Origin of the sequence: Candidatus Methylospira mobilis (assembly GCF_009498235.1) — a bacterium.
Classification (GTDB): Bacteria; Pseudomonadota; Gammaproteobacteria; order Methylococcales; family Methylococcaceae; genus Methylospira; species Methylospira mobilis.
On record NZ_CP044205.1, the window covers coordinates 631,785 to 862,470 of the forward strand.

The window sequence follows — 230,686 nt, forward strand, 5'->3', positions numbered from 1 at the left end:
CATGGATCTTTCCGGTCACCGGATTTCCGATTTTCCGCATGCTGCGGTATATGACGGACCTTTGGCAGAGACCGATTTTACTCCCTCCCCGTTGAAGTGGGTGCTGGAAATACACATCCGTGACCCGAAGCACCAATACGGAGCCTTCTTTGAAGATATGCTGCTTGACGATTCATATTTTGACTAAGGGGTATAAACTTGAACTGACCGTCGAAACAAGCTGCCCGGTAGTTGCAGGCAGGCATCTGCGCTTGCTTGCGATAGGCCAATATCAATTGGGAGATGCCATGACTGACGCCCTCGCCATTCGCCATGTTGCATTTGAAGATATGGGTACATTCTCTTCCGTTTTGTCTGAGTACGGCATTGATTTGCAGTATATGGATGCTGGTATCGATCGATTGGATCGAATCGACCCTCATGGCCCCGATTTGCTGGTAGTTCTCGGCGGGCCGATTGGGGCGGATGCGGAACAGCATTACCCGTTCATTCTGGATGAGCTGAAGCTTCTGGAATGCCGGCTGGAAGCCGGTCTTCCAACGCTTGGTATTTGTCTGGGGGCGCAATTGATGGCGCGAGCACTAGGCAGCCGGGTGTATCCGGGGGCTGCCGGAGAGATAGGGTGGCAGCCGTTGACGCTCACGCAGGCCGGGCTTGACAGTTGCCTGAAGCACCTGGATGGCGGCAGGACTGCCATGCTGCACTGGCATGGCGATACCTTTGACCTGCCGATGGGTGCGTCGCTCCTCGCATCCACGGATCTTTGCCGCAATCAGGTTTATTCATGGGGGCGTAGCGCGCTGGCGTTTCAGTGTCATCCTGAAATTCAGGGAGCCTCGTTTGAGCGCTGGCTAATCGGTCATGCGAATGAAATTGCCGCTAACGGGCTTTCCGTATCGACATTACGTGCAGACACAGCAAGACTCGGAGGAATACTTGAGGCGCAAAGCGCCATGTGCTTTTCTGCGTGGCTGGAAAAAGCTGGTTTGCGGCCCGGTCAGCTTGAGTAAGGTCGGACCGCATAGCGGAGTTTTGCGCAGTAGTAGTCATTGGTTACCGGGTTAAGCGTTGTTGCGGTATCATGATCAGAGTATGAACGAACCGTTACCCCTCGATCCAGGCCGCTTTCAGCCGCTAACGCTGCTGCCGATGAATCCGGCGCGTGCGGCGTTGTTCGGCGCTAATCTGGCCGGCATCGACCCATGGCTGAGGCTGGGCTACAGTCCTGCCGGCCTGGCGCGCTATCTGTCCGCCAACGCTCAGGGACGGCAGGCGTTGGCAGTCCTGGATGGGGAAACTCCGGCAGCCTGTTTCAGCGTGCGTCCCGGCTGGCTGCGCGGCCCGCTGCTGGAATTACTGGCAGTGCTGCCTCAGCACCAAGGCAGGGGGCTGGGCAAGAAAATCATTAGGGGGCTTGCCGATGAATCCCGGTGTCAAGGGCAGGCTAATCTCTGGACTATCAGTTCCGAGTTCAATATATCGGCGCGGGGTTTTTATCATAGCCTGGGGTTCGAGGAGAACGGCGTGCTGCCCGATTTGGTCCGTTTGGGCGAAACGGAAATCCTGCTGAGGCTAAAACTGCAGGTCGTGTAATATAGATCATTGAACAAGCAGAACCACCGCCCCCCAATCATCTCCCAAAGGGCGATGGGATACCGCCTATTTGTTTTCTCGGTGGTCAGTATTGGGTGTCAACCGTGCGCCCAGCGTCCTTTTCCGGCTGGATCGAGCGCCGGAATATCGGATGTGTGCAGGCGCTTCGAACCATCTTCATGGCAGATGATGCAACAGATGCGCACGGCGCAGCTTATAACGCCAGCCGGAGCACCGCAGCCGGGCTTATCCTGGCGATGCGTCCCAGTATCAGTTTATTGGCGGGTTCGGACGCTTCGTCTTTGTTGCGCGCGCGATAACATAACGACAATACTTCAATCGCAATCTCCGGGTCGCGATGCTCCAGTATTCCATCGTCCAGTTCGGAAAGCAGCGGGCCGAGCAGTGCCTGGATATCGAAGTCAGGAACCGTGTTGCGCAGCAGCTCATAGAGCTTGACGCGTCCGAGCAGCGCTAGTCTGGGCGTAAGCGCGCGTAACTGTTGCTCGAACAGCTCCATGCCGGCGATGAGCCTGCCCTCGGCCTGGGCTGTCTTGACTTCGATCAGCAGACCGTTGATTTGCGCGTCGGCGCTATTGCCGCCTGTTTCGCCGCCTCCCAGCGTTTTAAGCCAGCTTTGCGTGTCGCTGTCGGCGAAGGGTTTGCCGCTGGAAAAGCACAGATCGGCCAGTCCGGGTAAACGTTTCAATAAGGCGCCGGTCTCGTTGCATACCGCTGTATGCGCCGCCTTGAATTCGCCGCCGAGCTGTTCCAGGGCCTGTGCGCTCATGCGTTGCAGGTCGAGCCAGAATAAGTTATCCCTCATTCTGGCTTCCGCGAAACTCAGCATGGCTTTTGCCTGTTTATTCTGTGCTATGACCTCCAACACCTGCATGGCACTGTTGTCGGGTTCGGGAATGGCGGTTTTTCCGGCGGTATTGGGCGGAAGCGCGGTAATCGCGGACCAGCTGGCGATGCGGGATAAACGATAGGCCTTTTCGTCCGCTGAGTTTTGCTGCATCAGCCAGTCGGCAATACCCTGGATGCTTTCCAGGGCGAGCTGTAATTGATGCGATACTGCATCGCTGCTTCCGAATGTGGTAACCGGTGTGATAGCCGCTACATTCAGTGCGGGTTGCGGTGTTGCTGAAGCGGGTGGCGGCGCGCTGCCCGCAACATTTGCCGTCTGCGCATTTACCTGCTCGGCGGTTGCCGCCGGCGACGGCGCATTACTATCGTTTTCAGCCGGAACGATCCCTTGTGCAGGCGCTGGTTCCGGTTCAGGCGTAACGGGAAAGGAACCGAACAGTGTCCGCAACTGATACAGCGACGGAGGCGAGTCGTCTTTTTGTCCAAGAATGTCGTCGAGACTGTCCAGCGCTGAAATCAGCGTGGTGCCGGCAAATGCGCTGATTTCCGGGAGCGGGTTGCTGTTGTCTATCGACTTCAGGATTTCATCCTGCAGCCATTCGATCGCGTTTCTGCGCGCGCGTATTCGTTGCGGCGGCGGAAACAGCGTGTCCCAATAAGAATTGGTGAGCGTCGCCAGACTTTGCAGACCGATCGCCAATCCGTCGAACCCCCTGGTTTTATACAAGCCCATGCATAAATAGCATAAGGTTAAAATATCCTTGCCTTTGGTGCCGACCAGTTCCAGCGCATAGCCGGTGACTTTTTCCCAGTCCGGCAGACCGTAAGTCGTGGGACTGGATTGTTTGTCGATTTCCGCTTGCATGGCGTCGAACAGCGGGTCCTGGCGACTGTCTTTTCCTGCCGGGGCTGCTTCCGTTATTGGCGCACAAATTTTTTCACTGAGTTCGTTCAGTTCTGTCACGTTGCGTTCCTCTTTAATCTACGTATAGCTTATATCCAGGCGGCTCTGCCGGTAACAAAGGTCTGGGAAAATGAAATGCTACACTTTGTCATAGGGTAACCACCTTATCATGACAAAGCTGCTATCGGTTGTTCTTCCTTGATCGAAAGCTTCGGTTACGCCTATTCCCGGTACAACCGCCAATTGTCCGTCAATATGGATCAGCGGTATGCGTTCGCGCAGCCAGGGTGCAATTCCGGCTTCCTGGAATAGGTTTTTCAGCGTATGGCGGCCTCCGCGCCCGCGCAAGGAGCAGCGTTCGCCGCCGCGCCGATAACTGACGGTAATGCTTCCGGAGCGCCAGACGTCGGCGCGGATAAAATGGTAATCGTGCCAGGGCGTTGCCGTTGAAACGAGTTGCAGGTTAATGCCTGCCATCAACACGCCGTTATCGGCCAGTTCTATTAAACCTGTACCGTTCCAGTAATAAGTGGCGCTGTGATCCAACGGCGGCAATTGCGGTAATAACAGCAGTTTGTCGCGGTAGCGCCGAATTTCCACGCTGGACCACGGTACCCGAGGGTTTTTGTCCGGCGCCGCCGCCAGTACTTCATTGATGATGCGGTCCAGTACCGCCGTCGAAGGCATGCGTTGACCTTGTAGTTCAATCCAGTGGCGTAAAACGAGTTTTTGTTCTTCGGTTTTTTTGCGGTTCAGGCGGGAAACGCATAGCTGGGCGTTATCGGCATCCAGGCATGTTGCGTACAGATCGTGCGCGGTATGCCGTATGAGCTGTTGCGCTTCTGCGCAATGCCTGGCGCTGCGGCTAAGCGCTTTGCTCGCGCTCGGCCAGCGTGTCCGGATTAACGGCATGAGCCGCTGCCGCAAAAAATTGCGATCATATGCTGTGTCGGCGTTGCTGGGGTCTTCTACCCAGCCGAGACCGGCGCTTTTTGCATAGCGTTCCAGTTCCGCTCGCGTATGTTCCAGTAGCGGTCTGGCGATATGACCCGGTCCCAGGCTTGCATAGTCGGGCATGGCGGCCAGACCGGGTAAACCGCTGCCGCGCAGCAGTTGCAGCAACAGGGTTTCGGCCTGATCGTCCTGATGCTGGGCGGTGAGCACCACCGTGCCGGTTTGCATCCGCCGGATAATGGCGTCATAACGCGCGCTCCTGGCCGCTTCCTCAGGGCTTTGGCCGCATTCAGGGCGGGCATCGACATGAAGCAGCGTGAAGGAAATATTTAAAGCTCGGCAGTTATTTGCACAATGCTTCGCCCAAAGCCCGGCGTCGGGATGCAGGCCGTGGTGTATATGCACGGCGCTTATCGTTGCCGGTAGTCTGGTTCTCAAGCGGGCGCAGAGGTGCAGCAGAACATGCGAATCCATACCCCCGCTGTAAGCGACGATAATATCGGCGGGTGCCGGCAGGCTTTGCAGTCTGTGCAGCAGCGTAGCGCTCAGCTTTTGTTCTATATCGTCGGGCGCTTGAGCTATGTCCTGATTCATTGCGCTTGAAAAGCCCTGCTTTTTAAGAGCGCGGCGCGAGCAGGCCCTGGTTCCTTGGGTCTATCAGCCCGGAGTAAAGCTGAAGGCAGGAGCGGGCTCGTCATAAACGCCGTAACTCATCAGACGCTTGTAACGCTTGTTCAGCAATGTTTCCGTTTCCTGTCCCATCAGGTCGATCAGATGGCCCAGCAGTAGGGTTTTAAGATTGGCGGCGGTTTTTATCGGGTCGCGATGGGCGCCGCCCAGCGGTTCGGGAACGATTTCGTCTATCAGGTCGAGATCGTAGAGACGCTTCGACGTGATTCCCATTGCCTCGGCGGCAAGTTCGGCTTTATCGGCGCTTTTCCATAAAATGGAAGCGCAGCCTTCCGGAGAGATGACCGAATAGGTGCTGTACTGCAGCATCAACAGCCTGTCGCCTACGCCTATGGCCAGCGCGCCGCCGGAGCCGCCCTCGCCGATGACGGTGCAGATAATAGGAATGCGCAGCTTGGACATTTCGAACAGGTTGCGGGCTATCGCCTCACTTTGTCCGCGTTCTTCCGCTCCTATGCCGGGATAAGCGCCCGGCGTATCGATGAAACATATCACAGGCACTTGAAAACGTTCGGCCAGACGCATCAGGCGTAAGGCTTTGCGATATCCTTCCGGCCTCGGCATGCCGAAGTTGCGATGTATTTTTTCCTTTGTGTCTCGTCCTTTTTGTTGGCCAATGACCATCACCGGATAACCTTCCAGACGCGCCAGACCGCAGACCAGAGCGGGATCGTCAGCAAAGGAACGGTCTCCATGCAACTCCTGAAACTCGTCGAAGATCATCGCGATGTAGTCCAGCGTATAGGGACGCTGCGGATGGCGGGACAATTGCGATATCTGCCAGGCAGTCAGTTTGGTGAAGATGGATTCCGTGAGTTTCTGACTTTTTTCCTCCAGTCGCACTATCTCTTCCGAGATGCTGATACTGTCGTCTACGTCTATGCTCCGTAGCTCCTCGATCTTGGCTTCGAGTTCGGCGATTGATTGTTCGAAATCCAGAAATTTAAGGTTCATGCGCTCGACTTTATTGATTTTAGGTGTTTCCTCGAAGGTAAGTCTATTTTAACACTTCATGAAGGAAATTCAGCAGACTTGTCCACGATCGGCGATCGGCGGCTGGATTGTAGACCGTTCCGAAGCCGGGATCGTTGGCCAGCGGGTTGGTGAAAGCGTGTACGGTATTGCTGTAGACATGGGTCTGCCAGTCGGCGCCTGCGGCAGTCAGCTCTTTTTGCAGCGCGGTTACATGCTCCGGCGGGGCCAGAGGATCGTTGTGACCGTGAAGCGCCAGTATGCGCGCTGAAATCGGGTGTGGCGGAATATTTTCCGGCGCAGTTAATAAGCCGTGGAAGCTGGCTACGCCTTGTATGTCTATTCCGGTGCGCGCCAGATCCAATACGCACAGGCCGCCAAAACAGAAACCGATGGCCGCGATTTTGTTCGCGTCCACCTCCTCCAGCGAGCGCAGCGCATGCAGGGCGCTGAGGATGCGCCCCTGCAGCAGGGTTCTGTCCTGCATGAACGGTTTCATCAATAGCTCGTTTTCCTGCGGATTGCTTCCGGTTTTTCCTGCGCCGTACATGTCGAGGGCGAAGGCGGCATGGCCGGCTTCAGCCAGGGCTATTGCCTTTCGGCAGACAAATTCGTCGCGCCCGACCCAACTGTGGGAAATAAGCACGCCGGGTTGCGGTGTTGCTTTGCTGTCATCCCAGGCGAAAAAGCCCTGTAGCGTGACATTGTCGTGATGATATTCGACGAGTCGGGTGCGGATGGTCATGATTTCTCCCGGTCAGTTTGATTAAGTGTGTGCTTATATGGCGCTTTGCCGGATAGGTTAATCGATTTTGCTCGGCGCCGGTTATATGGTCTTTGCTGTCGCATATACGAAGCATTTGTTATTCCAATGTGGGTACCCCCGGTTGAAAGCCACCATTATCCCGTTTAATAGCGGCTGACTATTTATTTAAATATCATGTGTATGAGCAAAATACATGTAGTGGCCTGGAAGTTGCCATAAGTTGATCGTCATCAACAACCGTGAAAAAATTATGAGAAAGCAAATGCTGGTTCTTTTTTCTCTTGCAATGCTGTCTGTCCATGGGTATGCGGATGAGCGCGCCATGGGCGTAGCCGAAAACGCGGCAGGACTATGGAATAAAGCGCTCAAAGCAGGAAGTATCGACGATATTCTGACCTTGTATGCCGATAATGCCATGATTATTCAGCCGGATGGATCTTTTTCCAAGGAGCGCAATGAGATTCGTGCGTTTTGGCAAAATATAATGGATAAAAAAAGCGGAGTGATGGCGATTGACGTCATTGAGGCCCGAGACGATCAGGACGGCACGATAGTAACGACCGCTCATCTTTCCGATAGCAAGACCATGTCGGCATCGCCAGGCATGATGAAGTACAGCTACGACGGCATCGTTTATAGCGTACTGAAACGGCAGCCCGACGGTTCCTGGAAAGCACAGGTGCAGCAGTGGCGAGATACGCACGCGCATGTCGGATGACATATGATATAACTCTGTCTTGCTGGTGAGGGTCGATGGGTGTCCGTCCGGAATATAAAAGTAGCCGGTAACTGTACAGTTTCGAACATTTAATTCGGGACCGAGGCAGCGGGCTGAGGCAGAGGCCGGTACACTGTGGAAGCGCGCCGGTTATATTAAGCGCGCTGCAAGCCCGTGTTCCCTTCGCTTTCGCTCAGGACAGGTCTTGACCCTCTCTCAGCGGCTATTTTTCAGGTATGCTGAATAGTTACTTTCTCTGGATACGATAAACTCGTAGCTACTCAGCGCATGCTGCAGGCCTGCTTTGATCGTGTTGCAAAAGAGACAGTTGAACAGTTGCCGAATTTCAAAAGCCGCTTTTACCGGAGGTGTGTACGGTGAATAACTTTGTCGATGCCATCAGGGAGACTACCTTTCTTGTTGTTGACGACGTGAGCGCGATGCGCGGGGCGACCCGCTCCGCGTTGCGGCACATCGGTGCGGATCATGTTCTGACGGCTCCCAACGGCGCGGAAGCTTTGAAGTTATTGAAGAGTCAGCCAATCAATATCGTGTTGTCCGATTGGAATATGCCGGTGATGAGCGGTATCGAACTGTTGGCGGAAATTCGTTCGGACCCGGATCTTTATCCAATACCGTTTATCATGACCACGGCAGAGGGCTATCGCGATCGCATACAGCGCGCGATCGATGCCGGCGTTTCCGAAATTCTAATCACCCCGTATACCATGGAGTTACTGTCCGAACGGATTCGGCGCGCGTTGCGCTGGGTTCCTGCGCTCATTAATAAAGCACCGGCAGCGAACAGCGTGGCGGTCACAGCGGCAGCCGGGAGTGCGAGTGGCGAGCGCTCCACTATCCTGATCGTCGACGACACGCCGGATAATCTCTATCTGTTGTCGGAGTTGCTAAAGGATGAGTATCGTGTTCGTGTCGCTCCGGACGGAGCGAAGGCCCTTAAAATATGCCATTCTGATAATCCGCCCGATCTGGTGCTGCTCGATATCATGATGCCGGACATGGATGGTTTTGAAGTGGCGAAGCGCATGCGCGAGCATCCGAGCTCCGAGACGATACCGGTGATTTTCGTCTCGTCAATGAGCAGTGACGCCGCTCGGGCAAAAGGGTTGGAGCTGGGCGCCATCGACTTTATAAGAAAGCCCATCGAGCCTGATGTTTTGAAGCCGCGTGTGCGCAATTTCATGCGCTATGTGATGCTGCGCAGGCAATTGCAGGCCGATTACGATTTGATGCTGGAGACTGCCCGCTTACAGGAAGATGTCAAACAGATCACCCGGCACGATATGAAAGGGCCTTTGGCGGGCATTATCGGTTTGGTTCAATCTCTGGCCGCAGACAAGGCCATGAGCGGCGAACATAAGGAGCAGTTGGGCGTTGTCGAAGAAACGGTATTGGGATTATTGAACATGATCAACCTGTCCACGGAGCTGTTCAAAATTGAGAGAGAAAGTTTCCGGCTCGATCCAAAACCGGTCAATATAGATGACATTTTGCGCAGGCTAGTCCCCATGTACAGAGCCGCTTTTGCAGTGAAGCGGCTTTCTTTGCGCGTGAGCAGCAATATCGCTCGGAGCGCCGCCATGCCGCAAGCCAGAGGCGACGCCATGCTTTGCTATTCCATGTTTCAGAACCTGATCAAGAATGCTTGTGAGGCCGCGCCGGTCGACAGTGTGATAGATATAAAGCTGTACATGCAGGTGCAGGGACCATTGCGCGTTGTAATCGAAAACAAAGGCACGGTACCGGCAGCCATACGTGAGCATTTCTTTGATAAGTTTGTAACTTACGGAAAAGAGAATGGGAGCGGTTTGGGTACTTATTCTGCGAGGTTGTTGGCCAGGGCTCAGGAGGGCAATGTTGATCTGTTCGTTTCCGACGACGACAATATATCCAGGTTGACGGTTACCTTGCCTGTCATGAGTAAATCCTGACGCCGTAGTTCAACGCATCGGGCCGGCCGCTTGCATGCCGACGCGGCACTTCGCGCGATGATTCCGATGCGCGGCCCGCATGGCGCTTGCGTAACGCGCGGCATGCGCGACTCTGTTGCCAAGCTTACGCCGAAGCCACGCCCCGGGCTACATTAGAAAGGATACAGTAAGGAAAAGCCGTATGACGAACTATCAAGCGATGGACGATGCGCCGGACTACCTCCATCGCGGCCGTCGGTACGATGTGGTGCGCTTGCGCGATCCTTCAACTCCCCGCATGCTGGTAAGCAAACGCCTCGCCGACGGCGCCGAACAGGAGTACGCCGGCGCGCTGGCCGGATTACGCAACGAGGCGCGCATTCTGGAGCGTCTGCAAGGCTTGCCCGGTTGTACTCAATGGGTAGACTTTGACGCATCGGCCAAAAGCCTGATCGTTGAGGACTTTGAAGGTGTCGCGCTGGAGGATTCCGGTCTGTTGGGGCGCGTTGATCTGGACCAGTTTCTAACCCTGGCAGCTCAATTGGCGACTGTACTCGCGGCAATCCATGGCCGAGGTGTCATCCACAAGGATATCAATCCCGCCAACATCCTGGTACGGACCGAAACCCTGCAACTACAGATCATCGACTTCGATCTTGCCACTACCATCGCCGAGGAGCACCGGGGGTTCGACTCATTGAACCACATGCTCGGCACCCTGGCCTATTTGTCGCCGGAACAAAGCGGGCGGATGAACCGTCCGGTCGATTATCGCACCGACCTCTACGCGCTGGGAGCCAGCTTTTATGCTCTGGCTACGGGGAGTCCGCCATTCCGGGAAAACGACCCGGCGGCGCTGATCCATGCCCATTTATCCCGCGTGCCGGTCCCGCCGCGACAAGGAGCGCCCTGGTTGCCGGCTTCACTGGAAAAGCTGATTCTAACCTTGTTGTCCAAGGAGCCCGATCATCGTTACCAAAGCGCTGCGGGACTCGTTCATGATTTGGCGGTTATGCAAGAATGCGTGAAACGAAAGAAATTCCTGGACGATATACCGTTAAAACGGGGCGATGCGCCGCTCACCCTGCGCCCGCCACGGCGTCTCTACGGCCGCGACCATGAGCTGAACCGTCTAATCAGAGCTTTGTCCGATGCGATTGCCGGACCATCGCAGGCCCTGTTCGTGGCGGGCTATTCCGGGATCGGCAAGACCTCGTTCATCCAGGAGGTCTACCGACCCCTGACTTTGCATGCAGGGCTGTTTATCGGTGGAAAGTTCAATCAGCTGCAACGTGAACGCCCGTTTTCTGCGCCGGCCCAGGCCTTGCGCCAGCTATGCCATTTCTGGATGGCGGAAGATGAGCATGTCCTGCTGCGCCGGCGCAGCCAACTGGTGGAAGGGATGGAAAACGAGATCAGCGCCTTGTTCGAAGTATTGCCGGAGCTCTCCGTATTGCTGGGGCCTCAGCCTACGGCGCCTGAACTGGGCCCCATCGATTCGCAGGCGCGGTTGCGCTCGCTGCTGGTCGAGCTGATCCATCGGGCCGCTTCCCCCGGGCATCCGCTGGTGCTGTTTCTCGACGACTTGCAGTGGGCCGATCAGCCTTCCATGGACCTTATCGCCGCTCTGCTGCAGGCGTCGAATCCGGGCGGACTGTTGTTCATAGGCGCATACCGCGATAACGAAATCGACGCCACCCATACGTTGACCCATGTATTGAAGCTACCCACCGCCACAGGCATTCCTGTTCCCATTTTGGCGCTTTCCAGTCTGTCGTGCGACGATACCGCGCAAATGATCGGCGATATGCTGTGCATGCAAACCGATACCGTATCGTCTCTTGCCGCTGCAGTGCACCGGAAAACCGCAGGCAACCCCTATTTCACCTTCGAGTTTCTCAAATCCCTTTGCCGCGACGGCAGCCTCGAGCGCAATCTGAATGAAGAGGGTTGGCGCTGGGATCTGGACAAGATAACCGCATCCCTCAGCAGTGAAAATGTGGTGGACTTCCTTACAGCAAAACTGGTGGAGCTCGATCCTGCCAAGCAGGAAGTACTTTCCATTGCTGCATGTCTCGGTAACGATCTGACGCTGGGTGGGCTGGAGCTGGGCGCCGCTATCCCTGTCGATGAACTCATCGAACTCATACGCCCGGCCCTGGAGCTGGGGTTGCTGGTCACTTCCAGCGCCATGCTGTTCCATCAAGCCAGCCGTGAAACGAAACTTCGTTTCTGCCATGACCGGATGCAGCAGGCGGCCTACCAGTTGCAGAGCGAGGAGCAGCGCGCCTTAATCCATCTGCTCATCGCAAGACGCTACGCTGCGATGAATGGCGAATCCGATAACCCGTTTGTAGCCGCGGAGCACTATGCGCATGCCGTGCCGTTGCTGGCGGACGAGTCCGAGCGGGCGCAGGTCAGCGATCTGTTTCTACGCGCCGCGATACGCGCACGCCGAGCCGGATCGTTTGCCGTGGCGGAGCGTTTTTTGCGCCTGGGTTGCTCACTGTTGCCGGTCGAGTCGTGGCGCGCCGCCCCCGACGCGGCTTATCAGCTGCATGCCGAACTGCATCTTGCGCTCCACTGCCAGGCGCGCGCCGCCGAGGCCGACGTAGTCTACAGACAGCTCTCCGATCATGCCGCCAGACCTTTGCAGTTGATAAGGCCTGCCTGCCTGCAACTGGCCAGCCTGACCACGCGCACGCTGTTCGCAGACGCCATCGCGCTGGGATGCGATCTGTTGCGTCGGCTCGATCAACCGGTGCCGTTGGCCGATCTGGCGGCGAGTACGGAGCGGGAGCTGGATATCTTTTACCGGCATGTGGACAACGGGGCATTGGAGCGTCTGGCCGACAGCCCGGAACTGACCGATGAATATCTGCTGGGTGTCGCCATCATGATGAATCGCTTTTTGTCCATGGCTTTTTTCATCAAGCCGGAGATCGCCTATTGGCTCATCATGCGGCTGGCGCGCCTGTGGCTCGAACATGGGTACAGTCCGGCGATGATTAACTGCATGGTTTTCAGCATCGTCCCAACCGTTGCGCTGCGCGGCGATTATGCAGCGGGCGGACTTGCCGGGCGCATGGCCATGAATATCGGAATAACGCGGGAGAATGGGCTGGAAACAGCGCGGGCCCGCCTTCTGTTCTGCGTTTTTAATTTTCATTGGTTCGAATCGTTGGAAGAGGGGGTGGCTAATGCACGGCTGGCTTTCAGCGAACTGGTGCGTGTTGCCGGACTGATGGAGTATGCCGCTTTTATCTGTTACAGCCTTTACGTCGCATTGGTGACGCAAATCGAGACTGCTTCCTTGCCGCAAGTCAGAGAAGAGCTGGTCAAGGCCACTCAGTTTTCGGACAGGATGGGCAATGTGCTGTTTGAACAGATACTCCGCACCCTCAGACAATGGGCGTGCGCGCTGGAGGGAACAACCGGTGATTCGGGCGGTTTCAGCTCGGGTGAGTTCGACGAAGAAACCCACTTTCGGCAACTTGCCGCGAATCCGGTCGCTTTGATTCACTATCATGTCTATCGTGCGATGACCGCCTGTTTGTTCCGCGACAGCGAGGCCTTGCACCGCCATGTGGATGCCGCGCTGGGTCTTGCTTCGTATATCGTTACTTTTTATTTGTCGGCCGTACTCAGTTTTCTGCATTCGCTGTCGCTGATCGAGCGGCTTAAGTGTAACGACCCGCAATCGAAAACACATGAACCCGCAATCAGCGCATCGGCAAACCCAGATTAAGTGAGAATGAAAATAGCGCTCGACCCACATTATTTGAGAATGAGCCCGCAATCAACCGCACCGACCTGCAATCAACCGCGACCAACCCACATTATTTGAGAATGACCGCTGCACCCAAAAACGGCAGGCGGCGCTCAAATTCCTCCCTGACGCCAGTCAAGAAAACGAGGGTTTTTTTAACATCATTCGGCGTGCGATTATCCATCATATTGGCAGCCCTGCCTTCAACATCTTTTCACGCAACTCACTCGTGCGTACTGGATCGAGTGTCTGGGTGAACAGCGCCCTGATTTCTGCCGGCTTGACGTCGAACTGCTCCGCCAGATCCTTGATACGGTAGCCGTTGCGCGTCAGTGTCGCTTCAATATCGTCTGAATGACGCGTCAATACGGTATTGACGATCTCAACGGAGACAGGCCTTTCGCCGGTTTGGTAACCTGCAGTCAAGGCTTGAGTCAGGTAGTCCTCTATCTGTAACGGCGTGCGCAACTTGCTGGACAGTAGGTAGATCGCGTCTTCAGATAGGATGGACTCCGCTTCTACCTGGCCTTCAGTGCACGTTTCAAGCAGCCAATAGATATATTCGCGCTGGCTGCCGGTGATGCCGTCCAGGGAGAAGAGTGTGGTGCGGTGACCAATTTCCTCCATCGTGGGCCGACGTAGATCGTTCCTCAGTTTGGGGTGGCCGGCGAGTACCACCGACAGTCGACCGCCGCCACCGCCACTCCGCGCAAGCTCAATCAGGCGTTTCAAGCTGGTCAAAGTGTAGGTGTTCAGGTCGTGTGCTTCATCAATGAACAGGGCGACGGGGCGTTTTCGTTTTTTTATCAGTTCGTGCAACTGCCTGTCACGGGTCTCGATGTCGGTCGGCACACGCATTTGTTTATCGCCAGACAGGTCGTAGAACAGCGCCGTAACCAGGGTCGATAGTTTGATGGCGCGCTTGTCGATGGCAAAGGACTGCGACACGATGACGTGCTTTTCCTCTTCCAGCGCCTGCCGAATACGCTCCAGCATGACGGTCTTGCCGATGCCGATCACGCCGGACAAAGCCACCAGCCGACCATCGAGGATAGCGCCGCGAATATCGCTCATTAACTGCTGGTTATGACTGGTTTCGTAGTAGCCTGCCTGATTCAATGGCACCGTCAGGCCGTAATGTTTCATCACGTCAACCCGCATGGTTTGTCTCCCTTTTTCTTGTTGCGTCGAAAGTAATCGCGCACGCGCTCCAGCACGATACGGCGCACGAGCGTTTCGCTCAGCACCTGGTCGATAAATGACCGATCTTCTGGTGGTAGCTTCGCCAACGGTTGCGCGAGATCGTCAGCGATGGCGAGTTTGGCCGCAATGACGCTGGGAAAGTGATACTCATGTGCTTCGGCATTAAAAGGCTGTTTCGGTATCGGCGCTGCCGCAGCTGCCGTCGGCGGTGAAAGTCTCACATCGTTGCCAGACAGTGCGGCGATAGGCAGACCCAGCTGATCGGCCAGGGCGCGGATATGATCGGCGCGTTCATCTGCTTTGCCCCGTTTGAAGCTGCGGTACCGGTGTAGCGGGATCGGGCCGGACACGGGATGATAAGGGCCGAAGCGTTCACCTTTGAACTCGACATACAGCTCGTCGTCGAACAAGCCCCACAGTAACACCACACGCTCGCCCGCCATGTCTGGCTCTACTTCATACTCGGTGCCGCCAACGCTGAGGCGGGCGTCGATGCCGACCTTGCGCCGTTCCGGCTCGCGGGCGAAACGGCAGAACTGTTCCCAGGCGCACATCTCGCGCACGCCTTCCGACGGCAGATTCTTCAGCCAGTCGTCCATCAGCGTGTGGGGTTCGGAGCGATGCCGGCGCGCATTATGGATATGGATCAGATGACGCAACAGCCACTCGTTGGCCTGCCGCTCGGTTTCCGGCTTGTGGAAGTGATACAGCGTCTCATAGGCTTCCTTGAGGGTGCGAAAGGCGCGCTCAACTTTGCCTTTTGATCGAGCCGTGGTACGCCTGCCGTCTTTCCCTGCCGGCATATGCGTTTGCCACTCAATGCCCAGTGCCAGCATGACGTTCTGGAATACCCGGCTCTTGGCGACCGGGCCATTGTCTAAATAAATCATTTTTGGCATCCCTTGAAAGGGAAACGCCGCATCGGCTTTCGGCGCCATTGCGTTGAACAGGAAGCGCAAAGCGGATTCTGCATCCTCACCATAGACGCAGCGGTATTCCTGATAGTTCACGCCGCTACGGTCATCCACCACGCTAAACAGCATGAGCGTCGGCTGGCCCTTCGAAGGATCAACCCATTCAGGCTTGTCGATATGCTTGAGATCGGAAGGCGACATATCGAACTGCCAACAATCGTTGCTGCATTCGGCCTGGAAACGCACGGCGGCAGGCTCGCGCGTCAGGCGTGGCTGATCCAGATGCCACAAGGACAGGTACCGGTTTACAGTCGTGCGTGTCAGTAGTCCTTTGGGTGCTCGCACCAAACCCAATGCGGTCTCAACGCCGTAGTCCTCTAACAGCCCAATAGCACGCCGGGTGGACAGATGCCGACCGTTCTTATTCGTCGTGCGCAATTTAAGTGCGGCAACCAACTCGCAGTAGCGCTCCAGTTCAGACGCTTGCAGTATGCGCGGCTTACCGTGGTCGGCACGGTGCGCTGCGTGTGGTCTGTTGAATTCGGTTAATGCCCGGTAGACCGTCGCAATCGAAACACCGTACAGTGTGGCGACAGCAGCGATTTGATTCGCGCGCTCGGAACTCTTGCGGGGTAAACGATCAAGCCGCTGCCGCAATTGCAGCAGGGAATCAATGGGTATTTGCTTATGCCGCGTGAATGGCGTCGGCATCGGCTTCCGCCAAATAGCTATACAGCGTTGGTTTTGAGATGCCCATCATCCGGCAGAGCTCATCAATACTGTGCTGGCGTTCATGGTAAAGGCGAATGGCGAGTTGCCGCTTATTGGAATCCAGCGCCTTAGGACGTCCGCCGGTTCGTCCTCTCGCCCTGGCGGCTGACAGTCCTGCCTGGGTGCGTTCGCGGATCAGGTTGCGCTCGAATTCAGCCAGCGCGCCAAACAGATGAAACACCAGTTTACCGCCGCTACTGCCGGTGTCGATATTTTCCTGCAGGCTTTTGAGTGCAACCCCGCGCTTCTCAAGCTTCTCGACCAAGGCAATCAGGTCTTTGAGGGAGCGCCCCAGCCGATCCAACCGCCAGACCACCAGCGTGTCGCCGTCACGCAGCACATCCAGAGCGGTCAGCAGACCGGGGCGCTCCGCCTTGGCCCCACTTTCCTTGTCTTCATACTGTTTGGAACAGCCGGCCTGCGTGAGCGCGTCGTGCTGCAGGTCAAGGTTCTGATCATCAGTAGAAATCCTGGCATAACCAATAAGCATTACACTACTCATGCGTCGGTGATGGAAAAAAGGGCGGGGCGGCATGGCTGAGTTGTAAATAAACTCGTGTGAAGGAAGTATAAATTAAAGTTGTATTCCTTACCGAATTTATTTACTGGTTTTGGGCTGTTTTACGATGATCTGTATGGTTGCCGGAAACAGTAAGGAAAACCCTCGTTTTCTTGACTGGCGTCAGGGAGGAATTTGAGCGCCGCCTGCCGTTTTTGGGTGCAGCGGTCATTCTCAAATAATGTGGGTTGGTCGCGGTTGATTGCAGGTCGGTGCGGTTGATTGCGGGCTCATTCTCAAATAATGTGGGTCGAGCGCTATTTTCATTCTCACTTAATCTGGGTTTGCCGATGCGCTGATTGCGGGTTCATGTGTTTTCGATTGCGGGTCGTTACAGTTAACGATGCCTTGGGTCACCAAAAGGGCGATGAATTGCTGGTGCAAGTAGCGGAACGCATACAGTGTTGCGTGCGTGCGTCCGATACCTTGGCCAGACTGGGCGGCGATGAATTTACCGTCATCCTGCGCGAGTTAAGCAATACCGGCGATATCGCACCGGTTACTCAGGGTCTTATAACCCGTCTGGGCGAGTATTTTCAATTGGGCAAGGATAGAGCCTATATTTCGGCCAGTATCGGCGTTACGGTTTATCCGGAAGACGGCACGAGCTCCGACATATTGCTGCAGAATGCCTATCAGGCCATGTATGCCGCCAAACAGTCGGGACGCAACGGATTCCGGTTTTTTACTGCGGCAATGCAGGAAACGGCTCAATTGCGCACGCGCCTGCTCAACGATCTGCGTCAAGCGCTGCAGCGCAGTGAATTCCAGTTATATTACCAGCCCATCGTATGTTTATCGACCGGAATCATACACAAGGCTGAGGCCTTGTTACGCTGGAAGCATCCGGAATATGGTTTTATCAGTCCGTCGGTCTTTATTTCGGTAGCCGAAGATAGCGGCCTCATCCATGATATCGGCGACTGGGTATTCAAGGAAGCGGCGCAACAGGTTAAGCAGTGGCGGGAGCGTTACCACCGGGATTTTCAGGTCAGTGTCAATAAGTCGCCTGCGCAGTTTTCAGGTGGCAAAGTGGCGCATCGTCATTGGTCGGACCACCTGGAAATGCTGGGTCTGCCGGGCCAGAGCATCGTGATCGAGATTACCGAGGGTCTACTGTTGAATGTGGATGGCGGGCTCAAGGATAAGCTGTTACCGTTCAAAAACTCCGGCGTACAGGTGGCGATAGACGATTTCGGAACCGGGTACTCATCGCTTGCATATCTTAATAAGCTCGACATCGATTTTCTCAAAATAGACCAGTCTTTTACACGGAATCTGTCGCCGGGTTCGACCGACAGCGCCTTGTGCGAGGCGATCGTGGTAATGGCGCACAAGCTGGGCCAGCTGGTGATTGCCGAAGGTGTGGAAACCGAAGAGCAGCGTGCTCTTCTTGTTCAAATGGGGTGTGATTACGGGCAGGGATATTTGTTTTCGAAACCGTTGCCGGTGCGCGAACTCGAAGTATTCCTTGCCGCGAACCAGAGCGCGCTTGCTTCGGACGGGCTTACGGCTTGATCGTTTGACGCTGGCCTCAACCTCCGGGTCAAAACCAGCAGTCGTAGCGGACCGACACCGGCTAGCCAACGCCCATTATTCCAGTAAGACCAGCAGGCTGCCCGTCATCAGTATGCAAGCCAAAGCGCTTAGCGCAACGTCAAATCCGCCGAAATGAGTTTTGCACAGCGCCACCAGATACGGTCCGGCGAAGCCGCCCAGGTTGCCAAGCGAATTGATTAAAGCAATTCCGCCGGCGGCGGCGTTACCGCGCAGCCAGGACGAGGGCAACGTCCAGAAAGGTCCCAGCGTGGAAAATATTCCGGCGGCCGCCAGACAAAGTCCCAGTAAATGAAAAACAGGGGTTATGGTCAATACGTTCAACAATAAACCGCACGCACCCAGCCATGCCGGGATCAACACATGCAGGCGTCGCTCTCCGCTCCGGTCCGAATGCAGGCCATTGATCACCATGACGATCGCGGCTGTCAGATAGGGCAATGCCGATAACAGCGAAACATGCAGATTATCCATGCCGGAAAAACGCTTGATGATTTGCGGCAGCCACATGCCGATGCCGTAGAAACTCAATACGATACAGAAATACAGCGTTCCCAAACGCCATACGCGTAGCGAAGTCAGCGCCGTTTTCAGCTCACTGATATGATACGACGATGTTACTGCATGTTCTTGTCTCATGCGTTCGCATAACCAGCTTCTTTCCGATGGTGTCAGCCAGTCGGCCTGTTCCGGTTTGTCCGTTAAAAGTTTCAGTACCGCTAAACCTGCAGCGATCGAAGGCAAGCCTTCTGCTATGAAGAGCCATTGCCAGCCTGCAAGACCGGCAATGCCGTGCATCTGTAATAAAAAGCCGGAAAGCGACGCGCCGATCACGCCGGCTATGGCGGTGGCTGTCGCAAATTGCGCCAGGATTTTGGCTCGTTCGGCTTCGGGAAACCAATAACTTAAATACAAAATAATGCCGGGGAAAAAACCGGCCTCCGCCACGCCGAGCAGAAAGCGCAACAGGTAAAACTGGTGCGGCGTATTGATCAACGCCATGCAGGTGGAAACAATGCCCCAGCTGATCATGATGCGCGCTATCCATATCCGCGCGCCGAAACGGTACAAAGCAAGGTTGCTGGGAATTTCAAAAAAAGTATAGCCGATAAAGAAAATACCGGCGCCGAGCGCGTATACCGCGTCACCGAAACTCAGACTGTCCCTCATCTGCAGTTGCGCAAAACTGATATTTATGCGGTCCAGATAAGCAAGAAGGAACAGAAAGAACAAAAACGGTATTAAACGCCGCGTTGTTTTACGGGTAACGGAACCAGCCGGATTTTCAGGTTTTGCAGGCATGCAGTTTTACGAAACGGCAGAAGGTTTAATTCCATAAGGCGGCTTTAGCCTGCACGAATGTGCGGCAGCCCGTGGTTTAAATCCACCGGCTTTAGACGTATTCTCTTCAGTCGGCGGTTTAGTCCGCCGATCTTCAACCCACCAGCTTTAGCTGGTGGTTGTTGAGAACCGCCGGATGCTACTCCTGTTTCCGGCCCCGCAACAAGCAATTCATACCGTACTCGATGTTATGGCAGGCCGCGCCGTAAATACAGCGGTCTTGCGCGCTTCACGTCTGCATCAAAAGCTTATCGATTTTTGTGGCTCCGCAGCGGCAGGATTAAATCAGCGCTTCTTCAGGCAACCCGTCCGGAAAGCGTTTTCTTTACTTCTTTTTTAACTCCTTCAGCGCCATTGCGCATCCTACCGACATTTCCTGCTTGTGCTGCATCAGGCAAGCCTTGATCCGCCCTTGGCCGGGTTGAACAGCAGGGCAAAGCCGTTTTATATCAGGTTCACAATATTTTCGGAGCGCCTGCATTTCCGTATCCGGTGCCGATTCCTGGGCGAATGCCGAAGCAGGGGCGGAAACGGCAAGCGATATGACTATGGCTCGAAAAATCATTTTGGAGTCTCCTGTTGTTTGTCGATTGGTAATAGGTGGCTTATCTGGCTTATCCGGCTGAGAGTTGAATCTTGCGTAGCCGAAGGGAACGGTGGACGGCGTGTCGCGACAGGCTTTCCTCGCTTCCGGCTGCACAAATATTAACCAATAACACGAACTGCATAATTACGGGTCTCGGGAGTTTGCTGTATGTCGTCGTTTATCTCTGCATGCCGCCATGGACATCCGCGCGTGAGCCGATACGTTACCGTGCAGATCGCGAAGCGAACACCGGCCCTCCCCTCCCTCCGGGAAATGAATATCACTATCAAACTTTTTACCAGCCCCTGCGCGCCGTTCGTTCGCCAATACCCGGATGTATGAAGTCTCGCGCTGCCGGGTCAGCTCGGCGTCGCCCGGACGTTCCTTTTTCCTTTCATCAGATCCTCCGCAGTAATGATCACCGCCGCATCCGTTCCAATAGGCATCGTTGGATTGATGCGCCATGTAATCGGAACCGATCAGCGTAAACTCAGGCCTTGCAATCTGCACTAGCTCGTAAAGCGCTATGCCCAGCGTTATCACCAAGCAGATTATACTAACAAAACAGACTGCCAGCGCATAAACTCCTATTGCGGATTTTTCATGGGCATACTCATCTCATTAAACGAATAAGGGTGGAGCGAATTTCAATGCTCCAAAGAGTGTTTGTCCAAAATAAACTGATAGCTGCCATCCGTCTTCATGCGTTTCAAGGCCGCATTGAAGTCCTGGGTGATTTTGGCGTGATTGGGATTGGTTTTGCTGACTGCGGCAAACAAGTCGTTTTTCGGGAAACACGGCGGCATATATTCCAGGGTTTTTGCCTCCTGGGGCATGAATTTCGCCAGCAGGAAATCGATGTCGCGCCTGTCGCCGAGCACCAGATTGATTTGCCCCGCCGCCAGCGCATTCAACGCCGGCAACATGGTGGGTACCGGAATCTTGATGATGTCTCCGGCCATGACGAATTCGCGCGGGTAGGGGTAATCCTTGACCACTCCGACGACCATCCCGCGCAGATCGCTTAAAAATGCGTATTCTATATCGACGCCCTTGCGTTTGATGAAGCACATTTCGTTGGACAGGTAAGGGTCGGTGAAATCAAGGTCGGTTGCGGCATCTTCCGAATACCAGATATTGCTGACCACATCGTAGACACCGATGCGCGCTCCGGCAATGGCGCGCGATAAATCCTCCAGCGCGAAGTGCGTTGCATAACCCGATTTTTTCAACGCCTCGGTGACGATTTCAACCGACAAACCGTTGCCCGGCAGGCTTTCGTCCACATAAGGCGGCCATTCGTCGCCAACGATACGGAGCGGTTCCACAGCAAAAACCGGCCCGCAAATCAAAGCCAGCGTAAAGAGTAGGAGCATTTTTATTTTCATCGTTGCGCACAGTCTGCTTGAGGTGAATAGACGGTTGAAATATAGCATGATCCGCCCGATGCCGGGAGATGCCTGCTCACTATAATTTTAATTTTAAATTTAAATTTGACTTTATAATGATTCACGGATAATCTGAGCACATGAACAATCAAACACCCCACAGAAACTCAGCATCCCAGCGCAAAACGCACGAGGATCATCATGATACCCGCTCGCAAATATTGAGGGTGGGCGGACAGCTGTTTGCCGAAAAAGGCTTCGACCGCACCACCGGCAAGGAAATTTGCGCACGCGCCGGGGCCAACACGGCCGCGATCAATTATTACTTCGGCGGCATGGAGGGACTGTACACGACCGTTCTGTTGGAGGCGCACCGTCAACTGTTCACGATGGAAACCTTGTCCGCAATTGTCGCGGCCGAGGTTACGGCGCAGGCGAAACTGGAGGCTGTCATTTTGCAGCTGGTCGACGCTTTTACCGAGCCTTCCGCGTCATCGTGGATGCTGCGAGTGATAGGACGCGAAATTGTTGCGCCGTCGCCTTTCCTGTCCTTTTTTTCGGAGCAGGAAGTAATGCCAAAATGCGTCATGTTGAAAGGCATAGTCGCCGAATTGGTGGGGTTGCCGGAAGAACACCCCGTCGTTACCCGGGGAGCTTTCTTCGTTATCGCGCCTTGCATCATGATGCTGATCAACGATCGCGAGACGCTGAAATTGCTTTATCCGAACTTCGGTTTCGAGAAATCCGACAACGCCGATATTGTCCGGCAGATGATGCAGTTTGTTCTGGGCGGTCTGGCGGCGGTAGTGGCAGCAGAAGTAAAACTTGAATCTTGAGAGGAAAATATGAAACCAATATCGCGGTTTGCACGGCCGTTGTCATGCCATGCATGCGGTTTTTTACTACTTTCGTCGCTGACGGCGGGATGTTCAAAGCCGGAAACGTTCACGGATACGGCGCGCTATGTGCGCGTTAGCGTAGCGCATTACCAGCCGGCTGTTATCGCCACGCATTATTCCGGCGAAGTCCGGGCGCGCTATGAGTCGCCGTTGGCTTTCCGTGTCGGCGGTAAACTGGAGCAACGGCGCGTCGATGTAGGCGCGGTTGTCAAGCGCGGCGACGTACTGGCAACGCTCGATCCGATCGATTATCGTCTGAATGAGGCTGAAGCGTCTGCCCAACTGGCAGCGGCGCGTGCCGAATTAAGTCAGGCACAAAGGGACTTGCATCACAGTGAAGTTTTGCTGGAAAAGAAACTGTACAGCGAAGCCGGGTATGAGCAGCGACAGGACAGCCTGCGTGCGGCTGAAGCGCGCGTAGCGCAGATGCAATCCGCATTGGGTCTGAATACGCGGCAGACCGCATATTCCGAATTGCGCGCGGATCAGTCCGGCGTGGTGACAGCAGTTGAAGCCGAAGCCGGGCAGGTATTGACAGCCGGTCAGGCCGTGGTGCGCGTGGCGCGCACCGATCAGATCGAAATATTGATCAACGTTCCGGAAGGGCAGCGCGCCGATTTACGTCAGGGCGGAGAGGCGCGCGTGAGTTTATGGGCCTATCCCGGACATTTTTATAGCGGGCGCATACGCGAAATAGCGCCGTCCGCCGATGCGCAGACACGTACCTTCAGCGCGAAAATCAGCGTAACCAACCCAGATGAGCTGCTGCATTTCGGTATGACGGCAACGGTAGAACTGATCCGTAACGGTTCTGGACCCTGGGCCGATGTGCCGTTGACCGCATTGGACAAAAGCGGCGATTCGGCTGCGCTATGGATCGTTGACCCTGTAAGCGGTACCGTGCAAAAAAAGCCGGTGCAACTGGATAGTTTCGACGGCACCCTGGCCCATATCCGCAGCGGTATTGCCGAAGGCGATCGGGTAGTCAGCGCCGGCGTGCACAAACTGTTGCAGGGAGAAAAAGTACAGGTTGTGAGCGAGGTAGAAAGCAAATGAAAGGATTGAATCTTTCCGAATGGGCGCTGCATCATCAGTCGCTGGTCGGCTATCTGATGATAGTTCTGACACTGGCAGGCGCGATGGCTTACGTTACGTTGGGGCGCGCCGAAGACCCCGATTTCACGATAAAAACGATGGTGGTGACTGCGACCTGGCCGGGCGCGACCGCTTTGGAAATGGAGCAGCAGGTGACCGATCGCCTGGAAAAGAAGCTCCAGGAAACGCCGTGGCTGGATTTCATACAAAGCTATTCCAAGCCGGGGAAAAGCGTGCTGTTCGTCAACCTGAAAGACTACGCTCCGCCGCGCGATGTCCCGGATGTCTGGTATCAGGTGCGCAAAAAAATGCACGACATACGCGGCACCTTGCCGGAAGGTGTGGATGAGCTGGAGTTTAACGACGAGTTCGGCGATACCTACGGAACCATTTACGCCTTTACCGCCGAAGGTTTCAGTCATGCCGAACTGAAAGACGTGGTGGACGATGTGCGCCAGGAATTGCTGCGCATTCCCGATGTTTCAAAAGTCGATTTGATGGGCGTGCAGCAGGAAAAAATATTCATCGAGATTTCCCGTCGCAAGCTCGCCAACATGGGAATCGATCCCAGCATTATCTTTAATACGCTACAACAGCAGAATGCAATGATCTCTTCCGGCTCCATTGAGACGCAAAGCGACCGCATTTACGCGCGGGTCAGCAGCGATTTTCACAGCGAAGAGCAATTGGCCAGGATCAGTATCCAGGCCAATGGACGTACCTCCCGGCTGACCGATATAGCCCATATTTACCGCGACTACGCCGATCCGCCAACGCCGCGTTTTCGTTATATGGGACAAAACGCGATTGGACTGGCGGTTTCGATGCGCAAAGGCGGCGATATCCTGACGCTGGGTAAGGCGCTGACTGCCGAAGTCGGGCGTTTGGGCGCGCATCTGCCGTTGGGAATCGACATCCATCAGGTATCTGACCAACCGCGCGTGGTGCAGCATTCTGTCGGCGAATTCATGAAGTCGCTGACGGAAGCGCTGGTAATTGTGCTCGGCGTCAGCTTTCTGGCGCTGGGTGTGCGCACCGGGCTGGTGGTGGCGCTGTGCATTCCGATCGTACTGGCGATTACTTTTCTGTGTATGAAAATACTGGGAATCGACCTGCAGCGCATATCCTTGGGTGCGTTGATCATTGCGCTGGGTTTGCTGGTGGACGATGCGATTATTTCGGTGGAAATGATGGTGGTGAAAATGGAGCAGGGCTGGGATCGTTTCAGGGCGGCCACCTTTGCTTATACTTCGACTGCCTTCCCAATGCTGACCGGCACGCTGGTTACGGCTGCGGCTTTCATGCCGGTCGGGTTCGCGCGGTCCGCCGCTGGCGAATACTGTTTCAGCATCTTTGCAGTGGTTGGAATAGCGCTGCTGGTTTCCTGGGGCGTTGCCGTGGTTTTTACGCCGTGGATCGGTTTTCATATACTGCCGGATATGCATAAAGCCGGCGAACACGCGGTTGATGTTTATCAGCGTGGAATTTATCCGAGGTTCCGGCGGCTGCTGACCTTCTGTATGTTGCGTCGCCGCTGGGTGATAGCAATAACCGTTGCCGCCTTTATTTTGTCGCTGTGGCTGTTTTCTTTTGTCGAACAGCAGTTTTTCCCATATTCCAACCGTCCCGAGATTTTAGTCGATCTTTCGTTGCCTGAGGGCGCATCGATCCGCGCCACCGAGGCCGAGGTGAAGAAGGTGGAGGCTTTGCTTGCAAACGACCCCGATATAGTAAATCAGGTCAGCTATGTAGGCAGCGGCAGCGCGCGCTTTTACCTGCCGCTGGATGTGCGTCTTGAAAACAACAATTTTGCGCAGCTCGTGATATTGACCAGGGATCTGGAGGCGCGCGAACGCGTATTCAGTCGTTTATATCCGATACTGGAGCGCGAGCTTACCGGTTTGCGTCCGCGTTTGACGCGTCTGGAGAACGGTCCGCCTGTGGGCTTTCCGGTGCAGTTCCGCGTAACCGGCCGCGATTTGGCGCAGACACGTCAAATTGCGGAAAACGTTGCCGAGGTGATGCGGCAAAATCCTCATGTGCACGATGTGCATCTGGACTGGGGCGAACCCTCGAAAATGGTTCGCGCGGATGTGGATCAGGACAAGGCGCGCATACTTGGTGTCAGTACGCAGGATATTTCCGGGCTGCTCAGTAACGTGTTGAAGGGTTACCCTATTACCTGGTACCGCGAAAACGATAAATTGATCGAAGTCCTGGAGCGTGCGCCGTTGGATGAGCGGGATAATCCTGCCGCGCTGGGCGAGGTACCGGTACCGACGCGTAGCGGTAAAACCGTGCCGTTGAGTCACCTGGCACGGCTCAATTATGGTTTTGAATATGGCGTTATCTGGCGGCGCGATCGTTATCCGACTTTTACCGTGCGCAGCGATATCCGCGATAATGCCCAAGCTCCCGATGTCACTGCACAGATCGAGCCGTTGCTGGAGCCTATTCGTGCGCGTTTGCCTGACGGCTATCGTATCGAACTGGGCGGCGCGGTCGAATCCAGCCAGAAAGCGCAGGCTTCCATCAATGCGGTGATGCCGGTGATGCTGCTGGCGGTAGTTACGTTGTTGATGCTGCAGCTGCAAAACATTCAGCGCACTATTATAGTGGTACTGACAGCGCCGCTGGGTTTGATCGGCGTCACCGCCTTCCTGCTGATCCTGCATGTGCCGTTCGGGTTTGTCGCAACCCTGGGCGTGATTGCATTGTCGGGCATGATCATGCGCAACTCCGTCATCCTGGTGGATCAGATCGAGCATGATATTGCCGACGGCCATCATCCCTGGGATGCGGTTATCGAGTCGACCATCCGGCGCTTGCGCCCGATACTGCTGACTGCCGCTGCGGCGATACTGGCGATGATTCCGCTGACGGAAAGCGTTTTCTGGGGGCCGATGGCGGTCGCGATCATGGGCGGGTTGACTGTGGCTACTGTTTTGACCTTGCTGTTCCTGCCGGCGCTCTACGCCGCCTGGTTCAGAATAGAGCCAAAGGAGTCGGTGAAATGAAAACGGTGCTGCGAATGTTTTATTTTGCATTGATGTTTTTAGTGGTGGCGGTCATGGGAGGTGTGATGGTGGCAACGGTCCTGGCTCTGTTGTTATTGCCGATACTCTACGTCGGCTGGTTCGGCGTAAGCGCTAAGGACGCTGTATGTACACGCCGCGTGGCTTTTCTCGCATCGCTGGTTTCCCTGTTGAGCGCTTGCGCGGTAGGCCCTGATCACCAAACTCCTGTAGTGGCGACCCCGGCGCAGTGGCACGGTCCACAGCCCGCCACCGGGCAGCAAGCCGCAGCAGCGCCGGGCTCGGATCTGCGCCAATGGTGGAAAGGCTTTAACGATCCGCTGCTGAACCGTCTGGTGGACATGGCGCTGGAGAGCAGCCCGGATTTACTCGTCGCCGAAGCGCGCCTGAAAGCCGCGCGCGCGCAGACCGTAGCCACTGCCGCAGATCGCATGCCGCAGTTGGATGCCCAGGGAGCCTATCAGCGTATCGGTACCATTCCTTCCAGCGCCAACAATTTGATTCAGCCGGGTAACCTGACTTTTGGCAGTTTTATAATGAGCTGGGAGCTGGACTTTTTTGGCGGGGTCAGACGGCGCATGGAAGCCGCCGAAGCCGACGCCAATGCGCAACAGGAATATCGGCGCGATACCCAGGTTTCATTGACGGCGGAAGTGGCGCGGCAATACCTCGGCCTGATCGCCTTGCAACAGCAGATGGAAACCGCGCGCCGGCGTCAGGATACGGTACGCGAGCAGCTCCGGCTGGCCGACGGTCTGTTCGAGGCGGGCATGGCGGCGGTCACCGAGGTTCAGACCCAGCGCGCAACGGTAGCGTCTATCGAGGCCAGCCTGCCGGCGCTCGATGAGCGCATCAAAAATCAACGGCACGCGCTTGCGATACTGCTGGGTTCGAATCCAACCGATCTGGAACAGCGTTTGGCGCATTTGCCTGCGGAATTGCCGCAACCGCCCAATGTGCCGCTGGACCTTCCCGCTGATGTGATACGCCGTCGCCCGGATATCCGACAGGCGGAATTCAATGTCGCGTCCGAATCCGCATCAATCGGCGCTGCGGTCGCCGAGCTGTTTCCGAAAATCACGCTATCGGGAGTTGCAGCTATTCAGACCCAGGATGTGACTAATTTAATCAATATGACCAACGGTTTTTACGGTTTCGGCCCGCGCGTATCGATTCCCATTTTTCAGGCGGGCCGCTTGTTGGCCAACCTAGAAAATCAGGAAGCGCAACATCGCGAAGCGCTGATCACCTATCAAAAAACCGTGCTGACAGCGTTTCGCGAGGTTGAGGACCAGCTGGTTTCGATCAACGACGAGACGCAGCGCCGGCAAAGTCTCGAACTGGCGCTAAGCAATGCCCGCATTGCGGAACAGTCTTCGATGTCGATGTACGGGGAGGGCGAGGCGGAATTGCAGGCGGCGCTGCAGAATCGGCGCAATCAGCAGGATATACAGGATGACCTGACGCAAAGCCGTCTGACCTGGGTTACGCACTACGTGGCGCTGTACAAGGCGCTGGGTGGCGGATGGGATATGAACGGAGGCGGTTGAGGCCGACTCACCGGCGTCCGCTTGCATTATCATAGCAGGCGCTATTCAAGTGCGACCGTCCTTCCTCAAACCCTGATGCGAAATCATTACAACATATGAAAATAGCCACCTGGAACGTCAATTCGTTACGCGTCCGCCTTCCCCACGTGCTCGACTGGCTGAGTCAGGAGCAACCGGACATCCTGGCGGTACAGGAAACCAAGACGCAGGACGCGGATTTCCCCGCGAACGTATTTGCTGACAACGGCTACCATGCCTTGTTCAGCGGGCAAAAAACCTACAACGGCGTCGCGGTTTTCAGCCGTAATCCGGGTTCTGAACGCTTGACCGATCCCGATAACCTCGACGATCCGCAACGCAGAATCCTTGCCGCCAGCTACGATCGGTTCCGTATCATCAACCTATACGTACCCAACGGCAGCGAAGTCGGATCGGAAAAATTCGCATACAAAATGGACTGGCTGGCAAAAATCAGCGAATTTATCCGCCGCGAGCTGGAACGCTACCCGCACACGATCGTGCTCGGCGATTTCAATATTGCGCCGGAGGATGCGGACGTATACGACCCTGCATTATGGCGCGATAAAATCCTGTGCAGTCCGTCCGAGCGCGCCGCCTTTCAGTCCTTGCTCAAAGCAGGCTTGCACGATGCTTTCCGTCTGTTCGAACAGCCGGAAAGCAGTTTTAGCTGGTGGGATTATCGCGCCGCCGGATTTCGCCGCAACCTCGGCTTGCGCATCGATCACATCCTGATCAGCTCGGCGCTCAAACCCTATTGCACCGCCTGCCGTATAGACAAAGCGCCGCGCAAACTCGAAAAGCCATCCGACCATACGCCGGTGCTGATCGAGTTGGACTTGAAATAATGTTAATGTTTAACCTGCGCGACAAAACAGCTCTGTAGACTGTGTAAAAAGTCACCTCTATCGATCAGGAGGATTTCAAAATGGCTCTGCCGCAACGCAAACCCGCGACTTAATCAGGACATACTGGACGCGCCGGAAAATATGGCGGCGGAAATCATCAACGGCGAACTCTGCACGCAGCCTCGTCCTGCCCCGCGCCCGCTCCGCGCGCACCCTCTTCATTGGGGGTTGAAATTGGCAGTCCGTTCGATAAGGAACGCGATGGGCCGGGCGGCTGGTGGATACTGGATGAACCGGAACTGCATCTGCACGATGATGCGGTGGTACCCGATATCGCCGGCTGGCGGCGCGAACGCATGCCCAAACTGCCGGAAACCGCCTGGTTCAAGTTCGCGCCGGACTGGGTCTGCGAGGTGCTTTCTCCCGGTACGGCCCGCCAGGATCGGGTGCTGAGGATGCCGCTCTACGCTCGATGCGGCGTGCAATATATCTGGCTGGTGGTGGAGCCGGTGCTGCTGACGCTGGTGATTTTCGAGAATACCGGTAACGGCTGGCTGTTGTTACAGGCCTTCGAAAACGATAACGAAGTATCGGTCGCGCCTTTCGCCGCCATTTCCCTCAATCTTGCCGTACTGTGGGCGGATTTGCGCTTTGCAGCATGGTCGGTAGGCTTTTTAGCCCACCCCCCGAAACTGAACCGCTGCCCGCCGGGTTGCTTACCTTTCAATCCCGGCGCATAATCAAGCCAATGCCGGTTTTTCCTACTTTCGCCTAATTGAATGATGGAGGGATGCACGTGAGCAGCACCAGCCCCTGGGGGAAAATCATTCCGCCTACACCGCCCATTGCCATCGGGCGTTTGTTTTTGATCGTTCTAATCTTTTCCGCCGTCTGGACATCCTGGTTCACGATACCTGCCGACTCCGAGGGCGTGGTACTGCGTTTCGGCAGATATGACCGGAAAATGCCGTCGGGCCTGCATTACAAGCTTCCGTACGGGATCGATCGGGTCATCGTCGTTCCTACCCTGCGTCAGCTCAAACTGGAATTCGGCTTCGGCACGCCCGGCTTTACCAACCCTGAGCAGGTCGGCGAACATCCGGACATGGAAAAATCGATGGTGACCGGCGATCTCAATTCATCGCTGGTGGAATGGGTAGTGCAGTATCGCATCGTCGAGCCGGAAACCTATCTTTTCGATGTGCGCGACCCGGATCAAACGCTACGCGTGCTGTCGGAATCGGTGATGCGCGAAGTCATAGGCGACCGTACCGTGGATGAAATCATCACCATTGGCCGTGAGGAAATCGAGATAACCGCGCTGAATCGCATGCGCGAGTTGTCCAAGCGTTATCATCTGGGGATGTTCATCAATCAGGTGCAGCTCAAGAACGTCGATCCGCCCGAACTTGTCCAGCCTTCGTTCAACGAAGTGAACCGCGCCCAGCAGGACAGGGAAAACGCGATCAACATCGCCAATGGCGAATACAATAAGGCGGTACCGCGCGCGCGCGGCGTAGCCGATCAGCGTATCCGTGAAGCGGAGGGTTATCGTTTCAAGCGTGTTCTCGAAGCCGAGGGAGATGCGTCCGCGTTCACCCAGGTGTTGCAGCAATACCTGAAAGCCCCCGAAATTACTCGCACCCGGCTCTACCTGGAAACGCTGGGCGATGTGTTGCCGCGCGCCAAACAAAGCATCATAGTCGATGAATCGGTGCAGCAGATTCTGCCGATGCTGCCGCTACCCACTCGCGCACTGGAGGAAAAGAAATGAAATCCGCCAAGACCGCCGTCATCGCCGCAGTCGCCGTTGCGCTGCTGGTGTATTTTTCAGCCTACACGGTCGGTCAGACCGAGCAGGCCATTATCACACAATTCGGACATCCGTTGCAGCAACCGGTTACCGAACCCGGCCTGCACTTCAGAATCCCGTTTATCCAGCGTGTCGCCCTGCTGGATAAACGTTATCTACCCTGGGATGGGCCGATTGTGGAAATGCCGACCAAGGACAAAACCTATATACAGGTCGATACTTTCGCGCGCTGGCGTATCAAGGACCCGATGCGTTATTTCCTGCGCCTGCACGACGAACGCAGCGCGCAGTCGCGCCTTGAGGACATCCTAGGAAGCGAAACGCGCACTGCTGTGGCGCGTTATGAGCTGGTTGAAATGATACGCATCGACAAGGGACGCGTACCTCAACAGGACGAAAATATGGCATCCATGCTGTCCGGTATAGGCATGCTGGGCCAATTGCGACCGATCCAGTTCGGGCGTCTCGAAATCGAGAAAAATATATTCGAGGCCGCCGCGCCGAAACTGGCGGAGTTCGGTATCGACCTGCTGGATATCCGCTTCAAGCGCATCAACTACAACCCCCAGGTTCTGGAGCGCATCTATCAGCGCATGATCAGCGAGCGGCTGCAGATTGCCGCCCGTTTCCGCTCGGAGGGCGAAGGCGAAGCCGCACGCATACTGGGCAACAAGGAGCGCGACATCAATGAAATCCAGTCCAACGCCTACAAGCGCGTCCAGGAAATACACGGCGAGGCCGATGGCAAAGCCACGGATATTTATGCCAGGGCCTACACTCAGCAGGCGGGAGCCGCCGAGTTTTACCACTTCATAAAAAGCATGGAAACCTATCATAAGGTTATCAGCGACGACGCCACAGTGGTGTTGTCGACCAACAGCGATTTGTTTGCGCTGCTCAAGCGCATGGAACAAAAGACTCACCCCTGACAGCTTGTCCATGCTGTTGACTTGAATGCTTTTCCGTTCGTCCCGAGCTTGCTGGAGGGTGAGCGGAAAGGCCGGTCAACAGCCTAGCGACAGAGCGTCTCTTGACAGGAGCAGCGTACATGTCTGCCAGTTCGGCTACCATCGGCTGGATAGAAGCGGCGCAGGGACCGGTTGTCGATGTACGTTGCGACCAACTGCCCGTTATCGGTCAGGCGCTTGACGTAATTAACGGCAATGAACCTTATGTGCTGGTAGTGCACCAGCATCTGGCCCCCGGTCTGATCCGAGCCATCGCATTGCATTCGGTTTCCGGCCTGTATCGCGGCATGCCGGTTTACGACCGCGGCGCGCCGTTGCGCGTGCCGGTCGACCCGTCCTGCCTCGGTCGCATGCTCAACGTATTCGGTGACCCGCTTGACGGCGGAGCAGCGCTGCCGGCGCACAGCTATCGCAATATCCTGTCGCCGCCGCCGCCGTTATCCGAAACCTTGCCGTCCACGCGCATCCTGGAAACCGGCATCAAGGCCATAGACCTGCTATGCCCGTTCGTCCGCGGCGGCAAAACCGGATTGTTCGGCGGCGCAGGGGTCGGAAAAACCGTGCTGATGATGGAATTCATGCACTCGGTCAGCAACGCGATGCAAGGGGTGTCGGTTTATGCCGGCGTCGGCGAGCGCATGCGCGAAGGCCACGAGCTGTGGAAGGAAATGGGCGAAGCAGGCGTATTACCGCGCGCGTTGCTGGTTTTCGGACAAATGGACGAATCGCCCGGCGTGCGCTTTTACGTCGGCTACAGCGCGCTGGCCTATGCCGAATACCTGCGCGATACCCTGAACACGGAAGTCCTGTTTCTGATGGACAATATCTTCCGCTTCGTGCAGGCCGGCAGCGAAATCTCCGGCTTGCTGGGGCGCATGCCGGCCACGGTCGGTTATCAGCCGACCTTGCTGACCGAAGTCGCGTCGCTGCAGGAGCGCATCGTTTCCACCCGGTCCGGCGCGATTACCTCGGTGCAGGCGGTGTATGTCCCCGCCGACGACATGTCGGACCCGGCGGTGGCGACTATCCTGGGCCATCTGGACAGCGTGGTGATATTGTCGCGTCAGCAGGCGGCCAAAGGCATTTATCCGGCAATCGATCCGCTGCGCTCCGGCAGCCGCATGATGGATCACCGCATCCTCGGCGAACGGCATTATCGCGTCGCGCGCGCGGTGCGCGAACATTTGTCGCGCTACCGCGAACTGGAAGACATCATCGCCATGCTCGGCATAGAGGAACTGTCACCGGAAGACCGTCGCACCGTCGAGCGCGCGCGGCGTCTGCAGCGCTATCTGACGCAGCCGTTCAGCACCGTGGCCGAGCATACCGGCATGCCCGGAGAGCGGGTCGCGCTGGCGCAAACGATAGCCGACTGCGAAGAATTCATTAACGGCAAGTACGATCATCTCAGCGAAGCAGACTGTTACATGAAAGGTGCGATACAATGAAAGGCTTTGCTCTGAATCTGCTCGACAGCCACGGCAACGAACATTTCGATAACGTGAAGCATTTCATCGCCGCCGACGACAACGGCAGCTTCGGTTTACTGGCCGGTCATGCGCCGATGATAGCGGTATTGCGCTACGGACTGGCGCGTTTCTGCGACAGCACCGGCATCTGGCGCTACGCCGCATTTCCGGGAGGGGTGCTGCGTTTTGCCGATAATCAGCTGAACGTCGTTACCGTGCGCTATTTCCTGGGCGATGAACGCGGCAACATCTGCGAGCAGTTGGCGGAAGCGATGGAGCGCACCGACTCGGAAATACGCAAGGCGCGCGCGACGCTGGCGGAAATCGAACACTCCCTGGTGCGTCGTTTGATCGATTTAAGCGGCCGCTCGCTATGAACCATCGCAACAGGCTGATAGAGCGCACCCGGCTCGACATCGAACGGCTGGAACGGAAGGAACGCAAGCCGGCGACCTGGGCGGGCATGCTTTTTTACGGCGGCACTCTGGGCCTGCTGTTTACCGTCCCCCTCGTTGCCGGCGCCTATCTGGGGCGCTGGCTGGATACGCTGGTCCCCGGCTATTCGGTGCGCTGGACGCTGAGCCTGATCCTGCTGGGCATCGCGGTCGGCATCTATAATGTGCTGCATTTTTTGAGGGGCAAAACATGAACGGCAACGAAACGGTTTTCCTTCTGGGGAAGCTGCCGGTCAGCGCCACCGTCATCACCACCTGGGGAGTCATGCTGTGCTTCGCGGCGCTCGGGCTGCTGATGCGGCTGCGGGATCAGCCATCGCGCTGGCAAAGCGCGGTCGAAACGGTGGTCGTTGTGATTGAAAGCGCCATCGGCGAAGTGTTGCCGCGGCAGTCGGTGCGCAAGGTATTGCCGTTTGTCGGCACGCTATGGCTGTTCGTATTGAGCGCGAACCTGATCGGTTTGATACCCGGCCTGCATGCGCCGACGCGCGATCTATCCGCCACCGCCGCGCTGGCGATTCTGGTTTTCGCCTACAGCCACTGGTTCGGCATACGCGATCACGGATTGCGCAAGCATCTGCGCCATTACACCGAACCGAGCGTGATACTGCTGCCGTTCCATGTCGTCAGCGAATTGACCCGCACCCTGGCGCTGGCCATCCGTTTGTTCGGCAACATGATGAGCCTGGAAATGGCCGCGCTGCTGGTGCTGCTGATCGCTGGCTTTCTGGTGCCGGTGCCGCTGCTGATGCTGCATGTGATCGAAGCCATCGTGCAGGCCTATATTTTCGGCATGCTGGCGCTGATTTATATCGCCGGCGCCATGGAACAAAACGATACGGAAACACCAGCGGAGAACAAACCATGAACGACCTGCATTTATTCACTTTGGTATCGACCGCCGTTGCCGGTCTGGTGATCGCGCTGGGCACGATGATGCCGGCCATCGCGATGGGACGCGCGATAGCCGCCGCTCTGGAAGCCCTGGCGCGCCAGCCCGAAGCGGAGAAAACCATAACCCGGACCTTGTTCGTCGGTCTGGCGATGATCGAATCGCTGGCGATTTATTGTCTGGTCATCGCGTTGATCGTGCTGTTCAGGAATCCGTTGCTGGAGTATTTTTTGAAATAACGTTTTCATCTGTTTCCTAGCGGTGTATCAAACGAGGACATCCGTGTGTCCGGTTCAGCGTAGTAGCCACATCAATATCGCTCGTGGACTACGAATTGCGGCAAAAAACTACTTGAGATTTGGCTGGCAATAATTTTCATGACCGGGTGTGCTGGAATGCATCCGCCAGAAAGGCTGGAAACGATACCTGGAAGCTATTTTTAACCCCATTCTTGACTTCGCACCCGAAAACTGTCGACATATCAATCAGGATAAATATCAGCAAATGCAATTCTGTTACCAGTTTAATAAAGAGGCGCTGAAAACATGAATACATTTTCTATATTTATCTCCTCACCGGGTGATGTGGACGACGAGCGCTGCCGCGCCGCGCGGGTAATTCACTCGTTGCAGCATAAATTCGACCGTTATCTTCAGCTGGAACCCATTTTCTGGGAACACCAGCCGCAAAGTGCGCATCAGCATTTTCAGGATCAGATACGCAAACTGCCTTCCGCTACCGACCTGGTGGTTTGCATACTCTGGTCTCGGCTGGGTACGCGTTTGCCGCCTGACAAATACCTGCGCGCCGACGGCACGCCTTACCGGTCCGGCACCGAGTTTGAATTCGAAGATGCGATGGAAGGCTACCTGCTGAGCGGCAAGTCTCCTGATTTATGGGTATATCGCAAGACAGCGGAAGTGTTGGCGCCGCTGTCGGATCGCCAACGCAAAGCGGAAATGGAACGGCAGAAGGATATGCTGGACGATTTTCTCGAGCATTGGCTGGGCGGCGCCGACGATCATTTCAAGGCCGGCTTCAACGGCTTTGCAGACGCCGATGAGTTTGAGCGGATGTTTGCGCAACATCTGGAAGCGGTTTTGCGCGCACGCTGTCCGCAATACCAGAAGGAAAGCGCCGAGCTGGCGGCCTGGAGCCCGGACATCTCGCCTTATCGAGGCCTGTCTTATTTCGGGCTGGAACATGCGCTGGTGTTTCATGGACGAGCCGCAGCACTGCATGCGCTATTGGGTCAGTTACAAACGCAGGCCGACGCGGGACATGCGTTTGTGCTGGTATTCGGGGCCAGCGGCGTTGGCAAGTCCTCGTTGCTGCGAGCGGGCATACTGCATGCGCTGGTCGTGGAACACCGCGCGCGAGGAGTGGATCACTGGCGTTATACGGTATGCCGGCCCACCGAAGCCGAAAACGGCGATTTGCTGCACAGTCTCTCAGCGCACTTACTGGAAGACAAGGCGCTGCCCGAACTGGGTACTGCCGGATTCGGCACAGTCGACGCGCTCGCCGCGCAGCTACGCGCGCATCCCGAAGGCTTGGCCGGACCGCTGGCTCTGGCGCTCGACCAAGCCGGAGAGACACTGCGGCTGCAGCGCCGCTGGAATTATCCGCCAGTGGTGAGATTGCTGCTGGTGGTGGATCAAATGGAAGAAATATTCCGTTTCGAATCCGTACAGCGCGACGAATTGCTGGCGGCGCTGGGAGCGTTGGCGGCCAGCGGCGCTGTCTGGGTCGCTGCTGCAATGCGTGACGAATTCTACCCGCAAGCCGCTGCCGATCCACTGTTGAGCGCACTGAAAACCGGTGCAGGCCAATACGATTTACAAGCGCCGAATGAAACGGAATTGGCGGAAATGATCCGTTACCCGGCACTGGCTGTCGGCATGGATTTTGAAAGTCGCGCCGGGCAGCGGCTTGACGCATTGTTGATGGAAAGCGCCACCGCCAATCGCAATGCTTTGCCGCTGCTTGAGTTTACATTGAATGCGCTTTACCTGTGCGCTCGTCGGCGCGGCGGAAAGTTGTTGAGTTTCGCCGACTTCGAAGCGTTGGACGGTCTTGAAGGCGCGGTAGCCACTGCTGCTGAAACCGTACTCGAACCTTTAGGCAAGTCCGCGTTGCTTAAGGTGCGCGACTTATTCCGGCAATTGGTGGAGCTCAATCATGGGCAGGCTATGGCTCGCCGTGCGAACCGCGCCGAGTTGGCTGCCGATCCGCTGAGCGCCCAGATTCTGGAGCGTTTTATTGATCAAGCTCGCCTGCTGGTGAGCAGCAAAGACGGCTCGGTAGAAATTGCTCATGCCGCACTGTTGCGTTCATGGAAACGCCTGGCAAATTGGATCGACGAAGACTCCGAGCTGCTTGCGATCCGTTCGCGTCTGGAAGAACTAGCCGCCGGCTGGCGCGACGCCGGTCATGACTCGGGATATCTGCTCAACCCCGGCAAGCAGGAACAGGACGCCAGACGATTACTGGAATTGCCTTGGGTGAAGCTGGCGGAGCTACCTGCAACATATCTGAACTTGTCGCTGAAACATATCAGGCGCAGGCGGCGCATGAAAATCCTGACACAGGCGGGCGCCGTGTCAGCGTTTTTGCTGCTGGCGGGCGGCTTTGGCTGGGGCAATTACCATGAGCGTAAAAAAGCGCAGATTGCGGCGGATCTGGCGATACAGGAGCGGGAAAAAGCGCAAACAGCTGAGCATCTTGCGATGCAGGTGGTCAAACGATTGACCTATCAACTGCCTGAACGGCTCGCCACCGTACCCGGCACCTTGCAGATACTGCAGGAAACATTCGAGCAAAACGCAGAGTTGCTGCAACGCATCGATACATTGCAGGGCGAGACCACAGAAAGCGAGCACGAAAAAGCAGTGAATCTGGATAAGCGAGGCAATCAACGCCTGGCCTTGGGAGATTTGAAGGGGGCATTGGAAAGCTATCTATCCAGCCATGTCGTTTTTGAAAAGCTGGCGGCGCAAGATTCTGCCAATGACGCATGGCAGCGCGATCTTTCGTTCAGTTACAACAAAATCGGCGACGTGCAGAGCGCGCAGGGCGATTTGTCCGCAGCTCTGACCAGCCACCGCGTCGGCCTGAATATCATTGAAAAGCTGGCGGCGCATGATTCAGCCAATGCCGGCCTGCAACGCGACCTTGCGCTGGGTTATAACAAAATAGGCGACGTGGAGCATGCGCGGGGCGATTTGTCTGCGGCGCTGGGCAGCTACAGAGCCGGACTGATGATCAGCAAGAGGCTGGCTGTGCAAGAGCCAGCCAATGCCGGCCTGGAGCGCGATCTTTCAGTCAGTTACAGCCGAATCGGCGACGTGCAGAGCGCGCAGAGCGACTGGGCGGGGGGACTGACCAGTTACCGGGCCAGCTTGGCCATCAGCGAAAAACTGGCGGCGCAGGACCCTGCCAATGTAGTGTGGCGCCGCGACCTTTCGCTCAGTTACAACAAAATCGGCGATGTCCAGAGTGCGCGGGGCGATCTGCCCGGCGCGCTGCTCAGCTACAAGTCCAGTCTGAACATTAGCGAAAAACTGGCGAAGCAGGACGGAAGCAATGCCCAATGGCAACGCGATCTTTCCATCAGTTACGGCAACCTCGGCGACGTGCAGCGCTTGCAAGGTTTTCTGGATGGAGCGCTGGGAAGTTACCGGGCGAGCCTTGCCATTGCCGAAAAGCTGGCGAAGCAGGATCCGGCCAATGCCGAATGGCAAAGCGATCTGGCTTTCAGTCATGACAAGCTGGGCGTGCTGTTACGGTTGATGGACAAGCCTGCCGACGCGCTGAAGCATTATCGCGCCGCGCTTACCATTTTCAAACCGCTCTGCGCACGCGCGCCGGATCAGGTTCAGTGGCGGCAGGCATTGGAAATTGCGCAAGGACAAATTGCCTCTATCGTGGCAGCAGATAAACAACAGGAGGAGGAGAAGCAGCGTTAACGCGCGGTTAAAGCCTATCAGGCAACTATTCAGCTTTGAGCAACCAATCAATCAGGTGATCGAATGAAAGTAAAAATTCCGTTAAACATTACTTCCCGGCTTGCAGATGTCATCAGGGCAAACGTGGGAGAAAAATCATTCACCCGTTGGCAGTTTATGTGGACAATGACTTCGCCGCTGTTCCGCGCAGTCAGGGAAACTGTATCCAATCGTAGCTTACGCTGCTGGCAAAGCGTTGACAAAGCCGTTGATTGGGTCGAGCGTCATGGGCTGTATATCATTGCTGGTTTGTTGCTGGTTTCGACCTTGCTGTGGTTTGCAGCGTTAAAGGGTAGCGTGCCTTCGCGATTGATCCATGGCTTTTTGTATTCGCTGCAATTCATAGTACTAAACAAGCGTGTGGACGATGTGCAGGAGACTCTGCTGCGATACGGGCTGTACCTGCCGCTGTTCGCTCTCCCGTTTTTTGCTTCCATCGCTTTTTTCGGCGCACTTTTCCGTGAGCGCTTGGTTCCGTTCTTGCAAACCAGGGAGGTCGCCACGCTGAATCATCATCATGTGATTGTCGGCTATGGCGCGTTTGGGCAGGCATTGGCGAAAGAGCTGGGTAAAAACGGGCGCACAGTGGTAGGGATAGATTTGCCGGGCTCTCCAGCGATCCCGGTGGCCAATTCCATTCTGCTGCGCTATGACGCATTGCATGTCCCGATTGTAAATAAGGCCAACATGGAAAGCGCCAAATGCGTCTATTTGCTACTGCCCAGTGAGCGCGACAATCTGAGAATACTGGAAAAAATAACTCAGCAGCTACAAAACAAAAACGTAAAAGTTTTCCTTCGTACAGAAACGAACAACATGCAGCGGCTTATTGCCGATTGGGTGGGACTCAAGGCGTTTAACCTGAATACGGGTCTGGATATTCGCCCCTGCAGTCCTATCGATATCGCCGCACGCGGCGTCGTCAATGCATATGCCCCCGACCTTTATGCAGCCACCGACCGCGAAGGGCCTATTGCTCAAATGGTGATGGTGACCGGCGCATCGGCAGCTGCAAAGGCGCTGGTGCTGCGGCTGGCCCGCATCGGCGTGTTTTCTCCCCAGGGGAAGCTGCAACTGGTTTGGGCCGGCGAAGGGGTGGACAAAGCCTACGCGGAAATTGCCGCCATCTATCCCGCTCTGGAAACCGGCTTCGACCGCCGCCAGTTTTGGGGGGCTCCGGCTGATATCTCTCAGATATATTTCGATCGCGTGTTGCCGCCGATCAAAATAGACATTCTGGATTCGCCTGCGGCGCACGCGATCCGGGGCGGCGCTCTTGACCATGTTTGCGGCGCACGACGGCCATCGGTGATTTACGTGTGCCACGAATCGGCTGTCCGCAATCTGGCCGAAGCCCGCGATTTGCAGGCGGCATTATGCAGCCATGACACGTTAATGGGTGAAAAAGAGAGCAGGCAACGTCTTATACTCGCCGTGCAAAGCCCATCGGTTCTGGGTATCGGCGATGGCGCAGATGTTGCTGTTTTAAATGTGCTGTCTTATCGCATTGAAGAGGTGTCTATTGATAGCGTATTTGCCAATACGGTTGCGGACGACCGTGCCGATGAGCTTGCCAAAGGCTTTGATTCCGCCTATGTGCAGCGCCGGAAAATAGATGAGCTGGCGTGGGTGCAGAAAAAGTTTTTCCTGAAGGAATCAAATCGTGAACTGGCAGATCATTTGGCGATCAAGGCCCGTTACTCTGGTATTGACGCGAAGAAGGTTGCAGATTGTGTGTTTAAAGGTACGGCTGCTATTTCAGATGATGACCGGAAGCTGATGGAGCTGCATCGGGACGACTTGATAGCGATGGAGCAGCTGCGCTACCGGGCGTTTATGTTCATGAACGGATTTGCGCATGGCAGTCGCCCTGAAGAAGAAGACGAACAAAAGAAATTTGGAAAGGAGCTGGATCGAAGCCTGCGCATTAATGCCTCCCTGCTGAAAGAAAATCTGTCTTCAACCGAGCGGGCCAAGGATGAAGACATCATCGACGTGTCATTGACGGCTTTGCGTTTGAGAAGCGCTGAAAACAGCAGGTAGCCGGCAGGGAGAAAACGGAATAGGGGGTATTGCGGAGCACAGTTCTCGTATTCAACCTTATTTCATGTCGGCTTGGTGGCCGGCAATTGTTAGCTTAACTCGCAGGGTACGCGGTGCGTATCCTTCTTCGCGTGGACATGAAATGATTTTCCAATCAAAATACACCAAAGTTCTCACCTCAATCAGTGCTTGGTATTTGTGACCTTGATTGTGTTTCCTGTTCAGAGCCTCACCTGCTTACTAATCTCAACGCATGTTTGAATTCGCCAGTCCCTGGTTTTTTCTAGCCTTGCCGCTGCCGTGGCTGGTACGCCGGTTCGCGCCGCCGTATAGCGGCGCGGCGCGCGCCTCCTTGCGCGTGCCTTTTCTTGACGAGCTCGAAGCGCTGCCAGGCGCCGAAACGTTACAGCCGAAGCTGTCTCATGAATGGCGTTTGTGGCTGGCGGTACTTGCCTGGGTATTGCTGGTGACGGCGAGCGCGCGTCCGCAGTGGCTGGGCGACCCGGTCGAGCAGGCGGTGAGCGGGCGCGATTTGCTGATGGCGGTCGATTTGTCCGGCAGTATGGAAATTGCCGACTTCAAGCTGGGCAACCAGCAAGTGGACCGCTTGACCGCGACCAAGGCGGTGGCGGGGCAGTTTATCGAGCGCCGCGTCGGCGACCGCATCGGATTGATATTGTTCGGCGATCACGCCTATCTACAGGCTCCTTTGACCTTCGACCGTAAAACCGTGCATACCCTGCTGGACGAGTCGGCGATCGGTCTGGCCGGAGAAAAGACCGCCATCGGCGACGCGATCGGGCTGGCGGTCAAACGCTTGCGCGACAACCCGGAAAATCAGCGTGTATTGATATTATTGACCGATGGAGCGAATACCGCAGGCGTGGTTTCGCCGCTGCAGGCCGCCGAACTGGCTGCCAGGGAAAAACTGAAAATCTACAGTATCGGCGTCGGGGCCGATGTGATGCTGGTGCGCGATTTTTTCGGCACGCGTCGCGTCAATCCGTCCTCTGATCTGGATGAAGACACCATGCGCGCATTGGCCGACAAAACCGGCGGGCGCTATTTCCGCGCGCGCGATACCGCGGAGCTGGGACAGATCTACCAGTTGCTGGACGAACTGGAGCCGGCGGTCAAGGAACAGCGTTCTTACCGCCCGCGCGAAGAGTTGTTCCCGTGGTTTCTAGGGGTTGCGTTGTTGATTGCCGCAGGACTGTTGCAATGGGGAGCCGTTAAAACATGACCGCGTTTCATTTTATCCGCCCCTGGTTTCTGCTCGGCCTGCTGCCGCTGGCCTGGTTCTGCTGGCGCAGTGTCTCGCATCGGCGCGATGCCGGCGCCTGGACGCGCTGGTGCGACGCGGCATTGCTGCCGCACATTCTGGATACGACGGAGAGCGGGCGCGACAGCCGCTGGTCGTTGCCGGTTTTTACGCTGGCGGGCTTTCTGGCGGTGCTGGCGCTGGCCGGTCCGGCATGGGAGCGTCTGCCGTCCCCGGTGTTTCGCAATAACACAGCGCTGGTGATAGTGCTCGATCTTTCCCGCACCATGGGAGCCGCCGATCTGAAACCGAGCCGTCTGGAGCGGGCGCGTTTCAAAATCACCGATCTGCTGAAGCAGCGCAAGGACGGTTATTCGGCTTTGGTGGTGTATTCCGGAGAAGCCTATACGGTTACGCCGCTGACCGACGACCGGGAAACCATAATTTCCCAACTCGCCGCATTGAACACCGATTTGCTGCCGACCCAGGGCAGCCGCGCCGATCTGGCGCTGGAGCGTGGCGCGCAGCTGTTGGAACAATCCGGCTTTGTGCGCGGCGACGTGCTGCTGATCACCAGCGGCGTCAATCTGACCCACGGCAGTCCGGCCGCCGAACAGTTGCGCGCCAAAGGCTATCGTTTGTCGGTGCTCGGCGTCGGCACCGAGGCCGGAGCGCCGGTGCCGCTGCCGGAAGGAGGGTTTTTGCAGGACGGCAAGGGAGCCACGGTAATTTCGCGGCTGGCCGCGCCTGCGCTGCAGAAGCTGGCTGCGGATGGCGGCGGTCAGTATCGGAGCGCAACATCGGACAACTCGGATTTGACGGCGCTGACGCGCTATTTCGAAGCCGGCGCGCGCGCGTCCGGCGCCATGAGCAGCGAAGCGCTGAAAATGGCGTTGTGGCTGGATCGCGGCCCCTGGCTGCTGCCGATCGTTTTGCTGCTGTCGGTTCTTGGGTTCCGGCGCGGTTTGCTGTCGATAGCTCTGGCTGTGTTGATTTATACCCCGGAACCGGCGCAGGCGTTCGAGTGGCGCGATTTATGGCAGACGCCGGATCAGCAGGGACGCGCGGCGATGGAAGCCGGACAGAACGAGCAGGCGGCGGATAAATTTCACGATCCGGCCTGGAAGAGCGCGGCGCTGTATCGGGCCAACCGTTACGGCGAAGCTGCCGAGGTTCTGAACGGTGCGGAAGGCGCCGATGCGGCCTATAATCGCGGCAACGCGCTGGCGAAGGAGGGTAAATATCAGGAAGCGTTGGCCGCGTACGATCAGGCGCTGAAAAAACATCCTGACGATGCCGATGCCCGTTACAACCGCGATCTGGTGGAAAAGAAACTGCAGGAACAGCAAAAAGATCAAAAGGAACAGCAAAAGCAGGATAAATCCGGTTCCGACCGGCAAGACCAGAAACCGCAGCAGGGAGCCCAGCAGGACCAAAAGCAGCAGGACGATAAACAGCAGGATGCAGGAAAGCAGGACGATTCCTCGCAAGGCGAAAACAAACAGAACGAAAACGCCGGGGACGATGCCGACAAGGACGGAAAAAGCGGCGAACAGGCGAATCGGAATGAGAGGCAATCGCCCGATCAGGCCGGAGAGCGGAACGCACCCGCTTCCGCGCAGGATAAAAGCGAAAAACAGCCTGAACAGGGTAGACCGCAAGAGTCGGAACAGGACCAACAGGGCGACAAGGCGGCAATGCAACAACCCGGCGCCGAAGATCAACAGGCGACGGAGCAATGGTTGCGGCGCATACCCGACGATCCTGCCGGTTTACTGAAGCGCAAGTTCCAATATCAATACCAGCAGAGACAGCAACAGCAGCGATGAAACAGGCTTACTTCCCGTCAAATTCGGCTTCGACAACTCGCTTTTCGGCAAACCGGCTTTTGCTTGCTGCGTCGATACTTTTATTCGTCAGTCTGTCCGCCGCAGGCGCAACCGAAATACGGGTGCGCCTGGACCGCAATCCGGTCCAGATGAACGAGTCGTTTACATTGGAATACAGCGCGGAATCATCGGTAGACGGCGAACCCGACTTTCACGAACTGGAACAGAATTTCGAGATCGTCAATCAGAGCCACGGCAGTCAGATGTCTATCAATAACGGTCATTACAGCCGTATGCTGCAATGGCGTTTAACGCTGGTGCCGCGCCGGGCCGGGGAGCTGGGCATTCCGTCTGTTCAATTCGGGCGCGATCGCAGCGAGCCGGTGGCCTTGCTGGTGGAAAGCGGTTCCAGCGGCTCAGGCAGAATGGGAGCGGCGAATACGGCCGATTTGCTGGTGGAAGTCAATGCAAGCACGCGCAACCCCTATGTGCAGTCGCAACTGATTTATACCGTCAAGGTTTTGCGGCGCGTGGACTTCGCCTCAGCCGATTTAAGCGAGCCGCAATTGCAGGATGCGCTGATAGAGCGTCTGGGCGACGACAAACACTATCAGGCGACGCGCGACGGTTTGAGCTATGAAATCATCGAACGCGCTTACGCCGTATTTCCGCAGAAGAGCGGACGCCTGACCATACCGCCTATACATCTGGAAGCGCAGGTGTTGGAAGGCGGCGGTTCGCGTTTCGGTTTTTTCGGCGCTCCGCAGACGCGGATTGAACGCATCAATTCCGAAGCGGTCGAACTGGATGTGAAACCTGTTCCCGCAGCATTTAGCGGCAAGCACTGGCTGCCGTCGGAGCAGCTGGTATTGGACGATGCCTGGTCGCAGGATTTGAAGCAGGCCAAGGCCGGGGAGCCGATAACACGCACCTTGATCCTGCGCGCGCGAGGTACTTCGATCGGTTTGCTGCCAGAGTTGAACTCCGCCCCGGCCGGTGCCGACGCGATTCGCAGCTATCCCGACCAGCCGGTACTGAACGAGGAAAAGCAGAGTCAGGGCATCGTCAGCGTACGTCAGGAAAAAATCGTGTTCGTGCCGGAAAAAGCCGGCGAGTATCATATCCCGGCGATAGAAATTCCATGGTGGAATGTCAAGACCGGCAAGCTTGAAACGGCAAGGGCTCCGGAGCAGACCTTGACGGTAACAGGAACCGGTGCGGCCGCTCAGCCGGCTGCGCCGCAGCAAGCTCAGGCATTGCCGCCGGTTGCCGCGCAAACTCCGGAGGATGCGGGCGCGGCGGCTGCCGTTCGCCAGGAATCGGATGCCGTTATCTGGTTTCCGCTGGCCATGCTGTTCGGGGCGGGGTGGATTGCGACTTTGGCGGGGATAGCTATCCGGGCTTTAAGGTTCAGGCATCGAAAGTCCGCGAGCGCGAGTGAATCTCAAAAAAGCACACCGGTACTGAAAGGCGATGTGATACATATCAGCGATAATGCCGTGGATGCGTTGAAGCGCGCCTGTTCCGGCAACGATGCGCCGGCGGCGCGGCATGCCTGGCAGATATGGATCGGGAAACAACCCGATGCAGAGCGCGTGCCTTATCTGAGCGGGCTGGCTGCGGAGTTGGAACAGCTTGACCGTTGTTTGTATGCAAAAAACGATGCGTCCTGGCAGGGCGCTGAATTCTGGAAAGCATTCGAATCCGTTCATCTGCAGATCAAATCCGCGCACAAAGCGGCTGGCCGCGCGAAGGACGAATTGGCGCCGTTGCACTTGTGAAAATCACATCTATTGCTCCGGCTTTCCGGGTTTGTGTGTTAACATGGGCCGCATTTTTCGTGGTTCGGGTAAACTAATGAAAGCACGGGTTTTGTGGGTTGAAAAGTCCAAGTTTTTGGGCGAGTCCGGCAGCGGGCATACGCTGGTCATGGATGGGGCGCCGGAGAATGGAGGCGAAAATCTGGGGCCGCGTCCTATGGAAGCGCTGCTGGTCGGCATGGGGGGGTGTACCGCTTATGACGTGGTTCACATTCTGAAAAAAGGGCGTCATGATATCCGCGGCTGCGAGTTGGTTTTGGAAGCGGAACGCGCCGAAACCGACCCCAAGGTTTTTACCCGTATTCATATACGTTATCTGGTCAGCGGCAAAGGGCTTACCGATGCGGTTGTGAAACGCGCGGTCGATTTATCGGCGGAGAAGTATTGCTCGGCGTCGATCATGCTGGGCAAGACTGCTGAAATAACGCATGATTATGAAATTGTAGAGGTTTAGCGGGCTCTTCCGGTCCGCTGACATGCAGTAAAGCGCGGGAAACACTGATTGTACGTTTTTCCCGACAACTATGATAAACAAGTTGTTGTTTTGTTCGGATTTACATGGGTAAGTTCGAGTAAATCAGAGCTTCTCCAGGTTCACGGTATTTTTGTTGATGGAAAAATTGCAGTTACACGGTTTCAATAACTTAACCAAGTCGTTAAGTTTCAATATCTACGATATTTGCTATGCAAAGTCGGAGGAGCAGCAGCGTCATTACATCGAGTACATCGACGAGGCGTATAACGCCGGACGTCTGACGCAGATATTGACCAGCGTGACCGATATAATCGGAGCCGAAATTCTGAACATCGCACGCCAGGATTACGAGCCGCAGGGCGCCAGCGTAACGATGCTGATATCGGAAGGCGATTTCATGCCGAATGCGATCAGCAATGCCGAAGGCCCCGGGCCTTTGCCTGATGCAGTGGTCGCGCATCTTGATAAAAGCCATATTACCGTCCATACCTACCCGGAAAGTCATCCGCACAACGGTATCAGCACCTTCCGCGCCGATATAGACGTTTCGACCTGCGGGCGTATCTCTCCGCTTAAGGCGCTGAACTTCCTGATCAGGAGTTTCGATTCCGATATCGTTATCATGGACTACCGCGTGCGCGGCTTTACGCGGGATATCAGCGGGCAGAAACATTACATCGATCACGAGATTACCTCTATCCAGAACTATATCGCGGACGTGACCGCCGATCGTTATCAGATGATCGATGTGAATGTGTACCAGGAAAATATCTTTCACACCAAGATGATACTGAAGGATTTCGATCTCGATAATTATCTGTTCGAGACCGCCAAGGATGCGCTGGACGCCGCCGAACGAATCGCCATTCAGAAACGCCTCAAGCAGGAAATGGCGGAGATTTTCTACGGGCGCAACTACAAGCTCAGGCGCTGACGGCTTGAGTAAATACAACCTCTGCGCCCTGATTCCGGGCAGTAGATAACATCAGCGAGAGCATCGGATAGCGGGCGCGGGCGCTATCCATCAGCTTCGTGGCGAGGGCGTTGTTTTCAACCAGACAAAAGCCGGTGGGGCCCCATGAGCTCTGGCCCAGGCCGGCAGCGCCTTGCCCTGCCAGCCAGTCCAGTGCGTCGCCTACTTCCGGGCTGGTGAATCTCCCTCCTTGAACGGACGCGAAGTGATCGCCTACGCTTTTTTGCAGATCGGTGATTACCGCGCCGAAGCCGGGAAGATCCGCCTCCGCAATTGCCGGCAACGCCTGCATCAGCACGCGATGACAGAGCCGCGCGGTTTCGCCGGCCGGAAAAGGAGGCAGCTTCCGGAAGGCATCGATTTCCTGTGCGCCGTGCAGGCCTTGTCCACGAGCATCGAACAACAGAATAATGCGCCATTCCTCCGGCACGTTGATCCGTGAGATCACCGGCGGCGTTTCGGTCAGCGAGCCTCGTCCGCCGTCTACGATGAATCCCCCCTGCTCGAAAACGGCAATGCCGATGCCGGAGCGCGCGCCTCGGCCTACCGCGCGCGCGATTTCGCGGACGCTTAGCTGCAGACCGAAATACGCCGCCAGTCCTGCGCCCACGGCGAGCGCGAGCTGGGTACCCGATCCCAGTCCGATATGTCCTGGGATGGCCTCTTCAATGCGTATGTGTACGTTATGGTCTGTACCCAGCGCATCGCAAAACAGCCGCGCGCTTTTAAGCGCGCTGTTCGCCTGGGGGCCTTCGGCTTGCAGCCCGGAGTCAGAGCCGGAAATAAGCAGACGCGTAGCAAGCTCGTTGACGGCAACGCCGATACTGCCGAACCGTCGTCCAAGCGAACCGTTCAGGTCAAGAAATCCCATGTGCAGGCGTGCAGGAGCAGTGACGCTGATCTGGCGGTGCGGGCTGGATAAATGGCTGGCGGACATTGAAAAGGTGACGGTGTGCTGGTGATTGATGACGTTGGCTGCGTATCCTATTGCATGCGTGCCGCTTTGTCGAATTGGATGGTTGTCTATCCGTTTTTTAAGTCCTGTCCGCTCCGGCAGATTTGCCGTTTCGTATAGCTGCGAATCGCTCATGCTGGTCGGCGCTTGCGCGCAAATCCATTTTTTGTACGGGGAAGGCAGCGCAGTGGATGACGGGTGCTTGTTTCCATACGCAAATTGCACTAATGTTGCAGCAATCGACTGCTACCCAATGAGCTAAGCAGATCGGTCCGACGCAAATTGGAATATCGTCAAAACCATTAGGTGATCAAATGACACGGCGCAACATTTTTTATGCACAGTCGGGAGGGGTGACGGCGGTAATTAATGCATCAGCCTGTGGTGTGATCGAAACGGCGCGGAGTTATCCCGAGTGTTTCGGGAAAATCTATGCCGGGCGTAACGGCATAGTCGGCGCATTGACGGAAAATTTGATTGACACCGGGCTGGAATCCGACGCATCCATAGCAGCATTGCGCCATACGCCGGGAGGTGCATTCGGTTCATGCCGCTACAAGCTCAAGAGCATGGATGAGAATCGCACGCAGTTCGAGCGCTTGATGAGCGTGTTCAAAGCGCATGATATCGGCTACTTTTTCTATAATGGCGGCGGCGATTCCGCCGACACCTGCCTGAAGGTGGCGCGTCTGGCGGACAGTCTTGATTTTCCGATTCAGGCGATTCATGTGCCCAAGACCATAGACAACGACTTGCCGCTGACCGATTGCTGCCCTGGTTTCGGATCGGTAGCGAAATATATTGCGATCGCCACGCGCGAGGCCAGTTTCGATGTCGCGTCGATGTGCGCGACATCGACGCAGATTTTCGTGCTGGAGGTGATGGGACGTCATGCCGGCTGGATAGCGGCGGCCGGCGGGCTGGCGGCGGATGACAGGCATGATCTTCCCATCGTCATCCTGTTCCCCGAGATACCGTTCGATAGCGCCGCTTTCCTCGCTCGCGTCAGCGAAAAAGTAGCGCAATATGGTTATTGTTCCGTCGTGGTTTCCGAAGGCGTCAAATTACCGGATGGACGATTTCTTGCCGATGCCGGAACGCGCGATGTGTTCGGGCATGCCCAACTGGGCGGGGTTGCACCGATGATAGCCGCTTTGATCAAGGATAAACTGGGTTACAAACATCATTGGGCGGTAGCGGATTATTTGCAGCGCGCCGGGCGGCATATCGCGTCTGCAACCGATGTCGAACATGCCTATGCCGTGGGGCGCGCCGCAGTGGAACTGGCTTTGGAGGGCAGAAACGCGGTGATGCCGACCATCGTGCGCACAGCTTCCTCACCGTATCAATGGGGGCTGGGCAGCGCCGTGCTGGAAGAGGTCGCCAATGTCGAAAAGAAAATGCCGCGCGATTTTATCAGTGTGGACGGGTTTGGCATTACGCCGGTCTGCCGGGCTTATTTACAGCCGTTGATTCAAGGGGAGGATTACCCTCCGTTCGTGCAGGGCTTGCCCGATTATGTCCGGCTTAAAAATGTAGCGGTTACTAAAAAGCTGCCGGTATTCGAACTGTGAGACTTACAACAATAATAAATAAAACAGAGGAACCACTATGCCCCGCAAACTGTTGGATTCAACCCGGCAATGGATTGTTACAATTCTCAGTGATCGCCGTAACCGCAATCTGGCGGTTATCGGTCTGATAATAACCGTTATTATCGGTATCGAAGAAAGCTGGGGCAGCGCTTTTGCTTTTCTGTCCGCATTGCTGGCATTGCTGGAGTGCCTGAATACGCTGGATTGGCTGCACAGCCGGCCATCCGCGAACGGGTCATTGCAAGGCGCCGTTCAGGCGATTCAACAGGCGGCGGACGCCTGTTGGCGGCGTTTATACAAAACCCTGGCGGCTGTGGCCGCGTTGCTGCTGCTGCCGGTAGCCTGGCTGCTGGACTGGGATGTCGCAGGAGGCTTCGCCGCCGGTTCGATACTGTCCGCGCTGGCGGGATATCTGGGCCTTACGGTATCGATACGCAGTCATGGCCGCGCCGCCCAGGCTGCGCAGCAGGGCTTGCCGGCGGTTTTTGGCGTTGTGTTTAAAGGCGCTGCGGTAACCGGTTTGCTGGTGGCTGCGCTGGGTCTGCTGGGCGTCGCCGGCTGCTACGCAATTCTGACTCTGCTTGGCTCCGAGGAGCCACTGAGCGCATTGGTAGGTTTTGTCGCGGGCGCTTCGCTGGTTTCTATTTTTGCACGTGTGTGCGGCGGCATCATCAGCAAGGCTGCGGATATTGCAGGCGATGTTTCCGGACAACCGACGACCGACTCCCCTGCGCTGGATTTGCGTAATCCAGCCTCAATCACTCAACGCTTGGGAGAGAGTATACGCGATGGCGTGGGTATGGCCGGGGACTTGTTCGAAACCTATACTGCGACCCTGATGGCGACGATGCTGCTCGCAGCCATACTCACCGGGGGGCTGGAATCGGCGGTCGCTTTTCCGCTGTTGCTTGGCGGCGCCTCGCTGTTGGCAAGCGTCGTAGCGCTGGCATCGGTGCGTCTGGAAGAAGGGCACATACTCGCCGCCTTGTTACGCATCGTTCTGGTTGCGGCCGGACTGTCCTCGCTGACGTTTTATCCGCTGTGCCTGCTGACTTTTGGCGGAGGTATGCAGATGGGTTCGGAACATGTCTCCGCTCATGGCGTCTATTTCGCGGCGCTGACCGGTTTCGCGCTCAGCGCCGCGCTGGTGGCGCTGGCCGGGTATTACACCTCGGCCAGCTACGCTCCGTTACGTTCCGTGGCGGTTGCAGCGCGCGGCGGCATTGCAAATTTATTCACGGCGGGGCTGGTGCTCGCAATGAGGTCGACGCTATTGCCGATTCTGGCGGTTTGCACGGCAATCTGGGCGGCGCATGCTTTTGCCGGTTTGTTTGGCGTTGCGGTGGCCGCAACTGCAATGCTGTCGTTAACGGGGCTGGTGGCGGGGCTGGATGTTTTTAACCCGATCGCAGCCAATGCGGGCTATATCTCCGAATTGGCCGATACGCCTGCCGCAGTACGACATGCGGCTCGGGAAATCGCGGCTGCCGGCCGCGCTCTGCAGGCATTGACGCGTGGCTATGCGCTGGGTGGCGCGGCGCTGGCCGCCGTGGTTATTTTTGCCGATTACACCGATTTTCTGGCCGAAACCGCAGGTTTCGTGCTGCTCGATTACCGGGTGGTCGTCGGTTTATTGCTGGGCGCGCTGATTCCCTATCTATTCGTTGCCTTGTTGATACCCGCAGTCAATCGGCCGGCGGCTGAACTGGTAAACGAGGTGCGCCGTCAATGGCGTACCCGCCCGGGTATTTTCGATCGAACCGATACGCCCGAGTATGCGCGCGCTGCGGATCAACTGACGCGTTTGTCGCTGCAGGAAACGGTATTGCCTGTGTTACTGCCCATTTTGATTCCGATAGCCGCAGGATTTTTATTGGGAGCCGAAGTATTGGGTGGTTTGCTGCTCGGCGCATTGGTGACCGGGTTGTTGTTGGCAATAACGTTGAGTACTGCGGGCAGCGTTTGGGGCAATGCCAGAAAATATATCGAAGAAGGGCATTACGGCGGCCAGGATTCGGAGGCGGCCAAAGCAGCGTCGACTACCGACGCCGTCGGTGCTCCTCTGAAGGATGTGGTCGGACCCGCGCTGGGCGTAATGATAAAAGCGGTCAGCATAGTCGGGTTGTTGATTGCTCCGTTGCTATAGCAGGCATGTATGTTTTTTTCAGAAATCCCTGTCTTTTTGATAAATTGCTTGAGATGCGCGAGGAGGCTGTCATACCCGCCGTGAAGCGGAGTTTCAGCGCCATGACGAGTGGATTCAAGACCGGATTACTCCGTCGCGCATCCCTGCGGTTTGGGCTGCGCTCCGCTCCGCACTACGTGCGTTTAAACTCGATCCGGTTGACTTTGTTCGGTCATCTCCCCGCTGAATGACAGCTATGACTATAGGATCGGGGGAATAATTTCGCTAATCAAGAATCACTAAAACCATTAAAAACTGACAGGTGGTAACTATGGTAGAAAACGATGATTCGCTATTTTCCAACCGCCGCTACGCATTCAGCGTCGACGGGCTTTCCCCGCAGTCATTCGAAGTGGTGCGTTTTGACGGAGAAGAGGCTATGTCGACGCTGTACCGCTTCGATTTGCTGCTGGCGTCCACCGACAGCGATATCGACGAAGGCGCGCTGATAACCCAGACCGCGCAATTCAGCCTGAATGACGGCGTCGAAGGCGGGCATCCTACCGTTTATCGCGGCCTGGTGCAGTCGTTTATCTACCAGTACCAGATCAGCGGCTGGACCTTTTATCGCGCCACGCTGACGCCTAAATTGTGGTTGCTGGATACATTCTACCTGTCCGAAATTTATCTGGAAAAGACGCGCCCGGAGATTTTCCTGACCATCCTGAATAATGCCGGCTTCAGCTTCGATGATTTCGATGTGCGTTTCGTGGAAACGCCGGACCATCCCCAACGCGAATTTGTCTGCCAGTACCAGGAAAGTTACCTCACGTTTATTGCGCGCTGGCTGGAACGCGTGGGAATTTACTGGTGGTTCGAAGACATGGAAGGCAAGGAAAAAGTGGTATTCAGCAATACCCTCATGGGACATAAGGAAGAGGCTTTGCTGTTGCATTACCAGCCGCCGGGCGAGCTGGATGCGCTGATCGGCCGGCAGCGCCGTATCCAGAGTCTGGAACTGGAAGCGCGCAACCTGCCGAAAACCATCGTGATTCGCGATTACAACGAGCAGCGAGCCGGCATGGAAATTATGGGCGCGACGACGGTCGATCCGAACGGCAGCGGCGAAGTGCACATTTTTGGCGAGCATCTGCAAAACAACGACGAAGCCGCGAAATTTGTCGCATTGCGCGCCGAAGGTTTTCGCTGCCGCAAGCATATCTATCGGGGCAGCAGCACGGCGACCGGTCTGCGCTGCGGCGAATTCATGGCGGTGCAGGGCCATCCTCGCAGCCGTTTCAACCAGCGTTACCTGGTGACCGGCGTCAGGCATCGCGGTTCGCAGTCCGGCTTGTTGCTGGAAGGACTGAGTGTGCCTGTCGAGATCGATGCGAACCGCTCCGGCGATTTTTACCTGGCCGAGATCACCGCGATACCCGCCAATGTGCAGTTCCGTCCGGAAATCACCCATCCCTGGCCGAAAATCGAAGGCACGATGACCGGCTTCATTGACGCGGAAGGCAGCGGTAAATACGCCGAGCTGAATGAAAACGGCGAATACAAAGTGCAGCTGCCTTACGATATTACCGAGAAAAGCGCCAAGAAAGCCTCGGCATGGATACGCATGGCCAGCCCCTACGCCGGCGTGGATGACGGCGGTTCCGGCCATGGCATGCACTTCCCGCTGCATAAAGGCGCGGAGGTACTGCTGTCCTTCAGAAACGGCAATCCGGACAAACCGGTCATCATCGGCGCCGTGACCAACTCGATCACCCCGAACATGGTGACCAACGAAAACCAGACGCAATCGGTTATCCATACAGCCGGCGGCAACAGCCTGGAGTTTCATGATGAGGAAGGTCAGCAGGGCATACATTTCTATTCGCCGACAGCCGATACCCATTTCCAGATAGGGGCATATGAGTCGACTCCGAAGAGCGCCGGCGCTGCGGCTTCGGACGGGTTTGATGATACGGGTTCGAGCGGCACGGACGGCGGGAATCCTTCAGTGAATGCCGGCGAGGCTGGCGTTTCGCTCAAAACCACAGGCACTTTATCGGTAAACATAGGCGGCAAATCCAATACTTCCAATCAGTCCGACTGCGTAACCGAGACAACAGGAAACAGCGAGGCGGTTACTTTCGGGAATAGCTCGACAATAACGTGGGGATCAAGCAATTCAGTAACCGGTGGCGCAACCAACTCCGTGTGTCTGGCAACCAATACGGCCGCATCGATAGGTATAACAACGGGGCTTAATCTGGGAGGGAGCCTGAGCATCGCTCTGGGGGGGAGTCTGAATATCGCCACGCCTTGGGTCTATCAAATAGGACCGGACGCAGTCACATTATTCGATAAGAAAACCGATGTGGCAACTGAGACCATTACAACTGAAGCTCCCGTAATTGCAAATAATGCAACTACATCCATTACAAATATGACCCCTCAATTATCGAGTTTTGCGACAGATATTATTAATATTGCGGAGACTTCCATTTCAACTGAAGCTCCCGCTATAAATATTACCGGGAAGCTTGGTATTGAGGGAGACACCACAATTACCGGCGCGGTTCAAGTCACCGGCGATACGGAAATGGCTGGGGCGCTCGAAGTGAATGGCGCTACCACGCTTAACGGCGATTTAATGGTGGATGGCGTATCCACATTCTCCGGGGTTGCCAGCTTTTTTGCCTGATGTTTTGCGCCGGTCAGCATGTCTTCATGCCTCACCATTAAAATAAAACCCATAAGCTTATGAAAACAATTAAGGAACTCGATCATATTGTGTTCAGGCGGCCCCTGGGGCTGAACAATGGCTTATGGTTATCGGTCGCGGTGGGGAGCTTTTTTCACCTGGACGAACCCGAAAAAACCGGCACATCCATCGAGCTATGGAAGCTCGTCGCCGAGACGCTGGGCGAGGGCGCGATACTGGATGGTGCCAACCCCAAGCCGGTGGGCGAGTTTATGGTGTGCGGCGCCTGCTGGTCGGCATCGGGTGCGCCGACAGCCTCTTCCGAAGTTCAAGCCGGCGTCGGGAAAGTCTGCAAACGGCTTACCGTTTACGGCGACCGCGAATGGCTGCCGCCCGGCAGCGAATCCCCGTTGCGAATTTCGGAGCCCAAACCCTTTGTGAGCATGCCGGTCGACTGGGCGCATGCCTATGGCGGGGAAGGCTACGCGCTCAACCCGGCCGGCCTGGGCGTCAAACCTCAGCCGCCGTTTGCAAGCTGGCCGTTGCCCAACATCGAAAACGCCGCGACTCCCCGTTCTTCCGCAGATCAGACACCGCCTGCAGGCTTCGGCATGATCGACGCCAAGAACCCGCTTCGTCGCCGGAATATGGGTACTTACGACCCGGGCTGGCTGGAAAACCGCTGGCCTTACTATCCGGATGATTTCGATCGCAGCTACTTCAATTGCGCGGCAGCGGATCAGCGCCTCGAAGCCGGTTTTTTCAATCCCGGCGATCCGATTGCGATCCACAACATGCATCCTGCTAAATCAGAGTTGCAGAGCCGATTGCCGCATCTGCGCCATCGGGCGTTTATCGTACAACAACAGGGCGGCAAGGAGGTTTTCCTCGAAGCGCCGTTGAGCATCGACACGGTATGGCTGTGGCCGGATCGCGAGCGCGGGCTGGTGCTGGCGCGCGGGATGTTTCCGATAGCCGATGACGAGGCCGATGATGTCAAGCTGCTGTTTACGGTGACCGAGCCGCTGTCCGACCCTCCGTTATCTGTTAACGAATGGTATGAAAAGCTCCAGTGCCGTCTGGCGCGCAAGGTGCCGTTCGATTTGCCGCCGCAGATTCCCGATAAGGATGAAGCGCTAAAAAATGCCGCCGCCAAGCTCGAATCGCTGCCGGACGAACTGCGCAAATTGAAGGCCGATAGCGATTCCTCATCAGCGCTGCCGGACGTCAGCGCGGAAAAAATGGAACAGGAAATTCTGCAGGACGAAGCTAAAATTGCGGCATTGCTGGAAAATCCTGCTTATGGCACCGCCTTGCAGGTCAACGCGTTGCGCAAGGCCATCAAATCGCGCCGCGCCGGGGCGCAGGGGTTCACCAGGCAGGAAGAGGTGGAGAAGCTGGTGGCCGTCCCTTTTGATATCGAACTCCCGTTGACGCAGATGCGGGCTCAGTTGCAGTCGCTCAACACCGGCAACCCGCAAAAATACGCGGAACTGGCTGCCGGGCTGGATAGGGCCGAAGAACGAGTCAGAGGTTTAAAGGCGAAAGCGGCCGCCGCCCAACAGCGTGTACTGGACAACCCCGGCAAGAGCCCCGCCGAATTGCTGATCGAAACCGCGCAGGATTTGCTGCAGCGGCGGGACCAATTGATCGAGGAGCTGAAGCAGTTGCGGGAATCGCTCAAAACCGATGGTTTCTCGATTCTGCAGCGTGAAATGGCGTCCGGCGAAGTGCAGCGGATAGAGCTCCGCTTGAAACAGGTCGGCCCGAAGCTGGAAGCTTTGACCCGCAACGCCGCACAAAACCAAGCGCAAAAAGATGAAGTACTGAACCGTCTGGTCGAAATGAGCGAACGCGTGGCCAGGCGTCAGCCGTGGTTCGCTGAACAAACGGCTGAGTTGGACCTCGCCGCACTGATAAAGCAAATCAGGCAGGAAAAGCTGGCCGAAACCCGGTCTTTGCTCGATGTGCAGATGCCTGCGGGGGTTAAAGCGCCCGACTTGGCGGCGGAGATCGAAAAGACCTTAAAAGCGCGGGAGGAAGCCGGGCCTGATCAGGCGCCGGATTTTTCCAGAATGCTGGATGAAATGCCGCCCGAGGCAATGGCGAAAATCCCTCCGGCAGAGCTTCAAAAACTGAAGGATCTCATGGCCGGCGCCAACAAACGCATGGCTGAGTTGAACGAGAAAAAACCCGACGGCAAACTGGATTTGGGAAAATATCATCCGTCCCAGAAAGTAATGACGCGCGAAACTATTAGGCAAACGGTGGCGGAAGGCGGATCTTTGGCGGGGTGCGATTTTACCGATCTCGATTTGTCGGGGCTGGATCTTGCCGGCGGGTGCTTCGAGGACGCGCATTTCGTCAGAACCAATCTGCAGAGTGCGCGTTTCAACGGGGCTAAATTAAACGGCGCGAATTTCGATGCCGTGGATGCGGGCGAAGCCGATTTCAGCGAGGCCAACCTGGAAAAAAGCCGGTGGCTGAATAAGTGCGTGGCGGACAAGGCGCGCTTCGATCAGGCTCGGGCGAGCGGGATGTATGTGCAGGGTTGCAGTTTCAAACAAAGCGATTTTTCCGGGGCGAATCTTGAATCGGCTGTTTTTATAAAATCGGAGCTGGATCAGGCCGGTTTCCATAAGGCGCAAATGAAGAAGGCGGTGCTGAGCGAAACCAGCGCTACGGCGTGCGATTTTTCCGCTTCAGCCTGGAGCAACGCGGTGATCAAGCATTCCTGCATTGCATCTTCTTCGTTCGAAGACTGCCGTTCCCCGAAAATGCTGATTTGGAACAGCGACGCCAAAGAGCTCAAAGCCGGCAGGGCGATGCTGGATCGCTTTACCGTCGGTGGAGCGGGAAGCCGTCTGGACGGCAGCTGTTTCGATGAAGCCACGCTGACGCACACCAGCCAGCTCAATATTTCGGCGCAACGGGTCAGCGCGCGCCGCGCCATTCTGGATCGCGGCTATTTTCTGAAAGTGGATATGTCCGGTTCCGACTATTACGGCGCGCGTGCGCCAGGCGCGCGGTTGACGCGCTGTATGCTCAGCGAGGTCAACATGGGCGCAATCAACCTGATGAGCGGATCTTTGCGCAAATCCGGGTTTGCAAAAACCGATCTTTCGGCGAGCTGCTTGTACGCCGCCGAGTTTTATCAGGCCAGGTTCGTGGAAACACGGCTGGATGGGGCTTACACTGCGGGTTCCGGGTTAACCGCGAAACAGCGTTTGGCGGCGGCGCGATCGCATGACGAGGAGAAAAATTAACCATGTTTTTGAACAGCATTGAAGGCGGCATGAATATGTGCGATCTGGATGTTTGCAATACCACGATGGGTCCCGTAGTCGTCCCGATTCCCTACCCCAATACCTCGACCAACGATGCCGCCGATCCGGCGACGACCGGGATGTGCGTTCTTTTCGACGGCATGCCCTCGGTGACCGTTATGACATCCCTGACGTTCAGCATGGATGACGAGACGGGCGATATGCTCGGTCTGGTGTCTCATATGATCATGGGCGAAACCACATTTCTGGAACCGGTGCCTAACGTGCTGATCGATGGCATGCCTGCGACCTGCATCATGGGCATGACCGGGCAGAATTGCCTGGAGGTGGTTCTAAATGGTCCCGGCAGCACCTTGGCGCCGTCGCAGACCATCGTAATGGCCGCTTGAACGGAGCGCATATGACCGTAGACGAAATACTGGCCGCCGCAGAACAAGGCGATATCATCGAACAGGCCGATTTGGCCGGGATGGATTTTTCCGGACGGGATCTATCGGCGGTTATATTTTCGAAATGCAATCTGGGCGGCGCCAATTTTTCAGGAGCAAAAGTGATCGGCACCGCGTTTCAGGATTGCGATCTGAGCGGCGCGAATTTTAACGACTGCAACTTGTTCAAGTCGATCTGGTCGGGTTTCAAGGCATCCTGTGCCAGTTTCCGGCGCGCGAACATGGGGCAGTTTGCGGCAAGCGATACCGATGTGTCGGGCGCAGATTTCAGCGGCGCGGATTTAAGCGGCAGCACCTGGACGAAGTGCCGGGTTGAGCGGGCCGATTTCAGCGGCAGCCGTTTGACTCGGGCCGCTTTTACCTCGTCCAACCTGAAGGGCGTTAACTGGGCGGGTTTGCATCTGGAGCGTATCATGGCGATCGAATGCGCAATGGAAGGCGCCACTCTTGCGCAAGCCAATCTCGAAAGAGCCACGTTCATGAAATGCGGCATGGCCGGCGTCACGCTAAATAAGGCGCGTTTACACCGCACGCTGATTCGCGATTCCTGCTTAACGAATCAGGATTTTTCAGGTAGCGAGTTTTATGGCGTGCAGGCTGGAGGCAGCGATTTTTCCGGGTGCAACTTCGAAAATGCGGCGCTCGGGCTTTCCTGTTTTTCTGGCGCCAATCTCGGCAACGCCAACCTGAGAGGCGCAACGGGCAGAAGCACTGCGTTTCTGGATGCCAATCTTGCCGGAGCCGATTTGAGTCACGCCCGGTTTGTACACGCATCATTCAGCAATGCCGATCTGAGCGATGCCAATTTGTCGAACATGTCCTGCCAGCATTCCTGCTTTGAAAAAGCGAAGGCGGTGCGAACCATTTTTAAAAATGCCGATCTGAGTGATTGTAATCTGGCCCATATGCTGGTCGAAAAGGCGGATTTTACCGGCGCATACCTGTTTCGCACCAAGCTGCATGGAATTAAAAACAAAGACGTCATTACCGATGTGGCCAGGATCGCGTCTTATAGCGGCGACAATGAAGACCGTTTGAAAGCTGAAAGCTGGCTCGCGTAGCCGTAACAGCATGCGCTGGTTTCTCATTTATTGGGCATAAAAGCATTGCCGGGAACTGATGCGGCTGCCGGAGGAGCCTGCTTTCCGGTTGTACAAAGCGGGTCCCGGAACACTAAATACATATTTGCGGCAGATTGTAACGAATATCAGTGCGTCCGCCACTGCTTTTCAAATCTCTAATACAGACACAATAACGGATGGTAAGCAATGCCAGAAAACAACGATTCGCTATTTTCCAACCGCCGCTACGCATTCAGCGTCGACGGGCTTTCCCCGCAGTCATTCGAAGTGGTGCGTTTTGACGGAGAAGAGGCTATGTCGACGCTGTACCGCTTCGATTTGCTGCTGGCGTCCACCGACAGCGATATCGACGAAGGCGCGCTGATAACCCAGACCGCGCAATTCAGCCTGAATGACGGCGTCGAAGGCGGGCATCCTACCGTTTATCGCGGCCTGGTGCAGTCGTTTATCTACCAGTACCAGATCAGCGGCTGGACCTTTTATCGCGCCACGCTGACGCCTAAATTGTGGTTGCTGGATACATTCTACCTGTCCGAAATTTATCTGGAAAAGACGCGTCCGGAGATTTTCCTGACCATCATGAGCAATGCGGGTTTTACTTTCGACGATGTCGATGTGCGCTTCCTGGAAATCCCGGATCATCCGCGGCGCGAGTTTATCTGTCAGTACCAGGAAAGCTACCTCACGTTTATCGCGCGCTGGACAGAGCGCGTGGGGATTTACTGGTGGTTCGAAGACGTTGACGGCAAGGAAAAAGTGGTATTCTGCAACAACCGCATGGGGCATAGGGAGGAGGCTTTGCTGTTGCATTACCGGCCGCCGGGCGAACTGGATGCGCTGATCGGCAAGCAGCGCCGTATCCAGAGTCTGGAACTGGAAGCGCGCAACCTGCCGAAAACCATCGTGATTCGCGATTACAACGAGCAGCGCGCCGGTATGGCCATCATGGGAACGACGACGGTCGACCCGAACGGCAGCGGCGAAGTGCATATTTTCGGCGAACACCTGCAAAACAACGACGAAGCCGCGCAGTTTGTCGCATTGCGCGCCGAAGGCTTTCGCTGCCGCAAGCACATTTACCGGGGCAGCAGCACGGCGACCGGTCTGCGCTGCGGCGAGTTCATGACGGTGCAGGGCCATCCGCGCAGCCGTTTCAACCAGCGTTACCTGGTGACCGGCGTCAGGCATCGCGGTTCGCAGTCCGGCTTGTTGCTGGAAGGACTGAGTGTGCCTGTCGAGATCGATGCGAACCGCTCCGGCGATTTTTACCTGGCCGAGATCACCGCGATACCCGCCAATGTGCAGTTCCGTCCGGAAATCACCCATCCCTGGCCGAAAATCGAAGGCACGATGACCGGCTTCATTGACGCGGAAGGCAGCGGTAAATACGCCGAACTGAATGAAAACGGCGAATACAAAGTGCAGCTGCCTTACGATATTACCGAGAAAAGCGCCAAGAAAGCCTCGGCATGGATACGCATGGCCAGCCCCTACGCCGGCGTGGATGACGGCGGTTCCGGCCATGGCATGCACTTCCCGCTGCATAAAGGCGCGGAGGTACTGCTGTCCTTCAGAAACGGCAATCCGGACAAACCGGTCATCATCGGCGCCGTGACCAACTCGATCACCCCGAACATGGTGACCAACGAAAACCAGACGCAATCGGTTATCCATACAGCCGGCGGCAACAGCCTGGAGTTTCATGACGAGGAAGGGCGGCAGGGCATACATTTCTTTTCCCCGGTTGCCGATACCCAATTCAGTTTGGGCGCGCCATTGTTAAGCGCCGGCAGTGTGAGCGCGGCGGCTTCAAGCAACTCAACAACGACCGAGGGTATTCATTTTGAGACCGATGGCAGTTTTACCATTGCTGCGATGGATGTATTGAGCAATGTCGGAGGATCTTCGACCATCAATGTAGCGGGAGCGGCCACAACCTTAACCGAAGGAGCTTTTACATTAGCCACGCTGGGACTGACCACCAATGCGGCCATAGGCGGCAACATTAACTTCAGCCTGGCTTATAACTTCATTCAAAATATCGGGCCCGCATACGAATACAACGCGACGGCAAAATACAGGATTGCGCCAGTCGCAGTCAACGCCACAGTATCCCAGATCGACGCTGTAACTACCAAGCTGAAGAATACGGTGACCGATGTCAATACCGCGCTCAATACGATAAACTCGAACGTCAACAAAGTCGTTACCGATGTTACAAACGTGAACAACGCCGTTACCAAAATGCAGGATACGGCTACATCTGTCAAAAACGAAGGTACGGGCATAACTTCCTGTTTAAGCAGGATTTTTACTTCCGCCACCCATGTCGCCAATAGCGCTGCCAAAGTATCGGTCACGGCATCCGAAGTAAAAACAAACGTAGTATCGAGTACCAGCGGCGTGCAAATATTCATGCCATAATTGAAGGAACCGAAACGCGTGAACAACAAGCTCGGCGTCTATTGTCCGTATGGAGGATGGAATCGCCGTTTCGATACCAATCAGCCGTGGGTAGAGCCATTGCAGGCTTGCCTGCTCAGGCCTGCGGTAATTGGAACTTGATTTTCTAGCGCATGTCTATTGCTTCAAGCCGGGACAACAACAGAGAGTCAGTATGACAGAAAACAAGAGAGTCAGTATGACAGAAAACAAAGGTTCGCTCTTTTCCGATCGCCGCTATGCATTCAGCGCCGGCGGGCTTGCTCCGGATACGTTCGAAGTAGTGCGTTTTGAAGGAGAAGAAGCCCTGTCAGCGTTATACCGCTTCGATTTGCTGCTGGCGTCCAGGGACAGCGATATCGACGAACGCGTTCTTCTCGGACAGCTTGCGCAATTCAGCCTGAACGACGGCGTCGAGGGCGGGCGGCCTACCGTCTATCGCGGTTTGCTGCGCTCGTTCGCCTATCAATATCAGATCAGCGGCTGGACGTTTTACCGCGCGACGCTGGCTCCGAAAATGTGGCTGCTCGATACGTTTTACCTGTCGGAAGTTTATCTGGATATGGACCGCCACGAGATATTTACCACAGTCATGCAGAATGCGGGATTTCTCTTCGATGATTTTGATTTGCGTTTTCAAAAAGGGAGCGCCGCTTATTCGAAGAGAGACTATATCTGCCAGTACCGGGAAAGTTATCTCAGCTTTATTGCGCGCTGGGCCGAACGACTGGGTATTTACTGGTGGTACGAAGAGAGTGACGGCAGGGAAAAAATCATCTTCAGCGACACCCGTATGGCGCATAAGGACGAGGGTCTACTGCTGAACTATCAGGATGCGGGCGAATTGGATGCCGCCATGGGCCGAAAACGCCGATTGCAAAGCCTGGAGTTGGAAGCCTGTAATTTGCCGAAAAAAATTGTGGTCAGGGACTACAGCGCCCAGCGCGCCAGCATGGAAATCATGGGTACGGCGGCAGTCGACCCGCACGGTAACGGCGAGGAACACATCTTCGGCGAACATCTGAAAAGCAATGGAGAAGCCGCCCATATAGCAAAATTGCGTGCCGAAGGCGTACTGGCGCGAGGCAATATATACCGGGGCGGCACCACGGCGACCGGTGCGCGTTGCGGCGGGTTCATCGAAGTGCAGGGGCATCCGCGCAAGCGTTTCGACCGGCGTTATCTGGTGGTCAGCGTCAAACACCGTGGCTCGCAGGCAGGACTCTTGCTGGAAGGGCTGAAAATTCCTGCCAGGGGCGAGACCGGCGGCTCCGCCGATTTTTATCAGGCGGAAATTTCAGCGATCCCGTCCGAAGTGCAGTTCCGTCCGGAAATCACTCACCTTTGGCCGAAAATCGAAGGCACGCTGAACGGCTTTGTCGACGCCGAAGGCAGCGGACAGTACGCGGAACTGAATGAGAAGGGCGAGTACAAGATACAGGTGCCGTTCGATGTGACGCATAAAAACGCGCAACGCGGTTCCGCCTGGATACGCATGGCGACGCCGTATGCGGGCAGCGACCACGGCATGCATTTTCCGTTGCACAAGGGTACGGAAGTGGTGTTGTCGTTTATCAATGGCGATCCGGACCAGCCGATAATACTCGGCGCAATCCCCAATTCGATAAACCCCAATGTGGTACGCAACGAAAATCAAATGCAGTCGCGTATCCGCACCGCTGGAGGTAATGAAATAGTTATGCACGACGAGGCAGGTAAGCAGCATCTGGAGCTCAGTTCGCCGATAGGTAATACCTCTATTCGTATCGGTTCTGCCAGCGGATCGTCTTCTGTCTCGGGAGCGGGTTCCTACGCGCAACAGCAAGCGGCATTATTGCCAACGGCACGGATACAACGGCACAAAACAAAGCAAATGTGGCAGGGCGCTTTGCAATGGAATCAGCTGTCAGGGTCCCAGCAAATGCAGCAAGGATGGCTTGACAGCGTCTGGAGCAATTTAAGCAGCTTTCAGCCGTCGTCAGGAGATGGTGGGGTAACGATAAATACTGCGGGAAGCGCGAAAATCACATGTTTGGATTACGCAAACATAGTAGGTGGCGAATATCTCAGCCTGATTGTCGGAAATAAAAACGAAGCAGTACTTGGCCCTGTAGAGAGTTTTTATGTATATAAATATGAATATGTATTTTTTAAAACAGATGTTTGGAGTGGTTCCAAAACCGAGACAGGAGCCGGGGCGAAGTCTGAAGTCCTTGTTGGAACCAAAAATGAATTGGTTACTGGAGCCAAGACTGAAACAATCATTGGCGACAAGACAGAGTCGGTCGCTGGAATAAAAACGTCTAAAGTCTTAGTCAAGAATGATATTGTCACATTCGCAAAACTGAGCGAATACGACACAGCGGTAAATAACATAAAAACCAAGCTTAGTGAAAGTGACCTCGCGCTGGAGAACTTAACGACGAACTTTATGAATGGTGATGTAACAATAGAAAACACTCAGACTTATGTTGCAAAGCGCGAAGCCTATATTGCGGAAAAACAAGCTTACATACAAAAATGCAGCGCATTTGCTTCCTTTGGCACTTCTATTTACATGCCCGAGTAGTAGTGTCTTGCGTCTGGTTTTTTCGAATCTTTGGCAGACCTTTGTTGAGGACTTTATTCTGTTGCCACGCGGAAAAAAGTGTACGCGTATCAAGAAAATTAGTGCGAATCTGGCTAGTATCAGAGCGAAAGTAGAGGATAACGAAGCCCACGTACAGTAAAGCGAAACATCTCTTGTTGATAACACTATGGGGATCTCAACGTATGATGCGATGGTTGGAAATAAATAAACCGCATGCTGATCCGGTATTTATATTTTATATATAACTTGCAGGAATTGCTTTACACAAAGTTTTCGTGGGTTTCTTGCGCATCACCGCAAAATAAGCGGTTATCGGACGCGGCAATATATACAGGGTGGATTATAACTAATGCAACACACCAAAATCGTTTACTGGTCTGAACGGGATTACTTGCAAGCCGAACGCGATGGCGCGCTGCGTCATGAGTATATCGCCGGGTATATCTACGCCCACGCCGGTGCAGGCAAGCTGCACAATATCATCGCGTTGAATATCGCCAGCCTGTTGCGTACCCATCTTCGGGGTTCGCCGTCCCATACTTTTATTTCCGATATGAAAGTACGGGTGAAAAGCGCCAAGGCCTATTACTATCCCGATATCGTGGTCAGCGGCAGCCCTTTGGATATAGCGAACGACAGCCCCGGGGATTTTCTGGTAGCGCCCAGCCTGATCGTCGAGATTTTATCGGAAAGCTCTGAAGTCATAGACCGGCGAGAGAAAATGCGGGCCTATTTTCAGTTGGATAGCCTGCTGGAGTATGTGCTGGTCGACAGCCGCCGTTTAAAGGTTGAGGTTTTTCGCCGTGGAGATGACGGCGAATATAATGTCGATATAGCCGGCGGTGCGGATACGGTCATGCTGCAATCGCTGGACCTTAAGATTGATATGCGCGCTATCTACGAAGATGTGGCGTTTCTGGATAACGAAGCCGCCGAATGACTACCGAGCAGGCGTTTAACCTGAACTGCCCGCTGCCCATCGGCCAGTACGAACACGCGACCCTGGCGCATGGCGGCGGCGGACGTTTGATGCAGCAGTTGCTGGAGCGTTTGATCCGTCCGGCGTTCGACAACCGGTGGCTGGATCAGCGCCACGACAGTACGGTGCTGGATATCGGCGGCAGCCGGCTGGCGTTTACCACCGACGGTTATGTCGTCAAACCGCTGTTTTTCCCCGGCGGCGATATCGGCAAACTGGCGGTTTGCGGCACGCTGAACGATCTGGCGATGAGCGGCGCCAAGCCGTTGTTTCTAAGCGCATCCCTGATCATAGAAGAAGGGTTTCCATTCGCGGATTTGCAGCGCATATTGCACAGCATGGGCGAGACCGCGCGCGCCGCAGGCGTGGCCATCGTCACCGGCGATACCAAGGTGGTGGAAAACGGCAAGGGCGACGGGCTTTACATCGTCACCAGCGGCATAGGTTCGATCGAACATCGCATGACGATAGGCCCGAGCAGTATCGCTGCGGGCGACGATATTCTGGTGACCGGCGACATTGGCCGTCACGGCGTCGCGATCATCTCGGAACGCGAAGGGCTGCGTTTCGAAACCAGCATAGCCAGCGACTGCGCCGATCTATCCGGGCTGGTGGCCGAATTGCTCGCTGCCGGTTGCGAGCTGCACTGTTTGCGGGATCTGACACGCGGCGGTTTGGCTAGCGCGGTGCTGGAGCTGGCGCGCGACGCGCAGCTGTCGATTGAACTCGATGAGGCCGCAATACCTGTGCTTCCTCAAGTCAGCGCCGCCTGTGAGATGCTGGGTTTCGATCCGCTCTATGTCGCCAACGAGGGCCAGATGACGCTGTTCGTGCCGCCTCCGGAAACCGAGCGTGTGTTGGCGTTATTGCATCAGCATTCGCTGGGGCGTCGGGCCGCCAAAATCGGCTCGGTCACCTCGCATGGCGAAGCCAGGGTCGAATTACGCAATGCTTTCGGCATCAAGCGCGTGCTGGATCTGTTGAGCGGAGAACAGTTGCCGAGAATTTGCTGAAGCTATCCGGTTAGTGCCTGATATCCCTGTAGGAGCGAGCTTTAGCCCGCGAAAGACGTCGATCGCGGGCTAAAGCCCGCTCCTACAGGGTATTATTGGAAATTGCATTGTTGAACCTTTTTGAGGGTGCTTTCTTTGGGGTACATACTATAGATACGGATTTTTATGCATAGTGCTCAAAACCGGATAGTGCAATACGATATGCTGCGCGGCCTCGCGATCAGCCTGATGTTGATGGCGAACAGCGCGGCATCGGTTTTGATCGCGGATGCGCCTCATCCGTTTTTGATGCGATTGGCAGGGTCGTTTGCCGCTCCGATATTCATGCTGCTGGCGGGCATGATGCTGGCGCTTGCCAAGCGACCCAAGCCGTCCCGCGGGCTGTTCATAATGATCGTGGGCGGCCTGATCGATATGGCGGTATGGCAATCGTTGCCGTTCCTGACTTTCGATGTGCTTTATACCATAGGATTGGCCATTATCGTTACCGCCTATCCGGCGCGTTATTTTTCGGCAACAGCGCTTGCGCTGACCGGCTTTGCTTTGCTGTTATGCGGTCAGTTGCTGCAATGGGGCGGCCTGTATCATTTCGAGCTGTTTTCGGTCGGTTTGAATTTCGACCAGCCGCTGCCGCCAGTGCGGGAAATACTGCCTCATATACCCCAGCAATTATTCATCGACGGTTGGTTTCCGGTTTTTCCGTGGCTGGGTTTTGTCTGGCTGGGCGCCGCGCTGCAGCGCAGCCTGCCGTCATTTGCGCCGGAAGTCCAGGGAGCCGGCGTTTCGTGGCGCTGGGGTCGGTATTCGACGCTGCTGCTGTTGGCGTCTTCCGGCTATTGGGCGATGACTTTTAATCTTCCGGCCATGCGCGACGGATACAGCGAGTTATTTTATCCGCCCGGTTTGGGATATTGCCTGACAGCGATAAGCGCATTTTGCGTACTGCTGTTCGTAATGCAATGGCTGATGCGCCATCCGCGCATTCTCATCCTGTTATCGCCGCTGGTCTGGATGGGGCGGCGATCGCTGTGGGTATATGTTTTTCATGTTGCGCTGATCCGTTATTGGCTCAGCAAATGTTGTGTTACGCCCGACCCGGTAAAGTTTTTATGGGTTGTATTGATGCTATGGACCCTGTCCGCATGGAGCGCGCGTTATTTACCCGCATTTTCTTTTCCGTCCAGACGTTGAATAAACACGAATCTTCGCGCGGCGCACCAAGTCCGCTTCACTGAGCACTACGGCCACCCTCCTGTTATTATCGGCTGCGGGTAACGCGCCGATGCCATGCTTGACGAGGAGTTTTATTGCGTCGGCAATGTCATTGTCCGGCTTCAGGTTATGACATCATGAACCATCGCATCTTTTCCGCCCATGCAATCACACTTATTATCCGGATTCGGCGTTATGTCCCCTCTTCAATCGTGCGATTCGCCGCATTTTTCAATGCCTGCGCTATTCGTTCGGCATCTTCAATAGCGACGGCTAAGAGAGACCGCAGACTTACGCCGGATTCTGATACTTCGAAATGCAGCTCTCTCTCAAGTTTTAACGCGTAGCCGTCTGTATGCGCGAGCCAATCAGTCGGCAAACTGATCGTCTGTGCGACTTGATTGCATTTGTCGGCAGCATAGGTGATGTACGTATTCAATGTACCTCCTTCTCTGCGGCTGATAGGCGTATTACCAAAGGTAAATGCTGCATTTTTACGATCTCCTGTTACATTAACGAACAAATTGAAAAACCGGTTGGTCAGCGCCTCTAAACGGGGTGGTATCAGAATCTAAGATAAGCAGGCGTAACACCAAATGCCAATGTAGGACATAAGTTTTTGGTAAAGCGTCATCAGTCCCCACGGGAACATCAGTATCACCAGTGTGATTAATAGGCGCATGACCAGAGGTAGATGCCGCAATTTGGAAAATGTAAGTTTCATCGTGCTTCTCCAGCGCTGACTCAAACCGGTTTTTTTAGATAGTAGTTTACAAATGCAAATATTTCAATAATAATAGAACTATGGAAACAAAAAATATGATTACCGCGCTGGCGGCGCTCGCCCAGGAGTCCCGTCTCGCCATCTTTCGATTGCTGGTTCAAACCGGCCCAGAAGGCTTGTCCGCCGGCAAGATCGGCGAGGCGCTGGCGATTCCGCCGTCTTCGCTGTCTTTTCATCTGAAGGAAATGACGCATGCCAATCTGGTGACGTGCAGGCAGCAGGGGCGTTTCGTGATCTGTTCAGCCAACTTCGATACGATGAACAGCCTCATCGCTTTTTTGACCGAGAACTGCTGCGGCGGCAATCCCTGTATCTCCATACCTTCACCTGTTTGTTCAACTACCGGGAAAACCAAGTCATGAGCGACAAAGTCTATAACGTCCTGTTTCTTTGTACCGGTAACTCCAGTCGCTATATTTATTAATTCTTGGGTAAACCAAATGAAAAAGCTCGAAATTTACGAACCGGCCATGTGCTGTTCCACCGGTGTTTGCGGCGTCGATGTCGATACCGTGCTTGTGCAGTTTGCTGCCGATTTGCAATGGTTGGCCGAACAGGGTGTTGAAGTGGCGCGTTACAACCTTTCCCAGCAACCCCAGGTTTTCGCCGCGAATCAGGATGTAGTCAAGGAAATGGATGCCGGTATGGATCGCTTGCCTATCGTCGTGGTGGACGGTCACATCGTTTCCACCGGCGTCTATCTGTCGCGTCCGCAATTGATGCAAAAACTGGCTTTGACGCCGGAAACGACCGCTCAAACGGCTGCTATTCCCGGCTGCTGCACACCGAAAAGCGGCTGCTGTTGAGCCTTATCGAGGCATTAAAGGAAAAAATGTAATGGGCCTTCCAACGCTTGATACCCGCTATCTGTTTTTTACAGGAAAAGGCGGTGTCGGTAAGACATCCTTGTCCTGCGCAACCGGCATCGCTTTGGCCGAAAGCGGAAAGCGCGTGCTCGTTGTCAGCACCGATCCGGCTTCGAATCTCGACGAGGTATTGGGCGTAGCGCTAAGCTCGACGCCGACGCCGATACCGGAGGTAGCCGGACTGTTTGCGCTAAACATCGACTCTGAAGTATCCGCGCGCGATTACCGCGAGCGCATGGTGTCGCCTTATCGCGGGATTTTGCCTCCGGCTGCGATTCAAAGCATGGAAGAACAGTTTTCCGGCGCGTGTGCGGTGGAAATCGCCGCATTCGACGAGTTTTCCGCATTGATCGGTCATCCAGAGAAGACCCAGGATTTCGATCATGTGATTTTCGACACCGCGCCTACCGGCCATACCCTGCGACTGCTGTCCTTGCCTTCGGCCTGGAACGGCTACATCGAATCCTCAACCAGTGGCGCGTCTTGCCTTGGCCCATTGGCCGGGCTGGAAAAACAGCGGGCGTTGTATGCCGCAACCGTGGCGCAACTCGCCGATGCCCGGCAAACCAGCGTCGTATTGGTGAGCCGCGCCGATCTTTCCGCTTTGCATGAAGCGGAACGGGCCAGCCGTGAATTGGGCGAGCTGGGCATTTTGAATCAGGTGCTGGTGATCAACGGACTGTTTCAGGCCGCAACATCGGCGGACGCGATAGCCAACGCGATGACGCGCCGCATGAATGCAGCGTTGGCGGCCATGCAGGAAAGGCTCGCGGCGCTGCCGCGTTTTGAAACACCCTTTATGCCCAAGAGCATGGTCGGTATCGCCGCGTTGCGCGCCCTCTCCCAGCCGGAAGCTGACACTTCGCTACCAAGCGCCATATCCGCGCGCCCCGATCTGCCCAGCTTTAACAGCTTGGTAAACGATCTGGAAAAAGCCGGGCATGGCGTCATCATGACCATGGGGAAAGGTGGCGTCGGCAAAACCACTATCGCCGCCGCTATCGCCACGGAATTGGCGCAACGCGGCCACAGCGTCGTGCTATCGACCACCGATCCGGCTGCGCACGTTGCGGCCGCTATCGAAAATCCGGTGAAAGGCCTGTCTGTCAGCCGGATCGACCCGGAAGCGGAAGTAGAGAAGTACCGGCAAGAGGTATTGGAAAAAACCGCCAATAACCTTGATGCCAATGTCAGGGAGATGCTGGAAGAGGATCTACGTTCGCCCTGCACCGAAGAAATCGCGGTCTTCCGGGCTTTCGCTAAAACGGTGGATGCCGGTAAAAATGCGTTCGTGGTATTGGACACCGCGCCGACTGGCCATACCATTTTGCTGCTCGACGCCGCCGAAGCCTATCACCGTGAAGTCATGCGCATGCAGGGCGACATGCCGGAAGCGGTGCGCCAACTGTTGCCGCGTTTGCGCGATCCGGACTTCACGCGGGTCATTATCGCCACGCTGGCGGAGGCTACCCCGGTTCACGAAGCCGAACGCCTGCAAAACGATCTGGTTCGCGCCGGTATTCAGCCTTACGCCTGGGTCATCAATCAAAGCCTGTTGGCGAGCGGCACGCGCGATCCGTTGCTGGCCGAACGCGGCCGGTATGAAATCCCTTTTGTGCTGAAGGTAGCCAGGGAACTGTCGTCGCGTTGCGTGCTGATTCCCTGGCTGGCGAAACCGCCCATCGGCAGCAAAGGACTTGCGCAGATCACTGATTCCGTAACCTGACAGTGCGAAACGAGGTGATTTCCTTGAAAGATTATCCCTGGTACGAAACCGTCCATGGCGCCCGGATTCCGGCATTCCCTGCCGGAATGACGAGATAAAGAAGCGAGCTGGAACTCTGGTATGTTTATTCATGGAAATAGCCTTAGGCTCATTATCGTCGGCAATCGTTTATCAACCATCGAACAGAAGGACTTTATCCATGACTCAAAAACCATTGACTGTTTTAGTTCTTTGTACCGGCAACTCCTGCCGCAGTATTATCGGCGAAGCGCTGGTCAATCACCTGGGTGCGGGCCGAGTGCGGGCTTTCAGCGCCGGCAGTCACCCCGTCGGTAAGGTTAACGAAAACGCGCTGGCGACTCTGGCGCGGCATGGACTGCCAACAAAAGGCTACTCCAGTAAATCCTGGGATGACCTGGAAAACGAGAACATCGATATCGTGATTACCGTCTGCGATAACGCAGCCGGCGAAGTCTGCCCGGCTTATTTGGGTTCGGTGGTGCGCGCGCATTGGGGCTTGCCTGATCCGGCTCATGTCAGCGGAACTCCGGAAGTCATCGCGGCGGCTTTTGAGGAAACTTATGCCGTGATGGAAAAGCGTATCCAAATGTTTTTGGCGCTGCCGCTGGAAGACCTGTCCCGGCAGGAACTCAGCGAGAAACTGAACCAAATCGGCTCCGACGGGGAGTGAGGAACCAAACATGTCAGGAGCATAACGCGATGACCAGAAAACACTCTCACAACAGCAAGACAACACCCTCAACTAAAACGGATTCCGCCAGCCCTCTGAACTTGTTCGAGCGTTATTTAACGCTGTGGGTCGCTCTGTGCATTATCGCCGGTATTGCGCTGGGCCACTGGTTTCCTGCTGCGTTCCAGCTCATAGGCAAGCAGGAAATCGCCAGGGTCAATATTCCGGTTGGCCTGTTGATCTGGGTCATGATCGTGCCGATGCTGCTCAAGATCGACTTCGGCGCATTACATCAGGTCAAGGAACACTGGAAAGGCATGGGCGTTACGCTGTTCATCAACTGGGCGGTCAAGCCGTTTTCGATGGCGCTGCTGGCGTGGATATTTATCCGGCAAGTCTTTGCTCCGCTGCTTCCCGCTGATCAGATCGACAGTTATATCGGCGGATTGATCCTGCTTGCTGCGGCCCCTTGTACCGCCATGGTGTTTGTGTGGAGCCAGCTGACCAAGGGTGATCCGTATTTCACGCTGTCGCAAGTCGCGCTCAACGACCTGATCATGGTGTTCGCATTTGCGCCGATAGTCGCGCTGCTGCTCGGTTTGTCTTCAATTACGGTGCCGTGGGATACGCTGCTGACTTCCGTGGCGCTGTACATCGTCATTCCGGTTATACTCGCGCAGATTTGGCGCAAGCTGTTGCTGGTCAAAGGCGAGGCTTATTTTCAAAAAGTGTTGCACGCTGTCGGACCGTTCTCGATAGCCGCGCTGCTGGCTACCCTGATCCTGTTGTTCGCGTTTCAGGGAGGCGCCATTATTCGCCAGCCGCAGGTGATCGCAATTTTGTCGGTGCCGATTTTGATACAGGTGTTCTTCAATTCCGGTCTGGCTTATCTGCTGAACCGGCAGCTTGGCGTTGCGCATTGCGTCGCCGCGCCGTCCAGTCTTATTGGGGCAAGCAACTTTTTCGAGCTGGCGGTAGCAACCGCCATCAGCCTGTTCGGTTTCGAATCCGGTGCGGCTCTGGCCACTGTGGTCGGCGTGTTGATCGAGGTGCCGGTAATGCTGCTGGTCGTTGAAGTCGTCAATCGTTCACGGCCCTGGTATGAGCGGCGCGTTTAGTCTCAACCCGCAGCTTCCTGTCCCGACTCAAAAGCACTTGTTGAATTGTGGGGTAACTATTCAGCTACCCCTTTGCCTATAAATTTTTCCGCCGTAAGCTCGCGCAGGTTCAGCTGGCTGAATAGTTACAATTGTGGCTTCATTGCTTTATGACCAGCCCAAGCCCGTCGGCAACCGGAAGCAGGCTGTTGATGACCCGGGCATCATGATGGATTTTTTCGTTAAGTGCGCGTATCGCCAGCGTGTCCTTATCGGTTGCGCCGGGATCGGCCACCTTACCGCCCCATAACAGATTGTCCAGCAACAACAATCCGCCTGTGCGCAGTAGCTGTAGCGTGCGTTCGTAATAGCCGTCGTAATTTTCCTTGTCGGCGTCTATGAAGGCCATATCGTATAGTCCGGAATGGCCGTCCGCAATCAGCTCATCCAGCGTAGTCAGGGCCGGTCCCAGTTGCAGGCTTATCTTGCCGCTTACGCCGGCCAACTCCCAATAGCGGCGCGCGACGCCGGTCCATTCCTCGCTGACATCGCAGGCCGTAATGCGCCCGTCCTCCGGCAAGGCCAGCGCTACGGCCAGGGAGCTGTAACCGGTGAACACGCCGATTTCGAGTACGCGTTTTGCCTGTATCAGTTTTGCCAGCAATGCCATGAACTGGCCTTGCTCCGGCGTAATCTGCATTCCGGCCAGGGGCAGTTGCGCAGTTTCTTCCCTGAGCCGGCGCTGCACCGCGGATTCGCGCGACGATACCGACAGCAGGTAATCATAAAGCGTATCGCTTAAGCCAAGATTCTTGTTTGACATGGCGGCTCCAATATGTGGGGGGGGTACTTTTGAGTCATAAACGAAGCGTCCGGGTTGAGGCAAACCAGCCGGGACACGCAGAAGCGTGTCGGGGGAGATTAACCACGGGGGGGCGAAGTCCACATCCGCTGAGGCTGGGCAAAAGGAGTTACGCTCACGCCGGCGGGATGAAAGTACTCCAGCAGCTTTGCGTTGCGCAGCCAACCGCGCACATTGCGTTCAAGAGTTTGCTCCTGGTACTCGCGAGTTACAAAATTACGCTCGACGTAATGGGTGTAAAGCTCCTGCAATTTGGTTTGGACATCCTCGGCCAAAACGATGCGCGACTCACTGAAGCGCAGCATGGTTTCACGCGGCTTGACGATTTCGCGCCACAGCGCCAGCGCACCGGCGCGATCCAGATGCAAATCTCCGCCCTTCGGTTTGAGCATGTCGTCGATACGTTGCAATTCTTCGCGTAAAGTGCGCATGCACGCGCGAAAAACAGCGGAATCCATGTGTTCGAAAAAGCGAGTCACTCGCGCATAGCGGTGCATCAATAGTTTGAAACCAAAAAAACGGGCATTGGGCGCAAACACGACCACGCCGACATTGGCGAACTCGCCTGTTTCGACGAAAGGCATGAAACGGACAATACTATAGTGACAAGCGGTATTCATGACGGCAACAACCAAAAAACATCAGTGAGCCAAAACATCAGTGAGCCTTATCCAGCAACTTCCTGGCTTCGACGAAAGGAAATTCAACCGGAATCGTCCGTTCCGTATCAATGAACATCCAGAACTCGGGGAGATTATGGCAGCTTGCTTCCCGGATACCCAGTGCCTGCGTGTATCGTTGCGTATAGTCATTCCTCCGGGTTATTAAGTCGCTGAACATTGAAGGTATATCGTCAGAGAAAACATGTAGTTTGACGAAGTCCTTGCCCGAAAACCTTTGGCAAAGATCTGTCCCCGGTTATTCTATTGACTCGTTAAGTACCGTTAAGCAAAGTTGTAAGAAAAGGAAATTCATGGCAGCAAATGGCATCTATCTGTTGTCGGATATAGTCATCACCGCTGTCGTGCCTGGCTAAGCAGAGATAGTGATTTTTTCCTTCATGTTGTGCATAAATAATCCACTCACCAGATAGTGCTTCTGCATTGGCTAACCGCTTCCAGTTTCCACTCACGACATCATTCGCAAGTGGCTTGATGTCTTCTATGGTGACATAGCGTTCTTCGCCCGCTTCCTGCGCTTCACGCATACATTGCTGGAACAATGGTATACCATATAGATCGAGTCCTTTTTTTACATTGAGGGCCAATGCACGCAGCCCATCCTCAAGGTAGTGCTTATGCCATAGCCCTTTCAGCGGTGACTTTGGGCGATTGAACTGACTAGGCGGCTTTAGCTGGCTTGGTGTTCCTATGCCTTCCAAAGCTTGTATCTCGTGGATGACCTTTGCCGGATTTAATGCTCCTGATTTAAAACCACCAAATAGCCCCAGTAATAAAAGCATGCTGTATCGGCCTGGCGCAATGGCTTCAAGGCCAATGAAGTTGGCGAAGTAGGTTAACTCCGCAGACATGTCGTCGCCATTGGCAGCTGTCGCAGTAAATTTTTTATCCGTCATTACGCGGCAAGCCTCATAGTCGGAGATAAAGCTGCGTGCAGCGCAGCAGCCAATAGGCGGCGGCTGTCGGTTTCAGTAGTGGTTAGCTGCGTATCCAGTTGGTCGCATAGCGTCATCAGTTCATCGATCTTGGCGACGATGCGTTGTTGCTCAGTGATAGGTGGGAGAGGGAATACAAACGAAGCGAGTCCTTTGCCTGTGAAATGTTTTATTCCAACTCCGGTGAAATAAGATGAAAGCCTCCCGCAGTCTGAGCTTTCGCGGAGTACATTGACGAAAAACTCTGGATTAACATTACCGGAAAACCGCACACGATGAATGGCTTTTTGGAAATAGATGCTACTTTCTCGCTCATCCCATACAGCTGCGCGTCCAGGTTCACCACCTTCACAAATCAGAACATCACCATGACGTAACGCGAATTGATCAAGTTCTTCATCTTCAAATGGCATTTCGTACAAATCTGATAAATTGAAGTCGAACCAACGTACATTGATATTTCGAAGGTAGCGACGAGGCGAGCCCTTATTTTTTGCCTTATCCAGCATTTTTCCCAGTCGGTTTTCTCCGGTTTGCTCTACTGTCGTCCACTGCCAGGAATCAGGGATTTGAAATGGCGCAATGTTGTTGGTTGGTATTGCTCCGCTACGCTTGGGTAGAGTGGCGGCAGGTTCATCATTCGGGTCTTGAGGAACCAGCCGCCCACGCACAGCCAGATTGAGTATAGTTTGACGTAGCTGTTTGATGTGCTCGGGACGGGTAGAAAGACGCGGCAGGTTATCCAGGTGAAAGCGGGCGGCTTCCCTGGCTTCTTCCGGTTCTGAAACGCAAATGCGTTGCAGGCTGGCTTTAACCAATCGGTCGCGCCGTGTTTCGCGCTTGTTTTTCGCTGCCTCCAACTGGACGCATAGGGTCATTAGTTCATCGACTTTGGCGACGATGCGGTGTTGTTCGGCGAGAGGAGGGAGTGGCACGACGAAGTTCTGGATATCTTCCAAAGAAACGTTATTCATAGCACCGCCCCTTGACTTATCTAGAACATCTTGAGCAACAGACGACTGAATACAGATAAGAAGGAACGATGGGATATAAATAAGCTTGGTACCACGAATAATAGCTAGTGCCTGATTAGTATTCGCGGGGAGTATTTCCTTTGTCACAACCGCACAGGTACCAATTGAGCCCGCGATTGAAAACAGAATGTCACCATCATCTAATCTGGAGCGGGCCAAGAAGTTATGCGTTGCTTCTGAAATATAGCTTGTTACATTGGCAGGAAAAAGGCGTCCTTTTTTTATTGCTTCTACCTTGATGAAGTTAACTCCTGTTTCTGTGAACGAATGACCGTAGGAAGTCGGCGTACTTCCTTTTGTTATTAAAGTTGATAAAGCTCCAAGACGCTCCCATTTCCAGTTGACTGGACTGATATTAGGCACCTCATCTTTATCAACTGTTCGAAGCTGCTTTTGTCTCCGAAGCGTTCCTTCCCGCACTAACCGTACCTTCTCCGCCTGAATCCGCTTCAACAACTCCGCAGCCGGTTCATCATGCGGGTCTTGCTCCACCAGCTTGCCGCGCACCGCCAGATCGAAGATAAAGCGGCGCAGGCGCGGTATCGCGTCCGGCACCTCGCTGATGCGGTCGAAGTGTTGCAGCAGAAGTTCGGCGTTCATCTTAAGGATCGCCCGCCTTATCAAGCAGCTCGGTCACGGTGCTATGGAGCTCCGGCAGGGATTCCTGAATGGTGCGCCAGACCGTAAGGTCATTAACCGCAGCATAACCATGGATCAGTAGATTGCGAAACGCCACGATTTGTGGAACATCGGGAATCCGGTCAGCCCATTGCGGATCAATTTTGCATAACTGGTTAAGCGCCTCGCCGATGATTTCGAACTGTCGCTCGACAGCGGAACTCAACATCCGGTCACTGATGTAATCATCAAAGGTCTTGTCCACGACAAATTCAAGTATCGCCTCGGCAGCCTCCCGTACATCCCATAGGTAGGCGCGGGGATCACGCTCCATAGATTATCTCGCGGGTTTGGTTGATGCTTGCCTGAACATAAGGGTTACGAATGGCGGAGGCTTCCGCCAGATCGACTTTTCGACCAAGAATACGGGACAGGCCGGTTTGTAAATCGAAAAAGGTTTTGAGCGAAGGACTGCCGGAAGCCGTTGAGAACTCGACAAGAAAGTCCGCATCGCTGGTTTCAGGATTGAAATCGGTGCCGCGCGCGGCAGAACCGAAAATCTCAAGGCGCTGGACACGATAGCGGCGGCAAAGCTCTGCGATGGGTTCCTTTCTGTCATGGATTAGAGGGTGCATGCCGGTTTACCCTGGATGTCGGTTAATCGAACGGGACAATCAGTGAATATCCGCTTTGCGGCTGCTTCATTTTGAGCGCAGTTTATCACCGTTGCAGCAAGCCTTGATGCAGTGGGTTTGTCTCACCAGCGGTGAGACTTTCAGGCTATTTCCATGAAAACATACCAGAGTTCCAGTTCGCTTCTTTATGTAATGGTCAACAAAAACCGGACACCTGTTCAGGCAGCGTTTCTATAAAATTCCCGCTCGAATTCGAGTGGGGACTGGTAGCCCAATGTTGAGTGTGGTCGAAGGCCATTATAAAAAGCCAAATAATCGATCACACTCAGTTTTGCCGCCGCTTGGGTCTTGAATTTTTCGTAGTTGAGCTGCTCATGCTTCAAGCTGCGAAAAAAACGTTCGGTCGGCGAGTTGTCCCAGCAGTTCCCTTTGCGGCTCATACTCTGTTCCATCTTCATCACGTCTAAATGCCGGCGATATTCCCTGCTCGCATACTGGCTGCCACGATCCGAGTGATGCAACAGACCGGGTGGCGGTTTGCGGCGCCAGAAGGCCATTTGCAAGGCCTTGACGCACAGCGAGGCCCGCATGTGATCATCAATCGCCCAGCCCACGACTTGCCGGGAAAACAGATCGATGACCACCGCGACATAAAGCCAGCCTTCTAGGGTCCACACGTAGGTGATATCTGTCGTCCATACTTGATTGGGCTTGCCAACCTGGAATTGCCGGTCCAAGCGGTTGGGCGAAATGGCCTCGTTATGGTTGCTATCGGTAGTGACTTTAATTCGCCTGGGATAGCGCACCTTCAAGTTTAAATCTCGCATGATGCGCCGCGTTTTAAAACGCCCAACGACAAAACCTTGTTTTTGCAGTCGATCCGCTAAACGACGCGAACCAAAGCACTGTTTATTGTCGATGAAAATCTGCCTCGCTTTCTCGGCAAGCTTTTGATCTTGTTGATCCTTATCACTGTCCTGCGGGGCTTTTAACCACTCATAATATGCACTGCTACTCACCTGCATCACTCGGCAGAGCACGGTCACTGGATACGTCTTCTGTTGCGCCTGAATAAACCCGTACTTTATTCGGCTTCTTTCGCAAAGAAGACTGCGGCCTTTTTTAAGATTTCACGCTCCATGCGTAATTGTTCAATTTCCTTGCGCAAACGAATCAATTCATCGTGATCCCCCAGATTCAAGCCTGGCTTTTTCGTCGCAGACTCATTGCCGGAAGGCTTGCGTTCCGCCCGCACCCAGCGTCCCAGGGCACTTAATGATATGCCCAAATGATCGGCAGCCTGGTTCAGGCTGTAGCCTTTTTCAAGAACCAGCTGGGCGGCATCTTGCTTAAATTCCAGACTGTATTTGGGGCGCTTGTGTTTTTTCTCGTTTGTCTTCATGCTCACCTCTGCTGACAGTATAAATTCTGCCTTTGGAAGTGTCCGGGTTCATTAAACCATTACATTATCTCGTCATTCCGGCAGGGAATGTCGGAATCCAGACGCCATGGATGGTTTCGTACCCTGAAAAAGCAACCCCCCTGGTGCGCATCGTTGAGAGGCGTGGGGGGTATTGTTGCGCCTATCTTCGCAGCCGCCTGCATCGCCGTCAAGCAACAATTGATTGAATAAGTTCTGGTATTTTTAACCTTTGACAAAGGATAGTCTATTATCGCAGCAACGCATCGGCCAGTATTGCTTTCAACCGGTCGCGCAGTTCGGCGGTCTCTTGTTCGTCCTGTTCCAGTTTCGCCAGCAGTTCCTGCGGGTCGCCGTGGTCGTCGGCGACGACATGCGGATTTTTGTAGTCGAGGTTGTAATTTCTGGCCTTGATGTCGTCGATGCCGACTTTCCAGGCCTGTTCGGTTTTCTGCCGGTCTTGGCGCGCTGCGCCGCCCCACCAGTCGATGCAGCTTTTGAAGTGCTCGATTCGGATCGGGCGGGTCATCGAGTAGGCTTTCTGGGTTTCCGGTACGCGGTGTTCGTAAAACCAGATGTCCTGCGTCGGTTCGCCTTTTTCGAAGAACAGCAGATTGGTGCCGATGCTGGCGTAAGGTTTGAACACGCTGTTCGGCAGACGCACGATGGTGTGCAGGTTACACTCTTCCAGCAGGTGTTCCTTAAGCCGGGTTTTGACGCCTTCGCCGAACAGGCTGCCGTCCGGCAATACGATAGCCGCGCGCCCACCCGGTTTCAGCAGGCGGATGAACAGCGCCAGAAACAGGTCGGCGGTTTCCCTGGTGCGGAAATGCGCAGGGAAGTTGGATTCGATGCCATCTTCTTCCTTGCCGCCAAACGGCGGGTTGGTGAGGATGATGTCCACCCGGTCGGATAGCTCGTAGCTGATATAGGGTCTTGCCAGCGTGTTGTCGTGACGCACGAAACTGGGGTCTTCGATGCCGTGCAGCAGCATGTTGGTTATGCACAGCATGTGTGGAAGCTGTTTCTTTTCCACCGCGCGCAGGCTGGCCTGCATGGCCTGTTCGTCTTCGACCTTTTTGACGTAGCGCTCGCGCATGTGGCGTAGCGCGCAGGTTAAAAAACCGCCGGTGCCGCAGGACGGGTCGAACAGGATTTCACCGGGCTTGGGGTCGATGCGGTCCACCATGAAGGCGGTGACGGCGCGCGGGGTGTAATACTCGCCGGCATTGCCCGCGCTTTGCAGATCGTTGAGCAATTGTTCGTAGATGTCGCCGAAGTGTTTACGTTCGGCGAGGTTGTTGAAGTCAACATGGTTAATCTTGTTGACGACCTGCCGCATGAGCTGGCCGGATTTCATGTAGTTGTAGGCGTCCTCGAACACTGCGCGCACCACGCGGCGGCGGTTGGCGTTCTTGCCGGTTACGGCCAGTTCCTTGAGGCTGGGGAACAGGTCGCCGTTGATGAACAGCAGCAGTTCGTCGCCGGTCATGCCTTCCGGGTTGGCGGCCCAGGCGCGCCATTGCAGGCGTTGCGGGATCGGCGACTGGTAATTGTCCTGCATCATCTCCAGTTGCTGATCCTGATCGTCGATGATCTTCAGAAAGAACATCCAGCAAAGCTGGGACAGACGCTGGGCATCGCCATCGACGCCGACATCCTGGCGCATGATGTCCTGTATGGATTTAACGGTATTTCGGGCGGACATGAATTAAGCGACTTCCTGATAGAGCGCGGATTGCAGTTCATGCACCGCGTTTTCGAAGCCGGCTTTGGAGCCGAACTCCTTGATGAGTTGAAATGGCGTACCCATGGAATTAAAGGGCGCTATTTCCAGTATTCGGATGTTGTCTAATCCGCCGACGAGGCCTTCGTCCTGGTATTTGGCGAGCAGCGCTTCGAGCACCGCGCTGGCTTGCGGGCCGTACTGGGTGAAAACATCGCGTTTGCGCACGTTGTTGGCGCGCTCTTTGCGCGTCAGCGGCGGCTGGTCGAAGGCGATATGACAAATCAGGTCGAACGGATCGAGGTCTTTGCCGACTTCTTCCAGGAGCGGTTCGAGCAGTAGCCCTTCCTCCGCCAGTTCTTCGATAATCGCTTCCTTGCGCTCGGCGGATTTCCAGCGGCGCAGGAATTGATCGAGGCTGGCGTAATGTTGACGGATGGTTTTGCGACTGTAGTCGCGCAACGACTCGGTGACCAGCTTGCCGTTTTCATCCATATATTCCACGCGCTCGGTCAGCACCCTGACCGGCTGGCCGTTGACGTAATATTTTGCGGGCCGCTCGCCGATACCATCGCCGGGCGGTAGATGGATGTCGGGCGGTTCATCGACGGCAGTTTCGTCCGCGCCGGGTTGTGGCGGTATCGGGTCTTCATCGGTCGATAACGGCGCATCGTCTGGCGGCGTGACCGGATCGTCTTCGCCTGGTTCGTAAATCTGCACCGGTTCGCCGTCGAATGCGGGATCGGCAAAGTGATTCGTCGCTTTGCGGAAGTCGATCAGTGTGAAGTAGTATTTTTTGGTGCCTTCGTGGACGCGGGTGCCGCGTCCGACAATCTGCTTGAATTCGGTCATCGAGCCGATCTCGCGGTCGAGCACGATCACTCGGCAGGTTTGCGCATCGACGCCGGTGGAAAGCAGGCGCGAGGTGGCGACGATCACCGGGTATTTGGCTTCCGGGTCGATAAAGTTGCCGATTTGCGCGGTGCCTTCATTATCGTTGCCGGTGATGCGCATCACATAGCGAGGATTCTGTTGATACAGGTCCTGGTTTTCGTTGATGAAGGCCTGACGCATCCGGTTCGCGTGTTCGGTATCGACGCAAAACACGATGGTCTTCTGGAAGCGGTCGCCGCTTTGTTTAAGGTAATCGGAAACCCACTTGGCGACGCGCCGGGTGCGTTCGTCGATCACCAGATTTTTGTCGAAATCGCGTTGGTTATAGATGCGGTCTTCGATTTCGTGACCGTAGCGGTCGGTTTCACCCTGGCGGGGGCGGTAGCCTTCCACATCGACATCCAGATGCACCTTGATGACTTTATACGGTGCGAGAAAACCGTCGCGTATGCCTTGTTTCAGCGAGTAGGAATAAACCGGCGCGCCGAAGTAATGGATGTTGGAGGCGTATTCGGTTTCTTTCGGCGTGGCGGTGAGGCCGATCTGCGTCGCGCCGGTAAAGTATTCGAGGATTTCGCGCCAGGCTGAATCTTCGGCGGCGCTGCCCCGGTGGCATTCATCAATCACAATCAGATCGAAGAAACCGGGCGAAAACTCGCGGAACAGTTTTTGCCGTTCTTCCGGGCCGGTGATGGCCTGATACAGCCCGAGATAGATTTCGTAGGCGGTATCGATGCGGCGGGATTTGTCGAGGGCAAGAGTAAGGTCTTCCTCGGTGCCGTCGGCGCGTTCGATGGTTTTGGCCTGGGTGCTGAGTTTCGCCATCGCGGGGCCGAAAGGGCGGAAGTCGTTGACCATGGTTTGATCGACCAGGATATTGCGGTCGGCCAGGAACAGGATGCGCTTCTTTTGTTTGGCCTTCCACAGCCGCCAGATGATCTGAAACGCGGTATAGGTTTTGCCGGTGCCGGTCGCCATGACCAGCAGGATGCGGTTTTGTCCCTTGCTGATCGCTTCGATGGCGGCATTGATCGCGTTGCGCTGGTAGTAGCGCGGTTCTTTGCCGCTGCCATCGTCGTAATAGGGTTGCAGGACGATCTTTTCCTGTTCCGGGGCCAGTCCTTTCCACGCGCAGTATTGCGCCCAGAGCGCGCCGGGATTGGGGAACTGGTGCAAGGCCAGATTGGTTTCGATGGTTGCGCTCAGGCCTGTGCGGTCGTGGAACACGAAGCCGTCGCCGTTGGAGGCGAAAACGAACGGAATATCCAGCGTGACCGCGTAATCAAGGCCTTGCTGCATGCCGTCGCCTATGGCGCAGTTGTTGTCCTTGGCTTCGATCAGGGCAATGGGGAAGTGATGGTAATAAAGGACGTAATCGGCGCGTTTGGCCTTGCCGCGCGTGACCAGTCTGCCGCGAACGATAATCCGGCCTTTGGTGAAAAAAACTTCGCGGCGAATCTGGGTGGCCTCATCCCATCCGGCCTGAATCACGGCGGGGGTGATGTATTTGGCGCAGATGTCGGCTTCGCTTAAGGTCTTTTTGCTCATCGTTCCTTGGGTTGACGGTGGGATCGCATCAGTCGCGCATCGATTTCGGTTGTGAAAACCGGCCTGATTGATTTAGCCGACAGGTAAGGAAGTATTAAAACACGCCCTGCCCAACCAGCGGAACAAGCTGATACCGGATAGCCGTACCCGCAAAAGCGCTTTGTATGTGTTCCAGCAGCGCCGGGCATTGCGCTGTGGGCGCTGTTACGGAAAAGCAAACCTGGCGTTTGCGCCCGCTTACCTGTTCAATGATGCTCAGCCCCTCCGCCTCGCCGGTATGAGCGGCGACGGCGGCGCTGGTAAAGGTCAGGCCGGGATGGTTTTGCAGCAGCCAGTCGATAACGGCGTCTTCCTGCGTAGGCGGTACAAATAACAATAACAGGCAGTAGTCGGATGTCATGCGGATTTCGCTTCGCCGAAACGGCGGTACAGTATGGGCAGCAGGATCAGCGTCAACAGCGTCGAAGTGACCAGGCCGCCGACGCCGACGATAGCCAGCGGGCGCTGTATTTCCGATCCCGGGCCGCTGGCAAATAATAAGGGTATCAGGCCGAAGGCGGCGATGCTGGCGGTCATCAACACCGGGCGCAGACGGCGCATCGCGCCGGTCATGACCACGTCGTCCATCGCCAGCCCTTGCGCGCGCAGTTGATTGAAATAGGTCACCATCACCACGCCGTTCAGCACCGCGATGCCGAGCAGCGAAATGAAACCGACCGACGCCGATACCGACAGATATTCGCCCGACAGCCACAGGCTGGTGACGCCGCCGACCAGCGAGAACGGCACATTGGTCAGCACCAGCACCGCCAGCCGCACTGAGCCGAAGGTGGTGAACAGCAGCATGAAGATCAGGCCGATGGAAATGGGTATCACGATGGCAAGGCGTTTGGCGGCGCGTTGCTGGTTCTCGAACTGTCCTCCCCAGGTCAGATAATAGCCGCTGGGCAAGGCGACCCGTTCGGCTACGGCTTTGCGCGCGTCCTCGACGAAACCGACCAGATCGCGGCCTTCGACATTGGAGCGTACGACAGCGTAGCGCTGTCCGCGTTCGCGGTTGATAGCGACCACGCCTTCGGTGCGCTCGATATGCGCAACCGCCGACAGCGGCACGCGGCGTCCGTCCGGCAGGCTGATCTGCAGCGTCGCCAGCTGTTCCGGGTCGCTGCTTGCGCGTAATAACAAGGGGGTGCGCTTGATGTCTTCCTGCACGATGCCCAGTTTCAGTCCTTCGATCTGCGCGCGCAGGGTACGTTCCAGCGCATCGCCGTCCAGCCCCATGCGCCCGATGGCGAGCCGGTCGATACGCACCTGCAGGTATTGCATGCCGGCATTGCGTATCGTGAACACATCCGATGCGCCGTTGACTGTGCGCATCGCGTTGGCGATGGCTTCGGCCTCCTCGTTCAGCACGGCAAGATCCGGTCCGTAAAGCTTTACTGCGACGTCGCCGCGCACGCCGGTCAGCATTTCGGTAACGCGCATCTGGATAGGCTGGGTAAAGCCGAAGTCGATACCGGGTATGCTTTCCATAACCCTGCGTATTTCATCAAGCAGCTGTTCCTTGGTTTTACCTCCCCACTGATCTTCCGGTTTCAGCACCAGAAAGTTGTCGGTTTCGTTGAGGCCCATCGGGTCGAGCCCTATTTCATCGGAGCCTACGCGCGAAACGACGCGTGCGACTGCCGGAACATGTCGGAACAGCGCTTTTTGTATCTGCTCGTCCAGGCGCACCGATTGTTCCAGATTAATTGAGGGCAGCTTTTCCACCTGTATGATGACGGTGCCTTCGTCCAGCGTCGGCATGAAGGTTTTGCCGATGCGCGTGTAAATGACGGCTGTGGCCAACAGCAGCAACGCGGCAACAATGATCACCTGGCGGGTGTGCGCCAGCGCCCACAGTAGTGCGGGTTTGTAGATTTCATGGAGTTTGCGCGCCAGCCACGGTTCTTCATGCTTGACGTTGCGCATCAGCCAGGACGCAATCACCGGGATTACCAGCATGGACATGAACAAAGAGCCGGTCATCGCAAATACGTTGGTAAACGCGACCGGCCTGAACAATTTACCTTCCAGCCCTTCCAGGCTCAACAACGGAACGAACACGATGCCGATAATCAGCGCGCCGGAAACGACCGGCGCTGTGACTTCGCGCATCGCGCGGTAGATCAGGTGCAGCCGCGGCAGCTTGCCTTGCATTTTGGGATCGGCCAGGTGCGTGGTGATGTTTTCCACTACAACAACGGCGGGGTCAACCAGTTTGCCGATCGCGATCGCAAGACCTCCCAGACTCATCAGGTTGGCGGTAATCCCGAACTGGTGCATCAGCAGAAAGGTAAACAGCGCGGATAGCGGCAGTATGCCGGCCACGGTCAGAGCCGCGCGCAGGTCGCCGAGGAACAGCACCAGCAGTATCAACACCAGGACAATGGCTTCCACCAGCGCTCTGACCACGGTATGTATCGCGCGGTTGACCAGTTCGCTACGGTTGTAAAAGACGCTGAGCTTGACGCCTTCCGGCAGCGCTGTTTGGATTTCATCGAGCTTTTTTTCCACGCCTACGACGACTTGCCGGGCATTCGATCCTCTGAGACCCAGCACCAATCCCTCGACGGCTTCGCCTTCGCCGTTCTGACTGACCGCGCCGTAGCGCGTCAGCTCACCGATACGCACTTCGGCCACGTCGCCGACTGTTATCGCCACGCCGTTCTGATTGGCGACAACTATGGCTTTGACGTCGTCCAGATCGCGGATCTGCCCTTCGGCGCGCACCAGCAAGGATTCTTCGCCTTCGGCCAGACGTCCGGCGCCGTCGTTGCGATTATTGCTCTTCAATGCGGAAATCAAGGCTTCGGTGGTGATGCCTCGCGAGGACAGCGCGGCGTTGTTCGGTATTACTTCATAACTGCGTACGAGCCCGCCCAGCGTGTTGACGTCGGCAACCCCCGGCACCGTGCGCAATGCCGGGCGTATAACCCAATCCAGCAGGTTGCGCCGTTCCATCAAGGTAAGATCGCCGCCCTCGACGGTGAACATGAACATTTCGCCGAGCGGCGTGGTCATCGGCGCCATGCCGCCTTCGACGCCTTCCGGCAGAACACCCCACACCGCGTTGATGCGCTCGGCGATCTGCTGACGCGCCCAATAGATATCGGCGCCTTCTTCGAAGTCGATGGTGATGTCGGTCAGCGCGTATTTGGCAATCGAGCGCAGCATGGTCTGCTTGGGGATGCCCAGCAGTTCCAGCTCTATCGGCGCGGTAATGCGCGTTTCCACTTCTTCCGGCGTCATGCCGGGCGCTTTGACGATGATTTTGACCTGGGCCGGCGACACGTCTGGAAACGCGTCAATCGGGATATTGACGGTCGCAACATAGCCCGCCCCGGCCAGCAGCAGGGTGAGTATCAGCACCAGCAGGCGTTGCGTGAGTGCGAACTGTATCAGCCCGCTCATTCCACGCTTCCGCCGAGCCCGGTCCAGGCGGCTTTCAGCGCCGCGACGCCTTGCACCGCCACGCGGTCCTGCTCGCTCAGGCCTTCGTGGATGACGGCCTGGTGTCCGTCGCTCGCCGCTACCCTGACTTCGCGCGCGGTAAAGCCGTCCCCTGTTTTTACGAAGACATATTGTTTGCCCTCTTCGGAAACGACCGCTGTCAGCGGTACGCGGCAGATGAAGTCGGTGCTGGCATGCATGATCTGCACATTGACGTTCTGGCCGGCGCGCACGTTTTCGTCATGTTCGTCAATGCGCGCGCGCACCAGCGCGCTCTGGCTGTCCATGCGCACGTTGCGGCTTACTTCGATGATGACGGCGCGTATCTGCGGCGCTTGCAGTTCGACCCGGTCATTCAGCCGCACTTCCTTGAGGCGTTCCTGCGGCATGTCGATTTCCAGCCATAATTGATCGACATTGCCGACGCGAAACAGCGGGGCGAGCATGCCGACCCGCTGTCCGACCGTGGCTAGCCGCTCCAGCAGCACGCCGTTGATCGGCGTGCGCAGCATCAAAGCGTTGCTGATTGCGCGCGACTGTTGCATTGCCTTGACTTCCTTGCGGCTCATGCCGCTGGAGACAAGAATCTGTTCGGATTCGCGCAGATTGATTTGGGCTTTATCGTAGATGCTGCGGGTTTCCTGTAAACGCAGATTGGATATGATGCCTTCGTCCAGCAGCTTTTGATCGCGATTCAGCTTGGTTTGCGCCAGATTGTATTCCGTCATCGCATTGAGCAGTCCGCGCTGCAAGGTCAACATATCCGGACTCTGCATTTCGGCGATGATCTGTCCCTGCGCGACATTGCTACCCAGTGCGACATTGATACGGCTGATAACTCCGGCCTGCGGCGCGCTGACGATATATTCGCGGTCGGGCGGGATCACCACCCGCGCCGGAGCCCAGCCCAGCGGCAGGGCGTCGACGATTTCCGGTTTTACGCTGCGCACATCGAGATGTTCCAGTTGCTCGGCGCTTAATTTGATCAGGGCGTCGCCGGCATGAACGGCAAGCGCCATTAAATATAGCGCGACGGTCGCAACGGCTGTAAAACCTGTTTTCATGGCGTTACCCCGACTACCTGGTTGTAAAAGGCGATGTCGCGTTCGACCAGGATGGCCTTTTCATGGGCATCGCGTATCGCCGCCTGAGCGATAGTCAGTATTTTGAGGTAATCGATCAACTGAATTTCTCCATTTTCGAAGGCCAGACGCCCCATGCCTATTTGCTTTTCCGCCAGTTGTTTACGCTGTTCGGCTATCGCCAGTGTTTTACGGTCGACAGCCAGCGTGTGTTCCGCCTCGTGCAGGGCTTTTTCCAATTGACGCAGCAACTGATTGCGCTCGGCCAGTTTCTGGTTAAGCAATAGATTGGCCTGGGCGACAAACGGGGCGTTGTAATCGTCGCCGCCGATAGGGATTTGCACGATCACATTCATTTCGTGAAACCATCCTCCGCTCAATTGCGCCAGCTTTTCTTCCTGAGTGCCCAACGCTATCGTCGGCTGATTGCCTTGTTTGGAGGTGCGCTGGTAATCGACATGGGCCTGCTCTTTCTCGATCATTGCATTGGCGGCGGCGACGGCGGGATGAATGTCGACAATCTCTTTTCTGTTGCTGAGGATTTCCGTGAAATTGGCGGGCATTTTCTCAAGCCGCGTCAAGTTGATATAGCTTCTGCGCGTATCCATTACCGCCGCTTCCGCCTGGGTCAGCAGCGATTGTTTTTCCAGCAAGTCGCTTTCGGCGAGCAATTGGTCTGAAAGCGCGAGATCGCCGAGTTCCACTCGGCGCTTGACAGATGTAAACAATTGTTCCGAAACAGTATAAACTTCGTCTGCCAGCATGCGGCGGTTTTCCACCAGACGCAAATTCCACAATGCCGTTCTGACCAGACCAGCCATTTCGTGACGAATCGCGCCTGCAAACAACAGTGCGCCTTTATCTGCGGTATCCGCCATGGCCTGGCTGGCGTCCCTCTGCCCCCACATCCAGATCGGGATCTGATACGCCGTTTGCGCATAGGTGGCATAGACGGAGCTGCTGGGGTTGAACGGCTTGCCGTCGATATATTGCAGGTAAATCATCGGATAACCGGCGATCAGGCTGTCCGAGCGTTGATGCAGCGCTGCCGCTTCATCGTGTAGCGCGGTTATCACGCTGCCTTGCGGGTGGTTTTCAAACGTCGCTTCCACCACGTCGCGCAAGCTCATCGACGGCGCGGTTTGCAGGTTGTCGACATGATCGATCTGCAGTTCCGATGCCAGGACGTAATCCGCATCCGTTACCGTCAGGATCGACATGCAGCAGAGCAATACCCGTATTTTGCTCTTCATTTCTTTTATTGGTTTAAAGGCGCGCATCGTGGTAAATATCCATGCCTGGATAGCCTTGGAATCGTCTGGCATCGGCCATTGGAAGCCCCGTAGTGACTATAATGTAAATCTTTTTTCGAGCGAATGAAGCAAGGTTGACGACCTTGTGCTGGAAACGGAAACGCGATGAACATCGCATGACTGTCGCCAGCTTTACTCTTCAGCTTTCTCGGCGGGGAGAGAGGAGAAGTATCAGACGGGTGGTGCGCGCGTGGGAGGAATATGCCAGAGGCTGTCGTGAGTGACGGCTGGACACGGCGAGTCTGCCGACAATCGCCCGGTTAACGCGATAAGCAGGATAGCGGGTGGATTATCCACAACCGCATTGTGTGAAGACGGAAATTCGATATCGTTATCGCACGGTTGACGCAGCCCTTCAGCTATACCGACGACAATCCCGTCAACCTGCCCGGCATCAGTGGTTTGCGCTGTTTTTTTGCTGTGTGAGAGGTAAAAGGATTCGAGTCCCGGCACATGCAAGACGCCCTTGCCGTTGTTGCCCGATGTGTGCGCATGCAGCAGCGGCGCCAGTATCTGTACCAGCAACAACAAGATAAAAGCCAGACCAGTAAAAACCGAACGCATTATTTTAAATAGGCAGGCGAAACAAACATAACGGCATGCAGTATATAACCGATGAGCGGTCTTTTCCAACTTAAAAGGAGGAGATTTATCTTGATCGGCATAGCTAAAAGCAGTAAACCCGTCGCAAGGACGGGTTTACTAAGCTTATTTACAAGAACCTATAGCAAGTTAGAATTACTTGGTTTTGTAATCAGGCTCTCCTCTCCAGACCAATTGTACACGACGGTTTACCGTGCGGTCAGCTTCGTTACGCTCATGCGGTATCAACGGATGCGACTCGCCCATGCCTACTGCATGCAGCTTGTTTTTCACTCCTGCCCACTTGAGGTACTGAACAACCGATTCAGAGCGGCGTTCGGACAGCGCCTGGTTGTGCTTGACACTGGCTTCGGTGCTGGTGTGACCCACCACTTCAATGTCCTTTTTCGTTGGGTATGCGATCAGTTGCTCTGCTACGCGATCCAGAATTCTCTTGGATTCAGGAAGCAATTCAGCCGAATCGACCTTGAAGTTCACGCCTTTCAATTCTATGCTGAGCGGGCAACCAACTTCATCGACCTTGGCGCCTGCCATGGTGCCTGGGCATTTATCGTCGCAGTCATTGACGCCGTCATGGTCGGTGTCGCGGGTAGCGCACTCGTTTTTCGCAGCGGCTACCGGAGCCGGAGCTGCAGCAAGCGCCGTCGGTTTCGGCTTGTCGCCGAAAGGAATAACAACGCCGAAGTTGATCAGCATATCGTTCAACACGCCGCTGCCGCTGTTGGAGTAGGTGACACCATTGGCGGTGGTATAGCTGTTGCCGCCGGTAGTGGGGGCGGTATTGATGCGATAGCGTATGTCCGCCCTCAGCAACAGGTTGTCGAGCACCTCGTAGGTTGCGCCGACGCCGGTTTCGAAAATGAAAGATGCGTTGCTGGCGCCGTTGGCAAGCTTGGTCCACGGCTGCGGACCGCTGGTGTTCATGCCGCCGATGGCGGCGACGACGTATGGCGAAAGCGTATCGCGGAAGAAATAGAACTGTCCGTCGATGGTGCCGCCGGTCAGATCGGTTTGACCGTTCCAGTTGCCTACTTTGCCTCTCCACTGGGTATTCACTGCGTTGGATGTGCCTACCCCCGGGTTGACTCTGCTACTCTGGTAGTTCTCCCAGAACGCTCGTACTTCGACGTTGAAGTGTTCGTCGAGTATCTTACCGAAACCGGCGCCGGCGCCCCAGCCGCCGTAACCGTTGGTGTTTCCGCCCGGTTGCAGGTAAGTGCCAAACGGCGCTACGTAGAAGCGGTCGTCAAGAAATTCTTCAGCTTGAGCAACCGATCCCATGACAGCAATGCTTGCCAGTCCCATAGTCATTAAACGCTTTTTCATTCGTATCCCCTTGTTGTTTAGTGGCAACAGTATTTGGTAAAAGTAACGACAGGCTTGATAATAACAGAAAATTAAAGGAAGACAAGGGGGCGGACTGCTTTCGAAAACATTTTTCCTTTCGTTTATAAAGGTTGTAAATACCATGTATTTTTTTTGTTGATCAATGCAAAAAATAGCAGCCGAAGCAGCTTCCCTCTCCCGGTTTGCTGCGTATTCTGAGTTCCGCATTATGGCGGCTCAGTACATGTTTGACTATGGCCAGTCCAAGACCCGTGCCGTCTTTATTACTGACGCCGCCGATTTCCACACGATAAAAACGCTCGGTGATTCTGGGTAAATGCTCAACCGCGATGCCGGGTCCGTTATCTTCCACCTCCATGCGCAAGCCGATTTCGTCTTGCAGCCAGCGCACAGTAATCCGCCCCTGCGCCGGGGTGTATTTAAGCGCGTTTACGATCAGATTGGAAAAGGCGCTGTACAATAAAGACTTGTCGCCGGTGATATGCGCTTGCGTAGCGATTTCAAGCGAAATGGGCGCGTGCTCTTCTTTCATCAGCGCGGTTTCGTCGCAAATTTCTCTTAATATATCGGGTACCGGTACATCTTCCGATCTGGGCTTGTGATCGGATTCAAGGCGCGTAAGCATCAGCAAGTCGTCAATCAGGTACTGCATGCGCCGCGTTTGCTCATTCATCCGCTTGAATATCTGAAAGTAGCGGCGGGGCATTTGTTCCTGCGCATCTTCCAGCGTTTCGAGATAGCCTTTGAGCACCGTCAGCGGCGTACGCAGCTCATGGGAAACATTGGCTACGAAGTCGCTTCTGACCCGTTCCATGAAGCGCAATTGCGTCACGTCCTGCGCCACCAGCAGGCGCAGGCCTTCGCCATAGGGAACTATGCGCACCTGCAGGCGGGCATCCATCAGCACCGGAGACGCAATGTCGACGCTGTCCAATTGCGTATGCGGCTGCGGCTGGCGCAGGAACTCAACAAACTGAGGGAAGCGCACCAGGTTGATAACCTGCTGACCCACATCGGATTTTCTCAGGCCCAGCAGGGTAATGGCGGCATCGTTAAACCAGATGATCTCGTTCCTGACGCCCAGCACAACCGTGGCGTCGGGGAGCGCCGCCGTGGCGGTTTGAAAGCGCTCCAGCATGTGCAGTAAACGCTTTTTTCTGCGTTTGTTACGCCGCATCAGGCGGTAAAGTAAATAGTAAATTTCTTCCCACAGGCCGCTTCCCAGCGGCATTTTGCGTTTACCGCTCCGCAGCCAGGCCAGCAGACGGTACAGGTGGAGAATATGTCTTAATAGATAGAGCGCCAGCGCGCCGGTGAAGGCAGCCAGATAGGCGCCGGATACTTTTCCGGCCAGCAGTGCGACTAAAAGGAGACCGCTTATCCAGGAGGCTTCGAATTGCCAGAAACTCCGCACGGGGATTAAGTCGTTTGCTCGGAAAAGCGGTACCCGAATCCTCGCACGGTTTGTACGAGGTCCTCAAGTCCATGGTCGGCAAGAATTTTGCGCAGCCTGCGGATATGCACATCGACAGTGCGTTCTTCGATAAAGGTGCTGCGCCCCCATACCTGATCCAGTAGTTGGGAACGGCTATAGACCTTGCCGGGGTGGGTCAGGAAGAACTCCAGCAACCGGTATTCGGTCGGGCTCACTTCCAGCGACTTGCCGCCGACCGATACCCTGTGCTCGTTGTAATCCAGCGTGACGCCGGCGATTTCGAGCTTCCCATCCTTGCCGAGCCGGCCCGTCCGGCGCAGTATGGCTTTGATTCTCGCCTGCAATTCGCGCGGAGAAAACGGTTTGGTCAGGTAGTCGTCCACGCCGACGTCGAAGCCCCTGACCTTATCTTCTTCCTCGCCTCTTGCGGTCAGCAGAATGATCGGAATATCCGCAAAAAGATCGTCCTTTTTGATGCGGCGCGCCCATTCCACGCCGCTCATGCCCGGTAACATCCAGTCCAGAATGATCAAGTCGGGTATGCGTTTGTCCAGTTCTTCGAGCGCCTGCTGGGTATCGGCGACGGCGCGCACTTCCATCTCCGCAGTTTCCAGCACCATCACCAGCATTTCCCGTATTGCTTCCTCGTCTTCGACTACGAGTACATTGATCTCGGTCATTTCAGGCTCTCAAAGAATGAATCTTCTCCATAGTAAGCCGTTAATATTACAGATATATGACGTAAAAGGTAAGCGTTTGTTATTTATGTTCATCCTTGGCGTTGGCGACAAAGCGCAAATGACCTTGATCGATATCGACCTGGATCAGCTCGCCGGGAGCGAACCTGCCCGCCAGAATATCCTGGGCCAGCGGGTTTTCCAGTTGCTGCTGGATCGCTCTCTTGAGCGGGCGGGCGCCGTAAACCGGATCGAATCCGGCTTCGCCTATGAAGTCCAGCGCTGCGTCGCTGACCTGTATATCGAGGTCGCGAGCTTGCAGGCGGACACGCAAGGATGCCAGCTGAATGTTGGCGATAGAACGGATTTGCTCCCTGCGCAACGGATGGAAGACCACCACTTCATCGATACGGTTGATGAATTCGGGCCGGAAATGCAGACCGACTATTTCCATGACCGCAGATTTCATGCGGCTGTAGTTTTCCTCGCCGGCCAGATCCTGGATACGGTCGGAGCCGAGGTTTGAGGTCATGACCACAACGGTGTTGCGGAAGTCGACCGTTCTGCCGTGTCCGTCGGTCAATCGGCCGTCGTCCAGCACCTGCAGCAGGATGTTGAAAACATCGGGGTGCGCTTTTTCGACTTCGTCGAGCAGGATGACGGAGTAGGGTTTGCGGCGCACCAGTTCGGTCAGATAGCCGCCCTCCTCGTAACCGACATAGCCGGGAGGCGCGCCTATCAGCCGCGCGACCGAGTGTTTCTCCATGAATTCGGACATATCGACCCGCACCATGGCTTCATCTGTGTCGAACAGGAATTCGGCCAGCGCCTTGCACAATTCGGTCTTGCCGACGCCGGTCGGCCCGAGGAACAGGAAGGAGCCGTTGGGCCGGTTCGGATCGGCGAGGCCGGCGCGCGAACGCCGTATCGCGTCGCTTACGGCATGAATGGCTTCATCCTGACCGACAACGCGTTTATGCAGATTGCTTTCCATCTGCAGCAGCTTTTCGCGTTCGCCTTCCAGCATTTTAGAAACCGGTATTCCGGTCCATTTCGAGACGATTTCGGCGATTTCCTCGTCGGTAACCTTGTTGCGCAGTAAGCGGTTTTCGCTGGTGTCTACCTCTGATGCGCTTTCCAGCTCTTTTTCCAGTTTGGGAATTTCGCCGTACTGCAATTCGGACATGCGCGTCAGGTCGCCGGCGCGGTGCGCGGCTTCCAGATCGAGACGCGCTTTTTCCAGTCGCTCCTTGATGCTGGCGGTACCCTGCAGCGCGGCTTTCTCCGCTTTCCAGATTTCTTCCAGATCGTTATATTCGCGCTCGGCTTTGTTGATTGCTTCCTGCAGGGTTTCCAGACGTTTGCGCGATGCTTCGTCGGATTCCTTTTTCAGCGCCTCGCGTTCGATTTTGAGTTGAATCAGGCGGCGTTCCAGACGGTCCATCTCTTCCGGTTTCGAATCGATTTCCATGCGGATGCGGCTGGCGGACTCATCGATCAGGTCGATGGCCTTGTCGGGCAGGTTGCGGTCGGTGATGTAGCGGTGCGACAGCACCGCAGCCGCGACGATGGCCGGGTCGGTAATGGTGACGCCGTGATGCACCTCGTACTTTTCCTTCAGCCCGCGCAGTATCGCGATAGTGTCTTCGATGCTCGGCTCTTCGACCAGCACCTTCTGGAAACGGCGTTCGAGCGCGGCATCCTTTTCGATGTACTGGCGATATTCGTTCAGCGTGGTCGCGCCGACGCAATGCAGTTCGCCGCGCGCCAGCGCCGGTTTGAGCATGTTGCCCGCATCCATCGCTCCCTCGGCCTTGCCTGCGCCGACCATGGTATGCAGTTCGTCGATAAACAGGATGACCTGGCCTTCGAGCTTGGACACTTCGTTGAGCACCGCTTTCAGGCGCTCTTCGAACTCGCCCCTGAACTTGGCGCCGGCAATCAGCGCCGCCATGTCCAGCGCCAGCAGGCGCTTGCCCTTGATGCCTTCCGGCACTTCGCCGTTGACGATGCGCAATGCCAGACCTTCGACTATCGCGGTCTTGCCGACGCCGGGTTCGCCGATCAACACCGGGTTGTTCTTGGTTCGCCGCTGCAGCACCTGTATGGTGCGGCGGATTTCGTCGTCGCGGCCGATAACCGGGTCGAGTTTGCCTTGTTCCGCACGTTCGGTCAGGTCCACGGTATATTTCTGCAAGGCCTGCCGCTGTTCTTCCACGTTGGCGTCGCCCGCGCTCTGGCCTCCGCGCAGGGCGGTGATGGCCTGCTCCAGGGCGGCTTTGTTCAGCCCCGCCTTTTTGAGTACATCGCCGAGCGAGCCTTTGTCGTCCAAGGCCGCGACCAGAAACAGTTCGCTGGTAATGAAGCTGTCGCCGCGTTTTTGCGCCAGTTTGTCGGTTAAATTCAGCAGCCGCGACAGCTCATTGGAAATCTGCACGTCGCCGCCGGTGCCTTCCACGCTGGACATGCGCGACATGGTGTCGTTCAAAGCGTTTTTCAATTGCTGGAGGTTGCAGCCGGTTTTGGCCAGCAGCGGTCTGATGGTGCCGCCCTCCTGATCCAGCAATGCGCTCAGGACGTGTACCGGTTCGATAAACTGATGGTCGCGCCCCAGCGCCAGACTTTGTGCGTCCGCCAGCGCGGCTTGAAACTTGCTGGTCAGTTTGTCCATTCTCATCGTATTCAATGCCTCTTCAAGGGGTTTGTGTGCTTTCGAGATGAATATAAACTGGGGTAGCCGGTCAAGAATTTCAAGTCCGGGTTACGTGTCCCGCCACTCCACTGTTTTCACCGCTCAAACTCGCGGTATTCAGTTAACAAATCAGGTCAAGGCGGGGGGAGAGGCTATTCGGCAGGATTAACTTTCTCGACATCAACGGCAAGCGGCTTCGACTGGCTGGTCTGTTGTGGTAAGCTCATATTCAGCACAGGCGTTGTTGCTGTCGGATTGATATCCGTTGAAAGTGCTTTATTTCCTGAAACCGATGTTTCCTTTTCCGATGCCACGGTTGCAACGGACTTCATTTGGACGGCAACGGTGTTCATTTGGACGGTAACGACGTGGCCGTTGGTTACAGTGCTTGATTGAATCAATGTCTCTAACCTGGAGGAAAGCTGTTTCCCTCCGACGTAATGCGCAATGGCGGTTACCAGTAGCTGATTCAAACTGCAGCCTTCCATTGCAGCAAGTTCAGCGGCTTGTCTATGCAACATTCGCGGTATCCGCAATGCCAGCCTTCCGCTATATCCGTCAAAGTTGATCGGCTCCGGTATGTGGTGCCCGTTAGCCAGTGATACCGCTATCCACGCTTCTGCCGCGTTCCCGAGGTTCTCAAGCGCTGACTCGGCTGTATCCCCTTCCGCAACGCAGCCCGGAAATTCAAGGATGGAAGCTACATATCCACCGGTTTCATCCGGCGCCAACCGTCGCACGTATCCTCTGTTAAGGATATCTTTCGCACGAGAATCATATTCGGTCGTCTTCATCTTCGTCTTCAGAATTTAAAAACTGCTCCCACTTGTCGGCATCATCTATAAGCGTAGTAATAATATTCTTGGTGGTGCAGGGCTTCAGCTCTTTCGAACCGTGCCGGGGTATCGAAAGCGGGGAGCCTAGGGCCGGTTCCCTTTCCCGCACATAGGTCGGCTCCTTGCCGCGACTGTCTTTTTCGCGTCCCATTCTTTTGGCAAGTGAAACCAATTCGTCAGGCTTCCGCCCTTGCGGCGATCTAAGTATGCGCCGGAGTTCCTGCTTTATTTTCTTGAGCGCTGCCGGAGTCACGATATTAAATATGATACCAAGTTAAAGCCAAGTCAAGCTTGTGTTCGTTAGATCGAAATTAAAGTCATGCGTTCAGTATAACAACAACACCACCATCGATGCGGCTCAAAGAGCGTTATGCAGGGCGCGCACTTTGTACTCTGCGGAACTGGAAATCTGCCCGATGTGGATTACAATGCCACTCAATAGCAAGAAACGCCTCGCTGCTTTATGACACGATTACCCATATTTGCAAAACTGTTTACCAGCTTTTTTTCTGGGCTGAGTCCGCTCGGCGTTGCCGTGCCGCTAGAGCGCCCCCCGCTCGAGCATGGAGGTTTTCGTGCGCCGGAACTGGTGGAGCTGATTAACTTGGAGTCCGGCTTACGTCTTGATATCCGTTACGCGACCGCCAACAACTTCGTAGGTTATCCGGTGTACAGCGAAGCGCGCGCATTTCTGCAAAAACCGGCGGCTGAAGCGCTGATACGCGTGCATCGCAAACTGGGCGCGCAAGGATATGGTTTGATGATTTACGACGGCTACCGTCCCTGGTCGGTTACCAAAATTTTCTGGGATGCGGTATCCGGCCCCAAACGGCAATTTGTCGCTGATCCGGCGCAGGGTTCGCGCCATAACCGCGGCTGCGCGGTGGATTTGACGCTCTATGAATTGATCACCGGGCAAGCGGTTGCGATGCCGACAGATTACGATGAAATGACTCAACGCGCCTACTTCGATTATCCCGGCGGCACGCCCGAGTCCATGGCGTTGCGCGAAATATTGAAGGCGGCAATGACCTCCGAAGGCTTTACCGTGCATCCACGCGAGTGGTGGCACTATGATTATCAGGATTGGCAATCATACGGCATCCTGGATGTGCCGTTTTCGGCTGTGGCAGGACGGTAGCGGCCGGTTTTGTTTCGCCATGAGCCTTGCCGCGTGTGTTAGGGTTCGCAAGCTGAACAGCGACCAATTGCGAGCCAGCCACATGCCGTGCTGCATGGATGCAGCGAAACCATCGATATCACCGAAGCTGAAAGAGGATTTTCAACGGTTGCAGACAGTGCTTTGAAGCCATTGAAAAACGATTTGCCGCTGCTCTGTCATCCAGCGAAGAAAAATTATCCGAAAATGGCTTGCACGCGTTGCCGTCGAGTACGCACCTTTTTCGGATAAAACAACTGACGATGAGCGATCCTATGCCTCTCGTTCGCAATTCTATTTCTGCCGGTAAACACCAGGTTACGTTTGCTGGTCTCGCTGCGCTTCGTAGAGAGAAAGGCGAACGCCGCAGAGTTTTACCGCAGATGGTTGATTTCCTGTTTTCTGCAAACATAGCCCCGGTGCGAGCGATGCGCATATCTTCAATCGTTTTAAGCGTTACCGGAAGACGAGCTCCGAGACTTAAACCGGACGCTTGCTTCCGGGTGACAATGTATTGGGACTCGATATTTTTCAAAGGTAAATAAATATCGGTGATCGCTCACATTCCGGCACTTCTGGAAACAGATTAAGGTAGTGAAAAAACACGGAAAATCTCGCATTATCAGAGGTCGACGGCAAGCGGTCCGAACAACAGGAAAAAGATGAGCAGAAATTGCGACATCATAAAATAATTGATATGAGCCCTGACAATATCCGATCTTTGGACGATGTATCCGGCCGGCGCGCCTTGGGAAACAACATGGTGACGCGCAGAGCCCAGGCTAAAACCAGCGCAATGCACAACAAGATTCGGCAAACGCGGGCTGAAAAGGCTTGCTCGTCTAAATTTTCCCGGTAACAACTTCGTTGTTTACCATAGCTGCCCACTTTAAAATATTGAGAAGCGGTTCCGGTCGGACTCGATGTCTACGCCGGTTAACTACGCCAACTTCCCGTCCCCGTAATACCTTCGCATGATTGACTCCGGGACAGAGGAGTAGGCGGCTCGGTTCGACAATGTTTGGGAGTTTAAATCATGATAAACGCACCTGGCTTGCATGAACGAGCTGAAACCAACGACGCCAAGTTTGACGCGTTATGGGATATGCGCGACGGAAAGACGTTTTTTACCGGACCGCTGTACTATAACGCCGGTCATCAACATGGCGCGCCGGTGTTTCTTGCCGGTATCTACGGAAGTTTTCGGCTGCGAATGCACGGCGGCGATTGGTTGTCCTGCCGCACAGCGGTAATTCCGGCCGGGGTAATGCACGAGCTGGATGTATACGGCGACCCTCTCACCGTGTTGTATATCGAACCGAATATAGCCGGAGTCCATGCATTAATGCCGCTTATCGGTAATACGCGCGAGGTTAACGGCGCATTGGTCGGAGGCAGCGGGGAGATTTCATTCATGCGCGAGTTGTACGAAGACCGTTACAATCCGCAATGGACTTCGGAACCTTTGGACGATCTGTTGAGCTTTTCCAAGCGGCGTTCAAACAATGAAGTCATCGACCCCCGTATCTCGCAGGTAGTGGAATATTTACTCCAACACGGCGAGGACCTCAGCCCGATAACAACGCTGGCAGAAAACGCCGGTCTCTCTTCATCTCGTTTCCAGCATCTGTTCACCGAACAAATCGGCGTTCCTTTCCGCCGTTACCGCGGCTGGAACCGGATACGGACGGCAATACGTGAAATCATCAAAGGCAACAATTTTACTACCGCAGCGCATATTGCGGGTTTTTCGGACTCGGCCCATTTCAGCCATGAATTTCGCAAAACTTTCGGCGCGCCGGCGACTATAGGATTGAAAAAACTGGCGCGGCTACAACCTTGACCTGCCGAGATTAGCGGTAATCGTCCTGCCGTTTTCATGGTTTCATGGTTTCTCACACCGGTAAACCAGGACGAATACCTTCCGTTTTCAGCAGCGCAGTGTTGGCGAAATCACCTATTCTGGCCGCTTGCGCGCCGAAGAAACTGTGTTTCCAAATAACCGGCGTGTTTTGCAGATCCCTCAATCGGGAGTGATGCGACAAAAAAACCTTTCAGATTCCCGGCGTGAGTGCATCCCTCACGCTGTCCGGGAAGCCGGCAGTGCGTAGTTAGTTGCTCCAGGTCCATTCTCCATGCGCATCGATTTTCAGTTCGGCGTCGAAAAACTCCTTGTCCTGCAAATCGTCGCGGCGTCTGCGGATAGCCTGTCCGATGACGATGTAGGTGATGTTGTATTCGTTCAGCAAGCGTAGCGCGCTGGAAACTTCTTCAGTCGTCAGGTCGCTGGCGGGGTTTTCGATGAAGGCGAAGCAGGGTGACGCCAGTATCAGCCGGGCGAAGGCAAGCAGCTGTTGCTCTCCTTCCGACATAATACTCTCCCATTTGCAGCTTCCGTCCAGTCCGCCGATGCGCTGCACGATCTCTTCGAATTTGAGTTTGCGCAGCACATCCATGATCTCGCTGTCTTTCAGGCGCGGTTCCAGGCCGCTACCTTCGAGCAGTTCGCGCAGGGTGCCGTTCGGCATGTATGGACGCTCGGGTAAAAAGAAAATATTCCTTTTTTCCGGACGTACGATATGCCCGTTTCCATGTTCCCATATACCTGCGGTTGCACGGAATAACGCATATTGCGTTAACTCCTCATCGCAACGGATGTTGGTGCGCGTGCCGCGCGCAATGCTCAGCGACAAGTCCTTGAGCAGAACACGCTCGTCCTGGCCGGAGAATAGCGTCAGGCGCTGGTAGTCGAGTATGCTGTCGTCTTCGCAGTAGATGATAGCGGATTCCGGGGCGGTATCGCTTTCCTCATCTGTTGACGCCGGACATGCCGCTTCATGCGCGGAATACTTGATAGCCAGGTCCAATGCGCTCAACCGGGTGACCACGGCGGTGAAAGTTGAGAGCGACTGGAAATTGGTTACAATCAATGAAAAAGCGCCTACCAGCAGGGTAAAGGACATCGCGGCTTGCGCGATAATGCCGAAGTCGGCATTACCGCGGATGAATAGCGGCGCAACGACCAGAACCGGAATAACCTGAATCAGGTAATTGTAGCCGGTGGTGAAAAAACCGAGATTTCGATTCAGTTCGATGATTTGCTTCATGTTGTCCACAAGGCGTTGCAGGCGAGTCAACAAATCGTTCTGCAAACGCGTTTCCCGGTGGAGCAGGGCGATGTGTTCCGCGTTCGTGCGAACATGGGTCAGGCCCGATCGGAAGTCGGCTTCACGATCGAACTGGTTGTAGTTCAGCCCGACCAGCGGCCGTCCGAGTTTTATCGCCAGCCAGGAGCCGCCGCCGGCATACAGCACCGCTACGATGAACAGCAGCGGACTGATGGTCCACAGTACGCCCGAAAAAGCCAGTACCGTAAAGCTTGCGTTCATGAACATCAGGAAGAACGATAATGTCCCTGTGGTGAAGGCCTTGATATCGTCCGCTATGCGCTGATCCGGGTTTGCAACTTCATCGTTGCTGGTTAATCGATAGTAGGCGCGGTGGCTCAGATAACGTCTGAGGAATTGCTGGGTCAACCAGTCGCGCCAGAGCAGGCCCAGTCGTTCCTCGGAGAAGCGGAACAATACCGCTACACCGGTAATCAACAGGAAAATGCCGATATAAAGCAAGGCCCATCCGATGAAGCCGTTCATGTTTCTTTGTTCGATCGCGGTCATGAAGTCGCGTCCGATGAAACTGTTCAGCACATTTAATGCATTCAGCGCCAGCATCAGCAGCAATAATGCCGCGAACAGCGCTTTTGCCTTGCCACCCACATCGGAGGAGGCAAAGCGACGGATTCCGGTAATCAGCCGGTCCAGCGTGAGTTGATCGAGGTGGGGTATGGGGCCTTTTGACGTATTCATGCGTGCTCCTCAACACGTTCTCAAAGAGAGGCGTGGCGTTATTGTTTTTTTCGTAACCATTCTACTGATTCCTCAGCCTCAGTGCTCTTCAGTTAATTCGTTCGTGGCGTGTGCTTACGACTACGCTCAGGAGAGCCCTGTCGAAGCATGAGCATATAGATTGTCCGGACGAGGATACTCCATTCATCCTTCGACAGGCCTGAGCCTGTTCTGCGCGACTTGCCCCGAGCGTAGCCGTAAGGATCGAACGGAAAACCGGGAGAATAGTTACACCGATCCAAGCGTGACCGGCATATAATGACACTTTTGCGACTCAAAACCAAAACCCCGGCCCATGACAAATCCGTTAACCTGTTTTATGGCCTACGATATCCGTGGGCGGCTTGGCGATGAGCTCAACGAAGACATCGCTTATCGTATCGGCAGAGCGTTTGCGCAATTTCTGCAGGCTCGCTGCGTCGCTGTCGGCGGCGATGTTCGCGCCTCCAGCGCGTCGTTAAAGCAGGCGCTGGCACGCGGTTTGATGGATGCCGGATGCGATGTCGTCGATATCGGCATGACCGGCACCGAGGAAGTGTATTTTGCCGCGTTTCATCTGGATGTGGATGGCGGTATTGAGGTGACGGCCAGTCATAATCCGTTGGATTACAACGGCATGAAGCTGGTGCGGCGCGGCGCGCGTCCGATCAGCGGCGACAGCGGTTTGCGCGAAATTCAGCGTCTGGCCGAATGCGCTCAATTTGAGGAAAGCGCGCGCAAGGGGCAACTGTCGCAGCAATCCATACTCGAACCCTACGTCGAGCATATGCTTGGCTATATACAGGCGGATCGAATTTGTCCGCTGCGCCTGGTGGTGAATGCCGGCAACGGCGCCGCGGGTCATGTGATCGACGCGTTGGAACAGCGTTTCCAAGGGATGGGAGTTCCGCTGCAATTCATCAGGGTTCATCATGAACCTGACGCGGATTTTCCCAACGGCATCCCCAATCCGCTGTTGCCGGAGAACCGCTCCGCTACGATCGAAGCGGTTAAAGTGAATCGGGCCGATATGGGTATTGCCTGGGACGGCGATTTCGACCGTTGTTTCCTGTTCGATGAAACCGGCCGCTTTATCGAGGGCTATTACATAGTTGGTTTACTGGCGGCGGCTTTTCTTGCCAAGTATCCGGGCGAGAAAATCATCCACGATCCGCGCCTGACCTGGAATACCATCGACGTGGTTCACAGTAATCGGGGACAGGCGATACAAAGCAAGACCGGCCATGCCTTTATCAAGGAACGCATGCGCGCCGAGAACGCCGTTTATGGCGGCGAGATGAGCGCGCATCATTATTTCCGCGATTTCGCCTATTGCGACAGCGGCATGATTCCATGGCTGCTGATAGCCGAGCTGGTGAGCGCGGCGGGCAGGCCTCTGTCCGAACTGGTGAACGATCGCATGGCGGCTTACCCGTGCAGCGGTGAAATCAACTACCGGGTAACCGATGTCGGCGCGGTGCTGAATCGTGTGATAGAGTACTATCGGCATCTCGATCCGGTCATGGACCGTACCGACGGCATCAGCATGGAGTTTGCGAACTGGCGGCTGAATCTGCGTAGTTCGAATACCGAGCCGCTGCTGCGGCTTAACGTCGAAACAAGGGCTAACCGGGAAGATTTGTCGGCGTTGTTGACGGAGATTGAGCGGCTTATTCTCGATTGATACGACTCAAACCGAATAGTCAGGTTTTTTTGCGCGGAACGCGCGCCGCAGCGCCGGTACCGTCTGTTTCAGCCGCTCCATGTAAAGGTAGATCACCGGGGTGCTGAACAGGGTAATCATCTGGCTCAGTATCAGTCCTCCGATAATGCTGATCCCCAAGGGCTGGCGCAGTTCGTAGCCGGTGCCTCTGCCAAACGCCAGCGGAACCGCGCCCAGCAGCGCGGCGAGCGTGGTCATCATGATCGGGCGGAAGCGCAATACGCAGGCTCTGAAAATGGATTGCTCCGCCGTCATGCCTTCATTGCGTTCCAGGTGCAAGGCAAAATCGATCATCATGATCGCATTTTTTTTGACGATGCCGATCAGCAAAATTATTCCAATCATGCCGATGACGTTGAGTTCGATGTGAAACAGCATCAATGCCAGCAGCGCGCCGACGCCGGCAGACGGGATGGTGGAGAGTATGGTCACCGGGTGCAGGTAGCTTTCATAGAGGATGCCGAGCACGATGTAGACGGCAAATATGGCGGCCAGAATCAGCAGAGTCTGGCTCTGCAGCGACCCCAGGAACGCTTGCGCCGCTCCCTGGAAGCGCCCTTGTATGCCGGTCGGCACCCCAATATCGCGTTGCGCCTGCTCTATTTGCTCTATGGCCTCTCCCAGGGAAAATGCCGGGTTCAGATTGAACGAAATGGTGACCGACGGGAATTGGTCTGAGTGGTTGACGTTGAGCGGCGTATGTTCCGGGACGAAGCCGGCGATTTCACTGAGCGGTATCTGTTTGCCGCCCGCCGCGCCGATATAGATATTTTTCAACGTGTCCGGACTTTCCCATAACTCCGGCGCAACGTTCATTACCACATGGTTTTGATTTAGCGGATTATACATCGTGGAAACCTGCCGCTGGCCGAACGCATCGTACAGGGTATCGTCGATCGCTTGCGTCGAGATTCCCAGCCGCATCGCATTTTCGCGGTTTATGTCGAGGGTGGCGCTGAGCCCACCATTTTGCTGATCCATATTGACGTCGGCAAGCGCCGGCAGATTGCGTAGCGCCTCCTGCAGGCGCGGCCCCCATTGCTGCAGTTCGTCCAGGCTGGTGCCGCGCACGGTATATTGCCATTGTGACGCGCTCATGCGTCCGCCGATGCGCAAATCCTGTGGCGACTGTAAAAACATTGATGCCCCCGGCACCGCGGCCAGTTTACCGCGCAGCCGCCCGATGATTTCATCGGAGCTGGCGCGCCGTTCGCCCAATGGTTTCAACGAAGCAAACAGCCGTGCCTGATTGCCGGGGTTTCCACCGCTGCTGCCGGCAAACGCCACCACAGTGTCGACCGCCGGATCGGTTTCGATGATGCGCAGGTAGTCCTTGATACGCGCCACCATGGATTGAAAGGACGCGCTCTGGTCGGCCATGGCCTGTCCCATCAGCCGTCCTGTATCCTGTTGCGGGAAAAACCCCTTGGGAACCACGGTATATAAATAGCCGGTTGCAATGATGGTCAGCAGGGTGATCGCAAGCATGAAGGGCTGATGCCGCAAAACCCAGCGCAGCGCGGTTTCGTAGGCGCTTTCTATCGAAGCAAGCTGCGCCAGCCAGCGGTTTTGCGCGCCGTGTTGCGGGACACCGGACGGTTTGAGCAGTACGCTGCACAGCATTGGCGTGGTGGTCAGGGAGATGACCATGGAAATCAATACCGCCGCCGTCAGCGTGATCGAAAATTCGCGAAACAGTCTTCCGATGATGCCTTCCATCATCAACAATGGAATAAAAACCGCTGTCAGCGACAGGCTAATGGACAGCACGGTAAAGCCGATTTCCTTTGCGCCTTTCAGCGCCGCCTCCCGGGCGTTGGCTCCCTGTTCGATATGGCGCGTAATGTTTTCAGTGACCACAATCGCGTCATCGACCACGAAGCCGGTGGCGATAGTGAGCGCCATCAGTGACAGATTGTTCAGGCTGTAATCCAGCAGATACATGATGCCGTAGGTGCCGATCAACGATACCGGTATCGCTATGCTCGGAATCAGCGCGGTGCGCGCATTGCCCAGAAACAGGAACACCACGATGACCACCAGCGCGATGGACAGCATCAGGGTGAACTCTATGTCTTCCATGGAGGCGCGTATGGTGGTGGTGCGGTCCAGGACCGGTAATAAATCCATGCCCTGCGGAATCGATGCGGCCAGGTTGGGCAGCTCCGCGAGTATGCGGTCGACGGTTCCGATAATATTGGCGCCGGGTTGACGGTTGATGAGCAGGACGATGCACGGTTTGTTGTTGTGGAAGCCGATTGCGCGCAGTTCCTCGGTGGCCTCGGTAACGCGAGCGACATCGCGCAGACGGATGTTGCCGCGCGCGCCTCCGGCGACCAGCAGATTGCCAAAATCTTCCGCATTCCAGAGCTGGTCGGTGGTTTGAATAATCCAGCTGTTTTCCTCATTTTCGAGGATGCCCTTGGGGCTGTTGGCGTTGGCATTGGACAGCACCCGCCGTACATCTTCCAGTCCGAGGCCGTAGTTGTTCAGGTAGGCCGGGTTCAGCTCCACTCTGACTGCCGGCAGCGCGCCGCCGCCTATGGTGACGGTGCCGACGCCGCGTATCTGGCTGAGTTTTTGCTGCAACACGGACGAAGCGGCTTCATAAAGCTGCGCGCGATTGTAAAGATCGGAAGTCATTGACATGATCAGTATCGGCGAATCCGCCGGGTTTACCTTGCGATAGGAGGGATTGGACGGCAGGTTGGCGGGGAGAGAGCTGCGCGCTGCGTTGATCGCCGACTCCACGTCGCGCGCCGCGCCATCGACGTCGCGATTGAGATCGAACTGCATCGTCACCGAGGTGCTGCCCAAAGTGCTGCTCGAACTCATTTCGGTGATGCCGGCGATGCGCCCGAACTGCCTTTCCAGCGGGGTGGCTACCGATGACGCCATGGTTTCCGGGCTGGCGCCGGGCAGGCTGGCGGAAACCTGGATGGTCGGAAATTCGATCTGAGGCAGCGGCGACACCGGCAGGTGGTACATGGCCAGAATGCCGAGAAAGGCGATCGCCAGCGTCAACAAAGTCGTTGCGACCGGGCGTTGAATAAAAGGCGCCGATGGGTTCATGATGAAAACTATCCTTATGGTGGTTCTGGACGCGCGGGGGCGGCGTATCCTATTATCCTATCGCCGCAAACCGGCAAACTTTTATCATTATCATAAATCGCGAGGATGACACTCATGGCTGACGAAGAGCCGGTAATAGCGCAAAAAGCCCCATACGCCGTGGCGGTCGAGACCGGGAAAAGTTATTGGTATTGTACCTGTGGAAAAACGGAATCCCAGCCTTTTTGCGACGGAGCGCATAAAGGCACGGGTTTCAGGCCTGTCGAGTACAAGGCGGAACAGGATGAAGTCGTATATTTCTGCGGCTGCCGCCAAAGCGCCAACGGCGTGACCTGTGATGGGGCCCACGGCTCGCTTTAGCGAAAGCTTCCCCACTCGCCCCGGACTTTGTCCGGAGGTGTGGGAGCTGTCATGAATCCAGGATATTGACATGGATATGTATTGGGTTTACGAGTTGCACAGCTGGCAGTTCGGTGTATTGACGGTCGGCCTTCTGGTTTCGGTTTCTTTAAGCGCCTTCGTACTCACCCGCAGCTGGATACGGAGCAGTTTCCGCCTGTCGGACGCGACCAACGAGCCGGTCAGCGGTTTTTTTTCCGGCGTCGGCGTTTTTTATGGGCTGCTGCTGGGACAGGTTGCCGTTACCGCGTGGCAAAATGTCGATAACGCGGACGCGCTCATATCGCGGGAAGCGACTGAGGCCGATACCTTCTATCGTAATATCAGCGTGATGCCGGAGCCGTATAAAACACGTCTTCAGGATGGCGTGCGTGATTATTTGCACTATATGGTGGAGGTGGTCTGGCCGGCGCATCAGCATGGCGACAGTTCAACGGAAGCTACCGTTATCATCACGCGCATGCACAAGGTATTGTCGTCGTTTGCGCCCGGCAACGAAGGTGAAAAGATCATTTTTGCCGCGGCTTACATGTCGTTTAACAAATTTCTCGAGGCGCGGCATTTGCGCATCGATTCCGTCAGAGGCAGTTTGCCCACCGAATTATGGGTCGTGGTTATCCTGGGTGGGGTACTGAACATCGGCGTTACCTTTTTCTTCCACATGCGCGACAGAAAGGCCCATTATTTTCTCACCGGGGCGCTCGCGGTATTTGTCGGCCTGATGATTTTTCTGGTTGCCACCATGGACGACCCGTTTCGCGGCCCTAACGGCGTGAGCCCCGAGTCGTATCAACGGGTGTTGTCCAATCTCGACAAGCTGGACCCTGCGTTTCTTAACTGAGCTTTTAATTGTGTCATATGCCATAGCCGCTGTGTGATTTAACTCGGTAAGCGACCTGAGTTGGCTACGCGTATATTCTGTCCGGTTCGCTGCGGCCGCGAGTTTCATTGGTTGGCATCGTTTGTGTATAGGTCAGTGGGCCTCATCCTGTGTGTCTTGCCTCGCTTACACCGCAGAAGCTATACAACCTATCCAAAAACGGAAGCCTTCGATGATCAACTTCGTATTTATCAAGCCGCGCAGCGGAGGCGTAATCGGCCTTCTTGTTGTTGTATCACTCTTGGCGCTGTTTACCCCCCAAGGCGCGTGGGCAACTACGGCATTTGCGCGCCAGACAGGCGAGCCCTGTGCAGCTTGCCATATGCAGGGATATGGCCCGTGGCTGACACAGTATGGGCAAAAATTCAAGTTGGACGGTTATGTTGCTGGACATGCCAGCAAGCTGCCCGATGCGTTGAACCCATTCGCGCTCGAGCTGGTTGGTTCCGTTACCAATACCCAGCAGAATGTTCCGGGCGCCGCTTATTATTCCAACAACAAGGGGGAGTCATCGGCCAACAACAACGTTGTTAATGACTGGGACGCGCTTTACTACACCGGTCGAGTATGGGATAAGGTGGGTGCCTATCTGCAGCTCAATTTCAGTCCTCAGGTGGGCCGTTCGATCAGCCTGGCGATGGCCGATATCCGTTACGCCGATCACTTAACTTTTGACGGCAATAATGTGACTTACGGCATCACGGCCAATAATTCGCCGACCATGTCAGACTTCTGGATGACCTCTTATGCATGGATGTACCCGTACACAACTTCGTCTGCGACGGTTAAATCAGCAGCTCAGCCCTGGCTGATGGCGCTGATGGGAGGCGCCAATACTGCCGGTTCGACCGCGTATGCCATGATCAACAACCATATCTACCTGGAAGCCGGCGGCTATACCTCCCAGTCGCAGCAAATGGCTCAAGGTTTGGGAGTCTGGAATGGCGGATCCCAGGGGCAAGGGCCGCAAAGCGGGCTGATCAATGGTGGCGCGCCTTATTGGCGAGTGTTCCTGCAGCATAGCACCGGCCCGCATACGATGATGATCGGTACCTACGGTCTACAGGCTAACGTATCTCCGCTATACAACCAGTTAAACGGCACCAACTCTTACGTGGAGTACAACGTCGACGCCAACTACTCGTTTATGTTGGACGACGACAACATGTTCATGGCGATGTTTAAATACACACGCGACAACATGAGCATGTCGGCGAGCCAGGCAGCTGGGTACTCTTCAAACTCCAGCAATCATCTCAACAGCACGATGCTGATGGGCATGTGGACTTATAAGCAAACCTATAATTTAACGTTTGGCTGGAACTACATGAGCGGCAGCGCCGATATGATGCTTTATAACGGAAACGGAGGGGGCGTTAACCCCATTACCGGCACGGCAAACGGGTCGCCCAATACCAATTCCTTTCTGGTTGAGCTGGACTATATCCCGTTCGGCAAAGGTACGTTTGTCAGCGATCCTTATGTCAATCTGAGGTTGTCGCTGCAATACTGGGCCTATACACAGTTTAATGGCTCTTCCAATAACTATGATGGCAATGGGCGTAGTGCTGAAGCTAACAACACGCTTTACTTTGTCGGTAACCTGATGTTTTAGATGTAATATGACTAATAAGCACAAACTACCAAATTCAACAGTAAAGGTTGTCATATCGCTGATCTTCCTCTCGCTACCTGCTTTTTGCACGAGCGCTGGTGAGATGAGCGGAATGTCGGGGATGGATCATGAATCCATGGGGCTTTTCAATATGGATATGGGCATGGGCATGCATATGGAAGGAGATATTGCCCGTGGTGAGCATGTAGCCATTTCGACATGCGCAGCCTGTCATGGTAGATATGGCATCAGCTCCTCCGATACCATTCCTAACCTGGCGGGGCAGCAGGCCATGTACTTATACGGTGCATTGACGGCTTATCGCGACAAGGTACGTCATGTGCAGGTTATGACCGATGTTGCTTCGAAATTAAGCGAACGGGATATTGCCGATGTCACTGCATACTATGCCCATCTTCCAGACCGTAAATGGTAATTTGACAGCCGGGAAAAACGCCATGACTCATGCTTTGATTGTTGTTGTATTAAATGTTTTTCTGGTCGGTTTATCAGGGTGTTCTGTGTTTGAAAAGCAAGCAGCGGCTGACACGCCTGCTGCTGCTGTTGATAGAACAGCTTATTATCTTTGCGGCGGGTGTCATGGGCCAGAAAATATCCGGGTCGAAACCATGACCCCCAATCTCTTCGGCCAGAAAAAGGGGTATCTTGCCGCCAAACTTCGCGATTACCGGGATAAACAGCGCGTCAATCCGTTTATGAATGGCATCGCGGAAGGGTTGAGCGATCATGATATTGATAATCTGGCTGCTTATTTTTCTAGTTCCGGTAGCACGTCAAAATAATTTTTCCGAGTCTTTCTTTGATTCGTTGGTGAGGAGCGGCATGAAAAAATCTATCACTGTTGTGAATATAAAAAATAGAGCCTAACTTTGTGCCGAGTTTTCATAAGTGAATCAGCCTAACCATCGTGGAAAAATGCTTCTTGTGCCACTACTGAATTCTTTTTTGGGTGCCGGAAAGTGCTTGAGTTATTTCCACGTCAGTTACCTGTGAATACTTATTACGCCATAAAACCGCTTGTGTTATATTCACACCTCGACGGTTTTACTGGGCATGCTCGGAAGTCCAGCCTATTGATCGAGTTACGACGATACGCCCGGTTTTGCCAATAGCGTTATTCAGCTACGAAGCAGCTTTAAAAAAATAGAAAACCAACTTTTGGAATATATGCAATATAAACCATATAAGCTATTACAGCCAAAATCGTAATGATAGTGACAATGTAATCCACCATGGTATATGGTGAATGCTTAATCCTGAGGTGTTGAGTGTGCTTTTTCATCGTATGCTGAAAGTTGCGTAGATTAAAGACGAAATAAAAATCGCTTTCAAAAATACCGCTTCCAATAAACCGAGCCATAACCCGGCTCGCCGAGTCTTGCAAATGCCCACTTCCCAGTTATTAAGTCGTTAAGGAAACGCTGATTTAATCGCCACCTAATTCCATATATTTATTATGGATATAAATTAACCATGGTATAATAATCAATATATTATACTGAAACGGTTTCCGGCGTATGATGAAACAGACCACCCTCCTTGACGTTCTTCTCCAGCAAAAATCGCGTACCACGCGGCGCGAGACTTTTTTGAACGCGATGGATCAGGTAGTTCCCTGGTCTGAACTGGTCGAGCTCATTCAGCCGGTGTATCCCGCTTCCGGACGAGGTCGTCCGCCTATCGGGATCGAAAGGATGTTGCGATTGTATTTCATCCAGCAATGGTACGGCTTTTCCGACGAAGGAACAGAAGATGCGCTTTATGATATGCCCCTATTAAGCCGCTTTGCCGGAATTGACCTGACGCATGAGCGTGTTCCCGATGCTACCACGCTATTGAACTTCCGCCACCTGCTGGAAGAGCATAAGCTGGCGCCGGTGATGCTGGGCCGCATTAATGCGCTTCTTGAAGCGAAAGGATTACTCATGCGCGAAGGAACGATCGTGGATGCCACGTTGATCGCAGCGCCGCCCTCGACCAAAAACAAAAGTGGCGAGCGCGATCCGGAAATGCACCAGACCAAGAAAGGAAATCAGTGGTATTTCGGGATGAAGGCGCATATTGGTGTGGATGCTGAATCGGGACTGGTTCATACGGTTGTCGGTACGTCGGCGCATGTCAGTGATGTGGTGATGACCAGCGAGTTGCTTCATGGTCGGGAACAAGTGGTCATAGCCGATGCCGGTTACATCGGCGTTGAAAAGCGCGAAGAGAATACCGGGAAAACGGTGGAGTGGTTGATCGCCATGAAGCGCGGCAAGCTAAAAGCGATGCCCGAAGGCCGATGGAAAGAAACGGTGCGCGAGATCGAAAAAAAGAAGGCGCAGATTCGTTCGCGTGTCGAGCATCCGTTCCATGTGATCAAGAACCTGTTTCATTATCGCAAGACGCGGTATCGGGGATTGGAAAAGAACACGCATCAACTACAGATTTTGTTCGGGCTTTGTAATTTGTACCGGAGCCAAAAGCGGCTGATGGGGTCGATATGAGGGATTATTGCGCCCTCAATCCGCCCGAAAGGCGGAAAATGCCGGTAAAACCGGTGGTTTTAAGAGGGAACGCATAAAAAATGCGCCAAAATAGAAAATTTAGGCTCAAAAAAATTGCGCACCGGCGCAGCAACCCAGGTTTTGGCTATTAATCAGCGGTTCCTTAAGTCGTTAAGTCGTAGTGCGTTAAATATTAGCTGGAGAAATTGCATCGAGCCATGCGTGAGCATGGTGCAAATATGGCATTCTATTGCGCAAGCAGTTCCGTATATGGCCGACATGAACACAGCTGTAGGGTCAGCTTTATGTGCTGTTCTGCGGCGAGTAGAAATTCATTTTACCGGCGAAAAATCTCGTCGTGGTTTTGCGTTCAATCGTTGTAAAAAATCGCGGAATATAAACAAAAACCCCGGCATTCTGTAAAATGACGGGGTTTTACGTTTTAAAAGTCCAGGCTGAAAGCCGCTTATTTCTTGCTGTTGCGTTCGTTGACTTCCTTGATAACCGCTTCAGCTACATTTTTCGGACACGGCAGGTAGTGTGAGAACTCCATCGAGAACTGGCCGCGGCCCGATGTCATGGTGCGCAGATCGCCGATGTATCCGAACATTTCGCTCAACGGTACTTCGGACTTGATGCGTACGCCCGTGACGCCCGCTTCCTGCGATTTTACCATGCCGCGGCGGCGGTTCAAGTCGCCGATGACATCGCCGACATGCGCATCCGGGGTGAAGGTATCCACTTTCATGATCGGTTCGATCAACTGCGGAGCGGCCTTCGGTATTGTCTGGCGGAAAGCGGCTTTGGCGGCGATTTCAAAAGCGATTGCGGAAGAGTCGACTGCATGGAAGCCGCCATCGGTCAGCGTCACCTTGAAGTCCAGGCATGGGAAACCGGCCAGCACGCCCTTGTCCAGCATGCTCTTGAAGCCCTTTTCAACCGCAGGCCAATACTCTCTCGGCACGTTGCCGCCGGTTACCGCCGACACGAATGAGAAGCCGCTGCCCGGTTCGCCCGGTTCGATGATGTAGTTGATTTTTGCGTACTGGCCCGAACCGCCTGACTGCTTTTTGTGTGTGTATTCGTCTTCGACGAGTTTGGTAATGGTTTCGCGGTACGCAACCTGCGGCTTGCCGACGATGACTTCAACGCCGTGGGTGCGCTTCAGAATATCGACCTTGATGTCCAGATGCAGTTCGCCCATGCCTTTGAGGATGGTCTCGCCGCTTTCCTCGTCGGTCATGACGTGGAAAGACGGGTCTTCCTGCACCATTTTGCCGAGGGCGACGCCCATTTTCTCGTTTGCGGCTTTGTCTTTCGGCGAGACCGCAATCGAGATAACCGGATCGGGGAATACCATGGGTTCCAGCGTGGCGGGTTTGTCCGGGTCGCACAGCGTGTGTCCGGTTTGCACGTTTTTCATGCCCAGCACCGCGACGATATCGCCCGCCTGCGCCGAATCCAGTTCGTTACGCGAATTGGCGTGCATTTCGACGATACGGCCGATACGCTCGGTTTTGCCGGTAAAGGTATTCAGTACCGAGGTGCCTTTTTCCAGCTTTCCGGAGTAGATGCGCAGGAAGGTGAGCGCGCCGAAGCGGTCGTCCATGATCTTGAACGCCAGCGCGCGCAACGGACGCTCGGCATCGACGATCGCGAATTCGCCGGTTTCGTTGCCTTCCAGATCGACTTCGGGTTGCGGGTTGACTTCGGTCGGGTTGGGCAGGTAATCGATTACGCCATCCAGTACCAACTGCACGCCCTTGTTTTTGAAGGATGAACCGCAGAACGTCGGAAAGAAATCCAGTTTGATGGTGCCTTTGCGGATGCAGCGCTTGATGGTTTCGATGTCCGGCTCTTCTCCTTCCAGATACTTCTCCATGACTTCGTCTTCCTGATCGACGACAAGTTCGATCAAGGCTTCGCGCCATTTTTCGACATCGTCGACCATGTCGGCCGGAACGTCCTTGATCTCATAGTTCATCGGATCGCCGGAGTTATCCCAGACCCACGCTTTACGCGTCAGCAGATCGACAACGCCGGTAAATTCATCCTCGCGGCCGATCGGCAGGGTCATCACGGCCGGCTTGGCGCCCAGGACTTCTTCAACCTGCTTGACGACGCGATAAAAATCAGCGCCGGTGCGGTCCAGCTTATTGACATAGATCACGCGCGCGACCTTGGAGTCGTTGGCGTAGCGCCAGTTGGTTTCGGATTGCGGCTCCACGCCGCCGGAGCCGCAGAACACGCCGATGCCGCCGTCCAGCACTTTCAATGAACGGTAAACTTCGATGGTAAAGTCGACGTGTCCGGGGGTATCGATGATGTTGAAGCGGTAATCTTTCCAGAAGCAGGTGGTTGCAGCGGACTGGATGGTAATGCCGCGCTCCTGCTCCTGCTCCATGAAGTCCGTCGTGGCAGCGCCGTCATGCACTTCACCGATCTTGTGGATTTTTCCGGTGAGCTTGAGAATGCGCTCGGTAGTCGTGGTTTTACCGGCGTCCACATGGGCGAATATGCCGATATTTCTGTAATGGGATAGATCAGTCATGTTTATACTCTAAGTATTGAAAATAAAAGCTTAGCCGGCGAATATGCTATTGTAACCTCAGATAGTATGCGCTGGATATTGTTACACTCACGTTACGCCTGCGTGGATAGCCAGGCGCTTAAAACCATCAACGTCCACAGCGCCCGCGCGTGATCGCCCTGACGCTTGCGGTGGGCATTAAATAAATCACGGGCCGCTTTGCGGTTGACGCCGGCTTGCTCCAGGCGCGGTTCGTTCAGCAAGTTTGAGGCCCAGTCGGCAAGAGGCCCGCGCAGCCAGCTGCTGAGCGGTACGGAAAGTCCTCGCTTGCGGCGATAAACGATCTCTTTCGGGAGATAGCGCATGGCATAGCTTTTCAGGAATATTTTGGTGCTGATTCCCCGGGTGCGCTCCGCTTCCGGCAAGGTTCCGGCGAATTCCATGACCGCCAGATCAAGGAACGGCGCCCTGAGTTCCAAACCTTGGGTCATGCCGCTACGGTCCGCCTTGGTGAGCAGGCCTTCGGCCAGCGAGTTTTCCAGATCGAAACGCTGCACCTGGTTCAACAACGAATCGGACTCGGCGGGATAGTCCGAAAAATGGTGTTGGACGCCAAGCTTGTGCAGTAATTCCGGTGCAATATTGGATACCCATAAACGATGCCGCTCCAGGCCCGATAAGGTGTCGCCCTGTATAAAGCGTTTCAGCAGAAACGACAGCGTGACTTTCTTGTCGGTCGCGGGCCATCGGTCCACTGAGATGCGGATCAGCCTGCGCAACGCCGCCGGCAGGCGCGAGTAATAGAGCGCAAAACGGGCGCCGAAGTAGGTCGGATAGCCGCCGAACAGTTCATCGGCGCCTTCGCCGACCAGCGCGACCTTAACGTCCTGCGCCGCGCGTTTGGCCAGCAAGGTCGACGGTATCCAGGCCGGATCCGCCAGCGGAATGCCGGTTACCCGCATCAGTTCCGGCAGCATTGCCGGGAAGTCCTCGGGTTTTATCCATACCGGTATAAACTCGACGCCGAGGCTGTTGGCAACGCCTTCAGCGATATCGCCCTCATCGTAGGACGATTCGCTGAAGCGCAGCGAATAGGCGTTCAGCCGCTTTTCCGGCCGCAAGTTGCGGGTAACCGCGGCAACCAGCGAGGAGTCGACGCCGCCGCTCAGAAATACGCCGAAATCGACATCGACTTCGCTTTGCTGCAGCACCGCATTGCGAAAAACGGTATCGAAGTCGCTCAGCGCGCGCTCGCGCGCCGCGGGCGCCAGGGGGCTCATGCTGGTTGCCGTTAACGGCCACGACCAGTAATTGCGGCGTTGTGTGCCGTTTACAGTAAAGCAGATGACCTCGGCGGGACCGACGGCATGGATATGTTCCAGAGGCGTTGTCGGCGCCGGAAAATAGCCGAAGCGCAGAAAACCAGCTATGGCGTTGATATCCGGGCTTGCGCTGACGGCGCCGGAAGCGGTTAACGCGGTGAGTTCCGAGGCGAATGCAATGTTTGCTCCCTGCTGCCGGTAATACAGCGGCCGTTCGCCGGCGCGGTCGCGGGCCAGTATCAGGGTATTGCAGCGCGGGTCCCAGATGACTATGGCGAAAGCGCCGACCAGTTTTTCAGGGAAACGATCACCCAGTTCGAGGTAGAGCTGAGGAATCACCGCTACATCGGTGGCATGTTCGACCTGACGGCCGCGCTTTGCGAGCCAGTCGCGAATCTCCAGGTGGTTGTCTATTTCACCGTTGCACGCGACGGTAACGCCGCTTTCGCTGTCAACGAACGGTTGATCGCCATCAGCCAGACCGCGTATGGCCAGGCGCGTGGCGCCCAGCACCGCGTCATTTCCTGTCGATATGCCGGAGCCATCCGGGCCGCGATGCGCGAGCAACGCCACCATTTGTTCCACCTGTCGTCTGGCTTCCGGTACATTGAGCGCTCCGGATAGCTGCGCAATTCCGCACACTCCGCACATGTCAGCGTAGCTCCTGCGCTACGGGTGCCGATGGCGCAGTCAGCAGCGTTGCCCAATATTGTTCATTGAGTTGGCGTACTGGCGTATTGGCATGAGCGGCCGCATTTTCCAGCAGGGGCAGCATGGCTTTTTCCGCTATCAGATACACCGGATGTTTGCGGGATGCCAGCCAACTGTCTATTCGGGCCGGATCGGCTACTTGATGAGGGCGTTCGGCGCTGTTCTTGAGCGCAAAGATGATATAGTTGCTGGTGAATTCATCGCCAACATCGCTGAATACCGTCAGTTCGCGCTGCAGATAAAATGCAAGTCCGCCGGGGAAGCAGCGTATGCAGGCCACTTCGGTCTCGGGTGTTAACTCATTGAACTGTCTGGCCAGTTCGCGCGAGGAGCGTCCTGCGCCATATATCTGCATCAGATCGAAATTGACGGTTACCAGCGCCAGCGGCAGCGCCAGGAAAGCTGCAAACGCCAGCGTGAGGCTGCGCCGCAGGCGCGCGTACAGAGCCAGGGCGCCGACAGCGGCGAGGGTGACGACCAGGCTGTTGAGCGCCGCGGGCCATGGCGTCCAATAGGCATCCTTGATTTGCAGCAAAGCGTGCAGTTTTTCCGGTTGTTTCAGCTCGAACCAGAAAAATGCGCCTATCGCAGCGCACACAAAAGCGATGCCCGCCAGCGCGCGCATGATCATATGCGCGATGCGATTATCGGCGCTCTCCATGGCCAGCGCGAATACTCTGGCTATGAGGATGCCCAGCGTAACGGTAGTGGACAAAATATAGCCGGGCAGCTTGGATTGTGAAATCGAAAAAAACAGCACTACGGCCAGCGTCCAGACCATGAGCAGGCGATCGGCGGATCGCAGTTGCGCGCGGCACTGCCACAGCCGTGCCAGGCCTTCGGGAAGTAGCGCGCTCCACGGGAAAAAACAGCTTGCAATAATCACCGCATAAAAATAAAACGGCTGGGTGCGTTGGAATTCGGAGGTTCCAAAACGCGACAACGACTCCTTGACGATGCCGTAATACGGAAAGTCCGGGTGATGATAGCTGACTCCGGCAAACCACGGAGCCACTATAAGCAGAAAAATGGCAATGTGCAGCGGCGAAAAGATTCTGCGCAATGCGCCCGGCTGCCGTTCGACCAGTCGCCACAAGGTAATGACCAGCAGTGGAATGATAAAACCGACCGGTCCCTTGACCAGGGTGGCGACGGAGCCCAGCGCGGCGGCGAGATAGTGCCGGCGCTTGCGTTGCGCTTCATCAGGCGTCGTTTCGGCAACGTAGGCGGCAAAGATGGAGGAGCAGACGAAAAAAGCCAGCGTCATATCGAAAATGACGTAGCGGGAAAATACCATGAACAGCGGCATGGTGGCCACTATCATGACCGCCAGCAACGCCGTGCGCGCGGAGTATTCGCGCCGGCAAAAAGCATAAAGCACCAGCAATAACCCGCACCCCGCCAACGCGGACGACAGCCGGGCGCTGGTTTCCGATACGCCTAATACCGCATAGGTCAGCGCTACCGTTCTGAAATAGAAGGCAGGTTTGTCCAGATAATCGAGACCGTTGTAGACGGGGACCAGCCAGTTGCCGGATACCAGCATTTCGCGGGCAACCTCGGCGTTCCTTCCTTCGTCCGGAGAAAGAAGCGCCAAATCGCCCAGGCGATTAAACAGCATGAAAAAAACGATAAGCACAGCGGCGAGTAGCCCGAGCCAGGTGCGGGTTTTGTCGGTGATATCAGAGGAAAGCATGTTGCGGGGTATTCTGTAAGCTTCAGGAAGCGACGCAATATTGTATTTTAGCACACGGTATGTTTATACGCTCGGGATTAAATGGGGATAGAGCGGATGGCCCTCTAAACCCCTGATCTGGTTGGCCGCAACCATATTGGGTTCATCCTGGTTGCTTGAAGCCAGACGGATAAGCGCCGGCGCTGGTTGGTGGCGAAGAGTTGCCGATAAATTATGTTTAAACGATGGCATGTGGATTGCTTGTTATATGGCATGTGGATTGCTTGTTATAAGGGTCCTTTAATTCTAGTGAGAACAATCATGAAATTTAATGTGCTTATTTCCATCATAGTCAGTCTTTTTCTGATGGCCGCTTCGAATGTTTCACTGGCGGAGAGCGGTGGCGACAAGGAAAGGTCCGAATATGCGAACTGCCCGCATCATCTTGGAAAAGGTGGCGCGGAAATGGATAAAAAGCTGGAGCAGCTGCATCAGAATTTGAAGCTGACCGATGTCCAGGAGCCTTTATGGAAAGATTGGACGGCGAAACTGCTTGCAACACGCGACGCATGGAAGAAAAACAAGGCCGACCATGAGGCCTGGAAAAACCTGAAAGTTATCGAACGGATGGAGAAACGGTTGGCTTTAACCCGCGAGCGTCTCGCCGGCGAAGAATCCAGTCTGGCAAGCGCCAAGGCATTGTATGCGCAGTTGACCGATGCTCAACGTAAAACTTTTGATGAGCAATTCCCTTTCGGTCATCACGGCGATAAGGATGGAGGCGACAAAAATAAGCGGTAAAAAAACCTGTTTCCGTTCTAGTATTTACCCTTTCCAGAAATTATAGCGCAAGCGTTTGAGAGAGAATTTGTTATGCTGTGAGAAAAGCCCGGCAGGAGACGGTTTTTTGTTTTCATGCCATGCGGTAACTATTCAGTGAGCGCTTTTGATTCATGCCTGATGCAGTCGGGTTGAGGCAAGCCAGTCGAGACACGCGGAAGCATGTCGGGGGAAAAATAACGACGCTGCCAGTCGGTCCCTTATGTCTGGAAGCTCTCTGCGCCCACCCGTGGGTGCTGAAGGTCTCGCCTGACTCACCTCGCTTCCTCATTCAGCGGGTAGGCTGAATAGTTACGTCATGCTTTTTTTGCAGACGCGGCATGGTCGTGGAAACCGTCCGCGTTTAACTCCGGAGCAGCTTGAAAACAAGGTTGAAAAACGGATCAACAAGGGCGGCTACACTACGAATCCATGCCGTAGCGCCCCACGATTATTGGATATTGATACAGTCATTGAGCGATATCGCTCGGTTGTTGCGTCATATAACCCAGCTTGCGCAAGAGCGACGGCAAGATAATTCGCATCCCGGCCTATCTTTCGATAGAGCCTGGTTGAGCGGCTGCAAGGGCATGGGCGAGCCGTTCTCGAACCGGCTCAAAACCAGCACAGCCATGGCTGCGCTGGTGCTTCTGGTTGATGGCGTATATTTTGCTTGGCTTTGTGCGTCCGAAGGTAGTGTCAAGATATTTCGCGCTTTCCGGCCGGACGCGCCTTGCCGGCGTATGAACGCCGCTTCGGCTGATTCTGACGGCATGACCATGTTTTCTTTTGTGACCGAACATAACTCATTGATATAGGTATTTCACTTTGCCGGCCTATGTCAACAGAACCTAAGCAATACTCGATATCAGGAACCGCAATGCCGCATCCGCCCCTGCTTGAAGCGACCGAACTTGTCGTCAACTACAAAAATCATCGAGCCATCGACCGTCTGAACCTGTTGGTGCCGGCCGGTTGCGTGTATGCCATGCTGGGTGGCAACGGCGCCGGTAAAACTACCGCCATCAGCACTTTTTTAGGTTTCATTCAGCCTAGCAGCGGACGGGTGTCGATCGACGGCGACACGCCGATGCAGAATCCCGGCGCGGTGCGCGCCAAGTTGGCGTATTTACCGGAAAACGTCGCCTTGTACGATTACATGAGCGGTTTGGAAAACCTGGGATTCTTTTGCGCGCTGGCTGGTATTCAACTGAACCGTGAGCAAGGCGTCGAGTTGTTGAACGGCACAGGTCTGCAAGCCGACGCCCATCACAAGCGGGTAGCGAATTATTCGAAAGGCATGCGCCAGAAAGTCGGACTGGCGATTGCCGACGCCAAGCAGGCTAAAGTGATGCTGCTCGACGAGCCGACTTCCGGTCTCGACCCCAGCGCAGCCAACGATTTCGCGCAACGCATCCGCAACGCCGCCAATCGGGGCAGGGCGGTATTGCTGGCTACCCACGATTTATTCAATGCCAGGCAGGTCGCCGACCGGATCGGCATCATGAAAGCCGGCCGTCTGGTCGAAGAGTTCGACGCCCACAGCGTCGCCCACGACGAACTGGAGCAAAAATATCTGGCTCATGCACGGGGTTTATCGTGATAGCCGCCATTGTTCGCAAGGAACTGCTGGGGGTGCTGCGCGACGGACGTTTTCTGTTGCTGGCGATTTCGGTATTCGTGCTGCTGTGCGGATTTTTTCTCGCCTCGACGGACGAATACCGGCGCATTGGCGCGGAGAAACAGGCAATTGGCGCTACGGTGCGCGAGCAATGGGACCATCAAGGCGTTAAAAATCCGCATACCGCCGCCCATTTCGGGATTTACGTATTCAAACCGGACTTGCCGCTGGCGGCTGTGGATCCGGGGTTGCGCGCGTTTACCGGGCAAGCGTTGTGGCTGGAGCCGCACAAACGCAATCTGGCGCGCTTCAGTCCGTCCGCCGACCAAAATCTGGCCGGGCGTTTCGGGCAAACGACGGTGGCGTTCGTGCTGTACGCGTTGTTGCCGTTGATGATGATTGCGCTGGCGTTTAACGCCATCAGCCAGGAACGCGAGCACGGCACCTTGCGGATGCTGCATTGTCTGGGTATTTCCGGCAGACAATTACTGTTCGGCAAGTTTGCCGGTCTGCTGAGTGCATTTGTACTGGTGCTGTTACCGGCTGTCGTAATATCGCTGCTGATTTTGTATGCGCATTTCCAGTCCAGCCGCGACGGTCTGTTACGAATGCTGATACTGACTCTGGCGTTATTCATCTATTACGCCATATTTGCCGCAGTGTCCATGGCGGTTTCGGCGGGCCTGCGCAACAGCCGCACCGTGTTGTTCGCCTTGCTGGCTTTCTGGCTGGCGAGCGTGCTGGTCGCACCGCGTCTGGGCGCCGCTGCCGCCGAACTTCGACTTCCCACCCCCGATGCCGCCGATTTCTGGAACGGCATCAAACACGATATGCAAAACGGCATCGGTAACGATGGCGAAGCGACTCGCCGGGAAGCGGCTTTCCGTACTCAGGTGCTGAAACAATACGGCGTTGATAAACCGGAAGACTTGCCGGTTGGTTACACCGCGCTGTTGCGCCATTACAATGACGAATACTCCAGCCGGGTGCACGAACTGCACTTCGCGCAATTGCGCGCCACTTTCCTGCAGCAGCAAGCCTGGAGTCATATGGTTTCCTGGTTGGGGCCTTCCGTCGCGATGCGTTCGCTGTCGATGACGCTGGCCGGCATGGATTTGCCGCATCAATATCATTTCGAGGATGCCGCGGAACGCTACCGGCAATATTTTATCGGCCTGACCGACGATTGGGACAGGCAGCGCAGTCACGGCACGCTACGCACCGCCGAAGGCGGTAATGAAGATTGGAGCAGCGTCGACGACTTCGATTATCGCGTACCGGACTGGCGGTTCGCGCTCGGCGCTGCCTGGCCGGATGTGGCGGTGTTGCTGATCTGGCTGTTCGCAGCGTTGAGTTTGCTGATGCTGGCGTCCAGGAGGTTGCAGCCATGAGTTTATTGTTTAAAGCCGAGTTCTTGCGGTTTTCCCGAAACCCGCTCAATCTGCGCGTGCTGGCGGCATTTTCTGTACTGTTTTGCGCGGGCGCGATCTGGGCCGGAGTGAGCGCCGGCGCATTTCGTGACAGGCTGGTCCAGCGTCAGCAATCCTGGCTGCAGGCGGTGGAAAAACTGCAAAACGCTGCCGATAGTGGCGCCGTTCAGGCCGCCCCCGAACCTTGGGCGGACTTGCCAGCGTTGGGCGGTCTGGTGTTGAGTGTGCGGCAATTCGATCTGCTCAATCCGGAAATACGCATTCTTACCCGTAGCCGTTACACGGACGGTCGCAATAGCGATCAAGTCTATAACCCGCTGCTGCTGGAATGGGGGGTGCCGGATTTCGCCACGCTGCTGGTATTGCTGCTGCCACTGATGGTGGTCGGACTCTGTTACGGTCTGGTGCAGGAAGACCGGGAGCAAGGCTGCTGGCGGCTGGTCTGCGCGCAAACGGCGCGGCCTTGGCGTCTGGTTTTCGCTGCGCTGACCGTGCGCTTTATCGCCGTGCTGGCTGTGGCGGCCCTGGCCTCCCTGCTCGCGTTTGCGCTGGATTCCGGCATCGACATCCGGACGGTGCTGGTTTGGCTGTGCCTTATTGCAGCCTTTTTGTCGTGCTGGATTGCAGTATCCGCGCTGTTGCTGTTGTTACCGGTCTCGGCTGCCGCGGCAGCGCTGGGCATGCTGGGCGTGTGGCTGATTACTACGTTTGGGGTACCCGCAGCATTAAGCTGGGCGGCCAATTCTCAACAACCGATGCCTTCGAGGCTGACCGCGATAGTGGCGATTCGCGCTATTGATGCCGAGATCGCCGGGCAGCGCGACACATTGCTGGCGGCCTGGTATCAACAGCATCCCGGCGTCAATGCGCCGGCCGATCCGAAGGCGTTGCCGCGGCAGCTGACCTCATTGCCGGCCAATCTGGAGCTGGACAGGCGAGTGCGGTCTTTGCAGCGTCAATTCGACGCGGTTCGTCAGGCGCAGTTCGAATTGATGCGGCGCTACGCTTTTCTGTCGCCGGCTTTGGCCGTGCTGTTGAATGCCGATCAACTGGCGGGTATCGATGCCACACGTTATGCGGCGTTTGTCGACGCCGTTAACCGGTTTGAGGATCAATGGCGAGACTACTTTGTTCCCCGATTGATGGGCGGTGGAAAACTGACCGCCGACGATTATCGAGCAATGCCGGCGTTTGACCCAGGCGCATTAGCCTCTGGCGGCGAGAATTCGCTGGGTATCGTCATAAAATTGCTGACTACGGCGTTTGCCGGTTTGCTGTTGGCGGCCGGTTTGCGCAAATATTTATCCAGACCGTAGTAAGAACGGTTCGTTAACTGTTCAGCAGCGTTTTTTCAAGAATAACTTGTCGGATTCAATTGATTTTTTATTTCAGGCAACTATGTCATTGTCCCGCTTCAGGGCTCGGGGGCAGTTAGTAGAAACGCGCCCCTGTCAGGCGCTGGATAGTTGGTAGTTTAAGGCCCGCGCCGCGCATAATGGTAAGTCATCAGCAGGAAGAATTGAGCGCCAAAAATCAGGTTGGCCAGCAACAGATGAATCGGCTGCACAAAGGCCGGAAAGCCGAGGCGATCGAGTACGACGCCGCTCGCGATTGCGCAAATAATCAATGCGCCGGGAATCATGCCGGCTGCGAACAACAAGCTGCCGCCCCGGATATGGCGATAAATCTGCCAGGCTATCCACAGATTGGTCAGCAATATCAGCGAGGAAAACGAACGATGCACGTAAAAAATCAGCGGAAATTCCTCGCGCCATAAGTGGCGGTTGAGATGAGCGAAGGCCATGGACAGCAAATCGACCGATTCGCGGATTTGCGTGCCCATCGCGATCTGCAGCAAGGTCATGACCAGTGCGATTTTCAGCACCGTGCCGACGCGCGCGGAAAGCCGGCTGGCATCCACTTGTTCGAGCTGCCGGCTCTGCGAGCGGGTAATCGCGTAAATCAGCATGCAGACGATGATAAAGGCCGTCGCCATATGCGCGGTGATCATCGCCGGACGCAGATTACTGGCTACCACGGCCGATCCCAGCCAGCCTTGGAATCCGGTCAATAGCATCACGCCGGCGGATACCCAAAATACCGTCGCGTCGGACTTCAAAAAACGCCGCGCGCTGAATGTGGTCAGTATTATCAACAGACCGGTGCCGGCGCCCAGTACGCGGTTGGCATATTCGGTCCAGGTTTTGACGGGATTGAAATCGGTGTTGGCGTAACCGCGCGCGGCGTAAATAGCATGATAGTCAGCGGGCAACTGCGATTCCTGGGTAGGAGGTATCCAGCAGCCGAAGCAGGTCGGCCAGTCCGGACAGCCCATGCCGGCCCCGGAAGCGCGTACGACACTTCCGGCCAGTATGACGAGGTAAACGGCGGCGATGGTCAGCGCGCCCAGGCGCCGGAAACGGATAACGTCGGTTATATTCATAAATCTGGGCGCTTTGGTTACTTTTGTTTTTTACCGTGATTCGGCAGCATGCGCGCCAATGTGTCGTCGCGATCCACAAAATGGTGTTTCAGCGCCGCCGCGGCATGTCCTGCAATCAGAATACCGAATGCCCAGGCCAGCGTGACGTGCACGTTTCTGAAGGCTTCGCCCAATGACTCGTTTTTTTCCAGCAGTACCGGCAGCGGCAAAACGCCGGCCAGCTTGACCGGATAACCAAAGGCATTGCTTTCGGCCCAGCCGGCCAGAGGCACCAGTATCATGAGCAGGTAATAGACTATAAAGGCGTAGCCGGTAATCTTTCTCAGCAGTAACGGCATGGTTGCGGACAGCGGCGGCGGTGGATTGAAACTGCGCCAGGCCAGACGGAAAGCGACGGCAGGGAGCACCGTGCTGCCTGTGGCTTTGTGCCAGCCTATCAGGCTGGAGCGCTCCGGTCCACGCGGCAGATCTTCGAAGTAGTAGCCTAAAACCCGGGTGCCGATGATCAGCACGGCCATCAGCCAATGTAGCCATTGCGCTGTCGGGTTGTAACGTATGGTGTTGCCGAATGCCATTAACGGGTCTCCCTGATTTCAAAAATGCGGTGTTTATTCTGCTAATAATATTGCATTTTGTGACTGCGCAGTGATGTTATAGACTGCTGATCATCAACACCGGTTGCATTTTGTTAGAATGATACGCTTTTGTTTGCTTCTTGTTGTCGCAGTTTTGCAGGGCTGCGTGACATCGCCGCCCAGCAATGTCGCTGATATTTGCTCGATTTTCGAGGAGAAAAGCGATTGGTACGACAGCACGCTGGCCGCATACAAGCGCTGGGGCGCGCCTGTACACGTACAGATGGCCATTATCAACCAGGAGTCGTCATTTGTGGGGGATGCGCGGCCCGATCGCGTACGCTTTCTGGGGATACCGCTCTGGTGGCGTCCCACTTCCGCTTACGGATACACTCAGGCGGTCGATATGACCTGGAATGATTACATCAAGATGACGGGTAATTATGGGGCCGACCGGGACGACTTTGCCGATGCCGCCGATTTTGTCGGCTGGTACATGAAACACACCACGCTGTCGCTTGGCATCTCCGGCAGCGATGCCTACCGCCAGTATCTGGCGTACCATGAAGGGCGGAAAGGATACCAGCGCGGCCACTGGAAATCCAAACCCGCGCTGGTAAGGGCTGCGCGGCATGTCGCCACTTTTGCCGATCGTTACAAAAAACAGTTGCGGCGATGCCAATCCAGCCTGGCGAGCGGTGAGGAAGATGAATAAAGCGCTTTGCCCGCAGCGCCCTTCCTGACGGCGCGTAATTTCTGCTCTACGCTCCGTTTTTTCCGGTATTGCTACTTTCAGGACAAATCCTTGAGACAAACACAAAATTTTTTTGCGACGGCGCCATTGGGCCTGGAATTGCTGCTGGCGGACGAACTGCAGGCGCTTGGCATGTGCGAGGTCAAGGCGGCGCGCTCCGGCGTCTATTTCGAAGGCGGTCTGGTTCATGCCTACCGGGTTTGTCTCTGGTCGCGGCTTGCCAATCGCGTATTGCTCAAGCTGGCGGAATTTCCCGCCGCCACGCCGGAGGCGCTATATGACGGTGTGAGCGCGCTGGACTGGTCCGCGCATCTCGATGACGGCGCTACGCTGGCGGTTGATTTCGTCTCGCAGCGTTCGCAGATTAGCCATACCCAGTACGGCGCGCAAAAAGTGAAGGATGCGATCGTCGACCAGTTCCGCGCACGCACCGGCAGCCGGCCTTCGGTCGACATGCATCATCCCGATCTGCGCATCAATGTTTATCTGGAGCGGGATCAGGCGGTGCTCAGTCTTGATCTGGCCGGGGACAGCCTGCACAAGCGCGGTTACCGTCTGGACGGCGTCAGCGCGCCGCTGAAAGAAAATCTGGCTGCGGCATTGCTGCTGCGCTCGGGCTGGCCGGAGATCAACGCCGCAGGCGGCGATTTTGTCGATCCGATGTGCGGTTCCGGCACCTTGCTGGTCGAGGCGGCATGGATGGCCGCCGATGTCGCTCCCGGTTTATTGCGCGAATCCTTTGGTTTTATGGGCTGGAAACAGCATGATCGAGGCGGATGGTATGCGTTGCTGGACGAAGCGCTGGCGCGGCGCGAACAGGGCCTGGCCCGGCTCGACGCATCGATTTACGGCTGCGATATCGATCGTAGCGCGATCAGCGCCGCTCAGGCCAATGTGGATCGCGCCGGATTGACGGATAAGGTAGAGGTGGCGCAGCGCTCCGTAGTCGATGTGCGCCCGCGCAAGGCTTCGGGGCTGCTGCTGGTGAATCCGCCCTACGGTGAACGACTGGGCGACGACGACACTCTGGTTCCGCTCTACACCGGTCTGGGGGAAACTCTGCGCGAGCGTTTTCAGGGCTGGAAGGCGGGCGTATTCACCGGCAATGCCGACATGGCGTTCAAACTCGGTATCCGTTCGCACAAGAAATACGCGCTCTACAACGGCGCGCTGGAATGCAAGCTGTTCAATTTCGAAGTGGATGCCGCGCGCTTTTTCGAACCGCGCGCCGATGAAAGCGGATTAAGCGAAGAAACGCGGGAACTGAACCGCTTGCTGCGCCGGGCAAGGGCGTTAGCGCAGAAGCCGGAGCAGGGCGCGGGCGCGGAGATGTTCGCCAATCGCGTGCGCAAAAACCTCAAGAATCTCGGTCGCTGGGCGCGTCAGCAGGGCATCTCCTGCTACCGCCTATATGATGCCGACTTGCCGGAATACGCGGTAGCGGTCGATCTTTATCGCAGCGAGCAGGAAAATAAAACCTGGCTCAATGTGCAGGAATACGAAGCGCCCGCCAGCGTCGATGCCGGCAAGGCGGAAAGCCGTTTGATTGAGGTACTGGCGGTGCTGCCGCCGGTGGTGGAAATTCCTCCCGAGCAGATGTTTCTGAAAGTACGCCGCAAACAGAAGGGCGCGTCGCAGTACGAGAAGCAGGGCGAAGTCGGACATTTTCACCAAATAACGGAAGGCGGCTGCCGTTTCTGGGTCAACTTTCAGGATTATCTCGATACCGGCCTGTTTCTGGATCATCGCAGCACGCGCTTGATGATACAGCAGCGCGCCAACGAGAAGCGTTTCCTGAACCTGTTCGCCTATACCGGAACCGCCAGCGTGCATGCCGGCGTAGGGGGGGCGTTGACCACCACCACGGTGGATATGTCGCGCACCTATCTGGACTGGGCGCGCCGCAACATGGCGTTGAACGGTCTGAACGGTTATGCGCACGAGTTTATTCAGGCCGATTGTCTGTCCTGGCTGGCGGCGGAGTCGGCGAAGCCCGTATGCCAGTTCGATTTGATTTTTCTCGATCCGCCGACGTTTTCCAATTCCGCGCGCATGAGTGCCAGTTTTGATGTGCAGCGCGATCACGTCACGCTGCTAAAGCAGGCAATGCAATTGCTCGCGCCGCAGGGCGAGTTGGTTTTTTCGACCAACTTCCGCCGCTTTAAACTGGATGCCGCCGCGCTCGGCGACGCGGAGATCAGCGATATCAGCGCGCGTACCATACCGCGCGACTTCGAACGCAATGCGCGGATTCATTATTGCTGGATTATCAGGCGGAAATGATGCTGCCTTCAGCAGAAGGGGGGCAGATTTATTTCCAGGTTAATTTTAAACTTTCATGCTCGCCACATATCAACAAGTCAGTAGCGCGTCTTTCAGCGAGCCACCAGCAGTCAAGTTGTTCCATAGGGCAACATCGCCGCCTACTCCGTCCGCACCGCCGGCATTTGCATAAAGCTACGCCGCCTGTAGCTCTTCGTGCAGGATTTTACGCAAGGTTTCGGCTGTAACGGGCGCAGACTCAGGAGAAAGGCTAATGCGCAGTGTCTCGTTTATCAAGGTTTGGTAGCCCTTGCCGCTGGCGGCGGCCCGTTCTTTGAACGCGGTCAATATATCGTCATCCAAAAAAATAGTAATCCGGGTTTTGCCAGTGGGCTCCAGCATTGCGCCGCGTTTGCCGTTGGAAAAGTCGCATTCGTCTTTCATGACTCAGCCCTCTTGGTAAGCACGCCGTTCATGGGGTTCGGCCAGACGCGCAGAAATTAAACGGATTTCATCTTCTTCACGATAGTGATAGGCGACCACGATGATTGCGGGCTAATCCGTCCATGCCCAACGTGACAAATCGCTCATCATTATGATCGAGTCTTCAATGGTAATGGTCCTATCATCGTAGAAGACCGGCCTCTACTGGACCAAATCGACTTGATGTTTTTGCCGATTGAGTTTGTCTTTAGTCGGGTCGTGGGTAATGTTCATGCTCTAACTATGTATATCTTATACCTATTTACAAACAGCAAACCACAGTTCGAATTGCCTCAAATTTAAAGTAACCGAAGAGGCCTTTAAAAAGGATGGGAACGGGGGCGGATTTATTTTCATCGTATCAGCTAAAATGGTTCTGAATAGCCGCGTCGCTTATAACAGATAAACCGTTGTCTGTCCCTTGTTATTTCTTATTATTTAAAGACAAGTAAATTTCTTCCGATCATTGAAGACGAGGCATTTTCTCGCCTATAATTATTCAGGCATGGCACTGCCGGTCAGAAGCCTGGAGGAATTTCCCGTGCGATGCCTGTGGAAATCCTGATTTACTCATTTTTCCAGGCAATCTCGGAACACAAAGCAGAGTATCACGCCGGCCTTTCAGGCCAGGGTAACTGCGCTTGTTCCACCCTGAAGGGCTGGGTTTTAAATCAACAAGGAATTGGATGAAGACGAAATATAGTCGCTTCGAATAAATCAGCGCCTCTCCAGGGAGGCCCAGAACAAGTCGATTTCATTCAGGGTTCGACAAGGCTCTATTGAGCGCAGTCGAAGGACTTGATCAGGTCTTGCTTGGCCCAAACAACATGGTACTGAAACCGGTATTTGTCGCCCCATGATTAAAAGTCGTATTCGCCGAAACAACTTGCGAGGAACTGATTTAAACCTGCTTACCGTATTTGAGGCGACTTACGAAGAGCAAAGCCAGGTCAAGGCTGCTGAACGCTTGGGGATGACGCAGCCCGCCGTCAGCAACGCACTGGGCCGCCTCAAGCATCTTACGAAAGATACGCTGTTTTATGGAAGATCTAATACCGGTTTGCAGCCTACCGCCCGCGCTAATGAAATTTATGCACAGGTTCACCGCGCGCTCAATCTGGTGCGCATGGGGCTCATCAATGGGAACGAATTCGATCCGTCGCTGAGTCACCGCCATTTTTCAATAGCGATCAGCTACGGAGGTGGTGCCGCGGTCGCTGCGCCATTATATAGATATATCCGGCAACAGGCGCCCAATAGCCGTATTACGATACGCGCGATAGATATAGAAAAAGAAGTCAGCACGCTGTTGCGCGACCAAGGTCTGGATGTGATTCTGCATTATGAGAAATACATCGAACCGAGTTTGGTACATGAGTTGATTTATCAACACCAGACCGTTCTTGTTGTAAACCGCGATCATCCACGTATCAGGGAAGCGCCGACGTCAGCCCAGATAATGAATGAAAATTTCGTTGTTGTATACGGCCCTTATCCGTTCGTTGTCGGGGAAAGCGACGAATTATTCGCCGATATCAATGAGCGCGTGGTACTTCAGGTACCGAACGTGATGACTTTGCTGCAGGTGATCGAAGATTCGGATTTGCTGGCGTTCACCACTCAGCAATTCGTACATACCTTTAAAAACAAGTTCAACATCGTCAGTTACCCGGTTCCGTGGCAAGTGGAAAATGCGCCGCTGTATATGATTTGGCACCGCTCGGTGCAACTCGATTCCGGCCATAAGTGGCTTAGAACCCAGGTGAAGCAGATCGTACAGGACTTCTGGATTCCGCCAGACGATACCGATAAGCTGAATAAAGACCACCTACGCTGGCGTTTAAGCCATGCGCAGTTCACCGGCCAATGACGCAATCCTTTCAACTTACGCAAATATTCAGTATAAATATTTTGGATCATAGAAAATGTCTTTATTTGTAGAAGTTCAGACTCTGCATGGCGCCCCCTTATTCTAAAAAACCTTTAGCCCGTTGGACACGCCATAGTTATTTGCGAGGGTAAAAATATTTACGCGCAGGAATCCAGGCCAGCTTCAGCGTTTTTTATCCCGGTTAGATCTATACATACTTTAGTACTGCACCGTCCCCTCTGTGTCAGAATAGTTATCGCTTTTTTTCATTTTGTACAGATATAACCCGTTATTCATCCAAATCCGTTTCTGGTTTGAAACTCCGGCGTTGCTGCTGCCCGGCCTGAAACGCCGAGCAGCAGGTTCCATTTTTCAGATCGGCTCAGCGCGTCGCGCAAAACCCGAACTGAGTTGTTCCTCCCGCCGAAATAACGTTGTTTTGTCCGCTGATACTGCTGGCAGTCAACGTGCTGCCTGATTGCGTATAAACCGCATTCCACAGATTGTTGATTCTACCGCCGACCTGCTGCGTGACCTGCCAGGATTGCGTTGCGGTATTTCCGCCATTAGTGACGTTTACCTGCGCGCAATAGCCTGCACCCCAATCAGAACTGATCGACAACACGCTAGTGATCCCGTTAGTCGAGGTTGCGGGAGCCGCCGGTGCGGAAGTCGTAGTCGAAGTAGAAGCCGGACGAGTCGCGCAGAATCCAAAAGTCACTGATGCGCCACTCGCGACGGTATTATTCCAGCTCAGTCCGGAAGCGAGCAGTTCGCTGCCGCTTTGCGTATAGCCGGCATTCCACAGATTATTGACGGTGCCTTGAATCGTAACCGAGGTATTCCAGAAGACCGTGGCAGGCGTCGAATTGAGCACCGTGACCGTAGCACAATAGCCGGTTCCCCAGTCCGAATTAATTGTCGTTTTCCCGGCCAGTGAAGTAGTCCCAGTCGGGGTGGGCGGCGTTACCACCGGAGTAGTGGTAGTAGTCGGTTGGGTGGTAGTCGTTGTCGTCGTTCCCGAGCCTGAAAGTCCCCATAAACTGGCTAACAGATTGACTTTATCCTGCCAGACCGCTGTCCAATCGTCCTGGAGTATCCCTCCGGTATCGCCGCTGTTCGGATTCCAGCTCCAGTAGAATAAATTGGTGATGCCCTTACCTTTAAGGTAGGCAATCAAGGCATTCTGAAATTTGACATCTTTCGGATCGCCGCCGTGACCGTACTTACCGCCGATTTCACCGATTGCGAGGGTATATCCGGCTTTTTTAAACTGGCCGAAATGCGCATCCCAGATAGCAGGCATGTTATCCGGAAAGGTTGGGTCGCTGAAGTAGGTTTGCTCGTAGACGTCCGGACCGTAAACATGCGGGGCCAGCACCAGTTTATTGGAAGGTATATTGAGCGGATAACAGGATAGCGGTTCGAGGTTACCGCCCCACCAGTGGGCGGTCGTTCCGCTGCATACCGGGTTTCCCTCTACGCCCTCGACAAAGACCAGAATATCCGGCGCAGCGTTCAACACGGCGGTTGCTGCCATTGCCGCAGCGCCGTTCCAATCGGTCGAGGCATTTCCCGTTCCCCAGGTTGCAGCGCCGTGCGGTTCGTTTTTCAAATCGATCCCGATAAAATGCGGGAGCGATTTGTAACGATTCGCCATAAACTTCAGATCGCTTATCCAGCTTTGCGCCGAATAGTCGGATTCGTACCAAAGTTCGGAAATGCCCGCATTGCAATTCAGCCTATGATGATCGAGCAGAATATAAAACTGCTGGCGATCGAATTCGGCGAGTACCGCATCCAGAATCTGCAGGGAGTTTTTTCCGACAAGGTCGGGATTCAATGTGCGGTCGTAGTTGGTGGCGCTGGCGCCTACCAAGGTGTCCGGACAAACCGGTATTCTTACCGCATTAAACCCGAGGGATTTCATCTGGTCAATCATGCTCTGCCAGTTTCGGGCCCACAAACCATTCACGATACGGTCGGACGTTTCGAAGCCGAACCAGTTAACGCCTTGCAATTGAATCGGATGATTGGCGTCATCGTAGACGGTACCGTCCTGAACCGTATAGGCATGTACCCCCGCAGTCCAGAACAATAATGATATGACTGCAGTTTTTACCAAGGATATTTTCATGTTGCATACCTGACTTATTTATAATGATGAAAAAAGGATGAGTTTTTGCTAAGGAATCACTGATTAACTCAAAATAGACTGACTGCGAGCTAGTAAAATGAATGGATTGCCATGAAAATTTACGGTAAAAACTGATCAAATCAGCGATTACCTAACTGCACCGTCAGCCAACCATCACATGGTTGCATGGGTATGTATCCACGACAAATTTATAATTTATAAAATCAAATTATTTTTTCTGAATATGTTGCCTGTGTATTTGCAATATCAAGTAACCCCTGATTGTGCGCCGTGCAAAAGTGCTGTTTTCCAGCGGGTGCGAGTCCCGCCCGGCAACTTTCGCAGCGACTGAAAGCAACCAGAGCAGACGCAGAAGTAACGAAACGGCTGGTTCCTTTGGTGCAGGAGTTCGGCGAACATGCACTACGGCGCTGCTGAATCGGGTTGCTCATCACTGCGGCATCCTTGAAACCGGCAACGATTCCTATCGATTCAAACAGCGAAAAAAGGCGGTTGAAAACCAATAACCTTACAACTTAACTGGAAACTTATCGGCGCTCTTTACTGGAAACTTTTCAACACCGTTTGACACGCATGGAGCGTGAAATCTTAAAAAAGTCCGCAGTCTTTTTTGCGAAAGAAGCCGAATAAAGTACGGGTTTATTCAGGCGCAACAGAAGACGTATCCAGTGACCGTACTTTGCCGAGTGATGCAGGTGAGTACCCGTGCGTATTATGAATGGTTAAAAGTCCCTCAGGACAGCGACAGGAATCAACAGGTTGCCGAGAGGGCGAGGCAGATTTTTATCGACAATAAACAGTGCCTTGGTTCGCGTCGTTTAGCGGATCGATTGCAAAAACAGGGTTTTACCCTTGGGCGTTTTAAAACGCGGCGCATCATGCGGGAATTAAAATTGAAGGTTCGCTATCCCAGGCGAGTTAAAGTCACTACCGATAGCAAGCATAACGAGGCCATTTCGCCCAACCGCCTGGACCGGCAATTCCAGGTTGCCAAGCCCAATCAAGTATGGACGACCGATATTACCTACGTGTGGACCCTGCTTGTTCCTCAATCTGAAAGAGATGGATCGTCAGGTAGAAGAGCTGGAACAGCAGATACGCCTCTGGCATCGGGATGACGAAGCCAGCCGCAAACTGGAAGCGATACCCGGCATCGGGTCGATCACCGCCAGTGCGTTAGTCGCTACGGTAGGTCAGGCGCGCGAGTTCAAGGATGGCCGGCGGCTGGGACTGATAAAAGGAGCAACGTCGCAGATTACGCAGGCAATCAGAAAATGATGGCGAGACAGGTCAGACCGTGAGTGGGAAAAGTCCGGTCAACTTTGCGGGCCTCGAGCCCGATAACGTGATAGGGACCCCACTCGGCGGATTCCATCAGGGACAGAAGCAATCATCGGCTTCAAATAAAGTCCGGATGTATGGCTGCAATCTTCACCTTCTCAAAATCATCGACTGAAATGTCCGGCAAAATGTGGGCGTCCATGTATAAGTTGAGCGGCGCGCGCAAAAACGGTGGTAAGTAGGCCGGTTGTCAAGCGCGTCCGCCTCGAACGCTTCGTTAAAACGCCGATGAAACACAGTAACGCTGAAGCCAGCGCAGCGCTGAAAAAATCTTTTAAGCGAGCCGTTACGCAGGCCATATTTCTGCGATAGGCCATCATGCGAGCGCGGAGTTATTGTCCCGGCTGCTGGGGTTCGACATTGCGCCCAATCGCATAGCCGTTTCGATGGCGGCAGGCGATCACGCATTAATTTTGCGTTTATTGCAACGCTTGCCGGAGGGTAAGATACTGGACGAGGTTGAATTGGCGGCTGTCCCCCTTCGAGCTGTGATTGCTAAGCCGCATGCCCGCCTGTTGTGAAGTGGATAGCGCTTGTCCTGCTGGAAAAGCGCCGGTCTGATATTATTCCAACCATCAATTACGGAGGTGCAACCGCATGTATCCGAAAACCCATGTGATACTGGTTTCCGATCCGGCCACACCCAATCTGACGCCTGCGCTGGATGCCGATTTAAAGCCTGACGAAAATAGATTTGAGCAGAGAAAACGGGTCTTAAAGTTTTATTTTTAAAGCAAGGATAATACCATGGCTAAAGTAACCCGCATGCATCACTCATCCGTCCTGGTCGACAATCTGGCGCGGTCGCGCTTCTTCTATGAAGAATTGCTCGGCCTGATCGTCTGTCCCCATCGTCCGCAGCTAAAGTACGACGGCATATGGTACGATTTGGGCGAACAGCAGATACACCTGCTGGTGTTGCCTTCTTCCGAAACCGGGCTGGAGCGTCCCGAGCACGGCGGGCGCGACCGTCACGTCGCTGGTCGACGACCTGGACGGCATGGCCGGGCCGCTTGACCCACCCAGAACGGAGTGGCTTTTACGTGCGGCCATGTGGGCCGCAAGGCGCTGTTTTGCCGTGATCCTGATGGTAATGCCATTGATCTGATAGACCGGAGCATAGTGAATTAGACTTATCCTGAATTTATCTCCATGGCGCCGTTGACGTTGACCTGATCCCGGTGCTAGCCATAATGACAGGTGAAGGCAGCAATATCGACGGCAAGAGCAATGCCTTGCATGAACAGTTTCTGTGTTTTCATTCAACCGCCTCCCGAGATGCTGTTATTACTGACAGGCTGAAACGATAGAAACGCCGTGCGATAATCATGTGACATAAGCTCCCGATTGCATGGGCTGCCATTCGCCTCTATCTCTAAAGGAGAATCTGGACCAGATGATACATAAATACATAGAGCGCATACTGAAAGCGCGCGTTTACGATGTGGCTGTTGAAACGCCGCTTGATTATGCCGCCAATCTGTCGAAACGTCTGGACAACTCCGTTTATTTGAAGCGTGAAGACATGCAGCAGGTATTTTCGTTCAAGCTGCGCGGAGCCTATAACAAAATCGCATCGCTGACCGACGATGAAAAGAAAGCGGGCGTGATCGCCGCATCAGCAGGCAACCATGCCCAAGGCGTCGCGCTGGCCGCAAGCAAGCTGGGTATTACTGCAATCATCGTCATGCCTTGCACCACGCCGCATATCAAGGTGCAGGCGGTGCACAATCTGGGCGGTCAGTCGATATTGCATGGCGACAGCTATGACGAGGCCTGTGAATATGCCAGAACATTGGCCGAAGAACGGCATCTTACCTTTGTCCATCCTTACGATGATCCGGAAGTCATCGCCGGACAAGGCACCATCGCCATGGAAATTCTGCGCCAGCACGGCGGCCCGATAAACGCCATTTTTGTGCCGGTGGGCGGCGGCGGACTAATTGCCGGCATTGCCGCTTATGTCAAATTCCTCAGGCCGGAAACGCGGATTATCGGCGTGGAGCCGGACGACGCCGATTGCCTGAATCAGGCCATGAAAGCCGCCCGGCGCGTTACCTTGAAACAGGTCGGGCTGTTTGCCGACGGCGTCGCCGTCAAGCAGATCGGTAGGGAAACCTTCAAGCTCGCGCAGCACACCGTCGATGCCGTCATTACCGTCAGCACCGACGAAATCTGCGCCGCTATCAAGGATATCTTCGAAGACACGCGTTCCATAGCGGAACCGGCAGGAGCGCTGGCGCTGGCCGGATTGAAAAAGTACGTGGAGGAAAACGCGGTTGCGCGGCAGACCCTGATCGCAATCGAAAGCGGCGCCAATATCAACTTCGACCGTCTGCGGCACGTGGCTGAGCGCGCGCAAAGAGGCGAGCACAGGGAACTGCTGCTGGCTGTGACCATTCCGGAACAGCCCGGCAGCTTCCTGAAGTTCTGCCGGCGTCTGGATAAACGCAGCATCACCGAGTTCAACTATCGTTACAGCGACCCGCAACAAGCCCACGTTTTTGCAGGACTCCAGGTCAGTAACACCGGAGAGGATAAAACAGCGCTGATCCGGGGGCTGGAGGACGAGGGATTTGGCGTCACCGACATGACCGGCAACGAACTTGCAATCGAGCATATTCGTTACATGGTCGGAGGACATTCGCCTCATGCGCTGGATGAAGTTGTGTACAGTTTCGAGTTTCCCGAGCGTCCGGGCGCGCTGTTGCATTTCCTTACGCTGATGGGGACGCGGTGGAACATCAGTCTGTTTCATTACCGCAACCACGGCGCGGCTTTCGGTCGCGTGCTGATGGCGATACAGGTTCCGCCCCGTGCGCGCCATGAGTTCAAGTCATTTCTGCATGAACTCGGTTATCAGCACAGGGAAGAAACCGATAACCCCGCCTATCGGCTTTTTGCAGGTCGAAACATGTCGGATAAAAGCGAGAAGGAACTATTCTGACAGCGTTTGCCGGCAGATGAGGGTGAAACACTGTTATCCCCCGTCTACGGCAGGGAGCCATAGACGGGATAGCAGTGACGGTCCGGGGTTGATATTCCCTGTCGAAAGATTTGGCTCTTCTTTAACTTTCCACGATAATTGCCCCCGCCATTTCTTCATGGCCCGAGCCGCAAAAAATATCGCAATAAAACATGAAGCTTCCTGTTTTGGTCGGCGTGATGCTTAATCTTATCTTTTGTCCTGGCGTGGCTTCGGCGCGAACTCCGAGTTCGGGGATGGCGAAGCCGTGCAGACGGTCCAGGGATTCGATTTCCAGAACGACGGTTTGCCCTTTTTTCAATACTATTTTGTTCGGTTGATAAAGAAACCGGCTCGCCTTGATGGAGATGACCGGTACGTCCGCTGCGGAAGCTGTTTCAGCATAGGATGCATTCGTCTCCAGCAATAATGCGAGCAAGCTCGCGATCAGTAATCTGCCCTTCATGGTTTTTCTCCCTCGCCAAGTACCTGTTCGTTAATCGCATAGTCATGTTTGCGTAAAGACGCTTTGACGTTTCTGAATCCCAAACCACTGTAAGGCTTGGCGGTATCCCACGGAATCGGCGCGCGTTTGGGCGCCGAGCCGGGTGCGGGTAGCGGGAAGATCAGCGACTTGGCGGCGTAATGAGCAATATGCTCAGTTTTATACTGATGTTCCTGGTGAATATGCCCATAAAATACAGCGACGTTCCGGTGCGGAAGCAGCATCTCGATAGCCGCTTGTCCATCGCGCGTAAACCAGTCCCATTGCGGGTATAAATCGAATAAGGGCCGATGAGTCAACACGACGATGGGCGCTTCGGGTTTGAGTTGTTCCAGATCCGCTTTAAGCCAGTCCAGTTGGGGTGCTCCCAGATTCGCCGCTGGATCGGATACGTTATCCAGAACGATGAAATGGATGCCCTTGTGATCGAAACTGTAATGCAAGGGTCCGAAAAACTCCCTGTAGGCTTCGCCTTGATCCAGAGAGGCATCGTGTTCGCCGGGTATGAACCTGATGTTTTTGACACGCAGAGTGCTCACGATAGCGCTGAATTCTTTCATACGCTGCCGTCTTTGTTGGGGATCGTCGGTGGTATGAGTCAAATCGCCGGTAAACACGACAAAATCCGGCTGGTGTTTCAACGCATTAACGCGGTCGATTGCCTTGGGCAGGGTTAGCTGCGCATCGGGGTTGATCGCGTTACCGCTGAATCCCCAGTGTGTATCCGATAGCTGGACGAAGAAAAAGTCGTTATGATGGAGTTCCCCGCTTTTTCCATTTCCGTTTGTTTTGGCCATGACATCAAATCCCAGCCCGGAAGCGAACACGATACCGCCCAATCCGGTCAGTTTGAGAAAACTTCTTCGATCGATAAAACTACGCATGATGAAACCTCCTGTTGGAATCGCTGAATACTCAGTCAACTACCTATACCGTTGCGCTACGGTGAATATTCCCGATTACCAGGTTTATTTCTGCAACGAAACAGCTTATCGGCGCGTAACGCAGTGGATTTGAGGCGTGCTTGGGAAGTTTTCTCTTGCCCGGCAACACGGAGCGTTGAGTTTTTTGACATTTTCAAGGAATAAAACCGGGCTTGTAATGGTATTGGTGATGTATCAGTCAGGAAAGGCGGGCGATTGACCGAACAGAATAAAACTCAGCGTTTCAACAAACTTGCGTTACAGCATCTGGACGCCGCTTACAATCTGGCCAGATGGCTGACCCGGAATTCACCGGATGCCGAAGACGTTGTGCAGGAAAGCTTGTTGAAGGCGTTCCGTCACTTCGACGGTTTCAGGGGAGGCAACGGCAAGGCATGGTTCCTGACCATCGTCAGAAATTCAAGCTATACCTGGCTGAAATCCCAAAAAGGGTTCCAACAGGAATCCTTCGATGAAGGTTGCGATTATGATGATTTCAATCCTCAATTTCCCGGTGCGGTTTCGTGGGCGAGCGATCCCGAGCAACTTGTGCTGCAGGAAGCCAACCGGGAGCTGATCGATGCCGCAATCCGGGCGCTGCCTGCTGAATTTCGCGAAGTCCTGGTGTTGCGAGAGCTGGAGGATTTTTCCTATAAGGAGATTGCCGCAATTACCGGGAGACCGGTTGGTACGGTGATGTCACGGCTGGCCAGGTCACGCGCACTGCTGCGCCGTATGCTTGCACAGCATTTTTCCGTGGAGTCTGCAAGATGAATTGTCAGGATGTCGAAATTCACATACATGGCTTTCTTGACAGGGAGCTGGAGCTCGGCGCAACGCTGGAGGTCGAGTCCCACCTGGAAACCTGCACGTCCTGCCGGATGAAATTTCAGGAGTTGAGTGCAATGCGCACCGCTATGCAGGACGCAATGAGCTATCATCGTGCGCCGGATTCCCTGCGCGCGTTGCTGCAAAAGCCGCCTTATAGTGTCCGCGAGCAAAACCGGAAGCAGCATAAGTCGCTGTTTGCGCCATGGCGGATGCTTGCTTCCGTCTCTGCCGTGGCGGTTCTGTTTCTTGCCGTCGGCATTGGCTTGCAATTGCAGGAGGAAGCACCGCTGGACCGGTTATCCGAAGAGGTTGTCGCCAGCCATGTGCGTTCGCTCCTGGCTGCGCACTTGACCGATGTCGCCTCCTCGGACCGGCATACGGTGAAGCCCTGGTTCGAAGGCAAGCTTGATTTCTCGCCGCCAGTTGTCGATCTGAGCGGGCAGGGGTTTCCTCTAATCGGCGGACGTCTGGATTATCTGAACGCCAGAGCGGTTACCGCGCTGATCTATCGGCGTAGACAACATGTGATCAATGTCTTTATCTGGCCCAAGGATGCGGATGAACCGCAAGTGGAATACAATGTGACTCGCAAAGGCTATAACGTGATTTCATTCAAATCCGGTGAAATGAACTACTGGGTTGTTTCCGACCTGAATAAAAAAGAGCTTGCGGAGCTGGGCAATCTTTTACATGCGCCGTAGCAGGAGAACGATTTATCTGTCGTAGACTATGTTCTGTTGACATAAAACGAAAGTGAATAAATTAGTTAGTTAGCGTGATGTCGTCAGAATCAGCCCCCGGGCTTGCTCCGGGGGCTGACGGCATCCAATTTACTCGGATGTTACTTTGAACTCATCCGGACTCCGGGATAAGTAGTTTCACTGTTCAGGCTTCCAATAACAGAATCACATTACCTGCCGCGCCGGTTGCATAGTGATGCGATTTATGGAACGGAACTACTGGAAAACGTTTTTGCCGGTTGCACCGGCGATTTGCTGCGAGATTAAACCTTTGCCGACCAGTTCCTGCAGGTGCTGGTCCAGCGTCTGCATGCCGTCCTTGCGGCCGGTCTGCATTGCGGAGTAAATCTGCGCCACTTTGTCTTCGCGTATCAGATTGCGGATGGCCGCCGTGCCTGTCATGATTTCCCATGCGGCTATGCGTCCGCCTCCGGTTTTTTTCAGCAGGGTTTGCGCGATGACGGTCTGCAGCGATTCCGACAGCATGGAGCGCACCATGCTTTTTTCGGCAGCGGGAAAAACGTCGATGATGCGGTCGATGGCCTTGGCGGCGGAACTGGTGTGCAGGGTGCCCAGCACCAGATGGCCGGTTTCTGCGGCGGTCAGCGCCAGACGGATGGTTTCCAGATCGCGCATCTCGCCGACCAGGATCACATCCGGGTCTTCGCGCATGGCCGAACGTAGCGCATCGCTGAAGCTTCTGGTGTCGCGATGCACTTCGCGCTGGTTTACCACTGCGCGCTTGCTTTGATGCACAAACTCGATCGGATCTTCAATGGTCAGAATATGCGAATAGTCGTTGCTGTTAATGTAATCGACCATAGCCGCCAGCGTCGTGGATTTACCTGAACCGGTGGGTCCGGTGACCAGAATCAGGCCGCGCGGTTGACGTGTGATTTCTTCGAAAAGAGGAGGGCAGCCAAGCTCCTGCAGAGATTTGACAGTGGAGGGAATGGTTCTGAATACGCCGGCAGCGCCGCGATCCTGATGAAAGGCATTGACGCGAAAACGCGCGATGCCCGGCAACTCGAAAGAGAAATCGGTTTCCTGCAGATCTTCATAATCCCGTCGTTGCCGATCGTTCATGATGCCGTGCAGCAGCGCGTGGACTTCCCTGTTCTCCAACGCTGGCGCATTGGTGCGTCGTATATCGCCGTCCACGCGTATCATAGGCGGCAGGCCTGCGGACAGGTGTAAATCGGACGCGCCGCTTTTGACGGAAAAGGCGAGTAATTCGGCAATATCCATGGGCGAATGAATTTTGTAAGGGCGAAGAAAGCTGAATTATCAGAACTTTCAGCTATCGTTGCAATTCCCTGTTTGCAGGAGCGGGCTTTAGCCCGCGAATAGCCGACCGCTCGCGGGCCAAGGGTTCCGCTTCCAAACCTGCGTATCCCGATTTTGATGGTCTACTTCTTACCCTGATAAGCCAGCACGACCCCCGCAAGCGGCGGCAGGTCGATCTGCACGGAATATGGACGGTTCATCCACTCCAGCTCCTCGCTCAGCAGGTCGCCGTTGCCATTGCCGACATTGCTTCCGCCGTAATAGGTGGAGTCGGAGTTGAAGACTTCGCGATATTTGCCTTCCAGCGGAACGCCGATGCGGTAGCCTTGACGCACCACCGGCGTCAGATTGAGCGCGATAACCATGATTTCGTCGCCGTCGCCCTTACGCAGATAGCAAAGGATCGACTGCCGGTTGTCGTTGCAGTCGATCCATTCGAACCCTTGCCAATCGAATTCGTAACGGTACAGCGCCGGGCTGGTCAGGTACAGGTGGTTGATGTCCTTCACCATGCGCCGCATGCCCTGGTGCAGCGGATAATCCAGCACATACCAGTCCAGCGTGCCTATGCTGTTCCATTCCTGTCCCTGCGCAAACTCGGTACCCATGAACAGCAGTTTTTTGCCGGGATGCGTGAACTGGTAAGTGTACAGCGTACGCAGATTGGCATGGCTCTGCCATTCGTCCCCCGGCATTTTGTTGAGCATGGAACCTTTGCCGTGCACTACTTCGTCATGCGAGAACGGCAGCATGAAGTTTTCGGTGAAAGCGTAGAGCATGCTGAAGGTAATCATGCCGTGGTGATACTGACGATGTATGGGATCTTCTTCCATATAGCGCAAGGTATCGTTCATCCAGCCCATGTTCCATTTCAGATCGAATCCCAGGCCGCCTACGTAAGTAGGGCGGCTGACCTGCGGCCATGAAGTGGATTCTTCCGCTATCATCAGTACGCCGGGGCATTCCTCGTGTACCGCAATATTGATTTCTTTCAGGAAATCGACAGCCGCCAGATTTTCCCTGCCGCCGTACTGGTTCGGTACCCACTGACCTTCTTCGCGCGAATAATCCAGGTACAGCATGGAGGCGACGGCATCGACGCGCAGACCGTCGATATGCATGTCCTGCAGCCAGAAAACCGCGCTGGAGATCAGGAAGTTTTTCACTTCGTTGCGGCCGAAGTTGTAAATCAGCGTCGCCCAGTCCAGATGTTCGCCCAGACGCGGGTCGGCGTGCTCATACAGCGGCGTGCCGTCGAAGCGCGCCAGACCGTGAGCGTCTTTCGGAAAGTGCGCAGGCACCCAGTCCAGCAGCACGCCGATGCCGTTCTGATGGCAGTGATCGACAAAATAGCGAAAGTCGTCCGGCGTGCCGAAACGGCTGGTAGGCGCAAAGTAACCGGTTGCCTGGTAGCCCCAGGACAGGTCGAACGGATGTTCGGTAATCGGCATCAGTTCGATATGGGTAAATCCCATGTCTTTGACATAATCGACCAGACTGTGCGCCAGTTCGCGGTAGTTTAGAAATTCGCCTTCCATGTCACGCCGCCAGGAGCCCGGATGCACTTCATAAACCGACATCGGACTATGCTGCCAATCCGCCGTTGCGCGCCGAGCCAGCCATGGATCATCGCGCCATTGATAGTGTCCGTCGTTGGGGATGATCGAAGCGGTGCGCGGCCTCAGTTCCTGTTGCCGTCCATAGGGGTCGGCTTTCAGCAGTACCCCGCCATCGTGCCTGTTACGGATTTCGTACTTGTAAACATGGCCCTGCTCCAGGTCGGGAATGAACAGCTCCCAGACGCCGCTGCCGCCGCGCACGCGCATGGCATGCGTGCGTCCGTCCCAGCGGTTGAAGTCGCCGACGACGCTGACGCGTTCGGCATTGGGCGCCCATACCGCGAACAGCGTGCCTCCGACGCCATCGACCTGATGGTTGCGCGCGCCGAGGAAACGGTAGGTATGCCGATGCCGGCCTTCGCCGAACAGATACAGATCGAAGTCGCTGATTTGAGGCGTGAAGGTATACGGATCGCGCGAGCAGTGCTCAATCTGCGCGTGATCGCGCCAGATCAGGCTGTAATGCGCCGGCAATGCCGAAGCGTCGCCGCGCCATTCGAACAGAGCGCTGTCCGGCAGCCGCGATAGAACCATTCCGCCTTCGGCGATGCGCACTTCCGTTGCATGCGGTAAAAATGCGCGTATCACGGTGCCGTCAGCATCCGTATGCCGTCCCAGCACAGCGAAAGGGTCATGGTGCCGGGCTTCGCTGATTCGAATCTGTTCGGTAGTGAGATGCGGGTTATGCATACATGTTTTCCCTGTTGAGGTCGGGTATCAAAAATCGGAAGTCAGGATGGCGTCGGTGCGGCGGCAAATCTCGCGCGCATAGTCGGTCCATAGCCCCTCGCCCCAGTAACGGAAGCAGCTGGTCTGGGAGCACAGCAGATGGAACAGCGCGTTGCGGTAACGCGCATCCGAAGCCGGGACACCGGACGCGATGACTTTGTCGTAGAAGCGCGCGCTGACTTCTTCCATCGGTTTGAGGACGTTATCGTAACCCTTGACCCAGGACAGGTTGCCGGTCCAGCTGCCTCCGTCCATGTGAAACTGGTGATGTTGCTGTCTGATATCGGCTATGACTTCTCCGAGCCGAGCCACTCCGTCTCCCGGCTTCATCCGATCCCAGATCAGCTTCTGGAATATGGGTTGGATGACCGGAAAATCCTTTTCGCTCAAGCCCAGCGTGAACAGATACTCCAGGTATTCGGTCGCATTGACGGCGGGTGTTGCGCTGTGACTGCTCTCGCGTATCGCGTCCATGAACTTGGGCGGAAACTCGTTCATCATTACGCCGCCGTTCTCGCCGTCGGCGATTTGCGTGACCAGCGGCGGCACCTGATGGCCTCCCAGATCGACGCGCGCCAGGCCGAGCGCTTCGTAGTAAGGCTGCATCTGCGCGACCAGCTTGGTGTCCGAGCCTTGTGTTTTGACGATGGCGATGATGCTGACGGTTTCGCCCCTGGAGTTGGTGCATACCAGGCGATGCGGCAGGTGAGGACGGCGCGGATGCGCGCCGTCCTCCGGATGCTCCACTGTGTGTTCCTGCACCAGCACCCATTGGTAGCCGCAGTCGACCAGCGTTTTCACGAATTCGTATGCTACGTCCGGGTGGTTGGGCAGCGCCATTTCCGACGGAGAGAAACCGCGCACGCGCGCCAGCGCATCCAGGCCGAAGATGGCGGCGAAATGATGCTGCCATGCGCGCACATGCAGACGGAAGTCCTGCACCGGCGTGGAGGGCGCGACCGCATGACCCCACGGCGCTCCCAGCCATTCCACGCAATGGCGGTAATCGGGGTTGCAGGTAATGGTTTTCAGGCTGTCGAAAACATCGTTCAGTCCCATTTTGCGCAGGCCATGGAACAGCACACCGGAGTATTCCAGCATGATGCGCGGCTGTTTGCCTTCGTGCACCAGTTGCGACAGAAATTCTCCCATGCGCTTGTAACACTGGTGGAACACCGAAGCGTTATGATTGTCGCCGATGCCGGGATTTTCCATCATGTACTGCAGGTTGCTGATGATCTCCGCAGTGCGCAGGTCGCCTCCGCCTGCCGGGATCAACGGCTGCTGCATGTGCAGCGCGTTGGCGTATGCGCTTTTGACGCGGCTGAAATCGATCCCGCTTTCCGGCAGAAATACCGGACGTCCTTTGGTTTCGGCAATGGCCTTGGCAATATCGGCTTCGCTGCCGCAGATATTGGGTAAACCGTCTATATATTCCGCCAGTTGAGTCATGGAACCTTCTCCTTGTGTTGGATATCGGGGGAATTACTTGTCGCGAATATATTCATAAATGTTTACATAATCCTTGCCGGGCTGGTTCCACGAGTAGTCATAGCGCATGCCGTTGATCGCCAGTTCGTGGAACTGCTCGGGTTCATTGAACCATAAGCCGATGGCGCGATCCATCGCCGACTCTATGGCCAGGTTGTCGGTCTGATGGAAAACAAAGCCGTTACGTTCCTGTCTGGGGCGTTCGGAAAAATCCCAGTCGAATACGGTATCGATCAGCCCGCCTACTGCGCGCACGATAGGCACCGTCCCGTAGCGCAGCGCGATCATCTGGGTAAGACCGCAGGGCTCGAACAGGCTGGGAACCACCAGCATGTCGGCGCCGGCGTAGATCAAATGCGCCAGCTCTTCGTTATAGCCGATTTCCAGGTGACAATCGGGATTATCGTTGAGATGGTGCTTGATGGCCCAGAAGTCCGCGTTGATGCCGGATTCCGGACTGGAACCGAGCAGTACGAATTGGGCGTTCCTGTGCAGCGCATGAAAAATGGCATGGCGGATCAACGGCACGCCTTTCTGCGGGTCCAGCCGGCCGACATAGGCGACGATGGGTTTGTAGGCATCGCGCAGCAACATGCGCTGGCGCAAGGCTTCCTTGGTTTTGTATTTATTGCTTATATCGCCGGCGCTGTAATGATAGGGGATATGCGGGTCGCTTTCCGGATTCCACATATCGTAATCCAGCCCGTTCAATATGCCGCCAAAATGGCTTTGGTGCTGGTGCAGCACATGACCCAGGCCGTAGCCCCAGTCGCTATGGCGTACCTCCCAGGCGTGAGACGGTGAAACAGTGGTGACGAAATTGGCGTAGACCACCGCTCCTTTCATGAAGTTGATCGCGCTGTGGTTGAAATCGTCGCCCATGCGATCGCGCTGGAAATAATACTCGGGCCGTCCCAGGCCGGTAAGCCAAAGTATATTCGCTCCGGCGATGCCCTGATGCTTGAAATTGTGGATGGTATGGCAGGCCCGGCTGTGCCACATTCCTATGTGCTGATAGATTTCATAGAGCATGACCGGAACCAGCGCGGTTTGCCAGTCGTGGGTGTGAATCACATCCGGGCGCTTACCGGATTTCAGCATAAACTCCAGTGCGGCCTTGGAAAAGAACGCAAAACGCACGTGCTCGTCAGGAAAACCGTAATAAGCGCCGCGATTGAAAAAGTTTTCCGGCGAATGCGGCTCGATAAAAAAGCATTTGCGACCATGTACGAAACCGAACCAAACCGTACAGGATATATGGTAGTTAAACCATGGCACCAGCAGATTTTCATAGCATTTCTGCAAACCCCAAATGTGGTCGTAGCGCATGCAATCATACTTGGGCAATATGATTTCCACGGAGTGACCGCGAATTTCAAGTTCGCGGGTTAATCCAAATACGACATCTCCCAACCCGCCTACTTTGGCTACCGGCGCGCATTCGGAAGCAATCATGACGATATACATCACTCTACCTCACAGGTTTTATAATTCCATATTATCAGCGGCAGGGCGCGCGGCGCGCGCCTTGTGGGATTCAGTCCCGCAAAGTACGCAGTGCGTATCCCGCAGGCCTGTTTTTTAAAGTTTGTCGGGCTTTCTCAAGATGGGCCAGGCTGTCGTCCATCTGTTGATGAGCGCGCGGCAGCCACGCCTCACCCCAGAAGTAGTGACAACTGGTTTGCGCGCGCAGCAAGAGCCAGCGCGCCTGTTCGAGCAGTTCATGCGCTTCCCTCTCCTGTTTATTGGCTTGTTTTTGTACGTCCTGTACGGCATTGCTCACTGTCTCCACTCTGAGCAGCGCTTCTTTTTGCGCCTGGGAGCCGGTCCATTGTAGAAAGTCGCGGCCGTGATGCCAACCGGTATTCCATGCGCCGGTGTTTACCCTGACTTCGCCGCTGACGCCATAACGGTCCAGATAGTCGTCGATAAACGTCGGGCGTATCGCGCCGCCGGAACGGGTGTAATCCATCAGGCTTCGGTAAAACCCCCAGAAATTGGCCTGAGGCTGCCAGTTGCGGAACCATCCGCCATTGTCGCCGTCGGTGGCGGTTGTGACCAGCGGTTCAAAATCGCAGCCCTGTGTGCGCGCAGCCGTTTCCCTGGTAAACCAGTCCAGATCCATGCCGGATTCCTGGGCATTGGATAAATCCCGGTCCCGCACCACGACGATGATTTCGGCATCGCCGTAGCGGGCGACATGAGGCCGGTAGCGCAGTTCCTGCCATGTCATCGGCGTAACCGCTTCCACATACTCGCTGTCCACCAGCACATAGCGATATCCGGCGCGCTGCAGCAGCGGGATCAGTTCCATGCTGAAGCCCATCTCCGGCGGCCAGAAGCCCTGAAACTGGTCGCGCCAGAACAGGTGGCGGCCTATTCCCTGCCAGCGGCGTATCTGTTCCTCGCGATCGGCTTCCGGGATCAGCGGCAATACCGGGTGATAATATCCGGTGCCCAAGATCCGGAAAATGGAAAGGTTTTGAAAATACCAGAGCAGGGATCCGCAGTCGACCACGCCGTACATGCGGCTCTGGAAATCGAGATCCGAGAGCGTTTCCAGCAGGGTGCCTGACAACGACAGATGGACCCTGCCGACATCCTCGTATCCCCACAGCGAGCGAGGAATGCGATCCATGGCTTCCAGTACTTCCCGCGTTTCCCATGGCTGGTAAGTCAGCAGTTCATCCAGGTTTCCCGCAGGTTGATGAAGGTTCAGTACTAACGCGTGGTGGATAGTGTGCATACGTTGCTTCCTCGAGTCCGTGATCTACAATTCGATTGGGCATGATAATAACCGATTATGACCGTTCTATAACTATCCAGTATTCATCCGGGGCATCAAAAGCGACCGGTGTTCAGGCCGGGAGGGATGGACTCTGACTGTGCGGTGCAGTATGTCTATAAAAGTTACCTGATTAGCACTGAAGTTCACTGACAGTTGGCACAGCCCGGAATCTCGCCCGGGAACGCTGGCAGTTTCCGGTTTATTTCCACTGACGATAGGCTTCTTGTGAAGATTAGTGCTAATCAGGGAAATTATGATGCATGTAATCGGGCAAACCGGCGATGATAATGGGCGTTCCCGTATGGGTAACCTTGACAAAATACCGCGCATAAGCGCTTATATATCCGCGTTGATCACAAAAAGCAAAATAACCCGACATGAGCCTGAATATCGATCAGTTTACAGAATCCGAACTCGTTGACCTCAACCACAGAATTGTGAAACCCCAGCGTTTTCTTCGGCAAATGCGAGCGCATGCCAGTATGCTGAAATTCTCGATTGGCGCTCAGGTCTGTTTTGAGACGGACGATTTACGCACTACCACCGGAACGCTCATCCGCTATAACAAAAAAACGGTTTCGCTGGTAACCAACGATGGTCATCGCTGGAATGTCTCGCCGAGCCTATTGCGTCTGGTCGAACCGCGCGACATCACGCCCGTTGCTGATGTGCAAGCCAGGAATATTCTGCAAAAGTGAGGTTCCCTCGTTTTTTCGTCTTCCAAGGGCGTCCCACTGGCGATTCAGTGATTTACCCCGGCAACGACTTATCAGCCGTATTTGATAATGAAGGAAAATGGCCGTTCGAACACAAAGACGGAACGCCATTGCTTAAAATACGGGCGCGCCGGAATTACTCGTTGACTTCAATCTGTAGCGAACGGCTCGCCTCAGTCGTTTCGGAACATTCGGCCTGAAAGAACGGTATTTGACTATTGGATTTCACTGGCATGTAGGTTTGGGCTGGGATTCCGGGCTACTTTACTCATTTACGCAGAAATCGTTACACCTACCCCGTGTGCAATGCCGGTTTGGGGAGACTTTCGATTATCCTGCTATTCTGAACGCGCTCAACGAATCCGGATAAGGGAACAGTATCGTGATTATTCAGAGTTTCATCAGTAACAGCATTCCCGCCGATTTGCCGCATGTGCGCCTGGGGCTCTATCAGGGCTTCGGACCTGCAGGCGATATGGCGGCAATAGAGCATAACCTGGATGTGCTACGCGACGCTGCGGCCCAGGCCGGCGCCTATGGGGCGCACCTGCTGAGCTTCCCCGAACTGTTTCTGACCGGCTACAACGTGATGGACGCAGCTACGGCCCACGAGCTGGCCGAAAGAATTCAGCGCGAAGGCATCCTGGAGCAGGTGGCAGCCGCAGCCGAGGAGAATCGTCTCGCCATAATTTGCCCGTACCCGGAAGCGTCCACAGTGGCTGGAGAGCGCCGCTACTACGACAGCATCATCGTCTACGGCCCGGATCGCAACGTTCTGAAAAATTACCGCAAAACGCATCTCTGGGGCGGCGATGAGCGCAACAACTGGTCGTTTGGTTATGTTTATCCAGAGGAAGGCGAGGCTTATACGGTCTTCGCAGTCAACGGCGTGGGCGTGGGCGTACTGAACTGCTACGAGGCCGAATTCCCCGAGCTTTCCCGCATCCTGGCTCTGAAAGGAGCGCAATTGCTGGTGATCCCCACCGCTGCCGATGATTTCATCATCCTGCGTAGCGGAGAAAAAACTAAAACTGCGTACCCTAATGTAGACTTTCTAATCCGCGCCAACGCCTATCAAAACGAGTTTTTTTGCGCCTACAGCAACCGGCGCGGATTGGAGGTTCTGGACGGCCAGGTAGTGGGAGGCTATCTGGGCAACAGCTGTCTGGTGGATCCTCACGGCAACTTTCTGCTGCCCGAGATCAGCCTTCCTCCGGCCAGACCGGACAAACCCGGATCGGGCTGGAATGATCAGATGCTGATGATCGCCGACTGCGTACCCGGCTACTATGGCCCCACTCACCCGGAAACCTGTATCCGCGACCGATCGATGTCCACCCATTACTTCACTGATCGCCGCTGGAGTCTGTACGGCCAGCTTTCAGCAAAAACCTATGTGAATCAGGAGTCCGGCAAGACGCATATCTATCCTGAAACGCCCGAATGAGTTGTGCACTCTCAACCGATTGTAATCATAGAAGAGTCGAAAATGCTTATCGCCAAAAAAAACCAGAATGAATCCAACGCCATCTATGCGAGCCGCTACATGTGCGAAGTGGCGCCTAAATACGATTTGCCGGATGAAGGCATGCCCGCCGGAACCGCCCAGCGCATCATTCTGGATGAGCTGAATCTGAACGGCAACCCGGCCTTGAATACCGCCAGTTTCGTGACTATCTGGATGGAACCCGAGGCTGACGATCTGTTGCAGAAAACCAGCAATATCAACTTCATCGACTTTCATGAATACCCCACCACGCTGGCGATTCATCAGCGGGTGGTGAATATGACGGCCGACATCCTGCATGCGCCCAGGGAAGTAGCAGGCGGAACGAGTGTGTCTGCGATGGGAACTGCCACAGTAGGTTCTTCCGAGGCCATTATGCTGGGTCTGCTGGCCCATAAATGGAGCTGGAAGAAAAAGCGCGAAGCCGCCGGCCTGGATGCATCCAGACCCAACGTGATCTTCGGAGCCGACGTGCATTCATGCTGGGAAAAGTTCGCTCTTTATTTCGACGTTGAACAACGCGTTATTCCACTGCGGCCCGGAAAGTATGTGATCGGCCCTGACGATGTGGAACCGCTGCTGGATGAGAGCACCATTGCTGTCGGCGTGGTGGTGGGGACGACCTTCACCGGTCAAAACGACGACTTTGCAGGCATCAATGAACTGTTGATCAAGGTTAAGGCTGAGCAGGGCTGGGATATTCCGATGCATGTTGATGGGGCGTCGGGCGGATTCGTGATGGCGTTTGTCAATCCTGAGGTGGCCTGGGATTTTCGCCTGGAACAGGTGCGCTCCATCAATGTCAGTAATCACAAGTTCGGTCTGGTATATCCAGGCATGGGCAGCATAATTTTTCGGGATCAGACCTGCGTACCCGATGATCTGATATTCAAAATCAATTATCTGGGCGGCGAGATGCTCAATTACAGCCTGAACTTCTCCCGCTCCGCCTCCCAGGTTTATCTGCAGTACTACAACTTTCTGCGTTTGGGCCGAGCTGGTTATACCCGCATCATGACCAATATCATGAGTAACGCCCACTATCTTGAAGAAAGGCTCATGGCGCTGGGACGTTTCGATTTGCTTACCGACCGCAACTATCTGCCGGTAGTGGTGCTGAAACTCAAGGACGACAACGCCTATACGGTGTTCCAGATCTGCGAAGTGCTCCGCGAGCGCGGCTGGGCCGTGCCCGCTTATACCTTGCCGCCCGATGCCCAGGACATAGCGGTGATGCGCGTGGTGGTAAAAGAAAACTTCAGTCGCGATATGGCCGAGATGTTCTCCGAGGATGTGGAGCGCGCCTTGAAGCGCCTGGATGTGGATCAGCCCAATCACCGTCATCCAGGCAAGATAAAAAAACACCCTATCTGCTAAGGTCCTGTCCAGAATCAGCCTGAACAGTTTTTTGCAATAGCTCGGGAAAGGTCGGCCTTGATTTATCGTTGCTGAGTTTCCTCAGCATCCTGTTCGATAATGGGCTGTACTTGGCATATGGTCAGAAATAACTTTGGGTTACGGTATCCGGGGTTAGGCGGATGCGCTATGTATATCCCCTCTTACCAGGTCATGCCAACCTGTTGCGTCTTGACTGGGGTAAGGGCCGGCGTCTTTTCCGGATGACGATACGCAGCCTTCCGCGGATGTCCTTTGCATGCTATTAGTTGATAGCGTAGCGCTTGAAAAGCGTCTGTTTATTCCCTATTCTTGTTGTACTCGATTATGGGGCTGGAGCGTAGAATCTGGCCGTCAAGATCATAAACATTCGATGCTGTTGATTTACTGGCATAAATCGGCGGCAACGGCGATTACACCCCGAGGGGGCAGGGTATGGTGGAAACTAACACGCGGGTTTTGGAAAATGTTCCCAGCCCGTTTTGCGGTATTGCTTCAGACGATCTGACCATACAAGTCAGCGGCAATACCCTGAAGGTGCTGGAGAACGGCGACAGCATCACGGTTGCCGGTTTCGAGCAGCCGCTGACGGATACGCAGCCGCGTGTTGCCGGTAAGGACGTAACGCTGCAGGAGGCGGTATCTGCCGTGGCGGGCTTGCTGAAAGCGGCGCGGCTGCCGGTGTTCAGCGGTTTCGGCACCGATGTGAACGATACGCGCGCCGCGCTTTCGCTTGCGGATCGCAGCGGCGCGGTTCTGGATCAGGCGCGCTCGGAAGGCGGCCTGCGCAACTTGCTGGTGCTGGCCGATTCCGGTTGGTTTGCCACCACGCTGGGCGAGCTGAAAAACCGCGTCGAAGTGCTGGTGGTTTTTGGCAGCGATATCGAAAGCGATTTTCCGCGTTTCTACGAACGCTTTATCTGGCCGCAGGAAACGCTGTTCGGTCAGGATGCCGGCAAGCGCGAAATCATCTATATCGGACGCGCGCCTTCAGGCGAAGCTTCTACTGCGCCGGATGGCCGCAAGCCCGTGGTATTGCCTTGCGCGTTGGAGGATTTACCGGCTGTCGCCGCAGCATTCAACGCTTTGACTCACGGCGCCCGTCTGCAGGCCACTCATGTCGGCGGTATCGCTGTTGCGGATCTGGCCGCAGTGCTGGAAAGGGTAAAGCAGGCTCACTACAGCGTTTTTACCTGGGCGGCGGGACATCTGGCTTACGCGCATGCCGATCTGACCGTTCAGCAATTATCCGCAGCAGTGGTTGCGCTCAATGCCGGCGGGCTGACGCGCTCCGCGATTCTGCCGCTCGGCGGGCAGGACGGCGACAGAACGGCGAGTCAGGTCTTTGCATGGCAAAGCGGCTACCCGACGCGCATCAGCTATGCGCGCGGCTATCCCGAGTACGATCCTTACCATTTTTCCGTAGCTCGTCTCCTGCAAAGCGGCGAAGCCGATGTACTGATATGGATTTCCACGCTCAACGCGCGCCTGGCGCCGCCGGCAACCCATATTCCCACCGTAGTGATAGGCCGCTCCGGCATGCGCTTCGAGCGTGAACCGGATGTGTACATCCCCGTTTCCACGCCCGGAATCGACCATGCCGGGCATATGTATCGTTGCGATAACGTCGTATGCCTGCCGTTGCACAAATTGCGCGATTCCAATTTACCGACAGGCTCTGCGGTGCTGGCGGCGATAGAAAAGGCTTTAGAGGAGTAACCCGTAAATGTTGACCAAACTGACCGGTGGCAGGGTATACGACCCCGCGCATGGCATCAACGGCGAAATCAGGGATATTTATATCCGTGACGGACGTATCATCGCCGCGCCCGGCGATGCTTCTCCCGACCATGAATTCGACCTGCGCGGCAAGGTGGTGATGGCGGGCGCCATCGATATGCATACGCATATCGGCGGCGGCAAGGTGACCATCGCCCGCAACCTGCTGCCGGAAGATCATCGCGGCGATCAGGCCGCGCGCGAAGGCTTGATGCGCGGCGGTTGCGGACATGCCGCGCCTTCCACGCTGACCACCGGCTACCGCTATGCGGAAATGGGCTATACCACCGGCTTCGAACCGGCGGTGCTGCCGGTCAACGCGCGTCAGGCGCATCACGAAATGGCCGACGTGCCGCTACTTGATGTCGGCGGCTACGCCATGCTTGGCAGCGACGACTATTTCCTGCGCCTGCTGTCTTCCGGCAAAAGCCAGGAGGAAATCAACAACTATGTCGCCTGGACCATCCATTCCGCGCAATGCATCGGCATCAAGGTGGTGAACCCCGGCGGCATCAGCGCGTTCAAGTTCAATCAGCGCAGCCTCGATCTGGACGAGCAGCACGTCTACTACGGCGTCACGCCGCGCAAGGTGCTGCAGACGCTGGCGCGCGCCGTTCACGAGCTGGGCGTGCCGCATCCGCTGCATGTGCACGGCTCCAACCTGGGCGTGCCGGGTAACGTCGAAACCACGCTGAACACCATGGCCGGCATCGAAGGCTTGCCGCTGCATCTGACCCATATCCAGTTCCACAGCTACGGCACCGAAGGCGACCGTAAATTCTCCTCCGGCGCGGCGCGCATAGCCGAGGCGTTTAATCGCACCAAGAACATTACCATGGATGTCGGCCAGGTTTTATTCGGACAAACGGTGACCGCTTCCGGCGACTCGCAACGCCAGCACGCCAACGCCTCACACGCCAACCCCAATAAATGGGTGTGCATGGATATCGAGTGCGACGCCGGCTGCGGCGTGGTGCCGTTCAAGTACCGCGACAAGAATTTCGTCAATGCCCTGCAATGGGCGATAGGGCTGGAAATCTTCCTGCTGGCGGACGATCCGTGGCGCATCTTTCTGACTACCGACCATCCCAACGGCGCGCCGTTTACCAGTTATCCGCACCTGATCAAGCTGCTGACCAACAAATCGTTCCGTAACGATATGCTGGCCACCATCAACCCGGATGCGGCGGCGCTCAGCACCTTGGGCTCGCTGACGCGCGAATATTCGCTCTACGAAATTGCGATCATGACGCGCGCCGGCGCGGCGAAACTACTCGGGCTTAAGGACCGCGGCCACTTGGGAGAAGGCGCCGGTGCGGACATTACCGTTTACACCGAGCAGGAAGACAAGGAAGCGATGTTCGCCAGGCCCGACTATGTATTCAAGGACGGCGAGCTGGTGGTGAAAAACGGTGAAGTGGTCAAAGTGGTTTGGGGCAACGTGCATACCGTCAAACCCGAATTCGATCGCGCTGCCGCCGAAAAAGATCTGAAAAGTTACTTTGAGCGTTACCTGACCATGAAAATGGACAACTTCATTATTCGTGACCAAGAAATCGAAAACGATGGCCGCAGCAAGATCATCGTGCACCCGTGCGGAGGCAAGGCATGATCATCAACGGTGTAACTATCGACGATACTTTCGCGGAAGCTTTTCCGATGCGCGCCACGCGCGTCATCATCACCGCGCAGAATCTCAAATGGGCTTACCATGCCGCGCACGCGATGACCGGTTTCGCTACCTCGGTAATCGCCTGCGGCTGCGAGGCGGGCATAGAGCGCGAGCTGGCTCCGGAGGAAACACCGGACGGACGTCCCGGCGTCGCGGCGATGATATTTGCAATGGGCGGCAAGGGACTGGCGAAACAACTGGAAACGCGCGCAGGACAATGCGTGCTGACCTCGCCGACATCGGCTCTGTTTGCCGGGATGGATGAAGGCGATAAAATTGCGCTGGGCAAGAATCTGCGTTATTTCGGCGACGGATTCCAATCTTCCAAAAGTATCGGCGGCAAGCGCTACTGGCGCGTGCCGGTCATGGACGGCGAATTTCTGACCGAGGAAACCACCGGCATGGTCAAGGCCATCGGCGGCGGCAACTTTCTGGTGCTGGCCGAATCGCAACCGCAGGCGCTGGCCGCCTGCGAAGCGGCGATCGACGCGATGAAAAAACTGCCCAATGTCATCATGCCGTTTCCGGGCGGCGTGGTGCGTTCCGGTTCCAAGGTCGGTTCCAAATACAGGACCTTGTCCGCGTCCACCAACGACGCCTTTTGCCCGACATTGAAGGGGCAAACCGCAACCGAGCTGTCGCCGGAAATCGAATCGGTGATGGAAATCGTCATCGACGGATTAAGCGAAGCCGACATCAGCCAGGCGATGCGCGTCGGCATGCAGGCCGTGTGCGAACTGGGTTCGGCCCAGGGCGTCCACCGTATTTCGGCGGGCAATTACGGCGGCAAACTGGGGCCGTTCCTGTTCCACCTGCGCCAGATACTGGCCTGAAGCCATCGGACCGGATTGATAATCATGACAGCACTTACCTTTACTCTCAAAATCGAACCGCGTCAGCGCATCGACGTTTCCCCGTTGATCCCGCAACAGCTGGACGGAAAAACCGTAGCGGAAATTTCCGCGATTGAACTGCAATCGGGTAATCGCAAACTGCGCGTGGACGAGGTTTTCACAACAAGCGGCTCCGATAGCCGGAACATTCGATTCCTGGGCGCGGCCACCGCCAAGCTCGACTTCATCGGAAAAGGACTGACGGAGGGCGAAATCCAGGTGGAGGGCAATGTCGGTTCCTATGCCGGGATGTACATGAAAGGCGGGCGTTTGCTGATTTCCGGCAATACCGACGCCTATGCCGCCTGCGAAATGAAGAGCGGCGAGCTGACCATAGACGGCGATGCCGGCGATTATCTGGGCGCGGCCCTGCCCGGCAACCGCAAGGGCATGCAGGGCGGCATCGTCATTGTGCGCGGCAACGCCGGTCACCGTGTCGGCGATCATATGCGCCGGGGTTCGATACTGATCGAAGGCAACGCCGGAGATTATCTGGGTACGCGCATGGTCGCCGGCACCATCGGCGTGCTCGGCACGGTTGGCGCTAATCCGGGGTATGCGATGCGGCGCGGCACGCTGCTGTTGTTGACGGCGCTGTCCCAGGTTCCCGCAACCTTTAATGACTGCGGCGCACATACCCTGGGCTTTCTGCCGTTGCTGTTGAAAGGTTACCGGGGGTATCGGACCCGCTTCGCCGAACTGGCAGGCACGGTCAAACGCGTGCGCCGTTATGCCGGCGATATGGCGGGACTGGGTAAGGGCGAGATACTGGTCGTTCTTTGAGCTGAAGCGCTGTAAAAGATATCAGTTCTCCTTGTAGGAGCGGGCTTTAGCCCGCGAACGGCCCCTCGCGGGCTAAAGCCCGCTCCTACAAGGGTTTATCCGAAAATGTCGTGCGCGGTTCTTCTATTTAAGCGCATATTATCCACAAAAAGCTCCAGGTGATTAGAATAGTTATGATGCTTTCATCTGAGCGTTTCGTTAACCGGCAAATATAAAAAATCGGTCACCAGACTTTCCCTGTTTTCCGAGACCAGCTTCAGTACCTGAACCATATCCACATTCATGTAATCGTGAACGATGCGGTTGCGCAAGCCTATGACAGCATTCCACGCCGGAAGTCTGGAGGCATCGATCATGCCGCAACGCGACAGCGCGGCAAATGCATCGTATCCGGAAACCGGCACAGGCTGGTTTATTGCCTTGAGCAGTTGTTTCGCCTTGCCGATGGCGTTCTCGATCAGCACTTGCAAGGTATGTAGCACGCCGGCTTGTTCCATCTGGCTCAGTTGGCGCTGTTGCGCCATGATGCCTCTGGCCTCAGCCAACAATGCCGCCTGTTCTGCAGCGATGCGGGCCGTTTCCGCCTGATACAGTGCAAACTGCATGGCTTTGCTCCCAGTAGAAATCCTCGATTTCGCGCCAGGTGCGCGTTAAAAAACGTGCCCAGACCAGGCTTTCGCCTCCTTTGAGCGGTATTCCCGTCTCGGAAACTTCGGCGCGCATGGCCAGATTCGCTCTGCGAAGTTCGATGAGGTCGATTTTTTCCTCGGTCGTACCGATAGTGCAGCCAGTTTCCTGCGTAAAGTTTCCGTGCTGCCCAGCATATCCAGCCAGGGCAGGGCGGCGTTCCATTGCACGACGATATCCCAATCGCTGTCGATGTGCGCCCGATCAGACGCCCGACTGCCGATCAGTATCGCAAACTCGATATCTGACTCGTTCGCGAATAACGGCAGGAGTTTTTCACCCCATATTCCGGTAACTGATGATAATTTATCGGCGCTCATAAAAGGGATTGTTTGTCTGAGCAGCTTGGCGTTCCAGTAGCTATTATCGTAACTATTCAGTTCATCAGCGCTTTCTACGGAAAACGCATTATTAATAGGAACTGCAATGTAATCTTCGAATGAAACGACTTTGTAGGAGCGGGCTTTAGCCCGCGATCGGCCTCCCTCGCGGGCTAAAGCCCGCTCCTGCAGCGATATGCAACGGTGGCTGATAGTTGTTTACCCATTATCTACTGGTCATGGCGCAAGCGTCGCCCCCTATCATAAATGCTTACGCCATGCCCGGTTTCCCTCACCCAGCCCGCCTGCGCCCCAAAGGAAGAGGGGATTAGGTATTCGCTTGTCGCGATTTGCACGGTAACGATATAGCATGCAAGGACTTGCGGCAAGCCGCAGTTCGACAGGCTAGTTACTGCGCCGTCAGCACCTGCTCGAACTCGCCGGCCGGCAACGGTTTGGAGAATAGATAGCCCTGGCAGTAATCGCAGCCGAGCTGCGCGAGGAGCGTGCTTTGCTGCTTGGTTTCAACGCCTTCGGCGATGACGCTCAGGTTCAGTTTGTGCGCCATCGCAACCATGGCTTCCGCCAGCATGTAGCTGTTGGAGTTGGGCTCAAAGTTGCGCACGAAAGAAGGGTCTATCTTCAAAAAGTCGATATCGAATTTTTTCAGATAGGACAAGGATGAGTAGCCGCTGCCGAAATTGTCGATCGCCATTTGGATCGCGTTGTCGCGGAATAAAAAAAGCTTCCTGGTGGTAATGGCGTCCGTGTCGATCAGCAAGTCTTCGCTGATGTCGACGTTGATGCTGTTTCCGGGCAGTCCCAGCTCATGCAAATGCCGTATCCAGCTATCAAAATCCTTGCCGTTGCTGCGAAATTGCACTGGCGACATGTTCAGGCTGATCTGGAAATGTTCATAGCCGGGCAGCTGCCGCCAGCGCCTGGCCTGGTTAGCCGCCTGTATGAAGACCCATTCGCCCAAACCATGTATCGTGCCGCTCTCTTCGGCAATGGGAATGAAAACGGCTGGACTAATCACGCCGAGCTCGGGGTGCCGCCAATGCAGAAACGCTTCCGCCTTGTGAATATGGCCGGTTGCCAGCTCGACGATAGGCTGGAAATAGATGTGCAACTGACCGCGTTCCTGCGCATGACGCAAATCCTTGTCCAGGCGTGTGCGCATCATGACTGATTCCTGCATGTCGGCGGTAAAGGTCCGGTAACTGTTGCGCCCGCCGTCCTTGGCTGCATACATGGCCTGATCGGCGCATTTAAGCAGGTCTTCGACGCTACGTGCATCGTCAGGGCAGAGCGTAATGCCGATGCTGGCCGAAACATAGGCCTCGTCCTTGTCCAGTTGAAACGGCTGGGACAGACTGTCCAGGATGTTCTGGGCGACACGATCCATATTGGATATTTCGTGCAGATCGTCGAGAATAACGGTAAATTCGTCGCCGCCCAGACGCGCAACGGTATCGGACTCGCGCACGCAATTTTTGATTCGTCTGGCCGCTTCCACCAGCAGCAAGTCGCCCTGATGGTGTCCCAGCGTGTCGTTGACCTCCTTGAAGTGGTCGAGGTCGATATACATGACGCCTACGCGGCGATTGATACGCTGACCTTTTTTTACGGTATGCTCCAGACGGTCCATGAATAAGCGCCGGTTGGGAAGTTGCGTCAACTCGTCGAAGTTGGCCTGGAACTGGATCATGGAGAGAAAACGCTTTTGTTCGGTAATGTCCGAGAACAAGGCTACGCGCTGGTGTATTGAGCCGGTTTCATCGTAAATGCTGTTGATAACCAGGCGTACCGCATATTCCTCTCCGTTTTTGTGCCGGTTCCAGATTTCGCCATTCCACTTGCCGGTGCTGTTCAGGCTGCGCCACATGTGCTGGAAAAACATGTCTTCATGTCTGCCCGAGCCCAGTATTTTGGGGTCCTTGCCCGCGACTTCCTCAAAACTGTACCCGGTCAGAGCGGTGAAGGCGGGGTTGACTGCCATTATGCGATTGTTGGCATCGGTCAGCGTCATGGCTTCGCTGCTGGCGTTATAAACCAGTCCTGCTACCTGGAGCTGTTCGCGCGCATTGCGGTGTTCTATGGTTTCCAGTTTAAGCTGGCGTTCCTGCCGGGCCTGTTTGGCGTAGTTGCCTATCCGCGCCTTGGTAATGGCGAGAGCGAAAGGTTTAATAAGGTAGTCAGCCGCACCCGCCTTCAGTCCCAGCGCTTCGTCATGAGCATTGTTTTTATCCATAATCAGCAGCACGGGAATATGACCGGTTAGCTCGTTCTGTTTAATTTTGCGACATACTTCGAAGCCGTTTACTTCCGGCATGACGGCTTCCAGCAGGATCAGGTCAGGCAACTCTTCCGTGTCGAGCAGCGACAAGGCTTCCGTTCCCGAGTAGGCGAACTGCACGTCGAAATCGCGTTCAAGCATTTTCCGCAGTGTGGCGATGCCTTGCAATTCAGTGTCGACAATCAGGATACGCGCCGGTTTAGGATTTACGCCATTTCCGTTATGACGGTTCAAGTCGGCAACATAATGGGTAAGCGTTTCAGTTGCCATGGTTGTACGGAATGGTGTGGTATTTGGTAAGCATTTTAGTTAGGAATTCCTTACAGCGAGTTCGCCACAAACTATGATATCCGGACGGAGCCATCCGGTTTTCGATATGGCAAAGGCGCTTGATTCGCGCGCTTTTTCGCTCAGACGCCGGCGACGGACATAGCGTCCTTCGGCACATTAATCATATGAGGTTGTCCGTCCAGCCCGGTTTTACAAGGGATTCCTTCAGTGCGGGCAGGTTGTTTATCGCTCGCCTTTTTCCAGACAGACCGCGCGTCATGGTTACGCGCATTGAGCGGTAAAGAGTGAAACTTCAACATGTTGAAACACCTCCCATTCCAGCGGCGGGTCCTGCCGGTAGGTTTCAGGGACTTGAGAATATTGTTCATGCGCCTGATGATCGCCAGCAATTCAGGACTGATTGTCAGTGACAATATAAATATTCGCAGTTAATTTTAGCAACATATTACCGCCATTGATAGGCAGGACGGCGGTGTCGATGCGCGGGGTTACGCAAACGCCATGCGGGCTTTACTACGGCGTCAGCGCGCTTCCGCTTGTGGTAGGAAGTAGCGCCAATAGGCATCCAGCATCTCGTTTCCGCAGAACAGCACCAGTAGTCCGGCCAGCGCCAGAAAGGGTCCGAATGGTATCGGCTGATCGTAAGCCTGTCGTCCGAAGATAGCGAAAGTGGAGGTCAGTGTCAGCAGAGTGGCAATAAATACCAGGGGCATCAGCATTTGCCAACCGAGCCACGCGCCCAAGGCCGCCAGCAGCTTGAAGTCGCCATGGCCCATGCCTTCTTTTTTACGGAGGTAGCGGTGCGCGTGATAGACCAGCCATAGCCCCAGATAGCCGCTCATCGCACCGACCAGGCTTGAAGTCTGGTCGGTCAGCAGCCCTGACAGGTTGACACCGAGGCCCAGCCACAGCAGCGGCTGGGTGATCGTATCGGGCAGCAATTGGTGGTCGAAATCGATAAACGCCAGCGCAATCAGGCTCCAGCACAGCAGTAACGCCGCCGCCGTCTGCCAGTCAGGTCCGAAACGCCAGGCAACCGCCAGAGAAAGCAACGCAGTAAGCGCTTCCACCAGGGGGTAGCGCAGAGCGATCGGCGCGCGGCACTGAGTACAGCGTCCGCGCAGCAGCAGATAGCTCAGCAGCGGAATATTTTCCAGCACGCTGATTTCATGTCCGCAATGCGGGCATGAGGACCCCGGTACGCACAGGTTGTAGGGCGCGCTTGGGGCATCGCCGGCCGGTAAGTTGAGGAAGGCTTCGCAATCGCGCCGCCATTCGCGTTCCATCATAATGGGCAGGCGATGGATGACCACGTTCAGAAAACTGCCGGCTATCAGGCCCAGCACGGCGATGCTTCCGTAAAAGAGCGCAGGTATTTCCAGCAGCAGGTGCAGGTTGTTCATGGAAGGGTTCTTAAAGTCAATAGTTCCGTCAGCTTGGCGCGGGCGTACCGATGATGGCGCAGCGCCGATGTTTTACATCAGCATTTCCAACACATTATCCAGAAAATTCCATCCCCTGTCCGTGCAGTAAATCCGGTTGCCGTCCTGCTCCAGCAACCCCTCCCCTATACACTGCCTCAGCGGTTCATCCAGACATTCTACAGATAGACCTGTGCGCGCCTCGAATAAGGGTAGCGTGAACCCTGCGCGCAAACGCAAATGATTCATCAGAAACTCGAATGGCAGCTCTGCTTCACTTACGGCGGACTCGCCTCCGACTGTGCCGGTTGCACCGGCTGCCGCGAGATAAGTGCGGGGGTGCTTGATGCGCCAGTAGCGCGATATCCGACCGGTAGCGGGGTCGGTCAGTTTGCCGTGCGCGCCGGCCCCTATGCCAAGGTAATCGCCGAATTGCCAGTAGTTCAGGTTATGGCGACAGTGATCACCGTTACGCGCCCAGGCGGAAACTTCGTATTGACCGAATCCGGCCGAAATCAGCGCCTGCCGGCAGGCCTGCTGCATTTCCCAAATCCTTTCATCTTCCGGCAAGGAGGGCGGATGTTCGTGAAACAGGGTATTGGGTTCCAGCGTTAGCTGATAAAACGACAAATGCGACGGCTGCAACGCAATTGCCGTATTAATGTCGGCAAGCGCATTGCCGAGCGATTGCCCCGGCAATCCAAACATCAAATCCAGATTGAGCCGTTCGAAACCGCATGCTTTGGCCTGATGCGCCGCAGCTATCGCCGCATCGGCCCCGTGTATGCGTCCCAGTTGCTCCAGGCCGGCATTGTCGAAACTTTGCACGCCGATGGACAACCGGTTGACACCCGCGAGGCGGAATCCCTCGAACTTGCCGGTTTCGAGCGTACCCGGATTTGCCTCCAGCGTTACTTCCATATCGGGCGCGCACGCCAGCCTCTCGCTTATGCCCGTCAACAGACGCGCGATGGCTGCGGGACTGAACAGACTGGGTGTGCCGCCGCCGATAAAAACAGTTTCGAGTCCGCGGCTTCCGATCCGGGGCGCGTCAAGGTCGAGATCGGCCAGCAGCGCGTCCACATAAGCCGCCTCAGGCAGGCTTTCGGCGCTGGCATGCGAATTGAAATCGCAATAGGGACATTTGCGCACGCACCAGGGAATATGCACGTAAAGGCCCAGAGGCGGGGCTGAAAGCGGCATGCGCAAACGTCTCTATTTCTCCGCGGGCGCCGGCGTTGCGGCAGCAGGCGCGGGCGGGTTCTGGTTGACGAGTATCAGTTTTTTGATATCGAATCCCCAATGTATCGCTTTTGCGACCATTGCGGAATAAGTCTTGTCGTCCATGGTCTTGTCGCGCGACAGTATCCACAAAATGGAACGGCTCGGCCCGGCCACCATGGCGTAGCGATAATTGTCTCTGTCGAGATCGACGATGTGATAACCGCCGTAAAACGGCCCGAAATACGATACCTTCAGACTGCCGACATTGTTGTCTCCGACAAATGATCCCTGGCCGGTTTCTTCTTTCCATTCCCCGGATTTGGCGCGGTAGCCGCGATTCACCAGTTTGAAACCGTCCTCGCCGTCTGCGATGAATTCCGCGGTGACGTTATCCAGTCCGCGTTCGAAGCCGTGATCGAGACGCGCGATTTCATACCATGTACCCAGAAAACGCTCCAGAATAAAGCCTTGCACCGGCTGCAAACCTTCGGGGATTTTGGTGCACCCGGTCAGTGCAAGCAGCGACAGGACGGATGCCAGCATAGCGACTGCACGCCGCGGGCCGGATGCCTGAAAAAAAGAATTAGAAAGTAAAATGCTATCTTTCATTGTATTACCTGTCAGTATTAATGATGGGTTTCTGCCCATCCTGCATTATCGCTCATTGTGGTGACTATATCAGGGCGCGATCTCCGGTTCCAGTTGTCGCACATGGGCGTTGATGTCGCCGGGACGGGTCAACCAGATCTTCTCGCGGAACTTTGCAATCTCTTTCAGGGCGGGCCGCAATGCGCGCAGACGGTAGGGTTGTCCGACGATGTAGGGATGCAGCGCGATTCCCATGACCAGCGGGCCGCTTGCGGCCTGATCGTACATTTCGGCGAAGTTATCCCGGATCATATCCGCAAATTCGGTTGCGCTGGCGCGGCGCACCGCAATTGCAGGTATATCATTGATTTCCTGTGGGTAAGGTATGGACAGTATCGGTCCCGAGCGAGTACGGAGCCAGACCGGCTGGTCATCCATGCACCAATCGAGCAGATATTCATAGCCCCGTTCCTTGAGCAAATCCGGCGTAGACCTGCTTTCCGCTATCCACGGCCCAAGCCAGCCGCGAGGCGCGACGCCTTCATGCATGGCGATGGTTGCTGTGGTTGCGTCAATCAGCGCACGCTCTTCCGCTTCGTCCAGCACGCTTTGACGCTCGGCATTGCTGCGCCCGTGCGCAACGATTTCATCGCCGCGGGCGCAAAACGCGGCGGGGATCGACGGGCAGGCGTCATAAATGCTTGAATTGATCAAGCCGCAGGCAGGCAATTGCAGCTCATCGCATAAGTCCAGCAATCGCCAGATTCCGACCCGGTTACCGTAATCGCGCCAGGCGAAGTTGAGTATATCGGGCTGCGGGCCGCCGGGAGCAAGCTCCGCGCCCAGGCCTTCCCCAAAAGCGAAGTGTTCGACATTGATTGCAATGTAAACGGCCAGGCGGGTGGCGTCGGGCCAATCGTAAACGCGACGGCCTTTGATGGGGTCATAATCGTACCGGTTGTGGGACGGTAAATGCATCACCGAATTCAACATGGCTGTGTCACCGTATCGATTAAAGTAAATCGGTAAAGTTACGGAAGAAGCTCAATTTTCGTTCCCTCTTTTACCAGATCCCAGACCTGGTCCATATCGGCGTTGCTCAAGGCGATACAGCCGTTGGTCCAGTTTAAATATCGGCTGATAAAAGAAAGCCAGCCCAAGCCGTTCTTCTGGCCGTGGATCATGATCAGACCGCCCGGCTCCATATCGCGCGCTTGTGCCGAAGCGATATCCCGCTCGCCGGGATAAGAGATATGAATCGCCTTGTGGAACGCGCTGTCGGATTTTTTGTAATCCAGCAGATAAACGCCTTCGGGGGTTTTGCCGTCGCCTTCCTGTGTTTTATGTCCCAGCGGATTGCTGCCGAAGACGGCATGAAACTCGCGCGTAACCTCATTCGCGGATAGCAGCTGCAGTTTATGCTCTGACTTCAACACGCGTACCGATTCGATCGGCAGCTCACCGGCAAATAGCCGGCCGGCAAGGCAACAAAGCAAAATAGCGCTTATCAGGCTCAGCTTCGTCCTGCAGGTTGCCGTAGTCACTGTTTGCCGCCGGCAGGCGCGGGAGCCGCGTCCAATAAGCCCAATGCGTTAAGGCAGGCTTTACCCAGTTCCATTCGTTTCGCCGCATCGCTTGCCTGGGCCATATCGATATTTAATGCGAAACTGTACAAATGTTCGCTTTTTTGCAGCCAGCCGACCCACCAGCCGATCGCCGGATTTTCGTCGGCGGCCCAGCCGGATTTGCCGTATAAAGTCCACCCAGCGCCCTGCTCCAGCCGGACAATATCGCGTACCGCTGCCTGAATCTTTCTGGGAAACGGCAAGTCATCCCGCGCCAGACGCGCAAGAAAGCGCGTTTGCTCCACAGCGCTGATTTTCAGCGGGCCGGCCAGCCAGAATTTATCCACGACATTGCCTGTTTCCGCATTGCCGTATCCTATCGCCTTGACACTATCGCGCATGCGCTCCAGTCCGATACGTCTGGCGAGCGTCTGATAGACGGGTACATTGGAAATCCTGATGGCCGCGCGCAACCCCATATCCTGCTCCCATGTCTTGATCGGTTGAGGGTTTCCGCCATAGGGTAATATCTCATCCACGCTTTTTACCGCGCCGAAGGCAAGACCGATCAGGCTGTTGGGAATTTTAAAAGTGGAGGCGGGAATATAGCGCGTTTCGGCGCGTACAGGATCGTAACCGGCAAACTGATTCGCGTTGATGTCATACAGCACGAACGTGCCGCGCACGCCGGCATTGGCGAATAGCTTGCCCAGTTCCGGGTTGTTCTGCCAATCGGCTGCCTGTGTCGGGTAATTTATCAGCAGCATCAAGGTAGCGAATAGAAGTTTCATATTGTCTTTGCGTTATGCGTTTGCCTGTATGAGTATCGATACATAGTCATTCCTGACGAGCTTGCGTCGCAAGTCCGGGAGCAAAGATTACTCTTGCCTGAATCCCGTTACCCGGCGCAAACTGGTGGCGGCAGGACGGTTGTTGGCGGCGTCATCAAAATACCGTTCCGTTCGACGGATTTCTTTCCCTTTTGTCAGGAGAACGCTATGCACACAAGCAAGTTTTCAGCCATTGCAATCCTGGTTTTCGCGCTGTCCGGCTGTTCCTCGCAACCTGTCGGCGGTAAGAGTACAACATCGCCCTCTGTCTCTGCCGGCGATTCTACAGCAGCCAATGTGAAAAAAGTAAAGTCGGAAGACGGATCGTTCGACGGCGAAATCATCGGAACGCCGGCGCCGGCCGGCAAGTTCGCCAAACTGCGCATCGGCATGACGCAACGGCAGGTCGAAGAACTGATCGGTCGGCCTGACGATGAAGACTCGCATATTACCGGCAAGGCGTTCATCCCGTTTTTCTTTGGCGGCGACACGCACCGCTTGGAAGCGTTTTACAAAAACGAGGGGCAGCTTACCTATTCGCCTACCCACTACGGCGGCAGCGCGAACGTGTTAATGCGCCTTCTGGTTAATACGCAAGCCACCGGAATGCGCTGAGCGCTTTGAGGAAATTCGCATAACCTGTCCGGATAGTAACTATTCGGCGTTCCGATTTTCCGTTCGTCCTGAGCTTGTCGGAGGACTTTATCAGCGTTTCCTTAACGATATAGGACAAAACATCAAAGGACGCTGAATCGTTACCCCGAATATTAAACAGGCAGCAGGCCTTGGTCTTGCAGGACGCATTGCAGCGATTTAAAGCCTTCGACATGAAACGCCCGCATGCCAATACTTTGAGCCGCCTGGATATTGGTTAATATATCGTCAAAGAAGCAGACTTCCTCCGGCCCGATATCGCATTCTCTCAACGCTCGCGTAAACGCCTCCCGATCCGGTTTGATGACCCCCAGCAAATGGGAGGAGAGGGCGATGTCGAAATCTTCCGCGAAGCCGCCGAACCTTTCCCAATGCAGGACATTCGAGTTGCTCAAACAGCAAACGCGATAGCTTTGCCGTAAAATGCGCAGCGTTTCGCGGGCTTCGGGATAGAATCCCTTGGGCCAGGAAATAAACTCCTGCAGGAATGCATCGACAGTAAGCCGGATATCCCACTCGGCTAGAAAACTTTCGGCGAAATCCTGGGGGGAAACATCGCCGCGCTCGAATCGCCGGATCGCGGAGGAATGCAGCCAGCGTTCCTTGACGATCGCATCGTCGAGCGGTTGCGGCAGCAAACGGTTCAGGCGTTCGCAGGTGGCGTTTTCTATCAGGACTCCGCCGAGGTCGAACAGTAACAGCGCAGGTTTATTCATTTTTGTCTCGCAAAGCGGCGGCTCGGATTTATAGGATTTGCCGTTGAGCGGGTGGCGGCTGTTTATTTCGCCTCGTCGATCATCAGCGTGGTCTTTTCTTCAACCTCTTTAGCGACTTGAGCCAGTCTTTCATCCTGAGACAACGCCGCCAGTATCTGCACCGGTTTGATCATGCCTATCCTGGTTTTGCCATGCTCGGTAAAAACGGAAATACGGCACGGCAACGCCATGTTCAGGCGCATATCGACGGATAAAACTTTTGCCGCCTGCCCGGGATTGCAGACTTCGAAAACCTTGCACTGTTCGTCGAAATTCATGCCTTTGCTGCGCAAGGTAGTCCCTATGTCATGGACATGCAGCACCCCGAACCCGTTACGCAGAACCGCCGTTTCGAGATCCGCAGCGGCCTGCTCGAATGATTTGTCGCTTTCGACTGTGTAATACATGAGCGCCTCTATGGTTTGTGGTTGACGGAAGATTGGATCGCGATCCGGTCGGGCTGAAAGCCGACGTATATATCATACCCCGAGTATGACGCCACGGTGCGCCGGATAGTGAAAGTATAGTGGAAGGGTTAAGAACACGATGCTTGTGCGCCATTACCCATTAGGCCGCGCAGCCTGTCCATCGAAATCACAATAAGCAGGTTTTGTACCGCTTCGTTATCCGGCGATCTGACGATGCTTTCCGCCAGCCGGTTGCCGGATGTCATTAATGCCGAGATCGGCACTATCCTGTTCAGGGGAATCTCCGGGATTTCTCCCAGTTCATCCACCCTGATGCCGAAGCAGCTTTCCTGTTTGTCGCTGTCATGCTTCAAAACAATGATTTGACCGTTTTTATGCGATGACGGCGGACCGGAGTAACCCATCAGACTCCATAACTCGATTACCGGAATAACCTTGTCGTGAAACAATATACAGCCGTGGCCTTGTTTGCCCTGATCCGGCAATAGCGTGAAACCTTTATCGTCTATTGCTTCAATAACGAAGCGGGATTCCAGGCCCAGCCATTGATTGTCTACGTAGAAGGTCGCGATTTCCTTGCGGGCGCTCGCCTCCGCAGTATTGTCGGCATGACGCAGATTACGCACATGATATTGCCGGATGGACTGTTTTTGCTCCGGTATTTCCCCCAGCGGCGTGAAAATGAGCGCAACGACGTCGTTACGATAGCAATCGTCCGCTCTTTTGTATTCGCGATAGCCTCCCGACATGGTAGCGCCGACAGCGTAATACCAGCCGTTGAAACGGCAAAGGCGGGACGCGCCTTGTCGATTGCGCAGAGCGAAAAAGTCATCGTCAAGCGTTACCCGGCTGCCGGGTGGAAAGGCGCTGCTGGTCGATGCAATAACGGTTTTTTGGCGATCCGCGAACAGGCCGAAGCATCCTGCAGGAATCTCCCCCCGTTCGTTTCGCGGCAAGGCGTCGTTCAACATCGCCGAAAATTGCGGCTCCGAATCGAATACGATACCGATGCCGCCGACAATTTTGGCATCGGCGGAAGCAACGCGTACGGCGGCGGCATAGATATAAGTCGGGCGGTTTCGATACAGGGGCGTGCCGGAAAACGCCGATACCGCATATTTTTGTGCGTCAGTCAGTGATAAGGCGCGCTGTACCCACTCTTCTGCAATATCCTGTCCAACCATTGCATGATAATCCGGGTTGGAAACGGCAACGACGGTGCCGCGTTTACTGTACAGTAAAAGGTTGTCGTAGACCGTATACAGAGCATTAATGTCGGTAAGTGTCTGTGTGATGGATTTTTGCGTTTGTTGATCGATTTCCGCCGATGTCAGCGCGCTTTGAAAGTTGGGTGTAAGCGCCCACCAGCGGCAATCGTTGGCGCGCTCGTACAGGTTGCGATCCATGATGTCGATGGCAAGCGCCGCCTTGAACTGGTTGTCCTGCAGGATGGATGAAACCACGGTTTGGTGCAGATTGCCGATGGAGCGATCGAATACCTGTTGGGTTTTTAATCCGGTATTACTGATTTCCCAAAGCAGGACTTTTGAAAATGCAGGGTTCAAGGCAGTGCGATCGCTTTGCTGGCGAACGTGGCCGTTCCAGACGGACCGATTCAGGTCGCGCTGGATGTTCCCGGCTTGCAGCGGGATATCTCTGATGGCTTCGCAGAACAGTTCCGGGTTGGTGGTCATCGCATCAAGCAGGTCGGCGTCAATGTCGTCGAAGCGAAATGCGGCGTCGCTGTCGAATGCATGCTCCAATGGCATCATGACATGACCAAACCAGCCTGGCCCCATATAGTCCTGATATCCTTGCGTAGGTCTTGTGCTCGCAATGTATTCGCGACCGGCGAAAAAAATCCGGCTGCCGTTCGAGTCTTGAGTCGTTTTTAATCGGGAGCCTATCGCGACGTATTGAGCGTCGCTGCTGGCGATAACCTTGCCTTGATCGTTTAACAGCGTAATAGCACTCCAATAGTGCGCACCTATCAGGTTTGAGAAAATTTTTTCTGCTTCATCCTGGAATTTGAAGCATAAACACAATACTCCCAGCGCTTTACCGCAGTTTTTTTCGACGACCCGGTAGGCGTAAATGAGGCTGACGGCTATGTCGGGTTGCAGGTCGCTGTGCCGGAAAACTTCCACATAGGCGTTTTCGGTCGCCAGCGATTCGGCTATGAGCGGGTCACTCGAGTGCGTGACGAGATTGCCGTCGTCGAGCTGTACCAATAGCCGGCCCTCGGTATCGAGAAGAATTACATTCGAGTAAACCGTATACTTAAGCACATAGTCTCGAAACCGGGATTGCATTCTTTTTCTGCGTGCTTCCGCAGCAACGGACGACACGTCTTGAAGCAAAAAGTTACGAACTTCATCGTCCATAGCAAGAAAGCCGATATCCGCGGTTCTTTCGAACAGATTGCGCACCATGATGTCGATGGCGACCTGCGCCCTGGCCTGCATCGAAAGCATCGTTTTCTTTAGGGTTTCGTTGCCGAGCTGATTTAGCAAGCTGCCTGTGAGACGATGAAAAGCCTGACGCGTGCCGGTCATGTCGGTGCCGGTGCCTGATAAGTGTCCCAGCAGGGACAGGTTATCCCAGATCGTTTGCAGGGTTTGCAGGTTTTCACGATATTCATCGACATGACCCATATGACTTATGAGTCCACCGATGTTGTCGTCTACTTCTATCCCTTTATATTGCATTTTATTATTATAAGTTATTGATTGTAAAGTTGATATGTGTGGTGTGCGCTTATGTCCGCCTGAGTGCCGAGTGAGCTGGGCATGAATAACCCTTGTTATGATGACGCATTTTCCATGCCATGAAGCAAGCTATTTGTTACAGATTGATTACATGTTGGAACAGGGTAAATGGAGATGTTTTGTATGCGACATTTTGTCGCATTGTCATGCAACAATAAGTTATTGCCGACGCGGCGACCTATGCTATCTTCCTGCGTCCGGTTTGCTAAAAATAATGGGTAAACGGCTTAAGTATTAGTGGGTTGGGTTTTTGTCAGTCATTGTCATCCCTTAGCTGGTTCTGCGGGTGCGCTATGCTTATCCGTTCTGTGACAGGCCTTCTTCATCGGGTAGTGAGCAAGCGTAGCGCATCCGCCCATATCTTAAAGTATTATGTCCGGGAAGTTATTTTAGCCAAACCCGCAGTTTTCAATCAGGGGTTCGAGTTGTTTGAGACGGGGATCCCCGGCGGTTTTTCGTGATCAGCGCTCCAGTAGCCGAGGCATCAGCTCCACCAGATTACAGGGCCGGGTTCTGAAATCCAGTTGTTCCCTGATCAGCTGATCCCAGGCAGTGCGGCAGGCGCCGGATGAACCGGGAAGACAGAAAATATAAGTGCCGTTCGCCACGCCTGCCACTGAGCGTGATTGCAGCGTCGATGTTTTGATTTCCTGCCAGGAAATAGCGCGGAATACTTCCCCGAACCCGTCTATGGTTTTGTCGAATAATACCGAGACCGCCTCAGGCGTCCCGTCGCGTCCGGTCAAGCCGGTGCCGCCGGTGGTAAGCACTACCTGTACTTCGGGATCGGCGATCCATACCGATACCTGCGCTCTGATTTGGTAAATGTTATCCGGCAGGATGCGTTTTTCGGCCATGGTGTGGCCGGCTTGCGTTAACCGTTCGACGAGCGTTTTCCCTGATGTATCATTTTCTTCGATGCGGGTATCGGATACTGTCAGCACGGCGATATTTAACGGAGTAAATGTTCTTTGTGTATTCATTGGTATATTTCTGTATAAGTATTGCGTGAACTTCCGTGTTTGAAGTTTGTCTAACGAACGTGTTATTTGCGGACACCTCATAATACATATAATGCAAACAATGCATGCCCGGTAAAAAAACATACACAGAGGAATAGCATGAGCAAGATACTTGAAGAAGTTTTAAATGCCAATGCGCATTATGCTGCCGATTTTGGAGATAAAGCGGCATTGGCCCTGCCGCCCGCCCGGCACTTTGCGATTTTGACCTGTATGGACGCGCGTCTGGACCCGGCGAAGTATGCGGGACTGGCCGAGGGCGATGCGCATGTAATACGCAATGCCGGCGGGCGCGCCAGCGATGACGCGATACGCTCACTGGTAATTTCGTACAAACTGCTGGGTACGCGCGAGTGGTTCGTGATTCATCATACCGATTGCGGTATGGAGCTTTTTACCAATGAAATCATGAGCGACCTCCTCGCCAGCAGTCTCAGGACCGCTACTGTCGATGAAACGGGCTGGCACGATTGCGGAACAGGGCCGGGTTGCAGCGATGGCAAATATATCAACTGGCTGACGATCAAGTCCCAGGAGCAAAGCGTGCTGGAAGATGTGGCGCGCATCCGCAATCACACGCTGGTGCCTCGCGATATTCCGGTTTACGGCTATATCTATGATGTTCGTTCCGGACGGTTGCTGGAGGTTCCTGCTGCGACTGAGGCGGGCCGGGCTGCATAGCTTTGCAGCCGCCGCGTCTTGCCAAAAGCACGGCGGCTGCTGTAATTGAAACAGTGCTTGCGTCTCATTCGTTCGCTGTTGGCGTGAGAAGAAATGTTCGTGCGCCTGGCGATGGGGTTTCTGTGGTTGTGATGGCGCGCCTCGTCGATTCGGGGTGAAATTCATCGTTGTTTTTTTTTAGTGCCGGGAGGATGATGGTACACACGCTAAAATTCTTTTGTGTTTTTAATATTAGAATATTATAATGTTCTAAATATTAGATAATTCCAGCGAGGCGGTCATGATCTTCAGGCAGCTGTTTGACGCGGAAACCAGTACCTACAGTTATTTATTGGGTTGCGAGCGCAAGCGCAGCGCGCTGCTGATCGATCCGGTCGCATCGGAAGTGGCGGCCTATATCGAATTGCTGGCCGAACTCGATCTGGAATTGCTTTATACGCTGGAGACGCATGTCCACGCAGATCATATTACCGGTGCAGCCCTGCTGCGCGAGATAACGGGCAGCAAGAGCGTGGTGCACCGGGATGGTGGAGCCCGATGCGCGGATTTGCTGGTTACGCATGACGAGCGCTTGCAGGTAGGGACCGTCGACATACGCGTGCTGCACACGCCGGGGCATACCGGCGGCTGTGTCAGTTATTTGATTGGCGATCGCGTGTTTACCGGCGACGCGTTGCTGATCAACGGTTGCGGACGCACCGATTTTCAGCAGGGCGACGCCGGAACGCTCTACGACAGCATACACCGGCATCTGTTTACGCTGCCGCCGGAGACGCTGGTTTATCCTGGCCATGACTATCACAATAAAAGCATGTCGACTATAGGACAGGAGATAGCGGGCAATGCGCGCCTGGGCGCGGCCCGCTCCCGGCAGGATTTTATTGCGTTGATGGATGAATTGAATCTGCCCTATCCGCGCTTGATCGATCAGGCGCTGCCGGCCAATCAGGATTGCGGAAAGCTGCCGCAATCATACCAGGGCGCTGCATCGCCATGACCCTGCTGCTGACGCTTTCGCTGGGCATAGGCTTTCTGCTCGGGCTGCTCGGCGGCGGCGGTTCGATATTGACCGTGCCTATGCTGGTGTATTTGTTCGATGTTCCACCGAAAAGCGCCGTATTGACATCGTTTACGGTAGTCGGCGTATCCAGCATGGTGGCGGTGATCAAATACGCAACGCGAAAACGGGTGTGCTGGAAAAACGGCCTGTTTTTTGGGTTGTCCGGTATGTGCGGCTCTTTTCTGGGCGGGAAGGTCGGCGCGGTGTTGCCGGATCGCGTGCTGATGACGCTGTTCGGCGTGCTGGCGCTGGCTACAGGTATCGTGATGCTGGTCAAGGGCGGGACGGCGCGCAACGGAACGGAGGAAAACCTGCCATGCCCGCCGCGAACCGCTTATGCGCGGGTTTTATTCGACGGGTTCTGGGTCGGCGTGATTACCGGCATGGTTGGCGTCGGCGCCGGTTTTTTGATTGTGCCGGTGTTGACGATGCTGGTCGGATTGCCGATGCCGGCGGCGATCGGCACATCGCTCATGGTGTTGACGATGAATGCGTTGGCCGGGTTTGCCGGACATTTCGCGCCGGAAAACCTGAATCTGGAATTGATGCTGACGGTTTCGGCTGCAACACTGATCGGTTCGGGGCTGGGAGCTCAATTTTCCGCTCATGTCGGCGGGGCGATGTTGCGGCGGCTTTTTGGTGTTTTCATTGTCGGCGTATCGGGTTATATTTTATACCGGACGGTGAATAAGGAAATTTACCTGGATGCAACCCGGATGCTCCATAGCCATATCGAGTTCTTTCTGGGGGGGGCAAGTCTGGCCGTATTATGCGTATTGTTACGTTTTGGGGCGTGGATACACGCCATAAGCGGACATGCGCCGGCTTTGCTCCCTGAAAAAGAACACGGCGGAGATGAATGTGTTTCAATGACCCGACGAGACGCGCATGCATAAAGTATTAATTTCCCCGCTGAAAAAAGAGCTATCCTGGGTTATCGCTGTTAAGATTGTCCTGCTGATTGTCATTTGGGCGTTGTTTTTTCACCACGATGGCAAAACGCAGCAAACCGATGTCGCCGCCGTCATTTTCGCGGGAAGCGAACAGGGCCGGGCGGTATTCGATCCGAAATCCGATGGAGGAAATCAGTAATGTCCGGTGATGATGTTGTGATGCTTTCCAGGCTGCAGTTTGGCCTGACCGCCCTGTACCATTTTCTATTTGTCCCGCTCACGCTCGGCCTGAGCTTTTTACTCGCCATCATGGAATCGGTTTATGTGATGACGGGGCGTCAGATCTACCGCGACATGACCAAATTCTGGGGAAAACTGTTCGGTATCAATTTCGCCATGGGGGTAACGACCGGTATTACCATGGAGTTCCAGTTCGGCACCAACTGGTCGTATTACTCGCATTATGTCGGCGATATCTTCGGCGCGATTCTGGCCAGCGAGGCCTGGATGGCGTTTTTTCTGGAATCCACCTTCATCGGGCTGTTCTTTTTCGGCTGGGAGCGTCTTGGCAGGGTGCAGCATTTGACCGTGACCTGGCTGCTGGCTTTGGGCACCAGCCTTTCCGCTCTGTGGATACTGATCGCCAACGGCTGGATGCAATACCCGGTAGGCTCCGAATTCAATTATGAAACCCTGCGCATGGAGTTGACCAGTTTTGCCGAGGTCATACTGAATCCGGTCGCCCAGGTTAAATTCGTGCATACCGTCGCCGCCGGTTATGTCACGGCCTCAATGTTCGTGCTGGGTATCAGCGCATGGTATCTGCTGAACCATCGCGATGTCGCGTTTGCACGGCGCTCGTTTTCCATCGCGGCGGCGTTCGGCCTTGCTTCCGTGCTTTCAGTGATCGTGCTGGGAGACGAAAGCGGTTACACCTCGGGCGAAACGCAAAAAATCAAACTGGCGGCGATTGAGGCGGAATGGGAGACGGAAAAGGCCCCGGCCAGTTTTACCTTGATCGGTTTCCCTGATCAGCAGGCCGAGAAAACGCATTGGGCCATCCGGATTCCTTATGTGATGGGTTTGATCGCAACGCGTTCGGTGAATGAAGAGGTCAAAGGCCTGAAGCAGCTGAAACAGGATAGCCTGGTGCGGATACGCAGCGGCATTATCGCCTACGGCGCTTTGCAGAAAATGCATGCAGGCGACAAGGGGCCGGAGGTCAGTAGTGAGTTTGCTGCGCACAAGGCGGACCTGGGCTATGGGCTGTTGCTGAAAAAATATACGCCCAAGGTCGTCGATGCGACGGAAGAGCAGATCGCCAGGGCGGCGAACGACACCATTCCGAATGTGGCGCCGTTGTTCTGGACGTTTCGCATCATGGTGGCCTGCGGCTTCACCATGCTGTTCATTTTCGTGATGGCGTTTTACTACTGCGCGACTCGCGTTGCCGACCAGAAGCGCTGGTTGCTGCGTCTGGCGCTGTGGTGCATTCCATTGCCGTGGATAGCAGCCGAAACCGGCTGGTTTGTCGCGGAGTACGGCCGCCAGCCGTGGACGATTTCCGGCATACTGCCGACGCATCTGAGCGTATCCAGCGTTACCACCGGCCAACTGTGGTTCAGTATCGGCGGTTTCATGCTGTTTTATACCCTGTTGCTGGTGGTCGAACTGTTCCTGATGTTCAAGTATGCACGCCTGGGTCCAAGCAGTCTGCATACCGGACAATACCATTTCGAGCAGGGCGCGGATGCCGCGCATGCTTCGACAGCCCGTTCATAATCCGCGATTGGGAGAAACGCCATGTTTGATTACGAAACAATCCGCCTGATCTGGTGGATACTGGTAGGCACCGTTGCCATTGTTTTCACGATAACCGAAGGCTTCGATTTCGGCGTCAGCGCATTATTGCCGTTTCTGGGGCGCACCGACAGCGAGCGTCGCGTGATTATCAACAGCATAGGCGCGGTATGGGAGGGCAACCAGGTTTGGCTGATACTGCTTGGCGGCGCTATTTTCGCGGTCTGGCCGCCGGTCTATGCGACGCTGTTCTCCGGGCTTTACGCCGCCATGCTGCTGGTGCTGTTCGCGCTGTTTTTCCGTCCGGTCGGCTTCGATTACCGCAGCAAGCTGACCTGTCCGGCCTGGCGCAACGCCTGGGACTGGGGCTTGTTTGCCGGCGGCGCGCTGCCGCCCATCTTGCTGGGGGTGCTGGTCGGTAATCTGGTGATCGGTTTACCCTTCCATCTGGATGGGGAGTTGCGGTCGTTTTATACGGGTTCGTTCTGGGCCTTGCTGAATCCTTTCGCGCTGTTCTGCGGCGTAACCGGCTTGCTGCTGACGCTTTTCCAGGGCGCTATTTTCCTGAAACTGCGCACCGACGGCGTGGTGCAGGCGCGCGCGCACCACGCCATTGCCATACTCGGACCGGTGCTGGTGCTGTTTGTCGGCATTATCGCCTTCTGGGTGCTGAGCGGTATGGAACGTCCTGAAATTACGCAATCGCTGGGCGGCGGCGCGCCTTCCAACCCGTTGACGAAAACGGTGGTCGTGTCGCCTGCCGGCGCCTGGCTGACCCACTTTTCGTCGCATCCGTGGATGTGGATTGCGCCGGTACTGGGTATCAGCGGTCTGCTCGGCGCCTGGGCCGTCGCGAAAAGCCATGTTACCTGGCTGGCTTTCGTGCTGGCTTCGCTGGGCATAGCCGGAGTGCTGCTGTCGCTTGGGTTCGGCCTGTTTCCGTTTTTGCTTATTTCCTCAACCGACCCGAATTCCAGCCTGACCTTATGGGATGCCACTTCCAGCCATCTGACGCTGCTGTGGGCTTTCTGGATTACCCTGGTATTTTTACCGATAGTGCTGCTCTATACCCGTTGGGTTTACAGCGTGATCTGGGGTACGGTAACCGAAGCCAAGATCGCTGCTGGTCAGCATACGCTTTATTAATGGTAAATCGTTTATAGTACTGGAGAACTTAGCATGTGGTACTTCACTTGGATTTTAGGCGTGTGCTTTTCCGCTTCGTTTGCCATTCTTAACGCCATGTGGCTCGAGTCCGCCTGCGGTGGCGATGCCGAGGGTCATGGCGTTGGCGGAGACGTCCAGCAGGTTGATAATTAAAGCGTAACTATTCAGCTCCCGGTTTTCCGTTCGTCCTGAGCCCTTCGACTCTTCTCAGTAGAGCCTTGCCGAAGGATGAATGGAAACCCTCGGTCCTGATTGTTAATCCGCTCATCGTTTGGCATGGGTTCACCTGAGCCTGGTCGAAAGCGGATTGGCTTTATGGCGATTTGAGAGCCGCCGCCGATCTGAATAGCCTCGCGTTTTTCCGGCAATTCATGCCTTTTTGATGAGTCGAAGGGCGGAATAAACGGAACAATATCTTTGCAACAACCATGGAGGCGTAATGTGCCCTGTGATGTATGCGAAAGGTGAGAAAGCGTTGCTTGTTATCCTGTTTGGCGGCTCGCTGCCGGCAGGTGTGATGAGTGTTGTCCATATGGCAGTATCTGTCCGGGTCAGGGCGGATTGCCGTATGGCTTGTTTTGAGTTTGAATATAATAATATCATTATATAATAAATATCAGATTTTCTCTGAAGGAGAGACATCATGGCTAAAATCGTAGTTCTGGGGGCCGGTATAGGCGGTATCCCGATGGCGTATGAAATGAAGGAACTGGCGCGCAAGAAAGAAGACGAGGTTATCGTCATTTCGGATAGCCCGACCTTCCATTTTGTGCCTTCCAATCCGTGGGTGGCGGTAAACTGGCGCAAACCTTCCGATATCAAGATAGAGCTCGCGCCGGTCTTCAAAAAGAAAGGCATCGGCTTAGTCCAGCAGGCGGCAAGCCGCGTGCATCCGGAAAAAAACCAGGTCGAACTCGCCGATGGCAGTTCGGTCGATTACGACTATCTGATCATCGCAACCGGTCCGCGTCTGGCGTTCGATGAAATCCCGGGGCTGGGGCCCAAGGGGCATACCTCATCCGTATGTCATGTCGATCACGCCGCCGAGTCCTCCGAATCGTGGAATGCGTTCGTTGCCGATCCGGGGCCGATAGTGATCGGGGCGGTACAGGGCGCTTCCTGCTTCGGTCCCGCCTACGAGTATCTGTTCATTACCGAAGCCGATTTACGCAAGCGCAAGATCCGCGACAAGGTGCCGATTACTTATGTGACCTCCGAACCTTATATCGGCCATATGGGGCTGGGCGGAGTAGGCGACTCCAGGGGGCTGATGGAGTCCGAATTTCGCGACAAGCACGTCAAATGGATATGCAACGCCAAGGTCGATCGTATCGAAGCGGGCATGATGTACGTCACCGAAGTCGACGAAAACGGACAGGAAAAAAAGAAACACGAGCTGCCGTTCAAGCATTCGATGATGTTGCCGGCATTTACCGGCGTGGATGCGGTGCGCGGCATCGAAGGGTTGGTAAATCCGCGCGGTTTCGTCTTTGTCGACGACTATCAGCGCAATCCCAAGTATCACAACATTTATGCCGTGGGCGTGTGTATCGCCATTGCGCCGCAGGAGACGACGCCGGTGCCGACCGGCGTGCCGAAAACCGGTTATATGATCGAATCCATGGTGACTGCAACCGCCCACAATATTCGTGACGAGCTGCTCGGCAAAGCTCCCAGCCATCACCCCACCTGGAGTGCGCTGTGTCTGGCCGATATGGGCGATACCGGTATTGCCTTTATTGCCCAGCCGCAGATTCCGCCACGCAACATCACCTGGGCGGGCAAGGGCTACTGGGTGCATTTGAGCAAGATAATTTTCGAGAAGTATTTCATGCGTAAAATCCGCAAGGGCATCAGCGAGCCTTTTTACGAAAGAGTGATATTGAAAGTGTTGGGCATGGTGCGCTTGAAGAACTGAGGGTGCGATCATTCGTTGCTTTTACCCTCTTTCGTTGGGCATAGGTCGATGCCGCAGAGTTAAGTCGTCATGCCGGTATGAATAGCCGGTATCCAGTTGACAAGGACGTTGCTTCGCAAATCATCCCGAACGTCTGGGTTCCGGCAATCCATGCCGGAACGACGATTTTTTTAACATGGCGGCATTGGGGGCGGGATGAGTGCAAGTCTTTGATTAACGGAATTTGATGCGGTGAGAAAAACAATAGTTATTTCATTTTCTTACGTACACACGAACGTCGTGTTGCCGGTTCTTGCCTGCATCGCCATGTCGGCGCCGCTTGTCCCCGCATCGGCCCAGGAACCGGCGGAGCATATCGCCGCCGAATCGGGAACAGCCGGCTTCTTCAATAGTAGCCGGGCTTTGAACCTCGAACAGGTGCTGGAACTGGCGTTCAGCAAAAACCCCGATATGCAGGCGGCGGAAGAGCGTATCGGCCAGGCCGAAGCCAGGGTAATTGAGGCAACGGCTAACTTTTATCCCAAACTGATGGGGCAGGTCGGCTACACCTATACCGATAACCCGGCCCTGGCGTTTTCGGCGATTGTCGCTCAGCGCCGTTTTGATTCGCAGAGTTTGGGAACGATTAATAATCCGGGCTATATCGGCAACTTCCGTCCGGAGTTGGTGGGTACGATGTCCTTGTTCGAAGGCGGTCGCGATTATTACCGTAAAAAAGCGGCCGAGCTGGGTGTGGAAGTGAGCGAACTGGAACGCGCTGCCTTGCATAACCAACTGGCGGCGGCAGTGACGGCCGCATATTACGCCGTATTAACGGCGCCGCGGGAGGTTGAGGCTGCACGCCGCTCGCTTGCCGCCGTCGACAGCGAACTTAATCATGCGCGCGAGATGCATCAGGCGGGTTCGTTGCTGCGCTCCGATGTGCTGTCTCTGGAAGTAAGGCATGCGCAGGCCAGGGAGCGCGAATTGCAAACCTTGAACGCGCAGGAGTCCGCGCATACGGGGTTAAAGACACTGCTGGGGTTGGGAACGGGCGATACGCTCGTGGTGAAAGAAAGCCTGAAGGACGACAAGGCGCCCCAAAATACGTTGACGGAAAACCTGTTGAACACGGCGTTGGCGCAAAGGCCGGAAATGCAGATAGCTGCGCGCCAGGTGGAAATGCGTGAAAAAGAGCTACGCGCCGAAATCGCTGGGCATATGCCGCGTGTCGACGCCTACGCCGCCTATGGATTGAACGAATCATCGCCGCAATTTAATTTCAGCAAGCAAAACCTGACAGTAGGCGTCAATGCGCAAATAGAGATTTTCGGCGGCGGCGCTACCTCGGCGCGGGTGTCGGCGGCGGAGCGGCGCGTGGCCGAGGCGCAGGCGGCGCGTGAACGCGTGCGTCTCGATATCGATGCCGAAGTTCAACGCGCGAAGAATAATCTGAGCGAAGTGGAAGCGCGCCGGCAGGTAACGGAAGCGGCGCAGACATCGGCGGAAGAAGCCTTGCGTCTGGTGCATGAGCAATACCGGGCCGGGGCGGCCGGCGTTACCCGCTATCTGGAAGCCGAAGCGGATCGCACCGCGAGCGAAATGCGCGCGGTAACCGCCCGCTTCGAAGTGCAGATTGCCCGGGCCAATCTGCAAAAAGCCATTGGGTATTGGTTTCAATCGGACTTTGAAGCCGAGCGTCGAACGAGCGGCGGCAAGTAGCCGCTGTTGTGTTTGTCGCGCGCTTTGCGCGGCGAGTTCACACTCTCAAAGAGCAAAGATTCATACCATCAAGGTGTACTGATGAATAAATTCGATTACGAGCCACAGCAGGCAGCATCCCGCAAAAAAATCATTTACGCCGCTCTCTCGGTTCTGGGGTTGATTCTGATATTGGTTTGGATGCAAGGCGGTTTCACTCACAAGACCCAGCCGGGACATGCCGATCCGGCAGGCCGCCACGCCGTCGATAAAAGCGTACCAACTGCGCAGGTGGTCGAGCGCGATGTCGATGAAATTCAGTTCTGGCCCGCGTCGGTAACGTCCAGAGATGTTGCCCATGTCGCCTCCCGAGTGGCTGCGCGTATCGTAGCATTGAAGGTGCGCGCAGGCGACAGGGTGACGGCAGGGCAGGTGCTGGGGCAGCTGGACGACAAGGAATATGGTTCGCGTTTGCAGCAGGCGCGTTCGGCGCTGGAAGCCGCTCAAGCACAAGCGCAGCGGACCACGGCCGAACTCCGCCGTAGCGAAACCCTGTTTGAAAAAGAGGTTGTGACACAGCAAATGCTGGAGGCCGCACAGGCTGCGGCCCGTACCGCCAACGCCCAGGTAGCCGAAGCGCGCGCGGCTGTCGGGGTTTCCGCGTCGGTGGATGCGGAAACGCAACTGCGCGCACCGTTCGATGCAGTGGTGGTGCGGCGTCTGCTGGAGCCGGGCGACACCGCGATGCCGGGCGCTCCGGTATTGTTGCTGCAATCGCTGCGCCATCTACGCATCGAAGCGGCGCTGCCGGAAAGCTGCGCCGCATCGCTGCAGCTGGGCGATCGATTATTGGCGCAAGTCGGACAGAATCATTACCCGGTCGCCATCGAAGAAATCTCGCCGGTGTTCGATGCCGATACGCGCACCACGTTGATCAAGGCCGGGCTGGATGCTTCCGTATCGCTGCGGCCGGGCGCGTTTGCCCGACTGGAAAAAGCCTGCGGCAATCACCGGGGCTTGTTCGTGCCGCTGGCGGCGGTGCATCGTAGCGGCCAGCTGGAATCGGTTTACCTTGTCGAAGACGGCAACGAACAGCTCCGGCATATACGCACCGGCAAAGCGCAGGCCGAATGGGTCGAAGTGCTGGCCGGTTTGAAGGCGGGGCAGACGGTGAGTTTAAGTCATGGCGAGTAACATCAACAACGGACCCGTACGCAGAGGCTTCAGCGCCGAAATTGTCCGGCTTTTTATCACCTCCAAGCTGTCCATGCTGCTGTTGATCGCCTCCCTGCTGGCGGGGATGGGCGCCTTGTTGCTGATGCCGCGTGAGGAAGAGCCGCAAATCATCGTGCCGATGGCCGATGTCTGGGTGCAAATGCCGGGCGCTTCCGCCGAGGAAGTGGAAAAACTGGTGGTTACGCCGCTGGAAAGCCGCCTCCGGGAGATAGACGGCGTCGAGTATGTGTATTCGTCGTCGCGCGAAGGCGAAGGCATGGTGACGGTGCGCTTCTACGTCGGCGAAGACCGCGAAGACAGCCTGGTCAAGGTCTGGAGCAAACTGATGTCGAATCAGGATGTGATTCCGCCCGGCGTCAAAGGCTGGGGAGTCAGGCCGGTGGAAATCGACGACGTGCCGATAGTGACGCTGACCCTGTCTTCCGCCAATGCGCTGTACGACACCGCCGCGCTCAGACGGCTTGCCGACGAGATCAAGGTCAAGCTGGGAGAAGTGGCGGATGCCGGAAAAATAGCCGTGGTTGGCGGCGAACCGCGCCAGATGGAAGTTTATCCCGACCCGGCGGCGCTGGCGGCGCACGGCTTGACCCTGCCTGAAGTGCTGGTCGCGTTACGTAGCGCCAATATCAGTCTGCAGGCAGGCCGTTTCGAGCGTGGCGATCAGGTTATCCAGGTCGACGCCGGGCCGATGTTCCACAGCGGGGACGATGTTGCGATGACGGTGTTGAAAACACAGGATAATCGCGCCGTGTATTTGCGCGATGTCGCCGAGGTGCGCGATGCCGCCGAAATCAGCAGTTATACGCGCATGAACTTCGGTCCCGCCGCTGCGGACAGCCGCCATATCGGCGGGCAGGAAACGCAGGCTGCGGCGCCGGGGGAGCAGCGGCAGGCGGTGACGGTGGCGGTTTCCAAGCGCAAGGGGGCCAATGCGGTTGCGGTAGCGGAAAGCACCATCAACATGGTGGATAGCTTGCGCGGCAAGCTGGTGCCGGACGACGTCACGGTCAGCATTACGCGCGATTACGGCGAAACCGCCAATCACAAGGTCAACGAACTGGTTAAACATCTGTTTATCGCGATTTTGACCATACTGGTGCTGCTGGCGTTTGCGCTGGGGCCGAAAGAATCGCTGATCGTCGCGCTGGCGGTGCCGATGACGCTGGGCGTGACCCTGCTGTTCGACCTGGTGGCGGGTTATACCATCAACCGCGTCACGCTGTTCGCGTTGATATTGTCGCTCGGTCTGCTGGTCGACGACCCCATCGTCGATGTCGAAAATATCTACCGTCATTTCAAGCTGCGCAGGGAAAGCCCGCTCGATGCCGCGCTGACCGCGGTTGACGAAGTGCGGCCGCCCACCATCTTTGCGACGCTGGCGGTCATCGTTTCGTTTCTGCCGCTGTTTTTCATTACCGGCATGATGGGGCCGTACATGGGGCCGATGGCTTTCAACGTGCCGATTGCGATGCTGATGTCGCTGCTGGTCGCCTTCACCGTTACGCCGTGGGCCAGCTATCACCTGCTGCAAAGCGAATATGGCAAGGGCGACGAAGCGCCGTTCGATCTGAAACGCAGTTCCGTTTATCGCTGGTACGACTGGGCTTTGGGCGGGCTGCTCCGGCATCCCATGCGCGCGCGTCTGTTTTTGTGGCTGACGCTGCTGGCGTTTGCCGGATCGGCAATGCTGGCGGTCACGCGCGCGGTTCCGCTCAAGCTGCTGCCGTTCGACAATAAAAACGAGATGCAACTGGTAATCGACATGCCGCGCGGCAGCACCCAGGAGGCGACCGACGGCCTCGCGCGCGAACTGGAAGCCTATCTGGCGCAAGTCAACGAAGTCACCGATTTCCAGACCTATATCGGTCTGGCGTCGCCGATGGACTTCAACGGCATGGTCAGGCATTACTACCTGCGCAGCGGCGGCTATGTCGGCGAGATTCGCATCAACCTGCTGTCCAAGGAAAAACGCGAGCAGCAATCGCATCAAATCGCGTTGCGGCTCCGTCCCGACATAGAGGGAATAGCCGCGCGTCATGGCGGCAACGTCAAAATCGTCGAAACGCCGCCCGGCCCGCCGGTATTGTCGACCTTCGTTGCGGAAGTTTACGGTCCGCCAGATCGCGATTACCGCGATCTGGCGCAGGTCACGCGCACTGTGCGCGGCTATATCGAGGGCATCAACGGCGTGCGCGACGTAGACGATTTTGTCGATGAAGACATGCAACGCATCCGTTTCGACCTGGACCGGCAGAAAGCCGCGCAGCAGGGCGTGACGGTGGCCGATGTGGCCGCTACCCTGCGCATCGCTCTGGCCGGAGAGCAGGCCGGCATTGTGCACGAACCCTCGGAGCGATTGCCGTTGAGTATCCGCGTCAGGCTGCAGCGCGCCGAGCGCTCGTCGGTGGCCGATTTGCTGGCGCTACGCGTTAAAACCGCGCGCGGTGCATTGGTGCCATTGGGCGAGTTGGGACAGATCAGCGAAGAAACGGTGGATCAGACCATTTATCACAAAAACCTGAAGCGTCTGAACTACGTGATAGCGGAAATGGTCGGGCAGACGCCGGTCGAAGCGGTGCTGGACTACTGGGCTATCGAAAAAGCGCATCCGCTGCCGGCAGGCTACAGCGTCGATCTGGCCGGCGAGGGGGAATGGAAAATTACCGTCGATGTGTTCCGCGACCTGGGGCTGGCGTTCGGCGCGGCGCTGTTGATGATCTATGTGCTGCTGGTCGCGCAGACCGGTTCGCTGAGCATGCCGCTGATCATCATGGTGGCGATACCGCTGACCATCATCGGCATCATGCCCGGATTCTGGGTGCTTAACCTGTTTACGACGCCGGTTGCCGGGTTCGACAATCCGATCCTGTTCACCGCGACCGGCATGATCGGCATGATCGCGCTGGCCGGGATAGTGGTGCGCAACTCGATTATCCTGATCGACTTCATCGAACGCCTGCGCGCGCAAGGCGTGGAGCTGGTCGAGGCCATGATCGAAGCCGGTGCGACGCGTCTGCGCCCGATATTCCTGACCGCCGGCGCGGCGATGTTCGGTTCGTTTGTGATCACCCTGGACCCGATATTCTCAGGGCTGGCGTGGAGCTTTATATTCGGTATTTTTGCATCCACCGCGTTTTCGTTGCTGGTGGTGCCGGTGGTTTATTATTTGTTGAATAAAGAGCGGTAGCGTGCGTACTTGGGGGGATGACTGAGGATATGGTAAAAAATAACATCCAGAATCAGCCATCAACTCTGTTCGCCCTGAGCCTGCCGAACCATGAACGGACTAACTATCAATCTGCCAGGATTTTCCATTCATCCTTCGACAGGCTCAGGGCGAACGGAAAATCATGAAAATCGGGGGGTGTCTGAACGGTTACTCACTGCATCTGTCTTGCAGAAGCAAGCACACGACGAAAAACAGGCGCGCCGTACAAGGGGCGCTCACACAGCGCGAGCGTTTTCTCGGCGACCTCCCCGTAGGGATCATTCCGAATGGCGGTTATCAAAGGCACCCAGTCGGGAGCTTGACCCCGTGCAAGAATGTCCTCAATGGCCGCGATTGTGAATTTCTCATGCGTCAAGTGGCGGTGTTTCATGTGTCAAGCCCCGGTAATTTAACGGGCGGCAGTATTTGACCCTCGGCGCGTGCGTCGCGCCATGTGTCAATCTTCGTTTGTACCTGCCCGGCAGTCGTCGATGTCTCTAAACGCAACGCCTGTTCACAGCTGTTCAGTAGTCTGTCAGACAATTGACCGCAGACATTGGCGACATGGCTCCAGCGATCAAACGGAGGTTGGACTCCTTTGTATTCGGCGAGGTCAACGCTATCGAGATCATAGGGCGGCGGCGCGGCAAGCTGCATCATCAATTGAGTGCGAACCACCCATGCGTCGCCGCTCTTTTGCGGGTAGAGTTCATCCATGCACTACAGTGCTTCGCCGGCGGTCTCGATCCCCATGTGCGCCGTCAGAGCCGCTAAATCGAGATAATCCCGCGTAGCGTTGCGTTCAAGGCAAAGAAATGCCTTGATGCGCAGCACTTCCGGTAATGTCGGTAAAACCACGTCATGTTTGCCCAAACGCATGACCGTCGTTTCTAAAGGTCGAGCGCGGCGTAACTGACGGATGCCGGTTTCGACCCCATCCAATGAACCAAGAATCAAAACCGGTCGTTTGATCCGAGCCGTCTCCCATCCGGCAACCGCTTCAAGCTCTGTCAGAACGGCATCGAAATGCTCACGGAGATCAAGGAGAACATGATCGTGGTCAAATGAAAGACGATGCATCGCATAAAGTGCCGAAGCCGTCCCGCCGTCCTGCCGACAAGCACAGCTTCCGGCAGTACCGCTTGCAATCGACAAAGCGAGGCCAGCACGTCTTCCCACGCCTCGCCTTTTATACCCGATCGTTCGTCGTTTTTGCTCATAACTATCTTGTATCACGGAGGATTATAGAGGGCAAGGCAAGCAGCAGAGCCGTCAGGGCAAAATCATCAAACATAAAAGGACGCACGAACCAGCTGATACGCTTAAAGATGGCGAAGTAAATTGAGACGTTTCACGCGACGAGCGGAAACGGTTCTCGAATAACGTCTGCGCCCTGTATGTCTTCTTCGGTAAGAGCCCGGTTTGCTTCCAGTACGAGTGCAACCAGAAATGGCGGTTTTTATGGTTTTAACATGAGACAGTCCGTATCGAAAAGTCTAATTAACAAGCGCTACAAACTCGCTTGGCTTGATGACTTTGATTCCAATATCATTCAATATCTCTGCTGTCTTTTTTAGGAGTCGCATGTCATTCGTGATGAAATACCCACCGCCATTCTTTGCGCTTTCAACAATATGGAATGCGTCGTTGTCGTGCTTCCCAGGCTTGGCGTTCCCTTGTACCAAGGCACGGATTTTCTGGTGCGTTGCTAACTCAGTGGGTGTTAGCGGCACTGGCACCGAGTAAATTAATTGCGATGCTTTTCGCCTCACCTCTGCGGGGGTGTTAGTGTGCTCAATCTCCGCCTTGACGGAATACGGCAGAAGCAGAGTGAAGGCATTTTCTTCTGCCATATGTAAAATTATATCGACGGCCTTGTCTTCTACTCCGCCGGTGTAGTCAAGAACATTTGCATCAATGAAGTTATTGCAGAAACGAGGATTCATAACTTGCCTCTTTTCTCGCCATTGATGGCCGCATATTTATTAGCGATACAGACGATAGCGTCATCAATGAGATGCCGGTCACGTTCTAAATCTGGCGAACAATCACGCCGTGAGTACCAACTTGGTGAAAAATTACCATTCTGCTGATGGTAAAATGAAAGCTTTATCGGCCCTAAAGTAGCGCATCGTTTTTCCATGTCTACAACCCAAGGGGAGGCCGGTCCGCCTCGATTGGTAACGCGCGTTATGATTTCTGTTAATTCAAGAGCATAATCGTTATAAGCGGCGATTGATTGCAAATTGCCTGTTCTAAGAGTGACGCTATCAGGTCGCCAAGCTAACCCGAAATCCTCCATCCGTATCCAAGCATTAATTGCGCATTCTGCTGGGCCAGGTATTTCTTGGCTGTGGTCGAGCCAGCGGCGAAACGTGCGCTGATTCACACCCAGAAACTGGGCCGCTTCTTTCGGTTCGAGGTTCAGACGGTGTAAGGCAGAGTTTAGTTCATCGCTCGTCATATTGTCTCACATAAAATTGACATTTTTACCTAAAATACAGGGCAAAATGTCAATTTGCAAGTTATTTTTAAGCATAATCAATTAAAATTGATTGGACAAAATGAGCCCTTTTGTCTCATGTCAAAATGGACGCTTCAGGCGCGGCGCGGGGTGCAGCGCCTCTTTCACTCTCCAACATGAGACAAAATGAACGACGAGCGAAAACACCTGACCGGGCGCGAGATCGAAAAGCTGTTGGTGGTCAAGGGTGTGCGCAACGGGGTGCGCGCTGCTTATTGGTGATGCTGTTCCTGCATGCTGAAGCCGAGCCCGGCGAAAACACAGAGAACCTTACGAAGTCACCAGATTGACATCCTGAATATTGTCTACCGTGCCGTTTTCGTTCAGCGCGATACCGCTGGCGGAAACGCTGCCCAGGGTCTGCCCGGAAGCGCCTTTGATATCGAACGGTGTGGCAGCCGACTGCAATGAAATCGCGCCTATGCCAAGCGTAGCCAGACTCTGCAGCGTGCCGCCGCCGTTGCCGTCCGGCGTCCAGACTTTCAACTGATTGTAAGCCGGGTCGCTGGCGTCAATCCAGCCTTTGTGGCTGACATCGTACTGCGCCAGTTCGGCGAAACCGTTGCCGGTGGCGGGTCCGAACAACTGGCTGCCGCTGGTGATCTTGCCGTCGTTGTTTTTATCGAGCACCAGAAACCCGGAACCTGCCTGAGGAACGCTGATCTGTTCCGTACCGCCGTTGCCTTTCAGATCGAAGGCCATTTTCCGATCGCTCAACTGTACGCCGTTACCGTTGTAATTGATCATCAGCGGGTCGGTCGTATTCAGACTCAAGGTGCTGATCTGCACCTGGGATGTACTCGAAACCGAAGTCTGACTCCGCATCGCCAGACTCTGGCTGATCTTGATATCCTTACCGTCGGCAGTTTTGATTTCGCCGCTGGTTTGCAGTGTGGTCTGTTGCGTTTCGGTGGTGGTTTGAGTTTGACTGTAGGTAATCTGCTGCTTCGAGACCAACATGCGGTGACCGTGCTGCAACTGACCGGGGTCGAACAGGTTGATTTTCTTTCCGGTCATTTCTTCGAGCAACTGCTTGATCGCCAGCAGGCGCGGATTGCCCGCCAGGCCGCTGTCGTTATCGTCGGCGGCACCGGCGTTCGCAGTGGCGGCGGCAGCCGAGGTTTGTGTCAGCGCCTGTTGACGTCCGGCTGCGGAAATTTCCACCACCACCCCGCTGTTTTGCGCGGAAAGCGCTGCGCCTGAAACCGCGACGGCGACGCCTGATCCTCCCGATGCCTGTGCGGACTCGCTCACGCTGGTTTGCACCGAATGCTCGTAACTGGCCTGCATGGATAAAGAAGCGCTGGTGATAATCATAGCCGCCACCCTCGAATTATTTCTTTCAGGTAGCGGCCATTACCCTGGAAACTTTAATCGCAATGATGGCGTGCGCCGCATTAATACACTTCCGGAACAAAGTTCTGCTTCGATATTTTCGGTCGCTTGTAGCCGGTGTCGGATTGGCGCGGCGGCAGCTCTATTTCGACCGGGGTCAGATCGGTATAGGGAATCTGTTGCAGCAGATGGGAGATGCAATTCAGGCGCGCCTTCTTTTTGTCGTCGGCGTTCACCACGTACCAGGGCGAGAATTTGGTATCGGTTTTGGCGAACATATCGTCTTTCGCCTTCGAATACTCGACCCAGTAGCGTCTCGACTCGATATCCATGGAGCTCAGTTTCCAGCGTTTGATCGGGCTGCGCATGCGTTCCTGAAAGCGTTTTTCCTGCACATCGTCGCTGACCGAGAACCAGTATTTGATCAGGTAAATACCTGAGCGTATCAGCATTTCTTCGAAAATCGGCGCGGAGCGCAGGAATTCGTCGTATTCCTCGTCCGTGCAGAAGCCCATGACATGCTCCACTCCGGCGCGGTTATACCAGCTGCGATCGAACAGCACGATCTCGCCGCGTGCCGGCAGTTGCGCGACATAGCGCTGGAAATACCATTGTCCGCGCTCTTTTTCGGTCGGCGTGGACAAAGCGGCAATGCGGCAGATACGGGGGTTCAGGCTTTCGGTGATGCGCTTGATCACGCCGCCTTTGCCGGCCGCGTCGCGCCCTTCGAAGATGACCACTACTTTGAGACCCTGCAGGCGCACCGACTCCTGAAGCTTGATCAGCTCGAACTGGAGATGGGCGATTTCTTCGACGTATTTATAATCTTTGGGCGGTTTGCGTAGTTTGGCGCGTTCCGCCGAATGCCAATATTGTTCGACTGCGGTTGTTTCCTTTGCATCAGTGATAACTTCACCGGGCTTCTCTGTCGATGCAGGCAACTCATTGTTCTTGTTTTTCATATGTGCTCACTATTATTTCAGGAAAACCCATCGGATTTCGGGGGGCATCATGAGCTTTCATCAGTACGGACTAATGTCCGCGTAAAGTACGCCGATTTGGCGCAGGCAGGCGTGTTCCGCTAATGCCGGGTGCAGGCGCGGCGCATCCTTATTTAACGGCTATGATGCCGCAAAAGTTATACCAGCGAAAAAATTCTTCGATATGATTGAACCCGGCCTGCGCCAGCAGTTCGCGATTTTCTTCCGGGCGGTAGGGAATCAGCACGTTTTCCAGCGCTTCGCGCTTGTGGGCGATTTCCACTTCCGAATAGCCCCGGCGTTTTTTCATGTTGTAGTAGTAACGGATAAACAGCCGGTTGAACAGACTGTCGCTGAGCGTCAGTTTTTCGATCAGTATCAAACAGCCCTGGTCGTTCATGCCTTCTACAATGGCGCGCATCAGCCGTTGGCGGTACAGCGGACGTATGAATTGCAGTGTGAGGTTCATGATGACGACCGAGGCGGATTCGATCGGGACATTTTGGTGCAGGTCGGCATTGATCCATTCGATTGTCCGCGCCGAGTCAAGCGCGGAAAAATTTCGACGCGCCTTGTCCAGCATATCGTCGGAGTTGTCTATGCCGATAAAGCGTACGCTATTGTCTATTTCCTGATCCAGCAGCGTCAACGTGGCGCCGGTCGCACAGCCCAGGTCGAACAGGCGGGTGCCGGGCTGGGCGAAATCCGCGGCGATTTCTCCGATCATGCGCTGGATCTCCGGATACAGCGGCACCGAGCGATTGATCATGTCGTCGAATACGCGTGCGGTTTCGACATCGAAACGGAAGTCGCCGAGCGCGGGGGTTGCGAACAGGCTGTCGCGCTCATGCTGTTCATGACGGAGCCTGTCGTCGTTCCGCTCCGGCATTAGCTGAACTCGGCGAGGCGAGGGCTGGTGTTTAGCGGAGAGGCATGATCCTGCAACGCCAGATCATAAACGTTTAGATAAGCGACGGCATTATTGTGCCAGGAGAAATCCCTGGTCATTCCGGTTTTTTGCAGGGATAGCCATAGCTCGGGCTGTGCGTAAAGCTCAATCGCATACTTTACCGCGCGCAGAAAATCGTTGGCATTGGCTTCTTCGAATATGAAACCGGTGGCTTGTTTGGTGCGCAACGTTTCCGGGGTGGTATCGGTCACCGTATCGGCAAGACCTCCGACATTCCGGACTATGGGGGGGGTGCCGTAGTGCTGGCTGTACATCTGGTTGAGCCCGCACGGTTCGAAGCGCGACGGCATCAGAAAAATATCGGCCCCGGCTTCAATCAGGTGCGACAGGTCTTCGTCATAGTCGAGCTGTACCGCGATCTGCTCCGGATTTAGCCTGCTCCAGCCTTCGAGCGCCATTCCGAAGGATTTGTCGCCGCTGCCCAGCACCACCAGCTGAATCGGCAGCTTCATCAGTTCGGGTAGCGCATTGATGAGCACGTCTATGCCTTTCTGTAAAACCAGGCGGCCTACCAGCGCCAATAGCGCCCGCCCGGGTTCCTCAGCGAGGTTGAGACGCTGTTGCAGTATCTGTTTGTTGAGCGCTTTCCCGCTCAGATCATCGGCGCTGTAGTGATGAGGAATCCGGCTGTCGGTTGCCGGGTCCCAATCGTGTTCGTCTATGCCGTTCAAAATACCATTGAGACGGCCCGCTCGGGCAGTCAGCACTCCGCTCAATCCGCAGCCATGTTCGTTTCCCTGTATTTCCTGGGCATAGCGCGGGCTGACCGTGGTGATGCGGTCGGCATAAACCAGTCCGCCTTTGATGAAAGACAGCTGACCATGAAATTCGAGCGCGTGCATGGACCAGAGACGTGCCGGAAGGTTCAGCCGCTGGAACGCTTCGGGAGGAAACAGTCCCTGATAAGCCAGGTTGTGGACGGTGAAAACCGTAGCGGGCCGTAGCGGCTCTTCTTCGAGCAGTGCCGGGACCAGGCCGGTTTGCCAATCGTTGCAATGAATGATGTCCGGTCTCCATTTGAATCCGAGGCGGTTCATTCCCAGTTCGACGGCAATACGGCAGAAAAACCCGAAGCGGTCGGCGTTATCGAACCACGGCATTCCTTCCGGGTTCATATAGGGGTTGCCGTGGCGGTCGAAGTATTGCCCGTGCGTGACCAGCCAGACCGTTATCTGCGTCCCCGGATATTCGGTCTCGACTATTTCCACCGATGCGCCGATGCGGATACTGCGATGCCTTGCCGAGGCGCGGATCTGGTCGACGATATCCTTATAACCCGGCATCAGGATATGTACGTCGTGTCCCAGCCCCTGCAATGCGGCAGGAAGACTGCCGGACACATCCGCGAGGCCGCCTGTTTTGATGTAGGGATAAACCTCGCTGCTTACGAAAAGTATACGCTTCATTGACTATACGGATAGTTTTAAACCAAAGAGCCGCCCCATATCATATTTTAAGAGTGATCCGGCGTATCCAAAACCAGAATTATGCCACCAAGTGGCGGTAAATTCATGTTTAGCGAATAGGGCCGCCCCATCCAGGCATGGTTTTCGGTAGTCAAATAGGCGTTTCCGACATCGCTGCCGCCATAATAGCGCGAATCGGAGTTGAATATTTCCACATAAGTGCCTGCGTGAGGCACTCCTATACGATAGTTGCGGCGCGGTATCGGCGTAAAATTCAGTACGACCAACGCGTGTTCGTTTTTATAGCGGCGGATATAGCTGAGTACCGACTGGCTGCTGTCGTGGCAGTCTATCCACTCGAAACCGCGCGCATCGAAATCCCAGCCGTGCAATGCCGGCAGTTCGCCGTAAAGTCCGTTCAGGTCGGAAACCAGCTGCTTGACGCCCTGATGCAGCGGATAGTTGAGCAGGTGCCAGTCCAGCATTTTGGCGTGATTCCATTCATCGCTCTGGGCAAATTCGTTGCCCATGAACAGCAGTTTCTTGCCTGGGTAGGTAAACATCATCGCGTAGAGCAAGCGCAGATTCGCGAACTGGCGCCATTCATCGCCGGGGGATTTGCGCAGCATCGAGCCTTTGCCATGCACCACTTCGTCATGCGAGAACGGCAGTATGAAATTTTCGGTGAATGCGTACAGCACACCGAAGGTCAACTGGTCATGATGATAATGACGATGTATGGGATCCTTGGACAGATATGAAAGAATATCGTGCATCCAGCCCATATTCCATTTAATGGAAAATCCGAGGCCTCCGGTCCAGGACGGACGGGTGACCTGCGGCCAGGCGGTCGATTCTTCGGCTATCATCAACGTGCCGGGGTGCAGCTGATGCGTCATGGTGTTCATTTCGCGCATGAACGCGATGGCTTCCAGATTTTCGTTGCCGCCGAACTTGTTGGGTATCCAGTCGCCTTCGTCGCGCGAGTAGTCGAGATAAAGCATGGATGCGACGGCATCGACCCTTAAGCCGTCGATATGGAATTCTTCCATCCAGTACAGGGCATTGCTGATTAAAAAATTCCGGACTTCGTTACGCCCGTAATTGAAAATGAGCGTTCCCCAGTCGCGGTGTTCGCCGCGGCGGGGATCGGCGTGTTCGTAGAGCGCGCTGCCGTCGAAGCGCGCCAGACCGTGCGCATCCTTCGGGAAGTGGGCCGGCACCCAGTCCAGGATGACGCCTATATCCTGGGAGTGGCAGTAGTCGACAAAATAGCGGAAATCGTCCGCGCTGCCGTAACGCCTGGTGGCGGCGAAATAACCGGTGATTTGGTAGCCCCAGGACGCATCCAGCGGATGTTCGGCTATCGGCAGCAGCTCTATATGGGTAAACCCCATTTCCTTGGCATGGTAAACGAGCTGCTGGGCCAGTTCCCGGTAGTTGAGAAACGCGCCGCTTTTGGACTGACGCCAGGAGCCCAGGTGGACTTCGTAGATGGAAACCGGTTTGCTCTGCCAATCGAAATCGATGCGCGTCGACATCCAGTCCGCGTCGGTCCACTGGAAGCCGCTGTCGGAGGCGGTAATGCTGGCGGTTTGCGGGCGGCACTCGAAGGCGGTGGCGTAGGGGTCGGATTTGATATGCAGCGCGCCGCTGTCGCGATTGCGAATTTCAAACTTATACAGCGAATCGGGCTCGATGCCGGGAATAAACAACTCCCATACGCCGCTGCCGCCATGAGCGCGCATCGGATGGCTGCGTCCGTCCCAGTGATTGAAGTCGCCGACGACGCTGACGCGTTCCGCGCTGGGCGCCCAAACGGCAAAAAGAAAGCCGTCCACATCATCGATCCGGCGCGGATGTGCGCCCAGCACACGGTAGATGTGCCAGTGTCTGCCTTCGGAAAACAGATGTATATCGAAACCTGCAAGTTGCGGAGCGAAAGTATATGCATCAATCCGCGCGTGTTCCTGACCGTCCTGGCCGCGCCAGTGTATCGTATAATGCAGGGGCAGTTTTTCCGCTGTTTTGGCGTCGAGCTCGCAGATAAATAGCGCAGTTTCGCCTACCCGTTTCATTTCCAGGTTGTGTTCGACGCGCGCGGAGCCGGCATGCGGCAGCAGCGCCCTGATGACGTATTGGCCTGATTTGTCAGGGTGTTTCCCCAGCACGGAGAAAGGGTCATGATGACGCGCTTCGATGACGCGCTGCAGCTCGTCGTCCAGTGTGGACGGACGTGCGGCCAGAAGCTCCGGTGTCGAATTTGTCAGGTTCACTTAGTTTTCCTATGGTAGTAGAATGGACATGGTAGAAACTGAGTCCGGATCATATTAACATGTGAGTCCGGCTTGTGTGTCCCTAAACAGTAAGGAGAGTGTATGTCTGAATCTGTGTATGCGTCCCGTTTCGTTAGCAGACTGACCAGGCAGACCCTGGCTTTGATACTGGCGGGGGGGCGCGGCACCCGGTTGCAAAAACTGACCGAATGGCGAGCCAAACCGGCGGTCCCATTCGGCGGCAAGTTCAGAATCATCGACTTTCCTCTCTCCAATTGCGTCAATTCAGGGATACGCCAGATTGGCGTTCTAACCCAATACAAGTCGGATTCGTTGATACGGCATATCCAGCAGGGATGGGGGTTTCTGCGCGCGGAACTGGGAGAATACGTAGATATATTGCCTGCACAGCAACGTGTAAGAGAAAGCTGGTATTCCGGGACCGCCGATGCGGTTTACCAGAATCTGGATATCTTCAGGCAGCGCGATCCTGAATATGTGCTTATTCTGGCGGGCGATCACGTTTACAAAATGGATTACGGTTTGATGCTGGCGTATCACGCCGAGATGCAGGCCGATCTTACCATCGGATGCATGGAGGTGCCCGTGGCGGAGGCGAGCGCTTTCGGCGTGATGCAGGTCGATGCCGACAAAAGAGTGAAGGAGTTTATCGAAAAGCCGGCAAATCCACCCGCGATGCCGGGCCGTCCGGATCACGCGCTGGCGTCCATGGGCATATATATTTTCAATACCTCGTTTCTTTTCGAGCAGTTGATCAAGGATGCCGATACTTCAACGTCCACCAATGATTTCGGACACGATATTATCCCGGAAGTCATAAAAAAATACCGCGCCTTCGCCTATCCGTTCCGCGACGTGCAAAGCGGAGTCCAGGCTTATTGGCGCGATGTCGGAACCGTCGATGCTTATTGGTCGGCGAACATGGAGTTGATCGGCATCAACCCCGAATTGAATTTGTACGACAAGGACTGGCCGATATGGACTTATCAGGCGCAAACTCCGCCAGCGAAGTTTATTTTCGACGACGATGACCGCCGCGGCCGCGCGGTCGACTCGATGATTTCCGGCGGATGCCTGATTTCAGGAGCCGAAGTAAGGCATTCGCTATTATTCTCCAATGTCCGCGTGAATTCGTATGCCCTGGTTCAGGACTCGGTAATACTGCCCGAGGTGAATATCGGCCGCCATTGTCGTATCAGCAAGGCGGTGATAGACAAGGGCTGCACGATCCCTGCGAATACGATAATCGGAGAAAATATCGAAGATGATAAAAAACGCTTTTATGTCAGCCCGGGCGGCGTCGTGCTGGTTACGCCCGATCAGTTGGGACAACGTATACATTACTCGCGTTAACCCTAACATAAGGTGACACAATGACAAAATTGTCAGGTTTGCTGGCGCGACGCCGGGCAGGGGTGCTTTTGCACATTACTTCTCTGCCCGGAACGCAGGCGTGCGGCGATTTGGGAGCCGACGCGCGCGCCTTTGTAGACTTTCTGGCGAAATGCGGCGCTTCGGTCTGGCAAACGCTGCCGGTAACGCCCACTCATCTTGACGGATCTCCCTATCAGAGCATGTCCGCGCATGCGGGCGAAACGCGCCTTATCAGTTTGCAGGAATTGGCGGCTGCCGGATGGTTGCCTGAATCGGCGCTACTAAATAAAAAAGGGTCGTTAAGTGAATGGCATAAGTCAAGCCTGCAGCAGGCGTACAAGGGTTTTCTTAAACGTGGCGATACAGCGGAGTACGAGAGCTTTATACTCGCCAATGCCTATTGGCTGCCGGATTATGCGCTGTATGTCGCATTGCGCGAGGCGCATGGCGAACAGGCATGGATACATTGGCCGCAGCCGCTGCGTGACCGCGATGAATCGGCCCTGGCCGCCGCGCGCGCGCGCTACGCGCGGGCAATCGATCGCGTCTGTTTCGAACAGTTTGTTTTCTTCCTTCAGTGGGAGCGGTTACGCAAATATGCCAACGGGAAGGGAGTGGCCCTGCTTGGCGATATGCCGATATTCGTCGCGCTCGACAGCGCCGATGTATGGGTAGAGCGCCATTATTTCGATCTCGATGCGGAAGGGCATCCGAACCATATAGCCGGCGTACCCCCCGATTATTTCTCGATAACCGGCCAACGCTGGGGTAATCCGCTGTACCGTTGGGAGTGCATGGAAGCGGATAATTTTCGCTGGTGGCTGGATCGCATGAAAACGCTGCAGCGTTTGTTCGACGGTATCCGTATCGATCATTTTCGCGGCTTCGAAGCTTACTGGGAAATACCGTCCGATCAGCCGACAGCGGTTGTCGGGCGTTGGGTCAAAGCGCCAGGGCATGCGTTGTTGGAACGTTTTTTTGATGTTTTCCCTGAAAACCAGCTATCGCTGATTGCCGAGAACCTCGGATTTATTACACCCGAGGTGGAAGCGTTGCGAACCGAATTTAATTTGCCGGGCATGGCGATTTTGCAGTTCGGTTTTGACGGCAGTCCGGATAATCCTGCGTACCCCGAAAACCATGTTGAAAATTGCGTTGTTTATAGCGGCACGCACGATAACGACACAACCTTGTCCTGGTTTACGATGTTGAGTGAAGAGCAGCAATGCCGCGTGCTTGACGCCTGCGGTTATCCCGATTTAGCGATGCCGCGTGCTTTAATGGCCTGTGCGATGGCTTCGCGCGCGCAGCTGGCGATAGTGCCGATGCAGGATATATTGGAGCTGGGCGTGGGGTATCGCATGAATACGCCGGGAACCTCTACGCCTGAGAACTGGAGTTGGCGTTTTCAGTGGCGTCAGTTACGGGATGAGCAGGCTGAATGGCTGCAACAGGCGATTGCTTCCGGCGTTCGCGCCGGTTAGCGCTTTACCGTCTTGCCAGGCGCAACGCTTCTTCCCTGATTTTTTTTCTTTGGAACAGTAATTTCCACTCGCTTCCGCCGCATTGCCTCCACAGTACGGCGGATCTGATTCCGGCCAGCAGCACGGCGCGTATCCGTGATGCATTGGCGGTCAGAAAAGCGGGTTCGCCGCGAACCATAATTTTCGGACTGAGCCGGCTGATGGTTTCCTGATACAGGGTTGCCAATTTTTCAATGACGCTTTCGTGCAGGACGCCGTAATGCGCCGTCAACGCCGTTGCCTGGTCTATGCCCGTTCTGACTTGGCTGCTCATCGCCGGGTTGTCCATCAGTTTTCCGGACAGAACATGGAGCGTGGCGACGTAACGCGCCAGTTCAGGGCTGACTGAAGGCGCCCTGTCGAGTTGGCTGGTCAGCAGCCGGAAAGCGCCGGCAAGGTTGCCGCTGCCGCCGTAAACCTCCTCGACCGTGTCCGCATTGATTTTCAACACACTGGCTAGCGTGGTTTCCAGCTCCGATTCGTCCGCGGTGCCATGTTGAGCCAGTTTGTGCGCAAGGCTCGCCGCTTGCAGCAATCCTGCAAGCGAAATGGTTTGATCGGATAAGCTTTTACTCATAATTTTTTCCGGATGCAGGATAATTTGTAACCATTCGCGACCGTGAGCATGACGCATTGAAAAGGAATAGGGTGAGGCCGGCGAGACCGTCCGTGGCAGGGAGGAAGGCTTCGACTCTCCAATGAGACGTGGCGTCTCGACAGCCTTAACCTCGAGCCGGACCCGGTAGCCGAATGGTTACGAAAAATTATTGATAACTATGGCAGCGCTGTCTTTCCTGTCAGTTTATCCCGCTACCCTTTATGCCGCTACATTTAATTTAAGGACTTGAACCGCCATGGTTTTGTTAGTGAGGGTGTATTACAAATGAACAGCTGGTTTTTTCTGATATTAGCCATAGTTCTGGAGGTTGCGGGTACGACTTCAATGAAGTTTTCCGATGGATTTACCCGCGTGCTGCCTTCGGTACTTATTTTCGTATTCTATGCCGCCTCTTTTTCAGCGCTGGTCTGGGCTTTGAAGGAACTGGAACTGGGATTGTCTTACGCTGTTTGGGCCGGTTCGGGAACTGCAATCATAGCAGTTATCGGTATCGTTTATTTTCACGAAGCAATCAGCATGCTGAAATTGATCAGTCTGGGGTTTATTATTTTTGGCGTGATCGGTTTACATTTGAGCGGCGGACATTGAGTGGTGCGTTATGTCCTGCCTCAACCGGCCCGACCCACTCGTTCGGCGCCTTCCAGTTTTTTATCCAATCGGGAAGTTTTGCCGCAGGCAGCGCTTCGGAAATGCCGTTGCCTTGCGCCTGATCGCAGCCCAACTGCAATAATTGAGCGCCGAGCGCCAGCGTTTCCACGCCTTCCGCAACAGTTTGCCTGCGGAAGGCGTGCGCCAGTCCGATCACGCTTTTGACTATGGCCAGACTTTCTTCTTCCTTGAGCATATCGCACACGAATGACCGGTCAATCTTGATTATCTGCGCGGGGAGGTGTTTCAGATAGGTCAGAGACGAGTAACCGGTGCCAAAGTCGTCCAGAGCGAAACTGACGCCCAGTTTCACGCATTCCCGCATGGTGCGGGAAATAAAATCGATATCTTCCAGCGGCAAGGCCGTCGTTCCGAGGATTTCCAGCTGATAACGTTCCGGTTTTACTGTGGGATAACGCTGAAGCAGGGATGAGAAAAAACCGATGAAATCCTCGCTCTGTAACGTATGGACGCTCAAGTTGACGCTGACTGCTATGTTCAGACCCTGTCCGGCCCAGTCGATCAGTTGCTGCATGGCTTTTTCCATGACCCATCTGTCTACCGTTTGCGCCAGGGTCTGGTTTTGCAGCAACGGCAGAAAGTCAGAGGGCAATACCAGGCCGCAATCCGGATGCTGCCAGCGCAGCAGCGCCTCGACGCTGGCAAACTCGGATGTTTGCAGGCTGATTATCGGCTGGTAATAAAGCACCAGTTCACCGTTTTCCAACGCATACTGGATGCGGTTGAGCACCTCGCCATGAGTGCGCCTGTTCAATTCCAGTTCGGAATCGTAAATTTGAAAACGATTCTTGCCGCTTTGTTTGGCCTGATACATGGCCTGATCGGCATGACGCAACAAGGTATCGGCGTCGGCATCGTCCTCCGGAAATAAAGTAGCGCCTATGCTTGCAGATACCTCCACGGTGTTTTCATTCAGAGAGAAGGGGCGGGCTATGCAGTCCAGCATGCGCTGCAGGGTTGACGCGCACTGGTCGATGTTCTCCAGGCCCAGCAGCAGGAACGCGAATTCATCGCCGCCGAGCCGGGCCACGGTGTCGACTTCGCGTATCGCTTTGCTGATGCGCTGCGAGACTTCAATCAGCAAACGGTCGCCCATTTCATGGCCGTACTGATCATTTATGGGTTTAAATGCATCAAGGTCCAGGTAGCCGACGGCCAACAGGCAGTTTTGCCTGCGCGTCTGGGCAACGGCCTGATGCATGCGGTCGGCCAGCAGCAAGCGATTGGGGATCTGCGTCAGCGGATCATAGTAGGCTAACTGCTCCAGTTTGTCGGTTTGCTGCTTCAGAGGACTGACATCGGAAAAAATAGCGACATAACGGGTTGTTTTTCCTGCCTTATGGTCCACAGCGGAAATGCTCAGCCATGCCTGAAAAATGCTGCCGTCCTTTTTGCAGTCCACTATTTCCCCGCTCCAGGCCCCCTGTTCGAGCAATGTTTTCCAGAGATGCTCGTAGAACTCGTCGTTATATCTGCCGGATTGCAGCAAGCGAGGGGTTTTACCCAGGACTTCTTCTCTTGAGTAACCGGTTAAACGGGTGAATGCCGGGGATGCGTCGAGGATTATTCCCTTGCCGTCGGTGACCAGTATGCCTTCCTTGATATGGGCAAAAACGCTGTTTACCAGTTGCGGTTCGCGTTGGTCATGCCCTGATTCGGCTACGTTTTCGATTATTCCGCGTATGTATACCGGCGCCCCGTTGCCATCCCGTTCCAGTTGCGCGGCAACGCGCATCAACCGGAAGGTATCGTCCACGACATGCACTCTGCATTTCGCTTCGAACCTGGAGCCGGATTTGATATGGGCCCGGCTGATGTTTTCCAGATATTGGCGGTCTTCGGGGTGAATCAGGGCCAGGAAATCCTCCCATTTCGCGTGATGCTTGGCCGGGAAGGCTTTATTATTGGGAAGCTTGACCAGGTTTGATGCGCTGTTCGACCAGACCAGCGTGCCGTCGATCAGGTTTCTTTCCCATAATCCGATGCCTGCCCTATTGTTTTGCATCATGCCGAAATTCTCTCCAGAGAGAACTTGACGCAAAACAGCCAGCCTTATCAGTGGGTTGAGAAGTTAACAGAGCAAGCGTGTTGTCCAAAGCGAATGGCTTTATCTGAAAAGAGGAATTGAATTATCTTTTTGCCCATACAGCATAGGGCCGATGCGGAATCTGGCGCGCCCGACAGGATTCGAACCTGTGACCCTTGGTTTCGGAAACCAATACTCTATCCTACTGAGCTACGGGCGCATGAGGCTAATTCTAACGGTTTTCTACTCACTTAACAAATTGCGTAAATTGGCGAGCGACGCTTGTCCGCGTTCTTTTTTTTCTTCGGGGGACAGGGCGGTGCGATCCGTCCACTCCAAGTCGTCCGCCGGCAGCTCATCCAGAAAGCGGCTGGGTTCGCATCGCACCGTTTCGCCATAGCGCGAGCGGTGCGAGCAATAGCTGAACGTCAGATCTTTCATCGCGCGCGTAATGCCGACGTAGGCGAGGCGACGCTCCTCTTCGATGCTGTTTTCTTCGATGCTGCTGCGATGCGGCAACAGCATTTCCTCCATGCCAACCAGATAGACATAAGGAAATTCCAGTCCCTTGGCCGCGTGCAGCGTCATCAGGCTGACGCGGTCCCCGACATTGTCTTCTTCCTGGCGGTCCAGAATGTCGAACAGCATGATTTTGGCCAGTGTTTCATCCAGGGTTTTTGGTTCCTGCCGTTCATCTTCGCTGATGCGCTTCAGCCAGGCTATTAGTTCTCTGATATTGCCCATGCGGCGGTCGGCTTGCTGATCGCTGCTGCTGTTGTCCCGGAGCCAGCTTTCGTAATTGATGTCTTCCAGCAGCTGTTCGAGCAGCGCGGGGTTGTTCTCGCGCCGCATTTCCGTTCCGGCTTTATCTATTTGCCGGGTAAAAAAACGCAGCCGCTGTATCGCGGCGTCCGGCAGCGCCTGTTCCAAACCCAGTTCGGAACAGGCGGCATGCAGGCTGACGCGGCGCTGTCCGGCATAAGCGCCCAGCTTTTCCAGCGTGGTCGGGCCAAGCTCGCGGCGCGGGGTGTTGGCGATACGCAAAAAGGCGATATCATCTTCCGGGTTGACGATCAAACGCAGGTAGGCGAGTACATCCTTGACTTCGACATGGGAAAAAAACGACGTGCCGCCGCTGATGAAATACGGAACATTATGTTCGCGCAACGCGCGTTCGAACAGGCGCGACTGATGGTTGCCGCGGTACAGCAGCGCGTATTCGTTAAAACGGCTATTGTTGCGGAATTTATGATGAACCATGTCGGAAACGACTTGCCGCGCCTCCATCTGGTCGTCTTTGGCCTTCAACACGCGCAGGGGATTGCCGTAACCGTGCGCGCTCCACAGTTTTTTCTCGTATATATGCGGATTATTGGCTATCAGCTGGTTGGCCACTTTCAGTATGCGGCCGCTGGAGCGGTAGTTCTGCTCCAGTTTCACCACCTGCAGGCGCGGGTAATCGGCCTGCAGTTGGTTGATGTTTTCAGGCCGTGCGCCGCGCCATGAATAAACGGATTGATCGTCGTCGCCGACCACGGTAAATCGTCCCAGCGTCCCGCTCAATTGTTTGAGCATCCGGTACTGGGTGATGTTGGTATCCTGATATTCATCGACCAGCAGATAATGAATGCGATTGCGCCAGGCGGTCAGGCTGTCGCTATCGTGTTGAAACAATGTGACCGGCTGCAGAATCAGATCGTCGAAATCCATCGCATTGTAAGCCTTGATCTGTCTGGCGTAATCCGCGTAAATCAGTGCCGCAGGATAAAGCTCGGTACGGACTTCGGCTATGCGCAACGCTTGTTCCGGCAGCAGGCCGAGATTTTTCCATTCGCTGATCAGCGAAGAATACAGGCCGGCGCTTTCCATATCGTAAAGCGCATTGCCATGCAGTATCAGTTCTTTCAGCAGGCTGATTTTATCCTGTTCGTCGAACAGCGAAATATTCGGCTTGTAGCGCAGGGCCTTATGCTCTCTGCGCACGATTTCGAGACCGAGCGCGTGAAAGGTCGAGATACGCAGGCCGCGGGTTTCCTTGCCGCTGATGATTTGGCTGACGCGGGTTTTCATTTCCCGCGCCGCCTTGTTGGTAAAGGTCACCGCGCAAATATGGCGCGCAGCGGTGCCTTGCCTGATCAAATAAGCGATTTTTTCGGTAATCAGACGCGTTTTACCGCTACCCGCCCCGGCGATGACCAATAACGGTGCGTCTATGGTTTTGATTGCCGACAGTTGTTGAGGGTTGAGGTTGGCTGGAAGAGACACAGGTTTGTTGCGATTGGTTTTGGATTATCCGCCACCCAGGCCGTTATCGGGAGTGATCGGATTTGCGCGTTCGAGTCGATGGAGAGGGGGTCGGCTCACGGAACCAAAGGAATGCTTTGGACGATTTTTGCCTCTGTTATCGCGCGAAGTTGATATTCTATCTGAAAGTACCTGAGTAGTTTATTGCCGGGCAGCACTTGTTCGAGCTGCTTGAAATATTGCGCTGTTATTTTATTGCGGTTTTGCTGCTGATCCAGCGTATCGTGGATGATCTGCGCCGCTTTTTCATTGGTCACGACCGCGTCGAAATCCTCCCCCAGTTTTCCCATGAACGAACTACGGCGTTCGCCGAGCTTCGCAATCTGTTCCTCATAGGCTTCATAGATAGGCCAGAAAATCTGCGCTTCGCTTTCGGTTAATGGCAGGTTGTTGCGTACGAGCGTTTTTCTGGCCGCAAGGTCTGCATGCACCGTAGCATTGCGAGCCTGCGCCTGACCGCCCTCTTCCGCGTCCGATAGTAAAGCGTGCAGTAAAAAGAGCAGAAACCAAAAAACGCGCGAGGCAGGCATACAGTAGACTCTCCAGGTCGATTTACGGGGTCCGTTTATTAATTTGCACGGTTATCCTGCCTGGTCTTTGGATTTCGCATAGCCGCGGATCGACATGACCAGGTCTGTCAGAATGAGCAGGGTGCATGACATACACAAAACGCAAAGCGTTTTGATGTAAACGGCCTCATTGTAAATGTACACAAGGTTCAGCATCAAGCCCATGGCCGAGATCAGGCTGATGGCGTAGAACAGGTTTCTGGTTTTTATTCTTTTCAGGGCTGTCCAGGCCAGCGCAATAAGGACCGGATAGACAAACAGCGCAATGGCGCAGACCGGTACCCCCAGAAATTGGGCGTAGGGACTGGTTACCACACTTGAACAGGAAAGGGATGAATTGATGTCGCAGAAATTTTTTTCTCCCATCCCCCATTTTTCCTGCAGAAAGATGTAGATGAGATATGCGGCATTCAGCATGCCCAGCGAGGAAACAACAATGATGGTTTTGGCTGATAATTTCATGGGAAAACCGCCTTGGATTTCTGGTGCAATGCTAAAGCGCGTCGCGCCGCCAGCTCACGCGTGTGGTGTACTCCTCCTTTTGGTATTCGTAGTGAACCTCGCCTTTGTAGGCGCTGTGCAAGGCTTCGCCGATATCATGCGCCAGATGAGGGTCGGTCAATGTGATCAATATACCGTTTCCATCTGTAATCGCTTCGATTTTTATCAAGCGCTTCAGCGGGTGCTCGGCTTTCTGCTGTTTTTCCACGTTATGAATCAGATGCTCGATTTCGTCACGGTGAACGTTGAAAAACGCCCCGCTGATGCTTACAAATCCTGCCGGCATATGGTCGGCTATACGATGACACGCCGGACATTGCGATTCATGCGCGTGGGAAGGGGTATCGCCCCACTGCCAATGGCCCTCATGGAAAAATGCCCTGCAAGTCGGACAAACAACGGGCTCGTCCGGTTTTATCGTGGACTTGTAAGTGTCGTGCCGCCATTCGCGTGGCAAACGGTCATGATGTTCGCGCGCGCAGTGGGAGATATCAAGGCTCTCGGATGGATAGGACATAACGCCTCCTTGTTGCCGGGATGGAAAATACGCAGACAGCTGAATTTGTGTGAACGGGTTGCGGCGTTTTCACGCGCATAAGCCATGATGAACCTGGTTTTGAAATAAAACGGCTTATTACCACACACGCGCTTATAATTAACACGCGCCCTTGCTTTCAGCAATACCCTGTGTGGGGCATTGCTGAAATAAAAAAATACACCATATGGGGTATTCCTGGTATTCATGATGGGTGAGAGAATCGAAGCCTCTGGGAGAGGGGCTACAAGGCTGCTTTCAGGCAAGTGATGCGATTGTCCGTAACGAAGTGGACAGCTGTCTTGTAGCGCTTTAACAGATCAATTTGCCAGGCTGCATCTATTCCCGCGGCGGTTTCAAATTCCAAGTGCAACGGTTGTTGATTCGCACATAGCCTCATCCTTTTGGCAATTATGCAGGAATTCGGCATAAACTTCCAAGGGGGTTCTAAACCCGAGAATTTTTCTCGGTCTCGTGTTCAGTCTGTATGCGATTTCATCCAGTTGCTCCTGCGAGTAGGTCGACAAATCGGTTCCTTTGGGTAAATACTGGCGCAGTAGTCCATTGGTGTTCTCGTTACTTCCGCGTTGCCAAGGGCTATGAGGGTCGGCAAAGTAGATGGTGATGCCCGCTCGCTCACTGAGCGTTTTATGGCAGCTCATTTCCTTACCTTGATCATAGGTCATGGTTTTGCGCATCGGCTCATGGACACGGTTCAATGCGTTACTGAAGCCTTCCAGTGCGGCTTCAGCCGTGCCGGACGTCATAGCCGCCAGCATCACAAGGCGGCTGCTACGCTCGACCAGCGTGCCTACCGAAGAACGATTGCCTGACCCCTTGATCAGATCACCTTCCCAATGCCCTGGAACCAGCCGGTCTTCAATCTCCGGTGGACGTACATGCAAGCTGTTCATATCAGGTATCTGACCACGCCGATCGGTTCCTCTGGCGCGAGGACGTCTGCCCGTGTGAGATTGCCGCAAACAGCTCAACAGTTCGCTGCGTAATTCACCGCGTGGGAAGGCATACAGTGCGGTGTATATCGTTTCATGTGACACCGTAAGGGCTCCCTGCTCTGCATACACGCGCTTGAGTGTGCCAGAAATCTGTTCAGGCGACCAACCTTCATGCAGAAAGTAATCGACTACGCCAAAAAGCAGGCTATCCGGTAATAATTTGCGCGGCTTTCGAGCCATATGGCGTAACTGCCTCGCTCGTATCCCCGCCGTACCTGCGCAATAGCTACCAGACTTGACTGGATTGCGTAACAATTCGCGACTGATCGTTGACGGAGATCGCTGTAATCTCAAAGCCATCGCCCTCAGGCTATGTCCATCTGACTTCATCAACATGATCGCGGCACGATCCTCTGCACTTAAGTGATTATATTTCTTTTCCATTGCAACACCTTATCATAGTGTTGCACTTGTATTTTGAGCCCGCCCGCTTATTTAATTCAGCGCAAGCGCATTATCCTTCTGGCATTTTATGTCATCCATAAAAAAGATGTGCGATGAATAGCTCACTTTCGCCGTTTTCCGGCGGAAACGGCTATCGGTTAAGTAAAAAAGTCCCGCTTTTTCTGTAATGCTCCTGATCTGTACGCTGTTTCTCAATAATGAAATAGATAATCAGGCTTAACCAGGCGCTCATCAGACACCATACGGAAATATAGACATCATGCAGCAGCATGAAAGTTATAGCGAATGCTATCATCACCGATAAGCCAAATAACTTGACCATCTTGCGTGTGTTAAAGATCAAGGACATGACTACGGCGAATGCATAAAGGTATTCAATCAAAACTCCCGCCCTGGACTCGGTTTCAATGCTATATGAAAGCGAATGACCGTTCAATAAAACATTCGCGCCGTTGGAGTTCCATAGCAGCGACCCTGAATACAGGGTGACAAAGAGTCCCGCCAGAGCCGGAATAAACAGGATCTTCCGCTTATTTTTGAATTTCTCGGCTTGCATTGAGGCTATGGGCACTGCGACGGGCCACAGCAGAGCGGCTATGGAAAGGTATGCATAGGGTAAAGCCCTTAGACTCTGTCCCCTAGAAAGATAATGCCAGATCAGTCCTTCCAGTAGCTGGTGCAAGCCAAAAAATACCGGAAACAGGCTGAAAAAAAAGGCGCTCCTGTCGTTTTTCCGGGCATGCCTTATGGTGATAATTCCAGCCCCTACCAAAACTGCGCCGGACGAAAAGCTCACTTGCTCAGACCAGCACATAAAGTCCTCTTGATTCGACAGGATCTGCCTGGATGCCCTTCACGCAAAGAGTGACTACGCAATAACTTCCGGATACCGGTAAAATTCCGCCCGGAGCGGGTTTGAACTTACCGGCATGGGGACGGGTAGGGTGGATTGTTGGGGTGTGTGTGGGTGATATATCCAATATAATCAATTGCATGATGAGTGTGGCTAGAGAGAGGCCGTTGACTGAGGGTATCGGTGTTTTCCTTGGGTAAATAGCGGCGGATTTGTCGGTGTAAGAAATGTCGCCGGGAATCTGTTCCAATTGAACCGTCCACTGTGGAGTTTGAATGTAAAATCCAGCTTCGGCGCGAGATTTCGGGTATTGGGCCGTTCTCCCCGCGCTTGCGTTGGCTGTTCTTCGTGGAGCGTTCCCAACCTTTGGGTACGGCGGTATTCCGTTCGCCGGCCAGCCCCGTGCGGTTTTGCGGCCTGACCGGCGTATGAGTCATGGATATGAAAAACCTTGCCGGGTTGGCAGGTTATTGGAACCCCTTGGATGAGGGTACGTAACTATTTTATCTCGATGCTTTTACGCTTGGTGCTTTCCGTTTTCGGAATAGTTACTTTTAGTATCCCGTCGTTGAATGACGCACCGGCATTCGCGTCGTCGACATTGTCGGGCAATAACTGCGTGCGAAGAAACTCGCCTCGCGAGATTTCATGCCGGTAATATTTGCCTTCGTCCTTTTTTTCTTCAAACAAACGCGGCCATTTCCGCGAGAAAGTCATCGAAAAAATTGTCAAATTCGTCAAATGAAAACAGACCGTCTTTTGATGAAACAGGCGTAACTTCCGTACTTTTTTTTGCTTCGATTTCGGTGGTCATAGGATCCTCCTGCAATGAAGTGCAATAACGTTTACATATCGTTAAGCCGGTTGTTCATGTTTCTCCAGAGATTGTTCAGGCTATGGATAACTCTTGCTCGGCTTCGAACCAGTCATCCAGCTCGTGGCCCGGTTCGAATCCCCTTTTTTCCGCCTTGTAATAGGCCAATTCGGAGATTTTAGCGTTTTGATCGGGAAGATATATGGTTTCTTCGCGGTCTTGCTTTGCAGTCTTCCTGGTCATGGTTTGTCCCTTTGAAGTCTCAGTGCGTTTTCGGACGGGTAGCGTAGTGTCTTGCTGAATGCGTTTTCGACGTCGTTCGGCGTCAAATATTTTACTTAAAACCGGTCATTATAATTATCTACCTGGGTCGGTTGAATAAGCAACAACTGTTTTTACGGAAACTGGAAAACTCCCAGACGCAGCCCGTTGGCTTCGGCTTACGCCGCCGGAAATGGAAAGTTCACCGGGCTGGCGCAGGCCCGACGCGCAAAAACATATCTTGAATCGGCTGGTCGCAGTATTCTGATTCTCATGCCGTTGAATAGGCCGTCATAAACCCGTACAGTTCGCGATTCCACCAACCGAAGGAGTAAAGCCATGTTGGAAGCAACGCAATATGAGCGTTTAGCCGCTCAAGTCTTCGTATTAAACGCTGCGGTATCTTCAATAGCTGCGGCTTCGAACAGTCCTTCCGCTATCCTGGCTTATTTTGAGCCGCTGAGCGAATTGATGATGTCTCAGCTTGTGTACACCCAAGCCTCAGACACCTTTCAGCGGTCGGTTCTAGACAAAATGGATGATTTTCGACAAATTCTGCTTTCGGGAAGGAATGTTCAAACCGATATTCCCAATTAATGAAGCGTGAAGGCCCCGTGGCTCAACAGCGATTTCAATTAAATCCAGCGCTCCAGGCAAGCGAGCTGAGGGTTTATGCTTCCCCTAAATTAACGGCACACGATCGAGCTTGCGATAGGCAATGGCTTCGCTGATATGCGGCGGCTCTATACTTTCGGATTGTGCCAGATCGGCGATGGTGCGCGAAACTTTCAAGATTCGATGGTACGCGCGATGCGACAGGCCCAGTTTCGATACCGCTTGTTCCAGCAGGCTCAGGCTGTTGTTATTGAGTTTGCAGTGCTGCTTGACTTGTTGTGGCGTCAAATCGGCACTGGCAACGCCTCGTAGCTCCATGGCGCGGTTACGCGCGTCAACGACGCGCCGGCGTATATGCAGACTGGTTTCCTCATCGGCTGGCGGATGGGCGCGCAGTGCTTCCGGCGCAATGCGGATTACTTCGATGTGCATGTCGATCCTGTCCAGTAAAGGGCCGGAGATGCGGGTGCGGTAGCGCTGTACCTGTTCCGATGTGCAGCGGCAACGCCCGGACGGATCGCCCAGATAGCCGCACGGGCAGGGATTCATTGCAGCCAGCAACTGAAAGCGCGCCGGAAAATCGGCTTGGCGAGCCGCGCGCGAAATGGTGATGCAACCGGATTCCAGCGGCTCGCGCAGTACTTCGAGCACCTTGCGGTCGAACTCCGGCAGTTCGTCAAGGAATAAAACGCCATTGTGAGCCAACGAAATTTCACCGGGGCGTGGGTTGCTGCCTCCGCCGACCATCGCCGTGGCCGAAGCAGTGTGATGCGGTGATCTGAACGGGGGAATACGCCAGTTGCCGATCACGAACGGCTGGCTGCTGATGGAGCAGATTGCGGCGCTTTCCAGCGCCTCGTCCTGCGTCTGTAACGGCAGTATGCCGGGCAATCTGGCCGCCAGCATGGATTTTCCGGTGCCGGGCGGGCCGTACATCAACAGGTTATGCCGGCCAGCTGCTGCAATTTCGAGCGCGCGTTTGGCTTGAAAGTGACCGCGCACATCGCAAATATCAAGCATGGTGTCGGCCGCCTGCCGCCCCGTGGTAAAATCGACGGGTGGCTGGTTCGAAAGCGGACTCAGTCCGTTGATATGCGCGCAGACTTCCAATAAGTGCCGTGCCGGTAATATCTCGCAGCCTTCGACCAGTGCGGCTTCTTCGGCATTTTCCAGCGGCAGTATCAGACGCCGGCCGGCGCGATAACTCTGAATCGCAACCGGCAGCGCGCCGCTAAACGGGCGTAACGCGCCGCTCAATGACAGTTCGCCCAGACATTCGAATTGTTCCAGCCTGTCGCTTTTGATCTGTCCTGATGCGGCCAGAATGCCCAGCGCAATGGCCAGGTCGAAGCGGCCTCCTTCCTTGGGGACATCGGCGGGGGCCATGTTGACGGTAATGCGCCGCGCCGGAAATTCGAGATGACTGTTCAGTATGGCGCCGCGAACGCGATCCTTGCTTTCCTTTACCGCTGTTTCCGGTAAACCGACGATGGATAAATTAGGCAGTCCGTTGGCGATATGAACTTCCACGGTAACAGCAGGCGCGTCTATACCGTTGCGTGAGCGGGCAAAGACGGTGGCTAGCGGCATGATGCGCCCCGCAAAAACCGGGTCAGCGGTCGGGTGAGTGCTGTTGCTCCAGTTCGGCAATACGCGCTTCGAGCGCCGCCAGTTTTGCTCTGGTCCGCGCCAGCACCGCGCGTTGCACGTCGAATTCTTCCCGGCTGACCAGATTCATCTTTTCAATGCCGCCCTGAAGTATTGCGCGAAAAGTGTTGTCCAGATCATGCCTGACCCCCGCGAGGCCGGCCGGTATTGCTGACAGCAGGCGGGAGTTGAGATCGTTGACTGTGTTTTCTGTATTCATGGGATAAGGATAACGAAGTCGGTCGAGCGAGTCCAGTTTGTCATGTAGCGGTTTTGTGTTGTTCAATTGTGGTGCGCGCAGGAATATATGCGCCTCTATAGTGCATTTTTTGAGCTTAAGTCAAGCGATTCCTGCGTAAAAATAATATAAAAATAGGTAGATTCCGAATGAATCATGATATGGCACAGCTTCTGCATCGGCACCAAACCATGGCAGTCATGTTTATACCTGAACGAATGAAGGTTCAGGTCGGGTAGCGTAGGGACGTCTGTCTGCTGTAAGAGTTGGACTATCATAATTGAGCGGGGGTTATTCAAATGAAGTTTGTTAGCGCAATACTGAAACCATTTAAGTTGGACGATGTACGCGAAGCCTTGTCCGAAGTTGGTGTTACCGGAATTACCGTGACTGAGGTAAAAGGTTTCGGCCGGCAGAAGGGACACACCGAACTGTACCGCGGCGCGGAGTACGTAGTCGATTTTCTACCCAAGGTAAAACTCGAAGTTGCGATTGATGACAATCAGTTGGAGGCTGTCATTGATGCAATAGAGAGAACTGCGAATACCGGAAAAATAGGCGATGGCAAAATCTTCGTTTTCGATATCGAGCAGGTTATACGTATACGCACCGGCGAGACCGGGGCTGCCGCACTATAAGGAGCATGTGATGAAATTAATCAATAATATTTTGCTGATGTTGTTGCTGGCCGGTTTGAGCGGTCTGGCAGTAGCGGAAGATGCGGCAGCTGTCGTTGCGCCGGTGGCCAATAAGGGCGACACCGCATGGGTGATCGTAGCCACCGTGCTGGTTATTCTGATGACGATCCCGGGACTCGCGCTTTTTTACGGCGGCATGGTGCGGTCAAAAAACATGTTGTCCGTACTGATGCAGGTTTTCGTGATTTTTGCGATGGTATCGGTGCTTTGGGTGGTTTATGGCTATAGTCTGGCCTTCACCGAGGGTGGCGCATTCATCGGTGGATTGGGCAAGGCCTTCCTGAAAGGTATTACGCCCGATTCCGCCGCGGCAACCTTCAGCAAGGGCGTGGTGATACCCGAGTATATTTATGTTGCTTTTCAGGCGACATTTGCCGCTATTACCCCAGCTTTGATCGTCGGAGCGTTTGCCGAGCGCGCCCGCTTTAGCGCGGTGCTGCTGTTTGTCGCGATCTGGTTTACCTTTGCCTATCTGCCGATTGCGCATATGGTTTGGTACTGGGCCGGTCCGGATGCCTATACCGATGCCGCCGCAGGCGAAAAAGCCCTGGCTACCGCCGGGTTCCTGTTCCAAAAAGGCGCATTGGATTTTGCCGGCGGCACCGTCGTGCATATCAATGCCGGTTTCGCCGGCCTGATCGGCGCCATATTGATCGGCAGACGCATCGGTTTCCGCAAAGAGCCGATGAAGCCGCATAGCGTGACGCTGACTCTGGTGGGCGCGTCGCTGCTGTGGGTGGGCTGGTTCGGATTCAACGTGGGCTCCAACCTTGAAGCCAACGGGGTTGCCGCGCTGGTTTTCGTCAATACGCTGGTAGCAACCGCTGCTGCGACTTTGAGCTGGGTCGCAGCAGAATGGCTGGTGCGTGACAAGCCCAGCATTCTGGGAGCGGCATCGGGCGCGGTAGCCGGTCTGGTCGCCATTACTCCGGCATGCGGCTTTGTCGGTCCGGTAGGTTCCATCGTGCTGGGGTTGCTGGCTGGCGTGGTTTGTTTCTGGGCGGTAACTTTCCTGAAAAACAAGCTGGGTTATGACGATACGCTGGATGTGTTCGGTGTGCATGCCGTCGGCGGTGTTCTGGGCGCGCTGGGAACCGGCATATTTGCTTCACCGGCATTGGGAGGCACCGGCGTCTACGATTACGTTGCCAACGCCGTGGGCAGTTACGATATGGTTACCCAGTTCACCAGTCAGGTTTGGGGCGTAGGCGTTACTATCGTCTGGACATCGGTTGTTTCATTGATCGCCTATAAACTGGTCGACGTGCTGATTGGCCTGAGAGTCAGCGAAGAAAGCGAGCGCGAAGGCCTCGATATTTCCGAGCATGGCGAAACGGCTTATCACCAGTAATCGTTTAAAGGTAAGACACACGCGGGAAACGGGCGCTTCGGCGCCCGTTTTTTGTATCGGGCTCATACTATAATTGCCCCGATCGAAGAAGCCGGCCGTTTCTATTATGGCTGATTGTAACAACGACCGGTGATTTCCGACTCATGCTCCGACAATTATGATGGTCGTTATTTGCGGCGTAACCGGTTCGGGTAAGACCAGCATTGCTTTGCAACTTGCTTATGAACTCGGCTGGCATTACATTGAGGGCGACGATTATCATCCTGTGGTCAACATTGAAAAAATGCGGCGCGGTATTCCGTTGTCCGACGCTGATCGCCGGCCTTGGCTTGATGCGCTTGCGCACGATTTAACTCGGTTTGCCAAATGCAGGCTATCGTTTGTCGCCACTTGTTCCGCGCTCAAACGTGATTATCGCGATCGCCTGCGTTCCACCGTTCCGGGTATTGTTTTCATTCAGTTGACCGTTGCTCCGGATATGCTGCGAAAACGCGTCGAAGCGCGCAGCAATCATTTTGCCGGTGCAAATCTCATAGATAGCCAGTTGATGACATTCGAAGCGCTGTCGGCTGATGAAGGTCTGATTATAGAGGCAACAGGAGAAATTGAAGACATAGTTACCGTCATCCGAACAAAACTCAACAATGAAGGCATGGAGGCCGACTAAACGACATGGGAATTGAAGCGTAGGCCGCGAAAATTGTCGGGTTGGTTAATGCCGGGTTATACTGCGTAATTACTGGATCATTCAAGCGGGCATATGGTCAAGTCAAAAAGGTATATCGCGCGGTTAATGGATCGTCACGCTTCCGTATATCCCGACAGTTTTTCCCTCTGACTCAAACCGGTAGTCGAATTGACGCAGTTATTCATTGTCCTATAAATACTTGCGTAATTAGTTAAAACGTGCATATGGACAGAGCGCAAATACGAAGACAAAAATGCAAACAAGCCGTCAAAGCCGTGCTTGAACGTAACGAGCCGGTATAGCTGGTGGATCGCGTCTTCAACATTCCTGTCCGAACGCTATTCGATTGGTTGCCAAGCATTAACTGAAAAAGTCGCCTGGGTCGCCCCAAGAAAGTCACGGGGGACGATCCTAAGTGGCTATACGATGCAGTCATCACGGCTAAGCCATTGAGTTGCATGTTTCCGTTTTGCCTGTGGACAAGCAAAACGATACGCGCCCTACTGGGAACGGATAGCGGTAACTTAAATACGCGCCTCAGTCAGTTGCCGGGCCGTGCGGAATCCGGCTCGAACAGTGTGATTTCGTCCAGTCAACTGGGATTGATGCGAAAAACCAGTTCATTGCCCTGTTGCGGAGTCCTGACTTTCAGGCCTGGTCAGAAAACAGGGCTGGTACAACCTTTGGCCAGTCTCTTGCCCATCGGTGAAAGTTGCGTTCAACCACTTGATAAATGGTCAGCGTAGCGGGTTCATCGTCAAGAAACTTGCGAGAAAAAATGCAGTCGTCACCGGCGCGAGCTATTCCGCTTATTCCTGAAAGCGTTGCATAAAAGATGAAAAACTGGGTGTGCACTGTCGCTTATTGACGGCGTATTTTATTCATGCCTGCGTCATAGGGTGGGGTGGGTTCCCGGCGTGTATCGTTACAACGCCGGGAGCAACGTCAGGACCTGTGTGACCGGTAAATGTTCCAGACAGTTGCGATGCCCTAGCGGACATTCCCGCTGGAAGCACGGGCTGCACTCGAGCCCTAAGCGGGCGATATGCGCCTTATCGGAAAGCGGCGGTGTATAGGCGGGATCGGACGAACCATACAGCGCGATAACCGGCACATCGACCGCTGCCGCCACGTGCATCAAGCCGGAATCGTTGGAAACGACGGCCCGCGCGCAGGCCATCAGGTCAACAACCTGTTCCAGCGTGGTGCGTCCCGCCAGGTCGATGCAGACATTGCCGGAATGCCGGTTGATGGCTTCGGTGACCACGCGGTCTTTCTCCGAGCCCAATAGCCAGATTTGCCAGCCTTCTGCGCGTTTTGCGCGCGCCAGTTCGGCGTAGTGCGCCTCGGGCCAGCGTTTTGCCGGGCCGTATTCCGCGCCAGGACAGAGTATCAGTACCGGGTGATCCAGCGCTAACTCCAGTTTTGCTAGAATCCGGCGCCGGCTGTCAGCGTTTACCTGTAAACAAGGGGAGGGCGCTTCGGTTTGAGCGCTGCCGGCACCAGGCTGCGTTGCAAGCGCGGCATAACGTTGCACAAGACGCGGCATTGCCCCCTTGTCCAGCCGCCGGATGTCGTTGAGCAGTCCGTAGCGCATTTCGCCGAGATAACCTCTGCGCTGCGCGACCCCGGCGAAATAAGGTGTCAGCGCCGACTTCCAGGAGTTGGGCAGCACGATAGCCAGATCGTATTTTTCAGCGCACAGTCGGCGCGCCAGGGCGTGACGGCCTGTCCAGTCGAAGCGGCCATGCGCAAACGGTGACGCGATAACGCGCCTCACCTCCGGCATTCTTGCCAAAATCCCGCCCGACCAGGCTGGCGCCAGCACATCAATGATTATACCGGGGTGCTGCTCGCGCAAACGCCGGTACAGACTCTGCGCCATGATCATGTCGCCGACCCAGGAAGGTCCGACTATCAAACATCGGGCTGAGTTCATATGGGACTGCCGGTAATAAGGCATCGACCGGACTTCATAGCGAGCAGCCGATGATTGAATATCGCTCCGAACGCATAGCGCAACGACGCCATTACCTGAGTCAGCTTGAATTGGAAACGCGCAAACGTTCGATGATGGCGCTGCTGCTGCGTCCGGGCACCATGTCTATCAACGCGATCTCCCCGCCCCATGATTTGACTTCAGAACCGCCTACCACTTGCTCTTCACGATAATCAGCGCCTTTCACCAGTACGTCAGGCCTTAACGCCTTTATCAGCAGCAGCGGCGTTTCTTCATCGAACAGCACAACGGCGTCGACTGCTTCCAGCGCCGCCAATACGCGCGCACGGTCGTTTTCGTGCACTACGGGACGGGAGGGTCCCTTCAGCGCGCTTACAGAACGATCGGTGTTCAGCCCCAGTACCAGACGGTCGCCCAATTTTCGCGCCTGTTCCAGGTAAGTCACATGCCCCGCATGCAATAGATCGAAGCAGCCGTTGGTAAACACGATGCGCTGTCCGGCTGCGCGCCATTGGCTTACCTTGTCGCGCACCGTGTTCAGGTTGCCGATTTTGCTGATCTGCAACATGGAATCTTCCAGCATCAGCTCGTTCAGTAATTCAAGCCGGGTTATTGGCACTGTTCCCAGTTTGCCAACCACGATACCGGCTGCGACATTGGCCAAATATAAAGCCTCTTCCCGCTCCAAACCGACAGCCAGTCCGGCTGCAAGGGTAGCGATGACTGTGTCGCCCGCCCCGGATACGTCGAACACCTGGCGCGCTACGGCCGGTAGATCGGTTACATGGCCGTCGGCAATTAGCGAGATGCCTTCTTCACTACGCGTTACCGCCAGAAAGTCGAGTTGCAGTCTCGATTGTAAAGCGGCTGCGGCTTCGAGCAGGTGCGCGCTGTCCAGCGGCGCAACACCGCATGCTTCCGCCGTCTCGCGTTTATTCGGCGTCAATGCGGTGGCCATGGCATATTTGCTGTAATCTGCGCCTTTCGGGTCGACCAGCACCGGAATATTCCTCCGTCTGGCCTCGGCAATAACCGCTTGGCACAATTGCGGCGACAACACGCCCTTGGCATAGTCGGATAGCACGATCACAGTCGGATTATCGTTAAATTGCCGTAGCGCGCAGGCGAGAAGAGCCTCGCCGTCGGCGGCGGCGTGAGGTTCGCGTCGCTCGCGATCCAAGCGCAGCATTTGCTGATGTCCGCCAAGCACTCGCGTTTTGACGATGGTGGGGTGCGTCGTCGACCGATGCAATCCTTCGGTTGAAATCCCCATTGCAGCGATGGCGCGCTCAAGTTTTGCGCCATCGTCGTCGTCGCCTATGCAGCCGATAAGCCGGGTGCGCATACAGAGGCCAGCAAGGTTGGCTGCGACATTTGCGGCTCCGCCTGCGCACTCCGTTTCGCGGCTCAACACCACCACCGGCACCGGCGCCTCCGGAGAGATACGCTCGACATCGCCGTGCAGATAGCGATCCAGCATCAAATCGCCTATTACCAGCGCCCATAGCGATGGGGCGGCAAAGCGCCGTATAGCCGCTTCCACCAGATGCATGCTCATCGACGCTGCAAATCGTCCAGCAGTTCGCACAGTATATGCCCGACCAGGATATGCCCCTCCTGAATACGCGCTGTATTAGCGGAAGGCACTTTCAATGTCAGCTCGCTGACTTCGGCGAGACGTCCGCCGCTTTCGCCGCTGAAACCGATAGTGCAGGCGCCCATCTCGCGGGCAAGCTGTATGGCTTTAATCACACTGGGGCTGTTGCCGGACGTGGTAATGCCGACTACCACGTCTTTGGCTTCGCACAACGCGTCGATCTGACGCGCAAAAATATGTTCGTAACCGTAGTCGTTGCCGATGGAGGTGAGTATGGATGTGTCGGTAGTCAGTGCAATGGCCGGCAAGCCTCGGCGCTCCCGGCGGAAACGTCCGACAAATTCCGCCGCGATATGCTGGCTGTCGGCGGCGCTGCCGCCGTTTCCCATCAATAAGAGTTTTCCCCCTTGATTCAGGCATAAGCGTATGCGATCCGCTATCTGCCTGATTACGGGAGTAAAGGCCTGTAGCCGGGTAATTACCGCTTGATGTTCGTTTAATGCGGTATCGATAATATCAGCGCTCATAATCAGCAATAGGGGTCCGGTTGCATCAGGTAGTTTTGCACATAATCACGCACCCCATCTTCCAGGGGCAGGAACGGATCGGTATATCCCGCCGCGCGCAGGCGATCAATGCGCGCTTCGGTAAAATATTGATACTTGCCTTCCAGATCCTCCGGCATATCTATCCAGGTAATATGCGGCTCACGCCCCGTGCCGGTCATGACCGCTGTGGCCAGATCGAGAAAGCTGCGCGCCTGTCCGGTGCCGATATTATAAATCCCGGAAACCCGCTCGTGTTCGATAAACCAGCATAATACCGCCGCAGCATCCTTGACGTGGATGAAATCGCGGCTTTGCATTCCGTCGGCTATCCCCTCGCGCCGGCTGCGGAAAAGCTTGACCGTGCCATTATCGCGAAACTGGTTGAAGCTGTGGAATGCCACGCTGGCCATGCGCTGCTTGTGATATTCGTTGGGGCCATAGACATTGAAAAACTTGAAACCGGCCCATTGCGGAGGGGCGTATCCGGCCTCGACCTGCCGCATGACCCATTGATCGAAAAAATGCTTGGAATAGCCATAGGCATTGAGCGGACGCAGATTTTCGATAGATGCATCGTCGTATCCCTGGTCGCCTGAACCGTAGGTTGCAGCCGAACTGGCGTAGAAGAATGGCACGCCTCTATCGGCGCACCAGCTCCACAGAAATTGCGAATGGCGGATATTGTGATCCAGTAAGCGGCCCCAGTCCTGTTCGGTAGTAGCGCTGATCGCGCCCATATGCACAATCGCGTTGACCTCGCCGGTGGCGTGTTCCAGCCAGCTGGGTAATTCATTTTTATCGAAATAGTTGGCGTAGCGCCTGTGGCACAAATTCTGCCATTGTTCGGGGTGCGTCATGCTGTCTACGATCACCAGATCGTCGCGTCCAAGGACGTTGAGCCGCCACGCGACCATGCTGCCTATCATGCCTCCACCGCCGGTAATTACGATCATGCGGTTACCTCTGTAGTGAGATTGCGTTTTCAACTATCGGCAAAAGCGCCGGTAATCCGTGCGGGAAAGATGAGTTCATAGGCCGGTAAGATAACGAAAGGCGCTGATCAGGTGCCAGCGCAGGTGTTTGATGCTGCGATGGCTGGCCCTGCGCGCGTCGTGTACTATCGACCATCCCGGCACCAGCAGCACCAGCCAGCCGGCGTGCTGCAAGCGCCGGCAAATATCGGCATCTTCCATATACATAAAAAAGCGTTCGTCAAACCCCTGAACTTCGGCAAAAGCTTCACGGCGAAATATAACAAATATGCCGGCCACCCAATCGACGGCAACCGGGCTCAAATTCGGGCAATAATCGAGTTTGCCGCGGAAACCGAATACGCTCCAGAATCCGAGTACGCGACGGATGAGCCGCAACACGGTAGGGAACCTGCGGGCATTATCTTCCTCTCCCCCTTGCGGCGACAACACGGTCGGCGCGCAGGCGCCAATGTTGCTGTCAGCAAAAGAGGCCAGTAAAGCGCCCGGATCAGACAGCGGCAAACGCACGTCCGGATTGACAATCGCAAAATAGCGGCCCTGAGCCAGCGCAAATGCCGCATTATGATTCGCGCCGAAGCCCTTGGGCGTATGGTTTCTCACTACACGCAACGGCAAATCGGTCAGTTCCGACAGAAAATCGTCCCTTTCCGGCAGGTTCAAAGTCAAAATAATCTCAAAATCCGTTATCTGCAGCGCACGCATATCTGTAAGCAAGCGCCGAACCAGGTCGCCTTGTTCGTGACTGATTATCGAGAATGAAATAAACACGGCAACTCTTCAGCTCACAGGGTCTGTATTGGGTAATATGTCATTAAGCTTAACCATTCGTGATAATAACCGAGTCATCAGCGCCATGCATTTAATAGTATGAATACGCCCGCTCCGGCGGCAAACGCAGCAATCTGCTTCAGCTCTTCCAGCGGCAATAAGGCGCCTGCGGCATCGCCATGCGCCAGCACCGCAGCAGAGACGATCAGCGCGCCACCCGTCAGGCCGCTTACGGAACTGCGCCGGTTACGGCGCAGTTCCGTGGATAAGGTATCCAGGCTACGGTTGTTGTGACGGGTTTCCGCATGGCTATTGTTCGCTACGTGCGTCAGGGCATGATGAATCAATCCGGGTACTTCCGGCCATTGCTGCGCCCATTCCGGCAAATGCCCGCGTACTTTATGGTAGACCGCCTGAGGCCCCACCTGCGCCTTGAACCAGTTTTCCAGAAACGGCTTCGCGGTTTTCCAAAGATCGAGCTCGGGGTAAAGGTCGCGCCCGAGTCCTTCGATATTCAACAATGTTTTCTGTAACAGCACCAACTGCGGTTGCACTTCCATATCAAAACGCCGGGCGACCTGAAACAGTCGTAACAGCAAATGACCGTAGGATATTTCCTTTAGCGGCTTTTCAAAAATCGGTTCGCAAACGCTGCGGATCGCGGATTCGAATTCTTCGACGCGCGTGCTCGGCGGCACCCATCCCGATTCGATATGCATTTCCGCTACCCGGCGATAATCGCGATTGAAAAAAGCGCGGAAATTTTCGGCCACGTAATGCTGATCCTGACGCGAAATACTACCGACGATACCGAAATCTATCGCGATGTATTTAGACCCCGGAGCAACGAAAATGTTCCCCGGATGCATGTCTGCATGGAAAAAATTATCGCGAAAAACCTGGGTAAAAAATATCTCGACTCCGCGTTCGGCCAAAAGCTTCAAGTTTACCCCTTCACGTTTCAGCTGTGCGACATCGCCGACCGGAATACCGCTGACGCGCTCCATGACCATGATCGGTTGGCGCGTATATTCCCAGTGCACCTTGGGGATATAGAGCATCTCGGAGTCGATAAAGCGCCGGCGGATTTCGGATGCGTTGGCCGCCTCGCGCACCATGTCCAGCTCATCCAGCAGGGTTTTCTCGAATTCGGCCACTACCTCGACCGGCCGCAGACGCTTCGCGTCCGGCCAAAAACGCCAGGCCAGGCCAGCCAGCTCATAGAGCACGCCGATGTCGGAACGGATGCGCTTCTCCACGCCGGGCCGCAGCACCTTGACGACTACCTCCGAACCGTCGCTCAGGCGAGCGGCATGCACCTGCGCGATGGATGCCGACGCCAGCGCCGTTTCTTCGAACGCCTGAAATATTTCGAGTACCGGCTTGCCCAGCGCCTGCTCGATTATCCTGCGCGCATCTTCGCCGGGAAAAGGCGGTACGCGATCCTGCAGTTTGACCAATTCGGAGGCAATATCTTCCGGCAGCAGGTCGCGTCGCGTAGACAGGGTCTGCCCGAATTTGACGAAAATCGGACCCAGCTCTTCCAAAGCCTGCCGGATCCTGACGCCGCGCGCCTCCTGCCGTCCGCGCCGCCAGTATCCGGGCGTCAACGCGGCAAGAAACTGTATCGGAGCCGATAATCGCGTGGAAAACAGCATTTCGTCCAGCCCGTGCCGGATCAACACTCTCTGAATATGTAACAAACGGGCAAGTACTCTCGGACGCATCAGTTCATTTTCCGTAAACTATGATTGGAGTTTGGTTGGCTCGAACCGTGTTGCCTGCATGGCTTGCCGCTATTCGGTCGAAAGGGACGTTGCCCTGCAGCCATTCATAGGCGTTTGGGCTGCGCTCCGCACTTCGCGCGTCTCTGTTTATCCATACGAATTTATCCCACATTCCCTGCCGGAACGGCGAGCATGTTTTTTTTCGGAATAGGCCGGCTTTCATGCGCATCAAACTGCCGCGTCCGTTGTGCTGGAGTAGCGCGCATTCTTTCGTGCCTGTAATTGCTGTATGCGTGCTTCCAGCCGTTCCACATCGGCGCGTAACTCATCGACCTGCGCACAATACACTTCCATTTCGCCGGAAGACGGTAAATGGCGGCTTTCTTCCTGCAGGTATTCCCCGACATCCACATGCATTGTGGATAACGCATCCCTCGCCCAGGCTTTGCCGGAACGCAGGCTTTCGAACAGGCTTTCGGACAGACTCCGCCCAACCAGATCCGAAGACTGCCTTTCCCAATCGATCTCCAGTTGGGATAACAGCGATTGCAGGCGTTTGGCGGTATCGGCATTGCCAGAAATTCTGATATCGCCGGAAAACAGGATTTCCGGGGCGGAGGGATTCAGCATCATGCGCATGAACGCCATCGGTGAGCCGCTGATCACCGCATCGGGTTCGCAGGCAAGCTTATCGTAAAAGCTCAGGCCGGTCAGTGTCGGACATACTGACACCGACGGCCCCAGTGGGGCGAGTTCGAGTCTGATGATCTTGCCGGCAATCGGCGTCAAGTATTTTATATTTTCGGGATTACGCGCCAGCAGACGCGCCGCCGCGTCTTCCACCAGCGCCCAGAACCCCTGCGGCAATGTAATAGGCGAGGCGTCCTTTTCCATAAATCAGAGTTTATAGCCGCGATGAACCGCTACAACGCCATGGGTCAGATTGAAATACTCGCATCGTTCGAAACCGGCGGTCGCCATCATCTGCTTCAGAGTTTCCTGATTGGGGTGCATGCGGATGGATTCCGCAAGATAGCGGTAGCTTTCAGCATCGTTGGCTACCAGCTTTCCCATCAGCGGCAAGAACTTGAAGGAGTAAAAGTCATAGGTTTTTTTCAGAAGGGAACCCTGCACTTCGGAAAATTCGAGAATAATCGCCCGCCCGCCCGGCTTCAGCACATTGAAAATGGAACGTAATGCTTCCTCCTTATGCGTCACATTACGTAATCCGAACGCGATGCAGACGCAATCGAACTGATTATCGGCGAACGGCAGCTTTTCCGCATCGATCTGGGCATATTGCACGTTGCCGCTTATGCCCTGATCCAGTAGCCTGTCGCGTCCGCGGCTGAGCATGGCGGCATTGATATCGGACAACACCACCTGCCCGGCGTCTCCGACGCGTTTTTGAAACAGCAGCGTCATATCCCCGGTTCCACCTGCAAGATCAAGTACTTTTTCGCCGTAACGAACATGACTCAATTGCAGCGCGATACGCTTCCATATGCGATGTATGCCCATGGACATCAGGTCGTTCATTACATCGTATTTGTTCGCTACGGAATCGAATACGTTTTTTACCAGCTTCGCCTTGTCTTCCGCAGCTACTTCGCGGAAACCGAAATGTGTTTTGTCTTCAGCCATGCAGTAATCTCGTTATTAGTGTGTTCGGCATCCCGGCTTTACGCCTGTTGACGCTCATATCCCGCTTCTTTCAGCTTGTGCAGATACTCGCCCCAGCGTTCGCGCTGATGGACGCAAAGATCATAAAGCGTTTCCCAGGTATAAATCCCGGTATTGTGTCCGTCGCTGAAGGTTGGGCAAATTCCATAACCGCCTACCGGCCGAATTGCGTTAATACTGACCTGTTCCTTGCCTGTCTGCAATACTTCCTGTCCCGGACCGTGTCCGCACACTTCCGCGGAGGGCGAGTAAACGCGCAAATATTCACACGGTAATTGAAAAATCCTGCCGTCATCGTAGACCAGCTCGAGCGTACGCCGGATTTGATGCAGCTTGATTTCCAATGGCGCCGGCGCAGTCATAAGCGTCACAGAATATAGCGGCTCAGGTCTTCGTCCTGCGCCAGTTCGTTGAGATAGCGATTAACGTATTCGGCATCAATCACCACTTTTTCACCGGCATGATCGACCGCTTCGAACGACAGTGTTTCCAGCAAGCGCTCGAGTACCGTATGCAGACGGCGCGCGCCGATATTTTCAGTGCGTTCGTTCACTTCAAATCCGATTTCGGCGATACGCCGCACGCCTTCCTCGCTGAACGCCAGTTCCACGCCTTCGGTTGCCATCAGTGCAACGTACTGTTCGGTTAGCGATGAGTCCGGTTCGGTCAGAATACGCACGAAATCGTCGGCCAGCAATGCTTCGAGCTCCACGCGTATCGGGAAGCGTCCCTGCATTTCGGGGATCAGATCCGAAGGCTTGGACAAATGAAACGCGCCGGAAGCGATAAAAAGGATATGGTCGGTGCGTATCATGCCGAACTTGGTGCTGACGGTGCAGCCTTCGACCAGCGGCAACAGATCACGCTGTACGCCTTCGCGCGAAATATCCGGCCCGCCGTAATCGGAGCGCTTGCAGATCTTGTCGATCTCATCGATAAATACGATGCCGTTCTGCTCGACCGAAACCACCGCGCGCTGCTTGATATCGTCTTCATCAACCAGGCGCGCCGCTTCTTCTTCGCGCAACGCCTTCAGCGCATCTTTTACGCGCAGTTTGCGGGTCTGGCGTTTGGCGTTGCCCATGTTCTGCAGCAGGCTTTGCAACTGGCTGCTCATTTCTTCCATACCCGGCGGCGCCATGATTTCGACGCCGACAGCGGCGGCTTGCAGCTCGATTTCGATTTCCTTGTCGTCCAGTTCGCCATCACGCAGTTTACGGCGAAACTTCTGGCGCGTACCGGATTCGACATCCGCTTCCGCCCAGGTATCGCTGCCCGGCAACAATGCGTTCAATACCGTTTCTTCGGCCGCCGCTACGGCAGCCGATTGTACGCGCAGCATTTCCGCCTGACGCAACTGCTTGACGGCCACATCGATCAAGTCGCGGATAATGGATTCGACATCGCGTCCGACATAACCGACTTCTGTGAACTTGGTCGCCTCCACCTTGATAAAGGGTGCTTGCGCCAGACGCGCCAGACGGCGTGCGATTTCGGTTTTACCAACGCCGGTAGGACCTATCATCAAAATATTTTTCGGCGTGATTTCCTCGCGTAGCCCAGGTTCCACCTGTCCGCGTCTCCAGCGATTGCGCAATGCGATCGCAACCGCACGTTTGGCGGCGGACTGGCCGACGATGTGCTTGTCGAGCTCCTGGACTATTTCTTTTGGCGTCATCTGTGTCATGGGGGTCGGTTAACTTGTGGTCTGAGCGAGGTCTGTGTCCAGTTCTTCTATGGTCAGACTGTGATTGGTATAAATACAAATATCTGCGGCGATATGCAGGGCCTTCTCGACTATTTCGCTGGCTGTCAGCGTGGAGTTTTCCAGCAGCGCGCGCGCCGCCGACTGTGCAAAAGGGCCGCCGGAGCCAATGGCAATCAAGCCGTTTTCCGGTTCGATTACGTCTCCGGTGCCCGAAATAATCAGCGACGACTTGCTGTCGGCAACCGCCAGTAATGCCTCCAGCCGGCGTAACGCGCGATCTGTGCGCCAATCCTTGACCAGTTCCACCGCTGCGCGCGTCAAGTTTCCGCGCTGCTTTTCCAACTGCCCTTCGAAACGTTCGAACAGCGTAAAAGCATCGGCGGTCGCGCCGGCAAACCCGGCGATTACCTGTCCATGATAAAGCCTGCGCACCTTGCGCGCATTTCCCTTCATCACCGTGTTGCCCAGTGTAACCTGACCGTCGCCGCCGATAACGACGCTATTGCCCCGGCGTACCGAGACGATGGTTGTACCGTGAAATGTTTCCACACAAAACTCGCGTCTAAAAGGAGTGAAATTCTACACAATTTTCCGCAACAAATCCGTTCTTTGTTAATTCATGCGCTTGTTCAATTGTTGCGCAATTGCTGTAATGTTCATGTAGGGTGCGACACCGATCTGTAGCCAACCCAGAAAGCGAAGTCATGAACCAGCACAAGTTTATCCACGATATCCCGAATACACGCAAGCCGCGTGACGGAAAACCCGGGTTCGCACTCATCGTGATTGTCGGATTGATCACTGCCGGTTTGGTTTATTTGAAAACGCAAAGAGATTATCAGCAGGCGCTGCAAAACTACCGTAATTTGTCGAAGATAGAGCGATTCAAATAGCGCGGCAGTTTGGCGGTCGTCAGAGAAATTTGACCGGAGAGAATTTTTGGGCGCGTGGGTATTTTGTTTCGACGGTAGGTTTAGACGAAGCGACGGTGAGGGCCTATATTCGTAAGCAGGAGCAAGATGATGAACGTTATGAGCAGATGAGGTTAGGGGGTTATAGGTACAGCCGCCTTGGGCGACTCATGATTTTCTAGCGCTTTTGAGGCGCTCACCTAATAAGCCCCCGGTTTTGCCGGGGGTAATTTAACTGGTCATGGGTGGAATAGAGGCGTTCGTCGGCGATGGTGCGCTGAAGGAAAAGCCGGAGCGGGTCGTCGGTTTGTTTTACCGTTACAATCTCACCAGCTCGCTATGGATCAGCGCCGACTACCGGTTTATTGGAAATCCCGGCTACAACGCCAACCGCGGCCCGGTCAATATTTTCAGCGTACGCGCGCACGCAGAGTTTTAAGACGGCTATTTAAATCCTTTGGCTAATTTATCCAGCAGGTTGCGGCGCCGTATTTTGAAGCGAATCCAGTGTTCCAGCCGGTCGATAAGGCTGCGCCCGATGTAGCGCCGCCGCACCAGATATTCTTCTTCCATGGCTGCCAGGCGGTTGCTGGTCGGCAGACCGCCTTCATGCACGCGCAACGCGGCCAGCGGCGGTTCGTCGATTACAGCAGGGTCGCCTCGTAGCGCCAGTTTGAGCCATAGATCATAGCCTTGTGCAAATTTTAGGGATTCGTCGAATCCGCCTGCCTGCTCCATCCAGTCGCGCCGGACAAAGATGGCCGGATGAGGAATAAAGTTTTCACGCAGCAGGCCTTTGCGGGAGTAAGGGAGAGCGGTAACGCCGTCCGCCAATTGCCGTCCGCCGATATCGTATACGATACGTCCGAATGCCCAGCCGGTAGCGTCCGAAAATGAGCCTGCTACGCGGCTGAGCGCGTCAGGCGCAAGATAATAATGATCATAGCGCAGATGAGCGACCACATCGCCGCTGGCTACGCGGCCGCCTTCGTTCATGGCGTGCGCAACGCCACCGCGTATGTTATGCAGGACATGCACTTCGCGAGGGATGGCCGCGATGCGCTCGAGCGTGCCGTCAGTCGAACCGCCATCCACAAAAATGTATTCTATTTCCGGGTAATCCTGTGCAAGCACCGATGCTATGGATTGCTCGAGATAAGATTCGCTGTTCCATGTACAGGTAATGATGGATATTTTCATTGCGAATCAACTATGTTAGACGCCATGCGCGATAGTGCGCATGGTGGGGCCGAGCCGCCGTCATATATGGCGGCGCCCGGTGTTAAAGCGTTTTCATGATCTGACATCTCGATAACTTCCATGAGCTGCTTTGCGCTAAGCATAGTTGTTTATTGAATAAGTCGCTTCGAATAAAAGCCGGTAACTATTCAGCTACGGGCATTGGATCTGGGGCGAAGGCTGTCGAGACACGCCGTAATCCTTGCCTTCGACTATGCTCAGGACACGCCTGTCATAGTCGGTTTCGCCATAATTTCCCCCAGCCCTTAACCCAGCGTCAAACTCGATGATACTGAGTCGTTACAAAGATCGTAATTATTCTGTGACCGGTTTTGGGGCTGCGGAACAAGCCGTCTTTCCCTGAATGCGGTTTTTCCGGAAACCTTTCCTGATGGGACGCAGCGTTGGTAAATCGGCAAACTTTTAACGGCACTGGCCTCTTCAAATGCAGGGTCTTACTTCCGCGCAGCCTGATGGTACGCAATAACTTCATGAATAAATGGTCATATTATGTGTAATATTTTCGGTAGATTCAAGGCGAAGCAGGACGCGGTTACCGCGCTAATTTAAATGCATGTACGGTTTCGGCCAGAACATTACTCTGTTCTTCCAGGCTTTCGGCTGCTGCCGTTGCTTGTTCGACCAGCGCTGCGTTTTGCTGAGTCGCTTCATCCATTAACGAAATAGCGTGATTGACTTGCTCAATACCGGATGATTGTTCGCGGCTGGCCGCGGTTATCTTGCCCATAATATCGGTTACATATTTAATCGAATCCACTATCTCGTCCATGGTCGAACCAGCCTCATTGACCAGTTTGGATCCTGATTCCACCTTGCCGACCGATTCATCGATCAGCGCCTTGATTTCGCGCGCGGCAGTGGCGCTGCGTTGCGCCAGACTCCTGACTTCGCTGGCGACGACCGCGAATCCGCGCCCCTGTTCGCCGGCACGCGCCGCTTCCACCGCCGCATTGAGCGCCAGAATGTTGGTCTGAAAGGCAATGCCGTCGATGATGCCGATGATGTCGGCGATTTTCTTTGATGAGCTGGAAATTTCATCCATGGTCGCCACCGCCTGCTTGACGATAACCCCGCCCTTGACGGCGACATCCGATGCACCCGCCGCCAGCCGATTGGCCTGTTCCGCGTTATCGGCATTTTGTTTTACCGTGCCGGTCAGCTGCTCCATTGAGGCTGCTGTTTCCTCCAGGCTGGCCGCCTGCTGCTCGGTGCGGCCGGAAAGATCGTTATTGCCTACCGCAATTTCTTTGGATGCGGAATGAATGGACTCGGTCGCATCGCGAATCTGGTTGATAATTGCGGTAAGCTTTTCCGTCGTTTTGTTCAAGTCATTTTTCAATAGGCCGAACATTCCCGAGTATTCCCTGGATATTTGTTTGGTCAGGTCGCCATTTCCCATGGCTTCAAGCACATGCATGACTTCCTGTACCGGACCGATGACGATATCCAGGGTCGCGTTGACGCCTTCGATAATTTTGCGGAAGTTTCCGTGGTGTCTACTCGCGTCGGCGCGTGTTTCGAGGCGCCCTTCTATGGCCGCCTGCGACAGTTTGCGGGTATCTGCCAATAGCGTGTCGATTGCGTCGATAGCGATGTTGAGGTTGTTCTTTATGTTATTGAAATCACCGTTATATTGGGCGGTAATTTTGGGAGGGATATCGCCATGTGCGATTCTGTTCACGTAATCGGCGGCTACGTCCAGCGGCCCGATGACTGCATCAAGGGTTTCGTTGACGCCATCAATCACCTTGCGGAAATCCCCCCGGTGTTTTTCCGCATCAGCGCGTGTGGATAATTTGCCTTCCACTGCGGCACTCGAAAGCAGTTTTGCATCGGCAATCAAGGCTTGCACCGAAGTGACGGCGGCGTTCAGTCCGTTTTTGAGCTGATTGAATTCAGGGTCATATTGATCGCGGTTGATGGGCGGCATCTCGCCGCGCTCCAGCTTGTCCATCGCTTCGGTCATAATGCCGACCGGTCGCAGGATGCTGCGCACAACAGACCAGCCGAACATCAGGAATACCGAGAACATCGCCAATACCGCGCCGCGCATTGTGTATTCCGTGACTTGCAGCGTATGAATGCGTTTATCCAGACTGACGACCAGCGCGTCCAAGAGTTTTGCCGTAAATACAAACTGCTGATCTATGGTTGCCGTCAGTCTCTCGTAATATTCATCGCTCGAAATTTCCGGTGTTTCACTATGAACAATTTTTTCCTGTACAAGTGCGATGGTAGCACGACCGCTCGCAAGCAAGTCTTTTATTTCAGTTTTCAATGCATGGTCTTCGGCGGCTTTCTGCAGGTTTTCCTCGATCAAAGCCAGGTTTTTCGATGCATCTTCCGCCTTAATACGTATTTGCATGCGATTTTCAGGCGGAATATTTTTTTGCGTGAGGACCATGCTTCCCAGTGCGCGCAATTGACCGAGCACTTCAGTCGATTGCGGCATGCGATGGAGGCCGGACAGCATCAGGTAATAAGAATCCACGTTGGGGTCCAGCGATAGTCCCGAATCATCTGCCAGCTTGCGGTTGAATTTGAAAACCGCTTCGATCAGTTCACTGTGGCGTGCGAAACTTTCCTTAGGGGAAAGGCCGGCTGCTGCCGTAGCCAGTTTTTCCCAATCTCCCCGTAAGGTTTTCCAGGTGCTGGTCATTTCCAGAACGGAAAGCTTTGCGTCGGTGGCATCAATTACCTTGATTTGTTGATTAATTTGCTCCCGCTTGCTTTCCCATTTATCGATTGAGGCTTTGCCGCCCGACAAGGCTATCGCTGAAAGCCCTCGGTGCTGTTGCAGTAACTGCATCAGTTGAATGGTGTCGCGCGCGTATTCCACGCCCAGTTTTTCCTTTTCCGCAAATGCGATCTCGCCGCTCGATCGCAACGAGAGCATCCACTGCGGCGCAGCAAAATTCAAGACTGACAAGACCGCTAATATGACGAACTTTTGCGACAGCTTCAGATTTTTCCGCGAGAACATGTTAAAGACCTCTGTTTTGGGTGGCATGGAAGCGGAACTTCGTTTCTCTGTACCGGGGCTGGTCGACTTTACAGCAATGCACGGATTTTATTCTACCGTTAAGTTCAAGCAAAATCTTGTGTTGTCGACGAAAGATCAAGCACACCTCGGGGCGGTTGATCATCGCGGAAGTAGAAAAGATAAGGGGTCCACGAAAGGCACAAAAATTGGCTGGGGATTGTTGTACAGAGAAGACGCATATGCTGAACTGCAGGGGGCAATTCCGTTAAGTTACGCGAGGTAAAGCAGTTCGCGGTGAGCCCTTCGACTTTCTTCGGCTACGCTCAGGGCAAGCCGCTCAGGAGAGCCTTGTCGAACCGCGAATGGCTTCATCGTCTGTTTTTCCGTTCGCCCTTCGACAAGCTCAGGACGAACGGAAAAGCTCTTATCCTAACGACATTGGGGTGCTCGTCACAACGGTTGCTATTCGAAAGCAACCGTTGAATAATCATGTCATGAATTTTTTCGTGTTTTTCGTGGACAGTGTCTTAAGCTCAGTGTGCCAGTTTGAATGCGCGCACGGCGCCGGCAAGCGTGTTGCTTTGTTCTTCCAGGCTTTCGGCTGCCGCCGTTGCTTGTTCGACCAGCGCCGCGTTCTGTTGCGTCGCCTCATCCATTAACGAAATCGCTTGATTCACTTGTTCGATTCCTGAAGATTGTTCGCGGCTGGCTTCGGTTATCTCACCCATGATATCGGTCACATGCTTGATGGAGGCGACGATCTCTTCCATCGTCGACCCCGCTTCGTCAACCAGCCTGGCGCCGGATTCGACCTTGCCGACCGACTCATCGATCAGCGCCTTGATTTCGCGCGCGGCAGTGGCGCTGCGTTGCGCCAGATTTCTGACTTCGCTGGCGACGACGGCGAATCCACGCCCCTGTTCGCCGGCGCGCGCCGCCTCCACTGCCGCATTGAGCGCCAGTATGTTGGTCTGGAAGGCAATGCCGTCGATGATGCCGATGATGTCGGCGATCTTCTTCGAAGAGGTGGAGATTTCATTCATGGTCGCTACCGCCTGTTTGACGATTTTGCCGCCTTTAACCGCCACATCGGATGCGCCCAGCGCCAGTTGGTTGGCTTGCTGCGCATTATCGGCGTTTTGTTTTACCGTGCCGGTCAGTTCCTCCATGGACGCCGCCGTTTCTTGCAGGCTGGCCGCCTGCTGCTCGGTGCGCCCTGAAAGATCGTTGTTGCCCATCGCTATCTCTCTGGATGCGGTATGGATGGAATCGGTCGCGTCGCGAATCTGGCCGATTATCGCGGTGAGCTTTTCTGCCGTCTGATTCGAGTCTTCCTTTAGTTGACCGAACATGCCGGAATACTCTTTGGTAATCCTGCTGGTCAGGTCGCCCTGGGCGAGCGCTTCCAGCACGCGCACAACCTCGTTGAGTCCTTCAGAACTGACCTCCATCAAGCGGTTGATATTGATCGACAGCTGTTTGATAAAGCCTTCTTTGCCGCCAAGCGTAATACGTTTGTTGAAATCGCCCTCGACAGCCGCCTGGACGATGCTGTCGACTTCGCGTTCTATGGCCTGTTCCGCGGTAAAGTCTATCCAGCCGGCGGCAATGCCCAGACGTT

General features: G+C 55.1%; 198 protein-coding genes, 1 tRNA gene and 4 pseudogenes (2 of these 203 only partly in view). 100 read left to right on the forward strand and 103 right to left on the reverse strand.

All coding sequences use genetic code 11. The annotated features are described in order from the left end of the window. The 3 genes from F6R98_RS02655 to F6R98_RS02665 all read left to right on the forward strand — a co-directional run. Positions 1–187 carry the 3' portion of a M24 family metallopeptidase gene (locus tag F6R98_RS02655; protein ID WP_153247642.1) on the forward strand. It extends 500 nt beyond the left edge of the window, so only the last 187 of its 687 coding nucleotides appear in the window; its start codon lies beyond the left edge, outside the window; it ends in the stop codon at positions 185–187. A gap of 100 nt (positions 188–287) precedes the next feature. After that, positions 288–1,010, forward strand: a complete 723-nt coding sequence (locus F6R98_RS02660) for a glutamine amidotransferase (protein ID WP_153247643.1) — start codon at positions 288–290, stop codon at positions 1,008–1,010. Between the two features lie 82 nt (positions 1,011–1,092). Next, on the forward strand, positions 1,093–1,593 hold the full coding sequence (locus F6R98_RS02665; RefSeq protein WP_153247644.1) for a GNAT family N-acetyltransferase: 501 nt from the start codon (positions 1,093–1,095) through the stop codon (positions 1,591–1,593). Between the two features lie 214 nt (positions 1,594–1,807). Here the strand turns inward: F6R98_RS02665 and tssA are convergent, their stop codons facing one another. The 4 genes from tssA to F6R98_RS02685 all read right to left on the reverse strand — a co-directional run bounded on the left by tssA (position 1,808) and on the right by F6R98_RS02685 (position 6,728). After that, positions 1,808–3,427, reverse strand: a complete 1,620-nt coding sequence (tssA, locus tag F6R98_RS02670) for a type VI secretion system protein TssA (RefSeq protein WP_194270104.1) — start codon at positions 3,425–3,427, stop codon at positions 1,808–1,810. A 78-nt stretch (positions 3,428–3,505) separates the two neighbouring features. Continuing rightward, positions 3,506–4,915, reverse strand: a complete 1,410-nt coding sequence (gene tilS, locus F6R98_RS02675; protein WP_153247646.1) for a tRNA lysidine(34) synthetase TilS — start codon at positions 4,913–4,915, stop codon at positions 3,506–3,508. Positions 4,916–4,978: 63 nt separating this feature from the next. Next, the gene (gene accA, locus F6R98_RS02680) at positions 4,979–5,965 is read right to left on the reverse strand and encodes an acetyl-CoA carboxylase carboxyl transferase subunit alpha (protein WP_153247647.1); all 987 of its coding nucleotides are present in this window, start codon (positions 5,963–5,965) and stop codon (positions 4,979–4,981) included. Between the two features lie 43 nt (positions 5,966–6,008). Continuing rightward, on the reverse strand, positions 6,009–6,728 hold the full coding sequence (locus F6R98_RS02685; protein ID WP_153247648.1) for a dienelactone hydrolase family protein: 720 nt from the start codon (positions 6,726–6,728) through the stop codon (positions 6,009–6,011). 271 nt (positions 6,729–6,999) lie between these two features. Here F6R98_RS02685 and F6R98_RS02690 point away from each other — a divergent pair, with 271 nt between their 5' ends. The 3 genes from F6R98_RS02690 (at position 7,000) to F6R98_RS02700 (ending at position 13,146) form a co-directional block, all read left to right on the forward strand. After that, entirely contained in the window at positions 7,000–7,467 is a 468-nt protein-coding gene (locus F6R98_RS02690) for a YybH family protein (protein WP_153247649.1), read from the forward strand. Positions 7,468–7,844: 377 nt separating this feature from the next. Continuing rightward, on the forward strand, positions 7,845–9,419 hold the full coding sequence (locus F6R98_RS02695; RefSeq protein ID WP_228125057.1) for an ATP-binding response regulator: 1,575 nt from the start codon (positions 7,845–7,847) through the stop codon (positions 9,417–9,419). Between the two features lie 181 nt (positions 9,420–9,600). Then, positions 9,601–13,146, forward strand: coding sequence for an ATP-binding protein (locus F6R98_RS02700; protein WP_153247650.1), 3,546 nt, complete (start codon positions 9,601–9,603; stop codon positions 13,144–13,146). Between the two features lie 204 nt (positions 13,147–13,350). On the opposite strand, the gene F6R98_RS02705 is transcribed toward F6R98_RS02700, so the two are convergent. From F6R98_RS02705 to F6R98_RS02715, 3 genes are read right to left on the reverse strand one after another with little or no spacing between them, the layout of a single operon-like run. Then, positions 13,351–14,328 carry an ExeA family protein gene (locus tag F6R98_RS02705; RefSeq protein ID WP_153247651.1) on the reverse strand — a complete coding sequence of 326 codons (978 nt, stop codon included), beginning with the start codon at positions 14,326–14,328 and terminating at the stop codon, positions 13,351–13,353. Next, entirely contained in the window at positions 14,313–15,965 is a 1,653-nt protein-coding gene (locus F6R98_RS02710) for an IS481 family transposase (RefSeq protein ID WP_228125217.1), read from the reverse strand. Before F6R98_RS02710 ends, F6R98_RS02705 begins: the two co-directional genes overlap by 16 nt. 4 nt (positions 15,966–15,969) lie before the next feature. After that, positions 15,970–16,545, reverse strand: coding sequence for a recombinase family protein (locus F6R98_RS02715; protein WP_153247653.1), 576 nt, complete (start codon positions 16,543–16,545; stop codon positions 15,970–15,972). A gap of 417 nt (positions 16,546–16,962) precedes the next feature. On the opposite strand from F6R98_RS02715, the gene F6R98_RS02720 reads away from it, so the two are divergent. Next, entirely contained in the window at positions 16,963–18,132 is a 1,170-nt protein-coding gene (locus F6R98_RS02720) for a putative bifunctional diguanylate cyclase/phosphodiesterase (RefSeq protein ID WP_265588128.1), read from the forward strand. A 75-nt stretch (positions 18,133–18,207) separates the two neighbouring features. Here the strand turns inward: F6R98_RS02720 and F6R98_RS02725 are convergent, their stop codons facing one another. The 4 genes from F6R98_RS02725 to F6R98_RS02740 all read right to left on the reverse strand — a co-directional run bounded on the left by F6R98_RS02725 (position 18,208) and on the right by F6R98_RS02740 (position 21,474). Continuing rightward, a complete protein-coding gene (locus tag F6R98_RS02725) occupies positions 18,208–19,473 on the reverse strand; it encodes an MFS transporter (RefSeq protein ID WP_153247654.1) in 1,266 nt (421 codons plus the stop codon). Positions 19,474–19,837: 364 nt separating this feature from the next. Further along, positions 19,838–20,077 carry a cysteine rich repeat-containing protein gene (locus F6R98_RS02730; RefSeq protein WP_153247655.1) on the reverse strand — a complete coding sequence of 80 codons (240 nt, stop codon included), beginning with the start codon at positions 20,075–20,077 and terminating at the stop codon, positions 19,838–19,840. Between the two features lie 165 nt (positions 20,078–20,242). Continuing rightward, complete coding sequence (locus F6R98_RS02735; protein WP_153247656.1) at positions 20,243–20,644, reverse strand: hypothetical protein; 402 nt, start codon at positions 20,642–20,644, stop codon at positions 20,243–20,245. A gap of 101 nt (positions 20,645–20,745) precedes the next feature. Beyond that, positions 20,746–21,474, reverse strand: a complete 729-nt coding sequence (locus F6R98_RS02740; protein ID WP_194270105.1) for a substrate-binding periplasmic protein — start codon at positions 21,472–21,474, stop codon at positions 20,746–20,748. A 152-nt stretch (positions 21,475–21,626) separates the two neighbouring features. Here F6R98_RS02740 and F6R98_RS02745 point away from each other — a divergent pair, with 152 nt between their 5' ends. The 20 genes from F6R98_RS02745 to speD all read left to right on the forward strand — a co-directional run bounded on the left by F6R98_RS02745 (position 21,627) and on the right by speD (position 46,897). Continuing rightward, the gene (locus tag F6R98_RS02745; protein WP_153247658.1) at positions 21,627–22,322 is read left to right on the forward strand and encodes a TetR/AcrR family transcriptional regulator; all 696 of its coding nucleotides are present in this window, start codon (positions 21,627–21,629) and stop codon (positions 22,320–22,322) included. 9 nt (positions 22,323–22,331) lie between these two features. Next, entirely contained in the window at positions 22,332–23,441 is a 1,110-nt protein-coding gene (locus F6R98_RS02750) for an efflux RND transporter periplasmic adaptor subunit (RefSeq protein WP_153247659.1), read from the forward strand. Continuing rightward, on the forward strand, positions 23,438–26,497 hold the full coding sequence (locus tag F6R98_RS02755; protein WP_153247660.1) for an efflux RND transporter permease subunit: 3,060 nt from the start codon (positions 23,438–23,440) through the stop codon (positions 26,495–26,497). Before F6R98_RS02750 ends, F6R98_RS02755 begins: the two co-directional genes overlap by 4 nt. Beyond that, positions 26,494–28,065, forward strand: a complete 1,572-nt coding sequence (locus F6R98_RS02760) for an efflux transporter outer membrane subunit (protein ID WP_153247661.1) — start codon at positions 26,494–26,496, stop codon at positions 28,063–28,065. The genes F6R98_RS02755 and F6R98_RS02760 overlap by 4 nt, the downstream gene beginning before the upstream one ends. A gap of 95 nt (positions 28,066–28,160) precedes the next feature. Beyond that, positions 28,161–28,931 carry an exodeoxyribonuclease III gene (xth, locus tag F6R98_RS02765; protein WP_153247662.1) on the forward strand — a complete coding sequence of 257 codons (771 nt, stop codon included), beginning with the start codon at positions 28,161–28,163 and terminating at the stop codon, positions 28,929–28,931. 221 nt (positions 28,932–29,152) lie between these two features. After that, positions 29,153–29,671, forward strand: coding sequence for a Uma2 family endonuclease (locus tag F6R98_RS02770; protein ID WP_320412155.1), 519 nt, complete (start codon positions 29,153–29,155; stop codon positions 29,669–29,671). Positions 29,672–29,727: 56 nt separating this feature from the next. Further along, positions 29,728–30,705: an FtsH protease activity modulator HflK gene (gene hflK, locus F6R98_RS02775; RefSeq protein WP_228125059.1), complete on the forward strand. Its 978-nt coding sequence runs from the start codon at positions 29,728–29,730 to the stop codon at positions 30,703–30,705. Continuing rightward, complete coding sequence (hflC, locus tag F6R98_RS02780; RefSeq protein WP_153247664.1) at positions 30,702–31,673, forward strand: protease modulator HflC; 972 nt, start codon at positions 30,702–30,704, stop codon at positions 31,671–31,673. The genes hflK and hflC overlap by 4 nt, the downstream gene beginning before the upstream one ends. Positions 31,674–31,792: 119 nt before the next feature. Beyond that, a complete protein-coding gene (atpD, locus tag F6R98_RS02785; RefSeq protein ID WP_153247665.1) occupies positions 31,793–33,160 on the forward strand; it encodes a F0F1 ATP synthase subunit beta in 1,368 nt (455 codons plus the stop codon). Continuing rightward, a complete protein-coding gene (locus tag F6R98_RS02790) occupies positions 33,157–33,558 on the forward strand; it encodes a F0F1 ATP synthase subunit epsilon (RefSeq protein ID WP_153247666.1) in 402 nt (133 codons plus the stop codon). Before atpD ends, F6R98_RS02790 begins: the two co-directional genes overlap by 4 nt. Continuing rightward, positions 33,555–33,830 (forward strand): AtpZ/AtpI family protein, encoded by a 276-nt coding sequence (locus F6R98_RS02795; RefSeq protein WP_153247667.1) that lies wholly within the window; start codon positions 33,555–33,557, stop codon positions 33,828–33,830. The genes F6R98_RS02790 and F6R98_RS02795 overlap by 4 nt, the downstream gene beginning before the upstream one ends. Continuing rightward, positions 33,827–34,504, forward strand: coding sequence for a F0F1 ATP synthase subunit A (locus F6R98_RS02800; RefSeq protein WP_153247668.1), 678 nt, complete (start codon positions 33,827–33,829; stop codon positions 34,502–34,504). The genes F6R98_RS02795 and F6R98_RS02800 overlap by 4 nt, the downstream gene beginning before the upstream one ends. Then, on the forward strand, positions 34,501–34,767 hold the full coding sequence (locus tag F6R98_RS02805; RefSeq protein ID WP_153247669.1) for a F0F1 ATP synthase subunit C: 267 nt from the start codon (positions 34,501–34,503) through the stop codon (positions 34,765–34,767). The genes F6R98_RS02800 and F6R98_RS02805 overlap by 4 nt, the downstream gene beginning before the upstream one ends. 306 nt (positions 34,768–35,073) lie before the next feature. Next, the gene (locus F6R98_RS02810; protein ID WP_153247670.1) at positions 35,074–38,496 is read left to right on the forward strand and encodes a tetratricopeptide repeat protein; all 3,423 of its coding nucleotides are present in this window, start codon (positions 35,074–35,076) and stop codon (positions 38,494–38,496) included. 63 nt (positions 38,497–38,559) lie between these two features. After that, positions 38,560–40,578 carry an NAD-binding protein gene (locus F6R98_RS02815; protein WP_153247671.1) on the forward strand — a complete coding sequence of 673 codons (2,019 nt, stop codon included), beginning with the start codon at positions 38,560–38,562 and terminating at the stop codon, positions 40,576–40,578. A gap of 253 nt (positions 40,579–40,831) precedes the next feature. Next, positions 40,832–41,821 carry a vWA domain-containing protein gene (locus F6R98_RS02820; protein ID WP_153247672.1) on the forward strand — a complete coding sequence of 330 codons (990 nt, stop codon included), beginning with the start codon at positions 40,832–40,834 and terminating at the stop codon, positions 41,819–41,821. Further along, entirely contained in the window at positions 41,818–43,668 is a 1,851-nt protein-coding gene (locus F6R98_RS02825; RefSeq protein ID WP_153247673.1) for a VWA domain-containing protein, read from the forward strand. The genes F6R98_RS02820 and F6R98_RS02825 overlap by 4 nt, the downstream gene beginning before the upstream one ends. After that, entirely contained in the window at positions 43,665–45,449 is a 1,785-nt protein-coding gene (locus F6R98_RS02830; protein WP_194270106.1) for a BatD family protein, read from the forward strand. Before F6R98_RS02825 ends, F6R98_RS02830 begins: the two co-directional genes overlap by 4 nt. Before the next feature lie 76 nt (positions 45,450–45,525). Beyond that, positions 45,526–45,942 (forward strand): OsmC family protein, encoded by a 417-nt coding sequence (locus F6R98_RS02835; RefSeq protein WP_153247675.1) that lies wholly within the window; start codon positions 45,526–45,528, stop codon positions 45,940–45,942. A 157-nt stretch (positions 45,943–46,099) separates the two neighbouring features. Further along, positions 46,100–46,897 carry an adenosylmethionine decarboxylase gene (gene speD, locus F6R98_RS02840; RefSeq protein WP_153247676.1) on the forward strand — a complete coding sequence of 266 codons (798 nt, stop codon included), beginning with the start codon at positions 46,100–46,102 and terminating at the stop codon, positions 46,895–46,897. On the opposite strand, the gene F6R98_RS02845 is transcribed toward speD, so the two are convergent. Continuing rightward, positions 46,887–48,026: a beta-ribofuranosylaminobenzene 5'-phosphate synthase family protein gene (locus F6R98_RS02845; protein ID WP_315700352.1), complete on the reverse strand. Its 1,140-nt coding sequence runs from the start codon at positions 48,024–48,026 to the stop codon at positions 46,887–46,889. The two genes, speD and F6R98_RS02845, sit on opposite strands and share 11 nt — an antisense overlap. Positions 48,027–48,205: 179 nt before the next feature. On the opposite strand from F6R98_RS02845, the gene F6R98_RS02850 reads away from it, so the two are divergent. The 12 genes from F6R98_RS02850 to F6R98_RS02900 all read left to right on the forward strand — a co-directional run bounded on the left by F6R98_RS02850 (position 48,206) and on the right by F6R98_RS02900 (position 67,339). Next, positions 48,206–49,465, forward strand: a complete 1,260-nt coding sequence (locus tag F6R98_RS02850) for a 6-phosphofructokinase (protein WP_153247677.1) — start codon at positions 48,206–48,208, stop codon at positions 49,463–49,465. 37 nt (positions 49,466–49,502) lie between these two features. Then, positions 49,503–51,632 carry a sodium-translocating pyrophosphatase gene (locus F6R98_RS02855; protein ID WP_153247678.1) on the forward strand — a complete coding sequence of 710 codons (2,130 nt, stop codon included), beginning with the start codon at positions 49,503–49,505 and terminating at the stop codon, positions 51,630–51,632. Positions 51,633–51,942: 310 nt separating this feature from the next. After that, on the forward strand, positions 51,943–54,306 hold the full coding sequence (locus tag F6R98_RS02860) for a type VI secretion system Vgr family protein (protein ID WP_153247679.1): 2,364 nt from the start codon (positions 51,943–51,945) through the stop codon (positions 54,304–54,306). Positions 54,307–54,365: 59 nt separating this feature from the next. Further along, positions 54,366–57,572: a DUF2169 domain-containing protein gene (locus F6R98_RS02865; protein WP_153247680.1), complete on the forward strand. Its 3,207-nt coding sequence runs from the start codon at positions 54,366–54,368 to the stop codon at positions 57,570–57,572. A 2-nt stretch (positions 57,573–57,574) separates the two neighbouring features. Then, complete coding sequence (locus tag F6R98_RS02870) at positions 57,575–57,982, forward strand: DUF4150 domain-containing protein (protein WP_153247681.1); 408 nt, start codon at positions 57,575–57,577, stop codon at positions 57,980–57,982. 11 nt (positions 57,983–57,993) lie between these two features. Continuing rightward, positions 57,994–59,103: a pentapeptide repeat-containing protein gene (locus F6R98_RS02875; RefSeq protein WP_153247682.1), complete on the forward strand. Its 1,110-nt coding sequence runs from the start codon at positions 57,994–57,996 to the stop codon at positions 59,101–59,103. A gap of 207 nt (positions 59,104–59,310) precedes the next feature. Next, positions 59,311–61,548: a type VI secretion system Vgr family protein gene (locus F6R98_RS02880; RefSeq protein WP_153247683.1), complete on the forward strand. Its 2,238-nt coding sequence runs from the start codon at positions 59,311–59,313 to the stop codon at positions 61,546–61,548. A gap of 18 nt (positions 61,549–61,566) precedes the next feature. Next, a complete protein-coding gene (locus F6R98_RS22390; RefSeq protein WP_265588129.1) occupies positions 61,567–61,689 on the forward strand; it encodes a hypothetical protein in 123 nt (40 codons plus the stop codon). A gap of 76 nt (positions 61,690–61,765) precedes the next feature. Next, positions 61,766–64,135: a type VI secretion system Vgr family protein gene (locus F6R98_RS02885; RefSeq protein WP_194270107.1), complete on the forward strand. Its 2,370-nt coding sequence runs from the start codon at positions 61,766–61,768 to the stop codon at positions 64,133–64,135. Positions 64,136–64,505: 370 nt separating this feature from the next. Beyond that, on the forward strand, positions 64,506–65,096 hold the full coding sequence (locus tag F6R98_RS02890; RefSeq protein ID WP_153247685.1) for a Uma2 family endonuclease: 591 nt from the start codon (positions 64,506–64,508) through the stop codon (positions 65,094–65,096). Further along, positions 65,093–66,148 carry a hydrogenase expression/formation protein HypE gene (hypE, locus tag F6R98_RS02895; protein ID WP_153247686.1) on the forward strand — a complete coding sequence of 352 codons (1,056 nt, stop codon included), beginning with the start codon at positions 65,093–65,095 and terminating at the stop codon, positions 66,146–66,148. Before F6R98_RS02890 ends, hypE begins: the two co-directional genes overlap by 4 nt. A gap of 165 nt (positions 66,149–66,313) precedes the next feature. After that, positions 66,314–67,339: a heparan-alpha-glucosaminide N-acetyltransferase domain-containing protein gene (locus F6R98_RS02900; RefSeq protein WP_153247687.1), complete on the forward strand. Its 1,026-nt coding sequence runs from the start codon at positions 66,314–66,316 to the stop codon at positions 67,337–67,339. Positions 67,340–67,553: 214 nt separating this feature from the next. Here F6R98_RS02900 and F6R98_RS02905 read toward each other — a convergent pair whose 3' ends face one another. Further along, positions 67,554–67,799 carry a hypothetical protein gene (locus tag F6R98_RS02905; protein ID WP_153247688.1) on the reverse strand — a complete coding sequence of 82 codons (246 nt, stop codon included), beginning with the start codon at positions 67,797–67,799 and terminating at the stop codon, positions 67,554–67,556. Between the two features lie 365 nt (positions 67,800–68,164). On the opposite strand from F6R98_RS02905, the gene F6R98_RS02910 reads away from it, so the two are divergent. From F6R98_RS02910 to arsB, 5 genes are all read left to right on the forward strand, one after another. Beyond that, the gene (locus tag F6R98_RS02910) at positions 68,165–68,506 is read left to right on the forward strand and encodes an ArsR/SmtB family transcription factor (RefSeq protein ID WP_153247689.1); all 342 of its coding nucleotides are present in this window, start codon (positions 68,165–68,167) and stop codon (positions 68,504–68,506) included. Positions 68,507–68,584: 78 nt separating this feature from the next. Next, positions 68,585–68,950, forward strand: coding sequence for an arsenite efflux transporter metallochaperone ArsD (arsD, locus tag F6R98_RS02915; protein WP_153247690.1), 366 nt, complete (start codon positions 68,585–68,587; stop codon positions 68,948–68,950). 31 nt (positions 68,951–68,981) lie between these two features. After that, positions 68,982–70,736, forward strand: coding sequence for an arsenical pump-driving ATPase (gene arsA / locus F6R98_RS02920; RefSeq protein WP_153247691.1), 1,755 nt, complete (start codon positions 68,982–68,984; stop codon positions 70,734–70,736). A gap of 199 nt (positions 70,737–70,935) precedes the next feature. Beyond that, the gene (locus F6R98_RS02925) at positions 70,936–71,427 is read left to right on the forward strand and encodes an arsenate reductase ArsC (RefSeq protein WP_153247692.1); all 492 of its coding nucleotides are present in this window, start codon (positions 70,936–70,938) and stop codon (positions 71,425–71,427) included. A gap of 29 nt (positions 71,428–71,456) precedes the next feature. Next, on the forward strand, positions 71,457–72,545 hold the full coding sequence (arsB, locus tag F6R98_RS02930) for an ACR3 family arsenite efflux transporter (RefSeq protein WP_153247693.1): 1,089 nt from the start codon (positions 71,457–71,459) through the stop codon (positions 72,543–72,545). A gap of 139 nt (positions 72,546–72,684) precedes the next feature. On the opposite strand, the gene F6R98_RS02935 is transcribed toward arsB, so the two are convergent. The 22 genes and pseudogenes from F6R98_RS02935 to F6R98_RS03035 all read right to left on the reverse strand — a co-directional run bounded on the left by F6R98_RS02935 (position 72,685) and on the right by F6R98_RS03035 (position 96,606). Next, positions 72,685–73,347 carry a class I SAM-dependent methyltransferase gene (locus F6R98_RS02935; RefSeq protein ID WP_153247694.1) on the reverse strand — a complete coding sequence of 221 codons (663 nt, stop codon included), beginning with the start codon at positions 73,345–73,347 and terminating at the stop codon, positions 72,685–72,687. A gap of 98 nt (positions 73,348–73,445) precedes the next feature. Beyond that, positions 73,446–74,006, reverse strand: coding sequence for a DUF3037 domain-containing protein (locus F6R98_RS02940; RefSeq protein WP_153247695.1), 561 nt, complete (start codon positions 74,004–74,006; stop codon positions 73,446–73,448). A 37-nt stretch (positions 74,007–74,043) separates the two neighbouring features. Continuing rightward, positions 74,044–74,274 (reverse strand): annotated as a pseudogene (locus F6R98_RS22680) (HipA family kinase); the annotation flags it as partial. Between the two features lie 46 nt (positions 74,275–74,320). Further along, complete coding sequence (locus tag F6R98_RS02945) at positions 74,321–74,962, reverse strand: hypothetical protein (RefSeq protein ID WP_228125060.1); 642 nt, start codon at positions 74,960–74,962, stop codon at positions 74,321–74,323. Beyond that, positions 74,962–76,635: a restriction endonuclease subunit S gene (locus tag F6R98_RS02950; RefSeq protein ID WP_153247696.1), complete on the reverse strand. Its 1,674-nt coding sequence runs from the start codon at positions 76,633–76,635 to the stop codon at positions 74,962–74,964. The genes F6R98_RS02945 and F6R98_RS02950 overlap by 1 nt, the downstream gene beginning before the upstream one ends. Position 76,636: 1 nt before the next feature. Beyond that, positions 76,637–76,987, reverse strand: a complete 351-nt coding sequence (locus F6R98_RS02955) for a HepT-like ribonuclease domain-containing protein (protein ID WP_153247697.1) — start codon at positions 76,985–76,987, stop codon at positions 76,637–76,639. Further along, a complete protein-coding gene (locus tag F6R98_RS02960) occupies positions 76,977–77,288 on the reverse strand; it encodes a nucleotidyltransferase family protein (protein ID WP_153247698.1) in 312 nt (103 codons plus the stop codon). The genes F6R98_RS02955 and F6R98_RS02960 overlap by 11 nt, the downstream gene beginning before the upstream one ends. A gap of 218 nt (positions 77,289–77,506) precedes the next feature. Then, a complete protein-coding gene (locus F6R98_RS02965; protein ID WP_153247699.1) occupies positions 77,507–78,376 on the reverse strand; it encodes an IS3 family transposase in 870 nt (289 codons plus the stop codon). Next, complete coding sequence (locus F6R98_RS02970) at positions 78,373–78,690, reverse strand: transposase (RefSeq protein WP_153247700.1); 318 nt, start codon at positions 78,688–78,690, stop codon at positions 78,373–78,375. The genes F6R98_RS02965 and F6R98_RS02970 overlap by 4 nt, the downstream gene beginning before the upstream one ends. 268 nt (positions 78,691–78,958) lie before the next feature. Continuing rightward, entirely contained in the window at positions 78,959–80,416 is a 1,458-nt protein-coding gene (locus F6R98_RS02975) for a class I SAM-dependent DNA methyltransferase (RefSeq protein WP_153247701.1), read from the reverse strand. Positions 80,417–80,419: 3 nt separating this feature from the next. Beyond that, positions 80,420–82,876, reverse strand: a complete 2,457-nt coding sequence (hsdR, locus tag F6R98_RS02980) for an EcoAI/FtnUII family type I restriction enzme subunit R (RefSeq protein WP_153247702.1) — start codon at positions 82,874–82,876, stop codon at positions 80,420–80,422. A 94-nt stretch (positions 82,877–82,970) separates the two neighbouring features. Next, positions 82,971–83,276, reverse strand: coding sequence for a DUF3240 family protein (locus F6R98_RS02985; RefSeq protein ID WP_153247703.1), 306 nt, complete (start codon positions 83,274–83,276; stop codon positions 82,971–82,973). Then, positions 83,273–86,329, reverse strand: coding sequence for an efflux RND transporter permease subunit (locus F6R98_RS02990; RefSeq protein WP_153247704.1), 3,057 nt, complete (start codon positions 86,327–86,329; stop codon positions 83,273–83,275). The genes F6R98_RS02985 and F6R98_RS02990 overlap by 4 nt, the downstream gene beginning before the upstream one ends. Beyond that, positions 86,326–87,432, reverse strand: a complete 1,107-nt coding sequence (locus tag F6R98_RS02995; RefSeq protein ID WP_228125061.1) for an efflux RND transporter periplasmic adaptor subunit — start codon at positions 87,430–87,432, stop codon at positions 86,326–86,328. Before F6R98_RS02995 ends, F6R98_RS02990 begins: the two co-directional genes overlap by 4 nt. Beyond that, positions 87,429–88,703 carry a TolC family protein gene (locus F6R98_RS03000; RefSeq protein ID WP_228125062.1) on the reverse strand — a complete coding sequence of 425 codons (1,275 nt, stop codon included), beginning with the start codon at positions 88,701–88,703 and terminating at the stop codon, positions 87,429–87,431. The genes F6R98_RS02995 and F6R98_RS03000 overlap by 4 nt, the downstream gene beginning before the upstream one ends. Before the next feature lie 231 nt (positions 88,704–88,934). Next, on the reverse strand, positions 88,935–89,327 hold the full coding sequence (locus F6R98_RS03005) for a hypothetical protein (RefSeq protein WP_194270108.1): 393 nt from the start codon (positions 89,325–89,327) through the stop codon (positions 88,935–88,937). 174 nt (positions 89,328–89,501) lie between these two features. Continuing rightward, on the reverse strand, positions 89,502–90,692 hold the full coding sequence (locus F6R98_RS03010) for an OmpA family protein (RefSeq protein ID WP_153247706.1): 1,191 nt from the start codon (positions 90,690–90,692) through the stop codon (positions 89,502–89,504). Between the two features lie 160 nt (positions 90,693–90,852). Then, positions 90,853–92,127, reverse strand: a complete 1,275-nt coding sequence (phoR, locus tag F6R98_RS03015; protein WP_153247707.1) for a phosphate regulon sensor histidine kinase PhoR — start codon at positions 92,125–92,127, stop codon at positions 90,853–90,855. Between the two features lie 5 nt (positions 92,128–92,132). Then, positions 92,133–92,828: a phosphate regulon transcriptional regulator PhoB gene (gene phoB / locus F6R98_RS03020; RefSeq protein ID WP_153247708.1), complete on the reverse strand. Its 696-nt coding sequence runs from the start codon at positions 92,826–92,828 to the stop codon at positions 92,133–92,135. A 79-nt stretch (positions 92,829–92,907) separates the two neighbouring features. Continuing rightward, the gene (gene clpB / locus F6R98_RS03025; RefSeq protein ID WP_153247709.1) at positions 92,908–95,502 is read right to left on the reverse strand and encodes an ATP-dependent chaperone ClpB; all 2,595 of its coding nucleotides are present in this window, start codon (positions 95,500–95,502) and stop codon (positions 92,908–92,910) included. Between the two features lie 167 nt (positions 95,503–95,669). Continuing rightward, the gene (locus tag F6R98_RS03030) at positions 95,670–96,311 is read right to left on the reverse strand and encodes a type II toxin-antitoxin system HicB family antitoxin (protein WP_153247710.1); all 642 of its coding nucleotides are present in this window, start codon (positions 96,309–96,311) and stop codon (positions 95,670–95,672) included. Then, entirely contained in the window at positions 96,292–96,606 is a 315-nt protein-coding gene (locus F6R98_RS03035) for a hypothetical protein (RefSeq protein ID WP_153247711.1), read from the reverse strand. Before F6R98_RS03035 ends, F6R98_RS03030 begins: the two co-directional genes overlap by 20 nt. 210 nt (positions 96,607–96,816) lie before the next feature. On the opposite strand from F6R98_RS03035, the gene F6R98_RS03040 reads away from it, so the two are divergent. After that, positions 96,817–97,494, forward strand: coding sequence for a M15 family metallopeptidase (locus F6R98_RS03040; RefSeq protein ID WP_153247712.1), 678 nt, complete (start codon positions 96,817–96,819; stop codon positions 97,492–97,494). A 1,054-nt stretch (positions 97,495–98,548) separates the two neighbouring features. Then, entirely contained in the window at positions 98,549–99,355 is an 807-nt protein-coding gene (locus tag F6R98_RS03045; RefSeq protein WP_153247713.1) for a helix-turn-helix domain-containing protein, read from the forward strand. Positions 99,356–99,623: 268 nt separating this feature from the next. Here the strand turns inward: F6R98_RS03045 and F6R98_RS03050 are convergent, their stop codons facing one another. Then, positions 99,624–101,378 carry an ABC transporter ATP-binding protein/permease gene (locus F6R98_RS03050; RefSeq protein ID WP_153247714.1) on the reverse strand — a complete coding sequence of 585 codons (1,755 nt, stop codon included), beginning with the start codon at positions 101,376–101,378 and terminating at the stop codon, positions 99,624–99,626. A 334-nt stretch (positions 101,379–101,712) separates the two neighbouring features. Here F6R98_RS03050 and F6R98_RS03055 point away from each other — a divergent pair, with 334 nt between their 5' ends. Then, complete coding sequence (locus F6R98_RS03055) at positions 101,713–103,080, forward strand: phosphohexomutase domain-containing protein (protein WP_153247715.1); 1,368 nt, start codon at positions 101,713–101,715, stop codon at positions 103,078–103,080. Positions 103,081–103,086: 6 nt separating this feature from the next. On the opposite strand, the gene F6R98_RS03060 is transcribed toward F6R98_RS03055, so the two are convergent. Continuing rightward, on the reverse strand, positions 103,087–106,191 hold the full coding sequence (locus tag F6R98_RS03060) for an efflux RND transporter permease subunit (RefSeq protein WP_153247716.1): 3,105 nt from the start codon (positions 106,189–106,191) through the stop codon (positions 103,087–103,089). A 114-nt stretch (positions 106,192–106,305) separates the two neighbouring features. Between F6R98_RS03060 and F6R98_RS03065 the strand changes: the two genes are divergently transcribed. The 6 genes from F6R98_RS03065 (at position 106,306) to F6R98_RS03090 (ending at position 111,595) form a co-directional block, all read left to right on the forward strand. After that, positions 106,306–106,551, forward strand: coding sequence for a CDGSH iron-sulfur domain-containing protein (locus tag F6R98_RS03065; protein WP_153247717.1), 246 nt, complete (start codon positions 106,306–106,308; stop codon positions 106,549–106,551). Between the two features lie 70 nt (positions 106,552–106,621). After that, positions 106,622–107,431, forward strand: a complete 810-nt coding sequence (locus F6R98_RS03070; protein WP_153247718.1) for a bestrophin-like domain — start codon at positions 106,622–106,624, stop codon at positions 107,429–107,431. A gap of 211 nt (positions 107,432–107,642) precedes the next feature. Then, entirely contained in the window at positions 107,643–109,085 is a 1,443-nt protein-coding gene (locus F6R98_RS03075; RefSeq protein ID WP_153247719.1) for a hypothetical protein, read from the forward strand. Positions 109,086–109,092: 7 nt separating this feature from the next. Next, a complete protein-coding gene (locus F6R98_RS03080) occupies positions 109,093–109,521 on the forward strand; it encodes a c-type cytochrome (RefSeq protein WP_228125063.1) in 429 nt (142 codons plus the stop codon). A gap of 22 nt (positions 109,522–109,543) precedes the next feature. Then, positions 109,544–109,888 carry a c-type cytochrome gene (locus F6R98_RS03085; protein ID WP_153247720.1) on the forward strand — a complete coding sequence of 115 codons (345 nt, stop codon included), beginning with the start codon at positions 109,544–109,546 and terminating at the stop codon, positions 109,886–109,888. A gap of 738 nt (positions 109,889–110,626) precedes the next feature. Next, positions 110,627–111,595: an IS5 family transposase gene (locus F6R98_RS03090; RefSeq protein WP_153250884.1), complete on the forward strand. Its 969-nt coding sequence runs from the start codon at positions 110,627–110,629 to the stop codon at positions 111,593–111,595. 466 nt (positions 111,596–112,061) lie between these two features. On the opposite strand, the gene fusA is transcribed toward F6R98_RS03090, so the two are convergent. From fusA to F6R98_RS03105, 3 genes are all read right to left on the reverse strand, one after another. After that, a complete protein-coding gene (fusA, locus tag F6R98_RS03095; protein WP_153247721.1) occupies positions 112,062–114,146 on the reverse strand; it encodes an elongation factor G in 2,085 nt (694 codons plus the stop codon). Between the two features lie 92 nt (positions 114,147–114,238). Further along, the gene (asnB, locus tag F6R98_RS03100) at positions 114,239–116,098 is read right to left on the reverse strand and encodes an asparagine synthase (glutamine-hydrolyzing) (RefSeq protein WP_153247722.1); all 1,860 of its coding nucleotides are present in this window, start codon (positions 116,096–116,098) and stop codon (positions 114,239–114,241) included. Position 116,099: 1 nt separating this feature from the next. Then, a complete protein-coding gene (locus tag F6R98_RS03105) occupies positions 116,100–117,854 on the reverse strand; it encodes an ArnT family glycosyltransferase (RefSeq protein ID WP_153247723.1) in 1,755 nt (584 codons plus the stop codon). 300 nt (positions 117,855–118,154) lie between these two features. On the opposite strand from F6R98_RS03105, the gene F6R98_RS03110 reads away from it, so the two are divergent. The 5 genes from F6R98_RS03110 to F6R98_RS03130 all read left to right on the forward strand — a co-directional run bounded on the left by F6R98_RS03110 (position 118,155) and on the right by F6R98_RS03130 (position 123,019). Continuing rightward, positions 118,155–118,634 carry a Spy/CpxP family protein refolding chaperone gene (locus F6R98_RS03110; protein ID WP_194270109.1) on the forward strand — a complete coding sequence of 160 codons (480 nt, stop codon included), beginning with the start codon at positions 118,155–118,157 and terminating at the stop codon, positions 118,632–118,634. A 398-nt stretch (positions 118,635–119,032) separates the two neighbouring features. Then, entirely contained in the window at positions 119,033–119,470 is a 438-nt protein-coding gene (locus F6R98_RS03115) for a hypothetical protein (protein WP_153247725.1), read from the forward strand. A 62-nt stretch (positions 119,471–119,532) separates the two neighbouring features. Next, positions 119,533–120,255 carry an ABC transporter ATP-binding protein gene (locus tag F6R98_RS03120; protein WP_153247726.1) on the forward strand — a complete coding sequence of 241 codons (723 nt, stop codon included), beginning with the start codon at positions 119,533–119,535 and terminating at the stop codon, positions 120,253–120,255. Beyond that, positions 120,252–121,664 (forward strand): DUF3526 domain-containing protein, encoded by a 1,413-nt coding sequence (locus F6R98_RS03125; RefSeq protein ID WP_153247727.1) that lies wholly within the window; start codon positions 120,252–120,254, stop codon positions 121,662–121,664. The genes F6R98_RS03120 and F6R98_RS03125 overlap by 4 nt, the downstream gene beginning before the upstream one ends. Further along, the gene (locus tag F6R98_RS03130) at positions 121,661–123,019 is read left to right on the forward strand and encodes a DUF3526 domain-containing protein (RefSeq protein WP_153247728.1); all 1,359 of its coding nucleotides are present in this window, start codon (positions 121,661–121,663) and stop codon (positions 123,017–123,019) included. Before F6R98_RS03125 ends, F6R98_RS03130 begins: the two co-directional genes overlap by 4 nt. A 158-nt stretch (positions 123,020–123,177) precedes the next feature. Here the strand turns inward: F6R98_RS03130 and F6R98_RS03135 are convergent, their stop codons facing one another. Further along, complete coding sequence (locus tag F6R98_RS03135) at positions 123,178–124,146, reverse strand: COX15/CtaA family protein (RefSeq protein WP_153247729.1); 969 nt, start codon at positions 124,144–124,146, stop codon at positions 123,178–123,180. Between the two features lie 17 nt (positions 124,147–124,163). Further along, positions 124,164–124,721 (reverse strand): cytochrome b, encoded by a 558-nt coding sequence (locus F6R98_RS03140; protein ID WP_153247730.1) that lies wholly within the window; start codon positions 124,719–124,721, stop codon positions 124,164–124,166. 118 nt (positions 124,722–124,839) lie between these two features. On the opposite strand from F6R98_RS03140, the gene F6R98_RS03145 reads away from it, so the two are divergent. Next, entirely contained in the window at positions 124,840–125,436 is a 597-nt protein-coding gene (locus tag F6R98_RS03145; RefSeq protein WP_194270110.1) for a transglycosylase SLT domain-containing protein, read from the forward strand. A gap of 90 nt (positions 125,437–125,526) precedes the next feature. Continuing rightward, positions 125,527–127,758: a bifunctional 23S rRNA (guanine(2069)-N(7))-methyltransferase RlmK/23S rRNA (guanine(2445)-N(2))-methyltransferase RlmL gene (gene rlmKL / locus F6R98_RS03150; RefSeq protein ID WP_153247731.1), complete on the forward strand. Its 2,232-nt coding sequence runs from the start codon at positions 125,527–125,529 to the stop codon at positions 127,756–127,758. A 174-nt stretch (positions 127,759–127,932) separates the two neighbouring features. On the opposite strand, the gene F6R98_RS03155 is transcribed toward rlmKL, so the two are convergent. Next, on the reverse strand, positions 127,933–128,181 hold the full coding sequence (locus F6R98_RS03155; protein WP_153247732.1) for a BrnA antitoxin family protein: 249 nt from the start codon (positions 128,179–128,181) through the stop codon (positions 127,933–127,935). An 895-nt stretch (positions 128,182–129,076) separates the two neighbouring features. On the opposite strand from F6R98_RS03155, the gene F6R98_RS03165 reads away from it, so the two are divergent. Continuing rightward, a complete protein-coding gene (locus tag F6R98_RS03165) occupies positions 129,077–130,090 on the forward strand; it encodes a LysR substrate-binding domain-containing protein (RefSeq protein WP_153247733.1) in 1,014 nt (337 codons plus the stop codon). A gap of 382 nt (positions 130,091–130,472) precedes the next feature. On the opposite strand, the gene F6R98_RS03170 is transcribed toward F6R98_RS03165, so the two are convergent. Continuing rightward, a complete protein-coding gene (locus tag F6R98_RS03170) occupies positions 130,473–132,227 on the reverse strand; it encodes a glycoside hydrolase family 5 protein (protein WP_153247734.1) in 1,755 nt (584 codons plus the stop codon). Between the two features lie 422 nt (positions 132,228–132,649). On the opposite strand from F6R98_RS03170, the pseudogene F6R98_RS21825 reads away from it, so the two are divergent. The 7 genes and pseudogenes from F6R98_RS21825 to ilvA form a co-directional block, all read left to right on the forward strand. Then, positions 132,650–132,754: pseudogene (locus tag F6R98_RS21825) on the forward strand (ATP-binding protein); the annotation flags it as partial. Positions 132,755–132,937: 183 nt separating this feature from the next. After that, the gene (locus tag F6R98_RS22685) at positions 132,938–133,366 is read left to right on the forward strand and encodes an IS3 family transposase (protein ID WP_407079303.1); all 429 of its coding nucleotides are present in this window, start codon (positions 132,938–132,940) and stop codon (positions 133,364–133,366) included. Then, a pseudogene (locus F6R98_RS03185) lies at positions 133,311–133,490 on the forward strand (transposase); the annotation flags it as partial. The gene F6R98_RS22685 and the pseudogene F6R98_RS03185, both read left to right, overlap by 56 nt. 398 nt (positions 133,491–133,888) lie before the next feature. After that, on the forward strand, positions 133,889–134,110 hold the full coding sequence (locus F6R98_RS03190) for an STIV orfB116 family protein (protein WP_153247736.1): 222 nt from the start codon (positions 133,889–133,891) through the stop codon (positions 134,108–134,110). Between the two features lie 76 nt (positions 134,111–134,186). After that, a complete protein-coding gene (locus tag F6R98_RS22395) occupies positions 134,187–134,321 on the forward strand; it encodes a hypothetical protein (protein ID WP_265588130.1) in 135 nt (44 codons plus the stop codon). Between the two features lie 15 nt (positions 134,322–134,336). Further along, positions 134,337–134,606: a VOC family protein gene (locus F6R98_RS03195; protein WP_228125064.1), complete on the forward strand. Its 270-nt coding sequence runs from the start codon at positions 134,337–134,339 to the stop codon at positions 134,604–134,606. Positions 134,607–134,985: 379 nt separating this feature from the next. Then, positions 134,986–136,536: a threonine ammonia-lyase, biosynthetic gene (gene ilvA / locus F6R98_RS03200; protein ID WP_153247737.1), complete on the forward strand. Its 1,551-nt coding sequence runs from the start codon at positions 134,986–134,988 to the stop codon at positions 136,534–136,536. 121 nt (positions 136,537–136,657) lie between these two features. Here ilvA and F6R98_RS03205 read toward each other — a convergent pair whose 3' ends face one another. Together F6R98_RS03205 and F6R98_RS03210 are read right to left on the reverse strand one after the other, a co-directional pair. Continuing rightward, a complete protein-coding gene (locus F6R98_RS03205) occupies positions 136,658–137,020 on the reverse strand; it encodes a cupredoxin domain-containing protein (protein ID WP_153247738.1) in 363 nt (120 codons plus the stop codon). Then, positions 137,017–137,943, reverse strand: coding sequence for a metallophosphoesterase family protein (locus F6R98_RS03210; RefSeq protein WP_153247739.1), 927 nt, complete (start codon positions 137,941–137,943; stop codon positions 137,017–137,019). The genes F6R98_RS03205 and F6R98_RS03210 overlap by 4 nt, the downstream gene beginning before the upstream one ends. Before the next feature lie 255 nt (positions 137,944–138,198). Between F6R98_RS03210 and F6R98_RS03215 the strand changes: the two genes are divergently transcribed. Both F6R98_RS03215 and F6R98_RS03220 read left to right on the forward strand, forming a co-directional pair. Next, the gene (locus tag F6R98_RS03215) at positions 138,199–138,756 is read left to right on the forward strand and encodes a sigma-70 family RNA polymerase sigma factor (protein WP_153247740.1); all 558 of its coding nucleotides are present in this window, start codon (positions 138,199–138,201) and stop codon (positions 138,754–138,756) included. Next, a complete protein-coding gene (locus F6R98_RS03220; RefSeq protein WP_153247741.1) occupies positions 138,753–139,514 on the forward strand; it encodes an anti-sigma factor family protein in 762 nt (253 codons plus the stop codon). The genes F6R98_RS03215 and F6R98_RS03220 overlap by 4 nt, the downstream gene beginning before the upstream one ends. Before the next feature lie 255 nt (positions 139,515–139,769). Here F6R98_RS03220 and F6R98_RS03225 read toward each other — a convergent pair whose 3' ends face one another. The 5 genes from F6R98_RS03225 to F6R98_RS03245 all read right to left on the reverse strand — a co-directional run bounded on the left by F6R98_RS03225 (position 139,770) and on the right by F6R98_RS03245 (position 147,425). Then, positions 139,770–140,801, reverse strand: coding sequence for a type IV pilus twitching motility protein PilT (locus F6R98_RS03225; protein ID WP_153247742.1), 1,032 nt, complete (start codon positions 140,799–140,801; stop codon positions 139,770–139,772). 161 nt (positions 140,802–140,962) lie between these two features. Then, on the reverse strand, positions 140,963–143,149 hold the full coding sequence (gene glgB, locus F6R98_RS03230; RefSeq protein ID WP_153247743.1) for a 1,4-alpha-glucan branching protein GlgB: 2,187 nt from the start codon (positions 143,147–143,149) through the stop codon (positions 140,963–140,965). Between the two features lie 27 nt (positions 143,150–143,176). Next, positions 143,177–144,640, reverse strand: coding sequence for a glycosyl hydrolase family 57 (locus tag F6R98_RS03235; protein ID WP_153247744.1), 1,464 nt, complete (start codon positions 144,638–144,640; stop codon positions 143,177–143,179). A 33-nt stretch (positions 144,641–144,673) separates the two neighbouring features. Beyond that, positions 144,674–146,146: a glycogen synthase GlgA gene (gene glgA, locus F6R98_RS03240; RefSeq protein ID WP_153247745.1), complete on the reverse strand. Its 1,473-nt coding sequence runs from the start codon at positions 146,144–146,146 to the stop codon at positions 144,674–144,676. 70 nt (positions 146,147–146,216) lie between these two features. Beyond that, complete coding sequence (locus F6R98_RS03245; RefSeq protein WP_153247746.1) at positions 146,217–147,425, reverse strand: polysaccharide deacetylase family protein; 1,209 nt, start codon at positions 147,423–147,425, stop codon at positions 146,217–146,219. A gap of 419 nt (positions 147,426–147,844) precedes the next feature. Here F6R98_RS03245 and F6R98_RS03250 point away from each other — a divergent pair, with 419 nt between their 5' ends. The 7 genes from F6R98_RS03250 to F6R98_RS03280 all read left to right on the forward strand — a co-directional run bounded on the left by F6R98_RS03250 (position 147,845) and on the right by F6R98_RS03280 (position 156,212). Next, positions 147,845–148,165, forward strand: a complete 321-nt coding sequence (locus F6R98_RS03250) for a hypothetical protein (protein WP_153247747.1) — start codon at positions 147,845–147,847, stop codon at positions 148,163–148,165. 400 nt (positions 148,166–148,565) lie between these two features. Further along, positions 148,566–149,630: a nitrilase-related carbon-nitrogen hydrolase gene (locus F6R98_RS03255; RefSeq protein ID WP_228125065.1), complete on the forward strand. Its 1,065-nt coding sequence runs from the start codon at positions 148,566–148,568 to the stop codon at positions 149,628–149,630. A 42-nt stretch (positions 149,631–149,672) separates the two neighbouring features. Further along, positions 149,673–151,067 carry a glutamate decarboxylase gene (locus tag F6R98_RS03260; RefSeq protein WP_153247748.1) on the forward strand — a complete coding sequence of 465 codons (1,395 nt, stop codon included), beginning with the start codon at positions 149,673–149,675 and terminating at the stop codon, positions 151,065–151,067. A 453-nt stretch (positions 151,068–151,520) separates the two neighbouring features. Further along, positions 151,521–152,804, forward strand: coding sequence for a formylmethanofuran dehydrogenase subunit B (locus F6R98_RS03265; protein WP_153247749.1), 1,284 nt, complete (start codon positions 151,521–151,523; stop codon positions 152,802–152,804). Between the two features lie 7 nt (positions 152,805–152,811). Continuing rightward, on the forward strand, positions 152,812–154,476 hold the full coding sequence (locus F6R98_RS03270) for a formylmethanofuran dehydrogenase subunit A (RefSeq protein ID WP_153247750.1): 1,665 nt from the start codon (positions 152,812–152,814) through the stop codon (positions 154,474–154,476). After that, complete coding sequence (fhcD, locus tag F6R98_RS03275) at positions 154,473–155,369, forward strand: formylmethanofuran--tetrahydromethanopterin N-formyltransferase (protein ID WP_153247751.1); 897 nt, start codon at positions 154,473–154,475, stop codon at positions 155,367–155,369. Before F6R98_RS03270 ends, fhcD begins: the two co-directional genes overlap by 4 nt. Before the next feature lie 24 nt (positions 155,370–155,393). Continuing rightward, complete coding sequence (locus tag F6R98_RS03280; RefSeq protein WP_153247752.1) at positions 155,394–156,212, forward strand: formylmethanofuran dehydrogenase subunit C; 819 nt, start codon at positions 155,394–155,396, stop codon at positions 156,210–156,212. Between the two features lie 182 nt (positions 156,213–156,394). On the opposite strand, the gene hepT is transcribed toward F6R98_RS03280, so the two are convergent. From hepT to blaOXA, 10 genes are all read right to left on the reverse strand, one after another. Continuing rightward, a complete protein-coding gene (hepT, locus tag F6R98_RS03285; RefSeq protein WP_153247753.1) occupies positions 156,395–156,817 on the reverse strand; it encodes a type VII toxin-antitoxin system HepT family RNase toxin in 423 nt (140 codons plus the stop codon). A gap of 45 nt (positions 156,818–156,862) precedes the next feature. Beyond that, positions 156,863–157,219 carry a nucleotidyltransferase domain-containing protein gene (locus tag F6R98_RS03290; RefSeq protein WP_228125066.1) on the reverse strand — a complete coding sequence of 119 codons (357 nt, stop codon included), beginning with the start codon at positions 157,217–157,219 and terminating at the stop codon, positions 156,863–156,865. A 409-nt stretch (positions 157,220–157,628) separates the two neighbouring features. Then, entirely contained in the window at positions 157,629–159,788 is a 2,160-nt protein-coding gene (locus tag F6R98_RS03295) for a GGDEF/EAL domain-containing response regulator (RefSeq protein ID WP_153247754.1), read from the reverse strand. Between the two features lie 140 nt (positions 159,789–159,928). Continuing rightward, complete coding sequence (locus F6R98_RS22690) at positions 159,929–160,177, reverse strand: hypothetical protein (RefSeq protein ID WP_407079275.1); 249 nt, start codon at positions 160,175–160,177, stop codon at positions 159,929–159,931. Between the two features lie 153 nt (positions 160,178–160,330). Next, positions 160,331–161,212, reverse strand: a complete 882-nt coding sequence (locus F6R98_RS03300) for a prepilin peptidase (RefSeq protein ID WP_153247755.1) — start codon at positions 161,210–161,212, stop codon at positions 160,331–160,333. 72 nt (positions 161,213–161,284) lie between these two features. Continuing rightward, positions 161,285–162,433: a radical SAM family heme chaperone HemW gene (gene hemW, locus F6R98_RS03305; RefSeq protein ID WP_153247756.1), complete on the reverse strand. Its 1,149-nt coding sequence runs from the start codon at positions 162,431–162,433 to the stop codon at positions 161,285–161,287. A gap of 12 nt (positions 162,434–162,445) precedes the next feature. Continuing rightward, positions 162,446–162,997, reverse strand: coding sequence for a lipocalin family protein (locus F6R98_RS03310; RefSeq protein ID WP_153247757.1), 552 nt, complete (start codon positions 162,995–162,997; stop codon positions 162,446–162,448). A 135-nt stretch (positions 162,998–163,132) separates the two neighbouring features. Further along, on the reverse strand, positions 163,133–164,035 hold the full coding sequence (locus tag F6R98_RS03315) for a polysaccharide deacetylase family protein (RefSeq protein ID WP_228125067.1): 903 nt from the start codon (positions 164,033–164,035) through the stop codon (positions 163,133–163,135). A gap of 38 nt (positions 164,036–164,073) precedes the next feature. Further along, positions 164,074–164,586, reverse strand: a complete 513-nt coding sequence (locus F6R98_RS03320) for a L,D-transpeptidase family protein (RefSeq protein ID WP_228125068.1) — start codon at positions 164,584–164,586, stop codon at positions 164,074–164,076. Next, positions 164,583–165,398 (reverse strand): class D beta-lactamase, encoded by an 816-nt coding sequence (gene blaOXA, locus F6R98_RS03325; protein ID WP_153247758.1) that lies wholly within the window; start codon positions 165,396–165,398, stop codon positions 164,583–164,585. The genes F6R98_RS03320 and blaOXA overlap by 4 nt, the downstream gene beginning before the upstream one ends. A gap of 207 nt (positions 165,399–165,605) precedes the next feature. Between blaOXA and F6R98_RS03330 the strand changes: the two genes are divergently transcribed. Further along, positions 165,606–166,052, forward strand: a complete 447-nt coding sequence (locus tag F6R98_RS03330) for a hypothetical protein (RefSeq protein WP_153247759.1) — start codon at positions 165,606–165,608, stop codon at positions 166,050–166,052. A gap of 152 nt (positions 166,053–166,204) precedes the next feature. Here the strand turns inward: F6R98_RS03330 and F6R98_RS03335 are convergent, their stop codons facing one another. The 4 genes from F6R98_RS03335 to moaB form a co-directional block, all read right to left on the reverse strand. Continuing rightward, a complete protein-coding gene (locus F6R98_RS03335; RefSeq protein WP_153247760.1) occupies positions 166,205–166,807 on the reverse strand; it encodes an HAD family hydrolase in 603 nt (200 codons plus the stop codon). 62 nt (positions 166,808–166,869) lie between these two features. Beyond that, positions 166,870–167,253: a DUF302 domain-containing protein gene (locus F6R98_RS03340; RefSeq protein WP_153247761.1), complete on the reverse strand. Its 384-nt coding sequence runs from the start codon at positions 167,251–167,253 to the stop codon at positions 166,870–166,872. A gap of 128 nt (positions 167,254–167,381) precedes the next feature. After that, a complete protein-coding gene (locus F6R98_RS03345) occupies positions 167,382–169,982 on the reverse strand; it encodes a chemotaxis protein CheW (protein ID WP_153247762.1) in 2,601 nt (866 codons plus the stop codon). A gap of 521 nt (positions 169,983–170,503) precedes the next feature. Next, complete coding sequence (moaB, locus tag F6R98_RS03350) at positions 170,504–171,025, reverse strand: molybdenum cofactor biosynthesis protein B (RefSeq protein ID WP_153247763.1); 522 nt, start codon at positions 171,023–171,025, stop codon at positions 170,504–170,506. Between the two features lie 138 nt (positions 171,026–171,163). Between moaB and F6R98_RS03355 the strand changes: the two genes are divergently transcribed. From F6R98_RS03355 to F6R98_RS03405, 11 genes are all read left to right on the forward strand, one after another. After that, the gene (locus tag F6R98_RS03355) at positions 171,164–171,745 is read left to right on the forward strand and encodes a beta-class carbonic anhydrase (RefSeq protein ID WP_153247764.1); all 582 of its coding nucleotides are present in this window, start codon (positions 171,164–171,166) and stop codon (positions 171,743–171,745) included. 280 nt (positions 171,746–172,025) lie between these two features. Beyond that, positions 172,026–172,742 (forward strand): MBL fold metallo-hydrolase, encoded by a 717-nt coding sequence (locus tag F6R98_RS03360; RefSeq protein ID WP_153247765.1) that lies wholly within the window; start codon positions 172,026–172,028, stop codon positions 172,740–172,742. Continuing rightward, entirely contained in the window at positions 172,739–173,701 is a 963-nt protein-coding gene (locus F6R98_RS03365) for a sulfite exporter TauE/SafE family protein (RefSeq protein ID WP_153247766.1), read from the forward strand. The genes F6R98_RS03360 and F6R98_RS03365 overlap by 4 nt, the downstream gene beginning before the upstream one ends. Next, positions 173,694–173,897: a cytochrome oxidase putative small subunit CydP gene (gene cydP / locus F6R98_RS03370; protein WP_153247767.1), complete on the forward strand. Its 204-nt coding sequence runs from the start codon at positions 173,694–173,696 to the stop codon at positions 173,895–173,897. Before F6R98_RS03365 ends, cydP begins: the two co-directional genes overlap by 8 nt. Further along, complete coding sequence (locus F6R98_RS03375) at positions 173,897–175,480, forward strand: cytochrome ubiquinol oxidase subunit I (protein ID WP_153247768.1); 1,584 nt, start codon at positions 173,897–173,899, stop codon at positions 175,478–175,480. The genes cydP and F6R98_RS03375 overlap by 1 nt, the downstream gene beginning before the upstream one ends. 21 nt (positions 175,481–175,501) lie before the next feature. Continuing rightward, the gene (cydB, locus tag F6R98_RS03380) at positions 175,502–176,644 is read left to right on the forward strand and encodes a cytochrome d ubiquinol oxidase subunit II (protein ID WP_153247769.1); all 1,143 of its coding nucleotides are present in this window, start codon (positions 175,502–175,504) and stop codon (positions 176,642–176,644) included. Between the two features lie 33 nt (positions 176,645–176,677). Next, positions 176,678–176,818, forward strand: coding sequence for a cytochrome bd-I oxidase subunit CydX (gene cydX / locus F6R98_RS03385; RefSeq protein ID WP_153247770.1), 141 nt, complete (start codon positions 176,678–176,680; stop codon positions 176,816–176,818). A gap of 490 nt (positions 176,819–177,308) precedes the next feature. Then, positions 177,309–178,583 carry an NAD(P)/FAD-dependent oxidoreductase gene (locus tag F6R98_RS03390; RefSeq protein ID WP_153247771.1) on the forward strand — a complete coding sequence of 425 codons (1,275 nt, stop codon included), beginning with the start codon at positions 177,309–177,311 and terminating at the stop codon, positions 178,581–178,583. 231 nt (positions 178,584–178,814) lie between these two features. Then, positions 178,815–180,284 carry a TolC family protein gene (locus tag F6R98_RS03395; RefSeq protein WP_153247772.1) on the forward strand — a complete coding sequence of 490 codons (1,470 nt, stop codon included), beginning with the start codon at positions 178,815–178,817 and terminating at the stop codon, positions 180,282–180,284. A gap of 81 nt (positions 180,285–180,365) precedes the next feature. Continuing rightward, entirely contained in the window at positions 180,366–181,457 is a 1,092-nt protein-coding gene (locus F6R98_RS03400) for an efflux RND transporter periplasmic adaptor subunit (protein ID WP_153247198.1), read from the forward strand. Further along, positions 181,447–184,686 (forward strand): efflux RND transporter permease subunit, encoded by a 3,240-nt coding sequence (locus F6R98_RS03405; RefSeq protein ID WP_153247773.1) that lies wholly within the window; start codon positions 181,447–181,449, stop codon positions 184,684–184,686. Before F6R98_RS03400 ends, F6R98_RS03405 begins: the two co-directional genes overlap by 11 nt. Before the next feature lie 193 nt (positions 184,687–184,879). Here F6R98_RS03405 and F6R98_RS03410 read toward each other — a convergent pair whose 3' ends face one another. The 10 genes from F6R98_RS03410 to glgB (F6R98_RS03450) all read right to left on the reverse strand — a co-directional run bounded on the left by F6R98_RS03410 (position 184,880) and on the right by glgB (F6R98_RS03450) (position 194,198). Continuing rightward, entirely contained in the window at positions 184,880–185,098 is a 219-nt protein-coding gene (locus tag F6R98_RS03410) for a hypothetical protein (RefSeq protein WP_153247774.1), read from the reverse strand. Continuing rightward, a complete protein-coding gene (locus F6R98_RS21475) occupies positions 185,095–185,424 on the reverse strand; it encodes a hypothetical protein (RefSeq protein WP_194270113.1) in 330 nt (109 codons plus the stop codon). The genes F6R98_RS03410 and F6R98_RS21475 overlap by 4 nt, the downstream gene beginning before the upstream one ends. A gap of 3 nt (positions 185,425–185,427) precedes the next feature. Continuing rightward, on the reverse strand, positions 185,428–185,943 hold the full coding sequence (locus F6R98_RS03415) for a hypothetical protein (RefSeq protein WP_194270114.1): 516 nt from the start codon (positions 185,941–185,943) through the stop codon (positions 185,428–185,430). Between the two features lie 260 nt (positions 185,944–186,203). Continuing rightward, complete coding sequence (locus tag F6R98_RS03420; RefSeq protein WP_153247775.1) at positions 186,204–186,653, reverse strand: type II toxin-antitoxin system VapC family toxin; 450 nt, start codon at positions 186,651–186,653, stop codon at positions 186,204–186,206. Further along, positions 186,650–187,171: a helix-turn-helix domain-containing protein gene (locus F6R98_RS03425; protein ID WP_153247776.1), complete on the reverse strand. Its 522-nt coding sequence runs from the start codon at positions 187,169–187,171 to the stop codon at positions 186,650–186,652. Before F6R98_RS03425 ends, F6R98_RS03420 begins: the two co-directional genes overlap by 4 nt. A 330-nt stretch (positions 187,172–187,501) precedes the next feature. Further along, positions 187,502–188,548 (reverse strand): hypothetical protein, encoded by a 1,047-nt coding sequence (locus F6R98_RS03430; RefSeq protein ID WP_153247777.1) that lies wholly within the window; start codon positions 188,546–188,548, stop codon positions 187,502–187,504. Positions 188,549–188,628: 80 nt separating this feature from the next. Continuing rightward, the gene (gene ppk2, locus F6R98_RS03435; protein ID WP_153247778.1) at positions 188,629–189,528 is read right to left on the reverse strand and encodes a polyphosphate kinase 2; all 900 of its coding nucleotides are present in this window, start codon (positions 189,526–189,528) and stop codon (positions 188,629–188,631) included. Between the two features lie 148 nt (positions 189,529–189,676). Beyond that, complete coding sequence (gene cmoA / locus F6R98_RS03440; protein ID WP_153247779.1) at positions 189,677–190,435, reverse strand: carboxy-S-adenosyl-L-methionine synthase CmoA; 759 nt, start codon at positions 190,433–190,435, stop codon at positions 189,677–189,679. Further along, on the reverse strand, positions 190,435–191,922 hold the full coding sequence (glgA, locus tag F6R98_RS03445; RefSeq protein ID WP_153247780.1) for a glycogen synthase GlgA: 1,488 nt from the start codon (positions 191,920–191,922) through the stop codon (positions 190,435–190,437). Before glgA (F6R98_RS03445) ends, cmoA begins: the two co-directional genes overlap by 1 nt. A 47-nt stretch (positions 191,923–191,969) precedes the next feature. Further along, on the reverse strand, positions 191,970–194,198 hold the full coding sequence (gene glgB, locus F6R98_RS03450) for a 1,4-alpha-glucan branching protein GlgB (protein ID WP_228125069.1): 2,229 nt from the start codon (positions 194,196–194,198) through the stop codon (positions 191,970–191,972). A 102-nt stretch (positions 194,199–194,300) separates the two neighbouring features. Here glgB (F6R98_RS03450) and glgC point away from each other — a divergent pair, with 102 nt between their 5' ends. Continuing rightward, positions 194,301–195,572 (forward strand): glucose-1-phosphate adenylyltransferase, encoded by a 1,272-nt coding sequence (gene glgC, locus F6R98_RS03455; RefSeq protein ID WP_153247781.1) that lies wholly within the window; start codon positions 194,301–194,303, stop codon positions 195,570–195,572. Positions 195,573–195,592: 20 nt separating this feature from the next. Beyond that, a complete protein-coding gene (gene malQ, locus F6R98_RS03460; RefSeq protein ID WP_153247782.1) occupies positions 195,593–197,077 on the forward strand; it encodes a 4-alpha-glucanotransferase in 1,485 nt (494 codons plus the stop codon). Positions 197,078–197,081: 4 nt separating this feature from the next. On the opposite strand, the gene hflD is transcribed toward malQ, so the two are convergent. Continuing rightward, positions 197,082–197,693: a high frequency lysogenization protein HflD gene (hflD, locus tag F6R98_RS03465; RefSeq protein WP_194270115.1), complete on the reverse strand. Its 612-nt coding sequence runs from the start codon at positions 197,691–197,693 to the stop codon at positions 197,082–197,084. A 306-nt stretch (positions 197,694–197,999) separates the two neighbouring features. On the opposite strand from hflD, the gene F6R98_RS03470 reads away from it, so the two are divergent. Continuing rightward, on the forward strand, positions 198,000–198,323 hold the full coding sequence (locus F6R98_RS03470) for a DMT family transporter (protein ID WP_153247784.1): 324 nt from the start codon (positions 198,000–198,002) through the stop codon (positions 198,321–198,323). Here F6R98_RS03470 and F6R98_RS03475 read toward each other — a convergent pair. The 11 genes from F6R98_RS03475 to F6R98_RS03520 all read right to left on the reverse strand — a co-directional run bounded on the left by F6R98_RS03475 (position 198,280) and on the right by F6R98_RS03520 (position 207,670). Further along, on the reverse strand, positions 198,280–200,412 hold the full coding sequence (locus F6R98_RS03475) for a bifunctional diguanylate cyclase/phosphodiesterase (RefSeq protein WP_153247785.1): 2,133 nt from the start codon (positions 200,410–200,412) through the stop codon (positions 198,280–198,282). The genes F6R98_RS03470 and F6R98_RS03475 overlap by 44 nt on opposite strands. Positions 200,413–200,573: 161 nt before the next feature. After that, positions 200,574–200,650: transfer RNA gene (locus F6R98_RS03480), tRNA-Arg, on the reverse strand. A gap of 23 nt (positions 200,651–200,673) precedes the next feature. Then, complete coding sequence (locus tag F6R98_RS03485; protein ID WP_153247786.1) at positions 200,674–202,695, reverse strand: UvrD-helicase domain-containing protein; 2,022 nt, start codon at positions 202,693–202,695, stop codon at positions 200,674–200,676. A 95-nt stretch (positions 202,696–202,790) separates the two neighbouring features. Beyond that, entirely contained in the window at positions 202,791–203,264 is a 474-nt protein-coding gene (locus F6R98_RS03490) for a hypothetical protein (protein ID WP_153247787.1), read from the reverse strand. Positions 203,265–203,315: 51 nt separating this feature from the next. Next, positions 203,316–203,765 carry a vitamin K epoxide reductase family protein gene (locus F6R98_RS03495; protein WP_153247788.1) on the reverse strand — a complete coding sequence of 150 codons (450 nt, stop codon included), beginning with the start codon at positions 203,763–203,765 and terminating at the stop codon, positions 203,316–203,318. A 31-nt stretch (positions 203,766–203,796) separates the two neighbouring features. Further along, the gene (locus F6R98_RS03500) at positions 203,797–204,321 is read right to left on the reverse strand and encodes a BCAM0308 family protein (protein WP_153247789.1); all 525 of its coding nucleotides are present in this window, start codon (positions 204,319–204,321) and stop codon (positions 203,797–203,799) included. A gap of 374 nt (positions 204,322–204,695) precedes the next feature. Further along, the gene (locus F6R98_RS03505) at positions 204,696–205,739 is read right to left on the reverse strand and encodes an IS30 family transposase (protein ID WP_153247527.1); all 1,044 of its coding nucleotides are present in this window, start codon (positions 205,737–205,739) and stop codon (positions 204,696–204,698) included. A gap of 151 nt (positions 205,740–205,890) precedes the next feature. Beyond that, positions 205,891–206,574 (reverse strand): DUF6629 family protein, encoded by a 684-nt coding sequence (locus tag F6R98_RS03510; RefSeq protein WP_153247790.1) that lies wholly within the window; start codon positions 206,572–206,574, stop codon positions 205,891–205,893. Positions 206,575–207,111: 537 nt separating this feature from the next. Beyond that, positions 207,112–207,303: an Hsp20/alpha crystallin family protein gene (locus F6R98_RS21830; protein ID WP_228125070.1), complete on the reverse strand. Its 192-nt coding sequence runs from the start codon at positions 207,301–207,303 to the stop codon at positions 207,112–207,114. Beyond that, the gene (locus F6R98_RS22400) at positions 207,296–207,427 is read right to left on the reverse strand and encodes a hypothetical protein (protein WP_265588131.1); all 132 of its coding nucleotides are present in this window, start codon (positions 207,425–207,427) and stop codon (positions 207,296–207,298) included. Before F6R98_RS22400 ends, F6R98_RS21830 begins: the two co-directional genes overlap by 8 nt. Before the next feature lie 75 nt (positions 207,428–207,502). Beyond that, positions 207,503–207,670, reverse strand: a complete 168-nt coding sequence (locus F6R98_RS03520) for a DUF2934 domain-containing protein (RefSeq protein WP_153247791.1) — start codon at positions 207,668–207,670, stop codon at positions 207,503–207,505. Between the two features lie 357 nt (positions 207,671–208,027). On the opposite strand from F6R98_RS03520, the gene F6R98_RS03525 reads away from it, so the two are divergent. Beyond that, positions 208,028–208,285 (forward strand): hypothetical protein, encoded by a 258-nt coding sequence (locus tag F6R98_RS03525; protein WP_153247792.1) that lies wholly within the window; start codon positions 208,028–208,030, stop codon positions 208,283–208,285. An 84-nt stretch (positions 208,286–208,369) separates the two neighbouring features. Here F6R98_RS03525 and F6R98_RS03530 read toward each other — a convergent pair whose 3' ends face one another. Both F6R98_RS03530 and F6R98_RS03535 read right to left on the reverse strand, forming a co-directional pair. Beyond that, positions 208,370–209,893 carry a YifB family Mg chelatase-like AAA ATPase gene (locus tag F6R98_RS03530; RefSeq protein ID WP_153247793.1) on the reverse strand — a complete coding sequence of 508 codons (1,524 nt, stop codon included), beginning with the start codon at positions 209,891–209,893 and terminating at the stop codon, positions 208,370–208,372. A 22-nt stretch (positions 209,894–209,915) separates the two neighbouring features. Then, a complete protein-coding gene (locus tag F6R98_RS03535) occupies positions 209,916–210,170 on the reverse strand; it encodes an accessory factor UbiK family protein (protein WP_153247794.1) in 255 nt (84 codons plus the stop codon). A gap of 317 nt (positions 210,171–210,487) precedes the next feature. Here F6R98_RS03535 and glnK point away from each other — a divergent pair, with 317 nt between their 5' ends. From glnK to F6R98_RS03550, 3 genes are all read left to right on the forward strand, one after another. Next, positions 210,488–210,826 carry a P-II family nitrogen regulator gene (gene glnK, locus F6R98_RS03540; RefSeq protein WP_153247795.1) on the forward strand — a complete coding sequence of 113 codons (339 nt, stop codon included), beginning with the start codon at positions 210,488–210,490 and terminating at the stop codon, positions 210,824–210,826. Between the two features lie 10 nt (positions 210,827–210,836). After that, positions 210,837–212,237, forward strand: a complete 1,401-nt coding sequence (locus F6R98_RS03545) for an ammonium transporter (protein ID WP_153247796.1) — start codon at positions 210,837–210,839, stop codon at positions 212,235–212,237. 157 nt (positions 212,238–212,394) lie between these two features. After that, a complete protein-coding gene (locus F6R98_RS03550) occupies positions 212,395–212,904 on the forward strand; it encodes a gluconokinase (protein WP_153247797.1) in 510 nt (169 codons plus the stop codon). A gap of 946 nt (positions 212,905–213,850) precedes the next feature. Here F6R98_RS03550 and waaF read toward each other — a convergent pair. From waaF to hslV, 11 genes are all read right to left on the reverse strand, one after another. Beyond that, complete coding sequence (waaF, locus tag F6R98_RS03555; protein WP_153247798.1) at positions 213,851–214,864, reverse strand: lipopolysaccharide heptosyltransferase II; 1,014 nt, start codon at positions 214,862–214,864, stop codon at positions 213,851–213,853. Between the two features lie 100 nt (positions 214,865–214,964). Then, on the reverse strand, positions 214,965–216,443 hold the full coding sequence (gene rfaE1, locus F6R98_RS03560; RefSeq protein ID WP_153247799.1) for a D-glycero-beta-D-manno-heptose-7-phosphate kinase: 1,479 nt from the start codon (positions 216,441–216,443) through the stop codon (positions 214,965–214,967). Next, a complete protein-coding gene (locus F6R98_RS03565; protein WP_153247800.1) occupies positions 216,440–217,009 on the reverse strand; it encodes a D-sedoheptulose 7-phosphate isomerase in 570 nt (189 codons plus the stop codon). The genes rfaE1 and F6R98_RS03565 overlap by 4 nt, the downstream gene beginning before the upstream one ends. A gap of 2 nt (positions 217,010–217,011) precedes the next feature. Then, entirely contained in the window at positions 217,012–217,983 is a 972-nt protein-coding gene (rfaD, locus tag F6R98_RS03570) for an ADP-glyceromanno-heptose 6-epimerase (RefSeq protein ID WP_153247801.1), read from the reverse strand. Positions 217,984–218,058: 75 nt separating this feature from the next. Further along, positions 218,059–218,793: a glycosyltransferase gene (locus F6R98_RS03575; protein ID WP_153247802.1), complete on the reverse strand. Its 735-nt coding sequence runs from the start codon at positions 218,791–218,793 to the stop codon at positions 218,059–218,061. 77 nt (positions 218,794–218,870) lie between these two features. Next, complete coding sequence (gene ubiB / locus F6R98_RS03580; protein ID WP_153247803.1) at positions 218,871–220,523, reverse strand: ubiquinone biosynthesis regulatory protein kinase UbiB; 1,653 nt, start codon at positions 220,521–220,523, stop codon at positions 218,871–218,873. Positions 220,524–220,748: 225 nt separating this feature from the next. Next, complete coding sequence (locus F6R98_RS03585) at positions 220,749–221,414, reverse strand: ubiquinone biosynthesis accessory factor UbiJ (protein ID WP_153247804.1); 666 nt, start codon at positions 221,412–221,414, stop codon at positions 220,749–220,751. Between the two features lie 3 nt (positions 221,415–221,417). After that, positions 221,418–222,164, reverse strand: coding sequence for a bifunctional demethylmenaquinone methyltransferase/2-methoxy-6-polyprenyl-1,4-benzoquinol methylase UbiE (ubiE, locus tag F6R98_RS03590; RefSeq protein WP_153247805.1), 747 nt, complete (start codon positions 222,162–222,164; stop codon positions 221,418–221,420). A 38-nt stretch (positions 222,165–222,202) separates the two neighbouring features. Further along, a complete protein-coding gene (locus F6R98_RS03595; protein ID WP_153250890.1) occupies positions 222,203–222,565 on the reverse strand; it encodes a gamma-butyrobetaine hydroxylase-like domain-containing protein in 363 nt (120 codons plus the stop codon). Positions 222,566–222,570: 5 nt separating this feature from the next. Then, complete coding sequence (gene hslU, locus F6R98_RS03600; protein WP_153247806.1) at positions 222,571–223,890, reverse strand: ATP-dependent protease ATPase subunit HslU; 1,320 nt, start codon at positions 223,888–223,890, stop codon at positions 222,571–222,573. A gap of 9 nt (positions 223,891–223,899) precedes the next feature. Then, complete coding sequence (gene hslV, locus F6R98_RS03605; protein WP_153247807.1) at positions 223,900–224,460, reverse strand: ATP-dependent protease subunit HslV; 561 nt, start codon at positions 224,458–224,460, stop codon at positions 223,900–223,902. Between the two features lie 155 nt (positions 224,461–224,615). Here hslV and F6R98_RS03610 point away from each other — a divergent pair, with 155 nt between their 5' ends. From F6R98_RS03610 to F6R98_RS03620, 3 genes and pseudogenes are all read left to right on the forward strand, one after another. After that, positions 224,616–224,804, forward strand: a complete 189-nt coding sequence (locus tag F6R98_RS03610) for a hypothetical protein (protein ID WP_153247808.1) — start codon at positions 224,616–224,618, stop codon at positions 224,802–224,804. Further along, positions 224,792–225,004, forward strand: a pseudogene (locus F6R98_RS03615) (transposase); the annotation flags it as partial. The gene F6R98_RS03610 and the pseudogene F6R98_RS03615, both read left to right, overlap by 13 nt. Before the next feature lie 59 nt (positions 225,005–225,063). After that, positions 225,064–225,261, forward strand: coding sequence for a carbohydrate porin (locus tag F6R98_RS03620; RefSeq protein ID WP_153247809.1), 198 nt, complete (start codon positions 225,064–225,066; stop codon positions 225,259–225,261). Between the two features lie 5 nt (positions 225,262–225,266). On the opposite strand, the gene F6R98_RS03625 is transcribed toward F6R98_RS03620, so the two are convergent. Both F6R98_RS03625 and F6R98_RS21835 read right to left on the reverse strand, forming a co-directional pair. Beyond that, positions 225,267–226,022 carry a glycosyltransferase gene (locus F6R98_RS03625; RefSeq protein ID WP_153247810.1) on the reverse strand — a complete coding sequence of 252 codons (756 nt, stop codon included), beginning with the start codon at positions 226,020–226,022 and terminating at the stop codon, positions 225,267–225,269. Positions 226,023–226,614: 592 nt separating this feature from the next. After that, positions 226,615–229,011, reverse strand: coding sequence for a methyl-accepting chemotaxis protein (locus F6R98_RS21835; protein ID WP_228125071.1), 2,397 nt, complete (start codon positions 229,009–229,011; stop codon positions 226,615–226,617). Positions 229,012–229,021: 10 nt separating this feature from the next. Between F6R98_RS21835 and F6R98_RS21485 the strand changes: the two genes are divergently transcribed. Further along, positions 229,022–229,348: a hypothetical protein gene (locus tag F6R98_RS21485; protein WP_194270116.1), complete on the forward strand. Its 327-nt coding sequence runs from the start codon at positions 229,022–229,024 to the stop codon at positions 229,346–229,348. Between the two features lie 250 nt (positions 229,349–229,598). Here F6R98_RS21485 and F6R98_RS22600 read toward each other — a convergent pair whose 3' ends face one another. After that, positions 229,599–230,686: the 3' portion of a methyl-accepting chemotaxis protein gene (locus tag F6R98_RS22600; RefSeq protein ID WP_194270117.1), read on the reverse strand. Its footprint extends 1,168 nt past the window's final position; only the last 1,088 of its 2,256 coding nucleotides appear in the window; the start codon falls outside the window, past its right edge; its stop codon occupies positions 229,599–229,601.

Excerpts from the sequence above, each read along its gene's own strand:
- F6R98_RS02660 (WP_153247643.1), top strand. The coding sequence starts at position 288 with ATGACTGACGCCCTCGCCATTCGCCATGTTGCATTTGAAGATATGGGT.
- F6R98_RS02665 (WP_153247644.1), top strand. The coding sequence starts at position 1,093 with ATGAACGAACCGTTACCCCTCGATCCAGGCCGCTTTCAGCCGCTAACG.
- tilS (WP_153247646.1), bottom strand. The coding sequence starts at position 4,915 with ATGAATCAGGACATAGCTCAAGCGCCCGACGATATAGAACAAAAGCTG.
- accA (WP_153247647.1), bottom strand. The coding sequence starts at position 5,965 with ATGAACCTTAAATTTCTGGATTTCGAACAATCAATCGCCGAACTCGAA.
- F6R98_RS02685 (WP_153247648.1), bottom strand. The coding sequence starts at position 6,728 with ATGACCATCCGCACCCGACTCGTCGAATATCATCACGACAATGTCACG.
- F6R98_RS02690 (WP_153247649.1), top strand. The coding sequence starts at position 7,000 with ATGAGAAAGCAAATGCTGGTTCTTTTTTCTCTTGCAATGCTGTCTGTC.
- F6R98_RS02700 (WP_153247650.1), top strand. The coding sequence starts at position 9,601 with ATGACGAACTATCAAGCGATGGACGATGCGCCGGACTACCTCCATCGC.
- F6R98_RS02705 (WP_153247651.1), bottom strand. The coding sequence starts at position 14,328 with ATGCGGGTTGACGTGATGAAACATTACGGCCTGACGGTGCCATTGAAT.
- F6R98_RS02715 (WP_153247653.1), bottom strand. The coding sequence starts at position 16,545 with ATGCTTATTGGTTATGCCAGGATTTCTACTGATGATCAGAACCTTGAC.
- F6R98_RS02725 (WP_153247654.1), bottom strand. The coding sequence starts at position 19,473 with ATGCCTGCAAAACCTGAAAATCCGGCTGGTTCCGTTACCCGTAAAACA.
- F6R98_RS02730 (WP_153247655.1), bottom strand. The coding sequence starts at position 20,077 with ATGATTTTTCGAGCCATAGTCATATCGCTTGCCGTTTCCGCCCCTGCT.
- F6R98_RS02740 (WP_194270105.1), bottom strand. The coding sequence starts at position 21,474 with ATGCTCCTACTCTTTACGCTGGCTTTGATTTGCGGGCCGGTTTTTGCT.
- F6R98_RS02745 (WP_153247658.1), top strand. The coding sequence starts at position 21,627 with ATGAACAATCAAACACCCCACAGAAACTCAGCATCCCAGCGCAAAACG.
- F6R98_RS02750 (WP_153247659.1), top strand. The coding sequence starts at position 22,332 with ATGAAACCAATATCGCGGTTTGCACGGCCGTTGTCATGCCATGCATGC.
- F6R98_RS02755 (WP_153247660.1), top strand. The coding sequence starts at position 23,438 with ATGAAAGGATTGAATCTTTCCGAATGGGCGCTGCATCATCAGTCGCTG.
- F6R98_RS02760 (WP_153247661.1), top strand. The coding sequence starts at position 26,494 with ATGAAAACGGTGCTGCGAATGTTTTATTTTGCATTGATGTTTTTAGTG.
- xth (WP_153247662.1), top strand. The coding sequence starts at position 28,161 with ATGAAAATAGCCACCTGGAACGTCAATTCGTTACGCGTCCGCCTTCCC.
- hflC (WP_153247664.1), top strand. The coding sequence starts at position 30,702 with ATGAAATCCGCCAAGACCGCCGTCATCGCCGCAGTCGCCGTTGCGCTG.
- atpD (WP_153247665.1), top strand. The coding sequence starts at position 31,793 with ATGTCTGCCAGTTCGGCTACCATCGGCTGGATAGAAGCGGCGCAGGGA.
- F6R98_RS02790 (WP_153247666.1), top strand. The coding sequence starts at position 33,157 with ATGAAAGGCTTTGCTCTGAATCTGCTCGACAGCCACGGCAACGAACAT.
- F6R98_RS02795 (WP_153247667.1), top strand. The coding sequence starts at position 33,555 with ATGAACCATCGCAACAGGCTGATAGAGCGCACCCGGCTCGACATCGAA.
- F6R98_RS02800 (WP_153247668.1), top strand. The coding sequence starts at position 33,827 with ATGAACGGCAACGAAACGGTTTTCCTTCTGGGGAAGCTGCCGGTCAGC.
- F6R98_RS02805 (WP_153247669.1), top strand. The coding sequence starts at position 34,501 with ATGAACGACCTGCATTTATTCACTTTGGTATCGACCGCCGTTGCCGGT.
- F6R98_RS02810 (WP_153247670.1), top strand. The coding sequence starts at position 35,074 with ATGAATACATTTTCTATATTTATCTCCTCACCGGGTGATGTGGACGAC.
- F6R98_RS02815 (WP_153247671.1), top strand. The coding sequence starts at position 38,560 with ATGAAAGTAAAAATTCCGTTAAACATTACTTCCCGGCTTGCAGATGTC.
- F6R98_RS02820 (WP_153247672.1), top strand. The coding sequence starts at position 40,832 with ATGTTTGAATTCGCCAGTCCCTGGTTTTTTCTAGCCTTGCCGCTGCCG.
- F6R98_RS02825 (WP_153247673.1), top strand. The coding sequence starts at position 41,818 with ATGACCGCGTTTCATTTTATCCGCCCCTGGTTTCTGCTCGGCCTGCTG.
- F6R98_RS02830 (WP_194270106.1), top strand. The coding sequence starts at position 43,665 with ATGAAACAGGCTTACTTCCCGTCAAATTCGGCTTCGACAACTCGCTTT.
- F6R98_RS02835 (WP_153247675.1), top strand. The coding sequence starts at position 45,526 with ATGAAAGCACGGGTTTTGTGGGTTGAAAAGTCCAAGTTTTTGGGCGAG.
- speD (WP_153247676.1), top strand. The coding sequence starts at position 46,100 with ATGGAAAAATTGCAGTTACACGGTTTCAATAACTTAACCAAGTCGTTA.
- F6R98_RS02845 (WP_315700352.1), bottom strand. The coding sequence starts at position 48,026 with ATGAGCGATTCGCAGCTATACGAAACGGCAAATCTGCCGGAGCGGACA.
- F6R98_RS02850 (WP_153247677.1), top strand. The coding sequence starts at position 48,206 with ATGACACGGCGCAACATTTTTTATGCACAGTCGGGAGGGGTGACGGCG.
- F6R98_RS02855 (WP_153247678.1), top strand. The coding sequence starts at position 49,503 with ATGCCCCGCAAACTGTTGGATTCAACCCGGCAATGGATTGTTACAATT.
- F6R98_RS02860 (WP_153247679.1), top strand. The coding sequence starts at position 51,943 with ATGGTAGAAAACGATGATTCGCTATTTTCCAACCGCCGCTACGCATTC.
- F6R98_RS02865 (WP_153247680.1), top strand. The coding sequence starts at position 54,366 with ATGAAAACAATTAAGGAACTCGATCATATTGTGTTCAGGCGGCCCCTG.
- F6R98_RS02870 (WP_153247681.1), top strand. The coding sequence starts at position 57,575 with ATGTTTTTGAACAGCATTGAAGGCGGCATGAATATGTGCGATCTGGAT.
- F6R98_RS02875 (WP_153247682.1), top strand. The coding sequence starts at position 57,994 with ATGACCGTAGACGAAATACTGGCCGCCGCAGAACAAGGCGATATCATC.
- F6R98_RS02880 (WP_153247683.1), top strand. The coding sequence starts at position 59,311 with ATGCCAGAAAACAACGATTCGCTATTTTCCAACCGCCGCTACGCATTC.
- F6R98_RS02885 (WP_194270107.1), top strand. The coding sequence starts at position 61,766 with ATGACAGAAAACAAAGGTTCGCTCTTTTCCGATCGCCGCTATGCATTC.
- F6R98_RS02890 (WP_153247685.1), top strand. The coding sequence starts at position 64,506 with ATGCAACACACCAAAATCGTTTACTGGTCTGAACGGGATTACTTGCAA.
- hypE (WP_153247686.1), top strand. The coding sequence starts at position 65,093 with ATGACTACCGAGCAGGCGTTTAACCTGAACTGCCCGCTGCCCATCGGC.
- F6R98_RS02900 (WP_153247687.1), top strand. The coding sequence starts at position 66,314 with ATGCATAGTGCTCAAAACCGGATAGTGCAATACGATATGCTGCGCGGC.
- F6R98_RS02910 (WP_153247689.1), top strand. The coding sequence starts at position 68,165 with ATGGAAACAAAAAATATGATTACCGCGCTGGCGGCGCTCGCCCAGGAG.
- arsD (WP_153247690.1), top strand. The coding sequence starts at position 68,585 with ATGAAAAAGCTCGAAATTTACGAACCGGCCATGTGCTGTTCCACCGGT.
- arsA (WP_153247691.1), top strand. The coding sequence starts at position 68,982 with ATGGGCCTTCCAACGCTTGATACCCGCTATCTGTTTTTTACAGGAAAA.
- F6R98_RS02925 (WP_153247692.1), top strand. The coding sequence starts at position 70,936 with ATGACTCAAAAACCATTGACTGTTTTAGTTCTTTGTACCGGCAACTCC.
- arsB (WP_153247693.1), top strand. The coding sequence starts at position 71,457 with ATGACCAGAAAACACTCTCACAACAGCAAGACAACACCCTCAACTAAA.
- F6R98_RS02935 (WP_153247694.1), bottom strand. The coding sequence starts at position 73,347 with ATGTCAAACAAGAATCTTGGCTTAAGCGATACGCTTTATGATTACCTG.
- F6R98_RS02940 (WP_153247695.1), bottom strand. The coding sequence starts at position 74,006 with ATGAATACCGCTTGTCACTATAGTATTGTCCGTTTCATGCCTTTCGTC.
- F6R98_RS02945 (WP_228125060.1), bottom strand. The coding sequence starts at position 74,962 with ATGACGGATAAAAAATTTACTGCGACAGCTGCCAATGGCGACGACATG.
- F6R98_RS02950 (WP_153247696.1), bottom strand. The coding sequence starts at position 76,635 with ATGAACGCCGAACTTCTGCTGCAACACTTCGACCGCATCAGCGAGGTG.
- F6R98_RS02955 (WP_153247697.1), bottom strand. The coding sequence starts at position 76,987 with ATGGAGCGTGATCCCCGCGCCTACCTATGGGATGTACGGGAGGCTGCC.
- F6R98_RS02960 (WP_153247698.1), bottom strand. The coding sequence starts at position 77,288 with ATGCACCCTCTAATCCATGACAGAAAGGAACCCATCGCAGAGCTTTGC.
- F6R98_RS02970 (WP_153247700.1), bottom strand. The coding sequence starts at position 78,690 with ATGAAGACAAACGAGAAAAAACACAAGCGCCCCAAATACAGTCTGGAA.
- F6R98_RS02975 (WP_153247701.1), bottom strand. The coding sequence starts at position 80,416 with ATGTCCGCCCGAAATACCGTTAAATCCATACAGGACATCATGCGCCAG.
- hsdR (WP_153247702.1), bottom strand. The coding sequence starts at position 82,876 with ATGAGCAAAAAGACCTTAAGCGAAGCCGACATCTGCGCCAAATACATC.
- F6R98_RS02985 (WP_153247703.1), bottom strand. The coding sequence starts at position 83,276 with ATGACATCCGACTACTGCCTGTTATTGTTATTTGTACCGCCTACGCAG.
- F6R98_RS02990 (WP_153247704.1), bottom strand. The coding sequence starts at position 86,329 with ATGAGCGGGCTGATACAGTTCGCACTCACGCAACGCCTGCTGGTGCTG.
- F6R98_RS02995 (WP_228125061.1), bottom strand. The coding sequence starts at position 87,432 with ATGAAAACAGGTTTTACAGCCGTTGCGACCGTCGCGCTATATTTAATG.
- F6R98_RS03000 (WP_228125062.1), bottom strand. The coding sequence starts at position 88,703 with ATGAAGAGCAAAATACGGGTATTGCTCTGCTGCATGTCGATCCTGACG.
- F6R98_RS03005 (WP_194270108.1), bottom strand. The coding sequence starts at position 89,327 with ATGCGTTCGGTTTTTACTGGTCTGGCTTTTATCTTGTTGTTGCTGGTA.
- F6R98_RS03010 (WP_153247706.1), bottom strand. The coding sequence starts at position 90,692 with ATGAAAAAGCGTTTAATGACTATGGGACTGGCAAGCATTGCTGTCATG.
- phoB (WP_153247708.1), bottom strand. The coding sequence starts at position 92,828 with ATGACCGAGATCAATGTACTCGTAGTCGAAGACGAGGAAGCAATACGG.
- clpB (WP_153247709.1), bottom strand. The coding sequence starts at position 95,502 with ATGAGAATGGACAAACTGACCAGCAAGTTTCAAGCCGCGCTGGCGGAC.
- F6R98_RS03030 (WP_153247710.1), bottom strand. The coding sequence starts at position 96,311 with ATGAAGACGACCGAATATGATTCTCGTGCGAAAGATATCCTTAACAGA.
- F6R98_RS03040 (WP_153247712.1), top strand. The coding sequence starts at position 96,817 with ATGACACGATTACCCATATTTGCAAAACTGTTTACCAGCTTTTTTTCT.
- F6R98_RS03045 (WP_153247713.1), top strand. The coding sequence starts at position 98,549 with ATGATAAACGCACCTGGCTTGCATGAACGAGCTGAAACCAACGACGCC.
- F6R98_RS03050 (WP_153247714.1), bottom strand. The coding sequence starts at position 101,378 with ATGAATACGTCAAAAGGCCCCATACCCCACCTCGATCAACTCACGCTG.
- F6R98_RS03055 (WP_153247715.1), top strand. The coding sequence starts at position 101,713 with ATGACAAATCCGTTAACCTGTTTTATGGCCTACGATATCCGTGGGCGG.
- F6R98_RS03060 (WP_153247716.1), bottom strand. The coding sequence starts at position 106,191 with ATGAACCCATCGGCGCCTTTTATTCAACGCCCGGTCGCAACGACTTTG.
- F6R98_RS03065 (WP_153247717.1), top strand. The coding sequence starts at position 106,306 with ATGGCTGACGAAGAGCCGGTAATAGCGCAAAAAGCCCCATACGCCGTG.
- F6R98_RS03070 (WP_153247718.1), top strand. The coding sequence starts at position 106,622 with ATGGATATGTATTGGGTTTACGAGTTGCACAGCTGGCAGTTCGGTGTA.
- F6R98_RS03075 (WP_153247719.1), top strand. The coding sequence starts at position 107,643 with ATGATCAACTTCGTATTTATCAAGCCGCGCAGCGGAGGCGTAATCGGC.
- F6R98_RS03080 (WP_228125063.1), top strand. The coding sequence starts at position 109,093 with ATGACTAATAAGCACAAACTACCAAATTCAACAGTAAAGGTTGTCATA.
- F6R98_RS03085 (WP_153247720.1), top strand. The coding sequence starts at position 109,544 with ATGACTCATGCTTTGATTGTTGTTGTATTAAATGTTTTTCTGGTCGGT.
- F6R98_RS03090 (WP_153250884.1), top strand. The coding sequence starts at position 110,627 with ATGAAACAGACCACCCTCCTTGACGTTCTTCTCCAGCAAAAATCGCGT.
- fusA (WP_153247721.1), bottom strand. The coding sequence starts at position 114,146 with ATGACTGATCTATCCCATTACAGAAATATCGGCATATTCGCCCATGTG.
- asnB (WP_153247722.1), bottom strand. The coding sequence starts at position 116,098 with ATGTGCGGAGTGTGCGGAATTGCGCAGCTATCCGGAGCGCTCAATGTA.
- F6R98_RS03105 (WP_153247723.1), bottom strand. The coding sequence starts at position 117,854 with ATGCTTTCCTCTGATATCACCGACAAAACCCGCACCTGGCTCGGGCTA.
- F6R98_RS03110 (WP_194270109.1), top strand. The coding sequence starts at position 118,155 with ATGAAATTTAATGTGCTTATTTCCATCATAGTCAGTCTTTTTCTGATG.
- F6R98_RS03120 (WP_153247726.1), top strand. The coding sequence starts at position 119,533 with ATGCCGCATCCGCCCCTGCTTGAAGCGACCGAACTTGTCGTCAACTAC.
- F6R98_RS03130 (WP_153247728.1), top strand. The coding sequence starts at position 121,661 with ATGAGTTTATTGTTTAAAGCCGAGTTCTTGCGGTTTTCCCGAAACCCG.
- F6R98_RS03135 (WP_153247729.1), bottom strand. The coding sequence starts at position 124,146 with ATGAATATAACCGACGTTATCCGTTTCCGGCGCCTGGGCGCGCTGACC.
- F6R98_RS03140 (WP_153247730.1), bottom strand. The coding sequence starts at position 124,721 with ATGGCATTCGGCAACACCATACGTTACAACCCGACAGCGCAATGGCTA.
- F6R98_RS03145 (WP_194270110.1), top strand. The coding sequence starts at position 124,840 with ATGATACGCTTTTGTTTGCTTCTTGTTGTCGCAGTTTTGCAGGGCTGC.
- F6R98_RS03155 (WP_153247732.1), bottom strand. The coding sequence starts at position 128,181 with ATGAAAGACGAATGCGACTTTTCCAACGGCAAACGCGGCGCAATGCTG.
- F6R98_RS03165 (WP_153247733.1), top strand. The coding sequence starts at position 129,077 with ATGATTAAAAGTCGTATTCGCCGAAACAACTTGCGAGGAACTGATTTA.
- F6R98_RS03170 (WP_153247734.1), bottom strand. The coding sequence starts at position 132,227 with ATGAAAATATCCTTGGTAAAAACTGCAGTCATATCATTATTGTTCTGG.
- F6R98_RS22685 (WP_407079303.1), top strand. The coding sequence starts at position 132,938 with ATGCAGGTGAGTACCCGTGCGTATTATGAATGGTTAAAAGTCCCTCAG.
- F6R98_RS22395 (WP_265588130.1), top strand. The coding sequence starts at position 134,187 with ATGTATCCGAAAACCCATGTGATACTGGTTTCCGATCCGGCCACACCC.
- F6R98_RS03195 (WP_228125064.1), top strand. The coding sequence starts at position 134,337 with ATGGCTAAAGTAACCCGCATGCATCACTCATCCGTCCTGGTCGACAAT.
- ilvA (WP_153247737.1), top strand. The coding sequence starts at position 134,986 with ATGATACATAAATACATAGAGCGCATACTGAAAGCGCGCGTTTACGAT.
- F6R98_RS03205 (WP_153247738.1), bottom strand. The coding sequence starts at position 137,020 with ATGAAGGGCAGATTACTGATCGCGAGCTTGCTCGCATTATTGCTGGAG.
- F6R98_RS03210 (WP_153247739.1), bottom strand. The coding sequence starts at position 137,943 with ATGCGTAGTTTTATCGATCGAAGAAGTTTTCTCAAACTGACCGGATTG.
- F6R98_RS03220 (WP_153247741.1), top strand. The coding sequence starts at position 138,753 with ATGAATTGTCAGGATGTCGAAATTCACATACATGGCTTTCTTGACAGG.
- F6R98_RS03225 (WP_153247742.1), bottom strand. The coding sequence starts at position 140,801 with ATGGATATTGCCGAATTACTCGCCTTTTCCGTCAAAAGCGGCGCGTCC.
- glgB (WP_153247743.1), bottom strand. The coding sequence starts at position 143,149 with ATGCATAACCCGCATCTCACTACCGAACAGATTCGAATCAGCGAAGCC.
- F6R98_RS03235 (WP_153247744.1), bottom strand. The coding sequence starts at position 144,640 with ATGACTCAACTGGCGGAATATATAGACGGTTTACCCAATATCTGCGGC.
- glgA (WP_153247745.1), bottom strand. The coding sequence starts at position 146,146 with ATGTATATCGTCATGATTGCTTCCGAATGCGCGCCGGTAGCCAAAGTA.
- F6R98_RS03245 (WP_153247746.1), bottom strand. The coding sequence starts at position 147,425 with ATGCACACTATCCACCACGCGTTAGTACTGAACCTTCATCAACCTGCG.
- F6R98_RS03250 (WP_153247747.1), top strand. The coding sequence starts at position 147,845 with ATGAGCCTGAATATCGATCAGTTTACAGAATCCGAACTCGTTGACCTC.
- F6R98_RS03260 (WP_153247748.1), top strand. The coding sequence starts at position 149,673 with ATGCTTATCGCCAAAAAAAACCAGAATGAATCCAACGCCATCTATGCG.
- F6R98_RS03265 (WP_153247749.1), top strand. The coding sequence starts at position 151,521 with ATGGTGGAAACTAACACGCGGGTTTTGGAAAATGTTCCCAGCCCGTTT.
- F6R98_RS03270 (WP_153247750.1), top strand. The coding sequence starts at position 152,812 with ATGTTGACCAAACTGACCGGTGGCAGGGTATACGACCCCGCGCATGGC.
- fhcD (WP_153247751.1), top strand. The coding sequence starts at position 154,473 with ATGATCATCAACGGTGTAACTATCGACGATACTTTCGCGGAAGCTTTT.
- F6R98_RS03280 (WP_153247752.1), top strand. The coding sequence starts at position 155,394 with ATGACAGCACTTACCTTTACTCTCAAAATCGAACCGCGTCAGCGCATC.
- hepT (WP_153247753.1), bottom strand. The coding sequence starts at position 156,817 with ATGCAGTTTGCACTGTATCAGGCGGAAACGGCCCGCATCGCTGCAGAA.
- F6R98_RS03290 (WP_228125066.1), bottom strand. The coding sequence starts at position 157,219 with ATGAGCGCCGATAAATTATCATCAGTTACCGGAATATGGGGTGAAAAA.
- F6R98_RS03295 (WP_153247754.1), bottom strand. The coding sequence starts at position 159,788 with ATGGCAACTGAAACGCTTACCCATTATGTTGCCGACTTGAACCGTCAT.
- F6R98_RS22690 (WP_407079275.1), bottom strand. The coding sequence starts at position 160,177 with ATGAACAATATTCTCAAGTCCCTGAAACCTACCGGCAGGACCCGCCGC.
- F6R98_RS03300 (WP_153247755.1), bottom strand. The coding sequence starts at position 161,212 with ATGAACAACCTGCACCTGCTGCTGGAAATACCTGCGCTCTTTTACGGA.
- hemW (WP_153247756.1), bottom strand. The coding sequence starts at position 162,433 with ATGCCGCTTTCAGCCCCGCCTCTGGGCCTTTACGTGCATATTCCCTGG.
- F6R98_RS03310 (WP_153247757.1), bottom strand. The coding sequence starts at position 162,997 with ATGCTGGCATCCGTCCTGTCGCTGCTTGCACTGACCGGGTGCACCAAA.
- F6R98_RS03315 (WP_228125067.1), bottom strand. The coding sequence starts at position 164,035 with ATGTTGAATTCGGTGATGCATTTACCGTCCCACAACCGGTACGATTAT.
- blaOXA (WP_153247758.1), bottom strand. The coding sequence starts at position 165,398 with ATGAAACTTCTATTCGCTACCTTGATGCTGCTGATAAATTACCCGACA.
- F6R98_RS03330 (WP_153247759.1), top strand. The coding sequence starts at position 165,606 with ATGCACACAAGCAAGTTTTCAGCCATTGCAATCCTGGTTTTCGCGCTG.
- F6R98_RS03335 (WP_153247760.1), bottom strand. The coding sequence starts at position 166,807 with ATGAATAAACCTGCGCTGTTACTGTTCGACCTCGGCGGAGTCCTGATA.
- F6R98_RS03340 (WP_153247761.1), bottom strand. The coding sequence starts at position 167,253 with ATGTATTACACAGTCGAAAGCGACAAATCATTCGAGCAGGCCGCTGCG.
- F6R98_RS03345 (WP_153247762.1), bottom strand. The coding sequence starts at position 169,982 with ATGCAATATAAAGGGATAGAAGTAGACGACAACATCGGTGGACTCATA.
- moaB (WP_153247763.1), bottom strand. The coding sequence starts at position 171,025 with ATGAATACACAAAGAACATTTACTCCGTTAAATATCGCCGTGCTGACA.
- F6R98_RS03355 (WP_153247764.1), top strand. The coding sequence starts at position 171,164 with ATGAGCAAGATACTTGAAGAAGTTTTAAATGCCAATGCGCATTATGCT.
- F6R98_RS03360 (WP_153247765.1), top strand. The coding sequence starts at position 172,026 with ATGATCTTCAGGCAGCTGTTTGACGCGGAAACCAGTACCTACAGTTAT.
- F6R98_RS03365 (WP_153247766.1), top strand. The coding sequence starts at position 172,739 with ATGACCCTGCTGCTGACGCTTTCGCTGGGCATAGGCTTTCTGCTCGGG.
- cydP (WP_153247767.1), top strand. The coding sequence starts at position 173,694 with ATGCATAAAGTATTAATTTCCCCGCTGAAAAAAGAGCTATCCTGGGTT.
- F6R98_RS03375 (WP_153247768.1), top strand. The coding sequence starts at position 173,897 with ATGTCCGGTGATGATGTTGTGATGCTTTCCAGGCTGCAGTTTGGCCTG.
- cydB (WP_153247769.1), top strand. The coding sequence starts at position 175,502 with ATGTTTGATTACGAAACAATCCGCCTGATCTGGTGGATACTGGTAGGC.
- cydX (WP_153247770.1), top strand. The coding sequence starts at position 176,678 with ATGTGGTACTTCACTTGGATTTTAGGCGTGTGCTTTTCCGCTTCGTTT.
- F6R98_RS03390 (WP_153247771.1), top strand. The coding sequence starts at position 177,309 with ATGGCTAAAATCGTAGTTCTGGGGGCCGGTATAGGCGGTATCCCGATG.
- F6R98_RS03400 (WP_153247198.1), top strand. The coding sequence starts at position 180,366 with ATGAATAAATTCGATTACGAGCCACAGCAGGCAGCATCCCGCAAAAAA.
- F6R98_RS03405 (WP_153247773.1), top strand. The coding sequence starts at position 181,447 with ATGGCGAGTAACATCAACAACGGACCCGTACGCAGAGGCTTCAGCGCC.
- F6R98_RS03410 (WP_153247774.1), bottom strand. The coding sequence starts at position 185,098 with ATGAAACACCGCCACTTGACGCATGAGAAATTCACAATCGCGGCCATT.
- F6R98_RS21475 (WP_194270113.1), bottom strand. The coding sequence starts at position 185,424 with ATGGATGAACTCTACCCGCAAAAGAGCGGCGACGCATGGGTGGTTCGC.
- F6R98_RS03420 (WP_153247775.1), bottom strand. The coding sequence starts at position 186,653 with ATGAATCCTCGTTTCTGCAATAACTTCATTGATGCAAATGTTCTTGAC.
- F6R98_RS03425 (WP_153247776.1), bottom strand. The coding sequence starts at position 187,171 with ATGACGAGCGATGAACTAAACTCTGCCTTACACCGTCTGAACCTCGAA.
- F6R98_RS03430 (WP_153247777.1), bottom strand. The coding sequence starts at position 188,548 with ATGATTATCACCAGCGCTTCTTTATCCATGCAGGCCAGTTACGAGCAT.
- ppk2 (WP_153247778.1), bottom strand. The coding sequence starts at position 189,528 with ATGAAAAACAAGAACAATGAGTTGCCTGCATCGACAGAGAAGCCCGGT.
- cmoA (WP_153247779.1), bottom strand. The coding sequence starts at position 190,435 with ATGCCGGAGCGGAACGACGACAGGCTCCGTCATGAACAGCATGAGCGC.
- glgA (WP_153247780.1), bottom strand. The coding sequence starts at position 191,922 with ATGAAGCGTATACTTTTCGTAAGCAGCGAGGTTTATCCCTACATCAAA.
- glgC (WP_153247781.1), top strand. The coding sequence starts at position 194,301 with ATGTCTGAATCTGTGTATGCGTCCCGTTTCGTTAGCAGACTGACCAGG.
- malQ (WP_153247782.1), top strand. The coding sequence starts at position 195,593 with ATGACAAAATTGTCAGGTTTGCTGGCGCGACGCCGGGCAGGGGTGCTT.
- hflD (WP_194270115.1), bottom strand. The coding sequence starts at position 197,693 with ATGAGTAAAAGCTTATCCGATCAAACCATTTCGCTTGCAGGATTGCTG.
- F6R98_RS03470 (WP_153247784.1), top strand. The coding sequence starts at position 198,000 with ATGAACAGCTGGTTTTTTCTGATATTAGCCATAGTTCTGGAGGTTGCG.
- F6R98_RS03475 (WP_153247785.1), bottom strand. The coding sequence starts at position 200,412 with ATGATGCAAAACAATAGGGCAGGCATCGGATTATGGGAAAGAAACCTG.
- F6R98_RS03490 (WP_153247787.1), bottom strand. The coding sequence starts at position 203,264 with ATGCCTGCCTCGCGCGTTTTTTGGTTTCTGCTCTTTTTACTGCACGCT.
- F6R98_RS03495 (WP_153247788.1), bottom strand. The coding sequence starts at position 203,765 with ATGAAATTATCAGCCAAAACCATCATTGTTGTTTCCTCGCTGGGCATG.
- F6R98_RS03500 (WP_153247789.1), bottom strand. The coding sequence starts at position 204,321 with ATGTCCTATCCATCCGAGAGCCTTGATATCTCCCACTGCGCGCGCGAA.
- F6R98_RS03505 (WP_153247527.1), bottom strand. The coding sequence starts at position 205,739 with ATGGAAAAGAAATATAATCACTTAAGTGCAGAGGATCGTGCCGCGATC.
- F6R98_RS03510 (WP_153247790.1), bottom strand. The coding sequence starts at position 206,574 with ATGTGCTGGTCTGAGCAAGTGAGCTTTTCGTCCGGCGCAGTTTTGGTA.
- F6R98_RS22400 (WP_265588131.1), bottom strand. The coding sequence starts at position 207,427 with ATGACCACCGAAATCGAAGCAAAAAAAAGTACGGAAGTTACGCCTGTT.
- F6R98_RS03520 (WP_153247791.1), bottom strand. The coding sequence starts at position 207,670 with ATGACCAGGAAGACTGCAAAGCAAGACCGCGAAGAAACCATATATCTT.
- F6R98_RS03525 (WP_153247792.1), top strand. The coding sequence starts at position 208,028 with ATGTTGGAAGCAACGCAATATGAGCGTTTAGCCGCTCAAGTCTTCGTA.
- F6R98_RS03530 (WP_153247793.1), bottom strand. The coding sequence starts at position 209,893 with ATGCCGCTAGCCACCGTCTTTGCCCGCTCACGCAACGGTATAGACGCG.
- F6R98_RS03535 (WP_153247794.1), bottom strand. The coding sequence starts at position 210,170 with ATGAATACAGAAAACACAGTCAACGATCTCAACTCCCGCCTGCTGTCA.
- glnK (WP_153247795.1), top strand. The coding sequence starts at position 210,488 with ATGAAGTTTGTTAGCGCAATACTGAAACCATTTAAGTTGGACGATGTA.
- F6R98_RS03545 (WP_153247796.1), top strand. The coding sequence starts at position 210,837 with ATGAAATTAATCAATAATATTTTGCTGATGTTGTTGCTGGCCGGTTTG.
- F6R98_RS03550 (WP_153247797.1), top strand. The coding sequence starts at position 212,395 with ATGATGGTCGTTATTTGCGGCGTAACCGGTTCGGGTAAGACCAGCATT.
- waaF (WP_153247798.1), bottom strand. The coding sequence starts at position 214,864 with ATGAACTCAGCCCGATGTTTGATAGTCGGACCTTCCTGGGTCGGCGAC.
- rfaE1 (WP_153247799.1), bottom strand. The coding sequence starts at position 216,443 with ATGAGCATGCATCTGGTGGAAGCGGCTATACGGCGCTTTGCCGCCCCA.
- F6R98_RS03565 (WP_153247800.1), bottom strand. The coding sequence starts at position 217,009 with ATGAGCGCTGATATTATCGATACCGCATTAAACGAACATCAAGCGGTA.
- rfaD (WP_153247801.1), bottom strand. The coding sequence starts at position 217,983 with ATGATCGTAATTACCGGCGGTGGAGGCATGATAGGCAGCATGGTCGCG.
- F6R98_RS03585 (WP_153247804.1), bottom strand. The coding sequence starts at position 221,414 with ATGGAAAAGGACGCCTCGCCTATTACATTGCCGCAGGGGTTCTGGGCG.
- ubiE (WP_153247805.1), bottom strand. The coding sequence starts at position 222,164 with ATGGCTGAAGACAAAACACATTTCGGTTTCCGCGAAGTAGCTGCGGAA.
- F6R98_RS03595 (WP_153250890.1), bottom strand. The coding sequence starts at position 222,565 with ATGACTGCGCCGGCGCCATTGGAAATCAAGCTGCATCAAATCCGGCGT.
- hslU (WP_153247806.1), bottom strand. The coding sequence starts at position 223,890 with ATGACACAGATGACGCCAAAAGAAATAGTCCAGGAGCTCGACAAGCAC.
- F6R98_RS03610 (WP_153247808.1), top strand. The coding sequence starts at position 224,616 with ATGAACCAGCACAAGTTTATCCACGATATCCCGAATACACGCAAGCCG.
- F6R98_RS03620 (WP_153247809.1), top strand. The coding sequence starts at position 225,064 with ATGGGTGGAATAGAGGCGTTCGTCGGCGATGGTGCGCTGAAGGAAAAG.
- F6R98_RS03625 (WP_153247810.1), bottom strand. The coding sequence starts at position 226,022 with ATGAAAATATCCATCATTACCTGTACATGGAACAGCGAATCTTATCTC.
- F6R98_RS21485 (WP_194270116.1), top strand. The coding sequence starts at position 229,022 with ATGACGAACTTTTGCGACAGCTTCAGATTTTTCCGCGAGAACATGTTA.